Genomic DNA, 230,686 nt, shown 5'->3' on the forward strand with positions numbered 1-230,686 from the left:
TGTCGCCGCGTCAATATCAGGCCGCGCAACGCGGCGCCGCGTTGCGGGACGCGCTCCAGAGCGGCTCGGACGTCACCCGCGCCACGCTCGACGCCGGCTTCGGCTCGCCGTCGCGGATGTACGACAGCGCCTCGGCCGAACTGGGCATGGCGCCGTCCGCGTATCGCCGCAAGGGCGCTGGGCTCACCGTGCGCTATGCCAGCGCACCGACGTCGCTCGGCTTCGTGCTGGTCGCGGCGACGGAGAAGGGCATTTGCAAGATCGGTTTCGGCGATAACAAAGCCATCCTCGCCGACGACCTGCGCGGCGAATTCGCCAACGCCGACCTGTTGGAAGATACCGAACACCTGGCGCCGTTCATCGCGCAGATCGACGCCTATTTGCGCGGCACCCGCCAGGACTTCGATCTACCGCTGGATATCGCCGCGACCGCATTCCGGCAGCGCGTGTGGGACGCGTTGCGGCGCATCCCGTACGGTGAGACGCGCAGCTATTCGCAGATCGCCGAAACGGTCGGCGCGCCTCGCGCCGTGCGCGCGGTAGCCAGCGCGTGCGCGACGAACCCGGTGGCTTTGGCGATTCCTTGTCATCGCGTGGTAGCCAAGGGCGGAGCGTTGGCGGGATATCGCTGGGGTTTGCCACGCAAGGCCGCGCTGCTGGACAACGAGGCGCAGCACGCCGGCGACTTCTCGCGCGGCCAAGCCGAGCGCAACCAGCGCGCCCATGCAGACTCTGAGATCGACACCGAAACCACCACCAAACTGGACCACGCCGCGTGAGTACGCTTGACGAAGTCGCTACCCTTGAATTGCCGTTCAAACCACCCTTCGACTGGCCGCGCCTGCTGCGTTTCTTCGGCGGACGCGCGACGCCCGGCGTCGAAGCGGTGGAAGACGGCGCGTATCGTCGCGCGATCGCTTGGGCCGGCGACAGCGGCACGCTGAGCGTGCGTCTGCATCCGCGCAAGCGCTGCCTTGTCGCCAGCATCGAAGGGCCCGTGAGCATCCACGCCGACGCGCTCGCCGCGCCGATTGCGAAGATGTTCGACCTGCACGCCGATCCGAAAAAGATCGGCGCCGAACTCGCTGCGGACCCGTGGCTTGCGCCGCTGGTCGAAGCCGTGCCCGGCTTGCGCGTGCCGGGCGCGTGGTCGGGCTTCGAACTCGTGGTGCGCGCGATCGTCGGCCAGCAGGTCAGCGTGAAGGCGGCGACCACCATCATCGGAAGACTGGTGCAGCGCGCCGGCGAGCGCATCGAGGGACATCCGCATGAGAACACCGCCTGGCGCTTTCCGACGCCCGCCGCGCTGGCCGCCGTGGATCTCGCCCAAATCGGCATGCCGGGTAAACGTGTAGCGGCGTTGCAGGGCTTCGCGCACGCGGTCGCCACCGGCGACGTACCGCTCGACAGCAACACGGCCGACGCCGACAGTCTGCGCGCCGCGCTGCTCGCGCTGCCCGGCATCGGTCCGTGGACCGTCGAGTATGTCGCCATGCGCGCGTGGCGCGACGCCGACGCGTGGCCCGCATGGGACCTCGTGCTGATGCAGTCGATCTGCGCGCGCGATCCGTCGCTCGTGCGGCCCACGCAGCAACGCACCCGCACCGACACATGGCGGCCGTGGCGCGCGTACGCAGCGATGCATCTGTGGAATGAAGTAGCGGACCGCGCTGGCGCCGCGCGTGGCGGTTGACGCGGTGCATCGCTCCTGGCGGTCGACGCGGTGCATCGCCGATGGCGGCCGAAGCATCGCGCGGTTTCGGGAGAAGAAATGCGGATCGCGCGCGAGGCGCGTGGCGGATAGGGCGATATGGCGCAGACCCGACGGACTGGCGCAAAAAGCAGCGCAATTGGCCCAGAAGAGAAGCGGCCCGGAGTGCTCCGATGACCCGCCGAAGCGGCCTCAAGCAGCCGTTCTGGCGAGATGTTAAAGTGCCCGCTACTGAAAATTCCGCCGAACGTTGTCAACCGCAGTGCTGCGGCACATGGCGGCCGACAACGCCAGACTCGCATCAATGCCAAACACGACACCTTCCCGCACGACCGACGCGTTCTCGCACCGCCTGTCCGTGCTGACCTCAGGCCCGCAGCGCGACGCGCTGATACGCGGCCTGCGCGGCATCGAAAAGGAAAGCCTGCGCGTGACGCACGAGGGCAAGCTCGCCTTGACGCCGCATTCGCGCGCGCTCGGTTCGGCGCTCACGCATCCGTCGCTCACCACGGATTATTCCGAAGCGCTGCTCGAACTGATCACGCCGGCTGAGCACGACGTCGCGGTGACGCTCGAGAAGCTCGACACGCTGCACCGCTTTGTCTACGCGGAACTCGGCGATGAGATCCTATGGAACAACTCCATGCCGGGTCTGCTGCCCGATACCGACGACGGCATTCCGATCGCAAACTATGGCAGCTCGAACATTGGCAAACTGAAGTACGTGTACCGCATCGGCCTCGCGCTTCGGTACGGCCGCACGATGCAGTGCATTGCGGGCATCCACTACAACTATTCGCTGAACGAAGAAGTGTGGCGGCTGCTGCATGCGGACCAGCAATCCACTGCGAATGCCGTCGACTTCCAGTCCGATCGCTATCTCGCGCTGATCCGCAATTTCCGCCGCACCAACTGGCTGCTCATGTATCTGTTCGGCGCATCGCCGGCACTCGATCGTCGTTTCCTCCGCGATCGCAAACACACGCTCGACACGTTCGACGCCGACACGCTCTATCGTCCGTACGCGACCAGTCTGCGCATGAGCGACCTCGGCTATTCGAACACCACGGCGCAAGCCGCGCTGCACGCCGACTACGACACGCTGCCGGGCTACCTCGACGCGCTTGCGAAAGCTGTCAGCCAGCCGTATCCGGCATACGAGGCAATCGGCACGCAGCGCGACGGCGAGTGGGTGCAGATCAACACGAACGTGCTGCAGATCGAAAACGAGTTCTACTCGACGATTCGTCCGAAGCGCGTCACGTATCCCGGCGAGCGTCCGCTTCACGCGCTGGCCGCGCGCGGCGTGCAATACGTGGAAGTGCGCTGCATGGACATCGATCCGTTCGAGCCAAGCGGTATTTCTCTCGAGACGTCGCGCTTTCTCGACGCCTATCTGCTGGTCTGCGCGCTCGACGACAGCGCGCTGTTGCCGCCGGACGCTTATGCCGAAGCCAACCAGAACTTCGGCCGCGTAACGATGGAAGGGCGCAAGCCAGGCCTCGAACTGACACGCGACGGCCGTCCGGTTGCGATGACGGACTGGGCGAACGAACTGCTCATCAAGATCGACGCGGCCGCGGCCACGCTCGACACCTTGCATGGCGGCGACGCGCATGCGCGCGCCGTCGAGGTTCAGCGCGCGAAGCTGGCGGATGCATCGCTGACGCCGTCAGCGCGCGTGCTACAGACCATGCGCGAGAAGCAGCAGAGCTTCCTCGCCTTCGGCCTCGAACAAAGCGAAGCGCACGCGGCGTATTTCCGCGCGCGTCCGCTGGATGCGGAGCAGACCAAGGCATTCACCGATCTCGCCGCGAAATCGCTCGCCGAGCAGGCCAAGCTCGAACAGGAAGAAGTCGGTTCGTTCGACGCGTTCGTCGCTGCGTATCGGGCGTACACGCTAAACCGGTTCAGCGTCTGAATCACGCTTGCCGGTAAGGGACGAAAGAGCGGCCAACATGGCCGCTCTTTTTATTCCGCCCCGGTAACGTCTACGCAATGCGCGTCGCGTTTCAAACGCCATCGGCAAATTCTCCGCGCGTTCTGACGATTCTCTGATCCAGATGAAACACCGTACCGACGCCGCGGTCCAAACTTACATGACGCGCACCACAGAGGGAGGATTCAACGTGATGAAAAAAAGTCTGTTGGCCATGCTGTGCGTAGCGGCGGCAGGTTGTTCGACGCAAGGGCAGGTCGATCCGGACGTCATGCAGATCGCGACAACGCCGTTGACGTGTTCAAGTAAAGCGGAATGCGATGTCTGGTGGCAACGGGCGCAAGCGTGGGTGACGAGCCATTCGACGTACAAGATCGATGCCTCGACCGACACGTTGATCCAGACAGCCGGCCCGGATGGCGGCAAGCGCGCGTTGGCGTATCAGATCACGCGCGCCGCCAACCCGGACGGCACGGCAACGATCGGCTTCGCCGCACATTGCGACGGCTCGATGGGCTGCAAGCCGAACCCATGGGAAGCCGGCGCCGACTTCAAGCAATACGTGCGAGGCACTGCGGGCGGCGCGCCGCAGATTGGCGCTAAACCCCCGCAAGCCGCGCCGACGACGCCGCATCCGGATGCCATGCAGGGTCAATCGATCCCGGCGACGAATGGCGAAGCCGTCACGCAATAAAGGCTGAAGACGCGCGCGAAAAGTCGAAGGAAAAATATCGTTTCGGCGCGCGTCCGCTTAAAGGTATCGTCAGACTTCAATGTCCCATTGAAGGGCCCACGCCCTTGCGTGGCTTGGTGATCCAGACCAGCACCGCGAGCACGAGAAACGCCGCGCAGGAAATGCGGAAGAAATCGTTGGTGGCCATCATGTAAGCCTGCGCCGTCACCACCTGATTCAACTGCGCGGTGATGCCGTCGCCAGAGAGCCCGATACCGGCCAGCGCATTCGTATAAACATTGGTGTTCGCGGCGTAGACGTTGACCGAGTCGGTCAGCATCGCGTGATGGTAGATCGTGTCGTTTTCCCAGTACGTCGTACTGATCGCCGTGCCGATCGCGCCTGACAAGGTCCGAAAGAAATTGGACAGTCCGGAAGCGCTCGCCAGCCGCTCGTCCGGCACGCTGGAGAGCGTAATGGTGGTCATCGGCACGAAGAAGCAGGCGACGCCGATGCCTTGCACGAGCCGCGGCCAGATCACGTGATTGAAGGGCACGTCGAGCGTGAAGGTGGAGTTCCAGAACGAGACGAACGCGAACACGATGAACGCAAAACTCGCCACCACGCGCAGGTTCAGCCGGTGCATGTTCTTGCCGATCAACGGCGACAAAAACAGGGCGAGCAAACCGACCGGCGCGGTCGCCAGACCAGCCAGCCCGGCGGTGTAACCCATCACGGTTTGCAGCCAGAGCGGGAAGATCACCACCGAGCCGAAGAAGGCCATGAAACCGAACGAGACGATCACCACGCCGAGCGCGAAGTTGCGATCCTTGAACAGCGAGAGATCGACCACTGGCTCTTTCTCGGTCATCTCCCACACCAGCATGAAGGCGAGCGACACCACCGCGATCACCGCCAGCGTCACGATAAACGTCGAGTTGAACCAGTCGCGATCCTTGCCGAGGTCGAGCACCATCTGCAAGCACGACACGCCAATCACGAGCAGCGCGAGGCCGACCGCGTCGATGCGCTGTTTCGTGGTCTTCGTCTCGCGGCCGCGCAGCAGAAGGAACGCACACACCGCCGAGAACAGACCGATCGGCACGTTGATGTAGAAGATCCACGGCCACGTGTAGTTGTCGGTGATGTAGCCGCCCATCACGGGCCCGAAGATGGGCGCGCAAATCACCGTCATCGCCCAGAGACCCAGCGCGAGTCCGCGCTTTTCCGGCGGATACGAGCGCATCAGAATGGTCTGCGAGAGCGGGACCATCGGCCCGGAAACGAGGCCCTGCACCAGCCGGAACGCGATCAGCGATTCGAAATTGTGCGCGAAGCCGCACAGCGCCGAGGCGATCGTGAAAAGCAGCACGGACAGCGTAAACAGCTTCACTTCGCCGACGCGCCGCGCGAGCCAGCCTGTCAGCGGCACCGCGATCGCCGAAGCGACCGAATACGACGAGATCACCCAGGTGCCCTGGCTGGTCGCCACACCGAGGCTGCCGGAAATGGTCGGCACGGCGACGTTCGCAATCGACGTGTCGAGCACTTCCATGAACGTGCCGAGTGCGAGCCCGACCGTGAGCAGGGCCAAGACGCCGCCTTTGAGCGGGGCGGGTTCGGCGGCGGGTAGGGCAGCGGCGGAAGCCGTGGCATCCATTTTTCTTCTCCTCAGCCTGGAAAGCTTGTCGCGACAGCTTTATCGCCCGGTCCAAATGGCGTGCTTACATGCCGGATCACTCTCTGCCCAGACAGATATATTCAAACAATGACGCTCTTGAAAAGCGCGTCTTCGTTAGTCCTCGCCGTGTTCCCGCGGCGACGCTTCGGGTGATTCGTCCAGCGATTCCTGTTGCGGCCCCAATCCGCATCCCGCGCTTGCTCCCGCATCGATGCCGTTCGCGATGAAACGGCCGAGCAGGTCGATCAACGTGGCGTGGTCGGCGGCCGAAAACCCGCGCAACTGCTCGTTCAGCACCGCCGCGCCAAGGCCGGGCAGTTGCCGCGCGGCGTCGTGACCTTGCGGCGTCAACTCCAGCTGCACCATCCGGCGATCGGTCGCGCTGCGTGAACGCACGATAAAGCCTTTCTTTTCAAGGCGATCGAGCAGGCGCGTCATCGATCCGCTGTCATACGACATGACGCGCGACAACTCGAACGGCGTGCTCGCGCGCCGCGAGGACAACATCAGGATCACGCCGATCTGCTGCGTGGTCAGTCCCAATGGTTTGACCGCACGGTCCGTCCGCTCGACCAGCACATTTCGAGCTTTCGTCAGGTAGTAGCCAAGACTCGATTCAAGGTGAATCTCGTCCGCCTTGTAGGGGCCGTCAGTCATCGTGTATCCGGGAACGTCTCAAGCAGAACGGATTTTAGCTGCCTAAGCAGACAAGTCAAACTTGATTTCGCGTAGTGCGAACGGCAGAAAAACAACACGGCCGACGCCCGCGGGAGGAAGTATCTTGAAATTTAATTGCATAGTCAATATTATTATAGGCAACGAGTTACGCGCGACCCGCGCCACCCGAGACCATGTTCTGACCGATTGTCTGCACGCCGCGAGCGCGACGTGCGAAAAGGATTTCCCCGATGCTGTACCTCAAAAACACGCTTGGCGGCCTGAGCCGCTCCCTGACCGATTCCGCACTCAGCACCTTTCAAGGGCCGCACCGCTGGTGGAAACTCGCGTTGTTCGCCGTGCTGTTCGTGCTGCCTGGCGGATCGGTCGGCGTGGCGGTGCTGGCGTGGTTCGAGCATCGGCGGGGACAAAACGGCGTCAAGTCGGCGAAGGTGGAATTGGTCGCGGCGTCGGTGCCTACGGTGAACGGCGCTGTTGTTCCTGGCGGCGCGGAAAAGCACGTAGGCCCCGCTGGCGCCTGCCAGGCGCGCGGCGATGCGCCGTGCCGGGCCGCCGCCGGCAAGCTGGCCCGCCAGGCCAAGTCGACGGAATCACGGGTTTAACGGCCAGGCCGGTAACAGCGCGTAACCTTCGCGACACCCTCAGTAACACACCTGCCTCCTTCCTCGCATTACCCTTTCAGTTTCCCGCGCCCAGCGGGCTCATACGCTAACATTCCGGCAGACCAAGATCTCGCCCGGCCGGCGGTGCCGCCATCGGCCGCGCCGCGGCGTCCAGAAGGAATTCATTGCATGCAGTCTGATCGAATCTCGCGCGCGCGGATGCTTGCGCCTCGCGCCCGGACTATTGCTGTAGCCGCGGCTCTCGCCAGTCTGCTCGCGGCCTGCGCAGTCGGCCCCGACTACAAACGGCCGGCCGCCGAGATCCCGGCGTCGTACAAGGAAGCCGCGCCCGGCTGGAAAGTCGCTCAACCGGCCGATCAGCAGGATCGCGGCAACTGGTGGACCATCTACGAGGATCCGCAGCTCAACGCGCTCGAGGAACGGCTGAACACCGCGAACCAGACCGTCGCCCAATTCGCCGCCGCCTACCGGCAGGCGCGCGCGCTGGTCGGCGAGGCGCGTGCGGCGTATTTCCCGACCATTGGCGCGTCGGCCGGCGCGACGCGTTCCGGCAACGGGACGTCGTCGGGCGGCAACTCGACCACCGCGACGAGCCGCTCCGGTATCAGCAATAGTTTCAACGTGCAGCTCGACGCAAGCTGGGAGCCGGATCTGTGGGGCTCGGTCACGCGCTCGGTCAACGCGCAGAAAGCCGGCCAGCAAAGCGCCGCCGCGGATCTCGCCAACGCGCGGTTGTCGGCTCAGGCTACGCTCGCGCAAACCTACTTCGCGCTGCGTGCGCTCGATTCGACCCAGAAACTGCTCGACGACACCGTCGCGGCCTATCAGCGCTCGCTGCAACTCACGCAAAACCAGTACGCAGCCGGCGTTGCCGCGCGCTCCGACGTGATCCAGGCGCAAACGCAATTGCAATCGGCGCAGGCCTCCGCGATCGACAACGGCGTGCAGCGCGCCCAGGACGAACACGCGATCGCCGTGCTCGTCGGCGAACCGGCCTCGACCTTCTCGATTCCGCCGATGCCACTCAACGCCACGCCGCCCGCCGTACCGGCGCAGATGCCGTCCGCGTTGCTTGAGCGGCGTCCGGACATCGCGTCGGCGGAACGCAAGGCAGCAGCGGCGAACGAACAGATCGGCGTCGCCATCGCCGCGTTCTTCCCGTCGCTGACGCTGTCGGCTTCCGGCGGCTTCGAAAATTCGGTGTTCTCGCAATTGCTGACCGCGCCGTCGCGCTTCTGGACGCTCGGCCCGCAACTCGCCGCGACGCTATTCGACGCCGGTCTGCGCCAGGCCCAGACCGACGCCGCGCGCGCTGCCTACGACGGCAATGTCGCGACCTACCGTCAAACGGTGCTGGCCGCGTTCCAGGACGTCGAGGACAACCTCGCATCGCAGCGCATCCTCGAACAGGAAATCGTCGTGCAGCAGCAAGCGGTGGATTCGGCGCTTCAGGCGCTCGCCATCGTCACGAACGAGTACAAGGCGGGCACGGTCGGCTACGTCAACGTGCTGACGGCGCAGACCACCGCTTTCACGGCCCAGCAGAAGCTGGAGAACATCGCCGGGCAGCGGATGGTGTCGTCGGTCGGTCTGGTGAAGGCGCTGGGCGGCGGCTGGGACGCGTCGCAGATGAATCGCGAAACGGGCGACGTGGCGGCGCCGGCGCCATTGCCGGCGCCATCGGCGGCGCCTGTCGCGCAAAGCGGGGCGACGTCAACGTCGACGTCGCAGATGCACACCGAGTAGAAGCGCAGGCCGTCGAGGCCAAGCAAAAGAGGCATGGCCGCATTCCACGGCCATGCCTCTTTTTTATCGCGCCGACGCTCGGCGCCACAACAGATTCAGCAGCCCCGCGAGGTCATCGCGCGCCTACGCCGCAGCGCTGGCCGCCTCATGCAACGACGTCGATGCCCCGGCTAAACCGACCGGCGCGTAGCGCCAGACAGCGCGCCTCAGTGCACGAACGTCAACGCCACCGTGTCCGGTCCGCTCGGCCGCCCTAACAGGTTCAGCAATCCCGCGAGGTTATCGCGGGCCTCCGGCGCGGCGCTGGCCGTCCCATGAAACGACGTCGACGCCGCCGACACCGTGCCGTTGCCGGTCAGCATCAACGGGCCCTTGGTGGTGGTCAGATCGAGCGTGGACGACTCGCCCTGCGCCTGAAACAGCACCCGGTACGAGCCGAGCGGCTTGACCAGCGAAACCCGCGAGCTGACGTCCGTGAGCGTGACGGTCAGTTGCCCGAACGCTTCCCGATTGAAGCTGCGCCAGTCCGACCAGGACAGTTGCACATTGCCTTGCAGATCCAGTGTGTTAAAGGGCGCGCCAAGGCCGCTCAGCAGCGAAGCCGGCACGGCGATCGCGCCTGGCGTGACGGTCGCGGTGCGCGGCGTGGCGTCGACGGTGATCGGCTCCGGCATCGCTTCGCTGTGCCGCATGATCATGCGCACGCGACCCGTAAACAGCGGCCAGAACGCCGTGTGCCATTCGATCCGCCCAGGCAGCAGCGTCGCCGCGCTCATGTCCGAGCCGGCGGCCAGCATCAGCGTGGCCGAGCCGTGCCACAGCGAGCCGGCCGGATTGACGAGATTGACGTGGCCGCCCGTCTGTTTGGCGAACTGCGGCGTGATCCAGGCGGCCGGCAGCATCGTCAGCATCACGATCGCGGCGGACAGCACCGCAATCACCAGCCAGGGCAGCGCGACGCGCAAGCGCCGCATCCAGTAATTCATGCGAGATCCTGTGACGGCGCGGTCGCGGTTATTGTCATTTCGCGGTGGACGGCTGCAACGACGCCGTCAGGTCCACCTGACCGTCTTCCTTGAGCGCCGTGGCGTGCGCCTCCGAGACTTGCACCTTGAACTGCTTGCGCACGTCGTCGACCCAGGCGGTCCACGCCGGGAACGACGCATTCTTCAGCTGGATCTGGACCGCGTTGCCGATCACCTGAACCTGCGTCGCCGCGAGGCCGTGATCGCTGAGCGAAGCGGTGAGGGCGTCCTTCAGCGCGGCGCCGGTCGGCGCGACGCCTTGAGCCGCCGCCGACAACTGGCGGGCTTCGTTCGCTTGCGCGGTCATCTGCGCCAACTGACGCTGCATGGCGGGCAGCGATTCACGCAGATGCGAGCGGCCTTCCTGCGCCGGCGCCCACAGCACCGACCACGCGATCACCACGGCGAGAACGCCGCCGCCCCAGGTCAGGAGGGCTTTTTCACGCTCGGTGCGCTGCTCCCAGAATCCGGCCCATGTTTGAGCGAGTTCAGCTTTCATTGTCCGTTCCTGATGGTCCACTTGCCGGTATTGCTGTCGATCGCGCCGCTCAGGCCGTTGCGGGCGAGGCGCTTCGCGAAATCGGGATCGAGCTTGACCTCCGGCTTGAAGTTCACGTCGAGCCGCCGGTCGTGATAGTCGAGCGCGGCGATGCCGTTGACCGGCACCGGCGCCAGCGAGCGCGCGAGGCCGTCGGCGAGCGGCAGGAAATCATCCGGCGACAACTCGCCCGCCGCGACACGCAACTGCTGCAACTGGCGCGCCATCTGATCGGGCGCATCGAGCACGACGGTCGTTTTGGGGAAGGTATTAAGCAGCAGTTCCGTCATCTGCGTGTTGATTGCATCGCGTTGGCGCGCGAGCATCAGCCACTGCACGTTCGCGCCGATGATCGCAATCAGCAGCGCGCCGACCGCGAGCAAAACCGGCAGACGCAGACGCCGCAGCGTCGCGCGGTCGAGCCGCCACGGCTGCGACGCGAACTCGAACTGACACAGGTCGAAGCGGCACTCCAGCGCGCGCCGCGCGAGCTGCTCAAACGGCAGCGGACTGGCGCCGTGAATGTGCGCAGCCAGCCGCGCCGGGCTATTCGGGGCGAGACTCGGCTCGTTGCCGGGCATTTCGGTAAGCATATGCAGCGAGACTTTCGCCGCCCCGGCGAGCGCGCCGAGCGTCGCGTTCACCGCGTTGGCCGGCACTGCCAAGCCTTCGCCTTGCACGCCGCGTGCGATCGCCAGTTCGACGCGCGGCGCGCTTCTGTCGCCCGCGCTGTCCACGACGCCTTCGAGCAGCATGGCGGGCGCGGTCTGCACCACGGCACCGAGCACGGCGGCCACCATCGGCACCGCGGCTGCGACGCCTGGCGCCACCACCGGCGCGACGCCCGGCAACGACGTCGCCACGCCGGCCGCGCCCGCCATGGCCGGCTCGCCGGCGTTCACCATTTCCGCGACTTCGGCGGGCACATCGGCATCGAGCGCGGCCGCCAGCGGCAGGCAGCGCGTGACCGGCACCGCGCGCAAGCTGCGGTGGCCGGCATTGGAGAACGATTCGCAGATAAAACGGAACCAGCCGCGGTCGATGATCGCCAGCAACTGCCGCCCGCCCGCGAGCGGCTTCGGATCGACGGCGATGTGACAGGTCTGCGGGTCCTGGATCAGTTGATCCTCGACGATATTGGGCAACGCCTGACGCAGCCGCGGGCCGCGCAGCGGCGGCAGCGTGGCGGGCATCATCAGCAGGTCGCGCGCGGCGACCATCAGCACCGTGGTGGAGGCGCGCGGCAGCAGCGCGAGCGCCGACCGGCCGGCGCGTTGGGTGCGGCCCGATTTGTCGAGCAGCACGAACGGCAGCTCCGGCAGTTGCCATTCCTGCGATGGCACCGCCGGATCACGCGGCGGCAGTAGAACGATCAGCGTGCTCAAAGGCCACTCTCTCTGGGAAAGGCGTTATTCATAATTGGTCTTCTACTCGCACGATACGCGTAGTGTGAGTCAATGCGTCGCGATAGACGAGGGTCGTGCGGTCCACCTCGGCGCGTTCATGTTGCACGCGGCCGTGGATAAGGAAGTAATTCGAGTTGACGTCGAGTTCGCTCGGATCGATCGAGATCGATTGCACGCCGGCGGCTTGCAGCGCCAGTTGCACGTCGCCGACGTTACGGAAAAACACCGTCTGCCGGCGCGCGACGAAGGCTTGCGCCGTCGACACGCTCATTCCCGGTACGACCGCCGCGATCACTTCGGCGGAAGCCGTGTTCACGTTGACTGCCGAGACGGTCGGCAGCACGGTGACGAAGGGTCGCAAGCGGGCGACCATTTCGGGCGTGTAGCCGGGGATATCGAGGAGTGAGTCGACGCTGGTCATCTGGATCGGCGCGTTCGCGGAGCTGTCGTCGCTGTCTTCGATGCCGGGTTTGTCGGTGAAACTGCCGCCGGTGGCGCCGCCCTGGATCGGCGGCGGGGTCGCGGTTGTGCCGTTCGTGGATGTGATGGTCTGGAAACGGGTTGCCGATTGCGCGAGGCTCGCGCGGACCTGGACTGCTGTGGCTTTTGCCAGCTGGCTGCTTGCGCCGAGCGATACCAGGAGGCGCTGGTAGGCGCCGATCTGGTCCGTGTCTAGTTGCATGACGCCTGGGGCCGGGCTCTCGACCAGGTTTCGCAGGTTGAATTTTGCCTGGGCGTCTTCGATTGAACCCGATAGGAAGGTTTCTGCGCCTTGTTGCGCTCTGACTTCGCCGATCTGGCCCAGGAAATCGGATAGGCGGGTTTTGGCGATGGGGACGCCCCATAGGCCACCTAAGTAGGTGATGCCCGCTGAGGTGTCGCCTTCTGAGCGGAGGATCAGGCGCGTCCAGTCTAGCGCGCCGCGAGATACCCATTGGGCCTGGGACAGGAGGCGCTGGTTTTCTATCCTTCGGATTTGGACTTGCTGGCGCCAGAGCATGCCCGACACTAAGATCGCTGATAGCGCGACTACTAGCAATGCGCTGATGATGGCTACGCCGGTTTGGTTCTTTTGGGTTTGGTTTTTGTTGGCCTTTCCTTGAATTCTTTGTGGTCTATTAGCGTCGCCCCTGTGCGGGGCGGCACCTACTTTCTTTGCCGCGGCAAAGAAAGTAGGCAAAGAAAGCCGCTTCACACCGCTAATGCTAAGCGGGTCCCCCGCACAGCCTCGGTAGTGGACCATCTGGAATCCGTCACCTCGCACATTCGACCCCAGTGACAAGGCCGTCATACCTCCCGCCTCGCACTCCGTGCGCGCCGGAAAGGCAGGGCTCAAGACCGCTGGCGTCGTTTGGGTGTGGCGAGAGCCGTCGGCTTCACCTCGGCGAGGCGCCGATGGGGATGCGGATGCGGATGCGGATGCGGATGCGGATGCGGATGTTGCCGCATCGGCAGAGGTATCCCGAAGAATTTGTGATGTGCAGTCAAACGTCGGCAAGGACAGGTGGTTTTGTTGCATGCCGCTCGGCGCGCGCAGCGCCGCCGGAACGGATGACTGCCTGGTCACTGCGGTTTGCTGCGCGGGGGATCGTTCGTTGATCGCGCCACTACTGTGGCTGCGCGAGGGACCCGCTTGTACGTTAGCGGTGTGAAGCCGCTTTCTTTGCTTACTTTCTTTGCGGCGGCAAAGAAAGTAAGTGCCGCCCCGCACAGGGGCAACGCTAATAGACCACCAAGAATTCAAGGAAAGGCCAAAACCAAAAGCCCCCACCCCACCCCGTCGGAAAGACAAAAAAGAGAACTTCATTTCACTCTCCGACGAGAAAAACGCGAGTAACAGGCCGCGCCAGAGACTTAGCCCCAACACTCACCTGAAGCCCCGTCACAGACCGCGGCAGCGGCGCACTCCCAAGCTGGGGCACCTTAAGATTATTGTCCGCCTCCGTAATCGCGCTCTGCACATCACTCATCTGCGTAGTCCACCCCACCTTCGGCACATAAACCTGCGCAGAAATAGACCCCACACCGCCCATCAACGGCAGGCCACTCCATCCCTCACCTTCACTACCGCGCAGCGCCTGCCGCAACTCGCCCATATTCGCCAACGGCGGCGACGCATAGCGAACGACCCGTCCATCGGACACCCGATACCTCACCACCTGCAACCGCGGCGCCGCGCCCGGCAAATTCATCTGCCGCACGATCTGCAACACGCTGCCCGACACCGACACAGCCGCCTGCCCAGCCTCATCATCCGACGCCGCCTGCCGAGCATCGATCCGCATCTGATCGAACAACTGCGCAAAGACGCGCTCGTCTTCCATCGCGTTCGTGATGGTCTGCCGACCGCGAATGATCTGGTCGAGCCCGCGCCACGACAGCACGGCAATCACCGCCAGAATCGCAATCGCCACCAGCAATTCGATTAGCGTGAAACCACGCGCGCCCCTCGCGCCCAAAGGGCGGCGGCGCTCAGAGCGAACGGTTGTTTTCATTCGCGACCACCGTCACCATCTGAGCCAGATTGCCGGACCCGCCCGGCATCGTCACCATCACTTCCACTCGACGAAACACCGGATTCGGCGTGGCCGTCACATGCTCCGTACAGATCAACTGCAAGTTGCCCTGCGAACAATCGAAACTCGTCGAACCCACGTTCGGCCAGGCGTGCGCCAGATGCAATTGCGCCAACGTGTTATCCGCGCTCCAGCCCGCCAGCAAACGGCGGTGCAGATCGGCCTCGCCGCTCGCGAGACTGCCCACCGCGCGCAACGAAGCGGCCAACGCCACCGCGATGATCGCCAGCGCCACCAGCACTTCGATCATCGTGAAACCGCGCTGCGCGCCGTGGACCGTCCCGCGAGCCGTCATGCTCCTGCAACGACGCATGTCAGTGCACCTCATAGCGGCCATTGCCGGTGCCGACGATCGTCGCGCTCCCGGCTGCCGAAAACAGCGTGATCTGCACGGGCACGTCGATCGCCTCGGTGCCGAATACGATACGGCTGGGCTGCGCATCCGAACCCGGATAGCTGATGCTCACGCCGGTCACGCCGCCTTCCCAGCGACGCGGCCCAAGCAGATCGTCACGCAGCGGACGCCAGCCGTCCTCGGTGCGCTGGTCGAAACGAAAGCCGCCATCGAGCGGTTGCCAGGCGATCGGCCGCGCGCGCACCTGCGCTTCGTCGCCAGCCGATTCGAACAGCAGCGCGAGACGCTGCGCTTCCTCGTTCAGATCGGTGCGCGGATTGCGTGTCATCGTCAACGCGGTCAAGGACACCAGCAAGCCCGCAATCACCAGCACCACCAGCATTTCCAGCAGCGTGAAGCCCGCCGCGCGTTTGCCGCCGCCGCGCGTGCCCGCATCACCCGAGCGACGCACGCCATGCGGGCGCGCGCCGACACACGCCGCGCGCGGCAACGAAGCCGTACAGGGCGTGTCCACACGGGACTTGCAAGGGGACAATCGCATAGTGCCGGCCACGAACGATCAACTCAAAATCAAACGACGATGCATCGACAGAAACGCGCGGGGTTCAATCCCGCCGCGCGCACGAAAATCACAAGCGCCTACTGCCACGAGCCGACGTCGGCGTCATTGCCTTCGCCGCCCGCCTTGCCGTCCGCGCCGTAGCTGAACACGTCGATCTCGCCGTGCACACCCGGATTCAGATACTGGTAAGCGTTGCCCCACGGATCGTTCGGCAGACGCTCGAGGTAGCCGCCGTCCTTCCAGTTGGTCGGCACGGGGTCCGTGCTCGGCTTTTCGGTCAACGAGCGCAGGCCCTGCTCCTGGGTCGGATAGCGGCCATTGTCGAGACGGTAAAGCTTCAGCGCCTGCATGACCGTGCCGATGTCCTGCTTGGCGGCGACACGGCGCGCTTCGTCGGGACGGCTCATGATCTTCGGCACGATCAACGCGGCCAGAATGCCCAGAATCGCGATCACGACCATGATTTCGATCAGCGTGAAACCGCGTTGACGACGGCTGCGCGGACCCGCGATGTCATGACGGCGAGTGGTCGACAGTTGCATAGCTTGCTACCTCTTTTCAGGTGAAATTTTGACTGGGCGGGATTCGCATTTTGGCAATCAGGGTGCCATTGAACACGCCCGGCCGGTCATTTTAATGTCATGCAGTTGAAGGGTCTGAGAAAACGCCGGGTCGCCCCAAGTTTGCTCACCCCCTCGGGGGTCTGGCACGAAGCGCCAGGTTAGGGCGCTTTCAACCCCACGCAATTTTCACAATAGTCCGTACAATGATGCGCATGAACGCCATCCAAATCCGCCTTCTGTCGCTCGCGCTGTTCGCCGTGTTCTGCGCGACGCTGACCTACTGGGTCATCACGCTCAGCACGCTGTCCGGTGCGCCGTTGCCCGCAGCAGCCGCACACGCGCAGATATCGACCGAGCAGGCTGCCACGCTGTTCGGCGGGCAGCTCACGCGCAACGCCAACCAGGACGTGCGACTGTTCGGCATCCTCGCTTTGCGGGAAGGCTCCGCGGCCATCGTCAGCGTGGGCGGCGAACCGCCGCATGCCGTGTCGCTCGGCAGCGCGCTGATGCAAGGCACCAAACTCTCCGAAGTCCGCGCCCGCTCGATCATCATCGACCGCAATGGCGCGCATTCCGAAGTGTTCCTGCCGGCCAACCCCGCAGGTCCGACGATCTACGTGCGTTAAAGCCTGACGCACAAGCGCTTCGTTCCAACTGATTGCGCGGTCACCGCTCTGGTCACCGCGCAACCCAGTCTCTCTCCCGGCCTTACTGCACCAGGTTGTTCAACTCGATGATCGGCAGCATCACCGCCAGCACGATCACCAGCACCACGCCCCCCATCGCCAGAATCAGCAACGGCTCCAGCAGACTCGTCAGGAACATCGTGCGGCGTTCCAGTTCGCGTGCTTCGCCATCGGCGGCGCGGTCGAGCATCGTGGTCACGTCGCCGGTCGCTTCGCCCGAACGGATCAGGTGAACCAGCACGGGCGGGAATGTCTTCGTATTGCCGAGCGCGCGTGACAGCGACGTGCCTTCGCGCACGCGCACGATCGCATCGTCGATGTTCTCGCGCATCGCGTTGTTGCTGAGCGTTTCGGCGGCGGCTTGCAGCGCGCGCAAAATCGGCACGCCCGCCGCGGTGAGAATGCCGAGCGTGCTGGCAAAGCGCACGGTGTTATAGCCGCGCACGAGTTTGCCGAGCAGCGGGGCAGTGAGCAGCCAACGGTCGAACGCGAGGCGCGGGCCGGGCTGCTTCAGAATCGAGCGCACCAGATAAACCAGCACGACCACGCCGATCAGCATCGCCCACCACCAGTTCCGCACGAAGCCCGAGAGCGCCATCATCATGATGGTGAGGAAGGGCAGTTGCTGCTTGGTGCTGGCGAACACGTTCACCACCTGCGGCACCACATAGCTCAACAGAAACGTGACGATGCCGAACGCGATGATCGTGACGATGGTCGGGTACGTGAACGCGAGCACGATCTTCTGCTTCAGCGCGTTGCGTTGCTCGATATAGTCGGCGAGCCGCGACAGCACGAGGCCGAGCTTGCCGGTATGTTCACCGGCCGCGACCAGCGCGCGATAGATCTCGGGGAAGTCTTTCGGATGCTGCGTCAACGCGTTGGCCAGCGAATGGCCGCCGAGCACTTCCGCGCGAATCGACGCCATCAGTTCGCGAATGTAGTCGCGCTCCGATTGCTCGGTGAGCACGGCAAGCGCTTCGTCGAGCGGCAGGCCGGCAATCAGCAGGCTGGCGAGCTGGCGCGTCAGGATCGCCTGCTCGCGTTGCGACAAACGCCGCCCCAGCGACAGCCGTTGATTGCGCTCGCCCCGCGTGCGGGTGGCCGCCGGTTCGACGACGAGCGGCGTCAGTCCTTGCGAACGCAGATTGGTCCGCGCACCGCGCGCGCTGTCCGCGTCGAGTACACCTTTTTGCGCCTTGCCCGCCGCGTCGATCGCTTCGAAACGAAATGCCGGCATGCGCTTATGCTCCGCCCGTGACGCGGATCACTTCTTCGAGCGATGTCAGCCCGGAGGCGAGCCAGCGGTCCGCATCCTCACGCAGCGTGCGCATGCCTTGCGCACGGCCGGCCGCGAGAATTTCCGCATCGGCTGCGTTGCGGTGAACCAGCGTACGGATGTTGTCGTCGATCAGCAGCAGTTCGTAGACGCCGCGGCGTCCCGCATAACCGGAATGGCCGCAACGGTCGCAACCGACCGGATGCCAGCGCACGCTGCCGTCTTCTTCGACGCGCTCTTCGCGGCACACCGGGCACAGACGCCGCACGAGCCGCTGCGCCAGCACGCCGAGCAGCGACGACGCCAGCAGATACGGCTCCACGCCCATATCGGTCAAACGTGTCACGGCGGATGCGGCGTCGTTGGTGTGCAGCGTGGCCAATACGAGGTGGCCGGTCAGCGACGCCTGCACCGCGATCTGCGCGGTCTCCAGGTCACGGATTTCACCGATCATGATGACGTCCGGATCCTGCCGCAGAATCGAGCGCAGCGCCCGCGCGAAGGTCATGCCGATCCGTTCGTTGACCTGCGTCTGGCCGATGCCGGACAGGTCGTATTCGATCGGGTCTTCGACCGTCATGATGTTGGTGGTCGCGGTTTCGAGCCGCGACATCGCCGCATACAGCGTGGTCGTTTTACCGGAGCCGGTCGGCCCGGTCACCAGCACGATGCCGTGCGGCCTGCCGATCAGCTTGTCGAACTTGCCGAGCGTATCCGGCCCCATGCCGAGCGCTTCGAGGTTCAGGCGCGACGCATCTTTTTCCAGCAGACGCAGCACCGCGCGTTCGCCGTGACCGGTCGGCAGCGTCGAGACGCGCACGTCGACCGGGCGGCCACCCACGCGCAGCGTGATACGGCCGTCCTGCGGCAAACGCTTTTCGGCGATATCGAGCTGCGCCATGATCTTGATCCGCGAGATCAGCGCGCCGTGCAGCGCTTTCTTCGGCCGCACGACGTCGCGCAACGTGCCGTCGACACGAAAGCGCACCACAGAAGAGGTTTCGAACGGCTCGATATGAATATCCGACGCCTGTTCGCGCGCCGCTTGAGTGAGCAACGCGTTGATCATGCGGATGATCGGCGCGTCGTCTTCCGACTCCAGCAGATCCTCCACCTCGGGAATGTCCTGCATCAGGCGCGAGAGGTCGACTTCGCCTTCCACTTCGCCGACCACCTGCGCAGCGCTGCCGTCCTGGCGCGCATATGCCTGGTTGATCGCCTGCGTGAGCTCGTCGGCGGGCAGACGTACGATCGACACTGCGCCGAAGTTGCGCGCCACTTCGGAAAGCGCGGCATCGCTCGTGCGTTCGCTGATCCAGACTTCGAGGCTGTCCGCATGCTGATGCGCGACCAGAATCTGGCCGGCACGGGCAAAGCCGTAGGGCACGAGCCGCGCGGCGATGGCCGAAGGCGCCTCGCGCCCGCCATGCTCCGTCACACTCGCGGACGACATCGCCGCGGCTTGTGTCGCGGCACCGGCTCGCGTTGCGGCCGGCGTAGCGGACGCTGACGGCGGCGTGGACGGCGTGCTCACGGCCGCACTCCAGGCGACGCGGTGGAAGGCGTCACCGTGACCGGATTGCTCTGCGTCGTGGACGGCCCCACGGTGACCGGATTGGTCTGCACGGGGCCATTCGTGCCCGGCGCGGGAACGACGCCGGCCGGCCCGGCGTTGGCCGGCGGCGGCGCCATCTGCTGACGGCGCATCTTGTCGAGATCGAACAGGTTCATCGCGGGCGAACCGCCCTGGCTCGGACCGATCGGCATCGGCGGAACCACCGGATCGTCGTTGTCCTTCATCAGGTTGTTGTCCTGCTTGTACGCGCCCTGCACACCCTGGATGTAGTCGTAGCGATTCGACGTCACGGCCTGAGCGGTACCGCGATCGCCGATGATCACGGGACGCAGGAACACCATCAGGTTGGTCTTGTTGCGAGTCTTCTGTTCCGAGCGGAACAACTGCCCGATCCATGGAATATCGCCGAGCAACGGCACCTTGCTGTTGCTCACCTGGTAGTTGTCCTGCATCAAGCCGCCTAGCACGATGATCTCGCCGTTATCAGCGAGCACGGTCGACTGGATCGAACGCTTGGTGAATTCCGGACCGGCCGGGTTGGTCGCCGCGTTGGTCGTGCCGTTCACGATCGCCGAGTCTTCGGTGTAGAGCTGCAGCTTGAGAATGCCGCCGTCGGTAATCTGCGGCTTCACGTGCAGCGTCAGGCCGACGTCGACGCGGTCGAAAGTATTGAACGCGGAAGTCGCGGTGGCGCTCGTGAGGTTCGAATACGAACCCGTCTGGATCGGCACATTGGTACCGACGACGATCTTCGCTTCCTCGTTGTCGAGCGTGATGAGGTTAGGCGTTGACAGCACGTTCGCATCGGCGGTCTGCGAGAGTGCCTGCAACAGCGCGCCAAGGCCCTGCACCCCGAAAATGTTGTGAATCCAGCCGATGTTCAGTCCTTGCTGCAACTGTTGGGTGGCGAGCGCGGTAGCAAGACCGCCGGTGGCCCCCGCCGCCACGGCGCCCGCCGTCAGATTGACGATGCTGTTGCCGCTGCCGGTCGCCAGATTGGTGCCGGCAAATATCGAATTGTTCGCAACCTGCCATTGAATGCCGAGGTTGCCACTCGTGTTCGAGTTCAACTCGACGATCAACGCCTCGAGATAAACCTGAGCGCGCCGTGCGTCGAGCTGGTCAATCACCGCGCGCAGATTGCGGTACACCGGCTCGGCCGCCGTGATGATCAGCGAGTTCGTCGCGGAGTCCGCCTGGATCATCCCGCCTTGCTGATTGTCGTCGCTCTTGTCCTTGTCGTTGCCGAGCAGGCCGCTGGAATTGTTGTTGCCGCCCGCACCGTACCCGCCTCCGCTGCCACCGCCCATCGGCGAAGACAGGGAACTGCTGCCGAGTCCGCCCGACGGCAGCGGTGGCGTACCCGACGAGCCCGTCGAATTGTTGCCGCCCAGGCCGCCGCCGCTGTTCTGGTTGAACGAATTCGCGTCGTTCGCGTTGCCCGACGAGCTGTTGTCGCCGCCTTTGCCGAACATGCCGCGCAAGGTCTTGGCGAGCTTCGTCGCGTCCGCATTACGCAGCGGCACGACGTGGATGTTGCCGGGCATGGTGGTCGGCGTATCGAGTTCCTTCGCCAGCTGCTTCGCCGCTGCGAGACGCGCGCCGTTCGACGCGCGGATCAGCAGCGAGTTGGTGCGCGGGTCGGCGGTGACCGACACCTTCAGCGTCGCGTCGGTGCTGCCGATCGAGCCGGGGTCGAGCATCTTGTTCAGTTGCGTGGCGATGTCGATCGCGTTCGCGTTCTTCAGCTGCACCACCGATACCGACTGGCCCGCCGCCGAATCCACACCCTGGATGATCTGGGCAATACGCCGCACGTTGTCGGCGTAGTCGGTGACTACAATGGTGTTGTTAGCGGGGTAGGCCGCCACGGTATTGTTCGGCGAGATGAGCGGACGCAGCACCGGCAACAGATTGTTGGCCGATTCATTCTTCAGCACAAACACCTGCGTGACCACTTGGTCGCCGCGCGCCGTAGGCGCATTGCCGACATAGGTCGGTACGCCTTGCAGCTTCGCGTCGGCCTCGGGCACGACTTTCAGTACGCCGTGGTCCTGCACGAGTGCGAAGCCCTGCATCCGTAACGCGGACTGCAAGGTTTTCAGCGCCTGATCTTCAGGCACCGCGTTTTCCGACACGAGATTCAACTGACCTTTCACGCGCGGGTCGACGATAATCGTTTTGCCGGTTGCGGCGCCAATCGCCTTGGCCACCTGATCGATGTCCGCGTTGACGAAGTTGAGTGTCACCTGTGCCTGTGCTGTCTGCGCGGTGATCAAGCCAGCCACCAGCAGCGCCGTTGCAACGCGACGCAAAGCCATACGATTTCTTCTCATGGAATAGGGTATCGATGCCGACGGCCGTAGCCGCCGACGGTCATGCAGTGCGGACATGGGAGCAGGCCGCCGCCCTGTCGATCTGCCGGCCGGCCTCGCGGACGATCATCGTCCTCGTTGCCCGCCGTCCGATGTCCGAAAAAAATGAACAGTAACAGTTTTTCATGTCGGATTTGTCACAAAACGAACCGCCTCGTGCGATTTCTCTAGAGACCGCCACCTGTTGTCAAGCAATTGAAAGCTAATGGAAAGTCGTACGAATGAGCTCGAAAACGCTTCGTTTTCTGCTCTCTTATGTCGGTTAGCCAACTTGACGAGGGTCAGCCTGCCGGTATGATACGAGCCGTTCGAGTCCCTGGTTGCGAGTTGCCGACGCGAGTTTACCCCGATGTCGACAGCCGCCCGGCCAGCGTGGCTCGGCGGCTGTCAGTGGCTGAAGTATGGCCGATGCGATACCTTACCGAACCTTACTCTTGCGCTTTGCTTAGTGGTCTTGACTGATGAAACGAAACTTCGTCACCGTCGCCGTAGGACTTGCCGTGCTGCTGGCAGCAGGGTCCGCACGCGCCGATTGCTTTGACGAAGCAGCGAAGTATCAGAAGGTCAACCCCTTGATTCTGCGCGCAATCGCGTGGCAGGAGTCGCATAATCGCCCCGACGCAACGCATAAAAATGCGAACGGCTCGACCGACTACGGGGTGATGCAGATCAATTCGATCCATTTGCCCACGCTCGCACAGTATGGCATCTCGCAGGGCACGCTGATGGAACCGTGCAAGAACGTCTACATAGCGGCATGGCATCTGCGCCGCCAGATGAACAAGTACGGCAACACCTGGCAGGCAATCGGCGCCTATCACTCCGAGACGCCGGCGCTGCGGGACAAGTACTCGCAGCAGATCGCCGCGATCCTGCGTAAGTGGAATCTGATGCCGGCCGCGCGCTGATCCGGGCTGTCACGCGGCCTCCGTCCGTTTTGATGCACAATGCGGCTTCGTGCAGCCTTCGAGGCTCGACCCGGTTGCGGTCTGCATTATACGTCCTCAGCCCGGCACGCCTTCCAATCCTCTAGTTTTCCCGTACTGCAATGAACCAGCCGCTATTGCCCGTCACCGTGCTCTCCGGTTTTCTGGGCGCCGGCAAGACCACGCTCCTGAATCACATCCTCGCGAATCGCGCCGGCTTGCGCGTGGCCGTGATCGTCAACGATCTGGCCGCCGTCAATATCGACGCGACCCTCGTGCGCGATGCCGCCGCGCTTTCTCACGTCGAGGAACAACTCGTCGAGCTGTCGAACGGTTGCATCTGCTGCACGCTGCGCGACGATCTGCGGATCGAGATCAAGCGGCTGGCCAGCGAACAGCGCTTCGACGCGATCCTGATCGAATCGACCGGCGTGGCCGAGCCGATGCCGATCGCCGAGACCTTTGCGTTCGTCGATGACGAAGGTGCCTCGCTCGCCGACGTCGCGCGGCTCGACACGATGGTGACCGTGGTCGATGCGTTCAACTTCCTGCGCGACTACGGTTCGGCCGACGCGCTCTCCGAGCGCGGCATCGCCGCGACCGAGGAAGACGACCGCACGCTGGTCGAACTGCTGATCGAGCAGATCGAATTCTGCGATGTACTGGTGGTGAACAAGGCCGATCTCGTCAGCGCAGAAGAGCTCACGAGCCTGCAACGCATTCTTGGCCGGATCAACCCGCGTGCGGTGCAGGTGGTCGCCCGTTTCGGCGAGGTGCCGCTTGCGCAAGTGCTGAACACCGGCCGCTTCGATTTCGACGAAGCGGCAAGCGCGCCGGGCTGGCTGGCGGCGCTCAATCATGAGCATGACCACGAGCACGGCCATGCTCACCACGGCGAAGCGGACGAATTCGGCATCGGCAATTTCATTTACCGGGCGCGCCGGCCGTTTCATCCGGAACGCCTGTGGGCGTTGCTGCATCAGGAATGGAAGGGCGTTTTGCGCAGCAAGGGTTTTTTCTGGCTCGCCACGCGTAACGATATCGCGGGTTCGCTTTCGCAGGCCGGCGGTGCTTGCCGGCACGGTCCGGCGGGCATGTGGTGGGCCGCTCAGGATCGCAGCGAGTGGCCCGACGGCGACGACGAGCTGGCCGCCGAAATTGCCGCCGACTGGTACGGCGATCCGGACGACCTCAGCATCGGCGACCGTCGCCAGGAGCTGGTGATGATCGGCGTCGGCATCGATCCGGCTGTCTGGAAAGCGAAGTTCGACGCGTGTCTATTGACCGACGAGGAATACGCGCAGGGACCGCAAGCCTGGGAGCAGTTCGTCGATCCATTCCCGACGTGGGACTTCGACGAAGACGACCATGATCATCATGACCACGATCACGACGGTCATGGCCATGGTGAAATCGTGCATCGTCACGACTGAGCGGCCTTCGCCCCTCGGCGGGATCGAGCCGCGACGCCTGTCGCGGCTCGATTCCCTACACAATGCTCAGGCGAAAAAAACCCGCCGTTGGCGGGTGTCAACTGCCTGGCAGTAATCTGCTTAGCGCTTGTTGACTGCGTCCTTGAACGCCTTACCAGCCGTGAACTTGACGGTCTTGGCGGCCGGAATCTTGATAGTTTCGCCGGTCTTGGGGTTACGACCCGTACGCGCTGCGCGCTTGCCCGAACCGAAGCTGCCGAAGCCGATCAACTGGACCGCATCACCCTTCGACACAGACTTCTTGATCACTTCAAGCAACGTGTCCAGCGTTTCACCGGTTTGAGCCTTGCTGGCGCCCGTCTGTCCTGCGACGGCGTCGATCAGTTCCTGTTTGTTCATTAAGGTTCCTTTCTGAGTTTAGGTTGACACGAACAGCGCGAACGCGCCGATTATACGTGCGCGGACCGCGCCGTCGAGCAGCGCCGGCTCCGGATCCCCTCCGGACCAATGGCGCCGGACAAATGACTGTCCGTCGGCCGTGCTGCCGCTCCCTTCGCGGCGCTTGCTATGATAGCGCAGCGCAAACCCAATCAGGATAAGGGTTTCGAAGAATTACGCGGTTCCGGGGTCGATATCGCAGGGAAATCGCAATTTTTGCGCTCCGCGACCTCCGACCGAGGCCTGAAACCCAGTATGGACGGGGCTTGGCGTTGGTTTTTGCCAACGTTCGGCGCGTCTTTTTCGCCGTCCGGCGAGCTGCGCGCGCGCGGTAACGTTCGATCCGCGTGTGAGAAAACGCCGGGCCGCCCCACCTTTTCTCACCCCCTCGGGGGGCCTGGCGCGAAGCGACAGGTCTGGGGGCATTTTTCCGAGCGTCAATTTTCCGTCGCGCATGACCGATCCGCTGATCCCCGCCGTCCTCGCTTTTCGCGACAACGGCACGCCTTTTTCGCCGCTTTACGACGACATCTACCACAGCGCCGTAGGCGGTCTCGAACAGGCTCAATACGTTTTTCTACGCGGCAATTCGCTGCCCGACCGGTGGCAGGGCCGCCGCATTTTCACGGTGCTGGAAACCGGCTTCGGCATGGGCATCAACTTTCTGATGACCTGGGCCGCGTGGCGCGCGGACTCGTCGCGCTGCGAGCGGCTGCATTTCGTGTCGACCGAGAAGCATCCTTTTACCGTCGCCGATTTACGCAAGGTGATCGCGTCGACGATCGCCGATCCGGAGATCGCCGGCCTCGCGGAGGCACTCGCGAACGCTTGGCCAATGCTCGTTCCCGGCACGCATCGGCTTGAATTCGATGAAGGGCGCGTCGTGCTCACGCTGGTGTTCGGCGACGCCCAGGAGAGCTTGCCGGCCTTGAGGCTGCGCGCCGACGCGTTTTACCTCGACGGCTTCGCGCCGGCCAAGAATCCCGAACTCTGGACCCCAACGATCTTCAAGGCGCTCGCGCGTTTGGCGGGCGAGGGCGCCACCTTCGCCACCTACAGCAGCGCCGGCGACATCAAACGCGCGTTGACGCAATGCGGCTTCGAATACCGCAAGGTGGACGGCTTCGGCTGGAAGCGGGCGATGCTGGTCGGCCACTTCGCACCGCGCTGGCGCGTGCGCCGTCATGAGCCGCCCACTCCGCTTGCGCTCGACGAACGGCATGCGGTGGTGATCGGCGCGGGGCTGGCCGGCTGCGCGGTGATCGAACGGCTCGCCGCGCGCGGCTGGCGCGTCACTTCACTGGAGCGGCACGCTTCGGTGGCGCAGGACGCATCGGGCAATCCGGCCGGCGTGTTTCATCCCATGATTTCGCGCGACGACAGTGTCGCCTCGCGCGTCACGCGTGCCGGCTTTCTGTATGCGCTCAGGCGTTGGGCCGCGCTCGAGCGGCTCGGTCACACGCCATTGCGCGGCGGCCAAGGCTTGTTGCAGATCGCCGCGGACGACGATGAAGCCCGCTCGATCAGCGAAGCCATCTTCACGTTCGGCTATCCGTCCGACTACGTGACGCCCGTTTCGACGGTAGAAGCTGAGCGGCTCGCTGGCATGCCGCTCGCGCGCGGTGGATGGTTCTTTCCACACGGGGGCTGGATCGACCCGGCGTCGCTGTGCGCTGCGCAGTGCGCGGCGGCGGGCCAACTGCTCGAGCGCCGCTTCGGTGTGGACGTCGCACGGATCGAGAGGTCAGGCGATCAATGGACCGTATTCGACACCACGGGCGAGGCCATCGCCCATGCGCCGGTGGTGATCGTCGCCAGCGCGCACGATGCCGCGCGCATCGCCGGTTTGCAACACGCGCCGACTCGCAGCATTCGCGGTCAACTCACTTTGCTGCCAGCCGGTACGGTGCAGCCATCGCTTCAGATGCCGGTGATCGGCGAAGGCTACGCCGTGCCGCTTGCTGACGGCGTCACGCTCACCGGCGCCACCTATGAACTCGACGACCCCGACACATCCCTGCGCGCGGACGGCCATCTGGAAAACCTGGAGCGCGTCGCGCAGATGCTGCCGGCATTCGCTGGCGTCGCCGATCGGCTTCAGTCAGCGGCGTTAACTGGACGTGTCGCGTTCCGCTGCGTCACCAGCGATCGCATGCCGATGATCGGCCAACTCGCCGACGAAGCGCAGGCAGCGCGCGATGCCCAGCGTCTGCGTGGCGCATGGCCGCTCGATCTGCCGCACACCGACGGCCTGTACGGCGCCTTTGCATACGGTTCGCGCGGCCTCGTATGGGCGGCGCTCGGCGCGGAACTGATCGCTTCGCAACTGGAAGGCGAACCATGGCCTCTCGAACGGGATCTGGCTGAAGACATCGACCCCGCGCGCTTCCTGTTGCGCGCATTGCGTCAGGGGACGGTGAGTTAACTGCGGACTCCGCCCAGCATGCTCCCCGGATAACTTATCCACCGAGAGTTGTGGATAACCATGTCGTTTACCGGCGCAACTGGTGTGGAACCGTTGTGGACGTAAACGGGGTAACTTTGCCGCCACCGAAAATCGCAAAAAGTTACCCCTGTATACGCGCCGCTCCCGCACATGCTGTGCATCCGGTTATGCCGTCGGCAAACCGATGATTCATTTCGGTAAACAGGAGTTATCCACAGAAACCGAGGCACCTTGTTAACTGTTACTACGTATACATACGGTAAACCTGTAAACAGAAAGACCGTGGCTGGAGCGGAGCCTATCGGCGTAGCTCGACCGCTCCCAGACTCGTGTAAAACTTCCACGTCGATGTCCCGAAAAGCACATCAACAGCGTTCAAACTAGCGGTTCGCACGGGCAGATCCGCCCTCAAAACGGTCGGTTTTTCCTCATGTCGGCGAGATAACGTACGTTTTTACCGTTTTGCCAGCATGTTCGCGCCTTTTCGGTCAAGGCTGAAAAAGCTATGGCACAATCGCCGTTCTTTTCCGCGTCGTGCCTTGTCTCTACAGCGGCACACGCAGCAAACGGAACGGTGCCGCTCAATCAGAATCTGATTCAAAGTCGACGGCGTTCTTTCACCGTGCCGCTTGCTACGGCCGCACCCCGAATGCGCCAGGTTCCTTGCTGCCGCCGCGCATTCAGATCATCCGATCGTTGAAAACTCGCAACGCTGGTCACGCGAAGCGATCGCGACAGTGAGCGCTTCATGTGCCCACCCGCTCGCCGGTGTTTGCGCCGGTTCGTGTCGCCTGCCGTTGCTGCTAAGGAGAACCCATCACGATGAATTCGGCGTTTTCATTTTTTCCAGCCTGGCCGCTTTCACCCGACGCCATTTTTTGGGCTGGTCTCGCATTGCTCGCCGCAGGTCTGTGCGGCGAGCTGTGCTATCGCGCGTGGCGTTTACCGCGCATTTCCGGCTACGCGGTCATTGGTCTGATTGCTGGTGCAGCCGGTTCGGGCGTGATCGACGCGGATTCCGCGAGCGCCGCGCGGCCACTGCTCGATGTCGCGCTTGGTTTGCTGTTGTTCGAACTCGGCAGCCGGCTCGATTTGCGCTGGATCCGTCGCAATCCCTGGCTGATTCTGTCGAGCGTGGCGGAAGCCACACTGACATTCGCGCTCGTGTTGCCGGTTTTGCTGTTCCTGAACGTGCCGCTGATGGTGGCAACCGTGCTCGCCGCGATCGCCATGGCGACGTCGCCGGCTATGGTGATTCAGCTGAAAACGGAATTGCGCGCGGAAGGCCAGGTCACCCAGCGTCTGCTGACCTTGACCGCGCTGAACAGCATGTACGCCGTGGTGATCGAAAAGCTCGTGTCGAGCTGGCTGCATCAGGAGATGTACGGCAACGTATTCGCGACCATCCTGCAGCCGCTTTATCTGCTGGTCGGATCGCTCGTGCTCGCATATCTGCTCGCGCGCACCTGCACGTTTTTCTATCGACGTTTGAACATGCAGGACGAGCACTCGTTCGTCGCGCTGTTCGGGCTGGTGCTGCTGGCTATTGCGGTCGCGCATCTGTTCAAGCTGTCGACCATTCTTGCGTTGCTGGCGGCCGGCATTATCGTGAAGAATCATGAAGCGCGTCCGCAGTTGTGGCCGGAACATTTCGGTACCGCCGGCTGGTTGTTGACCGTGATTCTGTTCGTGCTGACGCTGACTTCGTTCGAATGGAAAGACATCGCGCTCGGCGGCGTCGCGGCGCTGGGTCTGATTGTTGCGCGTCTCGTGGCTAAACTGGTCGGCGTGCTGGCGTTCGCCAAGCCGAGCGGTTTGAACTGGAAGCAGGGGATGGCGCTCGGTCTGTCGTTATCGCCAATGTCGGCGCTCGCGTATCTGCTGGTCGACGACACCTACAACCTGTATCCGAACTTCGATCCGCAGTTGCGCGCTATCGTGATGTGCTCCATTTTCGTGCTGCAGATTCTCGGGCCGTGGCTCGTCTATCGCAGCCTGGCGCTGGTGGCTGAACGGCGTGAAGAGTAGGCGCAAGCCATGAGCGCGTTGCGCCGCTCAAAGCTCGATGCTTGACACGCTTTATCCAACTTATATTCGATTCAAAAACGGCCGGGCATGTGACTCACACCCGGCCCACCTGACTCAGGGGACGCCATGTCACTCGAACCCTTCATCGATTCGAAACCGTTCACCTTCGGTGTCGAACTCGAGATGCAGATCGTCAATACGCACGACTATGATCTGACCAAAGCCGGCTCGGATCTGCTGCGCCTCATCAAGGACGAAAAGATCCCGGGCAACATCACGCCGGAAATCACCGAAAGCATGATCGAGTTGTCGACCGGCATTTGCACGACGCATGAGCAGGCCGTCGCCGACTTGCGCAAGATTCGCGACACGCTGGTTTCCGCAGCCGATCGTCTGAACGTCGGCTTGTGCGGCGGCGGCACGCACGCGTTCCAGCAATGGAGCGAGCGGCAGATCGTCGATACACCGCGCTTTCAGTACATCTCCGAGTTGTACGGCTATCTTGCCAAGCAATTCACCGTGTTCGGTCAGCACGTGCACATCGGCTGCCCGGATCCGAACAGCGCGCTCTATCTACTGCATTCGATGTCGCGCTTCATTCCGCATTTCATCGCGTTGTCCGCATCGTCGCCGTTCGTGCAGGGTGTCGATACCGGATTTCATTCGGCACGACTGAATTCCGTGTTCGCGTTCCCGCTGTCGGGCCGCGCGCCGTTCGTGCTGACGTGGGACAGCTTCGAGGAGTATTTCTCGAAGATGGTTCACACCGGCGTCGTCAACAGCATGAAAGATTTTTACTGGGACATCCGGCCCAAGCCGGGTTTCGGCACGATTGAAGTTCGTGTGATGGACACGCCGTTGTCGGTGGATCGCGCCGCGGCGATTGCCTGCTACATCCAGACGCTTGCCCGGCATCTACTGCTCGATAAACCGATCACGCCGCAAGAAGACGACTACCTCGTCTATACCTTCAATCGTTTCGAAGCATGCCGCTTCGGTCTGGCCGGCACCTGCATCAATCCGCAGACGGGCGAACGCAAGACGATTTCCGAAGACATCCTCGAAACGCTGGATCTGATCGCTCCGCACGCCGAAGCGTTGGGTTCGGGCAATGCCCTTGCCGAAATCGGCGCGATCGCTCGCGGTCAGGTCAATGATGCGACCTGGTTACGGGGTGTTGTCGAACGGGAAAAGTCCCTGCATGAAGCCGTCAGGCAGCAGTGCTTGCAGTGGCGAGCCTAGCCGACGACAGGATTGCTTACGTCAAATCGTAAGGAAACCCGCCTCGAGCGGGTTTTTTTCAAAAAATTAATTTTCCAGCTCGGCGAGCCTTAGGTTTTTATAGAGTTAACGTATACAAACGTAGTAGTAGTTAACAAGCATTGCATCTGCCTGTGGACAACTGAATAATTCCCTGCAAAGTCAATGCGCTGCGTAAACCATAACTGAGCTGATCACGGGTGCATCAGCGGCGGTATACGAGGACAACTTTGGGACGGACAGACCGGGCCTGGGGGCTTATCAAGAATCGACGCACAAGCCATCCCTAAGTTTTCCCATGGTTATCCACAGCTTGTGTTGGATAAGTTAGCTGTACGATTTGCCGCTCTCGCATAGAATGTCGTTTTCGCTGCTTTGCCTTGCAAGGCGGTAAATTTTTGAGATAGTAGAAAACCGTCTTGTCGCAGTTGGGCGAGGCTACCCCACACAGGCTACGGGCGCTGTCGGCAAGCAGTTCGCCGGCATCGTACGAAAGCTGTAAATAAACCAATCGAAGATTATGAGCGAAGGCGTATACGGAGAACAGGCGACCGGGCGGGTGACCCACAGCCTATTGCGATTGAGCACGGCAATGCGGAGCCAGGCTTGGGAATGGGCGGAAGGCGCTGGCCTGACACCGACCCAAGGCGAAATTCTGGTCTTGCTGATGCAGCGCAAAGGCCCGATGCGTCTCGGCGAAATTGCCCGTGAAACGGCGCTCACCGCCGCGACGACCAGTGATGCAGTCAGCACGCTCGAAACCAAAGGGCTGGTCGAAAAGCGCCGTGCCCTCGACGACGGCCGCGCCCTCGCGGTCCGCCTGACGGCGCGTGGCCGTACGGCGGCGAAGCGCGCCGCGCAGTGGCCGGACTTCCTGGCCAAGGCGGTCGGCACGCTGCGCGACGACGAGCAGGCTGTGTTTTATCGCACTCTGCTCAAGACCGTTCATCAGCTGGAAGCGCAAGGCACGATTCCGCCGCACCGCATGTGTCTGAGCTGCACGCACTTCGAGCCGAGCAAGAACCCGAAGAAGACGCCGCATCATTGCGCGTTGCTCGATCTGAACATGTCGGATACGGATCTGCGCCTCGATTGCTCGGTGTATGAGACGGCCGACGTCGCCACCCAGAAGAAGACCTGGAAGATCTTCGCCCAATAAGGCGGCTTCTTCCGGGACAATCCGCTACACTGCCAAGCCGGCTTCGGCAGGCGGCATAGGCCGCCTGTCAGCCGACTGGTGCCGCGTGGCGGCAAGTCTTTAGTCAACCTGAAGGTGGGACAGGCCGATGAATCGCGAAGTTCTGGCCATTCGCCACGTGCACTTCGAGGATCTGGGCAGTCTCGAGCTGGTGCTCGGCGAGCGCGGGCGCCCGGTCCGTTATCTCGATGTCGGCTTTGCCCGCATCGAGGCGCCGAACCCCGTCGCCGCCTCGCTGATGGTGGTGCTTGGCGGCCCGATCAGCGCAACCGACGACGCGCTTTACCCCACGCTCGTGCCGCTGCTGTCCATGATCGAGAAACGCGTCGCGGCCGGTTTGCCGACGCTCGGCATCTGCCTCGGCGCTCAATTGATCGCGCGAGCCCTTGGCGCCCGCGTCTATCCCGCTGGCCGTACCGAACTCGGCTGGACACCGCTGACGCTGACCGACGCCGGTCGCGCGTCACCGGTCCGTCATCTGGATGGCGCGCAGACCTCCATGCTGCATTGGCATGGCGATACCTTCGATCTGCCTGACAACGCGACGCGTCTCGCGTCGACGCCGGCTTGCGAAAACCAGGCGTTCGCCTGGGGCAATCATGTGCTGGGTCTGCAGTGTCATCCGGAGATTCGTACCGATCGCTTCGAGCCCTGGCTGATCGGCAACGCCGGTGAGCTGGTCGGCCACGGCATCGACGCGCGCCAGTTGCGGGCCGAGACCGCGAAGTTCGGACCGGCGCTCGAAGCCGCCGCGTGCCGGATGTTCGGCGAGTGGCTCGATCAGGTCGAGGCGAAACCCTGAAAGGCTGCGAGGCCAGCATTAAATCACTTGCGGTGCTATGCTCGATCGCTCTCGGGTTTCTACTGGGCGTAATCCATGAGCGCGCTTTTTTCTCCGCTCACGCTGCGTAGCGTGACGCTTCCCAACCGTATCGTCGTGTCCCCGATGTGCCAGTATTCCGCCGACCGTGGCGAGGCAACGGCGTGGCACATGATCCATCTCGGCAGCATGGCGTTATCGGGTGCCGGCATGCTCTGTATCGAGGCGACCTCGGTTGAGCCGGACGGCCGCATCACACCCGGCGATCTCGGCTTGTGGGACGACGTCACCGAAGCCGCGCTCGTGCCTGTGCTAGCCGCGATCCGCAAGCATTCGCACATCAAGGTCACGATGCAGTTGTCGCACGCCGGGCGCAAGGCGTCGAGCCACGCGCCGTGGGAAGGCGGTCAGCTGATTCCGGTCTCGCAAGGTGGATGGCTGCCGCACGCGCCGTCCGCGTTGCCGCACAAGGCCGGCGAAGAGCCGCCGCTGGCGCTCGATACGCTCGCGCTGAACCGCATCCGCGAAGCCTTCGCGGCCTCGGCTCGCCGCGCCGCGCGGCTCGGCGTCGATGGCTTGGAAGTACACGCGGCGCACGGCTATCTGCTGCATCAGTTCCTCTCGCCGATCGCCAATCAGCGCGACGACGACTACGGCGGCTCGCTTGAAAACCGCATGCGCTTTCCGCTTGAAATCTTCGATATCGTGCGCGCTGCATTTCCCGCCGACAAACCGGTCGGCGTGCGTGTCTCCGCAACCGACTGGGTCGAGGGTGGCTGGACGCTCGAGGACACGATCGCGTTCGCACAGGAGCTGAAAAAGCGCGGCTGCGACTGGATCGACGTATCGTCCGGCGGCGTCTCGCCGTTACAGAAGATTCCGCTTGAACCGGGTTATCAGATCCCCTTTGCCAAGGCGGTCAAGGAAGCCACCGGCCTCACGACCATTGGCGTGGGCCTCATCACCGACCCGTTGCATGCCGAACAACTGATCGAAGACGGCGACGCCGATCTGATCGCCCTGGCGCGCGCGTTGCTGTATAACCCGCGTTGGCCGTGGCACGCCGCGGCGCAACTCGGCGCGACGGTCGAAGCGCCGCCGCAGTACTGGCGTTCGCAACCGCGCGAGCAAAAGGCACTGTTCGGCGACATTTCGTTCGGACAACGGTGAAGTTGGCAGCTTGCCTTGCGCGCGCGTCTTTTTGACGGTTGAACGAAGCCGTCTTCAGCGTGTAGGATGCCGGTTGTGGCGCGCGAGCGTCGCAGGTCGACGCGGCGCTCGCAAGGCGCCGCGTTTGCTATCCGCGTCAGAAAAAAGCAGCGCGTCAGACGCGGGCATTTCTGACGGCTGCCGAACTTCACCCCCAGTTCTTCACAAGGATTCATTCAATGAGTTCACGCAGGATCGCCGTGCGCCGTTCGGGTGTGCACGGCAAAGGCGTGTTTGCCCTCGAACCGATTGCGGCTGGCGAGCGCCTAATCGAATACAAGGGCGAGCGGATCTCTTGGAAAGAAGCGTTGCGCCGTCATCCGCACAATCCGGCCGAACCGAATCACACGTTCTATTTCGCACTCGATAGCGGCAAGGTCATCGACGGCAAAGTGAACGGCAATAGCGCGCGCTGGATCAACCATTCCTGCGCGCCGAACTGCGAAGCCGAAGAAATCGACGGACACGTGTACGTGCACGCATTGCGCGATATCGCTGAAGGCGAGGAAGTCTTTTACGACTACGGCCTCGTGATCGACGCGCGTCAGACCAAGAAGCTCAAGAAGGAATATGAATGCCGTTGCGGCGCGCGTAAGTGCCGCGGCACGATGCTGGCGCCGCCGGAGAAAGAGAAGGGCGAGGGCAAGGCCGAGAAGTCGGCCAAGAAGGCCAAGACGTCGGCGAAGAAAGCGAAGAAGAAATGACCTGCGGGCTGTATGAGTCGATCACGTTTTGTGAACGCGGCAGACAGCCTGTCGAGTAGCTAGACCATTAGCTATCCACCGGCGCCGAGTGCGCCGATTTTTTTGCCGGTCGCCGTGGTTCGAGTTCGACGATGCTCTGCACGGTGATCGGCACGAGCGGAATGCGCACGATGAAACGTGCGCCGCCTTCCGGCGCGTCCTCGTAATGCACGCTGCCGTGATGCAGCACCATGATGTCGTGGACGATCGCAAGTCCGAGGCCGGCGCCGCCATCCACGCCGGCGTCGCTCTGACCGTCGCCGCGAAAGAACCGCTTGAAGAGATCGGCCTGCTGGTTGCGCGGTACGCCCGGCCCGTTGTCTTCGACGATGATCTCCGCCATGCGCAGTTCGTCGATCACCGTTTGCGACACCGTCACCGTGATGCGCCCGCCATCGAAGCGCGATGGCGGCACGTATTTGAGCGCGTTATCCAGCAGATTGGCGATCACTTCGTGCAGCAGCACGGGATTGCCGCGCGCCATCAACGGATGGCCGTTGCTGGGGTCGTCCAGACGCTGGAAACCGAGGTCGACGTGGAACGTCAACGCACGCGGCACCCATTCCGCGCCCGTGTCGAATGCGAGCGCGGCCATGTCCACGTTGACGAAGCGAGCCGCCTGTTCGCCCGGCTCGGCGCGCGCGAGCGAGAGCAGTTGATTCGACAGCCGCACCGCGCGATCGGCCGCGGCGCGCAGTTCACGCACGGCGGCCAGCGTTTGCTGCGGGTCGCGCGCGATGGCCGCCTGCTCGGCATGCAGCTTGACGGCGGTGAGCGGCGTGCGCAGTTGATGGGCGGCGTCGGCGATGAATTTGCGCTGGCCGTCGAGTGCCGTTTTCAGGCGGCCCAGCAGCGCGTTCAGCGCGCCGGTGAGCGGCCGGATTTCGACCGGCACATAGGTTTCGTCGACCGGTTCGAGCGACGTGTGAGTTTGCCGGTTCAGCGAATCGGCGAGATCGGTGAGCGGATTGAGCTGCTGATTAACCACGCGCCACACGATCACCCAGCCCGCCAGCAGCAGTAACAGCAGCGGCATCATGATCGCCACCAGGAACTCGGCGGCGATGCGAAACCGGTGATGCACCGGCTGACCGACTTCGACGACGATCGGATTACCCGTCGGTTGATCGACGCGCACCTGCGCAACCCGCACCGTCACGCCTTGATGCTGCGTCTCGAATACGTACGCGTAATGCATGCGCCGCACGCTCGTGCCTTGCAGCGGAAGATTGTGGTCGCCGGCGATTTCCGTTTCGCCGGTGCTGATCCGGTAGACGAGGTGTTCGACCGGATCCGAGAACATGGCCTGCGCGAGCGGCGGCACCGTGATGCGCGCATTCGGGCCGGCAATCTGGATCTGTTTGGAGATCGCGGTGGCGAGGTCGGCGAGCGAGCGGTCGACCACGTGCTGCGTGTACTGCCACGCCAGCCAGTAAGCGATCAGGCCGCTCATGAGCGCGAGCAGCGAAAGGGGAGCAGCGAGGCGCCGCAGCAGCGTGCGGCGCAGACTATTGGCGGCCGGCTGGGGCATGATCGAACGCGCGGGAAAGAAGCAACGGCGCAAGCACCGCGAAATTTCGCCGGATGCCGGCGAATCGCGCACCGAGTGCGCGGCGCCGGCCCGGCGCCGTCAGGCCGCAACGCAACGTGCGGCCTTCACGACGATTATGCGGCCTGGCGGATTTCCTGCAACAGATAACCGAAGCCGCGCACCGTGACGATCTCGACACGGCAGTTTTCGAGCTTTTTGCGCACCCGGTGTACGTAGACCTCGATCGCGGTGTCGCCGAGATCGCCGCCGAAATGCGTCAGATGGTCTTGCAGCTGTGCCTTGCTGACCACGCGGCCATGACGCAACAGCAGCATTTCGAGCACCGCGAATTCACGCGGCGAGAGTTCGAGCGGCTTGTCGTCGTTGAAAATGCGGCGATCGACGCCCGACAGGCGCACACCGCCCAGCGACACTTCCGGACGCGGCATATCGCCGTGCGGACCGCTGCGGCGCATGACGGCGCGGATGCGCGCTTCGAGTTCGGTGGGTTCGAACGGCTTCAGCATGTAATCGTCGGCGCCGGAATTCAGGCCTTGCACGCGGTCGTTGAGCTCGTCGCGCGCGGTGAGGATGATCACCGGCGTATGACGATTGCTCTGACGGAAGCGCGAGAGCAGCGTCATGCCGTCGATGCCGGGCAAACCCAGATCGAGGATCACCAGCTCATGGCGATTTTGCGTGAGGGCCTGTTCGGCGAAAATGCCGTCGTGGACCATGTCGACGGTGAAGCCGGCTTGTTCGAGACTGCTTTGGATGCCGCGTGCGATGGGGCGGTCATCTTCGATCAGAAGGAGTCGCATGGGTTTCGCTCAAGTACAATGGGTTAGGCGTTTGGGCAAGCGGTTCGCCGGGGCGCCTGCTGCACAGGCAGCGTGCGGCGTGGCCGTACCGAACTGGCACGAAGCGGCCACGAAGCAGGCATCGAGCGGCCTTGAAGCGCCTACCTGGCGCCCCCAAGACCTGTCGCATCGCGCCAGTCCCCCGCAGGGGCAAGAAAACTTGGGACGGCCCGTCGTTTTCTTGAGAGCGATCACGAAGTCATGTCCGAGATAAGCATTCACGAACTGGAAGCCGCAATCAACTTCTGGCGCGCCCGCTCACCTTCGAGCGGCGACGAACTCGTTCTGTGCAAGGAGGCAAGCGCGCTCTCCAAGCCGTATGCGCTGATGATTGTACAGCGTCAGCACACGCTATCACCGGATCGTTTGGACGCGATTGCGAGGCAAGCGTGGGATTCTTACGTGCACCTTAAGAATAGCCTGTAGAACTGAAGGTTTGGACAAGGGATTACCTGCAATGCCCTTTCATTGCCGCCGGATTATTCAATGTTCGGCGCATAAACACGCGTGAGGCGCACTGGTTCGTTTGTATTACGCCGTAATACTGTCGATAAACGTCGCCAATTTGATGTCGCGCTCGGTCAAGCCGCCGGCTTCATGCGTGGACAGCGTGATCTCCACCTTGTTGTACACGTTGAACCATTCCGGGTGGTGATCCATTTCCTGCGCCTTGATCGCCACGCGCGTCATGAAGCCAAATGCTTCGTTGAAGTCGGCGAATTTGAACTGGCGCTGAATCGCGTCGCGGTCTGCCACGGCTTGCCAGCCATGCAAACTGGCGATTTGCGTGGCGCGTTCTTCGGAAGTCAGTTTTTGAATCATGGTGCCACCTCATTTGATCTGAACAGCCACGCCGGTGGGCGTGCGCATCCCCTATTTTTTCACGGATGAGGTTTGCGCGCTGTCGGCGCTGCTTTTCAGATATCGCCGTCGGCCAGCCAGCCTTCCTGCGAGCCGCGCGTGATGACGCGATCGTGCTCGAGGACATCGCCGGCCGCGAACGCCGGTTCGGTCGCGAGCCTTGCCAGCAGCGGCGCGAAATCCGTTTGCGCCACGTTGAACAGCTGCGCGAAGTCGTCGATCACGAAGTAGGTTTTCTGGAACGTGTCGATGCGGTAACGCGTGCGCATCACGCGTTCGAGGTCAAAGGCAAGCCGGTTCGGCGCGGCGCTTTGTTGACTGTAGAGGGTTTCGCCCTTGCTCGACACGATGCCCGCGCCGTAGATCTTCACGCCGTTCGGACTGGCCGCGTCGCGGATCAGCCCGAACTCCACTGTGTACCAATAAAGGCGCGCGAGTAGCGGCAGGGCGCCGGCGTCATGGGCGGCGAGCGCGGCGCGGCCATATGCGTGCATGTAGTCTGCAAATACCGGGTTGATCAGCAGCGGCACGTGGCCGAACAGATCGTGAAAACAGTCGGGTTCCTGCAGATAATCGAGCTGATCCGGCCGGCGCATCCACCACGTCACGGGAAAGCGGCGATTCGCCAGATGCTCGAAGAACACCTGATCTGGCACAAGACCCGGCACCGCGACGATCTGCCAGCCGGTGGCGGGCGTGAGCTTCGCGTTGATCTCGTCGAACGAGGGCACGCGGTCGGCCGGCATGCCAATGGTTTCGACGCCCGCCAGAAACTCGTCACAAACGCGTCCTTTGAGCAGCGCCGTCTGGCGCGCGTAAAGCTGTTGCCATACCGCGTGGTCGACCGCGCCGTAGCGTTCGGTCGGCTGATCGATGGTGAAATCGGCGCGGGTTTCGAGGCCGGCGTCGAATTGCTCTTTCAGTTTGGCAGTGTTGGCGGTGGACATGATGCTGCGCTCTACGGTGACGGATGATTGCATTGGTGATGCAAGTGTAGAGCGGCGTGCGCGCGGAAAGGGCGCAATGATGGCGTTTTATGGTGTCGATATGCAATAATCGTGCATCAAATGATCATTTAATGCGGATATTCGACATGTTAGAACTGGATCACTTCGATCTTGCGCTGCTAGACGTGCTTCAGCGCTTCGGCCGGGCTACGCATCAGCAACTGGCCGAGCAGGTGCCGCTGTCACCGTCGCAGATCGGACGGCGTTTGCAGCGGCTGGAGCAGATGGGCGTGGTGGACGGCTATCGCGTCGTGCTGCGGCCGGAAAAACTCGGGCTCGGCGTCACCGCGTTTACCAGTCTGAAGTTGAAGCACCACGGCGATTCGATCATCGAGCAGTTTCAGCAACAGATCGACGTGCTGCCCGAAGTGCTGGAATGTCATGCCGTGGTAGGCGACGCCGACTATCTGTTGCGCATCGTCGCGCCCGATCTGAATTATCTGTCGACGTTCGTGATGAAGAAGCTGATGCGTGTGCCGGGCGTCGATAGTGTGCGTTCGAATATCGTGCTCACCACCTTCAAGCGCAATGGTCCGTTGCCGCTCGGCCATCTGTCGCCGGGGACCGCTGCCGCTTGATGCGACGGCAGCACGGATGCGGCGCCGGCCGCGCTGACTCTGCCCGCGGCCCTGTATTGCCTCAGTCTTAAGCCGCTTGCTTCGGCTCGCTGTCCGGGCTCAGTAAATCGACGTAGGCCACCGCCACCAGATCCGATTCCGGCACGCCGAGTGTGGCGAACATCGCATGCGCTTCGGCATGGCCGCCTTCTTCGTCGTCGTCCTGGGCGAGCAGCACTTCGAGTTCCACGAAGTCGCCCAGACCGTCGACCCGGTCCAGATGGATCCGCGTCCGGCCGGTCAGATACACATGCCGTTCCTTGGTGACGATGCCGCGCGTGGTCAGCGCCGTGGCGAGCAGCGCGTGCATGGCTTCGGGGTTGGTCACCGGGCTGCGCGTGTAATACGACGCCTTCGGGCCGTCACGGTCGTCGCGCTGATAGAAGATCAGCTCGGCGGGCGTGCCGTCGTCGAACTGGCGCAGCTTCAGGCGGCCGCGCGGCACGTCGTAGAAAAAATCCTGCTGGCGGAAGATCAACGGCGCGTCCGGCGCAAGCTGCGCCGCGCGTTCACGGAGTTGCTCGAAATGCTGGGCGCGGGCTTTGATTTCAATGTTGCGTGCCATGTCAGGCTCCTGTCGAAGGATGGAGTGGTCGGCGGCTTCCGGTGTTGCCGGGGCAAAGCTGCCGGGAAGGACAAAGTCGAGCGGGACGGAAAAGGATGCGGAGCCGGCGCGTGAGCGCGACCCCTCAATCTAACAAAAACTGCGTGACGGTGTGGTTTCAGCAGCGGGGCGCGGGGTCGTGTTCCGCGATCGGCGCTGGCGAAGGGGCTGCGCAAGCAGATCGCCACGAGGACCGCACTGTTTGGGCGTGTCATGAGAGCGGCTCATATCGCTCGCCGTGCGTTCGCGTGTTCTCGTGCCCTATACGAAACACCGGTCACTTGCGCCTCAAGTCGCCCATTGCTGCTCGATCAGCTTCAACGCCGCGGCAATCGCCGGTTCCTCCTTGCGCTGCGCGAGCGTGATAAAGCTAAGCTGAGTCGGCACGGTAACACCTTCGATGATGGTCAGCGCGTGCGCATGCGCTTCGGCGATCGCGGTGGCGTCGCGTGCGAGCGTGAGACCGACGCCCGATTTGACCAGATCGAGCATCGACGGCTCCTGGTCCACTTCCGCAACCTTGACCGGTTTCACACCGGCCTCGTCGAAGCAGCGCGACAACAACCGGTTATGCGCCGACGCTGGCGGCGTCCAGATCCACGGCAGCGCCGCGAGCGAACGCCAGTCGCGCGCGCCCTTGACGCGGTCTTTCCAGCCGGCCGGCGCAAGCACACGGTATTGGAAATGAGTCAACGTGACCGCATGAAAAGCGGGGCCGTCGCGCGGCTCGTCTTCGGACGGCAGGCCGATGTAGTAGCCGACATCCAGCTCGCCCGCGCGAACCTGGTCCAGTACCCAGCCCGACATGCCGTGGCGCAAGGCCGTCTCGATGTGCGGCCAGGTCTCCACGAGCTGCTTGAGAAAGCCGCCGAGGCGCAGAAACGCCGGGTCGAGGATCGTGCCGATCCGCAGTCGTCCGCGCACTTCGTGACGCAGCGATTGCGCTGCCCGCTGCACGTCGTTCGCCGCGCCGAGCGCGCGTTCGGCGTGCGGCAGCAGCGCCTGGCCGTCGCGCGTGAGCGAGAGCCCGTGCGATGTCCGCGTGAACAGTGTCACGCCGAGCGTCTCCTGCAAATGCTTGATTTGCAGGCTGACGGCGGGTTGGGTCAGGTGAAGCTGCACTGCGGCACGCGTGAGGTTGCCCTCGCGTGCCACGGTGACGAACGCCCGGAGCAGAGTCAGATCCATATCCTGATATTAGCGCGCCTTATAGCGCAGTTGAGCATTACTCATTGGATTTGTCGACCCGAAGCGCCGTACGCTTCACCTTCAGCACGCCTTTATCACGCCGCGCACGCCGGGGCGGAAGACTTCACAGGAAAGAGGACACCATGAGCGAGACATATCAGGACGAAACCCAGCGCAGCGCGACTAGCGCCCGCGCGCTGACCCATTTCATCAACGGCAAGACGCTCGAAGGCACGAGCGGCCGGTTCGGTGACGTCTTCAATCCCGCGCAAGGCAGCGTGAGCGCGCGTGTGCCGCTTGCGAGCGTCGCCGAGGTGGATGCCGCCGTCGCCGCCGCCCGGGCCGCCTTTCCCGCATGGAGTGAAACCGCGCCGATCAAGCGCGCGCGTGTCCTGTTCAAGTTCAAGGAATTGCTCGACCGTCACCACGACGAACTCGCGGAGCTGATCACGCGCGAACACGGCAAGGTGTTTTCCGACGCGAAGGGCGAAGTGATGCGCGGCATCGAGATCGTCGAGTTCGCGTGCGGCATTCCGAATCTGCTGAAGAGCGACTTCACCGATCAGATCGGCGGCGGCATCGACAACTGGAATCTGCGTCAGCCGCTCGGCGTGGTCGCCGGCATTACGCCGTTCAATTTCCCGATGATGGTGCCGTGCTGGATGTTCCCCGTCGCGATTGCATGCGGCAACACGTTCGTACTGAAGCCGTCGGAGCGCGATCCGTCCTGTTCGAACCGCCTCGCGGAATTGTTGAAGGAAGCCGGCTTGCCGGATGGTGTGTTCAATGTCGTGCACGGCGACAAGGTTGCTGTCGATGCGCTACTCGTGCATCCGGAAGTCAGTGCGTTGTCGTTTGTCGGGTCGACGCCGATTGCCGAATACATCTACACGGAAGGCACGAAGCACGGCAAGCGCGTCCAGGCTTTGGGCGGAGCGAAGAATCACCTGGTGGTGATGCCGGACGCGGATCTCGACCAGGCCGTCGATGCCTTGATCGGCGCGGCGTACGGTTCGGCAGGCGAGCGTTGCATGGCGATTTCGGTGGCCGTCGCGGTGGGACATATCGCCGATGAGCTGATCGAGCGGCTCACACCGCGCGTGAAGAGTTTGAAGATTCTCAACGGCATGGAATCGGATGCCGAGATGGGACCGTTGGTGACGGCGGTGCATCGCGAGAAAGTGGTCGGCTATATCGACTCCGGTGTCGCGTCGGGCGCGAAGCTGGTTGTCGATGGACGAGGCCATCAGGTCAGCGGTCATGAGAAGGGCTTCTTTCTCGGCGGCACCTTGTTCGACAATGTCTCGACCGATATGAAGATCTATCGCGAGGAGATTTTCGGACCTGTGCTCTGTGTGGTGCGCGTGCCGGATTTTGCTTCCGCGGTGGAACTCATCAACGCCAACGAGTTTGCTAACGGCGTGTCGTTGTTTACGTCCGATGGCGGCGTTGCTCGCGCTTTCTCGCGGCAGATCCAGATCGGCATGGTGGGCATCAACGTGCCGATTCCCGTGCCGATGGCGTGGCATTCGTTTGGTGGCTGGAAGAAGTCGCTCTTCGGCGATCATCACGCGTACGGTGAAGAAGGCGTGCGGTTCTACACGCGCTACAAGAGCATCATGCAGCGCTGGCCCGACAGTATCGCCAAGGGTGCTGAATTTACGATGCCGGTTGCTAAGTAGTGTGAGGCGATTGCCTTCGGCGGGCAGCGCTTCTGGTGGCATGTCGAAGGCAGAAAACACAAATAGAGCCCAACGCCGCAATCGCATGACAACCATGCGACTAGTCGGCAAAAAAGCTTAGGAGACGGAACAATGAGCTATACCGATACGACGCCCGCAGCCCGGCGCCTCGAAGGCGAGTTCGACTACATCATCGTGGGCGCGGGGACAGCGGGTTGTGTGCTAGCCAATCGCCTGAGCCAGGATCCCGACGTGCAGGTATTGCTGCTCGAAGCCGGCGGCAAGGACGATTACCACTGGATTCACGTACCGGTCGGCTATCTTTACTGCATCGGCAATCCTCGCACCGATTGGCTTTATAAAACGCAGGCTGAAGCGGGCCTCAATGGCCGCTCACTCTCGTATCCGCGCGGACGCGTGTTAGGCGGCAGCTCCTCCATCAACGGCATGATCTACATGCGTGGTCAGCGCGAAGACTACGATGAATGGGCGCGCGTCACCAACGACGCATCGTGGTCCTGGAACTCGGTGCTGCCGGTCTTCAAACGCAGCGAAGATCACCATGCCGGCGCAACCGAATCGCATGGTGCGGGCGGGCCGTGGCGCGTCGAGAAACAGCGGTTGAAATGGAAAATTCTCGAAGAGTTTTCGCGCGCCGCGCAAGAGACCGGCATTCCCGCCACCGACGACTTCAACCGCGGCGACAACACCGGTGTCGGCTACTTCGACGTCAATCAGAAACGCGGCATTCGCTGGAATGCATCGAAGGCGTTTTTGCGCCCCGCACTTAAACGGCCGAATCTTACCGTGATCACCGGTGCGCACACGCAGCGCGTCATATTCGAAGGACGCCGTTGCACAGGCGTCGAATATCGCGGGAACAACACGGACTATCTGGCGAAGGCCCGCTGCGAAGTGATCCTCAGTTCGGGCGCGGTCAACTCACCGCAATTGCTCGAACTGTCCGGCATCGGCAATGGCGCGCGTCTGCAGAATCTCGGCATCGAGGTCGTCAACGATCTGCGTGGCGTAGGCGAAAATCTGCAGGACCATTTGCAATTGCGCATGGCCTATAAAGTCGACGGCGTCCGTACGCTGAATACGGCGTCCGCGCATTGGTGGGGCAAGTTGCTGATCGGCATGCAGTACGCGTTTTTCCAAAGCGGCCCGATGTCGATGTCGCCGTCGCAACTTGGCGCGTTTGCCAAATCCGATCCGGACGATCGCTCGCTCACGCGGCCCGACCTCGAATATCACGTCCAGCCGCTTTCGCTCGATCGCTTCGGCGAACCGTTGCATCGGTTCAATGCGTTCACGGCGTCGGTGTGCCAGTTGCGGCCCACTTCGCGCGGCAGCATTCACATCGAATCCGCCGACTCTTCAGCGCCGCCGTTGATCGCACCGAACTATCTCTCCACCGATTACGACCGGCACGTTGCCGCCAACGCGCTGCGTCTCACGCGCCGCATTGCCGCCGCGTCCGCGCTCGCACGCTACCGGCCGCAGGAAATTTTGCCGGGCATTCAGTATCAGACCGAGGAAGAGTTGCAGCAAGCCGCGGGCGCGGTCGGTACGACCATCTTCCATCCGGTCGGCACCTGCCGCATGGGCACGACCGACGACCCCGGCGCGGTGGTCGACAACCGGCTACGGGTTATCGGTGTTGACGGACTGCGCGTGGTTGATGCGTCTGTCATGCCAAACATCACCTCGGGCAACACCAATTCGCCCACGCTGATGATCGCCGAACGCGCCAGCGACATGATCCGCGAAGATCGCCGTGCGCGCGTGGCCGGCAGTTTGGCGGCGCAAACGAGTTCGACGCCTTCCATGTCCGCGGTGTGACAGCGAGCGCACGAGCCGCATGAGATGCCCGTCCGTCATGCGTGGCGGGCATCTCGCACATATGAGTCCCGCTCGGGCGGGCATCATCCACTAAGTGCAAATCCCAATGAATGCGCTGCATCATTGGCGCGACAATGGCAGCCATGCTGCGTGCCGCCCCATGGATTACCGTCCGGATTGGTGCAGCACGCCAACGAGCGGCACGGGGTGCCGCCGTCATAAAAAGTCGCGCAGCGGTTCGCGCGTAAGATCGTAATGCTTCGCCTCACTCCGTATGGAAGGGAACATGATTCTCGGCGATACGATTCTCGAAACGCGCGGCCTCACCCGTGAGTTCAAAGGCTTCATCGCCGTGAACGGTGTGAACCTGCGCGTGCGCCGTGGCTCGATCCATGCGCTGATCGGCCCGAATGGGGCAGGCAAGACCACCTGCTTCAACCTGCTCACCAAATTTCTGGAACCCAGCGCGGGTCAGATCGTTTTTAACGGCATCGACATCACGAGCGAACGCCCGGCGCAAATCGCGCGGCGCGGCATCATCCGCTCATTCCAGATTTCCGCTGTGTTTCCGCATCTGACAGCATTGCAGAATGTGCGCATCGGTTTGCAGCGCCAGCTCGGCACGGCATTTCATTTCTGGAAGAGCGAGCGTACGCTGCGCCAACTCGATGATCGCGCAATGGATCTGCTCACCCAGGTCGGACTGACCGATTTCGCCGATGTGTTGACGGTCGAACTTTCCTACGGCCGCAAGCGCGCGCTGGAAATCGCCACCACGCTCTCCATGGAACCCGAGCTCATGCTGCTCGACGAACCGACGCAAGGCATGGGCCACGAAGACGTCGATCGTGTGACGGCGTTGATCAAAAAAGTATCGAGCGGCCGCACCATCCTGATGGTCGAGCACAACATGAATGTGATCGCCGGCATCTCCGACACGATTACCGTGCTGCAACGTGGCGAAGTGCTCGCCGAAGGCAGCTACGCCGAAGTGTCGAAGAATCCGCTCGTGATGCAAGCCTATATGGGCAGCGCCGACGCGGCGCTCGCCGGAGCCCACGCATGAATACGATTGCCGAGCGTGAAAGCCTCGACGTAAGCGGGACGGAGAACGCCGCTCCCGCGCTGGACATCAAGGGTTTGCAGGCGTGGTACGGGGAATCCCATATTCTGCACGGCGTCGATCTGACGGTGAACCGCGGCGAAGTCGTCACGCTGCTGGGCCGCAATGGCGCCGGCCGGACCACCACGCTGCGCGCCATCATGGGCCTGACCGGACGACGCACCGGTTCAATCCGCATTGGCGGACGCGAAACCGTCAATCTGCCCACGCATCGCGTCGCGCATTGCGGCGTGGGCTACTGCCCGGAAGAACGGGGTATCTTTTCGAGCCTCTCGTGCGAGGAAAACCTGCTGTTGCCGCCGCCCGTCGGCGACAAGGCGCACATGATGTCGCTCGAAGAAATTTATTCGATGTTTCCGAATCTGCAAGAGCGCCGCATGAGCCAGGGCACGCGGCTATCGGGCGGCGAACAGCAGATGCTGGCGGTGGCGCGCATTCTGCGCACCGGCGCGAGCTTGCTGCTGCTCGATGAGATATCGGAAGGGCTCGCGCCTGTTATCGTGCAGGCGCTGGCGCGCATGATCATGACACTCAAGGCGCGGGGCTATACCGTTGTGATGGTCGAACAGAACTTCCGTTTTGCCGCGCCGCTTGCAGATCGCTTCTACGTGATGGAGCACGGCGCGATTGTCGAGCACTTCGGGGCGAGTGAACTCGAAAGCAAGATGCCTGTTCTGCACGATCTACTGGGCGTATAAAAACGCCCGATTGCCTCTGATAACCACAAGCGAAGAAACCAGGAGACAGGAATGAAAAAGAACCCACTCGCGCGGCTTGCCACACTTTGTTTCGCGGTCGCCGCTGGCGCCGCTCTGACGATGGGCAGCGCGCAAGCGGCTGACGACGCGGTGAAGATCGGCTTCATTACCGATATGTCCGGTCTGTATGCGGATATCGACGGGCAGGGTGGGCTCGAAGCGATCCGCATGGCGGTGGCGGATTTCGGCGGCAAGGTCAACGGCAAGCCGATCACGGTGGTGTATGCGGACCACCAGAACAAGGCGGACATCGCGGCGTCGCGCGCACGCGAATGGTTCGATCGCGACGGCGTCGATCTGCTGATCGGTGGTACGAACTCGGCAACCGGTCTGTCGATGAACACCGTGGCCGGAGAAAAGAAAAAGGTGTACATCAGCATCGGCGCGGGCGCGGACACGCTGACCAATGAGCAATGCACGCCGTACACGATCCACTATGCGTACGACACCACGGCGCTGGCCAAGGGCACGGGCTCGGCGGTGACGAAGCAGGGCGGCAAGACCTGGTACTTCCTGACCGCCGACTACGCGTTCGGCAAGGCGCTGGAAAAGAATACGTCGGACGTGGTGAAAGCGAGCGGCGGCCAGGTGCTCGGCGCGGTGCGCCATCCGCTGTCGGCGTCGGACTTCTCGTCGTTCCTGTTGCAGGCGCAGGCGTCGAAGGCGCAGATTCTGGGCCTCGCCAACGCAGGCGGCGACACGATCAACTCGATCAAGGCGGCCAAGGAATTCGGCATCACCAAGACGATGAAACTCGCCGCGCTGCTGATGTTCATCGACGACGTACACAGCCTGGGTCTGGAAACCACGCAAGGCCTCGTGCTGACGGACAGCTGGTACTGGAACAAGGACGCCACCACGCGCAAGTGGGCGCAACGCTACTTCGACAAGATGAGGAAGATGCCGTCGAGCCTGCAGGCCGCCGACTACTCGGCGACCATGACCTATCTGAACGCGGTGAAGGCGGTGGGTTCGACCGACTCCGACAAGGTGATGGCGCAACTGAAGAAGGCCAAGATCGACGATTTCTATGCGAAGGGCTACATCCGTCAGGACGGCAGCATGATCCACGACATGTACCTGATGCAGGTCAAGACGCCGGCCGAATCCAAAGAGCCGTGGGACTACTACAAGATCACGGCGACGATCCCCGGCGAGCAGGCATTCACGACCAAGGCGGAAACGCGCTGCGCGTTGTGGAAATAAACGCTGGTTCGTAACCAGATAGCCGTCTGTCTGCTACGCCTGTCGGGCGATACGCGATGTCGCGATGGTACACAGGCTGACGGCGAACCGTTTCACATGCCGCGCGCGATCGGCGTCGTTGTCGCTGATCGCGCGCCGGCCGGATCGTGCGTGACCGATCTCACCTTGGCGATGGGTTAAGGCTTCAATGGAAATCTTTGGCGTTCCGCTACCGGCGATGCTGAGCCAGCTGCTGCTGGGGCTCGTGAACGGCTCGTTCTACGCAATTCTGAGCCTCGGGCTGGCGGTGATCTTCGGCTTGCTCAACGTGATCAATTTCGCGCACGGCGCGTTGTTCATGCTGGGCGCGATGCTCGCGTGGATGGGCTTTTCGTATTTCGGCCTGCCTTACTGGGTGATGCTGGTGCTGGCACCGCTGATCGTCGGGCTGTTCGGCATGGCGATCGAACGCTCGATGCTGCGCTGGCTCTACAAGCTCGACCATCTATATGGGCTCTTGCTGACCTTCGGGCTCACGCTGGTGGTCGAGGGCGTGTTCCGTTCCATCTACGGATCCTCCGGCCAGCCGTACGACGTACCGTCGGCGCTTTCCGGCGCAACCAATCTCGGCTTCATGTTCCTGCCGAACTATCGCGCGTGGGTCGTGGTGGCCTCGCTGGCGGTGTGCTTCGCGACGTGGTTCGTGATTGAGAAGACGCGGCTTGGCGCCTATCTGCGTGCCGGCACGGAAAACCCGAAGCTGGTCGAAGCGTTCGGCATCAACGTACCGCTGATGATCACGCTCACCTACGGCTTCGGCGTCGCACTGGCCGCGTTTGCCGGCGTGCTCGCCGCACCGGTGATTCAGGTCTCGCCGCTGATGGGGCAGCCGATGATCATCACCGTGTTCGCGGTGGTCGTGATCGGCGGCATGGGTTCGATCATGGGCTCGATCCTCACTGGCTTGCTGCTCGGCGTGATCGAAGGACTGACGCGCGTGTATTACCCGGAAGCGTCGGCGACCGTCGTCTTCGTGATCATGGCGCTGGTGTTGCTGGTGCGCCCGGCGGGTCTCTTCGGCAAGGAAAAATGATGCAGAGAAAAGTGCTCTACGGTCTGCTGCTGATCGTGCTTCTCGCGGTGCCCGTGCTCGGCATCTATCCGCTCTTCGTGATGAAGGTGCTGTGCTTCGCGCTGTTCGCGGCGGCGTTCAATCTGCTGATCGGCTATACCGGTTTGCTGTCGTTCGGCCACGCGATGTTTCTTGCTTCAGCCGGCTATGTCACGGGCTATGCGATCCAGACGCTCGGCTTCTCGCCGGAGCTCGGTGTGCTTGCCGGCACCGCAGCGGCAACCTTGCTCGGCCTGATCGTGGGTCTCTTCGCGATTCGCCGCCAGGGCATCTACTTCGCGATGGTCACGCTGGCGCTCGCGCAGATGGTGTACTTCGTGTTCCTGCAGGCGCCGTTCACACATGGCGAGGATGGCCTGCAAGGCGTGCCGCGCGGCAAGCTGTTCGGCCTGCTGGATCTGTCGTCCGATGTGGCGCTGTACTTTGTCGTGCTCGCCGTGATGGTGCTGGCGTTCCTGCTGATCGTGCGGATCGTGCATTCGCCGTTCGGGCAGGTGCTGGTCGCCATCAAGGAGAACGAGCCGCGTGCGGTGTCGCTCGGCTACGATACGGATCGCTTCAAGCTGCTCGCGTTCATTCTGTCGGCGGGGATTGCGGGTCTCGCGGGTTCGCTCAAGGTGTTGGTGCAGGGCTTCGAGACGTTGAGCGATGCGTACTGGACCATGTCCGGCCTCGTGATCCTGATGACGCTCGTCGGCGGCATGGGCACCTTGTTCGGGCCGTTGCTCGGCGCGGCGCTGATCGTCGCGCTCGAGGACCGGCTCGGCGATATCGGCGGCGCGTTGGCGACGACCACGGGCGTCGAGTGGTTCCGTTCGCTGGGCGAATCGGTGACCATTGTGACCGGCGTGATTTTCATTGCGTGCGTGCTGGCGTTCCGTCGCGGCATCGTCGGCGAGATCATCGCGCGAGTGCGGCCATTGCGAGCCTGACGTAAAGTGAAGCGCGCAATTGCTTCGGCATCCGATATAATCCGGCCGTCGTGATGCGGCGAGGTTGGAGCGGTAATCGAGTCGGAATGCATATCCGGCAAGGCTCGCGCAAACGTGCCCCAATTCAGTGCCGCAGTGCACCACTAGGGTAATTGCTAGTTGTAGTACGCAGGGTGCTCGTTTAATCTTCATGCAGTTCTGATGCACCACGAATTTTGCAGGTGGAGAACGAGGAGACAATGAGGCACTCAGTGCCCAGACGAAAGCGCTGTTGGATTGATATCCAACAGCGCTTTTTATTTGTACTTTTCGTTATTCACCATTCAAATTCCCCGCTAATTCGGTGACCCTTTTTCATTCACCGAACATGTCTCTATTTCACACGCCTCAACCCTGCAAAACGCTTGCAGCACGTGGCTTTCGTCCGCTAAACTCGCTATTCACCGACCGCCTGGTCGGGATTTAAATCCACGGATTTAAATTCGAATGAATGACGGGGTAGATAGAGGAGCGGGATGAAGTCGGCATTGCGTTGGATCAGTGCGGCATTGGTCGCCACCGGAGTGAGCGCGGCATGGAGCGGCCATGCATTCGCAGACGTGAAAATCGGCGTGACCGTATCGGCAACGGGTCCGGCCGCGTCGCTCGGTATTCCGGAGAAGAACACGATTGCGCTGCTGCCTAAAGAGGTGGCAGGCCAGAAGATCGATTACGTCGTGCTCGACGACGCCACGGATTCCACCCAGGCTGTCAAGAACACGCGCAAGCTCACGAGCGAAGATCACGTGGATGCACTGATCGGCTCGACCGTCGTGCCGAACTCGCTGGCCATGATCGACGTCGCCGCCGAAACCTCGACTCCCATGATCTCGATGGCCGCCGCGGCGAGCATCGTCGAACCGATGGATGCGAAGCGCGCGTGGGTCTTCAAGACACCGCAGAACGACATTCTCATGGCCACCGCGATCGCGCAGCACATGTCGAATCATGGCGTGAAGACGGTCGCGTTCATCGGTTTCTCCGACGCTTATGGCGAGAGCTGGTTCAAGGAATTCGGCAAGGCTGCGGATCTCGCCAAGATCAAGATCGTTGGGAACGAACGCTTCGCGCGCAACGACGCGTCGGTGACCGGCCAGGTGCTGAAGATCATGTCGCAGAATCCGGACGCGGTCTTGATCGCGGGCGCCGGCACGCCGGCTGCGCTGCCGCAGAAAACGCTCAAGGAGCGCGGCTACAAGGGCAAGTACTATCAGACGCACGGCGTCGCCAACAACGACTTCCTGCGCGTGTGCGGGAAGGATTGCGAAGGCACGTATCTGCCGGCGGGTCCGTTGCTCGTCGCTGAACAACTGCCCGATTCGAATCCGGTGAAGAAGAGTTCGCTCGCCTATAAGCGCGCTTACGAAACCGCTTACGGCGCAGGCTCGGTGTCGACCTTCGGCGGCCACGCATGGGACGCGGGCTTGCTGCTGCAACGCGCGATTCCGCTGGCATTGAAGAAGGGCCAGCCGGGCACGCCTGCGTTCCGTGAAGCACTGCGTGCCGCGCTGGAAAGCACCAAAGACATGCCCGCGTCGCACGGCATCTTCAACATGAGCGCGAACGACCACGCTGGCCTCGACCAGCGGGCGCGCGTGATGGTGGAGATTGTCGGCGGCAAGTGGAAGTTGTCCGGCGACTGAGCGAAGGCTAAGCGATATGGACCTTCATTAAAAAAAGACGCGTGCAGTTGACGCGTCTTTTTTATTGTCCGTATCACGTGAAAAAGTGTGGCTCCGTGGCTTCAGGACAAACCCGCATTTGGGTTGCGGTCTATTGACCGTCAATCATGCAGAACGCAATACTACTAACATGTTAGTGTTTTGTTCACAGGATATCGCAGCAGTCGTGGTAGGTAGCAGGAGAGTGGCATCAAAGCGGCAAAGGTATTCGCGCTGAGCAGGGAAAACCATGCTTGGCACACCCAAACCCTATAACTAGATTCAGACACCCGGCCCGTGAGTCGGATTACAGATACGCGCTTCGAAGCGTTTGGAGACTTGCAATGAAAAAGACAAAGCAATGGGTACGCACCGGCATCGCCATGGCGTTGATGTGCGGCGCGAGCGCGGCGTTCGCCCAGGTGAAGATCGGCGTGACGCTTTCCACGACGGGGCCGGCCGCATCGCTGGGGATTCCTGAAAAGAACACGATTGCGCTGCTGCCGAAAGAGATCGGCGGCAAGACCGTGCAATACATCATTCTCGACGACGGATCCGATACCGGCAAAGCCGTGCAGAACACGCGCAAGCTGATCGACGAAGACCACGTCGACGCGATCATCGGTTCGACCGTCACGCCGAATTCGCTCGCCATGCTCGACGCCGCTGCCGAAGGCAAGACGCCGGTGATCTCGCTGGCGGCATCGGCGGCGATCATTTCGCCGATGGACGCGAAGCGCGCATGGGCCTTCAAACCGCCGCAAAACGACAGCCTGATGGCTGACGCCATCGCCGACTACATGGAACATCACGGCGTGAAGACGGTGGGCTTCATCGGCTTCGCGGATGCCTACGGCGACGGCTGGAACAACGTCTTCACCGCAGCGGCCGCGGCACACAATCTGAAGATCGTCTCCAACGAGCGCTTCAACCGCACCGACGCATCGGTCACGGGCCAGGTGCTGAAGACGATGGGCGCGAATCCCGATGCGGTGCTGATCGCGGGCGCGGGTACGCCGTCGGCGCTGCCGGCCAAGACGCTCAAGGAGCGCGGCTACAAGGGCAAGGTCTACCAGACGCACGGTGTCGCGAACAACGACTTCCTGCGCGTGTGCGGCAAGGACTGCGAAGGCGAATTCCTGCCGGCCGGCCCGATCCTCGTGGCGGATCAATTGCCGGCATCGAACCCGGTGAAGAAGTCGTCGGAAGCGTACAAGGCGGCGTACGAGAAAGCATATGGCGCAGGCTCGGTGGCGACCTTTGGCGGTCACGCATGGGACGCCGGCCAGATGCTGCAAGCGGCGATTCCGGTCGCGCTGAAGACCGCTCAGCCGGGCACCGAAGCGTTTCGCGTGGCACTGCGCGGCGCGCTTGAAAACATCAAGGAGCTGCCGGTCTCGCACGGCATCATGAACACCACGACGACCGACCACAACGGCCTCGACAAGCGCGCACGCGTGATTGTGCAGATCGTCGACGGCAAGTGGAAGCTGCAGAACGACTAACGACAAAAGCGGTACGCGCCTCTCGCGCAACGTGCGGCATGTGACGCCGCATTGCCATTCTGTTCGATGACAATGGCATCGACCGCCGCGCGGTGTTCCGGCGCGGCGGTCGCCTTTTCAGGCATTGCGGGTCGGTGGACGGCCGCGAGTTCTGCCGCCACGACTGTTTCCCAGTTTCGATTTCGACGCTTCAGGACGAGGAAGTATGGATCTATCAATTGCGGCGATCCTCGCGCAGGACGGCATCACCACCGGCGCGATCTACGCGCTGCTCGCGCTCGCGCTGGTGTTGGTGTTCTCCGTGACGCGGGTGATCTTCATCCCGCAGGGGGAGTTTGTTTCGTACGGCGCGTTGACGCTCGCCGCGCTACAGACACAGAAATTTCCGGCCACCTGCTGGTTGTTGATGGCGATGGGCGCGGCATGCTTCGTCGTCGAGATAGCGGGGCTGGTGCGGCATCCCGAACGGCGCCGGCATGCGGCTCGCACGCTGGTCATGCTGGTCGGCAAATACCTGCTGTTTCCGATCGCGGTCTACGCGCTCACGCAAGGCGTTTTCATGCATACGCTGCCGATGATCGCGCAGATCGCGTTGACGCTGCTGATCGTGATTCCGATGGGACCGTATGTGTATCGGCTCGCGTATGAGCCGATCGCGGAGGCGACCACGCTGCTCCTGTTGATCGTGGCGGTGGCGGTGCACTTCGCGATGGTGGGTCTGGGTCTCGTGATGTTCGGTGCGGAAGGTTCGCGCACCACGGCGTTTTCCGATGCGACCTTCAACATCGGCACGCTGACAATTTCCGGGCAAAGCTTGTGGGTCGTTGGCACGGCGGTGGTGTTGATCGGCGCGCTGTATCTGTACTTCGACCGCTCGATCTCGGGCAAGGCCTTGCGCGCGACGTCGGTGAACCGGCTCGGCGCACGGCTCGTCGGCATCGGCACGACGCAAGCGGGGCGCCTCGCATTCACGCTGGCGGCGGGCCTCGGCGCGCTGTGCGGCATCCTCGTCGCGCCCTTGACCACCATCTACTACGACTCGGGGTTCCTGATCGGTTTGAAGGGCTTCGTGGGGGCGATTATCGGCGGCCTCGTCAGCTATCCGCTGGCGGCCGCGGGCTCGATCCTGGTCGGCCTGCTGGAGTCGTATTCGTCGTTCTGGGCGAGCGCCTATAAGGAAGTGATCGTGTTCACGCTGATCATCCCCGTGTTGCTCTGGCGGAGTCTTGCCAGCCCGCACGCCGAAGAGGAAGAGGAGTGACGCGATGAAACGGATCATGCAAAACAAGTTCTTCTGGTTGTTCCTCGTGGTGCTGTTCGCGCTGCCGGTGTTGCCGCAACCGATTCACGTGCCTGAGTACTGGGTGACGTTGCTCAACTACATCGGCCTGTATTCGATCGTGGCGATCGGCCTCGTACTGCTGACCGGTATCGGCGGGATGACGAGCTTCGGCCAAGCTGCGTTTGTCGGTATCGGCGCCTATGCGACCGCGTATCTGACGACACGGTTCGGCGTCTCGCCGTGGCTCGCGCTGATTGCTGGCGTGGTGGTGACGGCGTTGATCGCGCTGATGCTCGGGCTGGTGACGATGCGCCTGTCCGGCCACTTTCTGCCGCTCGGCACGATTGCATGGGGACTCGCGCTGTTCTATCTGTTCGGCAATCTCGAAATGCTCGGCAAGTACGACGGCATCAACGGGATTCCGGTGCTGAATGTGTTCGGCATCAACCTGGAATCCGGTCGCCATATCTATTACCTGATCTGGTTGGTCGTGCTCGGCGCGGTGATTTCAGTTCAGAACCTGCTTAATAGCCGCCCGGGTCGGGCGATCCGCGCGCTGCGCGGGGGCGGGATGATGGCCGAAGCGATGGGCGTGAACACTGGCTGGATGCGCGTGGTGATCTTCGTGTACGCGGCGGTGCTGGCGTCGGTCTCGGGGTTCCTTTACGCGCATCTGCAGCGCGCCGTGAACCCGACGCCGTTCGGTCTGAACCACGGCATCGAGTTTCTGTTCATGGCCGTGGTTGGCGGCGTTTCTCACGTCTGGGGCGCGGTCCTCGGCGCTGCGATTCTGACCGTGCTGCAAGATTATCTGCAGACGCTGCTGCCCAAGCTGCTCGGCGAGAATGGCAACTTCGAAGTGATCGTATTCGGCATCCTGATGGTGCTGTTGCTGCAGTACGCCCGCCAAGGCGTATGGCCATTCGTCGCGCGCTTTTTCCCGAAGGGTCCGCGCGCCCATTTGGCCGATCACGCCGAACCATTGCCGCAGCGCAGCAAACCAGCGGCCGGTGAAGACCTACTGACGGTGAACAAGGCGCGCAAGCAATTCGGCGGTCTGGTTGCGGTGAACGATGTCAGCTTCGAGGTGAAAGCAGGGCAGATCATCGGTCTGATCGGCCCGAACGGCGCTGGTAAATCGACCACCTTCAATCTGGTGACGGGCGTGCTCCAAGCGACCAGCGGTGAGATCACGTTCCGCGGCGAGCGCATCGATTCGCTGAGTTCACGTGAAATCGTCAAACGCGGAATCGGCCGCACGTTCCAGCACGTCAAACTGCTGCCGGGGATGACGGTGCTCGAGAACGTCGCGATCGGCGCACATCTGCGCGGGCAGGCCGGTGTGTGGCGCAGCGTCGTGCGCCTGAACAGCGCCGAAGAAGCTCGGTTGATGGCCGAGGCGGCACGTCAGATTCGCCGGGTCGGCCTCGAACAGCACATGTACGACGAAGCTGGCAGCCTCGCGTTGGGTCAGCAGCGGATTCTCGAAATCGCTCGCGCGTTGTGTTGTGACCCGACGCTGCTGTTGCTGGATGAACCGGCCGCCGGTCTGCGCTATCAGGAAAAGCTGCAATTGGCCGATTTGCTGCGCCGCCTCAAGGCGGAAGGCATGAGCGTGTTGCTGGTGGAGCACGATATGGATTTCGTGATGAATCTCACCGACCGGCTGGTGGTTATGGAGTTCGGAACCAGGATCGCGGAAGGTTTGCCGCAAGAGGTACAACAAGACCCGGCTGTGCTGGAAGCGTATCTCGGTGGGGTGGAGTGATGGAGAACACGATGAATGCTGCTGGTCCGATTCTCGACGTGGACGGTTTGTCGGTCCGCTATGGCAAGGTCGAGGCGCTGCACGGCGCGGCGATCAAGGTGCGGCCCGGACAGATCGTCTCGGTGATCGGCCCTAACGGCGCGGGCAAGTCGACGCTGCTGAACGCGATCATGGGCGCGTTGCCGACCACGGGCCACGCGAAGGGTGTTGTTCTGTATCAAGGTGAAGATGTCAGCGCGGTGCCGGTCGAAAAGCGCGTCGCGCGCGGAATGTGCCTGGTGCCGGAAAAGCGCGAGCTGTTCGCCTCGATGACGGTGGAAGACAACCTCGTCCTCGGCGCTTATCGGCGCAAGCGCGCAGGCGAGCGTAACTTCCTTGATCAACTCGAGCCGGTCTTTACGCTGTTTCCGCGGCTGAAGGAACGACGCAAGCAGGCTGCCGGTACCTTATCTGGTGGCGAGCGGCAGATGCTCGCAGTGGGTAGGGCGCTGATGGGCAAGCCGGATCTGTTAATGCTGGACGAGCCGAGTCTCGGTCTTGCGCCATTGATCGTGAAAGAGATTTTTCACATCATTAGCGCGCTGCGGCAGACCGGCGTCGCCACGTTGCTGATCGAGCAGAATGCGCGCGCCGCGTTGCAAATCTCCGATTACGGCTATGTGTTGGAAACCGGTGAACTGGCGCTGGAAGGACCGGCGGCAGACTTGGCGCAGAATCCGCGCGTGATCGAAACGTACCTTGGGCTAGCCAAGAAAGTGGCTTAGCGCTTGGGTTGGTTGCTGCTTACCGTTGTTCAAAGCGGTGTGTTTCACGTGAAACACACCGCTTTTTTATGGGTTGGCCATTCGGACGAAATTCGGGCCTAAACCGAACCCGTTATAATTCGCCCATACATTTTCCTTTGAAAGGCTCACGCGACGATCTGGCGTGAGATCCGCGATGCTCTTTCCCACAGAATTTGACGTAATCGTCGTTGGCGGCGGTCATGCCGGCACCGAAGCCGCTTTGGCTTCGGCGCGCATGGGTAATACGACGCTCCTGCTGACCCACAACATCGAAACCCTCGGCCAGATGAGCTGCAATCCGTCGATTGGCGGCATTGGCAAGGGCCATCTAGTCAAGGAAGTCGACGCGCTCGGTGGTGCGATGGCGGCCGCCACGGACGAGGGCGGTATCCAGTTCCGCATTCTGAATTCGTCGAAGGGTCCGGCCGTTCGTGCGACGCGTGCTCAGGCTGACCGCCTGCTGTACAAACAGGCTATCCGGCATCGGCTGGAGAATCAGCCGAACCTGTGGCTGTTCCAGCAAGCAGTCGACGATTTGATCGTGGAAGGCGACCGCGTCGTCGGCGCCGTCACGCAAGTTGGGATTCGTTTCCGCGCGCGCGCGGTGGTTCTGACGGCGGGGACGTTCCTCGACGGCAAGATTCACGTGGGCTTGAACAATTACACGGGCGGCCGTGCCGGCGATCCGGCGGCGGTGTCGCTGTCAGCGCGCCTCAAGGAATTGAAGCTGCCGCAGGGTCGCCTGAAGACCGGGACGCCGCCCCGTATCGACGGTCGCACGATCGATTTCTCGCAGCTCGAAGAGCAGCCGGGCGATCTGGATCCGGTACCGGTGTTCTCGTTTCTCGGTCGCGTCGAGCAGCATCCGCGGCAAGTGCCGTGCTGGGTAACGCATACGAACGAGCGCACGCACGATATCATCCGCGGCGGTCTCGACCGTTCGCCGATGTACACCGGCGTGATCGAAGGAGTGGGGCCGCGCTATTGCCCGTCGATCGAGGACAAGATTCACCGATTCGCGTCGAAGGAATCGCATCAAATCTTTCTCGAACCGGAAGGGCTGACGACCAACGAGTTCTACCCCAACGGAATTTCCACGAGTCTGCCGTTCGATGTGCAACTGGAACTCGTGCGTTCGATGCGCGGCCTGGAGCACGCGCACATCCTGCGACCGGGCTATGCGATCGAGTATGACTACTTCGACCCACGCGGGTTGAAGGCGTCGCTGGAAACTAAGGTGATCAATGGGCTGTTCTTCGCGGGTCAGATCAACGGCACGACCGGCTATGAAGAAGCGGCGGCGCAAGGCCTGCTGGCGGGAATCAACGCGGGTCTGTATGTGCAAGGCAAGGAAGCATGGTCCCCGCGCCGCGATCAGGCTTACCTCGGTGTGCTGGTCGATGATCTGGTGACGCGCGGCGTGTCCGAGCCGTATCGCATGTTCACGAGCCGTGCCGAATACCGCCTGAGCCTGCGTGAAGACAATGCCGATATGCGTCTCACCGAGATCGGCCGTGAGTTGGGCGTTGTTGACGACGTCCGTTGGGACGTTTTCAGCCGCAAGCGCGACGCTGTTTCACGTGAAACAGAGCGCCTTCGCACGACTTGGGTCAATCCTAAGACGTTACCGGCTGACGAGGCGACGGCGTTGCTCGGCAAGCCGATTGATCACGAGTACAGCTTGGCGGATCTGCTGCGTCGCCCGGGTGTCTCGTACGACGGGGTTTGCGGGTTGCGCGCCGGTGCATGTGCCGCGCCTGAGACCTTGGCAGAAGACGACGTGCTGCTCACTCAGATCAAGGAACAGATCGAGATTGGCATCAAATATCAGGGCTATATCGACCGCCAAGCCGGCGAAATCGAACGAAACGAGGCGCACGAGAGCACGCGTCTGCCCGAGGGACTGGACTACGCGGAAGTCCGAGGGCTGTCGTTCGAAGCGCGCCAGAAGTTGACGCAATTCCGCCCTGAAACCATCGGCCAGGCGTCGCGCATTTCGGGCATTACGCCGGCGGCGATCTCCTTGCTCATGGTCCATCTGAAGCGCGGCTTGGGTCGTCGTCCGACGAAACCCGCCGAGCCGGGCACCGACAGCACGCCGGTGACGCAATGACGGTGAGCCAGAAGGGAAGCGGTAGGGAAGCGTTGGCGCCGTTGCTAGAGGACGGTGTTCGCGAACTCGGCCTCGACTTGAGCGACGCGCAGCTTGGCAAGCTGCTCGACTACGTCGCGTTGCTGTCGAAGTGGAACGCCGTCTACAACCTCACAGCGATTCGCGATCCGCGGCAGATGCTGATTCAGCACATTCTGGATTCGCTTTCGATCGTGCCGCATTTGGCACCGCTCGGGCCGTCCTCGGTACTTGACGTTGGTTCCGGCGGTGGCCTGCCGGGCATCGTGTTGGCGATCGTTTTGCCGGAATGGGCCGTCACCGTGAACGACATTGTTCATAAAAAGACGGCCTTTCAGGCGCAGGCCAAGGCCGAACTCGGCCTTGCGAATCTCTCGGTGGTAACCGGCCGGGTCGAGACTTTGCAGCCGGGCGCCGAAGTACCGGCAAAGTTCGACGTAATTGTCTCGCGCGCATTCGCAGAGCTCGCAGATTTCGTTACACTGGCCCGTCATCTGGTTGCGGAGCAGGGTGCGATCTGGGCCATGAAAGGGGTGCGCCCGGATGGCGAGATCGAACGCTTGCCGGAGGGCGCCCACGTGGAACAGATTATTCGGCTGAACGTGCCGTCGCTCGACGCCGAGCGGCATCTGATCAAGGTTTTGGTGGATGCCGACAACTAGCGGTTGGCTCACGCTTACCAGACGGCCGCGCCCAGCATCAACCACGATTTTTACTTCATCCAAGCTGCAAAAGGGACACACCAACGATGGCAAAAATCTTCTGCGTTGCGAACCAGAAGGGCGGCGTCGGCAAGACGACGACCACAGTCAATCTGGCCGCGAGCTTGGCAGCGCAGGGACAGCGAGTCCTTCTCATCGACCTGGACCCGCAGGGCAACGCCACGATGGGCAGCGGCATCGATAAGGCTGCGTGCGCGAACACCGTCTACGAAGTGCTGGTGGACGGCGTCGCGGTGACCGATGCGCGCGTGCGACCGGAAGCCGTCGGTTACGACGTGCTGCCCGCGAACCGCGAACTCGCCGGCGCCGAGGTCGAGTTGGTCAGCGTGCAGAACCGTGAGCGTCAATTGAAGGTCGCACTCGCGACGGTCGAAAACGAATATGACTTCGTGCTAATCGACTGCCCGCCGGCTTTGTCGCTGCTGACGCTCAACGGCCTGTGCGCCGCACACGGCGTCGTGATTCCGATGCAGTGCGAGTACTTCGCGCTCGAAGGCTTGTCCGATCTGGTCAACACGATCAAACAGGTGCACGCGAACCTGAACCGGGACCTAAAAGTGATCGGCCTGCTGCGCGTGATGTTCGATCCGCGCATCACGTTGCAACAGCAGGTTTCAGATCAGCTGAAAGAACATTTCGGCGACAAGGTGTTCGACGTGGTGATCCCGCGCAACGTGCGTCTTGCCGAGGCACCCAGCTATGGTTTGCCGGGCGTGGTGTTCGACAGGGCATCGCGCGGCGCGCAGGCGTATGTGCAGTTCGGCGCGGAAATGATTGAGCGGGTGCGCGCATTGAATGACGCGCCCCAGGCATCCTAAGCGGATCGAGGAAGCACGATGAACGCAGTAGCGAGAAAGAAGGGATTGGGCCGCGGCCTGGAAGCATTGCTGGGTGGCACAGCTGACATTACCGAGGCGGTGACGATCGAGGGGGCGCCGAACGTGCTGCCGCTCAGCAAGATGCAGGCGGGCAAGTATCAGCCGCGTACGCGTATGGACGAGGGCGCATTGCAGGAACTGGCGGCCAGCATCCGCGCGCAAGGGGTGATGCAGCCGATCCTCGTGCGTCCCGTGTCGGCGGACAAGTACGAGATCATTGCCGGCGAGCGGCGGTTTCGCGCGGCGCGTCTCGCGGGACTCGACGAAGTGCCGGTGCTGGTGAAGAACGTGCCGGACCAGGCCGCCGCCGCGATGGCGCTGATCGAGAATATTCAGCGTGAAGATCTGAATCCGCTGGAAGAGGCGCAAGGCATCCAGCGCTTGCTCGACGAGTTCAATTTCACGCACGAACAGGCGGCGGAGTCGGTGGGCCGCTCGCGTAGCGCGGTTTCGAATCTGCTGCGTTTGCTCAACCTCGCGTCGCCCGTACAGACGATGCTGCTGGCTGGCGATCTGGATATGGGGCATGCCCGTGCGTTGCTGGCCGTCGACGCCGCGACGCAAATCACGCTGGCCAACCAGGTCGTCAACAAGCGCATGTCGGTGCGCGAAACCGAAAAGCTGGTGACGGCGACCACAAAGGCTGCGCCGGCGGTGAAGGCGCGTGCGAATGCCGATGGTGGTCGCGATACGCGGCGGCTCGAAGAAGAGTTGTCGGATTTGCTGGCGGCGACGGTCAAGATCAAGCTCGGCCGACGCGGGCGCGGGCAGGTGCTGGTGGACTTCGGTGATCTGGACGCGCTGGAAGGCATCCTGGTCCGGCTGCGTGGGAATGCCACCGCCTGATTGGCGAGTCGAATCGGAGGGGCGTCTGATAGGCGTGCGATGGGCCTGAATGCCGATCGCACGCTGTTGGGTTGGCCGTGAGTGCTTTGGGGCCGCGGGTCTGCAAAACAAACGTATAGAGCGCCGCTCGGACTTTGCGATAGATCGGTGACCCATATCAACGTTCGATGGATTCCTAAATAAAAGTGGCGCTGAATAATCAGGATTGCTCATATTTCGAACCGTCCGACGGGTCTCGCTGGCCGCGAGGACTGCGGCTGTCGCGCGCGTAGCGGTTATGCCGCAGTCGCGACACGGTTAGTCCGCAATCCCCGCGCGGATGAATTCCACGGAAGAGGGCGTGCTCGACGTACACGCTGAAAAGCTGGCCGCCACCACGCCAGCGCACGCATTCGGCGCTAGCGAGCGAGATACTTCGCGAAAGCCTTTCTCGTGGATCGTCACGCAGGCGCTGGTTCACGAATAAGAGCGCACCGCTTCGCGTCTACCCGGCGGCGCCCGCCGTGTCCACCCGCGAAGGCAAAAATCGACGTTTGTTGCATTTTCGAGACGTCTGCTGCGGCGTTTAAACGACCCATCAACGAGTGCAAATTCTCCCGCTTCATACTGCATGTTTTGGCACCGCCCGACAGCCTTACATTTGACGTGTTTCGCCCGGTGAAACAGCCGTTCCCGCATGGCGAGGGGGCTTTTCACGCTGGTTATTGAACGGCCTAAAGTCTTGAATTGCCTGCAACTATCGCTTACAATCGCCCGGATTTAATTGCACGGGAACCCCGTAAGCGCAGCGTAAGCTCGCGGGCTGGAACAAGACTTTCGGAACACTGCGATGGCGGTCAAAACGTCGAATCAAGCGCCGAAGAATGGGCACGACGAACACCGCGCTGAACGCAAAGCTTCCGTTGCGTCCACCGGTCAGCAAGCGACACCTGACGAAGCGTGGGATGTCGAGCAGCAAGATAACAATATCGTTCCGCTCACGCGGGCCGAAGCTGAAAAGCTATTTGGTTCCAACGTGAGTCGTCCATCGCGCGTTACGCCTTTCAAGGTCGTGGCAGCGCAAATGGTTTTGTCCCTGGGTGCTACGCTGGTGTGGTGGCTGTTCTACAAGCCGCCGGGCGCTGCTGCGCTGTCCGCGTTCCTGGGAGGAGCGATCTGCTGGGTGCCGAGCGCGTTGTTCGCGGCACGACTGAGAACGCTGAGCGGCGCCGAAACAGCGATGAGCTGGATGATCGGCGAAGCGCTCAAGATGGGGACAACGATCGCGATGTTTGTAGCCATCGCCTTCTGGTATCACGACGTACGCTGGGTTCCGCTGCTCGTGACTTACCTCATCGCGCTCAAGACGTACTGGATCGCCTTAGCTTGGCGCTAAGGCAGCAGCAACAAAAGTAGCAGCAAAAAATTCAGGCTGGCGCATGGCGCCGGCACAAGGTGTGCGGATATGACATGATCCGCGCCCGGCGTGTTCCCGCAATACAGAATTGCTGCGGGAGCGGCCTAAGACGATTTTCGACAATTTGGGTGGCATTAACGATATGGCAGCTAGCGAAGGCACGCGCGCTCTGGATCCGTCCGAGTACATCGCGCACCACTTGCAGAACTTTTCCACCGCGCACCAGACGTCGATTTTCGACATTCACGTCTGGAATCTGGACACCCTTTTCTGGTCGATCGTTTGCGGTCTGGCCACGATCCTGATCCTGCATCTCGCTGCCCGCAAGGCAACGTCCGGCGTGCCGGGCCGTTTCCAATGCGCGATCGAAATGCTGGTTGAAATGGTTGAGGATCAATCGAAGTCGATGATCCACGGCACGCGCACGTTCATCGCACCGCTGGCCCTGACCGTGTTCGTCTGGGTCGCGCTGATGAACTCGCTCGACTTTATCCCCGTCGACCTGCCGGGCCGCGTGATCGGATGGCTGGGTCTGTCGGAAGTCATCCCCCATCACCGCATCGTGCCGACCGCCGACCTGAACGGCACGCTCGGCATCGCACTCGGCGTGTTCGCGCTGATGATTTACTACAACTTCAAGATCAAGGGCGCCGGCGGCTTCGTACATGAACTGCTGTCGGCTCCGTTCGGTGCGCATCCGCTCCTGTGGATCCCGAACCTGGCATTGAACATCATCGAGTTCGTCGCAAAGACGGTCTCGCTCGGCATGCGGCTGTTCGGCAACATGTACGCGGGCGAACTGTTGTTCCTGCTGATTGCCCTGCTCGGCAGCATGTGGGGTTTCGGCGCGGACGCGTCAGTGCTCGGCTTTATCGGCCACGTCATCGCTGGCACGGTTTGGGCGATCTTCCACATCCTGATCGTTCTGCTGCAAGCATTCATTTTCATGATGCTGACGCTGGTGTACATCGGTCAGGCACACGACAGCCACTAATCGCGGCTTGTTGAACGACGTTTTAGTTTTGTTTTATTTAAATCCCAGTTCCAACCAGTTCTAAAAGACTTTTCACAAAGGAGTGATCATGCAAGCTTTCATCGCCAACATCCAGGGTCTGACCGCCATCGGTATCGGCATCATCATCGGCCTGGGTGCAATCGGCGCCTGTATCGGTATCGGCCTGATGGGCGGCAAGTACATCGAAGCATGTGCACGTCAGCCTGAACTGATGAACCCGCTGCAAACCAAGATGTTCCTGCTGGCTGGTCTGATCGATGCGGCGTTCCTGATTGGCGTTGGTGTGGCAATGCTGTTTGCGTTCGCGAACCCGCTGCTGTCGAAGCTGGCAGGCTGAGGTTCCTCGGAAGTTTGCGCCTGAGCTATAACTGGTAAAGGCGCAGGGCGGAACGGGCACTCGGGCGCTGATCGAATACAGAATCGATGAGCGCCTTGCCGTTTCACTTTCCGAACTAGCAACGTTTAAGGAAACACCGTGAATCTCAACGCAACCCTGTTTGCGCAAATGGTCGTGTTCCTGATCCTCGCGTGGTTCACGATGAAGTTCGTGTGGCCGCCGCTGATCAACGCCCTCGACGAGCGCTCGAAGAAGATCGCTGACGGTTTGTCGGCTGCTGAAAAGGGCAAGGCAGAACTCGAAGCCGCTCACAAGCGCGTCGACCAGGAACTCGCTCAGGCACGCAACGACGGTCAGCAACGTATTGCTGACGCAGAAAAGCGCGCTGTGGCAGTCGCTGACGAAATCAAGGCTCAAGCACAGGCTGAAGCCGCTCGCATCATCGCGCAAGCGAAGGCCGACGCGGACCAGCAAGTCGTGAAAGCGCGCGAAACGCTGCGCGGCGAAGTCGCTGCACTCGCTGTGAAGGGCGCTGAACAGATCCTGAAGCGCGAAGTCGACCAGGCAGCTCACGCTGACCTGCTGAATCAACTGAAAGCCGAGCTCTGATCATGGCCGAACTTGCAACCATCGCCCGTCCGTACGCAGAAGCGCTGTTTGGCGTGGCCGAAGCTGGTGACATCGCCGCCTGGTCCACGCTCGTGCAGGAGCTGGCACAGGTTGCGCGTCTGCCCGAAGTGCTGTCGATCGCCTCGAGCCCGAAAGTAAGCCGCGCTCAGGTCAGCGAACTGCTGCTGACCGCGGTCAAGTCGCCGCTCAAGGACAACGCGCAAGCGAAGAATCTGGTGCAAATGCTCGTGGACAACCATCGTCTGCAATTGCTGCCGGAAATTGCTGTGCAGTTCGAAGAGTTGAAGAACGCCCGCGAAGGGGCGGCCGATGTGCTGATCGTCAGCGCATTCCCGCTCGAAGGCGCGCAGTTGAACGACCTCGTCGCAAGTCTCGAACGCAAGTTCAAACGCAAGCTGAAGCCGACGGTCGAGATCGACTCGTCGTTGATCGGCGGCGTGCGCGTGACGGTTGGCGACGAAGTGCTCGATACCTCGGTCCGCGCGCGGCTTGCCAGCATGCAGACGGCTCTGACGGCCTGAAGCGCCCAAAGCGCTGAAGCGGCTGGCACGCAACAGAATTGACTATCAGGAGCGAATAATGCAACTCAATCCCTCTGAGATCAGCGAGCTGATCAAGAGCCGGATCCAGGGCCTTGAAGCGAGCGCAGACGTTCGCAACCAGGGCACCGTGATCTCCGTGACCGACGGTATCGTGCGTATTCACGGCCTGTCGGAAGTGATGCAGGGCGAAATGCTCGAATTCCCGGGCAACACCTTCGGTCTCGCACTGAACCTCGAGCGCGACTCGGTCGGCGCCGTGATTCTGGGTGAGTACGAACACATTTCGGAAGGCGACGTCGTCAAGACGACCGGCCGCATTCTGGAAGTGCCGGTGGGTCCGGAACTGCTCGGCCGCGTGGTCGACGCGCTCGGCAACCCGATCGACGGCAAGGGCCCGATCAACGCGAAGAAAACCGACGCAATCGAAAAGATTGCTCCGGGCGTGATCTGGCGTAAGTCGGTTTCGGAACCGGTCCAAACCGGTCTGAAGTCGATCGACGCGATGGTGCCGGTTGGCCGTGGCCAGCGTGAGCTGATCATTGGCGACCGCCAGTGCGGCAAGACCGCAGTCGCAGTCGACGCGATCATCAACCAGAAGGGCAAGAATCTCTTCTGTATCTACGTCGCGATCGGCCAGAAAGCTTCGTCGATCATGAACGTGGTGCGCAAGCTGGAAGAAACCGGCGCGCTGGAATACACGATCGTCGTGGCCGCTTCGGCTTCGGAATCGGCTGCCATGCAATATCTGGCGCCGTACGCCGGCTGCACGATGGGCGAATACTTCCGCGACCGCGGTCAAGACGCGCTGATCGTTTATGACGACTTGACCAAGCAAGCTTGGGCATACCGTCAGATCTCGCTGCTGCTGCGCCGTCCGCCGGGCCGCGAAGCATATCCGGGCGACGTGTTCTATCTGCACTCGCGTCTGTTGGAACGTGCTGCTCGCGTCTCGGAAGAGTACGTCGAGAAGTTCACGAACGGTGAAGTGAAGGGCAAGAGCGGTTCGCTGACGGCACTGCCGGTCATTGAAACGCAAGCAGGCGACGTGACCGCATTCGTTCCGACGAACGTGATCTCGATTACCGACGGCCAGATCTTCCTGGAAACCGACCTCTTCAACGCAGGTATCCGCCCGGCAATTAACGCCGGCGTGTCGGTGTCGCGCGTCGGTGGTGCGGCTCAGACGAAGGTCGTGAAGAAGCTGTCGGGCGGTATCCGTACCGACTTGGCACAGTACCGTGAACTCGCAGCGTTCGCGCAGTTCGCCTCGGACCTCGACGAAGCCACCCGCAAGCAGCTGGAGCGCGGCCGCCGCGTGACGGAACTGCTGAAGCAGCCGCAGTATCAGCCGCTGCAAGTGTGGGAACTGGCTGTCGCGCTGTTCGCAGCGAACAACGGCTACCTCGACGATCTGGAAGTTGCGCAAGTGCTGCCATTCGAAAAGGGCCTGCGCGACTACCTGAAGACGAAGCACGCTGACCTGATCAAGCGCGTCGAAGACACCAAGGAACTCTCGAAGGACGACGAAGCCCTGCTGCACACGGCTCTCAAAGACTTCAAGAAGTCCGGCGCTTATTGATCCGCGAGTGACCCGCAAGGCATAAACGGACCTTGAAGCGGCGCGGGCCGCAGGCAACTGAACCCGCGCTGCTTCGATCGCTTTGCATGGGACCCGAGTAAGCGCTGAAGCGCTAACTCGGGCCGACAAGGAGCAAGCAATGGCTGGAATGAAGGAAATTCGCGGCAAGATCAAGAGCGTGCAAAACACGCGCAAGATCACGAAAGCGATGGAGATGGTGGCCGCATCGAAGATGCGCCGCGCTCAGGAGCGCATGCGCGCTGCTCGCCCGTATGCCGACAAGGTCCGCGATATCGCTGCACACATGAGCCGTGCGAACCCGGAGTATCGTCACCCGTTCATGGTGTCGAACGAAGGCGCGAAGGCGGCCGGCATCATTCTCGTCACGACCGATAAAGGTCTGTGCGGCGGCATGAACACCAACGTGCTGCGCGCGTCGCTGCAGAAGTTCAAGGAACTGGAAGGCCAGGGCAAGACGATCGAAGCAACCGCGATCGGCACCAAGGGTCTGGGTTTCCTGAATCGTCTGCGCGCCAAGGTGGTGTCGAATGTCGTGCATCTGGGCGATACGCCGCATCTGGAAAAGCTGATCGGCGCGGTGAAGGTGCAGCTCGACCTGTACTCGGAAGGCAAGGTTTCGGCGGTGTATCTGGCGTACACGCGCTTCGTCAATACGATGAAGCAGGAGCCGGTGATCGAGCAACTGCTGCCGCTGTCGGCAGACCAGTTCGAGCGCAAGGAAGAAGACGGCACGACGCCGAGCACGCAGTGGGACTACATCTACGAGCCGGATGCGCAGGCAGTGGTGGACGAACTGCTGGTGCGTTATGTCGAAGCGCTGGTCTATCAGGCCGTCGCGGAAAACATGGCATCGGAACAGTCGGCACGAATGGTCGCGATGAAGGCCGCTTCGGACAACGCGAAGACGGTCATCAACGAACTGCAGCTCGTGTACAACAAGAGCCGTCAGGCCGCGATCACGAAAGAACTGTCGGAAATCGTCGGTGGCGCGGCGGCAGTCTGACCTTGACGGTCAGGCACGTTGCTTCGAGTGCGCCTTCGCGGCGCACCCACCGAAACTGCGCCTTTGCGCGAGTGAAGAATTGAGTATCTAAAGGAAAAGCGATGAGTACTACTGCTTTGGTAGAAGGCAAGATCGTACAGTGCATCGGCGCGGTGATCGACGTGGAATTCCCGCGTGACCACATGCCGAAGATTTACGACGCGCTCATTCTCGAAGGTTCGGAATTGACCCTCGAAGTCCAGCAACAGCTGGGCGACGGCGTCGTCCGTACCATCTGTCTGGGTGCATCGGACGGTCTGCGCCGCGGTACGACGGTGAAGAACACCGGCAAGCCGATCAGCGTGCCGGTCGGCAAGCCGACCCTCGGCCGGATCATGGACGTGCTGGGTCGCCCGATCGACGAAGCTGGCCCGATCAACTCGGACGTGGTTCGCGGTATTCACCAGAAGGCTCCGAAGTTCGACGAACTGTCTCCGTCGACAGAACTGCTCGAAACCGGCATCAAGGTTATCGACCTGATCTGCCCGTTCGCGAAGGGCGGTAAGGTTGGCCTGTTCGGTGGCGCCGGCGTGGGCAAGACCGTGAACATGATGGAACTGATCAACAACATCGCTAAGGAACACGGCGGTTACTCCGTGTTCGCCGGTGTTGGCGAGCGTACCCGTGAAGGGAACGACTTCTATCACGAAATGAAGGACTCGAACGTTCTCGACAAGGTTGCGCTGGTGTACGGCCAGATGAACGAGCCGCCGGGCAACCGTCTGCGCGTCGCGCTGACCGGTCTGACGATGGCTGAGCACTTCCGTGACGAAGGCCTCGACGTGCTGTTCTTCGTCGACAACATCTACCGTTTCACGCTGGCAGGCACGGAAGTGTCGGCACTGCTCGGCCGTATGCCGTCGGCAGTGGGCTATCAGCCGACGCTGGCTGAAGAAATGGGTAAGCTGCAAGAGCGTATTACGTCGACCAAGACTGGCTCGATCACGTCGGTTCAGGCCGTGTACGTCCCTGCGGATGACTTGACCGACCCGTCGCCGGCTACGACTTTCGGCCACTTGGACGCAACGGTCGTGTTGTCGCGTGATATCGCTTCGCTGGGTATCTACCCGGCAGTCGACCCGCTCGATTCGACCTCGCGTCAGATCGACCCGAACGTGATCGGCGAAGAACACTACGCGATCACGCGCGGCGTGCAGCAAACGCTGCAGCGCTACAAGGAATTGCGCGACATTATTGCGATTCTGGGCATGGACGAACTGGCGCCGGAAGACAAGCTCGCCGTGGCGCGTGCTCGTAAGATCCAGCGTTTCCTGTCGCAGCCGTTCCACGTCGCTGAAGTGTTCACGGGCTCGCCGGGCAAGTACGTGCCGCTGAAGGAAACGATCCGTGGCTTCAAGATGATCGTCGACGGCGAGTGCGACCACCTGCCGGAACAAGCGTTCTACATGGTCGGCACGATCGACGAAGCCTTCGAAAAGGCCAAGAAGATCCAGTAAAGGTCGGGTGTAACGAAGCGGGCGCCGGCGTCTCGCGTGGAAGGGATACCATCACGGTATTGAATCCCAAACCCGGCGCCTCTTACTACGCTCAACCCAGCCTTGCATGGGACGAGAGTCAGCGCTAAAGCGCTAGCTCTCGTCGAGCTTTGCATGGGACCAGAGTAAGCGCTAAAGCGCTAACTCTGATCGGCACAGGAGTCGACACTTATGGCAACAATCAAGGTAGACGTCGTCAGCGCGGAAGAGCAGATCTTCTCGGGCCAGGCGAAGTTCGTCGCGCTGCCGGGCGAAGCAGGTGAACTCGGCATTCTGCCGGGCCACACGCCGCTCATCACGCGGATTCGTCCGGGTGCGGTGCGCATCGAAGCTGAAAACGGTGAAGAAGAGTTTGTCTTCGTCGCCGGCGGCATCCTCGAAATCCAGCCGGGCGCTGTGACGGTTCTCGCCGACACGGCTATCCGCGGCAAGGATCTCGACGAAGCCAAGGCTGAAGATGCACGCAAGCGCGCGGAAGAAGCGCTGCAGAACACGGGTTCGAACCTCGAATACGCTACCGCGCAAGCGGAACTGGCGTACGCGACGGCTCAGCTCGCTGCGATTCAGCGTCTGCGCAAGCTGCGCGGTCAGAACTAGGCATTACGTATCAGAGAGAAAGCAGCCTTCGTGGCTGCTTTTTTTTGACCGCGACTTGACGTTTACGGAAAGGTCAGCAAAATCGTGTTTTTCAATCGATTGGCGCCACGCATTGGCAGTCCGGCAATGCGCTGCGGGTAAGACTTGATGCCGGACAGACACACGCCGGTGGCACAATCGATTTCAAATTCATTTCAATAGGCGAGCTTCCGCTCAGCTCCACGGAGACAACACCATGGCAACGCACGCGTCAGGCGAAGGTGCACTTATCGAACCCAAAGACGGACTGTCGTATGTCCGTGGGTCGACCGATATCCCGTTGAGCGAAGCGACAGTTGGCCAGTTTCTGCGCGATACGGCGGATCGCTTTCCGGACCGTCCGGCTGTGGTGTTTCGCGAGCAGCGTATTCGCTGGACATGGAAGGAGTTCGCCGAGGAAGTCGACATTTTGGCGGCGGGGTTGCTCGCACTCGGTATCGAAAAGGGGGACCGCGTCGGCATCTGGTCGCCGAATCGCGTGGAATGGCTACTGACCCAGTTTGCGACCGCGCGCATTGGCGCCGTGCTGGTCAACATCAATCCGGCCTATCGGCTCGCGGAGCTCGAGTACGCGCTGAACAAGGTTGGCTGCAAGGCGATTATCGCCGCAGAGCGTTTCAAGACGTCGATGTACCTGGAGATGCTGCAGGAACTCGCGCCCGAACTGGCCACGCAAGCGCCTGGTGAGCTACACGCGGCCAAGTTGCCCGAATTGCGCTACGTGATTCGCATGTGCGACACGGAGACGCCGGGCATGTTGAGCTTTTCCGACGTGATCGAGCAAGGGCGCGTGTCGCTCGACGTGGCGAAGCTCGACGCCATCGGCGCCACGCTTTCGTGCCACGAGCCGATCAATATCCAGTTCACCAGCGGCACCACAGGCAATCCGAAGGGCGCAACGCTGACCCACAGCAACGTGGTGAACAACGCGCGTTACATCGCGATGGCAATGCGGCTGACCGAGCAGGACGGCTTATGCATCCCGGTCCCGCTGTATCACTGCTTCGGCATGGTGCTGGCGGTGCTGGCGTGCGTGTCGGTCGGTACGAACATGGTGTTTCCGGGCGAGGGCTTCGACCCGGCTGCAACACTGGCCGCGGTGGCGGAAGAGCAGTGCACCGCCTTGCACGGCGTGCCGACCATGTTCATCGCCGAACTAGACCATCCGAACTTCGGCAGCTACGACTTCTCGCGCTTGCGCACCGGCATCATGGCGGGCTCGCCTTGCCCGATCGAGACCATGAAGAAGGTCGTCTCCAGAATGCATCTGAGCGAAATCACCATCGCCTACGGCATGACGGAAACCAGCCCGGTCTCGTTTCAGAGTTCGACCACCGATCCGCTCGACAAGCGCACGACGACGGTCGGCCGCATTCAGCCACATCTGGAAGTGAAAATCGTCGATCCTCTCGGCCAGATCGTGCCGGTGGGCGAGACCGGCGAACTGTGCACGCGCGGCTATTCGGTGATGCAGGGCTATTGGGGCGACGAGGCGAAGACGCGCGAAAGCGTTGTCGACGGCTGGATGCATACCGGCGATCTGGCGACGCTCGATGCCGAAGGCTACTGCAACATCGTCGGCCGTCTGAAGGACATGTTGATTCGCGGCGGCGAAAACATCTATCCGCGCGAGATCGAAGAGTTTCTGTTCCGCCACCCGAAGATCCAGAGCGTGCAGGTGTTCGGCGTGCCCGACGCGAAGTACGGCGAAGAGGTCTGCGCGTGGGTCGTATTGCGCTCGGGAGAGCACGCGACGGCTGAAGAGATCCAGCAGTTCTGCCAAGGGCAGATTGCACACTACAAGGTGCCGAAGTACATCCGCTTCGTCGATGAACTGCCGATGACAGTGACCGGCAAGGTGCAGAAGTTCATCATGCGAGAGCAGATGATCAGCGAATTGAAGCTGCGAGAAGACAAGACGGCGTGACGCTCAGTGGGAGGTCCGCGCGCGCAAATCATTACGCGAGGCGGATCAGCCAATGAGGCATAAAGGACAAAACCAGAGGGGCGAACCGTTTGCCGGGCAAGTTCGCTTAAGTACCGCGAATAAGCCAGAAACAGCGCGTTACCGCGCCGCGCAAACGTTTGGCCAGACGAAAAAAAAGCGGGCCTGGAGCCCGCTAAAAACCACACGCTACGGGGTTAGCGCGAGGAGACCAAAGAAGGAACCGACTGAGACGACGACCCTGCGCCGACTACGGCCCCAGCAGGGATGCCCCTTCACAGGGCTTCGGCATACGCCGACCGGCAAGTGCATCGTATCCGCTCACACCACGCACCCAGCCACATCCGTGTTGAAACCGTTGAGGGCATTGTGGGCGAATTAACCTACGAGCGCGGTAACAAAGTGTTTCAGGTTGTAACGCCCGCCAGATAAGGCGCTGCAGGATATATTGCCAAACAGAAACGATTTGAGCGTAATTTTTACCGATGACTTGCCCGCAATTTCATACGCACGATTGATGCTATTCGCGACGCATAATGCGGCGTAATCCGTTAAGCCAATTCCGCATGAAATGGTTGCACGTTCATCTTTTGGAAGAGGAATCGCCCGTGTTACAGGTGCTTGTCCGCCCCGACAGATTTCCACAATCCAAATAAGGTCACCTGGTTGCGGCGCAACATCCGTCCTATGCGCAATTGGGGCACAAAGGGCCGATTCGATAATTATCGATTTGACACTATTGTTCGGTTTTTGCTTAACAGCGCTGCCCACCGTTACATGATTGGCGCGGCAAGGAGGCCCTTTTGGCGTTTCTCGACCGCCGTCGCCTGCAGTAAAACCCGAAAAACCAGGCGGCCGAAAAACGCATCACGCTACTTCAGCCATTTGTCCGAAATGGCTTGGTATTCGCCGGTCGCCCGCGCAAGATGCAGCCACTGGTCGACGTACTGCTGGAGCGCCACATCGCCGCGCGGCAGCAGCCAGGCCTTTTCTCCATATTGGAACGGCTTGTCCGGATGCACCGAGCAAAGGCCGGGATTCAGCTTTTGCTGCAACAGGGTTTCCGACGCGTCCGTCACCATCACGTCCGCCTTGCCGGCGAGGATCTGCTTGAAGATCGTCACGTTATCCGGATAGACGGTCAGATTCGCATGCGGAAAGTACTGCTTCGCGAAACGTTCGTTGGTGCCGCCCGGATTGACGATCACGCGCGTGGCCGGTTGGTCGATCTGCGCGACCGTCTGATATTTGTTGGCGTCGTCACACCGCACGATCGGCGTCTTGCCGTCGACCATGTAGGCCTCGGTGAAAAACGCGCGCTTCTGCCGTTCGAGGGTCGGCGACACGCCGCCCACGCCGACGTCGCACTTGGCGACAAAGTCGTTCATCAGGTTCGACCACGACGTCTTGACGTACTCCGTCTTGACGCCGAGCGATTTGGCGAGCGACTCCGTCATGTCGATATCGATGCCTTCGAACTGACCGTCTGTCTTATAGAACGAGTACGGTTTGTAGTCGCCGGTCGTGCAGGCGCGCAGCGTGCCGCGCGCGAGGATTTCGTCGAGCCGCGAGGGCGCCGCGGCGGCGGCGCTGGTCTGCGCCCCGGCCACGCCTGCGTGCATCAAAATGCCGGCCAGCGCGCCGAGCAGTGCGAGTGCTGCCTTGTTCATCGAGTCTCCTTGGTTGTATGTAATTGTCTGGTAATGCCGTTGGATAATAGCCCGGCAATTCGCACTTGAACATTGGCCGTTCAGCCAGGTCGTGACGCCGTCGCCGGCTCACGGAAAACCGGCCGCGAGCGAGACGCACATCAGTTATTGGCCGGATCAAGCACGATGCGGCGAGCCGGGTCCGGTAAAATGCCCCTTTGCCCTCAGTCGTACGCAACGTGGCCCATAAACTCCTGAACGACACTTTCCTGCGCGCGCTGCTGCGCCAGCCGACCGACTACACGCCGATCTGGCTGATGCGGCAAGCTGGCCGCTACCTGCCGGAATACAACGCCACGCGTGGCCGCGCGGGCAGTTTCCTCGGTCTGGCGAAGAGCCCGGCGTTCGCGACGGAAGTCACGCTGCAGCCGCTCGAGCGTTATCCGCTCGACGCCGCGATCCTGTTCTCCGACATCCTGACCGTGCCCGACGCCATGGGTCTCGGCCTCGAGTTCGTGACCGGCGAGGGCCCGAAATTTGTTCGCCCGGTACGCACGGAAGACGACGTCGCGCGCCTCGCGGTGCCGGACATCGACGCCACGCTGCGCTACGTGACCGACGCCGTGCGCGAAATTCGCACCGCGCTCACCGACGCACAAGGCCGTCAGCGCGTGCCGCTGATCGGCTTTTCGGGCAGTCCGTGGACGCTCGCGTGCTACATGGTCGAAGGCGGCGGTTCGGCGGATTTCCGCACGGTCAAGTCGATGCTCTATGCGCGTCCGGATCTGATGCATCGCATTCTCGACGTCAACGCGCGCTCGGTCGCGGCTTACCTGAACGCGCAGATCGAAGCCGGCGCGCAAGCCGTGATGATTTTCGACACGTGGGGCGGAGCGCTGGCGGACGGCGTCTATCAACGCTTTTCGCTGCACTATATCCAGCAGGTGGTGAGCCAGTTGAAGCGCGACCACGACGGCGAAAAAGTGCCGGTGATCACCTTCACCAAGGGCGGCGGCCTGTGGCTCGACGAGATCGCGGAGATCGGCGTGGATGCGGTCGGCCTCGACTGGACGGTGAACCTGAGCAAGGCGCGCGAGCGCGTGGGCGGGAAGGTGGCGCTACAAGGCAATATCGATCCCTCGGTGCTGTTCGCGCCGCCCGCTTCGATCCGCATGGAAGCGCGCGCGGTGCTCGACAGCTTCGGGAATCACCCAGGCCATGTGTTCAATCTCGGCCACGGCATTTCGCAGTTCACGCCGCCCGAGAACGTCGCCGAGCTCGTCGACGAAGTGCATCGTCATAGCCGGGCGATTCGCAGCGGTGCTCATGCACCGGCATGAAGCCGTAATCGTTACCATTTTTTGTTGCATTGCAGCGAACTGGGCTCTCGGCCTAAGGGAAAATTTGCAGCTTGCAGGCCGTCGGATGGCGGTCTTGCGAAAGTCAAGACTTGACTTATGCACATTCATCACGCTGCGGCGCGGTAGAAGCTTTAGTCGTGTCCTGGCCCTTGCACATTGCGGGCGCATTTGATCTAAGCCTTGTCTGGCAAGGGTTTCACGGCATCAGTACGGACTGTGCGGAATCCCACAGAAGGCCGCTGCGGCGCGGTTCCCGGGCCGTCCGGGCAAAGTTCTCAACAAAGTTATCCACAGGCACGCGGACCGATTGCAATTCTTCAGCCGAATCCAAAACTTAGCGCCGAAATTGAAGTTTTACTTTAACTTCGACCGGTTCGCCGTCGGCTCAATGGGCACCACGATGCGGCGTCGTGTCGCGCCCATTCTTCTGATCTCCATCGACGCGTGAGTGACGTGTTCGTCCGCGTTGCGCTGGACCATCCGCTGCCGACTCTGTTCGACTACCGTTGCGACACGTCTGAACCCGTCGTGCCGGGGATGCTGGTCGGTGTGCCGTTCGGTAAGCGCCATGTCGTAGGACTCGTCTGCGAAGTGACCGCTCACAGCGACGTGCCGGCCGACCGTCTTCGCTCGGTGAGCAGCGTGTGCACCGCTTGTCCGCCCGTGTCGTCGGAATGGCTGAAGCTGGCCGCCTTCGCTGCCGACTACTACCAGCGTGGTCTCGGCGAAGTCGCGTTGCCCGCGTTGCCGCAGGCGCTGCGCGATGCGTCGCGCTGGTCGCGCCTGTTCGCGCCGGAAGAGCGATACAGCCTCACGCCCGTAGGCCGCGCGGCATTACCCGATGTCCTGCCGGCGCGGGCGAGCGCGTTGCGCAAGCTGGCGCAGGCCTTGGCCGAGACGGACTTCCTGCTTGCCGCCGACGCCCGCGCACTTCACCCAAAAGCGATCGCAACGCTCGACGCATGGCAGGCGGAAGGCTGGATCGCGCTGGACATCATCGAAGCCGCCGCGGTGTTCGCCGCCCCTGCTTCGCCTGACGCGCCCGCGCCCACGCTGCCCACGCTCACCGACGAGCAGGCGGCCGCAGTCGAAGCCATCCGCGACGCCGACGGTTTTGCGCCGTTCCTGCTGCATGGTGTGACGGGCAGCGGCAAGACCGAGGTCTATCTGCGTGCGCTCGCCGAGATTCTGACCGCGAAGCCCGACGCCCAGGCGCTCGTCCTCGTGCCCGAAATCAATCTGACGCCGCAGTTCGAGGCGGCCTTCCGCGCACGTTTCGCCGCGCTCGAGGGCACATCGATCGTCACGCTGCACAGCGGTCTCGCGGAAGGCGAGCGCGCCCGCAACTGGTTCGCCGCGCACACCGGCCGCGCCCGCATCGTGCTCGGCACGCGGCTGGCGGTGCTGGCGTCGCTGCCCAAGCTTGCGATCATCGTCGTCGACGAGGAGCATGATCCCGCCTACAAACAGCAAGAAGGCTTGCGCTATTCGGCGCGCGATCTGGCGATCTATCGCGCCAAGCAACTCGGCTTGCCGGTCGTGCTCGGTTCCGCCACGCCGTCGCTGGAGAGCTGGTGGCAGGCCGACCAGGGGCGCTACAAGCGGCTCACGTTATCGCGCCGAGCCGTCGCCGAGGCCGTGCTGCCCACCGTCAAACTGATCGATCTGGAAGAGGAGCGGCGGCGCGGGCGGGCATCCGTGGAGGGTTTGTCGGGGCCGCTGATCGCCGCGCTGAAGGCGCGGCTCGAACGCGGCGAGCAAAGCCTCGTGTTCCTGAACCGCCGCGGTTACGCACCGCAGCTTGCCTGCGACGCCTGCGGTTGGGTCGCCGGTTGCCCACGTTGTAGCGCCTACGTCGTGTTGCACAAGCCCGAGCGCGCGCTGCGCTGCCACCACTGCGGCTGGGAAGCGCGCATTCCGCGCTCGTGTCCGGAGTGCGGCAACGTCGATATCGCGCCGATGGGCCGCGGCACGCAGCGCGTCGAGGAAACACTGGCGAGCGCGGTGCCTGGCGCCCGCATCTTGCGTATCGACGCCGACAGCACGCGCCGTAAAGGCAGCGCGCAGGCGCTGTTCTCCGACGTCCACGCGGGCGAGGTCGACATCCTCGTCGGCACGCAGATGATTGCCAAGGGCCACGACTTCCAGCGCGTGTCGCTGGTCGGCGTGCTGAACGCCGACACCGCGTTGTTTTCCCACGACTTCCGCGCGAGCGAGCGGCTCTTCGCTCAACTGATGCAAGTGAGCGGCCGGGCAGGCCGCGCGGGTTTGCCCGGCGAAGTGCTGGTGCAGACACGTTATCCGCGCCACGCGCTCTACCACGCGCTAGGCCGCCACGACTACGTCGGCTTCGCCAACTCCACATTGGCCGAGCGGCGCGACGCGCACCTGCCGCCATTCGTCTATCAGGCTTTGTTGCGCGCCGAAGGCCGCACGCTCGAGGCCGCGCTCACCTTCCTGCAACAGGCGGCGGCCGAGTTGACCGGCATTGCGGCCGCCGAACGCGTGACCGTCTACGACGCCGTGCCGCTCACCATCGTCAAGGTGATGCACGTGCACCGCGCGCAGTTGCTGATCGAGAGCGCGTCGCGGGCCGCGTTGCAGGCGACCTTGCGTGCCTGGCAGCCGCTGCTGCGCGGCCTGAAAGGCGTGTTGCGCTGGAATCTCGAGGTCGATCCGCTCGACATCTAGGGCGCGTCGCCGGGCCGACGCTGCCGTTACTCCTTTCGGTCATATTCTTAGAGCGAATGGTCGTTTCGTTTTGCGACGCCGCTCGCCTATATTTCGCCGGATCGGCGCACCTTCAGGCAAAACTCCAACATTTCCGCGCCGATGCACCTCAACTTCCTCGGGGCATGGCGATGAGCGATACCAATCCGACTCTGCAACCCGGCGCGGCGCCGACGAATCGGCACAGCACGCACGGTGGTGGACTTTTTTCGACTGAAGACTGGTGGGCGGTGTGGGTCGGCCTGCTGGTGATCGTGGTCGCCTGGGCGCTATTCGCGTCGGGCAGTAGCATCAAGTGGCTGGCGGTGGCGCCGGCCAAGTGGTCGAGCGTGGCGCAGGCCGCGCAGGACGTGGGCAAACATTTGCCGAACTATGCCGCGCTGTTTATCGCGTTCGCGTTGCTATTCGGCGTGAGCCTGGCAGCGCTCAAGCAGCGGGTTGGCGCTTTCCTAGGCTCGTTCCTGATCCTGTTCATCGCGTCGGCGCTGATTTTCACGCTGGGCGCTTGGGTCAACGCGTCGAAGTACAACCTCGAGCCGCCGCTCGTCGCGCTAGCGCTGGGCCTCCTGATCTCGAACGTGTTCACGCTGCCTGAATGGTTTTCGGCCGGCTTGCGTGTCGAGTTTTATATCAAGGTGGGTATTGTGCTGCTCGGCGCGACGTTGCCGTTCACTCTGCTGGTGTGGGCGGGACCGGTGGCGGTCGGGCAGGCGACCATCGTCTCGCTCGTCACGTTCTTCGTGATCTTCTTCGCCGCGAAGGCGTTCGGCCTCGACCGGCGTTTTGCCGCCGTGCTCGGCGTCGGCGGCGCGGTGTGCGGCGTTTCGGCGGCGATCGCGATTGCCGGCGCGGTACGCGCCAAGCGCGAACAGGCTTCGGTGGCGATCACGCTGGTGGTGCTGTGGGCGATCGTGATGATTTTCGTGCTGCCGTTCGCGTCCCGCTCGCTCGGACTGTCGACCGCGGTCGCCGGCGCCTGGATCGGCACGTCCGAATTCGCCGACGCCGCAGGCATCGCGGCTGCTCAAGCGTATGGCGATTTCGCGAAACATGCGGGCGGCGCGATTGCGGGCGCGCCGGAGGCGTCGTTGCAGGCGTTCACGCTGATGAAAGTGGTCGGCCGCGATATCTGGATCGGCATCTGGGCATTCGTGCTGGCGATCGTTGCGACGACGCGCTGGGAGTCGCAAGACAGCGGCGTCAAAGCCAAGGCCAACGCGGGCGAGATCTGGGCGCGCTTTCCGAAGTTCGTGATCGGCTTTGTGATCGCATCGGCGCTGGTGACGTGGATCGCCAGCCACTACTCACTGGCCGATTACCGCAAGGTGGTGACGCCCGAATTCGTCGCGCCGATCACGGCGTTGCGCACTTGGGCGTTCACGTTCTGCTTCCTGAGTATCGGGTTGACCACGCGCTTGCGCTCGCTCACCGCCACCGGCCTGAAGCCGTTCCTCGCCTTTACGGTCGGCGTGGTGGTCAATATCGCCATCGGCTACGCGCTGTCCGCGCACGTGTTCGCACCGTACTGGAATAGCCTGGGGCAGGGCTCGTGATACGTGGCGCGGTCCGCATCGACAGCACGGCGCAGGCGCGCGAAGAAACGCGCGCGCCGTGTTGCGCCGGCTGCCGGTATCGCGCTGAGAATCGAGATTCGTTGGAACAGGGCATTCCGGGTCTCGCAGTGTTCGGTTCCGCATTCGGCGCAAGCGTGGCCGATAGCCGGCTCTGCCGGTTGCACGACCAACTCGTCTCGCCCCGCGACAGCTGCGCGCAGTTCGAACCGGTGCAGCAATATTGACGCGTGCCTAAGCCACGCCACGCCACGGCGTCGAGCCGGGCGGTGCAAGCGTCCTGCCGCTGAGTCAGCTGGAGATCGGCATCGCTCTGTCCGGCACGGAACGCCGGACACGACCATTCACTCTCTTAATTCACTCGTTTAACGCGGTCCGCGCGTCGCCCGCCGATGCGCGCGATGCCGCGGGCGCGTGTCCCTCGGCGGGCTCGCGCCTGCCCGGCCCCCGCGTCGCGCCGCGGATGAATAGCACCGCACAAGTCGCACACAGCGCCCAGATACCCAATATCACCAGCCACTTTTCCATTTCGCCTGTCCTCTAAAACCCCGTACCGTTTTTTGTGCGTGCCCGGAGGCCGCGTGCCGCTATGTTCCGTATAACGGCGCGCCGACCTGTTCTGATAAGGGTAAAAGCAAAAAGAATCACGCCAGGGAAAGTACTAAGCGCAACCGCCGTGCCCGCGCGCAGCGCCATCTAACGCAAACCCCCGTCGTACAAGGCTCCCGGCAGGGTGCAACCATGCAATGAACATGGTTGCACCTTTTTATTGGGAGGCGTACGATTCGCCCAACTTTTAGTCTTTCGCCAGCGCATTCGTCTGGTATCCGAAGAAGGAAACATGGCTAGCACCACCCTTGGCGTCAAGGTCGACGACCTCCTGCGTTCCCGGCTGAAAGATGCCGCCACCCGTCTCGAACGCACTCCGCACTGGCTCATCAAGCAGGCCATCTTCGCGTACCTCGAAAAGATCGAGCACGGTCAGTTGCCACCCGAGCTGTCGGGCGTGACGGGCTCGGCGGATCTCGCCGACGGCGCCACGGTCGAGCAGGAAGAAGACGGCGCGTCGCACCCGTTCCTCGAGTTCGCGCAAAACGTGCAACCGCAGTCGGTGCTGCGCGCGGCGATCACGGCCGCTTACCGTCGTCCCGAGCCGGAATGCTTGCCGTTCCTGGTCGGTCAGGCGCGCTTGCCGGCGAATCTCGCGGGCGACGTGCAGACGATGGCCGGCAAGCTCGTCGAAACGCTGCGCACGAAGAGCAAGGGCGGTGGCGTCGAAGGGCTGATCCACGAGTTCTCGCTGTCGAGCCAGGAAGGCGTGGCGCTGATGTGCCTCGCCGAAGCGCTGCTGCGCATTCCCGACCGCGCCACGCGCGACGCGCTGATCCGCGACAAGATCAGCAAGGGTGACTGGAAATCGCACGTCGGCCAGGCTCCGTCGCTGTTCGTCAACGCCGCGACCTGGGGCTTGATGATCACCGGCAAGCTGGTGACGACCAATAGCGAAACGAGTCTCTCGTCGGCGCTTACGCGTTTGATCGGCAAGGGCGGCGAGCCGCTGATCCGCAAGGGTGTGGATATGGCGATGCGCCTGATGGGCGAGCAGTTCGTCACCGGCGAGAACATCTCCGAAGCGCTGGCCAACAGCCGTAAGTACGAAGCGCGCGGCTTCCGCTACTCGTACGACATGCTCGGCGAAGCGGCCACCACCGAAGCCGACGCGCAGCGCTACTACGCGTCGTACGAGCAGGCGATCCACGCGATCGGCAAGGCTGCCGGCGGCCGTGGCATCTATGAAGGTCCGGGCATCTCGATCAAGCTCTCCGCTTTGCACGCACGCTACTCGCGTTCGCAGCAGGAACGCACGATGAGCGAACTGCTGCCGCGCGTACGCTCGCTCGCGATTCTCGCGCGCCGCTACGACATCGGCCTGAACATCGACGCCGAAGAAGCCGACCGCCTTGAAATCTCGCTCGATCTGCTCGAAGCGTTGTGCTTCGATCCGGAGCTGGCCGGCTGGAACGGCATCGGCTTCGTGGTGCAGGCGTATCAGAAGCGCTGCCCGTTCGTGATCGACTACATCATCGATCTCGCACGCCGCAGCCGTCACCGCATCATGGTGCGCCTCGTGAAGGGCGCGTACTGGGATACCGAAATCAAGCGCGCGCAAGTGGACGGCCTCGAAGGCTATCCGGTCTACACGCGCAAGATCTATACGGACGTGTCGTATCTCGCTTGCGCGAAAAAGCTGCTGAGCGCGCCCGACGCGGTCTATCCGCAGTTCGCCACACACAACGCGCACACGCTGTCGGCGATCTATCACCTCGCGGGCAACAACTACTACCCCGGCCAGTACGAGTTCCAGTGCCTGCACGGCATGGGCGAGCCGCTGTACGAGGAAGTCACCGGCCGCGACAAGCTGAACCGTCCGTGCCGCGTGTACGCGCCGGTCGGCACGCATGAAACGCTGCTCGCGTACCTCGTGCGCCGCCTGCTGGAAAACGGCGCGAACACGTCGTTCGTGAATCGCATTGCCGATGAAAGCGTCGCAATCAAGGACCTGATTGCCGACCCGGTCGACGAAGCCTCGAAGATCGTGCCGCTCGGCGCGCCGCACGCGAAGATTCCGCTGCCGCGCAATCTATACGGCGCCGAGCGTCTCAATTCGATGGGCCTCGATCTGTCGAACGAGCATCGTCTGGCATCGCTGTCGTCGGCGTTGCTGGCGAGCGCGCATCATCCGTGGCGCGCCGCGCCGATGCTCGAGGACAACGAGATCGCCGTGGGTGTCGCGCGCGACGTGCGCAATCCGGCGGATCATCGCGACCTCGTCGGCACGGTCGTCGAAGCGACGCCGGAGCATGTGAGCGCCGCATTGGCGCATGCCGTCGCCGCCGCGCCGATCTGGCAAGCCACGCCGGTCGAAGCGCGCGCCGATTGCCTCGCACGTGCCGCCGATCTGCTCGAAGCGCAGATGCATACGCTGATGGGTCTGGTGGTGCGTGAGGCCGGCAAGTCGCTGGCCAACGCGGTCGCGGAAATCCGCGAAGCGATCGACTTCCTGCGTTACTACTCCACGCAGATTCGCGACGAGTTCTCCAACGACACGCATCGTCCGCTCGGTCCGGTGGTTTGTATCAGTCCGTGGAATTTCCCGCTGGCAATTTTCATGGGCCAGGTGGCCGCGGCGCTTGCCGCCGGCAATACCGTGCTCGCGAAGCCGGCCGAACAGACGCCGCTGATCGCCGCGCAAGCCGTGCGCATTCTGCGCGAAGCCGGCGTGCCGGCGGGCGCGGTGCAACTGCTGCCGGGCAATGGCGAAACGGTCGGCGCTGCGTTGGTGGCCGATCCGCGCACGCGCGCTGTGATGTTCACCGGTTCGACGGAAGTGGCGCGCCTGATCAACAAGACGCTGTCGAGCCGCCTCGATCCGGACGGCAAGCCGATTCCGCTAATCGCCGAAACCGGCGGGCAGAACGCGATGATCGTCGATTCGTCGGCGTTGGCTGAACAGGTGGTGGCGGACGTGCTGCAATCGTCTTTCGACTCTGCCGGTCAACGGTGTTCCGCGCTGCGCGTTCTTTGTCTGCAGGACGATGTCGCGGACCGCACGCTGGAGATGCTGACTGGCGCGATGCGCGAACTCGCCGTGGGCAATCCGGACCGTCTGTCGATCGACGTCGGCCCGGTGATCGACCTCGACGCGAAGCGCGGCATCGACGCACACGTCGCGGCGATGCGCGACAAAGGCCGCAAGGTCGAGCAACTGCCGATGCCCGACGGTTGCGCGCAAGGCACCTTCGTTCCGCCGACGCTGATCGAGCTCGACAGCATCGACGAACTGAAGCGCGAAGTGTTCGGCCCGGTGCTGCACGTGGTGCGTTACCGCCGCAGCCAGTTGGACAAGCTGCTCGAACAGATCCGCACGACCGGCTATGGCCTGACGCTCGGCATCCATACGCGGATCGATGAAACCATCGCTCACGTGATCAGCCGCGCGCACGTCGGCAACATTTATGTGAACCGCAATGTGATCGGCGCGGTAGTGGGTGTGCAGCCGTTCGGCGGCGAAGGCTTGTCGGGCACGGGTCCGAAAGCGGGCGGCGCGTTGTACTTGCAGCGCTTGCTGGCGACGCGTCCGGCCGGTTTGCCGAAGTCGCTCGCACAGGCATTGGTCGCGGATGTACCGCACGCTGCCGAAAACAGCGACAATCCGTCCGCTGCATTGACGGCGTATCGCGACTGGCTGATCGCCGAACAACAACCGGTGCTGGCTGCGCGCTGCGACGGCTATCTGTCGCATGTGCCCGCGGGCGCGACCGCGGTACTGTCGGGACCGACCGGCGAGCGCAATACGTACACGCTCGGCGCGCGCGGCACGGTGCTGTGCATTGCGTCTACGGCGAGCGGCGCGCGCGTGCAGTTTGCCGCGGCGCTGGCTACGGGAAATCGCGCGTTGTTCGAAGGCGCGGCTGGTGAACAATTGGTGGCGCAGTTGCCCGCGTCGCTGAAGTCACATGCGAGCGTGAAGAAGAGCGCCGATGCAACGTTCGACGCCGTACTGTTCGAAGGCGATAGCGACGAGCTGCTTGCGCTGGTCAAGGAAGTCGCGAAGCGTCCGGGCCCGATCGTGTCGGTGCAGGGCGTTGCGGCACGCGCGCTGGAAAGCGGCGACGAGGATTACGCGCTCGAGCGTCTGTTGACGGAACGCTCGGTCAGCGTGAATACGGCAGCAGCAGGCGGTAATGCGAATTTGATGACGATCGGTTGAGCGAACCTCATTGATCTTTTCAAAAAAACGGAAGCGGTACGGCGACCCCGAAACCGCTCCATCCACACCTGGTACCAAGGAGAAGCTATGCAACACAAGATGAAACAGCTGGCAGGCGCTGCACTGGTTGCAGCGATGTCGCTGGCGGGGACGGCCAATGCTCAATCGACGGAAGATGTGAAGGTCGGCTTTGCCGGCCCGATGACGGGCGCTCAGGCGCACTACGGCAAGGACTTCCAGAACGGCATCACGCTGGCAGTGGAAGACATGAACGCGACCAAGCCGGTGATCGGCGGCAAGCAAGTCCGCTTCGTGCTGGATTCGGCCGACGACCAGGCTGACCCGCGCACCGGCACGACGGTTGCACAGAAGCTGGTGGATGACGGCATCAAGGGCATGCTCGGCCACTTCAACTCGGGTACCACGATTCCGGCTTCGCGCATTTACGCGAACGCGGGCATCCCCGAAATCGCCATGGCGACGGCGCCTGAATACACGCAACAAGGCTTCAAGACCACGTTCCGCATGATGACGTCCGACACGCAGCAAGGTTCGGTCGCCGGTACGTTCGCGGTCAAGACGCTGGGCATGAAGAAGATCGTGATCGTCGACGACCGCACGGCCTACGGCCAAGGTCTCGCGGATCAGTTCGAAAAGGCAGCGAAGGCCGCGGGCGGCCAGATCGTCGATCGTGAATACACGAACGACAAGGCCGTCGACTTCAAGTCGATCCTGACCAAGCTGAAGTCGGTCCAACCGGATCTGATCTACTACGGCGGCGCGGATTCGCAAGCGGCACCGATGGTCAAGCAGATGAAGGCACTGGGCATCAAGGCGCCGCTGATGGGCGGCGAAATGGTCCACACGCCGACGTTCATCCAGATCGCGGGTGACGCGGCGAACGGCACGGTGGCATCGCTCGCCGGCCTGCCGCTGGAAGAAATGCCGGGCGGCAAGGACTACGTCGCGAAGTACAAGAAGCGTTTCAACGAAGACGTGCAAACGTACTCGCCGTACGCTTACGACGGCGCAATGGCCATGTTCGACGCAATGAAGAAGGCGAACTCGACCGATCCGGCCAAGTACCTGCCGGTGCTCGCGAAGACCTCGATGCCGGCGGTGACGTCCGCGAATCTTGCGTATGACAGCAAGGGTGATCTGAAGAACGGCGGCATCACGCTGTACAAGGTTGTCGACGGCAAGTGGACGACGCTGCAGAGCGTGGGTGGGAAGTAAGCAGCTTTTCTGCTAGAGCACCCGGCTGCCGCGTGATGGTTTGACGTGGCAACCGGTGCAAAAAAAGCCCTGCGGTTCAAAAACCACAGGGCTTTTTATTTGGTACTTCGCGACGTCGCATGCAGATGGCACGACAACGCAATTACTCCCCTCGCATCTTCCTCCCCTGCTCCCTGATCTGCTCCAACGTCGCACCCGGCGTGCTCGCTTCCTGCGGCATACGAATCTCGATCACCGCCGCGCGCTTCGCTTCAAGCGAACGCTTTAGCGCAGGCAGAAAATCCTCAGTCCGTTCCACCGTTTCACCGTGCGCGCCGAACGAACGCGCAAACGCTGCGAAATCCGGATTCGTGAGTCCGGTGCCATGCACACGGTTCGGATAATGCCGCTCCTGATGCATGCGAATCGTCCCGAAGTGACTGTTATTCACCACGATGAAAAGCACGTGCAGGTCGTACTGCATCGCCGTCGCGAGTTCTTGCGCGGCCATCATGAAGCAGCCGTCGCCGGCCAGCGCGACCACAGCGCGTTGCGGATACATCGACTTCGCCGCGATCGCCGCCGGCACGCCGTAGCCCATCGCGCCACTCGTCGGCGCAAGCTGCGAACGGTAATGGCGATACGAGAAGTGCCGATGCAACCACGTCGCGTAATTGCCCGCACCGTTGGTGAGAATCGCGTCGTCGGGTAGATGCGCGCGCAACTGCTGGATCACTTCACCCATCTGCACGTCGCCGGGGATCTGACGTGGTTTGCGCCAGTCGAGATACGCCTGATGCGCCTCGCTCGCCGCGCCCGACCAGGCGAGTTGCTCGGACGACGGCTCCAACTCTGCGAGCATCGCTGCCAACTCCGGCATGCCGGAAACGATCGGCAGATCCGCCGCATACACGCGGCCCAATTCCTCCGCACCTTGATGCACATGCACGAGCGTTTGTTTGGTCTTCGGAATGTCGAGCAACGTGTAGCCATTGGTCGTCGCTTCGCCCAAACGCGGTCCGATTGCGAGCAGCACATCGGCGTCGCGGATACGTTGCGCCAGCGCCGGGTTGATGCCGAGGCCGACGTCGCCCGCGTAATTCGGATGCTCGTTGTCGAGCGTATCCTGAAAGCGGAACGCGAGGCCGACCGGCAATTGCCAGTTTTCGACGAAGCGTCGAAAGTCCGCGCACGCAGCAGGCGTCCAGCCGCTGCCGCCCGCAATCACCATCGGCCGTTGCGCGCCTTCGAGCAATACGCGCAACTTCTCGATCTGCGCCGCCGACGGTGACGCCGCGACGCGCTGATAAGCCGGCGCGCCGGCCACGGCTTCGCATGCATCGCTCAACACATCTTCCGGCAACGACAACACCACGGGCCCGGGACGCCCGGAAGTCGCCGTGTGAAACGCATGGCTCAGGTATTCGGGAATGCGCTTCGGATCGTCGATTTGCGCGACCCACTTCGCCATCTGGCCGAACATGCGCCGATAGTCGATTTCCTGGAATGCCTCGCGGTCGAGATGCTCACGCGCGCATTGGCCGATCAGCAGAATCATCGGCGTGGAATCCTGAAACGCCGTGTGCACGCCGATCGATGCATGCGTGGCGCCCGGCCCGCGTGTGACGAGTGCGACGCCTGGCCGGCCGGTCAATTTGCCGACGGCCTCCGCCATATTCGCCGCAGCCGCTTCGTGACGGCAAACAATGGTCTGGATACGTTCGGTTTCGTCGTGCAGCGAATCGAGCACAGCGAGAAAACTCTCGCCAGGCACACAGAAAACACGTTCGACGCCGTGCGTAAGCAAAGCATCGACGACGAGACGCGCGCCAGTGGTTTGAGCGGCGGCGGAACCGGAAACAGGAGCATTCGGCTGCGACATTGCGATGAAGCCTCCAGGCAGTGCATGAGTGCGGTGTGAGAATGCCGCCATCGGCAGGACGCTTGCCGATGCGGCGCTTCAACAGCTTACGCCGAGCGCGGCAGCGCTGTCACGGCGCAGCGCAACCTTGGTGCTCGCGCATGACGCGCCATGCAAATAAAAAACGCGGGCCTTATAGCCCGCGTCGTTGTGGTCATTTGCCGTAAAGCGCGCAACTCAACACTCGACGATATTCACCGCCAACCCGCCGCGCGACGTTTCCTTGTACTTGGTCTTCATATCCGCGCCGGTTTCACGCATTGTCTTGATCACCGAGTCGAGCGACACGTAATGGCTGCCATCGCCGCGCAAGGCCATGCGCGCCGCATTGACCGCCTTCACCGATGCCATCGCATTGCGTTCGATGCACGGAATCTGCACCATGCCGCCGACCGGATCGCACGTCAGCCCGAGGTTATGCTCCATGCCGATTTCCGCAGCGTTTTCGACCTGCCGCGGCGTGCCACCCATGACTGCGGCGAGCGCGCCCGCCGCCATCGAACACGCGACGCCCACTTCGCCCTGACAACCCACTTCGGCACCGGAAATCGACGCGTTCAGCTTGTACAGAATGCCGATCGCCGCGGCGGTCATCAGGAAGTCGATCACGCCTTGCTGATTCGAGCCCGGCATGAAGCGCGTGTAGTAATGCAGCACGGCCGGGATGATGCCGGCCGCGCCATTGGTCGGCGCCGTTACCACGCGTCCACCGGCGGCGTTTTCTTCGTTGACGGCGATCGCGTACAGATTGATCCAGTCGATCATCGACAGCGGATCGCGCAACGCCAGCTCCGGATTGCCCGACAGCGCGCGATACAACTGCGGCGCGCGGCGCTTCACCTGGAACGGACCGGGCAAGTTACCGTCGGCATCCGGATTGTTGATGCCGCAACCCCGCGATACGCACGATTGCATCACGTCCCAGATCTTCAGCAAGCCCGCGCGCGTCTCTTCTTCCGTATGCCAGACGCGCTCGTTTTCCCACATCAGTTGGGCGATGCTCTTGCCGGTCGATTCACACAGCGCGAGCAATTCGTTGCCGCTGCGAAACGAGTGCGGCAGTTGATCGACGGCGCTCAGCACCTTCGTGTTCGGCGCGCCGGCCGTCACCACGAACCCGCCGCCCACCGACAGATAGGTCGACTCGCGCAACGTCTCGCCCTGCGCGTCGAACGCGCGCAACTTCAGGCCGTTCGGATGTTCGGGCAGCGCCTGACGATAAAACGAAATGTGATCCTTCTGCACGAACGGCACCTCGTGCGTGCCGAGCAGTGCCAGCTTGCGGGACACGCGTACTACCTCAAGCCGCTGCGCGATCGTGTCCGGGTCCACGGTGTCGGGCGCGTCGCCCATCAGACCGAGCATGACGCCGCGATCAGTGCCGTGCCCCTTGCCCGTCGCGCCGAGCGAGCCGTACAGATCCACTTTCACCGATGCGGTCGCAGCGAGCAGCCCATCGCGTTCGAGCCCCTGTGCGAACATCAGCGCCGCGCGCATCGGCCCGACCGTATGCGAACTGGACGGGCCAATGCCGATTTTGAAGAGGTCGAACACGCTGACTGCCATTTACTGCTCCCTGCTGATGATGAGTTGGTTTACCGCGCCGACAGCGGCAAACACACGGCGAGCCACGCGGGCGGCGTCGGTGCGAGCTGTAGCGCGATCGGCGTATAGCGCCCGTCTAGGCGCGCCGCCAGGTGAAACAGTTCCGTCGCGTTCTTCGGGTCCCACTGACCCGAATAGCCGGGCAAGCCAGCCTCGCGACGTCTTGCATCGAACGGAACGCTCGAATGCACGAATTCCTCATGCGTCTTGCCGCCGGCCGCATACGGCTCCAGCCAGTTGAGCGCGGCTTGCAGCGAGGCGCCGTCCGCGCCCTTTTCCGGCAGCCAGTTACGGTTATGGCGGCGCGCGGCGAGCGCGGCTGTCACGAGCGGCTGCAAATCGTACGTGACGTAATGCAACGCGTCGCGTTCGCTGAAATCGATCGTCGAACCATCCGGCTCGATGTTGTCGCCGATATGCTCGACGAACAGACGCTGCGCCGCGTTGATCATCTTGCGGTTGTCGAGCGTGAACGCGGCCATCGCAATCAGTTTGATCCGATGGCTCTGCCAGTTGTTCCTGAACGTGCCCTTGAGCGGCCGCGGCTGCGCATCGATTTGCCCGATGTAGCCGTTAGCGAGTTTCGTCAGGAACGCCATCGACGCATTGCGCGTTTTCACCGGCAAAGCGCTTGCTGTCATGTCGTACGCGAGAATCAGTCCTTCGAAACGGGTTTCGTCGATCGGATTGAAGCTCGGTTGATAGGTCGTGACCCAGGCGAACAGCAAGCGGTCGACCAGCTTGAGATAACGATCGTCGCTGGTGGCGCGCCAGGCGAGCGCGGCGTCGCGCAACAGATCGAGATCTTTCTCCGCTTCGACGCTCTGGTCGTAAATGCCTTCGTGCGGCAGCGTGCCTTCGGTATGCAGTTTCGCCAGCGCATGCGGCTGGTCGTTCAGATGGGCCTGCACATTGCTCACCAGCGCTTTCACGCCGGGATCGGCGTTCGTGCGTTCGCTGGTTTGCAGGGCGGGCGCCGCACAAAAATTCATCGCGGCCTGCGCTTGCCCCAGCGGCAGCAGCACGGCTGCGCCAGCCAACAGCAGCGTGCAGGCTTGCCGCCACGTCCGGGCTCGCCTTGGTTCGGTCCGGCTTTGCATCAATCGCACCTTTCGCGCCATGCGAAACTCCTCGTTAGGCTGATTCGGTGTGTGATGTTAGCCGTTTGCGGCCAGGAGCGACAGAGAACCGAGGACCGAACCACGCACCGCCCGGCCGCCTCTTTTCGAGGCAACGGGCGATACGCGGCAACGATCCAGCTTACTCGTAGTCGGCGATCGGCACGCAGGAGCAGAACAGGTTGCGGTCGCCGTACACGTTGTCCGCGCGGCCGACCGGCGGCCAGTACTTCTTCGCGATCAGCGTGGGCAGCGGATACGCTGCGGTTTCGCGCGCATACGCGTGCTTCCAGTCATTCGCGATCACCACCGCCGCCGTGTGCGGCGCGTGCTTGAGCGGATTGTCTTCGCGATCCGAGCGGCCTTCTTCGACGGCGCGGATTTCCTCGCGGATCGCGATCATCGCTTCGACGAAACGGTCGAGTTCTTCCTTCGATTCCGATTCGGTCGGCTCGACCATCAGCGTGCCCGGCACCGGGAAGCTCATCGTCGGCGCGTGGAAGCCGTAGTCGGCGAGACGCTTGGCGACGTCGTCGACGGTGATGCCGCTGGTTTCCTTGATCGGACGCAGATCGAGAATGCATTCGTGCGCGACCAGTCCGCCCGGGCCCGAATACAGCACCGGATAGTGCGGCGCCAGTTTCTTGGCGACGTAGTTCGCGTTGAGGATCGCGGTTTCGGTCGCGGCGGTAAGGTTCTTCGCGCCCATCATCGCGATATACATCCACGAGATCGGCAGGATCGATGCCGAGCCGTACGGTGCGCCCGACACCGCGCCGATGCCGTTCGGCGCGCGTTCATAGCCCGACGAGATCTGGTTCGGCAGGAATTGCGCGAGATGCGCGCCGACCGCAACCGGACCGACGCCCGGTCCGCCGCCGCCGTGCGGAATGCAGAAGGTCTTGTGCAGGTTCAGGTGCGAGACGTCGCCGCCAAACTGGCCCGGCGCGGTCAGGCCGACCATCGCGTTCATGTTCGCACCGTCCACATACACCTGGCCGCCGTGCGCGTGCACGATCTCGCAGATTTCGCGGACGTTCTGCTCGAACACGCCATGCGTGGACGGATAGGTGATCATGATCGCCGCGAGTTTGTCGGCGTGCTGATCGGCCTTCTTCTGCAGGTCTTCGATATCGACGTTGCCTTGCGCGTCACATGCCACCACGACCACCTGCATGCCGGCCATCTGTGCCGACGCCGGGTTCGTGCCATGTGCCGAAGCGGGAATCAGGCAGACGTTACGATGCGCCTCGCCGCGCGACGCGTGATACGCGTGGATGATCAACAGACCGGCGTATTCGCCTTGCGAGCCGGCGTTCGGTTGCAGCGACACGGCAGCGTAGCCGGTAGCCGCGACCAGCATCTCTTCGAGCTGATCGATCATCTCGCGGTAGCCGACGGTTTGCTCAGCCGGTGCGAACGGATGGATCTGGCCGAATTCAGGCCACGTGACCGGCAGCATTTCCGAGGTCGCGTTCAGCTTCATCGTGCACGAGCCGAGCGGAATCATCGAGCGGTCGAGCGCGAGATCCTTGTCCGACAGGCTGCGCACATACCGCAGCATTTCCGTTTCCGAATGATGACGGTTGAACACATGGTGCGTGAGGTACGCGCTGGTGCGTTCGAGCGCGACCGGCACCGATGCGCTGTTCGACGCGGCGAGCTTTTCGTCGAGCGTGTCGACTTGCGGCACGTCCTTCGCGCCCGCGGCTTGCGCGAACACTTCAAGAAGATCGGCCAGATCGCGGCGCGTGGTGGTTTCGTCGATCGACAGGCCGACTTGCGTGTCGCTCACGCGGCGCAGGTTGATGCGCTTCGCTTGCGCGGCGTCGTGCAGCGCTTGCGTGCGCGCGCCGGATTCGAACGTGAGCGTGTCGAAGAAGGTTTCGTTGGCGAGCGTGTAGCCGAGTTGCTTCGCGCCTTCCGCCAGCAACGCGGCGATGCGGTTCACACGCAGCGCGATCGTCTTCAGACCGTGCGGGCCGTGATAGACGGCGTACATGCTGGCCATGATCGCGAGCAGCGCTTGCGCGGTACACACGTTCGAGGTGGCCTTCTCGCGGCGGATATGCTGTTCGCGCGTTTGCAGCGCGAGACGCAGCGCGGGGTTGCCTTGCGCGTCGACGGTCACGCCGACGAGGCGGCCCGGCATCTGACGCTTGAATTCGTCGCGCACCGCGAGGTAAGCCGCATGCGGGCCGCCGAAGCCGACCGGCACGCCAAAGCGCTGCGTATTGCCGACGGCCACGTCCGCGCCCCATTCGCCCGGCGGCGTGAGGACGGTCAGCGCGAGCAGGTCGGCGGCGACCACCACGTGGCCGCCCGCTGCATGAATTGCTTCGGTGAGCGCGCGGTAGTCGCGCACGTCGCCGTTCACGCCCGGGTATTGCAGCAGCACGCCGAACGCATTCGCGCTCGCCGCTTCCGCAGCCGGGCCCACTTTCACTTCGATGCCCACCGGCGTGGCGCGCGTCTTCACCACTTCGATGGTTTGCGGCAGCACGTCGTCGGCCACGTAAAACACATTCGACTTCGGCTTGCCGATGCGTTGCAGCAGCGTCATCGCTTCAGCCGCGGCCGTCGCTTCATCGAGCAGCGATGCATTCGAAATCGCCAGACCCGTCAGGTCGACGATCATCTGCTGGAAATTCAGCAGCGCTTCCAGACGGCCCTGCGAAATTTCCGGCTGATACGGCGTGTACGCGGTGTACCACGCCGGATTTTCCAGCACGTTACGCAGGATCACCGTCGGCGTGTGCGCGTTGTAATAGCCCTGCCCGATGTACGAGCGGAACACCTGGTTCTTATCCGCGAGTTCGCGCAGCGCGGCGAGCGCTTCCGCTTCGCTCTTCGGTTGCGTGAAGGGGCCGAGCGGCAGCGTTTCGGTGCGGCGGATCGTCTTCGGAATGACGGCGTCGATCAGCGCGGCGCGCGACGCGAAGCCGAGGGCTTCAAGCATCGCGTGCTGGTCGGCCGCATCCGGGCCGATGTGCCGTTCGGCGAAGGCGTCATGCACTTCGAGCGCGGCGAGCGAGAGAGGAGTGCGGTTCATCAGACGATCCGGGTGTTCGAGCTTCATGGGTGTTCCTGGCGGTGCGGCTGTCCCCCTGAAAAGGACGCGCCGCACCTGTCGGGTTAAACGTAAAGGTTAATCAGGCGCCGATTGACTTGGTGTACGCGTCGGCGTCGATCAGACGATCCTGCGTGGCGTCCGCAGCCGGCTTGATCTTGAAGAGCCAGCTTTCGTACGGCGTGCTGTTGACCGAATCAGGCGTGTCGGCCACGGCGGTGTTGGCTTCGATGATTTCGCCCGAGACCGGCGCGTAAATATCCGAAGCGGCTTTCACCGATTCGATGACAGCGACGGTGTCGCCTGCCGTGACGGTCTTGCCCAGTTCCTGGACTTCGAAGAAGACGATATCGCCGAGCGCTTCCTGCGCGTGGTCGGTGATGCCGACCGTCAGCGTGCCGTCCGCTTCGGTGCGGACCCACTCGTGCGATTCGGTGTATTTCAGATCGGCCGGGATGCTCATCGGATGCTCCTATGCGGTGTGATTCGGTAGTGACTTGAAAAAAGTGGACGCACGCGCCGGTTGCTTAAACCGCGAGCACTTTGCCGTTGCGCACGAACGGCAGTTTTACCACGCTTGCAGGAACGTTTTTGTCGCGAATCTGAACGTGCACGGTGTCGCCCGGCTGCACGCCCTTGGGCACGCGTGCGAAAGCGATCGATTCCTGCATGGTCGGCGAAAACGTGCCGCTGGTGATTTCGCCTTCGCCCTGCGGCGTGACGACTTTCTGATGAGCACGCAGCACGCCTGCCGCCTTGCCGTTTTCCTTCAGCAGGATCAGGCCGACGAACGCGGCTTGCGAACCGTCCGCTTCCAGCTTGCCCTTGCCGACGAAGTCGCGCGGCGACGTGAGGTCGACCGTCCAGGCGAGGCCGGCGTCGAGCGGCGAGACGTTGTCGTCCATATCCTGGCCGTACAGGTTCATGCCGGCTTCGAGGCGCAGCGTGTCGCGCGCGCCGAGACCGGCCGGGCGCACGCCTTGGGCTTGCAATGCGTTCCACAGCGCTTCGACGTGATCCGCCGGCACGATGATTTCGAAGCCGTCTTCGCCGGTGTAGCCCGTGCGCGCGACGGTCAATTCGCCAAAGGGCGTGTCTTCGATACGGGCGGCGTTGAAGGGCTTCAAAGCTTCCGTGGCGGCGCGCGCGGCCGGTACCGTTTGCCAGACTTTTTCGCGGGCGTTCGGGCCTTGCACCGCGACGATCGCGTAATCGCGGCGCGGCGTGATGGTCAGGCCGAAGCCGCCTTCGGCGTTGAGCTGGCCGAACCAGGCGATGTCTTTATCAGCGGTGCCGGCGTTGACGACCACGCGGAAGTGATCTTCGCCGAAGTAATAGACGATCAGGTCGTCGATCACGCCGCCATTCGGGTTCAGCAGGCAGGAGTACAGCGCGCGGCCGGGCGTTTGCAGCTTGGCGACGCTGTTCGCCAGCGCATATTCGAAGAAGGCGCGCACGCGCTCGCCGGTGAAATCGACGACGCACATGTGCGAGACGTCGAACATGCCGGCGTCGGTGCGCACGGCGCGGTGTTCGTCGATCTGCGAGCCGTAGTTGACGGGCATGTCCCAGCCGCCGAAATCGACCATGCGGGCATTGAGCGCACGATGGGTGGCGTTGAGCGGGGTGTGTTTGAGTTCGGTCATGGGGCCTCGGGCATCTCGCGAAACAAAAAAGGCCATGCGGCGCTACGCCTCGCGGCCTTCTGGCTGCGAGCGATGCGTTGCATGGCCCCTCTGTCCTCGATACCTGAGAGATTGCGTTGCCATGAGAACGTGAGTCCGTCACGGTGAAACGCGCGCCCCTTCGGTGGGCAGCCTGCCAGAATCCGCTCGATTAAACGATGCAGACGGCTACTGCCGCTCTCCAGAGTGCGAAAAACCGGTGCCTCGATGTTGCCTGGACGCGGGTTTTTCGACGCGGTCGGTCCTTTTGCCTGAGAGTTTGCGGGTGTGCCCCTTCGGCGGCGCGGCCTGCGGTTTTCTGCGGCCAGCACGCTCTCCCGACGCGTGCGGCGAATGTACGCGAGGGCCGGGGGCTTGTCAAATAAAGGCCCGCGAGCGGCGCGGCGGTTGACGCACCGCCTTCGCACCTGTCAAAAAAAGCGCGGGACGTGATCCCCGCGCTCGTGCTGCTTCGGTGCTGGAGTTGGAATTGATACTGGCGCGATTATTCGCCGATGGCGTGTGCCGCGTTGTCCAGTTCCTGATTCAGCACGCGTTGTTCGTCGCCGGACAGGCCGCCGCCGTGTTGCGCGGCCATGTCGTGCGCTTCCTGACGGATCACGTCGAGGCGATGGTGCAGCGCGCCGCCTTGGGGCGGCGGGTAATAGCCCTGATTCACGCGGTTGTCGATCCGGCGGCTGAGATTGTCGATGCGGCCGTCGACCTGGCGCAGGCGCTGATCCGCGATCTGTTGCGGGTTGGGACGAGGCGCCGGCGCGGGTTGAGGCGACACCACGCAGGCGGCGAGAGAACTGAGCAAGGCGCACGCGGCGAGCGCGCGGATAGGACGAGGCATGGACTCTCCGGAAGTCATTGTCGTTTTGTGGTGCTACCCCGGTAGCAACGGATGACTGCCGGGCCGCGCTGACCGGCAGCGCGGCCTTATTTGTAACGTTATGTTCCTTTCGGGCTTGTCAGGGTCTTGGCCTGCGCGACGCAGGCGGCGAGTGCCGTTTTAGGTACACAAACCGTTTCGCCACGCAGGCAAAGCGCTCAGCGAATTCGCTCGAACGGCAGCCGGGCGCCTTCTTCCGAACTTCGCGCGGCAAGCTCGATAACCGTCATGACGTCGACGGCGTCCTGCGCGCTGACCGGGAATTTCACGCCGTTCTGGATCGCGTCGGCCACCGCGATATAGAACCCGGCGTAGTCGCCATTGCGCGTCGGCAACTCGCGCTCGACTTCCTGATCGCCTTCCTGCACGCGCAGCACACCTGCGGCATTGCCGGCGCCGAAACCGTCGTCGCCCGGCCGCAGGGCCGCCTTCAACTGATCTTCTTGCGTGTCGAGGCCGTATTTCATATAGCTGCCGCGCGTGCCGTGGATGGTGAAACGCGGCGCGACCAGCGCCGTCAACGCGCTGGCGTGCAGCACCACTTCGAACTCACCGTAGCCGAGCTGGATATGCACGTAGTCGGGCGCGCCGGCGTCGTCGCGATGTGTGCGCACTGTTGCCGACACGGTTTGCGGCGCGCCGAACAGCGCCAGCGTCTGGTCGATCAGATGCGGCCCGAGGTCCAGCAGCAAGCCGCCGCCGCGCGACGCTTCCTCGCGCCAACGCTGCCGCACCTCCGGCCGGAAGCGGTCGAAGTGCGATTCGTATTGCGTGATCCGTCCCAATTCACCGCTCGCGAGCAGATCGCGCACGGTCAGAAAATCGCCGTCCCAGCGACGGTTGTGAAACGGTATGAAGAGTTTGCTGCGGGCGAGCGCGATGTTGGCCAGCGTGTGGGCGTCGGCCGCGTTCAGCGTGACCGGTTTGTCGACCACCACGTGCTTGCCCGCTTCCAGCGTGCGGCGCGCCAGGTCGAAGTGCGTGTCGTTCGGTGTGGCGATCACGATGCAGTCGATTTCCTCGAGCGCCAGCAGCGCGTCGAGGTCGGCCACCACCTTCGTGTGCGGATAGTCGGCGAGCGCGCGCTCCGGCTGGCTCGTGGCAATGGCCGCGACGCTTGCGCGGCCGCAGTGCTCGATCACCGGCGCGTGGAAGGTCGCGCCAGCGAAACCGTAACCCATCAATCCAATCTTCAGCGATGCGGACATGCGTGTCTTCCTGCAAAAACGGCGCGCCGCTTTGCCACCGCGGCGACGGCGCGCAACACCGCAATTGTGGCATGTCCTGAAGGTGGATCGTCGGCGTCGTGGTGGGCGTCGGTCGCAGCTATCTGTCAGCACAATCGTGTTAACATCGCTCCTCTCGCGCGAACCGCGGCGGGCCGGAACAACCTCGCACCGCGCGGGGCGCCCGTTCCAGCCGCCGGGGCCGCGCAGCATGCCCCCGGGCCTTCGGCCGGCAATCGCCGCGCCGCTACGCCCTCAACCGCCGCTTTCAACCGCTTTACCCATCCACAGACGATGTCCGCAGGCCTGAACCCCGCTCAAAATGAAGCGGTCCGTTATCTTGACGGTCCGTGTCTCGTGCTCGCCGGCGCCGGCAGCGGCAAGACGCGCGTGATCACGCAGAAGATCGCGCACCTGATCGAGGCCAAGGGCTTCGAGCCGCGCCACATCGCCGCCGTCACGTTCACGAACAAGGCCGCGTTGGAAATGCGCGAGCGCGTGGGCAAGCTGCTCGAAGGCAAGACGCTCACCACGCCCGGCAAGGAAGGCCGCAAAGTGCCCGTCAATCAGTTGACGGTCTGCACTTTCCACTCGCTCGGCGTGCAGATTCTGCGGCAGGAAGCGGAGCACGTCGGCCTGAAGCCGCAGTTCTCGATCATGGATTCCGACGACTGCTTCGGCATGATCCAGGAGCAGGTCGGCTCGACGGACAAGGGGTTTATCCGCAAGATCCAGTCGATCATCTCGCTGTGGAAGAACGGCATGATCATGCCCGAGCAGGCGATCGCGATCGCCGCGAACGAGGACGAACATCAGGCCGCGATCGTCTACCGCAATTACGTGGCGACGCTGCATGCGTATCAGGCGGTCGATTTCGACGACCTGATCCGTCTGCCCGCCGAACTCTTCGAAAAGAACGAGCAGGTGCGCGACCGCTGGCAGAACAAGCTGCGCTATCTGCTGATCGACGAGTATCAGGACACCAACGCCTGCCAGTACGAACTGGTGAAGCTGCTGGCCGGCAAGCGGGCGGCGTTCACGGCGGTTGGCGACGACGATCAGGCGATCTACGGCTGGCGCGGCGCGACGCTCGAAAATCTCGGGCAGCTCAGCAAGGATTTTCCGAAGCTGCATCTGATCAAGCTGGAGCAGAACTACCGCTCGACGGTGCGCATTCTGACCGCCGCGAACAACGTGATCGCGAACAATCCGAAGCTGTTCGAAAAGAAGTTGTGGTCCGAGCACGGCATGGGCGACACGATCACCGTCACGCCGTGCAACGACGAAGAGCACGAGGCCGAGTCCGTGGTGTTTCGTCTGTCGGCGCACAAGTTCGAGCGGCGCGCGAATTTCCGTGACTACGCGATCCTGTATCGCGGCAATTTCCAGGCGCGGATCTTCGAACAGGTGTTGCGGCGTGAGCGGATTCCGTATGTGCTGTCAGGCGGCCAGTCGTTCTTCGACAAAGCCGAGATCAAGGACATCTGCGCGTATCTGCGTCTGATCGCCAACGCGAACGACGACCCCGCGTTCATCCGCGCGATCACCACGCCGCGGCGCGGCGTCGGCAATACGACGCTCGAGGCGCTCGGCTCGTTCGCGGGCCAGGCCAAGGTGTCGCTGTTCGAGGCGGTGTACATGGGCGGCATCGAGGCGCGTCTGTCGCCGCGGCAGATCGAACCCATGCGCGTGTTCTGCGACTTCATGCAACGCCTCACCGATCGCGCCGAGAAGGACGCCGCCGGCACGCTGCTCGACGAGCTGATGGACGCGATCCACTACGAGGCCTATCTGTACGATGCGTTCGACGAACGTCAGGCGCAGTCCAAGTGGCAAAACGTGCTGGAGTTCATGGAGTGGCTCAAGCGCAAAGGCACCAAGGCTGAGCCCACGGGCGCGGCGGCCGACGAAGCCACCGGCTACGACACCGCCGACGGTCTTGGCGACACCGGCAAGAGTCTGCTCGGCCTGATCCAGACGGTGGCGCTGATGTCGATGCTCGAAGGCCGCGAGGAAGATCCCGACGCGGTGCGGCTTTCGACGGTGCATGCGTCGAAGGGACTGGAGTATCCGCACGTGTTTCTGGTGGGCGTCGAGGAAGGCATCATGCCGCATCGCGGCGGTCCGGACGACGAGCCGATCGACGACGCGCGCATCGAGGAAGAACGCCGCCTGATGTACGTGGCGATCACGCGTGCGCAACGCAGCCTGCATCTGAACTGGTGCAAGAAGCGCAAGCGCGCGAGAGAGACGGTGGTGTGCGAGCCGTCGCGCTTCATTCCCGAAATGCTGCTCGACGACGCCCCGCCGCCGACACCCGAAGAAGCGCCGATGTCGCCGAAAGACCGGCTCGCGAGTTTGAAGGCGCTGTTGCAGAAGCCTTGAGCGGCGCTATGAACGCTGAGTCCGCGGTGGCCCGGGATAGCGCCTAACCTGGCGCATAACGCGAATCGCGCAGGCCTGTCTGCCAGCTGAGACATAGAAAAATCCCTGCACCGCGTTGCCGCGGTGCAGGGATTTTTTTGTAGTGCGGCAAACGCTGCGGGCGTTTTACTTGGCCGCGCTGACCATGTAGTCGACGGCGGCTTTCACGTCAGCGTCGGAGGCAGTCGAGCCGCCCTTCGGAGGCATCGCGCCCTTGCCGTGCAGCGCGTAGTTATAGACCGTGTCCATCGGCTCTTTCAGACGCGGTGCCCACGCTTCCTTGTCGCCCAACTTCGGTGCGTTCAGCACGCCGGCCGCGTGACAGGCCTGGCAAACCTGCTGATACAGCGCCTTGCCGGCTTGCGACGCGTCCGCGCTTTGCGTGCCGCCCGCTGCCGGCGCGGCTGCTTGCGGCACGCTCGCCATGGCGGCCATCGCTGCGGCGGCTTGGGCCGCACCCGCGTCCGAAGCGCCGGCCGGTGCTGCGGACGCTGCACCTGAAGCCGCCGCCGCTGCGCCCACCGCTGGCTGAGCCGGTTCAGGGAAACTTCCGCCGGAATTGTTCGCCATGTAAGCGACCGCGCGGGCGATTTCGAAATCGCTGTAGTCGTCCGGACTGGTGCCGCCGCGCGGCGGCATCGCACCTTTACCGATGAGCGCCGTGTGCAGCAGCGTATCGAAGCCTTGCGCGATGCGCGGCGCCCAGTCGGCGGTATTGGTGAATTTCGGTGCGCCTGCCGCACCCGACGCGTGACACGCGGAGCACACGGCCTTGTAGACTTCCTCGCCGCTCTTGTAGACGCGCGGCGCGTTGGCGTCGCGAATGTCGACCTGGGCGAATGGCTTGATGCGGGCGGTGACCTCGGCTTCGGAGAGAGAGTCGGTGCCGGCGCCGGTGCGCGTCGAATTGTCGACGTAGATCACTAGCAGAACGATGATGACGATCGGTACCGCAAAACTGGCAATGATCGCGGCGAGAAGCTGCCCGGGGGTTTTGATCGGGGCTCCGTGTGGTGCTTCGCTCATGCTTGTCTCGTCTCCGTGGGTATGTGAGCGGTACAGCGTGACGGCAACTTCTTGTTCGTTAATCAGCCACGGACGATTATAGACGGAACATTTCGACGGCGGCGAGGGGCGCGGCGAGGTGTTCAGCAGGCGTTTACCCGCATCGCGTGGGTCGTCCGAAAGGCGTCGGATGCCGCCATTGCGGCCGTCCGGTGGACGGTGTGACCGAAACCGGGTATCCTTTCGGTCTCGCTTTGGCGTCGCATCCGTTCTGGTGCCGCGCTTTCGTGTTGAAGCGCCCGTAGCTCAATGGATAGAGTACTGCCCTCCGAAGGCAGGGGTTGCTGGTTCGATCCCAGCCGGGCGCACCATAAAGAGTCGATCTCGTTCAAGGGCTTACGCGGAATGCGCTAAGCCCTTTTGTTTTTTGCGGTCTTGTCGTGTTCGGACGAGTGCTGCCTAAACTCCAACATACCCGCATAGAGTTCGCCAGCGACGTTCTATGTACGATCTCGCGCGTCTTTGCAGAATCGTCCTAAAACTACCGTCATGTTTTGACCTGTGGGTTAAGAAGCCGACGTTTAAGCATCTGTCTGCGGAAATTTCGCATTGCCCCATCCTATCCGCTTAATTAGCATGCGACGGTCATGCGCATTGCATTACGCGTGAATATCCCCGGAGCGGCATTTCGACATTCGCTTCCCCTGATTAATAAAAGTGCTGCGAAAGTATTCGCGTGCCAATTGATTTTGCTTTGCAGGTCATGTACAGAATAACCCGGCTGGTTTTAACTGCATCGATCATGATGCTATCCAATATTGTCCACGCGCAGTCAGTGACTCCTCAAACAAGTGCAAGCGAGTTTGCCGGTCCCTATATGGGTTTCAAGGTGGGTGTGAATACCTCCGATGCCTCAGGCGTCGTCAATAAAGCATCGCACACCACGGTTTTCCCGGGTTTCACGGCGGGATATAACTTCGACGTCGACCGCTTCGTACTGGGCGCCGAGGCTTTCGCCGATCTGCACCACGGTTCGACAACATATAAAGACGGCGGAATCGATGCGAAATTCGGTATGCCGTTCAATCAATTCATGCCATATGCACGTGTTGGATTGACGACGGACTGGCCGGATGTACGTTTCCACTGGGGTCTAGGCGTCGAATATAAATTCGCCAAACACGTGAGCGCGGTGGGCGAATGGACAACCGACACCAGCAATCACGATGGCACCCGAAGGACAAACAACAGTTTCACAATCGGCGTGCAATATCACTTCAACTAACGCGCTGGCTTCGCGACTGCGTAGCTAACCTATTGAGCTTGAACAACCGCCGTCCCCGCAACAAGGTTGTTGAAAGCGCCCCCTGCCGTTAGAATCCCCCGGTCACTGGGGAGTAGCCTTCCTTCATCCATTGAAGGAGAGCGCGTCAACATACTTGGCCTGCGGGTCATGGCGCGTTCGACCGGGTCGGTTTGGCGAGACCATTGACGCACTGCCTCGTTCTGGTCGGACGGGCGGCGGTGCGTCATTGGTTTGTCATCTACGTCCGACCGCGGAGTTGCCCTGTGAAACATCGTCGTACCCAGCCAGTCTCCCCTGTTGTCCGTCCGCCGCACCGCGTCTGTGTGTATGCGGAGCGCCGCGCATGACCGGTCTCCTGTTCGAACTTGCCATCATGCTGGTCGTCATTCTGGTGGCGGCCGAGCTCTTCACCAATGCGCTCGAGCATCTGGGCGAACGCCTCAAGATTTCCGAAGGCGTGACGGGTTCGCTCTTCGCCGCCGTCGGCACCGCGTTGCCCGAGACACTCGTGCCGCTGCTCGCGATCGCCGGTGGCACGACGGATAGCGCGGTCAATCAGGAGATCGGCGTCGGCGCGATTCTCGGCGCGCCGCTGATGCTCTCCACCCTTTCCACTTTCCTCATGACGCTCGCGATTCTCGGTTCGCGCGGCGCGCGCGGCTGGGTCGCGCCGGAACGGACGGGTTTCACGCGCGACCTCAACTATTTCCTCTGCGCGTTCGTGCTGGCCGCCGCCGCGATGTACGTGCCGCATGAGCAGATGATCGTGCGCGCGCTCTTCAGCGTGGCGCTGGTCGGCGTGTACGCCACCTATGTGGTGATGACCTTCCGCGCATCGAATGACCTGGTCGATGCCGGCCACGGCACCGAAGCGCCGGGCAAGATGCTGATCTCGCGCCTCGGCGTGCCGACCAACCTCGCGACCATCGTGGTGCAACTGGCGCTCGCCGTCGCGTTGCTGGTGTGGGGCGCGGAAGGCTTCATCCATGGTGTGCGCGGGGTGTCGCAGGCGCTCGGCGTGTCGCCGCTGCTGCTCTCGCTGCTGATCATTCCGATCGCCACCGAGTTGCCCGAGAAGGTCAACAGCATTCTGTGGATTCGCCGCGGCAAGGACACGTTGGCGTTCGGCAACATCACCGGCGCGATGGTGTTCCAGGGCACCTTGCTGCCCGCGATCGGTATTTTGCTGACACCGTGGGTGCCGCGTATTGAAGTGGTGACCGGCATCGTGATCACGCTCGCCGCCGCGGCGTGGCTGCGGGTCAACGTGCGTGAGCGCGGCGTGCCGGTGTGGGCGTTGCTGGTTTGCGGCGTGCTGTATGCCGCGTATCTGGCGATTACGCTGAGTCGCTAGACGAGGCGCTAAAGCCAGTTATCGCGCGAAAACTCCGACAACCGCAGAAGGCCGCTCGCCAGCGGCCTTCTGCGGTTCAGGCTCAGTTCCTCGCAGGTGTCGCCGCCGCCGCCGTCGTCGCGCCTTCCGCTTTGAACACGGTCTTCCAATCCTCTTTCATATCGACGACAAGCCAGCCTTTCGCGCCCGCCTCGTCCAGACCTTTATCGAGCCTGCCGCTCTTCGCCGCTCGGTCGTACGCGTATTCGCGTTCCGCGTCCGTGTGATGCACGAGCGCGGCGAGGCGCGGGCCGTCGCCTGCCGAGGTCCATTCGAGCATTGGCGCGTCGCCGTCCGCGTTACCAAACGCGATCACCGGACGCCGGCCGATCACGCGATCAATGGCAAGCGGCTTGGCCGAGCCGTCGAGCAACGTGTCGATCTGCGCGAGACGCGTCAGCGAAACCGCGCCGTTGCTCTGGCCGTACCGATACTTGACGGTGCTCCCGATCACCTGCTCAGGCGGAATGCCGTACATCCGCTGAGCCACGTCGCGGACGAACTCGACGTCGCCGCCCGTCACCATATAGGTCTTGAAGCCGTTCGCGCGCAGATAGGCGAGCAACTCGAGCATGGGCTGATACGCGAGATCGGCGTAAGGCCGGTTGAAGCGCGGGTCGCTCGCGGAATCGAACCATTCGTGCACGAGTGCGGCGAACTGATCGCCCGTCATGCCGGCGTGGGCCGCCGCCAACACCCGCATCGATCCGGCGTCGCCGCTTGCCGCCACATTCCTGAGGTTGCCTTTGAGGATCGAGCGGAACGGCTCCTGGCGCTTCCATTCCGGATGCCGGCCGGCCACCGTCTTCACACGTTGCAGCGCGAACACCAGTTGCACCGAGGCGGGTTGCTCCGGCCACAGAGTGCCGTCGTTGTCGAACACGGCGATCCGGTCGGCACGCGGGATGAAGTCCTTGGATTCGGGCGTCGTCACCAGCGTGACGAAGTCGACGATCGAGCGTTTAGTCTTCGTGTCGTTCCATGACGCCAGCGCGGCGGCCGTCGATGCGCCGGCCTGCGACACCCCATCCTGGCGCGGCGTCACGGAGCAAGCGGAAAGAAAGACAACGGTGAAGGCAATGCAGTACCGGTGCAACGTGCGAATCATGAAATCCTCATCGAAAGCGGTGGGTCGAACTTCAAGCGAGCGCCAGTCTAATGGGCGAAGGCGGTTATTGCAGCCCTTGTGGGGTTTTTTCGACATGACGGGTGAACCTGCCCCGGCACAACAAAATGCCAATTGAATAAGCGGGGAAGTCGGACGAGATAGGACTGGCTTTCGGCCGTGTTACAAAATTATCTCTGTAATTCTTAGAATCGTTGCTAGTATTCCTAACGATGCCAGCGTGGTGAATCTTCTCCTTTCCGCATGCTTCGATTGATGCGGCGTTTCTCGTTTCAAGGAGCGCTCATGCAAGTCCTGTATCCAGCTGCGCCGCCTTTCCAGATTGTTCAAGTGACATAACGCGCTTCATTTGCGCGACTTAGCGACCGGCTGCGCGTGGCTGCCCGGATGCGCAAACACGCGCGAAATGAATTGGACTTAAATCGGTCACCCGAACGCCATTCCTGTGAAATGATTTTGCGTCAGGCAAAGGGAGGCGCTCGCTGATAAGAAATGCCCATAAAACGAGGCTCGATAATGGGTTACAGCTGCGCGTTTGGGGCGGGAGCGTTATGCGCCGCCGCGTTCGTGTCGTCGCCGGTCTTTGCTCAGGCATCCGCCGACGACGCCAATAAAAGCAATAACCCGCTCAATCTCGCCGCTTCATTCAACATCCAGAATTACTACACGCCGAGCGTGTTCGGCGCGAGTGCGCACACCAACGACCTGCTGCTTCGCCCCACCGTGCCGGTCGGCCCGAACAGCCTGATCGGCGTGCCGCAGATCTTCCGCGGCACCGTGCCGCTCAGCACGCGGCCCGATCCGAGCGGCGGCTACAACACCGGTCTCGGCGACCTCAATCTGTTCGACATCTTTCTGCTTTCGGAAGGCAGTGTGCAGCTCGGCGTGGGGCCGCTCGTCACCATGCCGACCGCGACCGACCCTAGCCTCGGCACCGGCAAGTGGCAGGCGGGTCTTGCCGCTGTCGCCGTGAGCGCCACCCGGGCGCGGCTGATCGGCGGCCTCGTGCAGTGGCAGCACTCGTTCGCCGGACAGAGCAGCCGGCCCACGACGCAATCGCTGACCGCGCAGCCCTTCGGCATCTTCAACCTGCCCGGCGGCTGGTACATCCGCTCGACCGGCACGTGGACGTTCGATCTGCAGCACGGCAGCTACTACATCCCCGTCGGCCTCGGCGCGGGCAAGGCATGGAAGGGCGGTTCGACGATCTATAACGCATTCATCGAGCCGCAATACTCGGTCGCGCATTCCGGCGCGGGCGTGCCGCAATTCACGATTTTCGCTGGCTTGAACATGACCTTCGGCAAATAGACGAGAACTCGAGGGAGCCTCGAAATGACGTTTTCAAAGCGCCTGGGAATCCAGGCATGCGTCGTCGGATTGACGCTGGCTGTGCTGCCGTACGTGCCTGCGATGGCGCAGACGAGCGCGCCGGCCGCCGCCGTGACCGCCTCGCCGGACGAAGCGCGCGGCATCGCACGCGATGCCTTCCTGTACGCCTATCCCATGCTGTTCAACTACAAGACGCTCTATCAGCAGGCGATCGATCCCACGTCGAAGTCGTACGTGGGCGGCTTCGGCAAATTCCGCAACTACTCGCGGCCGTACGGCCCCGAGAACAAGGAAATCGTCACGCCGAACAACGACACGCCATATTCGTGGGCATGGCTCGATCTGCGCCGTGAACCGTGGGTGCTGACGGTGCCGGCAGTGCCGAAAGAGCGCTACTACGTGTTTCAGTGGATCGACCTGTTCACCTATAACTTCGCGTACGTCGGTTCGCGCACTACGGGCAATGACGCGGGCCACTATCTGTTCGCCGGGCCAAACTGGCACGGCGACACGCCAAAAGGCATCGACAAGGTGTTCCGCTCGGAGACCGATCTGATTCTGACGCTCGGCCGCACGGCGCTTAACGGCGCGAGCGACGTCAAGAACGTGCAGGCGATTCAGAAGCAGTACAGGCTCACGCCGTTGTCCGCCTTCGAACACACGGGCGCGCCGCCGCCTGCTCCGAAACTGACCTTCCCGAAATGGGACGAAGCCAAAGCGACCTCGGTCGACTTCATTGGCTACCTGAACTTCCTTCTGCAGTTCACGCAGCCGCCCGCGCCGTCTGAGCGTGAATTGATGGCGCGTTTTGCGAAGATCGGCATTGCGCCGGGCGCACCGTTCGACCCAGCCGCTTTACCAGCCGAGACTCGCGCGGCGCTCGAAGCGGGCGTCGCCGACGGCAAAACCGCATTGGCCGACGCGGAAAAGCGCACCACCAGTTCCTTCAACCTGTTCGGCAGCCGCGCCGACCTGAAAGACGACTACACGACGCGCGCCGTCGCCGCGGCGATGGGCATCTACGGCAATACGAAGGAGGAAGCCGTATACGTCGGTACACACGTGAATGCCGAGCATCAGCAGTTGGTCGGTTCGCAGCCCTACGTCCTGCACTTCGACAAAAAGGACCTGCCGCCGGCAAAGTTCTTCTGGTCGATGACGCTTTACGACTTGCCGGCGCGTCACCTGGTGGCGAATCCGATTCACCGTTATTCGATCGGCGATCGCACCCAGGGTTTGAAATACGGTGCGGACGGCTCGCTGGATATCTACGTGCAGAACACGCCGCCGGGCGCCGCGCAGATGCCGAACTGGCTGCCTGCTCCGACCGGCGCGTACGATCTGATTACGCGAATCTACGGGCCGGACCAGACCGTGCTCGACGGCAGCTGGACGTTTCCGACACCGCGGAAGCGCTGAGGCACGCATGGACGACCCGGACATCGACATGCACAGGAAGGCGGCGACTTGGGTGACGGCGGCCGTGCTGGCGTCGGTCGCCGCGCCGATCCTTGCGAAGACGCAGCCGCGTCCGTGGTCTGCCGCGACGGCCGGCGCGGCGTCTGTACCCGGTCCGGTGGCGGCCGATACGATGTCCGAGGAATACGCGCGCCTGGTGGCGCGCCAGACCTATTTCTGGGCGTGGCCGCTGGTGAATGTCTACCGTCGTTTGCTGGCGATGCAGCAGGTGCCGCGGCCGGGGCTGAACGGCGGCGTCGTACCGGTCGCTCCGCCCAACCGCCTCGCGATGCTGCGCGATTATGTTCAACCGCAAACGCGGCGCGTTGCCTGCCCGAATCGCGATGTGATCGACGGTTACGCGATGCTCGATCTGCGCACCACGCCGGCGATCGTTCAGGTACCGGATTTCGGCAGACGCTTCTGGGTCTATCAGGCCGTCGATCTGCGCACCGACAGCTTCGCGAGCCTCGGCAGGATGTACGGCACGCGGCCGGGGTTTTATTTGTTGGCCGGGCCGGACTGGCACGGCCCGGCGCCGAAGGGCATCCGCCAGATGTTCCGCTCGCCCACCGCGATAGGCATGCTGATTCCGCGCGTGTTCATGGACGACACGCCGGAAGATCGCTTGGTGGTGCAGTCGCTGATTAGCAAAATCGGCGTGTATCCGCTCGCGGACTACGACGGCGAGTTCAAGGAAACGGACTGGTCGGCATTGCCCGGATTCGGCGCGGCCCGCAGTGCGACGCACGCAAGCGCGGAAGCGATCAAATGGGTCGATCCGAACCGCTTCTGGGACATACTGCCCGCCGTGCTCGACGAAGCGCCGCCGCATCATGGCGAAGAGGCGTTCTATGCGCAGGCGCGCGCGCTGATCGCCGCCGCGCGCCGCGACGAGGCACTCAGGAGCGCCGTCATCGACGAAGCGGCGAGGGCCGAAGCGGATCTGATCGCACCGCTCTCCAATTTCAATCTGTTCGGCAAGCGGCTTCCGGAAAACTGGAACACCTTCAGCAACGGTGCAGCCTTCGGTACGGACTACTACTCGCGAACGGCAATAGCGGCGTCGCATATCTTTGTCAACAAGGCCAACGAGATAAAGTGTTTTTATTCGGATGCCGATGCATCTGGCCAATGTCTTGATGGCAGCGGGCGCTACACTGTGACCTTTCATAAAGACCGGTTGCCGCCTGTCAAAGGCTTCTGGTCGCTGACGTTATATGACTCGCACCACTTTCTTTCACCCAACCCGCAAAACCGCTACACACTTGGCACCAGGAACAAAGACCTGAAGTTCGACGCAGACGGCTCGCTCACGCTCCACGTGCAACACGCGAGACCCAGCGACGACAAGTTCGCCAATTGGCTGCCGGCGCCGGCCAACGAGGTGTTCTCCCTTTACTTACGCGCCTACTGGCCGCAGCAAGCGCTGCTGGATGGCAACTGGACGCCGCCGCCGATCGTGCGCGAAGCCTGACGCCTGCGCGCACGCGTGCAGTGCGGCTTGCCGACGCAGCCCGCCCAGATGCGGTTCTGGAGGAGTGAGAATGCCGAACTTCCATTCGATGAGGACGATTATGAGTCAACCTAACTGTTTCTTCGCAGCCAGGCGGCTCGTTGCCAGATTGTGCAAGGGGGCGCTTCTGACCACCGTCGGCGTGAGTTTCTCCCAAACGGCGTGGGCGACGGAAGGCGGCATAGGCCGTCCGATCACCGGCCAGCAGGTGACGCCGTACGGCGGCATCGTGCCGCCTACCAGCGACTGGATCGTGTCAGCCGCCACGATCTATTACGAAGGTTCGCTGGGCGCGAGCAAGTCGATTCCGATCGCCGGACAGGTCACGGCCGGCGTCAATGCGACGGCCGAATACACCATCCTCGCCGCGGTCAAGACGTGGGGCATCACGGTGGGCGGCTGGAACTTTGCGTCGTCGTTCGGGGTGCCGGTTCAGTACACCAACATCTCGTCGTTTCATGGTCGCTTGCCGGACGATCACGGTACCCAGTTCGCCGATTTCTTTTTTACGCCGGTCATTGCCGGCTATCACCTGACCAAGACCGACCATGTAGCGTTGAGCGTGCAGATCTATGCACCGACTGGCGCGTACAACTCAAATCGGCTAGCCAATGCCGGACAGAACACGTGGACCTTCACGCCGACTGTCGCCTACACAAAATTGCTGCCGAAGGAGAACATCGAACTGTCGTTGAATTACGGCCTCGAGTTCTACACGCCCAATAACGACACCCACTATCACAACGCGCCGGTCAGCGTGCTCGATCTGCTCGCGCTCAAGCGCTTCAGCAACGGCTGGGGCGTCGGCGTGGTGGGCGGCTACATCCAGCAGATCGGTCATGACAGCGGCGGCATTGCGGACATCGTCGGCGGCAGTCAGGGCCATTCCGTGGGCCTCGGGCCGATGATCACGTGGTCGGGCAAGGTGCAGAAAACGCCCATTTCGGCTGCGCTGCGCTGGGTCAACGAATTCAACACCAGCAACCGGCCGAAGGGTAACGCGGTGCAATTGTCGGTCAACGCGACCTTTCAGTAGCGCTGCCGCTTGCGAGGCGTGAGGCGCTCACTTCCAGGCGAGCATGAGGCGGGCTCGCGCGGCATTGCGGGCAACAGGGACATCGGGCGCGCCGTCGCGTGGAACAACGGCAACGTGGGATGCGAAGGATATCCATGGGATACCCTTCGCAGCCAAACCGAAATCCATCAGCCGCCTGTGCCGCGCTCGCAGATCACGTACACGCTGGAGCACAAGTCGGGATAGACACGCCCCAGCTCAAAACAGCCATCCAGATACTCGCTGGAAATGATGCCGGCCTGCAATGCCGCATCGATCTGGAAGTTGGCGAGACCCTTGAAAAAGACCCCGCCTTCGGTGACCGGGCGAAGCTTTGCCGCACGCAGATCGGCTCGCAGCGTATCGATCGAATACGTCACGCGATGACCGTGCGCGGCTTCCGCCGCCGTTACCGCCGCGTGATGGTCGATCAGTCCCATATTCACCGCGATTTGCCGGGATCCGGCGCGCGCATTCGGCGCAGCCACGAACAGGCGGCCACCTTCCGATAGCCAGCCACGGATCCGGCTCAGCACTTCGACCGGACGATCGAGGTGTTCGAGCGTATGGATCAGGAAGATGTTGTCGTAGCGTCGCGCGGGTTCGAAAGTCTCGAACGTCGAGTGATGGAATTTGACGGCGCCTTTCGTCTTGTCCGACGCAATGGAAATGCATTCCGCCGATGCCTCGACCACTTCCAGTGAATCGAAACGCTGCGTCAGGAGTCGCGTGAAGTTACCTTCGAAGCATCCCAGTTCGAGCGCATTGCCGCCGACGACGAACGGTGCGAATGTCCGAAGCATGTATTCATGCATCAGATAATCGAAGTCATAAGCGTAGCGATGTTCGGGATGATCTTTTGCTTCCGCGTCGTAGTCTCTGTTCATGGTCGTCAATCCTGTCCGCGTTGATAGAACCGCTGCTCCACCGGCACGTAAAACTCATCGAGCGACTCCGGCACCCGGGCGTTGAAGCCGAGCACCTGGCGCATCCATGCGTTGCAGCGGTCGAGATTGCGGTATCCGAACAGCCGCGCGTAGTCGAGCTGCGGCTTGAAGAAGGGGCTGGTGAACGTCAGTGTCAGCGCGCGGCGCGGCGCATCGGTGGTGTTGCGGCCGGTGGCGTGCCACATGCGTGAATCGAACAGCAGAACCGAACCGCGCACGCCGGTCGCGCGCGCCGCCTGCGCGTAGAAATGTTCGTCGGTGGGCTGCTGCTGGAGGTTTTGCGAGTGCGAAAGAATATGCGTCGCGCCATTGGCCAGCGTGAAATCGTCGAGCATCACCAATGCGTTCACCATGAAGCGCCGCGAGTCGGAGCCGAAGCGGATATCGCGATGCACGTTCTGCACGTAAGAGCGCGAGTCGCGCTCGTTGATCACGCCGCCGTATGAATTCAGAACGAAGTTGCCTTCAAAGTATCCTTTGAAAAGCGGCTCCAGCGCTGAGAGTTCCGCCAGCAATTCGACGTAGCTCGGGTCATCCATCAGCAGATGATGCAAGGTGCCGGCGCTGTTTTCCAGCACGCCGTTGCGTCGCCTGATCTGGTCGCGCAACGCGAGCGAAGGACCGAGCGCCTTCACCAGCGAATCGAGCAATTCGCTGCGAATCAGTCCGGGAAGCACCGTCCAGCCCGCCGTGGCGAGCGCGCTGTGGTGTTGAGTGTCAATCATGTTCATGAGTGGAGCGAGGCAACGGCAAAAGTAAAAGGCTCAGTGTCGATCGGCAGCCAGGATGGCCATTGGCATGACGTCGAGATAGCGGCCGCCTTTGAAGGCGGCCTGGCGTAAAAGACCTTCGGCGCGAAAGCCCACCTTCTCGTAGAGTGCGATAGCGCGCGCATTGGACGCGAGCACGGTCAGCGAAATACGGTTGAGGTTGAGGTCGCCGAATGCGTGTTCGAGCGTCTGGCGCGTGGCGGCCTCGCCGATGCCCCGGCCGCGAGCCGTCTCGGCGCCGATCTGAATCGAAAACTCCGCACAGCGGTTCACCCAGTCGATGCCCAGCAGATACGTCACGCCGACCACTTCCTGGGTAGACGCGAGACACACGGCGAGACGCACGTTATTTGCCCGGGAGCCGAGATAGCTATCGAACCATTTACTGTCGATCTCGGCGCCCACATACCGGAAGGCGCCACCCAGCAGGCCGACCAGCGCCTTGTCGGCGCGCCATGTGTTGATGGTCGGCAGGTCGCTTCGTTCGATCTCGCGCAGGAATATCGTGTTGTCGCTCATGCGAGTCGGTCCAGTAAGTGTTGCACCATCGGCGTCAGATCGCTGCGCGTCAGCCGCTGATCGCACGGAAGACACAAAGTCGAGTCGGGAAGACTGCGTTCGAAGTCCGGCGCGCCTTCAGCGGCTGCAACATCCGGCCAGTAAGTGGGCGTATAGATGCGTTGCGCTCGAAGGGCCTCGCGCACGCCAGGCGGCGCGCCGAGAAACGGGTAGCAGAGCGGCACCGCGTCTTCGTCGCAACGAAACGTGAAGCGGTTATAGCGCTGCAATTTCTCGTGCAGGAAAGCGAAATTCTCGGCTCGCCGTGCGCGGACGCTTTCATAGTCGACGCCGGCGAGCAGCCGTTCAGTCAGTGCCGACATGCGCAACGGCTCCTGGTGTTTCAGGCTTTCTTCGGCCGCGGCGTAGTCGGCGTAACCTGCTTCCGCGTCTTTCGCGAGCCGGGTCAGCAGATGCCCGCAGCGCAGCAACGAGGCATCGTCGGTCGCTTCCGGCATCGGGATCGGCTGCTGTGTGACGAGGTACCCGCCATCCGGCACGCCAAGGAATTTGCGCGGCGAGTACAGCGTGGCGAGGCAATCGGCGGACTGCGCGAACAACGCCTGCGCATTGTCGATCACGACGCGCTCGCGTGGGAACCGGCTGAGCACGTCGTCGACCTGTTGAGCGCACAAGCCGAAATAGTTGACGTAAACGAGCCACTCACCGTGCGCGATATCGACAGACTGCACGCGCAATTCGGCGTCGAGCCGATAGCGTTTGACCGGCGTGCCGGTCATGCGCAGAGGCTCGATCATCGCGTCGCAAATGTACCAGGGCACCCAGACGGCAGTCGGTCGCATCGCCCGAAGCAGCGCAAGAAACGCCGCGCGCGACGACTGAAAACGCAGCGCGTCGTCGTGAAGCGCCGCTCCGGCCGGCGGCAGTTCGAGTTCGAAATATCCGCCGATTGCGCGCGGCTCGCGCGGGATCATGCGTTCACCTCGACGGACAGCATATCTCTGACGCTGTTTTTACTATTGAACATCAGGACGTCGAGAATCGATAAGGCGGGGTGAAAAGCGTCGTCGAACTGCGCATAGGGACACAGGTTCGGTTCGATGAAGGCGAGCTCCACGCCGCGCGCCGAGAATGCCGCGCTATCGTAAAGCGTGCGGCCACCCGGCAGATTCACATAGGTGCTCGCCTGCTCTCTCGCGCAGATGTCGATGACCCGCTCGGTGCCCTTGAGTTGCGCATTGCCGTACTTCGTCGAAGACGGGACGAACTCGGTATCGATCTCGAGGTACCTGCAAATTTCCATGACAGTGTGCGACGCGAGCAGCGAAACAGATGCGAGAGGCTCGGCCAGAATCCGCCCGATCAGTGCGCTGACCTGCGGGTAGTGAGGCGCTTTGGCATACGCGTGTCGAATCGATTCGAGCAGCTTGCGTAGCCAGCGCTCGCGCGGTTCGACCAGTACCTCGTTGATTTTCAACGATGGACTCGCGCCGCTGAGCGGCACGGTGAGATAACGCACCTGATCGCCCAGCAACATCCGGTTACGGTTGATCCAGCCATTCTTGATGAAGTTCACGTCGTCGTAAAAGACGAACTTGTCGACTGCCGCCGCCAGTTGGAAATATCCGATGTACGGAAACAGGTAGGGCTGCATGATCGCGAGCTTCATGACGTTCAGCTACCCGCGATGATCCCGACGATGCGATCGAGCATATCGTCCGTCAGTGCCGGGAAAATCGGCAGGCACAGTATCTGTTGCGAAGCGGCGTGGGCGACCGCCAGGTTTTCGGGGCGCGCGGAAGGCAGGCCGCGATAGATCGGGAAGTCCGAGATCAGCGGATAGAAATAGCGGCGCGCGTAAATGTTCTCGTCGCGGAACTTCTGATACAACGCGTCGCGGCTGATCGGGTAGTCCGGGCCGACGAGAATCGGAAAGTACGAGTGGTTCGCCACTTTCTCACCCGCTTTCGGCACGCAGCTGATACCGCGCACGTCGCGCAGCCGTTCGCGATAGATCGCGTCGATCCGCGCGCGCCGTGCCAGCGCTTCATCGATGTGCTGCAACTGAAGCAACCCGAATGCCGCGTTGATCTCGCTCATCTTGCCGTTGATGCCGGACGCAACCACGGTCACTTCATCGACGAAACCGAAGTTCTTCAGATGGTCAATGCGCTGCTTTGTCTTGGCGTCCTGACAGATGATCGCGCCGCCTTCGAACGTGTTGAAGACCTTGGTCGCGTGGAAGCTCAGCACGGCGAGGTCGCCGTGCTCGAGCACGCTGCCCGTTTCGGTCTGCACGCCGAAAGCATGGGCCGCGTCGTAGATCACCTTCAGATTGTAGTTGTCGGCGATCTTCTGGATCGCTTCGACGTCGCACGGCTTGCCGTAGCAATGCACCGGCATGATCGCGGTGGTCTGCGGCGTGATCGCTGCCTCGATCTTGGCAGGGTCGAGATTCAGCGTGTGCGGATCGACGTCGGCGAATACCGGCTTGATGCCGTTCCAGACCAGCGAGTGCGCGGTTGCAACGAACGAATAGGGCGTCGTGATCACTTCGCCGGTCACGCGCAGCGCCTGCAGCGCGGTGAGCAGCGCCAGCGTGCCGTTGGTGAACAGCGCAAGATGCTTGACGCCGAGGTACTTGCACAGCGCCGCTTCGAACTGTTGGTGGAACGGACCGGCATTGGTCAGGATCTTGCTGTCCCAGATCTGTTGAAGATAGGGAATGAATTCTTCGAGCGGCGGGAGGTGCGGCTGGGTAACGTAAATGCGCTCGTCGATCTGCGGCGCGATGGCCCCAAGCGGTAAGGCAGCGTTCATTTGTTTTCCCCTGATTTGGACGGCGCGGTGGTGTCGTCCGTGGCGGCAATGGCTTCTTCCGCCGTGACTTCGAATGCGACGGGCGGCTGATCGTCGCACCAGCGTTGCCACATGATTCTCAACGCGCGCGACAAACCTGCAGCGACCACTTCAGGCCGGAATGCCGCCGACGCCATGCAGCGTTCGCGCAAGCCCGTGCGCAGCGCGGCGAGCGTGGCGATATCGGAGGACAGCGCGACGCCCTTGGCGACGAAATCCGCCTTGTCTGTGGCGAGAAACTGTTCCAGCCCGACATGCGACATCCAGGTGGTGCCGGCGCGGCTGGGCAACGTGTCGCCTGCAATCGTCAAGGTCGGCACGCCCATCCACAATGAGTTCAGCACGGTGGTCGAGCCCGTGTACGGGAACGTATCGAGGCAGATGTCGACGTGAAAATGCTGTTGCAGGTAGACCGGAATACTCGAACGGCGGCGGAACATCAGGCGCTCGCGCGAGATGCCTGCGTTGGCAAACCAGTCGATCAGAAGCTGTTCATCCTCGTCGGTTGCAATCGCGCCCAGCAACATTCGCGACGACGGTTGTGCGTGCAGCAATTCCGCCCAGAGAGCGATCACGTCGGGACGCAACTTGTTGAGGCGGTTGAAGCTGCCGAACGTCACATAGCCGTTGTGCATGGCCGGCAGGATGTTGACCGGCGGCGCGCTTTCTTCCGGCAGGAAGGGCGCGTTCGCCGGCAAATGCACGATCTTTTCGGAGAACATTTGCTCCGCCGGGCCGAACGGCACGCCGAACCGGTCCACGAGGTAATAGTCCATCGCACTTAGCCCGGTCGTGGCAGGATAGCCGAGCCAACTGACCTGGATCGGCGCGGGCTTGCGCACGAACGTGAGAAGGCGATTGCGGCCCGTATGGCCGGACAGATCGAACAGAATGTCGATTCTGTCGTCGCGGATCCGGTTCGCCAACTGCGCGTCCGGCATGCCGGTGACCTGATTCCACTCATGGGCACATTTGCGCAGCAGATGGGTGTAGTCGTCTACCGCGATGTGGTTGTTGTACACATGCAGCGAGACATCGGGATCGGTGGCGAGGCGCTCCATGATCGGCAGCAGATAGGAGGCAACCGCGTGACGGAACAAGTCGCCGGAAACGAGGCCGATTTTCAGCTTGCGGTTCGGCGTGCGCTTGTTCACATGACGCGGCCATTGCGCGCGCACCGGCGCTTCGTGCTGTTGAGCGAACTTGACGTGTTCGGCGAACAGCGTGTCCTGCTTGACCGCGGGATTGTGAGTGAGCGAAAACAGATAGTTGTCCGCCGCGATCGCATCTTTCGGGTCCTTCTCCAGTGCGACGCGAAAGCTTTCTTCAGCCTCGCCCACCATGCCCAGATCGAGCAGCAGTACGCCCAGCGTGTTGTGCATGCCGGACCTGTCCGGCGCCAGTTCGATCGCGCGCCGCGCGGCTGCCAGACCCTCGGCCACGCGTCCCTGGTGAACCAGCGACATGCCGTAGATCCGTTGCGCTTCGGCGTACGCCGGATTGATCGCGATGATCGCGCGGCAGACTTCTTCGGCATCCTTGTGCAGGCCTTTCAGGCGCAGCGTATCCGCGAGCACAGTGCGGCTTTCCAGTTCCTCCGGCAGCAGTTCGGCAGCTTTGCGCAAGGGAATGAGCGCGTCGTCGTACCGGCCTAGACGATGCAGTGCAATGCCGAACCAGCGCCACGCGTTACCGTCGGCGGGAAACCGCTGGGTGAACGTTTGTGCCAGTTTGACGGCGTCGGCGATTTGGCCTTTGTTGTACAGCGACGTGAATCGCGTCGTTTCCTGTTGGCTCACGCGCCGTCCGGCCGAGATCGTGGATTTGCCGGTTTCCGCCGCTGTATTTGCCGCGCCGGTATCTGTCTCGACGGCGGCGCTGCCGCCGGCCTGCGAGTTCTGCACTGCCACAGGCAGCGTCGCGATGACCTTGCCGGGATTGGCCATTCGTACGATCAGGCCGTCTACCGCCGGACCCTTCAGACCCTGCTTCTGGCCCATTTCCAGTGCAAGCCATGCAGCGGCGCTTTCACCGGCGTCGATCAACGCACTGATATATGCCGCCCAATACTGGCCGTTATGCGGCTGTTGGCCCAGCGCTAACTCGAACACAGGCACGGCGTTTTTGGGGCGGCCCGTTTGACCGAGCAACACACCCAGGTCATACAGGGCATCCGCGTGCTGCGGTTTTGCGTCGAGGATCGCCCGGTAAAGTGCTTCGGCGTCGTCGAATTCGCCCTTGTGGTGATGGTCGAGTGCCGTCTGCAACACGAGCGCAATGTCCTGCTCGAGTTGTTGTTCGGGCGTCAGGGGTTCAGCAGGCGGCTGCTCGTACAGGAGAGTCATGGTCTCGGCGCAAAATATTCTATGGAGAAATTGTGCGACGAGGCCGGTCTTTCCGATGCGCGGAGATGACGGTAAAAAGGCCGCCTGTTTAGCGTATGGAGGAAGGGGGCGGAAAGCCGGAAGGCAAGAAAAAAGCCCGCACGAGGCGGGCTGAGGGAACGAGCGCGCCTCACTTCGGCACGTAGTTCTTATTATTGGGTCGGCCGGCTGAACCGGCTGTTTGGGAGCGGATGTCGTCTTGCGCGCCTCCGCTCCGGGTGATTTTTACAGACGGGCCATCCGCTGGTATTCGCCGGCGGCCTTGGTGCGCCCGATCGCCGCTTCGAACTCGATATGCAGTTCGTTCTGGGTGACTGCCGCGTCCGCGAGCAGCGCCGCGTCGATCGCCTGGATCTGGCGGATCATGTCCAGCGCGGCCGGTTCCTGATCCGCGGTGAGCGACATCAGCAGCGGCGAGCGCGTTTCGGTCAGGCGGGCGGCTTCCGGCCAGTCCGCCAGCGAGGCCGCCTGTTCGATTTCCCGCGTGATGGAAAGCACCCGTTCGACCAATTCCGTCTGGTTCATGTTGTGCGCGTTCATGGCTTAGCTCTTGTTCGTGGCCAGCGCGCCCGCGCTGTTGGTGCCGCCGAACAGCGCGGTCAGGTATTGCGAATTGTTATTCATGGTCGCCATCAACGTGTTCAGGGCGGTGAATTGCGCCTGATACTGATTCGTCAATTGTGTCGTGTAGTCGGCGAGCGCGGTTTGTTGCGTGGTGATGCTCTTCAGGTCGGCGTTCAGCGCGGTGTTGCGCGTGTCGATGATGCCGCCGGTCTGCGTGAATGTGGTGATGCTGGCGTTCAACTGCTCGGCAATGCCGTTGGTCGAGTTGAAGAGCGAGGCGACCGTGGCCGGGCTGCTCGTCAGCGCGGTGTTCAGCGCGTTGTTGTCGACCACCATCGTGCCGTCAGCCGGATCGTCCTTCAGCGTGATGCCGATCGCCGCCAGCGTGGTGCCGGTGCTGCCCGAGCCGACCGAGCCGCCGATGATATTGGCCAGCGTGTTCTTGATCGTCTGCAGCGTGGAGTCGCCCAGGAGCGGCCCTTGCGACGTCGAGCCGGAGCTGAACGACGTGAGCGTGGACATCGTCGTGACGACGGTGTTGTACAGGCTCACGAAATTGTTGATCGCGGTGTTCTGCGCGGTGGTGTCCTGCGCAATGGTCAGCGTCTGCGGGGTGCCCGCGGGCGTGCCCACGGCCGCCGCCGTCAGGTTGATCGTCACGCCTGAAATGGCGCCGGTCACCGCGTTGCTGGCGCTGCTGCCCGCGATTCCGCCGATCGTGTACTCCGCGTCCTGTGCGAAACCGCTCTGCGTCCAGGCGCTGCCCGAATTGGCCGACACAATGGTCGACTGGCCGCCCGTGGTGCTGGCGGTCGACGTCACGCCGAGGCTGGACAGGCCGGTGTCGCTCGTGATGTTGCTGGTCGAGACGTTGATGACGTTGGCCGCCCCGGTGTTCGCCGCGCGCAGCACGAGGTGGGCGCCGTCCGTGCCGGTCACGATCGTTGCCGTGACGCCGGGGTTGCTGCTGCTTGCGTTGATCGCCGAGGCAATGCCCGAGAGCGTGTTGTTGGTGCTGTCGACGTTGATATCCATCGACTTGCCGTTCATCGAAATCGACAGCGTGCCGGTGCCCAGTTGCGTCGTGGCGCCGAAGGCTGCCGACGACAGGGCTTGCGAGCTGGCGATCTGGGTCACGGCGATCGAATAGCTGCCGGCCACGGCGCCGACGCCGGCTGTCGCGGTCAGCCCGGTGCCGCTTGCGGTTGCCGCGAACGTCGCCAGCGTGTTGCCGTTGGCAAGATTCGTGATGCCGGACTGCAGTGCGCTGAGCGCTGAGCTCAATGCGCCGTACGCCGACAGCGTGGTGTTGTCGGTGGTTTGTTGTGCCGCCAGAGCTGAGGCTTGCCCGGCGACCTTTGCGTTCACGAGTGCCGTGACGAGCGTCGACACGTCCATCGACGAATTGCCCGTCGAGCCGCTGATGATCGATTGAGCAGCCGACTGCAGCGCGGCGTTGGCGCTAGCTGTAGAAGACGAGGTTGAGATCGAGGACATGCAGAGGCTCCGGGCGTCTAGGAATCTGTATCTGTATCAGGTGCTGCGCGATGCTACATCACTGGGTGATGGAAATGCACAGCGGGAGGCATGCCTCCCGTTGCTTGAAACCCGGCGATGCGCCCCGCTTGCGCGCGGCGCATCGCCGTTACTGCGTCAGCTCTTACTGCAGGAGCTTCAGAACTTGCTGCGGGTTCGAGTTAGCTTGCGCCAACACCGAGATACCAGCTTGCTGCAGCACTTGCGCCTTGCTCAGGTTCGCCGTTTCTTGCGCGAAGTTGGCGTCCGTGATTTGCGATTGTGCCGACGACAGGTCGGTCGATTCAGCTTGCTGCGACGTCGAGATTGCGGTGAAGCGGTTTTGCGCGGCGCCCAGTGCAGCTTGCAGCGTATTCACGGTCTGCAGTGCATTGTCGATCGAGACCATCGCTTGGTTCGCGCCCGTGACCGTGCTGATGTCGAGGCCCGAAACCGTCGGCGGCGCGTTGATCGCGTTGATCTGATTGACGGCGGCGATGGCGGCCCCGGAAGCTGCGCCGGTCGTCGGCAGAGCTGCCGTGCTGATGGCGAGGCTGGTGATGGCCGTGCCGGAGCCCGCGCCCGTGCCTGCGCTGAAGATTGCGTTTGCAACGCCCGACGTGATGGCGGTGTTGTTCTGGTCCGTGAAGGTATAGCCGCCCTTGCCGTCCGACAGAACGTTGACCGACGTGATCGTCGCGCCCGTGCTCGTGTATGCGCCCGTCGCGCTCAGGCTGACCGCGATCGTGCCGACCGTTTGACCCGTTTGCACCAGACCGCCGCCGATCTTCGCTGCCGACATCGATTGGCTCAGATCCAGGCTGATCGTCTGACCGACGTTCGCGCCGACCTGGAACGTCACGCTGCCTGCCGAGCCGTCCAGAATGTTCGTGCCGTTGTACGTCGTTTGCGACGCGATACGGTTCACTTCAGCGATCTGCGCCGAGACTTCCTTCTGCAGAGCTGCCTGGTCGCTCGACGACAGCGAACCGGTCGATGCTTGCACGGCCAGCTGGCGGATACGTTGCAGGCTGGAGGTCAGCGAGGACAGTGCGCTCGATGCGGTTTGAATCATCGACACGCCGTCATTCGCATTCGACACGCCCTGGTTCAGGCCGTTGATCTGCGTTTGCATACGGGTCGAGATTGCCAGACCTGCTGCATCGTCAGCCGCGCTGTTGATGCGCTTGCCCGACGACAGACGGGTGATGGCTTGCGAAAGGGCGCTTTGCGAGCCATTAAGGTTTTGCTGTGCAACCAGCGAGTTGATGTTGCTATTGATTCCGAGCATGGAAAATCTCCTAAATAAGCCTTGAGCCCAATACGCCACGTTGGCATCGGCGGAAGCACTCGTTCATTGCTGGCCGCCTCAGTGAAGGTTGACGGCCCCACTAAAAAAAACTTGAGGAACTTTGTGCAATGGCAAGCCAAACGTTTTCCATGCGGGTTTATTGCAATGTCGCTGAAAGCCCCTTGCAGCCTTGCTCGGCAGACGCGCTGCAGGTATTGGCAAGACGGCGTATTCTCCTTTTCTCTTGTGACAAACCCTGGAGAAATCATGCAAAAGCGCAGGATTGGGCATTCGGAATTACAGGTCGCTCCGCTTATGTTCGGCGGCAATGTTTTCGGCTGGACCGCCGATGAAGCCACCTCGTTTTCGATTCTGGATGCGTTTGTCGATGCCGGTCTCGACTTTATCGATACCGCCGATGTCTATTCCGCGTGGGTGCCCGGCAACCAGGGCGGCGAATCGGAAACCATCATCGGCAAGTGGTTCCGGCAGAGCGGCAAGCGCGACAAGATCGTGCTCGCCACCAAGGTCTCGAAACATCCGCAACGCAAGGGGCTGTCGGCGGCCAACATTCAGGCGGCGGTAGAGGATTCGCTGCGGCGCTTGCAAACCGATTACATCGACGTCTATTTTTCTCACGACGACGACACCGAAACGCCGCTCGCCGAAACACTCGGCGCATATCAGAAGCTGATCGAGGCGGGTAAGGTGCGGGTGATCGGCGCGTCGAACTACAGCGGCGCGCGGGTCGAGGAGGCGCTCGCCGTATCCCGCCAGCAGGGCTTGCCCGAATATCAACTGCTGCAGCCGGAGTACAACCTGTATGACCGCGCGGAATATGAGCGCGATATCGAACCGGTGGCGCTCGCCAATCAGCTCGGCGTGGTGGTGTACTACAGTCTGGCGAGCGGCTTTCTGTCCGGCAAGTACCGCTCGCAGGCGGATCTGGCCAATAAGGCGCGCGGCAGCCGGGTCGAAAAGTATCTGAATGATCGCGGTTTGCGAATTCTCGCCGCGCTAGATCGGGTTGCCGACGCGCATGGCAGCACGCCGGCCACCGTCGCTCTGGCATGGTTGATCGCACGGCCCAGTGTTACGGCCCCTATTGCCAGCGCGACATCGGTCGAGCAGCTCAAAAGCCTCGCGGCGGCCGTCCATCTGATGCTGACGGGCGCCGATGTCCGCGAACTGGACGAAGCGAGCGCCTGAACGCGCGGCAGGTGACTTGGCGCAATCCCTAAACCCCTGGTAGGATGGAGAGTTTCCTGATATCATCGGGAGTGAATTGAGATCTTTGCCTGTTTCGTCAATGCTTTTTCGTTGATGAAAGGTTGGCGAAACAGCAGCAGACGCGGTTTTAGCATGATGTCTGTCCGCGTTCCGCGGTGAACTCCCCACCTCTCTTTTCCGGCCTCCGTGGCCGCTTTGCCTCTCGTTTCATTCGTGGTTTGGCCGGGTTCTGCCCGCGTTTGCCTGTTACTGGCCATGAATCGGAACGACCGGAGGGCCGGCGCGTGAGCGGTATGCCGCCACGCAATTTACCCCTATCAAGTGATTGAGTTAGGAATTAAATGACGACGATTCTTCTGAAAGAAAACGAGCCGTTCGAAGTGGCGATTCGCCGCTTTCGTCGCGCAATCGAAAAGAATGGCCTGATCGCTGAACTGCGTGAGCGCCAATCGTACGAAAAGCCGACCACGGCACGTAAGCGCAAGAAGGCTGCTGCTGTGAAGCGCCTACACAAGCGCCTGCGCAGCCAGATGCTGCCGAAAAAGCTGCACTAAGCACGCTTTTCCGCACGGCCGAACGGCGGTGTGAGCTTCGAAAGAAGCCACATCGCCGTTTTGCTTTTTGGGCGTCAGGCGGAGCGCTCAGGCCGATGCGGGCTGTGCGCCTTGAAGCGCGGTGTGTGGAAGATTGACGGTGCGCTGCGACGCCGGGGTGTGACGCCGTAGCGATATCCTGGCGAGTTGTGTCCTACTTACGCCGCGCTCTTCAGCCGGTCAGCGGACAGGCCGAACTGGCGGGCGATCGAGCCCAAACGCTCGAGCCATTCCCAGGTGCCGAATACGTCGTGCACGTTTTGCAGGCAACTGAGCAGGTCGACGGTGGCCGGGTCGTACACATTGATGCGCGAGCGCAGCAGCGCCTTCTTCAGCGCGAACACGCCGACGTCCATATATGCGGGCATCTCAGCAGGCGTTTTCCCGATGAAGCGCACCGGAATGCCTTCCATCGCGCTCATGTAGTCGCGCGGCTTGATGAAGCTGCCGACCGGGCAGCCGCCGCAGTAGCCGCGATAAGCCCCGCCGCCGCGCGGCAGTAGCGCGGCGCGCTTCTGACCCAGCAAGTGCCCCGCGGCTCGGTCGAAAATCTCCTGATGCGTCAGGAAGTTAAGCGTTTTCATGGTTGGTCTCCCACGCGTTACGCAGCGGTTATTCGTTGTTTGAGCGCATGACTGGCAGTATCGGGCGTGCTCCATTCGGCGAAGCCCGGACCAGCACGGCGAAAAGCCGCCAATTCCCGCGTTTGGCTCGTTTTCCGCGATGCTCCCCATGCCCCGCAGGGTTCGCCAACTGCCGCAGTCGCAGCCGCAACTCATAACCGTATAACGACCGAGATGCCCCGGAAGCGCAGCAGGGCTTTACCGAATGGGCGTATCACGACGAGTCCAACGTCGTGGCGCGTCGTGTTCTCGTCCTCCAGGCCTTGCGCGGCGAGGTAATGACCGGACACGCGTCGCAATGCTTGGGACTTTCCCTGAGCCGCCGTCCTTTGTTAGAACAGCGGCACTAAGCGCTGGTGAATCCTGGTTGCCTCAGCTCGCTTTGCGATTACGTCCTTTCTTGCCAAGCGCCGCGCATCGCGCGCGGCACATGCAATCCGCCTCGTGGTCGTTCACCATGCCGACCGCCTGCATGAACGCGTAACAGATCGTCGAGCCGACGAACTTGCAGCCGTAGCGCTTCAACCCCTTGCTCAACGCGTCCGAAATATCGGTCGACGCAGGCGCCTGTTTGTACGAAGCCCAGTCGTTCTGAATCGGCGTCTGATCGACGAACGACCACACGAAGTTGGCGAGCGAACCATGCTCGGCCTGAATCTGCTGGACGGCGCGGGCGTTGGTAATGGCCGCTTCGATCTTGCCGCGATGGCGCACGATACTTTCGTCCTTCACCAGCGCCTCGACGTGTTTCGGCGTAAAGCGCGCAACCTTCGCGATGTCGAAGTCCGCGAAAGCGCGACGATACCCGGCCCGTTTGTTGAGAATCGTCGACCACGACAAGCCTGCCTGAGCGCCTTCCAGCACCAGCATCTCGAACAGATGCTGGTCGTCGCGCGAGGGCACGCCCCATTCGGCGTCGTGATACTGTGCGAGCGCTTCGCTCGATACCCAGTTGCATCGCTGTGTCACTGTCGCGCTCCTGTGTTGTGATGTCGCCCGCCAGCATAGCCGAAGCCGTGCGCACTGCAAGCTGGCCATTCGGCTAATTGCCGGATTGAAACTGACCTGCCACGCTATGCGTTATTCATCCACGGAACTCACTCGATTCCATGAACAAAGACTTCTTTCTGATCGGCATTGACGGCGGCGGCAGCGGCACGCGGGTCGTGCTCGGCGACGCGCAAGGCCGCGAGCTGGCGCAGGCGGCAAGCGGGCCGTCGGGTTTGGGGCTCGGCGTCGAACGTGCGTGGCAGGCCATCGCGGCCGGCTGCGGCGAAGCATTTGCAAGTGCCGGCATGGCGCTGGACTGGTCGCGCTGCGTGCTCGGCTGCGGATTGGCGGGCGTCAACAATCGCGACTGGCTGGCCGCGTTTCGCGCGCAAGCGCCCGCGCTGGCGGGACTCGCCGTGGAAAGCGACGCCTACACCACCTTGCTGGGCGCGCACGGCGGCGCGCATGGCGTGATCGTCGCGCTCGGCACCGGCAGCGTCGCGGCCGTGCTGGATGGCGAGGACGAATGCCGCCTCGTGAGCGGCTATGGCTTCCCATCGGGCGACGAAGCGAGCGGCGCGTGGCTCGGATTGCGGGCCATCGTGCATGCACAGCAGGCGCTCGACGGTCGCGGCACCCTCGACGATCTCGCCCAGGCGCTGGTCGCCCATACCGGCGCGCACGACCGCGACAGTCTCGTCGTCTGGCTCTGCGAAGCCAATCAGACGGCTTATGCGAGGCTCGCGCCGATCGTCATCGCCCACCGCACGCATCCGTTCGCGGCGCGTTTGCTCGGCGATGCCGGCGTCGAAGTGGGCAAGATGATCGCCGCGCTGGACCCGTCGGCGAGCCTGCCGGTCGCGTTGTGCGGCGGCCTCGGCGCGCCGCTGCGCGAGTACGTGCCGCCGATCTATCAGGCGCGCTTACGCGAACCGCTGGCAGACTCCGCGCATGGCGGCTTGCAATTGGCGCAGCGTGAAGCGCTCCGCGTCGGCGGCTGAAAACGGCGAGTCGCGGCGTGTGCGAATCGTGCGATTGCGGCTGAGAATCGTGGATATGGCCGGCGCGTTCCGGCGAATCCGGCGGGCAACGGTAAAATACGCAGCTTCGACGCTGCCTGCCTGCTCACACTATGTACAAAGTCATCGCCACGGATCTCGACGGCACGCTGCTCAACGCGGATCACCAGGTGGACCCGTTCACGGTCGCCACCGTGCGCAAACTTGAAAGCGACGGGCTGCGGTTCGTGATTGCAACGGGCCGCCATTATTGCGATGTCGCCGGTATTCGCGACGTGCTGGGCATCAATCCGTATCTGATTACGTCGAATGGCGCGCGCATCCACGCGCCGGACAACACGGTGATCCACGCGGACGACCTGCCTCCGGCCATCGTGCAACGACTGGTGCAGCCGGAAATCGCCGGCACGCACGGCCGCGTGATCGTCAACCTGTTCGCCGATCAGGCGTGGCTGATCGACCGCGACGCGCCGGATCTGCTGAAGTTTCACCAGGACTCGGGCTTCACCTATGAGGTGACCGATCTGCCGAAGCACGACGGCGTCGACATTGCGAAGGCCCTCTATATCGGCGACCCCGCCCATCTCGCGCAGGTCGCGGCGAATCTCGCGCGCGAATTCGGCGACGCCCTGTACGTGACCTATTCGCTGCCGGACTGTCTGGAAGTGATGACGGCAAACGTATCGAAAGGCCGCGCGTTGCAGATCGTGCTCGAGCGCCTCGGCGTCGATGCCTCGCAATGCGTCGCTTTCGGCGACAACATGAACGACATCGATCTGCTGGAAACGGCCGGCCATCCGTTCATGATGAATAACGCCAATCCCGACCTCATGACGCGTCTGCCGAACGTGCCGCGCATCGGCAACAACTTCGAAGCGGGCGTCGCGCACCATCTGCGCAAGCTCTTCTCGCTCGACGACGAACTGATGTCCTGAGTGGAAATGGAAACGGCCCGCGTCCATCCTCATGGACGCGGGCCGTTTCTTCGTGCGAGGCTTCTTGTGGTTCGGTGGCTATGGGAGGCGTTGTGCGCCGGCGGCTGGCCCGAGGCCAACAAGCCGCCTTAATAGCCGCCGAATCGCTGACCAAGAAGATTAGCCGTGCCATCCGCCACGGCGGTCGCCATGGTCGCCCCGGTTATCGTGGCCCCAGCCGCGGTCATTGTGGTTCCAGTTGCGATCATATCGATGGTCGCCACGATAGTAGTCGCCGCGATCGTAGCGGTGGTCCCAGCCGCCGTTGCCGTAGTAGACCGGCTGCGGCGCCGCGTAGACCGGAGCCGGGCGGGCATAAACCGGTGCGCCAAGCGACAGGCCGATGTTCAGATCCGTATGCGCTTGCGCGACACCGCATGCGCCCGCCGCGAGTCCTGCAGCAACCAGCAAGTGAGTGACGATGCGTTTCATGTTTGTTCTCCTGTGAGGCGACGTATGTTTGTCGCACAGGACCAATCTACGCATTCCCGTCGATGGGTACTGCGACGAGATGTTACGGACTGCAAGCATCGTCGCAGGGTTTGAAAGGTGTGCATGAGCACGCCGTGCGCCACACGCCAGTCAGTTAAAGCCCCGGTGTATAAGGATTCGCGGCCCTTTGCTCTGTGCCGAAACGCGCCCGGCGCCGCCCTTTACCCAAATCAGATGGCCGCCTGCGTAATTGCGGCTTACATCTGTATTACCCAATTAATCTGCCGCACTCGAGGAAGCCGTCGATCCAGCCGCCGCCGACGCGCCCGGCAGCGCTGCGCAAGGGCAGTCGGCCGCGCGTCCATCCAGCCCCTGACGATCATGTTTGAAGCTGGCGCGCGCGGTGCCGTTTTGCCAGTCGAGGCGAACAATATAAATACTGTCGAAGTCGTCGCTCTTCCAGTTCGGGACATCGGCGGCATTGCCGCCATGTGCGCTCAGCATCTGGCGCAATAGCTTCACAATCAGCTTGTGTTCCCACGCCACGACGATGAGCTTGTTGCGATTGGCCGGATTGACGAGCGCGGTGCCGAGCTGGTCGATTTGGGCGAAACCATAGGGCGTTTGCACTGGCATCTGGAACTGGATGGCGGTCGGCTCGATCGTCGCCAGCGGCCGGATGTAGTAGTAGGGCTTGCCGCTGTCGTCTTTTTGCTGGCCGGGATCGGGTGCGTAGATCGCATCCGGTTTGCCGAATTTGGCCGCGATCACTGCCGGCAAGGCCAGCGCGCGGTTGAGTCCCTGGCAGTTGAGTTGCCCATAGCCCTGGGCGGGTTTCTCACCGTGCCGCACGAACACGAGCGTTTCCGTCTGGCCGTCGGCCGCATGCGCGGTGGGTAGCGCAAGCACACCCGCGCACAAGCCGCCGATGGAAAGTGCGACGCCATGCAGGAATCCGCGGAAACGCTTCATAGGTGCACCTGTGCGAGCTTGGGAAGTCGCCCGATTCTAGCAGCGGGCACGAATAAGCCATCGGCGCGATATCGAGGTGCCCACGCTGTCCGTCACAAAACAAAGCGGGCGCCGTAGCGCCCGCTTTGTTTGCCCGAGTGACAGCGCGCGCGAAGATCAGTCGAGCGCCAGCTTCTGCGAATTGCCGGTGCGGCTTTCAGCGATGACCGGGTACAACACGGCCGCGATCACTGCGCCGAGGATCGGCGCAACCCAGAACAGCCACAACTGATCCATCGCCGCACCGCCGACGAAGAGCGCCGGGCCGGTGGAACGAGCCGGGTTCACCGACGTGTTGGTCACCGGGATCGAGATCAGGTGAATCAGCGTCAGGCACAGGCCGATGGCGATCGGTGCGAAGCCGGCCGGCGCGCGCTTGTCGGTCGCGCCGAGAATGACGAAGAGGAAGAAGCCGGTCATCACCACTTCGCAAATGAACGCCGCGGCGAGCGAGTAGTGGCCCGGCGAGCGCTCGCCATAGCCGTTGCTGGCGAAACCGCTGGCGACGAGATCGAAGCCGGGTTTGCCCGACGCGATGAGCGACAGCACCAGCGCACCCAGCACTGCGCCGATCACTTGCGCGACGATGTACGGCAGCAGATCGCGCGCCGGAAAGCGCCCGGCGACGGTCAGGCCGACGCTCACCGCCGGATTCAGATGACAGCCGGAAATGTGGCCGATCGCAAAAGCCATGGTCAGCACGGTCAGGCCGAATGCGAGCGACACGCCCACGAAGCCGATGCCCAGACCATGAACCGGGCCGGCGAAGTTAGCGGCGAGGACAGCGCTGCCGCAGCCCCCGAGCACGAGCCAGAAGGTGCCGAACAACTCGGCAGCGAGGCGCTTTGACAACTGCATGATTGGTAATCCTAATAAGATTGGGCTTCCGCTAGCACGCGCGGCTAAGTCCGTCTGCATGCCTTGAACGCGCAATTCTAGGGAAAGGCCGCCAAATCAGGTGTCAAGAATTGTCAATGTGGCGTCGCCTTTACCTTTTTATTGCGAGATAAAGATACCGTTTTACAATTCGCGGGTCTTAATAATTATCTGAGGATATCTTGCTAAATCGGTATTCTTGTCCATTGCGAATTTTTATAATTGCAGTTAGTCTGCGAGCCAATGAGTTCTAGAAAAGGGGAGAACCGGAATGTCTCAATATGCAGACCTCAAGGCGCAGATCGCCAAATTGCAGGCACAAGCAGAAGAAGCGCGGCGCACGGAAATCGACAATGTGGTCGCCGACATCCGCCAAAAGATCGCTGAATACGGTCTGACGGCTCAAGACCTTGGTTTTGCGGTCGCCGCCAAGCGCGGCCGCCCGCCCAAGAAGGCGCCGCTGCCGGCGAAATACCAGGATCCGAAGTCGGGCAATACGTGGAGCGGGCGCGGCAAACCGCCCAAGTGGATCGTCGGTAAGAATCGCGAGCGCTTTCTGATTGGCGCCGCTTGAGCCGATTGCCGGTCGAGGCGAAAGCCAACTGAAGGTTTATTGGCACTCGGTCTTTATTCGCTGAGCGCTAATCCGCGATGGAAGCGCATCCATACCCGTATTAAAAAAGCCGCCCTCGAGGGGCGGCTTTTCTGGACAAAGAAGCGGGATAACCTGAAATTACCGCTCGCGCAAACGATTCACACGACGAATTGACTCGCTATTGACCTGCAAATCGGAAACGCCGTACCCGGCGGATTCCAGTACTCAAGCGGCTGTGCGAAAACTGCCCAGCCGCTTAAACGCGGCGTTCAGCCCACCGCGACTTGACGCAAGACCGGGCGGCGCGTGGCTTCGATTAGTGCCGAATAGCCATCCACGTAATTCTGGGCCATTGTCTTCGAGCTGAAGCGGCGTTCGAACTGGGCGCGGATTTCGGTGCGCGATAGTTCATCCAGGCGTTGCAGCGCCGCGACCGCGCCTTGCACGTCTTCGACGATGTAACCCGTCACACCGTGGTCGATCACCTCCGGCACCGAACCGCGGTTGAACGCGATCACCGGCGTACCGCAAGCCATCGACTCGATCATCACGAGGCCGAACGGCTCCGACCAGTCGATCGGAAACAGCAGCGCCTTGGCGCCGGAAAGAAACTCGGGCTTCTGCGCTTCATTGATCTCGCCGACGAATTCCACGTGCGCCTGCGACAGCAGCGGCTCGATTTCGCGCTTGAAGTATTCCTGGTCGACCTTGTCCACCTTGGCGGCGATCTTCAGCGGCAAACCGCTTTGTGCAGCGATCTTGATAGCTGTATCGACGCGCTTCTCGGGACAAATACGGCCGAGGAACGCCAGGTATTCCGGCTTCTTGTGGGTTTGCGGCGTGAGCAGCTGCTCCGGCAAACCGTGGTAAACCGTGTTGAGCCAGTTCGCTTGCGGCAGCGGCGCACGCTGCGAATCGGAAATCGACACCACCGGCACGTTGGAGAACGCATCGAACACCGGTTGCAGTTCCGGCAAGTCGAGGCGGCCGTGCAGGGTCGTCACGAACGGCGTGTCCATCGTGGTGAAGAGCGGGAACGGCATGTAGTCGAGGTGGAAGTGCAGCACGTCGAACTCATGCGCGACCTTGCGCACCTTTTCCATCATCAGGACGTGCGGAGCCAACGCGTCGCGGATCGTCGGATCGAGACGCAGCGCACGAGGCCAGCAGGCGTCGAGGTTCGCCGAGGTGACCGAGTCGCCGCTGGCAAACAGCGTGACGTCATGGCCGAGGTCGACCAGTGCCTCGGTCAGATACGACACGACGCGTTCGGTGCCACCATAGAGTTTCGGCGGGACAGCTTCATACAACGGCGCAATTTGTGCGATTCGCATGCGTTTTCTCCTAATCAGAACGGCATCGCACAGCGGCGCTCGAGTAGAGCGAGGAGCGAATGCCTGACGGACGGTTGGGCGCGGTAAGCCGCCGCCCGGGGGTGCTCCGAACCTGCATCGGGTAATCCCTTAGCTTCATTATCGGGATCGGCCGAGCTAATTCGAGTTATTTTTCAAACGCTTAATGTTGTTACAGGGCGAAACATGGCCCGTTACAGGTCATCGGAACGGCAATCCCGATAATCGGGAGAAAACGCCGGTCGTATATTCGGACGCTGCAAAGCCATCAGCAAGGTGCGGGCCCGGGCTGTGGAGATAGGCCCCTACACGCGGCGTGTTGCACAGAAGTGAAAACGTCTTATAATTCTTCCTCACCGCTGCACGGTGCGGAACGCGAGTCAATCAGACTCACCATTTAGTTCACATCACTGGCAGCAACCTCAGCATGGCGCATGGAAAATTCTAAATTGCGCCTATGGGGTTCCATCAAGCCCCTCTCAGACCCGCCCTTGTAGGAAAAATTCCTACACGAATGACGGATTAATCCGTCAACGAGGCTGGGTGTCTGTCCGATTTTCGTCCGCTCCCCCTTTCGCCACAATGCTCGCAAGACCAGAAACGAGCCGATTCGTGCGGTTTCAGTGCGCGCGTTCGAGCAAACGTTTCCGTAACGGCCTGACCAGCCAGATACACCCCGGGGGAATCATGAGCGCGACAAGCGATATGCTCAATGAGATCAGAGAAGTTAACCTGTCTTATCTCCTGCTCGCCCAGCGACTGCTGCGCGAAGACAAGCCGATGGGCATGTTTCGCATGGGGATTTCGGACCAGTTAGCCGATGTGCTCGCCAATCTGTCGTTGGCGCAGACCGTCAAGCTGGCGGCGTCCAATCAGGTGTTGTGCCGTTTCCGTTTCGACGACCATGCCGTGCTGTCCGCTCTGGCGGACAAAGGCAAATCCAGCGCCGTGGCCCAGGCGCATTCCGCGATCCTGATGGCAAGCCAGCCAGTCGAGCAACTCGGCTGATGGCACGTTGTAATTCAAATAAAGCGATCAGGACGGGGAAAACGCAAACGGATGGCCTATAAAAGTGTTGTGCTCGAAGTCAGGGAAATTACCCTGGCGATCGAACTGATCGAGCTTGGCGCGCGTTTGCAATTGCTGGAAGCGGAAACCAGCCTGTCGCGCGACCGGCTCATCAAGCTATATAAAGAACTGAAAGGGGTCTCGCCGCCCAAGGGCATGTTGCCGTTTTCGACCGACTGGTTCATGACCTGGCAGCCAAACTTTCACTCCTCGCTGTTCTACAACATCTACCGGTTCATGGCCGGCCATGGCGGCTGCCTGACGATCCAGTCGATCGTGAAGAGCTACCGGCTGTACCTGGAACACGTCCAGTTGCACGACGACGAGCCCGTGCTCAGTCTCACGCGCGCCTGGACGCTGGTGCGCTTTTTCGACTCCGGGATGCTGCAAATGACCGCCTGCTGCCGCTGCGGCGGACATTTTGTCGCGCATGCGCACGATCCGCAGCACGCGTTCGTCTGCGGCCTGTGCCAGCCGCCCTCGCGCGCCGGTAAGACAAAGAAATTCGCCGACGCCCGGGCCCGCGAGAGCCTCGCCGCTCTCGAAGCTTGACCGGGAAGGCGGCCGCCGGTGTGCGGTGCGCCTTCCATCTCCCATGCGGCGGGCCTTCCAGCCCGCCCGCGCGACGCCCGGTCCAGCCGGACCGGCCGCATCCGCCTCTGGTGTGCACCGGAGCGACGAGCCGCTTTTCCGCCAAAGTTTTCCGCTTCGTTGCCGTAAACCAGATTAACGACGGTCACCGTCGCTTCTTTGTGAGGGCTCGGCAGTGCTGATTTTCGTGGGAACACTCGTGACGCTTTTGTCCGTTTTCGGCGGTTACGCGCTGGAAGGCGGCCATCTCGGCGCGCTGCTGCAGCCCGTTGAAGTGCTGATGATCGTCGGCGCCGGCGTCGGCGCATTCATTCTGGGTAACGGAATGAAGACGATCAAGGCCACGCTGCGCGTCATTCCAACCCTGTTCAAGGGCGCGAAGTACAACAAGGACGTCTATATGGAGCTGATGGCGCTCCTCTACGTCCTGCTGGCCAAGGCGCGCAAGGAAGGCACGCTGACGCTGGAAGCGGACATCGACGATCCGTCGAAGAGTCCGATCTTCACCCAGTATCCGAAGATTCTCGCGGACCATCACATCATCGAATTCCTGACCGACTACCTGCGTCTGATGGTGGGCGGCAACATGAATGCGTTTGAGATCGAAAGCCTGATGGACGAGGAGATCGAGACGCATCACCAGGAAGGCGAGGCGCCCGCGCATGCGCTGAACAAGGTCGGCGACGCGATGCCTGCGTTCGGTATCGTGGCCGCGGTGATGGGCGTGGTGCACACCATGGCCTCCGCCGACAAGCCGCCCGCGGTGCTCGGCGAGATGATCGCCCAGGCGCTGGTCGGCACCTTCCTCGGGATTCTGCTTTCGTACGGGCTGATCGGGCCGCTCGCGAGCGTCGCCGAACAGCGTGTGACCGAGTCGACCAAGATGTTCCAGTGCATCAAGGTGACAATTCTGGCCAGCCTGAACGGTTACGCGCCGGCGATTGCCGTCGAGTTCGGCCGCAAGGTGCTCTTCTCGACCGAACGCCCGTCGTTCGCCGAGCTGGAAGAGCACGTGCGCCGCGTCAAGGCCAAGTAAAGGCCAGGTAAAGGGCACCGGGAACCGAACCGATGAGCAAGGACAAAGACCGCGCCATTGTCGTCAAGCGCTCCGCGCCGGCCAAGAAAGGCCACCACGGTGGCGCCTGGAAGCTCGCGTATGCGGACTTCATGACCGCGATGATGGCGTTCTTCCTGCTGATGTGGCTGCTGAGTTCGGCCTCCACGGTGCAGTTGAAGGGCATTGCCGATTACTTTAACCAGCCGTTGAAGATCACGCTGTGGGGCGGTGACCGCAGCGCCGAGGACTCGAGCATTCTGAAGGGCGGCGGCCGCGATATCTCGACCGACGCGCAAGGCGTGACGCGCTCCACCGACGGTTCGAACAACCGCTCCGAGCGCAGTGTTTCGCACAACAACGAAGATTCGATGAAGCAGTTGCAGGGCGAGCTGGAACGTCGCGAGCAGGTCCGCCTGCACGATCTGCAGGTCAAGCTGATGGCCGCGATCGAAGCGAATCCGGTGCTGCGCCAGTTCAAGCAGCAGATCCGCATCGACTCGACGCTGACCGGCTTGCGCATCGAAATCGTCGATTCGCAAAAACGGCCCATGTTCGCGACCGCGAAAGACCAGGTCGAGCCGTATATGCGCGACATCCTGCGCGAAATCGGCCACACGCTGAACGACGTGCCGAACCGCATCATCGTGCAAGGCCATACCGACGCCGCGCAGTACGCCGGCGGCGAGAAGGGTTACAGCAACTGGGAACTGTCCGCGGACCGCGCCAATGCGTCGCGCCGCGAGCTGATCGGCGGCGGCATGGACGAAGCGAAGGTGATGCGCGTGCTCGGCCTCGCGTCGACGCAGAACCTGAACAAGGCGGACCCGATGGATCCGGAGAACCGCCGCATCAGCATCATCGTGCTGAACAAGAAGTCGGAGGAGGCGCTGAACCATGACGACTCCACCACGACCACCTTGTCGGACGACGCAGCAGGCTCCAAGCCGTTGCTGCAAAAGCTTGCGCAGCCGGTAACGGTTGCACCGAAGTTGCCGGCGGCAGCGCCGGCGGCCCAGTAACAGACAGCGATCGTTCCGCTGATTCACGCGTCCTGCCGGCGCGGACGGCAGGGCGATCCATAGCGTACGTGCAGCGAGGTTTTCATGATCAGGCACATCCTGGCAATCGACGATTCGGCATCGATGCGGCAGATTCTCGCCGCCACGTTGACGACGGCCGGCTATGAGGTGACGCTCGCGGCGGACGGCAACGAAGGGCTCGAAAACGCGCTCGCCATGTCGTTCGACCTCGTGCTGACCGACCAGTACATGCCGGGCAAGACCGGCCTCGATCTGATCGCCGCGCTGCGCAACAACCCGGCTTACCAGGCCACGCCCATCCTCGTCCTCACGACGGAATCGGGCGAGCCGTTCAAGGAAGCGGCGCGGGCTGCGGGCGCGACCGGCTGGATCGAAAAGCCGCTCGACCCGGACATGCTGACGGAACTGGTGGCGGCACTAGCCGAGCCAGATCACGCGTAAGCACCCTCCATAGACAAAGTTATAGAAGCTCTCGACGCGGCGGCACGGCAGCCCAAGCCAAGACAGGAACTCTCGCGGTGACCCAGGCATGACACTCGACATCACTCAGTTCTATCAGACGTTCTTCGACGAAGCGGACGAACTGCTCGCGCAGATGGAGCAATTGCTGCTCAATCTGGATATCGCCCACCCGGACCCCGAGGACCTCGCGGCAATTTTCCGCGCGGCTCACTCGATCAAGGGCGGCGCGGCAACGTTCGGCTTTACCGCGCTGACGGAAACGACCCACATTCTCGAATCGCTGCTCGACCGCGCGCGCAATAACGAACTCGTGCTGCGCAAGGACATGATCGACACGTTCCTCGAAACCAAGGACGTGTTGTCCGGCCAGCTCGCCGATTACCGCGCGAGCGCCGAGCCGGACGCGGCCACCGCGAAGGCGATCTGCGCGAAGCTCGAACGTTTGAACGCGGAGAGCCGCGACGGCGTGGCGCCGGCACCGGCTGCGCCGGCTGTTGCCGCGAGCGTGGCATCCGTTGCAACACAGGCAGTACAAGGCGGTACCCCGCCGGAGCACGTCGTCGAACAGGCGGTGCAGGCGGCGGGTGAATGGATTGACGGCGAACCGGCACAGACCGGGCAAGCCGCGGGAGCCGGCGAAGAAGCCGGTCCCCATCTGAAAATTACGCTACGGGGCGTTGGTGAGAAGGACCAGGAACTGCTGGCCGAAGAGCTCGGCAACCTGGGCAACATCGTCGGGCAGGTCAAGAGCGGCGGCGATCTGACGCTGTGGCTCCAGACCGATGTCACTTCCGACGACATCATCGCCGTGTGCTGTTTCGTGATCGACGAAAGTCAGATCGTGATCGGCCGCGGCACCGCACCGGCGGACGACACGCAGCAAGGCGAACCTGGAACGCCCGACGCTGCCGATTCATCCCCGGCGCAAGCAGTACAGGCAACTCACGCGGGCCAGGCAGCATCGTCGGCACCGGCGGCCGACACCGCTGCACCCGCATCAACCGCATCAACTTCCACGCACGGCCTGTTCGACGCACCGGCCGCGCCGGCGCATGCCGCGGCTCAACCCGCGGCGGCGACGAGCACACCGGCGCCGGCTCAGGCCAGCGCAGCCACACCCGCCGAGCAGGACCGCAAGGCGGCACGTCCGGCTGCGGCGGCAGGCGGCGCGGAAGGCAGCTCGATTCGCGTCGGCGTCGAAAAGGTCGATCAGCTGATCAATCTGGTCGGCGAACTGGTGATCACGCAAGCCATGCTCGCGGAAACCACCAGCACGTTCGACCCGGCGCTGCATGATCGCCTCTTCAACGGCATGGCGCAGCTCGAGCGCAATGCGCGCGATCTGCAGGAAGCGGTGATGTCGATCCGCATGATGCCGATGGATTACGTGTTCAGCCGCTTCCCGCGTCTGGTGCGCGATCTGGCGGCGAAACTCGGCAAGGAAGTGGAACTCGTCACCTTCGGTCAGGCGACCGAACTCGACAAGAGCCTCATCGAACGGATCATTGATCCGTTGACGCACCTCGTGCGCAACAGTCTCGACCACGGCATCGAAACCGTGGAAGCGCGGCGCGCGGCGGGCAAGGATTCGACCGGCCAGCTGGTGCTGTCGGCGGCTCACCATGGCGGCAACATCGTCATTGAGGTAAGCGACGACGGCGCGGGCCTGCGCCGCGACAAGATTCTGGCGAAAGCGGCCAAGCAGGGCATGCAGGTCAGCGAAACCATGACCGACGAAGAAGTCTGGAACCTGATCTTCCTGCCGGGCTTCTCGACGGCGGAACAGGTCACCGACGTGTCGGGCCGCGGCGTCGGCATGGACGTGGTCAAGCGAAACATCCAGTCGATGGGTGGTCACGTGGAAATCACCTCGCACGCCGGCAAGGGCAGCACCACGCGCATCGTGCTGCCGCTCACGCTGGCGATTCTCGACGGCATGTCGGTCAAGGTCGGCAACGAGATCTTCATTCTGCCGCTGAACTTCGTGATGGAGTCGCTGCAGCCGCGAGCCGAGGACATCTACACGGTGGCCAACGGCGAGCGCGTGGTGCGCGTGCGCGGTGAATATCTGCCGCTCGTGGCGTTGCACGAAGTATTCAACGTCGAAGGGGCGAAGCAGGAACCGACGCAAGGCATCGTCACCATCATGCAAACCGAGGGGCGCCGCTTTGCGATGCTGATCGACGAGCTGGTGGGTCAGCAGCAAGTGGTCGTGAAGAACCTGGAAACGAACTACCGCAAGGTGCACGGCATTTCCGCCGCGACCATTCTCGGCGACGGCAGTGTCGCGCTGATCGTCGACGTGGCGGCGCTGAACCGCGAGACGCGCCACGCGCATGGCGCGATGAGCCTCGCATGATGTCCGTCACACTCGTCGTAACACTTACTCAACTCAATTCATCCCAACCGTTTGGGGGCTAACGTGGCAGAAGTCCAATCCATCAATTCGAGCGTCGCGAACGCGAGCGGTACGAATGGCCGCCGCGACGCGCAGCAGGCAGACGCCGGCGGTCAGGAATTCCTCGTCTTCACGCTCGGCGCCGAAGAGTACGGCATCGACATTCTCAAGGTGCAGGAAATCCGCGGCTACGACAACGTGACGCGTATCGCCAATGCGCCCGAGTTCATCAAGGGCGTGATCAATCTGCGCGGCATCATCGTGCCGATCGTCGACATGCGCATCAAGTTCCATCTGGGTCGTGTCGAGTACGACCACCAGACCGTCGTGATCATCCTGAACGTCGCGCATCGCGTGGTCGGGATGGTGGTGGACGGCGTGTCGGACGTGCTGACGCTCGCCACCGACCAGATCATGCCGGCGCCGGAATTCGGCGCCACGCTGACGACCGAGTACCTCACGGGTCTGGGCACCGTCGACGGCCGCATGCTGATCCTGATGGACATCGAGAAGCTCATGACCAGCCGCGAAATGGCGCTGATCGAAACACTCGGCGCCTAACGGCAGTCTTCACGAAACGATTGGGACAGGGAGCATCGAAATGCTGAGCAGGTGGTCGATTCGCACGTCGTTGACGATGGTGGGGATCATTCTGGTCGCGCTGACCGTGGTGGTCGGCGTACTTGGGCTGAGCGCGCTGAATCGCGCGAGCCAGTCGCTCGACCGCATTGCGCGCGGCGATCTGGTCGCCATTCACGCGCTCGACGATGCCTCGGCGTACCTGCTGCGCTCGCGCGTGTCGCTGGACCGCTTCAATGCGTTGAGCGCGTCGGGCGACACGGAGCAGGCGAAGAAGGTGCTCGATCGTGCGGAGGAGTTGTACGGCAAGGGCAATCAGAGCTGGCAGACGTATCTCGACGCGCCCAAGAACGGCGTGGAGCAGGCGCAGCTCGACGAACTGCTGGCGCGCCGTACGGCGGTGATGCGTGAAGGCCTGGAGCCGGAGTTCGCCGCGCTGCGTGCGAACGATCTGGCCGCCTACCACGCGATTGCGGATACGAAGATCAGCCCGATGTTCGTGTCTTACGACAACGCGGCCTCGGCGGTCATCAAGAGCTTGCAGCAGCAGGCCGTGGATCAGCAAGCGAGCGCGCAATCGAACATCTCGCTGATGACGACGCTGATCATCGCCGTCACCGCGCTCGCACTGCTTCTCGTGGTGGGCATCCGCTTCGCGCTGCGCGGCCTGATCGTGCAGCCGCTCGCCGACGCGACGGCGTGCTTCGAGCGCATCGCCGCGGGCGATCTGTCCGAATCGATCAACGTCTTCAGCCGCAATGAAATCGGGCGACTGTTCGCCGGCATCAAGCGCATGCAGGACAGCATGTCGACGATGGTGAGGGCGGTCCACAGCAGCACGGAATCGATCGACACCGGCGCGCGCGAAATTGCGATGGGCAACACCGACCTGTCGCAGCGCACCGAACAGCAGGCCGCCTCGTTGCAGGAAACCGCGTCGAGCATGGAACAGTTGACCGGCACGGTTCGGCAGAACGCCGAGAACGCGCGTCAGGCGAGCCAACTGGCCGTCAACGCATCCGACATCGCCACGCGCGGCGGCGACGTGGTGAGCCAGGTCGTCACGACCATGCAGGACATCGCGAGCAGTTCGAACAAGGTCGTCGACATCATCGGCGTGATCGAAGGCATTGCCTTCCAGACCAATATTCTTGCGCTGAACGCGGCGGTCGAAGCCGCGCGCGCCGGCGAACAGGGCCGCGGCTTCGCGGTGGTGGCGGGCGAAGTGCGCAGCCTCGCGCAGCGCAGCGCCAGTGCCGCGAAGGAAATCAAGGAACTGATCGGCGACTCCGTCGACAAGGTCCAAAGCGGCTCGGCGCTGGTCGGTCGCGCCGGTACGACGATGGACGAGATCGTGCAGGCCGTGCGCCGCGTGACCGACATCATGGGCGAAATCAGCGCGGCGTCCGAAGAGCAGTCGGGCGGCATCGAACAGGTGAATCGCGCGGTCGTGCAAATGGACGAAGTCACGCAGCAGAACGCCGCGCTGGTCGAACAGGCGGCGGCCGCGGCGGCCTCGCTCGAAGATCAGACGCGTCAGTTGCAGGCCGTGGTGAACGGATGGAAAGTGGCCGGCGGCGCGGCGTACAGCAGCGTGGCGGCAACGCGTTCGCAATCGGCGGCGCCCCGCGTGACGAGCAGCAAGAGCAAGCCGGCGGCCAAAGCCGTGCCGCATGCATCCGTGAACGGCGGCGCAGCGCATCCGGCGGCAGGTGTGGCGACAACGAACACAGCATCGTCTTCGGCGAGTCACGACGCAGGCGCAGCACGTGTCGAACCGGCGCTCAAGCCGAAGCCCGCCCGTGTGGCATCCGAATCCGCAGCACGTCCGGCCGCGACAAGCGCGGCCTCGGCAGGCTCGGACGCGGACTGGGAAACATTCTAGGAAGTGGCACAAAGACATGCAGTCATTCGGCATCTCGCTCCATGAGGGGCGAATCATCGAAGCACGCTTTATCAGCGTGTCGCGGGCCGACTGCGTGTTGGCAGAACTCGCGGGCGGGCGCGACCCCGCGAACACAATCCCTTCTTCTCAGGACAATTCCCTGGGCGGAAAGCGGGGTGGCTCGTATCGCAGGCAGGAACACTCATGATGGCAACGCGCGCTCAGCAACGTCCGGACCGGGCGGACCCGGTTAGATCCGGCGAACAGGCACGGGACTTCGAATTCACGTCGGCGGACTTCGCTCGCATTCGCGAACTGATTCACCGCAGCGCGGGCATTTCGCTGTCGGATCACAAGCGCGACATGGCGTACAGCCGTCTGGCGCGCCGTCTGCGTGCCCGCGGGCTCGACACCTTCAAGCAGTATCTCGATCTGCTCGAAGCGGAAAACGATCCGGCCGAGTGGGAAGCCTTCACCAATGCGCTGACCACCAATCTGACGGCGTTCTTCCGTGAGGCGCATCACTTTCCGATCCTCGCCGAATTCGTGCCGCGCCGCTCGCAGCCGGTTTCGGTATGGTGCTCGGCGGCATCGACTGGTGAAGAGCCGTACTCGATCGCGATGACGCTGATCGAAGCGCTCGGCGACAGCGGCGCGCGTCAGGCCTCGGTGCTCGCCACCGACATTGACACCCAGGTGCTGGCCAAGGCCGAAGCAGGCATGTACCAGTTCGATCAGGTGAAGCACCTCTCGCCCGAGCGGCTCAAGCGCTTTTTCCTGAAGGGCACCGGCGCGCATGCCGGCATGGTCAAGGTGCGCCCGGAAGTGCGCGCGCTGGTGCGCTTCGAGCAACTGAACCTCACCGACCGCGATTACCAGTTGCGCTCGCAGTTCGATGCGATCTTCTGCCGCAACGTGATGATCTATTTCGACAAGCCGACGCAAGCGCAAGTGCTCGCGCGCTTCGAGCCGCTGATGAAGTCGGGCGGCCTGCTGTTCGCCGGTCACTCGGAGAACTTCACGTATGTCACGCAGGCGTTCAAGCTGCGCGGCCAGACCGTCTACGAGCTGACGCGTGACGCGACTGGCGTGCGCACGCCGACGCGCGCGACGACAACGGCGGCGCATCACACGACGAACGGGGTGACGGTATGAGCAGCGCCCTGCCGATCGCCACCAATCTGTATTTCGACAACCACTTCCAGCGCCCCGGCGTGAAGCTGTTGCCGAACGAGTTTTACACCACGCACGAAGACATGGTGCTGGTCACCGTGCTGGGTTCCTGCGTCGCGGCCTGCATCCAGGATCGCACGGCCGGTATCGGCGGCATGAATCACTTCATGTTGCCCGACGACGGTGCGGACGTGGCGCAGGCCGCATCGGATTCGATGCGCTACGGCGCCTACGCGATGGAAGTGCTGATCAACGAACTGATCAAGGCCGGCGGCCGGCGCGAGCGCTTCGAAGCGAAGGTGTTCGGCGGCGGCGCGGTGCTCGCCGGCATGACGACGATGAACATCGGCGACCGCAATTCGGAGTTCGTGCGCCGCTATCTGGCGGTGGAAAAGATTCGCATCGTCGCCGAGGACTTGCAGGGCTCGCATCCGCGCAAGGTGGCGTTCATGCCGCGCACGGGCCAGGTGATGGTGAAGAAGCTGCGCCTGCAGCAGGAAGCGGGTGTGGCCGAGCGCGAACAGGCGCTGATGCGGCAAAGCGCCGAAGCGCGCGCCGAGCGGCTTGCCGCGGCGCGCAAGCGGGTGGAACTGTTCTCGACGCCGGCCGCGTCGAGAGCCAAGGTCGAACTGTTTTCGACGCCCGCCGCCGCCCGCCCGAAGATCGAGCTGTTCGGCTCGTCTGCGGGCGGAGCTGCGGGAACAGCGGCTACAGCAGCGGGCAGTCCGGGTGCGGCGAAGCCGCGCATCGAACTGTTCGGCGCAGGCCCGCGCCCGATTAATTCAAACAACGCCAGAACTACAGAGGAGGCGTGAGCGCTGTGCAAAAGATCAAAGTACTGTGCGTCGACGATTCGGCGCTGATCCGCAGCCTGATGACGGAAATCATCAACGGCCAGCCGGACATGACGGTGGTGGCGACCGCACCCGACCCGCTGGTCGCGCGCGAACTCATCAAGCAGCACAATCCCGACGTCCTGACGCTCGACGTCGAAATGCCGCGCATGGATGGCCTCGACTTCCTCGAGAAGCTGATGCGCCTGCGGCCGATGCCGGTCGTGATGGTGTCGTCGCTGACCGAGCGCGGCAATGAAATCACGCTGCGCGCGCTGGAACTCGGCGCGGTCGACTTCGTCACCAAGCCGAAGGTCGGTATTCGCGACGGCATGCTCGACTACTCGGAAAAGCTCGCCGACAAGATTCGCGCCGCCGCTCGCGCACGCGTGCGCCAGGCGGCGCCGGCGCAGCACGCGGCTGCACATGCCGCGCAGGCGCCGGTCGGCGCCGCACCGCTCTTCAACAATCCGCTGCTCAGTACCGAGAAGCTGATCATCGTCGGCGCGTCGACGGGCGGCACCGAAGCGATCCGCGAAGTGCTGGTGCCGCTGCCGCCGGATGCGCCCGCGGTGCTGATCGCGCAGCATATGCCGCCGGGTTTCACAAAATCTTTTGCACAACGCCTCAATGGTTTGTGCCGGATTACCGTTAAAGAGGCAGAGCACGGCGAACGCGTGCTGCCGGGACATGCGTATATCGCGCCCGGCCACGCTCACCTGTTGCTTGCCCGTAGTGGCGCGAACTATATTGCTCACCTGTCGGACGAGCCGCCGGTGAACCGGCATCGCCCGTCGGTGGACGTGCTGTTCCGTTCGGCCGCGCAGCATGCGGGCAAGAACGCGGTCGGGGTGATCCTGACCGGGATGGGGCGCGACGGCGCCGCCGGATTGCTGGACATGAAAAAGGCAGGGGCGTACACCCTTGCGCAGGACGAAGCGAGCTGTATCGTGTTCGGCATGCCGCGTGAAGCGATTGCGCTCGGCGCGGCGGACGAGATTGCGGCGTTGCCGGAAATGAGCCGACGCGTGATGGCGCGTCTCTCGGCAATGGGCGACCGCGTTCAGCGGGTATGATGCGGGCCGGTAGGTTTTGAGGCGCTAGTTTGAGGCGCGAGTTGAGCGGTCAGGCGCCGCACCATGGATCAAGCAAAGGGAATGAAATGGATAAGGGAATGAAGATTCTGGTTGTTGACGACTTTCCGACGATGCGCCGGATCGTTCGCAACCTTCTCAAAGAGCTCGGCTACTCGAACGTCGACGAGGCGGAAGACGGCCAGGCCGGTCTCGCGCGTTTGCGTGGCGGTACGTACGACTTCGTGATCTCCGACTGGAACATGCCGAACCTCGACGGTCTGGCCATGCTCAAGGAAATTCGCGCCGACGCCAACCTCACGCACCTGCCGGTGCTGATGGTGACGGCTGAATCGAAGAAGGAAAACATCATCGCGGCGGCGCAGGCCGGCGCGAGCGGTTATGTCGTCAAGCCGTTCACGGCCGCGACGCTCGACGAGAAGCTCAACAAGATTCTCGAGAAGATGGCCAAAGCCGGGAGCTGATGTGAATCTGCCGACCAACGCGCAAGGCGCCGACGCGGTCAACGAGAGCGGCGACTTCGCGTCCGACCGCATCCTCGCCCGCATTGGACAACTGACGCGCACGCTGCGCGACTCGATGCGCGAGCTCGGGCTCGACAAGCATGTCGAGCGTGCGGCCGAAGCCGTGCCCGATGCCCGCGACCGCCTGAAGTACATCGCGAATATGACGGAGCAGGCCGCCGAGCGCGTCCTGTCCGCGATCGACGTCGCCAAACCGATCCAGGAGCAGCTGCAGAAAGACGCGGGCGAACTCGACGCGCGTTGGGAGCAGTGGTATGCGGCGCCGATCGAGCGCGAGGAAGTGCGCGCGTTGATGAACGACACGCGGACGTTCCTGCGCGGTGTGCCCGACGCGACCAGCGCGACCAACTCGCAGCTGATGGAGATCATGTTGGCGCAGGACTTCCAGGATCTGACCGGCCAGGTCATCAAGAAGATCACGGATGTCGTGTACCTGATCGAGCAGCAGTTGCTCGGCGTGCTGGTCGAGAACATCGCGCTCGAACGGCGCGAGCAGTTCGCGGCGAACGCGGCGGCGCTGGCGGCCGAGGTCTCGCCGACCGGCAGCCCCGAACATCTGCTGAACGGTCCGCAGATCAATCCGGAAGGCAAAACGGACGTGGTGCAGGACCAGTCGCAAGTCGACGATCTGCTGGCAAGCCTCGGCTTCTGACCCGCCGGGGTCATAGCACCCCGCGGCGGCCCGCCAAGGCCGCGCCAGACCGAACCAGTATGCATAGCAAGCCGCGCGCCCGCGCCGGCTTGCTGTCTACCGACACAAACCACAGGCATACTACGAGCTCAAGCAGCGGCACGGCGCTCCGGTGAAGACACACGCCGGTCGGTGGCACGATGGGGAAAAACCCTCCGCAGTGCAACCGCAGCAGTGCCGTATGATCTGCATACATGCAGCCGGTTTGCACAACGTGCGAATCGAGCAGCAGCTCGGGAGGAGCCTCGTCATGTGGAGTCGTGTACGCCGCGCCGGGATCGTTACGGCGCTTGCCTTGCCATGTTCGCTCATCGCCGTGCAGTCCGCTCACGCGGGACTGGGCGGCGCCCCCATGACGCCGCCCACGGGCTCGTCAGTCTCAACTCGTACCATCCAGCCCGGCAGCAGCGCCGCCAATGCGGCGCAGGGCGTGATGCGCTCAGCGTCCAACGCCGCGTCGTCCACTTCCACGTCCTACACCGTGCGTGAGACGGCGCTGGGCAACGGCACCGTGGTCCGCGAATATCTCGCCGCGAACGGCTCCGTCTTCGGCATTGCATGGCGCGGCCCGCAAATGCCGGATCTGAACGATCTGCTCGGCAGCTATTTCCCGCAGTACGTGGCCGGTGTGAAGACAGTGCGCGCGGCGCGCGGCGGCGGCCACGGCCCCGTCTCGGTCGACCAGAGCGGCCTCGTGGTGCGCTCCGGCGGCCACATGGGCGCGTTCAATGGCCAGGCGTGGCTGCCCCCGGCGCTGCCCGCCGGCGTCAGCGGTTCAGACATCCAGTAATAGCGAGGACGAGACATGCGAACCAAGCATATTGCTGTGAAGCTCAAGGGCTGGATGCAGGCCGTCGCGGCCCTGGCGTTGGTGTCGGCGATCGTCGCATGCGGCGGCGGGGGCGGTTCCAATAACGATTCGTCGAACGCGCTGAACGGCGGTTCGCTGCCGCCCAGCCCGACCCAGCAGCCGATCGCGGCGAACGCGGCGAACACCGTGCCCATCACGGTCGGCCGGGGCGTGAACGGCGTCGTCAATATCCCGACGGTCAGCGTGACGGTGTGCGCGCCCGGCTCGACCTCGAATTGTCAGACTATTGACAATATCCAGGTCGATACGGGTTCGTACGGGCTGCGCGTGGTCAGTTCGGCCTTCAACGCCTCGTTGCTCAATGCGTTGCCGGTCAGCACCGTCGGCGGCGCGCAGCTTGCCGAGTGCGCGACGTTCGCGGATGGCTTCACGTGGGGCACGGTGCGCACCGCGACCATCGCGATCGGCGGCGAGAGAACGACGGCGGCGATTCCGATGCAGATCATCGGCGACAAGGATTCGAGCACGGTGCCCACGAACAGCTGCGGCAACGGCTCGGACGAAAACACCGCCAGCGATCTCGGCGCCAACGGCATTCTCGGCATTGGCACGTCGCCCACCGATTGCGGTGCGACCTGCGTGGATGCCGGGACGGCGGCCAACTTCAGCAATTACTTCGTCTGTCCGGGCGGCGTGTCGTGCGCCCGCACGGCGGTGCAGCTCGCGCAGCAGGTGGCCAATCCGGTCCCGTTCTTCCCGGTCGATAACAACGGCGTGATCGTGCAGATGCCGCCGGTGTCGAATACCGGCGCGTCGTCGGCCACCGGCACACTGGTGTTCGGTGTCGGCACGCAGTCGAACAATGCGCTCACGGGGGTCCAGCGCTTTACCACCGACGCCTTCGGCGACCTGGACAACAGCGTGTTCAACGGCTCGACGGTGCAGGCGTTCCTCGATTCGGGCTCGAACGCCTACTTCTTCGGCGACAGCTCCCTCGCGCAGTGCGGCAGCAACTTCGCGGGCTTTTACTGCCCGTCGTCGGCGCAAACGCGGACGCTGACGCTGGTCGGGCTGAACAACACCCAGGCGAGCGCCAGCATCGGCATCCTGAGTGCGGCGACGTTGTTCAACAGCGGTGGCAACTACGCGTTCAACGACCTGGCAGGGCAGATCGGCGGCAACAGCAGCTTCGATCTCGGGCTGCCGTTCTTCTACGGCCGTCACGTGTATTACGGCATCGATCAGACCGCGAGCGGCGGTCAAGCGCCCTTCGTGGCGTTCTGATCGAAATGGCGTATTGAAGCCTTAAGCTGGACGGGCGCTCGCGCGAGACGCGCGCGCGCCCGGCTTGGACGATAGTGGCCGCGGGGTGCGGTCCGTCCTTGGCCGGCGCCGCCTCACGTTGCGCGCCTCGCGCTTCCGCGCCCGGCACGCTGTGCCGAACCTGCTTGCCTCTCGCGGCGGGCACGCTGCGCGGCGTCCGCGCCCACCTCACGCGCCGAGCACGTGAACCGCAGCGGCGCCAGCAAGCCCGACCGGCCGGCTTCCCGGCTGTTCCATCCCTCGAAATACCCCCCTTTCTCCGCCTTTATCCGCCGATCGGTGCTTGCGTCGAGCGGGAATAATCGCTCTCACTGGAAAGAGGCGCCGTGCCTCAGCCGACTGGAGAGCTTTTGTGGCAGAGGATAGCGACCTCGAAAAAACCGAATCAGCCACTCCCCGGCGCCTGCAGAAGGCGCGCGAGGAAGGGCAGATCGTGCGTTCGCGGGAGCTGTCCACGTTTGCCCTGCTGGCGGCGGGGTTCTTTGGCGTGTGGGGGATGTCAGGCAGCATCGGCGAACATTTGCAGAGCATGCTGCGCGCGGCCTTCACGTTCGATCACGCCGGCGCGTTCGAAACCCGCCGCATGATGATCGGCGCGGGCGTGGCGAGCCGCGAAGGGTTCTACGCGCTGCTGCCCATTCTCGGTTTCACCGGCGCGGCTGCCTTGTTCGCGCCCATGGCGCTGGGCGGCTGGCAGTTGTCGGCGAAAGGCCTCGATCCGAAGTTCAACCGCCTCAATCCGATCGCCGGCCTCGGCAAGATGTTCTCGATCAACGGACCGATCCAGCTCGGCATGTCGCTCGCGAAGACGCTGGTGGTGGGCGTGATCGGCGGCACGGCGATCTGGAATCGCCGCGAGGAGATTCTCGCGCTGGCGACCCAGCCGCTGCATCTCGCGCTCGCCAACACCGTGCATCTGATCGCCGTGTGCTGCGGCATGACGGTGGCGGGCATGTTCGTCGTCGCCGCGATGGATGTGCCGTATCAACTGTGGCAATTCCACAAGAAGCTGCGCATGACGAAGGAAGAAGTGAAGCGCGAACACCGCGAAAGCGAAGGCGATCCGCACGTCAAAGGCCGGATTCGCCAGCAGCAGCGCGCGATTGCCCGCCGCCGCATGATGACCAACGTGCCGAAGGCCGACGTGGTGGTGACCAACCCGACGCACTTCGCCGTGGCACTGCAATACACCGACGGCGAGATGCGCGCGCCGAAGGTGGTCGCCAAGGGCGTGAACCTCGTGGCGGCGCGGATTCGCGAAATCGCTGCCGAAAACAACGTGCCGTTGCTGGAAGCGCCGCCGCTCGCGCGGGCGCTGTATCACAACGTCGAACTGAACCGCGAGATTCCGGGCCCGCTGTATGGCGCGGTCGCCGAAGTGCTCGCGTGGGTGTATCAGTTGCGGCGCTTCAAGACCGAAGGCGGCGACGTGCCGCTCGCACCGACCGAACTCGACGTGCCCGCGGAACTCGACAAGGGCGGCGTATCGGACGATGAAGCCGAGCAGGAAGCCGCCGACACGCTCAACCCCGCTACTAACCCAGATAACGACGACGCTTCAGGAGCCTCCGCATGAACGCTCGCGCCGGTTTCCTCGCTCGACGGCCGGATGCCTTGAGCAGCACCAATTTGCGCGCCCTCGCCGGGCCGGTGCTGATCTGCATGATCCTCGGCATGATGATTTTGCCGTTGCCGCCGTTCCTGCTGGATCTGCTGTTCACCTTCAACATCGCGCTGTCCGTGATGGTGCTGCTCGTCAGCATGTACACGATGAAGCCGCTCGATTTCGCCGCGTTCCCGAGCGTGCTGCTGTTCTCGACCTTGCTGCGCCTCTCGCTGAACGTGGCGTCCACGCGGGTTGTGCTGCTCGAAGGCCACACCGGTCCCGACGCGGCCGGCCAGGTGATCGAGTCGTTCGGCCACTTCCTCGTGGGCGGCAACTTCGCGGTCGGTATCGTCGTCTTCATCATTTTGATGGTGATCAACTTCATGGTGATCACCAAGGGCGCGGGGCGGATCGCGGAAGTGTCCGCGCGCTTCACGCTCGATGCGATGCCCGGCAAGCAGATGGCGATCGACGCCGACCTGAACGCCGGCCTCATCAACGAAGAACAGGCCCGCAAGCGTCGCTCCGAAGTTTCGCAGGAAGCCGAGTTCTACGGCTCCATGGACGGCGCAAGCAAGTTCGTGCGCGGCGATGCGATCGCCGGTTTGCTGATCATGGTGATCAACATCGTCGGCGGCTTGATCGTCGGGATGGTCCAGCACGGCATGGACTTCGCGTCCGCGGGCAAGAACTACACGCTGCTGACGATCGGTGACGGCCTCGTCGCGCAGATTCCGTCGCTGGTGATTTCGACGGCGGCCGGTGTGATCGTCTCGCGCGTCGCGACCAACGAGGACATCGGCACGCAGCTTACCGGTCAGTTGTTCACGAATCCGCGCGTGCTGGTGATCACCGGTTGCATTCTCGTATTGATGGGCCTGATCCCGGGCATGCCGCACTTCGCGTTTCTGATTCTCGGCGGCGGCCTGATCCAGCTCGGCCGTACGATGAAAAAGCGCGCCGAGGACCGCAAGAACACCACGGCGCTCGTCGATGTCGCGCCGGCCGCGATGGCGCCGGTCGAAAACACCGAAGCGAGCTGGGACGACGTGACGATGATCGACACGCTCGGCCTCGAAGTCGGCTACCGGCTGATTCCGCTCGTCGACAAAAACTCGGACGGTGAACTGCTCAAGCGGATCAAGAGCATCCGCAAGAAGTTCGCGCAGGAAATCGGCTTTCTGCCGCCGGTCATTCACATCCGCGACAACCTGGAATTGCGGCCGAACGGTTATCGCATCGCGCTCAAGGGCGTCGAAGTGGGCGTCGGCGAAGCGTATCCGGGCCAGTGGCTGGCGATCAATCCAGGTCAGGTTTCCGCCGCGTTGCCGGGCACGCCGACGCAGGATCCCGCCTTCGGCTTGCCGGCCATCTGGATCGATACGAACCTGCGCGAACAGGCGCAGGTGTATGGCTACACGGTGGTCGATTCGAGCACCGTGGTGGCGACGCACCTGAATCACCTCGTGGTCACGCACGCGTCGGAACTGCTCGGCCGTCGCGAAGTGCAGGCGCTGCTCGAGCGGATGCAGAAGGATACGCCGTCGCTGGTCGACGATCTGGTGCCGAAGTCGTTGCCGCTCACCACGCTGCAAAAGGTGCTGCAAAACCTGCTGGAAGAAGGCGTGCCGATCCGCGACATGCGCACGATTCTCGAAGCGCTCTCGGAACACACGCCGAAGATCACCGATGCGCACGATCTCACCGCCGCCGTGCGCCTCGCGCTGGGTCGCGCGATCACGCAGCAGTGGTTCCCGGGCATCGGCGACATGCAGGTGATGGGCCTCGATTCGAATCTCGAGCGGGTGCTCTCGCAGGCGCTCTCGACCGGCTCCAATCCGGGTCTCGAGCCGGGCCTCGCGCACACGCTGCTGAACGAAACCCAGAAGGCGATGACGCGTCAGCAGAACCTCGGGCTCGCGCCTGTGCTGCTGGTGCAGCATGCGTTGCGGCCGATGCTCGCGCGTTTCCTGCGCCGCAGCTTGCCGCAGCTGAAGGTGCTGTCGTATGCGGAAGTGCCCGACACGCGCAATATCAAGGTGGTGAATCTGATCGGCGCGCACGCCTGACGCGTCCAGCTCACCGCGGCCCGCTTCCGGCCGATGTCTCTTGCCGGCGCTCATCGAGCGCCGGTTTTCATTTCGGCGCCTGACTTTTCATGTCGCAAGCGGACGGCGGAGTACATGCTGCGTCCGCGAAAGCTTCATTGGACGCCGCCGCAGAGCGTGTTTCAAACCCGCGTGCGTGTGAATCGAAGCGCGTTTCCATCGCCCGAATTGCCCACGTTTAACGGTCTTTATCCATCGATCGTGACTCGACGGGTTTCGCAATAATGATCTCAATGGGAAGCGGTATGTTGCCGGTCCGTTAGTCCGTTTACCTCATCGGGGGTCCAGCTTGAACATTCGTAAATTTGTCGGTGCTACCAGTCGTGATGCGCTGCGTCTCGTGCGCGAAGCGTTGGGCGCGGACGCCGTCGTACTGTCCAATCGCACGATGGACGACGGTAGCGTCGAGATCGTCGCGCTGGCCGACAGCGACCTCGCCGCCATCACGCCGAAGGTTCCGCGCGCGGGCGCCGGCGCATCGCAGGCTGGATCGATGAATGCCATGACTGGACAAGCCGCGTTGGCCGCACCCCGCGCCATGCCGGCTGCAGCGCCGATGCAGGCGAATCCGTATGCGAGCGGCATGCCCGATGTGTTCTCGTCGGTGTTCGGCGCAAGCCCGGAAGCGGGCGCGGAGAATTCGGGCAACAACGCTTCCAACGCCAATCTGAATCACGCCGACGATGACGCGAGCGACGCACCGGCCGCCATCATGAAGCCGGCCGCGAACGCGCCGAAGGCCGCATTGCCAGGCACGCCCAAAGCGCTGCCCGCCGCGCCGGTGAAGGCAGCGGCACCGGTCAAGACAGCCGCTGCGTTGCCGTCGCAACCGATCACCCTCGAGCAACCGAGCGCTCGTGCCGCAGCCTCGCGCCTCACCGAAGACATCCGCGCCGATCTGCTCAAGGCGGCCGGCGTGCCTGCCGCGCCGAGCGCCGACGCGCAAACGCCGCGCACGATGGCCGAATCGAATCCGTGGTTGATCGACCACGCGCGCCGCATCGCCGCCGAACAGCAGCAGGCAGGCGCTTATAGCGCGCGCCCCGCCGCGATGACACCGGCCGCCGCGATGGCCAAGGGCCTCGGCGCCGCCGTCGAACCGGGCAAGACCCCCGCGCCGCAAGCTGTCGACACGCCCGACTGGGCGCGCGAAGGCGCGCAAGCCGCCGCGCGCCGCGCCGCGCAGAAAAACGCACCGCCGCCGTCCTCGAACGACGACGCCCGCACGCCCGCTTCGGTCGCCGAAGCGATCAAGGCGCGCATGGAGCAGGTCGTCAACGACACCGTGATGAGCGAACTGTCGTCGATGCGCGGGATGATGGAAGAACACTTCGCCGGCCTGCTGTGGGGCGAGCGCCAGCGCCGCAACCCGGTGCGCGCCTCGCTCACCAAGCATCTGTTCGCGGCCGGTTTCTCCGCGCAGCTCGTGCAGATGATGGTCGACAACCTGCCGGACGACGTCGAGAACATGGAAGGCGGCATGGATTGGGTCCGCTCGGTGCTCGATTCGAACCTGCCGGTGATGGAAGACGAAGACGCGCTGATGGAGCGCGGCGGCGTGTTCGCGCTGATGGGTCCGACGGGCGTCGGCAAGACGACGACCACCGCCAAGCTCGCCGCTCGCTGCGTGATGCGCTTCGGCGCCAGCAAGGTCGCGTTGCTCACCACCGACAGCTACCGGATCGGCGGCCACGAACAACTGCGCATCTTCGGCAAGATTCTCGGCGTGTCGGTGCACGCGGTGAAGGACGGCGCCGACCTGCAACTCGCACTCTCCGAACTGCGCAACAAGCACATCGTGCTGATCGACACGATCGGCATGAGCCAGCGCGACCGCCTCGTCTCCGACCAGATCGCGATGCTGTGCCACGCCGGTCAGCCGGTGCAGCGCCTGTTGCTGCTCAACGCAACCAGCCACGGCGACACACTCAACGAAGTCGTGCAGGCCTATCAACGTGCGCCGGATCAACAGCCGCTCGCCGGCTGCATTCTGACCAAACTCGACGAAGCCACCAATCTGGGCGGCGTGCTCGATACCGTGATCCGCTACAAGCTGCCGGTGCACTACGTATCGACCGGCCAGAAGGTGCCGGAGAACCTGTACGTCGCGACGAGGAAATTCCTGATCAAGAGCGCCTTCTGCATACCGCGCGACAACTCGCCATTCGTGCCGCACGACGACGACATTCCGGCTTTGCTATCCGCTTTGTCCGCGCGTTCCACGGCCGAATTGCACGAGGTCCGCTTTGGATAAGCTCATCTCCGATCAGGCAGAAGGACTGCGGCGGATGTTGGCTCGCAGCGGCTCGCGCGTGATTGCGGTGACGAGCGGCTCGGCCGGCGTCGGCTCGACGACGACGGTGGTGAATCTTGCCGCGGCGCTGACGCAGCAGGGTAAAGACGTGCTGGTGATCGACGAATGCCTCGGCGAGAAGTCGGTGAGCGCGATGCTCGGCGGCGTGCGCGGCGCCGGCAATTTCGCCGCCGTGATGCGCGGCGAGATGACGCTCGACGACGCCGCCGCGCGGCACGCGCTCGGCTTCTCGGTGCTGGCCGCCTCGCGTCCGAACCGGGAAGGCCATACGGCCGCGGAGTTCGGCGTGGTGTTGCGCGGTTCCGCCGACGTCGTGCTGATCGACGCGCAACTCGATCCGCAAGGCCACCTGTCACCGCTCGCGATGCAGGCGCACGACGTGATGATCGTCACGCGCATGGCCGCGCAGGCGATCACCGACGCGTACGCGTGCATGAAGCGCCTGCACTACGGGCACGCCATCGCGCAGTTCCGCGTGCTGGTGAACCACGTGCAGAGCGTGAACGACGCGCATACCGCGTTTGCAAACCTGGCCGGCGTGGCCGGGCGCTACCTGACGGTGGCGCTGGAAGACGCCGGTTGTATTGCCGCCGATGCGCGGATGGCGCGAGCCCTGGAGTTGTCGCGTTGTGTCGTCGATGCGTTTCCATCGACACCGGCTGCGCGCGACTTCCGGCATCTCGCCGCCGAATTGCAGTACTGGCCGATGCGGCCAGCGATGTCGTCGCAAACGCCATGGATGGCGCCTGCGACAGTTACAGCGGCGCAACACGCCGACCAACCGTCTGCGCAGCACGCCTAGAGGCGGCACAAGGACAAGGGGAGCACGATGTACAACGCTCAGGGAAAGATTTCCCAAGCCGAAGTTCTGACGAAGTACGCACCGCTTGTGCGTCGCCTCGGCTTGCAGCTCGTCGCCAAGATGCCGGCGAGCGTCGATCTCGACGATCTGATCCAGGCCGGCATGATCGGACTGCTGGACGCGGCAGGCCGCTACAAGGAAGACCAGGGCGCGCAGTTCGAGACCTACGCCAGCCAGCGGATTCGCGGCGCGATGCTCGACGAGTTGCGCAGCAACGACTGGTTGCCGCGCAGCTTGCGGCGCACCTCGCGTGAAGTGGAAACGGCGGTGCACAAGGTGGAGCAGAATCTGGGCCGCTCGGCGAGCGAAACGGAGATTGCCGAGCACCTGCAAATGCCGCTCGACGAGTATCAGTCGATGCTGCAGGATCTGCACGGCAGCCAGTTGATCTATTACGAAGACTTCGACCGTTCGGCGGACGACGAGCCGTTCCTCGACCGCTATTGCGTCGATCACTCGGACCCGCTGTCGGCGCTGCTCGACGACAGCCTGCGCTCGGCGCTGGTAGAGGCGATCGACCGCCTGCCGGATCGCGAGAAGCTGCTGATGTCGCTGTACTACGAACGTGGCATGAACCTGCGCGAAATCGGCGCGGTGATGGAAGTCAGCGAATCGCGAGTGTGCCAGTTGCACAGCCAGGCCGTGGCCCGTTTGCGCACGCGCTTGCGTGAGATGGCCTGGGCGAACGCCGAGGCGACCTGAAGCGCGGGTTCAGGGTTTCAACGCGCGAGCGAACCGCCGTTTTAGCGGCGGCGCTGAACCTCCGCCCGCTTCACGCATCGGCCATTTCATGTTCCGCGGCCAGCGCCAGAAAGGCCGAGCGCGACATGCCGCGCGCCTGGGCGTACGTGTCGATTTCCTGGACCAGCGCCTCGGGCAACGAGATATTGATACGCACCGCCTTCTTCAAGGCGGGAATATTCCGGGTGGCGACAAGTCCCCACGTGAAACCCGCGTAGTCGGGATTCCGCCGATGCTCTTCCAGCGTGAGTCGCGCGGGAATCGGCAAGCCTTCGTCGAGCAGCAGATCCAGATGCGCCTCGATGGCTGCCTTCGCGTTCGCGTAGGCTTCTTCCAGCGTATCGCCTGCTGCATAACAACCCGGGATGTCGGGCACGATCACGCCGAACGCTTGATCCGCATTGCCCGGTTCAATCGCGATCGGAAAAGTCAGGTTTTTCATTTCAGTCCCGCCTGTTTCAAGATGCTGTTCAATGTGCCGGGCGGAAGGTCTTTCTTCGGATGCGGGATGGTCACGAGACCGGCTCTTGCCGCGTGACGGAAATGATGGTGGCTGCCCGATATGCGGATCAGTTCCCAACCAGCCGCTCGAATGAGTTTGACGACCTCGGCACTTTTCATATTGCACCCCTCGAATCATACACACGATTACACAACCTCGCTAGTGGATAGCACTCCGTTGATGCTCGTCCGGAGAGTCTTGAAAAAGCTCGGGACGGCGGAGCGACTCAGTAAGAGGAAGTCGTGATTTCAACGCGGCAGACGAATCCGCGCCACCTGGCCGGATGGCTAACGTGTGTGGGAGAAGGAGTGAGCTCCACTTCGGAGTGGCAGGCCTGAAAAGCAAAAAGGGCTCGTCAAAAGACGAACCCTTTTCAATTCATTAATGTAAAGCAGACCCGCGCGTCAGGCCGCGTAGCTCCAGTGAAAATCTTTACACGGCGGGACGCGCCGGAATCCGGCCATCCGGACCATAAAAACCGACCTTCTGCGGCACGGCTACCTGCAGCGCCGTGAGCGCTCGCTGGTTGTAGTCCATCCGCACGCGGATCAGTTCACCGTTGCTGGTATTGCAGCGCCGCGCGCGTTCGGCGGCTTTCTGCAGCAGCGACCACTGCTCGGCGACGCGTGCGTCGGTGCTGGCCGCGAGCTCCATGCCGGGCCAGCCGGCCGGAAAGCCTAGCTCGGCGAGCAGCCCGTCGCGCGTGGCTTCGAGCTTGGCGAGCTCGCCGATCAGTTCGGTTTTCTTCTCGACGATCGGCGGCAGCAATTCCAGCGGGGACAAGGCAGTCAACGCCTTGGTCTCGAGCGTCAGAATCGAGGCAAATGCCTCGACGGCCGAATATTCTTCGATGAGGGTGGCAAGCAGGGCGTCTTTCATCTCAACAACTCGCTGAACACGACGGCTCGCGCGTGATCCGCGAGCCGGGTTTGTCGAACGCCGCCCGGCACTTCACCGTACTTCGATGCGTCGATCAGTTGCCGGTCGACGAGGTTTTGCTTTGCAACAGTTCGCGTGCGGTGTTCAGCACGCCGTCGGCGATCTTGCCGGAATCGATCTTCAGCGAGCCGTCCTTGATGGCCTGCTTGATCGACTCGACGTGCGCCGTGTCGATATCGGCCGAGCCGGATGCCGCGAGGCTGCGCAGATGCTGCGACAGACCCGACAGGCTGACGCTGGCGTCGCCCGAACCGCTGGTGGTGGTCTGCGAGGCCGTGCCCGCATTCTGCGCATTGCCGTTCGCGGTCGTCGCGTCGCTTTGTTGCGAACGGGACAGGGCGTCTTTCAACGTCGGCAGATTCGAATTGGTTGTGGAATCGACTTTCACGATTGGCTTCCTGAACGATTTGATCCTTATAACGGCTACCGCTGATCAAAACTTTAGCGCAATCGATCAAGGCGTTACCTTTCCTTACATCTCCGGTCAAGCCGTTGGCCCGCCTGATTTCGGTGCTGTCCATCGTGCCGTTGGCGCAAGGCGGGACGGGCGTTGAACGATGAACAGGCACCGGATGAACATCCCGCCGGTTCACAGCTGAATCTCCACGGTCGAGCCGTCTTTCACGATGCCGGAGATGATCTGGCCGTTGGCCGTCTTGACCCGCACCTGCTGCCCCGGCGACGCATTGTTCATCGCGCTGCCTTCGGCCGAAATCGCGAAACCTTCGCCGGCGGCCACGACCCGCACCGTCTGCCCAATCGATACCGCCGACGCGCTTTTCAGCATGTCGCGGCGCAGTGGCATGCCGCCGGCGACGCGCGTGAGCGTGACCGAGCCGACCGCCTGCGACGGATCCGTGACGATGGCCTGCGGCAAGCCGGTCAGGTCGCCGTCGCGCGCGACGAGGTCGGCGGCGGTGAGCACCTCGCCCGGCGCCATCGCGCGGGCGGCCAGATAGTAGGTGGCGTGCAGCGAGATGCGCGCCTGCAGATAAATGGTCCACGGACGCTCACCCGCGCAGCGTACGCCGACGGTCATGCGGCCCCACAGACGCGCGCCGCTCGGCATGAACGGTTCGAGCATCGTGCAAGCCGCGAGCCCGCGCGGAAACGCCGGCGCCACGGTGATGTCGACCTTGCCGGGCAAGCCGGCGGATTGTTGCTGCAGGAACGCGAGTGCGGCGCTGCGGATCGCTTCCGGGTCTTGCTGGCCAGGCAGTGGCGCGGCTGGCGCGAGTGTCGCGGGGCGCAGATTCTGCTGCGCGACGGCGGGGGCGAGTTGCCGCACGGCCGGCGTGCGGGCGATGGCGGCCGGCGCTGGCGCAACTGTCGGAGCAAGCGCAGGAGCGACGGCGGCCTTCGTCACGACCGGCTTGCCGTTCGCGCCCAACTGCGGCGGCTCACCGCGTGAAGCCAGGCTGTCGAAGCCTGCCGCTGCGGAGGCGCCAGCGGCTGCGTTGAGCGGCGCATTGGCGGCCACCGGCTGAACGCCCGCAGCTTGCCGTGCGCCATTGACCTGCGGCGCGGGCGTCACCACGACCGGAACCACCTGACGCGAACCGGGCACGACATTGACTTTCGCGACGCCGTCCATGGCATTGGCATTGCCGCTGCCCGGCGCGGGAATCGTCACGACACCGTTGGCGTCGGGCTTGAAGTTGGTGCGGATCATTTGCGGCGCGGCGGGCGGTTCGCCGGCGCCCGGAATGACGATCGAGCCGCTCGCATTGGCGGCGCGCGTGAATGAATCGGCGTCGCGAGTCGCGGGATTCGGCGTCAGCGACTGCGCCGTGGCTGCGGCCAACGTCGCAGCGGAGCCAGTGCGCTTCGCCGGCGCGGCTTGCATGTGTTCGGCCAGATCGGCGAGCGCGGCCGGATTCTTTTCTCCCGGACCGGGAATCACGATCGGGCCGCCGGCTTCCTGAGCCTGCGAGCTGACCGGCAGCAGCACGATGCCGCCGGCGACCCACACCGTCAGGCTCACGACGAGGCGAATCAGGAGGCGCGAGGCCGTGCGCGCGGCACGCCGTGCGATGCCAGCGCCCGCACCCACGCGATGCGCCGCCGCGCAATTCGCGCGGTGCGTCGGATCGAAGGCGGGCTGGTCCATCGTGTTTCTCCATCGAATGCATCGGTACGCCTTGCATTCTAGTGAGCGCCCCCTTTGCGCAAACGTTGAATAGAAGCCCCCTTTCCCGGTTATTCGTCCGATTGCCGCTTGCGTTCGGCCCATAAGATGCACCTCATGCAAAAAGGTCTTCCCGCCTGGTGCAGTCCTCACGCGAGGCACGCACGGGAAGCCTCGGGAACGTTCTCCGGAGATTCTTATGCTGGACAAACTCGATGCCGAATTCGCCTTTGGCCGTGAAGCGCTCGATGTACGCGCTTACCGGCAGGAGCTGTTGTCGTCGAATATCGCCAACGCCGATACCCCCGGGTACAAGGCGCGCGACGTCGACTTCGCCTCGTCGCTCGCCGGCGCGCTGAAGAAGAGCGGCGGCGCCACCGGAACCGCGGCGTCGAACAACGCGACGCTGGCGATGACGCAGCCCGCGGGTGTGACGAGCGGCATGTCGATGGTGTCGACCGCGCCGGGCCACATGGCCGGCAAGTCGACGCTGACGCCGACCGGCGGCACGTCCGACGACTACGGCAACCTGCAGTACCGCGTGCCGACCCAACCCGCGCTCGACGGCAACACGGTCGACATCGATACCGAGCGGGTGCAGTTCGCGGACAACACATTGCATTTCGAATCGGGCATGACGGTGCTGTCCGGCCAGATCAAAACGATGCTGTCGGCGATCCAGTCGGGCTCGTAAGAAGCCACGCCGACAGACTCAGCAGTACGCAAGAACAATCGCTACGGGATTAACACTTGAGCCGGTTCGAACCGTGCAACTGCGTTGCATGGGGCCGGAGTAAGTGCTGAAGCACTAACACCGGCCGACACAGGAGAAGTCAGGAAACATGCCATCTTTAATGAACATTTTCGGTGTCGCAGGCTCCGCGATGTCGGCGCAGTCGCAGCGGCTCAACGTGACGGCGTCGAATCTCGCCAACGCGGACAGCACGACCGGCCCGGACGGCCAGCCGTACAAGGCCAAGCAGGTCGTGTTCGCGGTCAGCCCGCTCGGCGGCGCGCGCACGGCTTCCGGCCAGCAGGTCGGCGGCGTGCAGGTCACCGGCGTGGTCGACGACCCGACGCCGATGAAGACCGCCTACGACCCCGGCAATCCGGCCGCGAACTCGGACGGCTACGTCACGTTGCCGAACGTCGATCCGGTGCAGGAGATGGTCAACATGATCTCGGCCTCGCGCTCGTACCAGGCCAACGTCGAGACCCTGAACACCGCCAAGACACTGATGCTGAAAACGCTCACGATCGGAACCTGAGGAGAGCTCCTTGACCACCAACACCACCATCGGCGGCAGCGGCACGACTGTGTCGCAAACGCTGCTCGATACGATGAACGGCACGAACAGTGCCACGAGTTCCACGGGCAGCACGTCCGGCACCTCGGCGACCGATCTGCAGAACACCTTCCTGCAACTGCTCGTCGCGCAGTTGAAGAACCAGGACCCGACCAATCCGATGGACAGCTCGCAGATGACCTCGCAGCTGGCGCAGATCAACACGGTCTCGGGCATCAGCCAGTTGAACACGACGCTCAGCTCGCTCGCCACGCAGATGTCGGCGGGCCAGCAGTCGCAAGCCGCGCTGCTGATCGGCTCGACCGTGCTTGCTCCTGGCAGCTCGGTGGCGGTCGCGAGCGGCAAGGCCGGCGCGTTCGGCGTGCAGCTCGCCAACTCGGTGGGCGATCTGCAGGTCGTCGTGAAGAACTCGGCGGGCCAGATCGTCAACACGATCGACCTCGGCAAGCAGTCGGCCGGCACGATTCCGGTGGGCTGGACGCCGACCGACACGGCGGGCAATGCGCTGCCGGACGGCACCTACACGATCAGCGCGGTCGGCACGATCAACGGTCAACAGGCCACGGCCACCACGCTCACGGGCGCCACGGTGCAAAGCGTCGTCATGCAGCCCAACGGTACGCCGGGCCTCGTGCTCTCGAACGGCTCGACGGTCGGCTTGACCAGCGTCGCCGCCATCCTCTGATTCAGATTCTGTCAGTTACGACTTTCCAGATACGGAGACCGTCATGGGTTACCAACAAGGTTTGAGTGGTCTGTCGGCATCGTCGAGCGATCTCGACGTGATCGGCAACAACATTGCCAACGCGAATACGGTTGGCTTCAAGAGCGGCGCCGCGCAATTCGCCGACATGTACGCCAATTCCGTGGCGACCGCGGTGGGCAACCAGGTCGGCATCGGCACCAAGCTCGCCGAAGTGCAACAGCAGTTCTCGCAAGGCACGATCACCAGCACCAACCAGGCGCTCGACGTCGCCATCAACGGCAACGGCTTCTTCCAGTTGTCGAATAACGGTTCGCTGGTGTACTCGCGCAACGGCGTGTTCCAGCTCGACAAGAACGGCTTCATCACCAACTCGCAAGGCCTGCAGCTGATGGGCTATGCCGCGAACAGTTCGGGCATCATCAACACCGCGCAGACCGTGCCGCTTACCGTGCCGACCGCGAACATCGCGCCGCAAGCGACTACCAAGATCACCGCCGGCCTGAACCTGAACGCGCAGGATCCGCTGATGCTCGGCACGCCGGCCGTCACGCCGACGCTCGTCGCGGGCAGCACGCTGACGACGCCCGGCGCGACCATCACGAACACCGCTTCGGGCACGAACAACGACAACTACACCGTCAACTTCACGAGCCCGACGACCTACACGGTCACCGACACCACGCTCGGCACGACCTCCGCCGCCGCGACCTACACGGCGGGCTCGGCGATCTCGCTCGGCAACGGCCAGACCATCACGTTCAACGGCGTGCCGGCGACCGGCGACAGCGTCGCGATCGCGCCGACCCCGGTGGCGTTCAACCAGAACAGCTCGTCGACGTACAACTACTCGACCAGCACGACGGTCTACGACTCGCTCGGCGGCTCGCAGACGGTCAACATGTACTTCGCCAAGACCTCGGCCGGTACGTGGAACGTGTATGCCGGCACTTCGACGGGCACGGCGCAGCTGATCGGTCACGCGAACTTCAACTCGTCGGGCACGCTGCTCGGCACGACGGACGCAGCCGGTGTGGCCACCACCACGCCGTTCGCCTACAACTTCTCGATTCCGACCACCGACGGTTCGTCGACGCCGCAGAAGCTGACGCTGAACATCGCCGGCACGACGCAGTACGGCGGCAAGGACGGTGTGAACTCGCTGCAGCCCGACGGCTACGCCGCCGGCACGCTGACGAGCTTCACGATCGGCGCCGACGGCACGCTGACCGGCAACTATTCGAACCAGCAAACGGCGGCCCTCGGCCAGATCGTGCTGGCGAACTTCTCGAACCAGAACGGTCTCGTGAACCTCGGCAACAACGAGTTCCAGCAGACCTCGGCTTCGGGCGTCGCGCAGATTTCCGCGCCGGGCTCGACCAACCACGGCGTGCTGCAAGGCGGCGCGGTGGAAAACTCGAACGTCGATCTGACGAGCGAACTGGTGAACCTGATCACCGCGCAACGCAACTATCAAGCGAACGCGCAGACGATCAAGACCCAGCAGACCGTCGACCAGACCCTGATCAACCTGTAAGCGACCGGGACTAACCCATCATGGATCGGCTGATCTACACCGCGATGTCGGGCAGTACGCAGGCGCTCGAACAGCAGGCAATCGTCGCGAACAACCTGGCCAACGCATCGACCACCGGTTTTCGCGCGCAACTGGCGACTTTCCGCGCCGTGCCGATGTCGTTCGGCGACGGCAGTTCGATCAACGACAACACCACGCGCACCTTCGTGCTGTCGTCGACGCCGGGCGCGGACTACACACCCGGGCCGATCCAGCAGACGGGCAACCCGCTCGACGTGGCGATTCAGGGGCCGGGCTGGCTGGCGGTGCAAACCGCCGACGGCGGCGAGGCCTACACGCGCGCCGGCAATCTGCATGTCGACGAAAACGGCCAACTGGTGAACGCCACCAATCAGGTGGTGCTCGGCAACGGCGGTCCGGTGTCGGTGCCGCCGGGCGCGGAAATCACCATCGGCAAGGACGGCACGGTGTCCGCGCTGACGCCGGGCGATCCGCCCACCGCAGTGGTGACGGTCGATCAGTTGAAGCTGGTGAATCCGGATCCGCAAACCATGACGCGTGGCGACGATGGCCTGTTTCGCACCGCCGACGGCAATGCCGCCGACGCGGATCCGGCCGTCACGCTGGCGCCGGCCTCGCTCGAAGGCAGCAACGTGAATCCGGTCAGCGCGATGGTCTCGATGATCACCAACGCGCGCCAGTTCCAGATGCAGACGAAGCTGCTGGAAAGCGCCGACAAGAACGACCAGTCCGCCAACCAGCTGCTCAGCTTTAGCTAACGGGCGCGTAGGCGCCTCGGAGAAGAACCATGAATCGCTCACTCTACATCGCCGCGACCGGCATGAATGCGCAACAGGCGCAGATGGACGTGATTTCGAACAACCTCGCGAACGTCAGCACCAACGGCTTCAAGGGCTCGCGCGCGGTGTTCGAGGATCTGCTGTATCAGACCGTCCGCCAGCCGGGCGCGAACTCGACGCAGAACACCGAACTGCCGTCCGGCATCCAGTTGGGCACCGGCGTGCAGCAGGTCGCCACCGAGCGTCTGTACACGCAGGGCAACCTGCAACAGACCGGCAACTCGAAGGACATCGCCATCAACGGCCAGGGCTTTTTCCAGGTGCAGATGCCCGACGGCACGACCGCTTACACCCGTGACGGTTCGTTCCAGACCAACGCGCAAGGCCAGCTCGTGACGTCGAGCGGCTACCAGGTGATCCCGGCGATCACGATCCCGAACAACGCGACCTCGCTCACCATCGGCAGCGACGGCGTGGTGTCGATCACCGTGGCCGGCTCGACCAACAGCCAGCAACTCGGCTCGATGCAGATCGCGACTTTCATCAACCCGGCCGGTCTGGACGCGAAGGGTGAAAACCTGTTCGCGGAAACCGCTTCGTCGGGCGCGCCGAATGTCGCGCAACCGGGCCTGAACGGCGCCGGCACGCTGAATCAGGGATACGTGGAAGCATCGAACGTGAACGTGGTGCAAGAACTGGTGAACATGATCCAGACGCAACGCGCTTACGAAATCAACAGCAAGGCCGTGACGACCTCTGACCAGATGCTGCAGACCCTGAGCCAGATGCAGGTTTAAAGCTCAAGGGACTGGGAACAAACAGGCAGCAAAACAGGCGGTAATGATGATGTCGCACTTCACTCGCAATCCGGTTCATTCGCGCACCGCTCAGGCGCTCGTGCAGCTCACGCTGCTCGCGGCCCTGGGTGGCTGCGGCCTCGTGCCGAAGCAGCCGATCACGCAGCAGCCGATGACGGCCATGCCGCCGATGCCGCCGTCGGCGCAGTCGCCGGGCTCGATCTACAACCCGGGTTACGCGGGCCGGCCGTTGTTCGAAGACCAGCGGCCGCGCAATGTCGGCGACATCCTGACGATCGTGATTCAGGAAAACGTCAACGCGACGAAATCGTCGGGCGCGGGTGTGAACCGCAGTGGCAACACTGCCTTCGACGTGGCGAGCGCCGGCTTTCTCAATGGCCTGTTCGGCAGGACCAACCTGAGCGCGAACGGCGCCAACAAGTTTGCCGCGACGGGCGGTGCGAATGCGTCGAACACGTTTAGCGGCGTGATCACCGTCACGGTGACGGGCGTGCTGCCGAACGGCAACCTGATGGTCAGCGGCGAGAAGCAGATGCTGATCAATCAGGGTAATGAATTCGTGCGCTTTTCAGGCGTGGTGAATCCCAACACGATCTCCAACCTGAACGCCGTGTACTCGACCCAGGTGGCCGACGCGAAGATCGAATATTCCGCGAAGGGCTATATCGACGAATCCGAGAATATGGGCTTCCTGCAGCGCTTCTTCCTCAACGTGTCGCCGTGGTGATCATGCGTACCGTTTTCTCCAGCACACGCATCCGCACCCGCCTCGCGCGATTCGCCGGTTTCGGTCGTGCGCTCGCCTTCGTCGCGCTTGCCTGCGCGGCGCTGCCGGCGGCCACGCCTGCTTATGCCGAACGTCTGAAGGACCTCGTGCAGATCCAGGGCGTGCGCGACAATCCGCTGATCGGCTATGGCCTCGTCGTCGGCCTCGACGGTACGGGCGACCAGACCACGCAAACGCCGTTCACCACGCAGACGCTCGCCAACATGCTGGCGAACCTCGGCATCTCGATCAACAACCAGGCGGCGGGCTCGAGCAACTCGCAGTCGTCGCTCTCGAACATCCAGCTGAAGAACGTCGCCGCGGTGATGGTGACGGCGGTGCTGCCGCCGTTCGCACGTCCGGGCGAAGCGATCGACGTGACCGTGTCGTCGCTCGGCAATGCAAAGAGCCTGCGCGGCGGCACGCTGCTGCTCACGCCGCTGAAGGGCGCCGACGGCCAGGTGTACGCGCTCGGCCAGGGCAATCTCGCGGTCGGCGGCGCCGGCGCGAGCGCCAACGGCAGCAAGGTGCAGGTGAACACGCTGGCCGCGGGCCGCATTGCCGGCGGCGCGATCGTCGAACGCGCGGTGCCGACTTCGGTATCGCAAGCGGGCACGATGCAGCTCGACCTGAACGAAATGGACTACGACACCACGCAGCGTGTGGTGGCCGCGGTGAACAACGCATTCGGCGGCGGCACGGCCACCGCGCTCGACGGCCGCACGATTCAACTGCGCGCGCCGAGCGATCCGGAGCAGCAGGTCGCCTTCATGGCGCAATTGCAGAACCTCGACGTCAAGCCGGCGCAAGCCGCCGCGAAGGTGATCCTGAACGCGCGCACCGGCTCGATCGTGATGAATCAGATGGTCACGCTGCAGAACTGCGCGGTGGCGCACGGCAACCTCTCGGTCGTGATCAATACGCAGCCGGTGGTGAGCCAGCCGGGCGCGTTCTCGAACGGCCAGACGGTGGTGGCCAAGCAGTCGCAGATTCAGATGAAGCAGGACAACGGTGCACTGAAGCTGGTGACCGCCGGCGCCAATCTCGCCGAAGTGGTGAAGGCGCTCAACGCATTGGGTGCGACGCCCGCGGATCTGATGTCGATCCTGCAGGCGATGAAAGCGGCGGGCGCTCTGCGCGCCGACCTGGAAATCATCTAAGGAAGACACAGGATGAATTCGGATACGACCAATTCCGCCGCTTCGGCAAACGACCTGACCCAGCGCTTCGCGCTCGACGTGCAGGGTTTCGCGAAGCTGAGCGCGCAGGCCAAGGCATCGCCGCAAGCCGGCATGAAGATGGCCGCGCAGCAGTTCGACGCGGTGTTCACGCAGATGATGTTGAAGAGCATGCGCGATGCGACGCCGCAAGACGGTCCGTTCGACTCGCACGACAGCGCCACCTTCACGTCGATGATGGACCAGCAGTTGTCGCAACAGATGTCGCAAAAGGGCATTGGCGTGGCTGACGCAATGCTCAAGCAACTGATGCGCAATCAGGGCATGCAGGTGGGCGGCGGTGCGAGTGGTGCAGGCGGTTTGGCCGGCATGGCCAACGCATTGGGCGGCAGCAGCAGCGGCGGCGATGAAGGCCAGACCGCGGCGCTGAACGCGCTCGCCAAGGCGTACGGCAACGCGCAGGCCAACGGCCAGTTGGCGATGGGCAAGGGCTACTCGGCCAACAGCGCGTTGACTCCGCCGCTCAAGGGCGACGGCAGCTCGCCGAAGGTCGACGCTTTCGTCGACAAGCTCGCCGAACCGGCGCAGGCCGCCAGCGCGGCGACTGGCATTCCGGCTCGTTTCATCATCGGCCAGGCCGCGCTCGAATCGGGCTGGGGCAAGAGCGAGATCAAGAAGGCGGACGGTTCGACCAGCCACAACGTGTTCGGCATCAAGGCGACCAAGGACTGGACCGGCAAGACCGTGTCGACGGTCACGACCGAATACGTGAACGGCAAGCCGCAGCGCGTTGTCGAAAAATTCCGCGCGTACGACTCGTATCAGGAAGCCATGACCGACTACGCGAGCCTGCTCAAGGGCAATCCGCGTTACGCGCAGGTGATCAATTCGGCGCATGACGTGAACGGCTTTGCCAATGGCATGCAGCGCGCCGGTTACGCGACCGATCCGCACTACGCGAAAAAACTGATGTCCATCATGCAGAAGATGGGCTGAGCTGGCGTGAACGCAGTCCGAATCACCCGATCATTCAACCGGATCAAAACCATGCACGCGACGGGGCCAGGTGCATAACAAGACGGACGAGGCCGGCCGCCCATGGGCGGCCGGTCCACCCGCGAGAGGCATGGCGCGTTTAACGTTTGCGGCAAATAATTCATGACAGGCCCCTAAATTTTGGCCGGATACTGCCGCTAATCAGTTAGACCCAATACCGGAAAGCGTTGTAATGTCTGGTTGGGATGCGCGTGCTGCGGCTTCGATGAAGACCGCGCGAAAGCCCCGGCAGGAGCCCTGGCACGCGCCCGCAAGAACATGCATACCGGCAAGCCCATGGATACTACCCAGTCGAACGGCCAGACCGACACACACGGCCAGTTGCACGCTCAGACCGACGAAGGCGGCAACGATTTTGGCCGTCGCAATCCGCTGGAGATCGGCGTCCAGTTGCGCAATCTCGTCAATCGCGGCGATTTCCTCACCGTTCAATACTCAGGCGGACAGCTCGTCACGCGTCTACTCGACGTCGACGTGCGCGGCCGCACCTTCACGTTCGATTGGGGCGCGTTGTCCGATCAGAACAAGGGCTTGCTGGGCGCGCCGCGCTGCCAGTTCCACGCGCAGCCGGACGGCGTGCGCGTCGAATTCGCCACCGGCACGCCGCGCGAGACCCGTTTCGAAGGACTGCCTGCATTCGAGGCCGACTTTCCCGAGGTGCTGTTCTACGTGCAGCGCCGCGAGTACTTCCGCGTCGATGCGCCGATTCTCGATCCGTACGTGTGCTCCGGCCGTTTGCCCGAAGGCGATACGTTCCGCTTCGAGGTGCACGACCTGTCGCTCGGCGGCGTCGGCATGCGCACCTCCGACGAACGCGTGGCCGAATTGCCGATGGGCACGCGCCTGCTCGATTGCGAATTGGCGCTCGGCGCGCTCGGCCGGCTCTCGCTCGATCTGCAACTCGTGTCGCATCGCTCCACCGCGCTGCCGAACGGCACGCAGCGTTTTCAACTCGGCTTCCGTTTTCTGACGCTGCCGGGCAGCGCGGAAAACACGCTGCAACGTCTGATCACGCAGCTCGAGATGAAGCGCCGTTCGCTGGTGCGCTGATTGAAATGTTGGATCCGCGGTGCGTGAGAGGGGTTGCTCGCGCACCGTGTTCGCTTGCCGGTTCATCGTCACTTCCTTGCCACCTGTTTTCCGCACCGGCGCGCGTCCCTGCGCGATGAGTGACAAGCCCGGCAGGCAAGCCTCGCAAACGTTGAAACAAACGTCGAACACGCATCGGAATGACCTCAATTTTTCCTTGTTGAGGCCGTTAAACAAGATGTTCAAGTAACGCGGCGGCATGTGTACGGTGTCGCCCTTCAGGATGACGCATGTCCAATCTCATCAATCTCGGCCTCAGTGGACTGAACGCAGCCCAGTGGGGACTCACGACGACCGGCCAGAATATCAGCAACGCGTCGACGCCCGGCTACACCATCGAAACACCGGTGTATGCGGAAAGCGGTGGCCAGTACACGGGCTCGGGCTATCTGCCGCAAGGCGTCTCGACCACGACCGTGACGCGCCAGTACAGCCAGTATCTGACCACTGAGCTGAACAATGCGCAGTCGTCGGGCAGCGCGCTGTCGACGTACAACACGCTGATCTCGCAACTGAACAATCTGATCGGCAGCCCGACCGCCGGGATTGCGAGCGCGATCACCAGCTACTTCACCGGCTTGCAGAACGTCTCGAACAACGCGTCGAGCCTGGCCACGCGTCAGACCGCGATGAGCGGCGCGCAGACGCTGGTGAACCAGATCAACGCCGCAGGTCAGCAATACGACGCGCTGCGCCAGAGCGTCAACACGCAGCTCACCAACACCGTTTCGCAGATCAACAGCTACACGCAGCAGATCGCGCAGCTGAACGGACAGATCGCCCAGGCCAGCACGCAAGGCCAGCCGCCGAACCAGCTGATGGATCAGCGCGATCTCGCCGTGTCCAACCTGTCGCAACTGATCGGCGTGAACGTCGTGAACAGCAACGGCAGCTACAGCGTCTTCATGAGCAACGGCCAGCCGCTGGTGTCCTCCACCAACAGCTACAACCTGGGTACGGCGCCTTCGACCGGCGACACCAGCGAATTGTCCGTGCAGTATCTCGGCCAGGCGGGTGCGAACCCGGCAGCCGCGCCGCAGAACCTGCCCGACAGCAAGATCGACGGCGGCACGCTCGGCGGCCTGCTCGCGTTCCGCAGCCAGACGCTCGATCCGGGCGAGGCGCAACTCGGCGCGATCGCCGTGAGCTTCTCCGCGCAGGTCAACGCGCAAAACGGACTGGGCATTACGCTCGCCGGCGCCAAGGGTGGCGCGCTGTTCTCGGTGGGCGGCCCGACGGTCTATGCGAACACGCAAAACACCGGCAATGCGTCGCTGAACGTGTCGTTCGCGGATCCCACGCAACCGACCACCGGCGACTACACGCTGGCCTACAACGGCACCACCTACACGCTGACCGACAATTCGACAGGCAGCGTGGTGGGTTCGGCGACCAACCTGAGCCAGCCGATCAACGGCTTGAATTTCTCGACCACCGGGACGATGAACCCTGGCGACTCGTTCACGGTCGAGCCGACCCGCGGCGCGCTGAACAGCTTCGCGACCGCCACCACCGACGCATCGGCGATTGCCGCCGCAGCGCCGGTGCTGGGCGCGGCCGCCGCGAGCAACACCGGCACCGGCACGATCACGCAGGGCACGGTGACGGCCGGCTACACCATGCCGAATTCGACCACCACGCTGTCTTACGACGGCACGGGCCTGTCCGGTTTCCCGGTCGGTTCGACGGTGACGGTGGCAGGTTCCCCCGCCACCACGTATTCGATCATCAGCGCGGCGACCGTGGTGCCGTATTCGTCGGCCACCGGCGCGTCGCTGACGATCAACAACGCGACCGCCGGCCAGATGAACAACGTCTCGGTGACGATCAGCGGCGCACCGGCGGCCGGCGACAAGTTCACCATCGGCCCGAACACCGGCGCGAACAACGACGGCCGCAACGCACTGGCGCTGTCGAATCTGTCCACCGCCAAATCGCTGTCGGGCGGCACGGTCACGCTGACGGGCGCGTATGCGAACTACGTCAACAATATCGGCAACCAGACCAATCAGATTCAGACGTCGAGCACCGCGCAAAGCTCGCTGGTGACGCAGATCACCACCGCGCAGCAGTCGGTTTCGGGCGTGAACATCAACGAAGAAGCAGCCAACCTGCTTCAGTATCAGCAGCTGTATCAGGCGAACAGCAAGGTCATCCAGACCGCGCAGACCCTGTTCCAGACGATACTCGGCATCTTCCAGTGAGGCGTTGACAATGCGCATCTCCAGCACGCAGTACTTCAACATGAACGTCGCGACGATGAGCGATCAGCAAGCTCAGTTGTCGCAGTTGTATGCCGAGATTTCGAGCGGCGTGAGCCTCTCCACGCCGTCGGACAATCCGCTCGGCGCGGCGCAGGCCGTGCAGTTGAGCTCGACGGCGACGACCCTGTCGCAATACACGACCAATCAGGGCAGCGCGCTCGCCTCGCTGCAGCAGGAAGACACCACGCTCGGCAGCGTCAACACCGTGCTGCAAACCATTCATACGCTGGTGCTGCGCGCCGGCGACGGTTCGCTGAACGACGGCGACCGCGGCTCGATCGCGACGCAACTGCAAAGCTTGCGCAGCCAGTTGATGACGCTCGCCAATTCGACCGACCCGCAAGGCAACTACCTGTTCGCCGGCTACCAAAGCAGCGCGCAGCCGTACACCACGAATTCGGCCGGCGTCGTGACTTATTCCGGCGACACCGGCACGCCCGGCGTGCAGATCACCGATTCGCACGTCGTGCAGACCGGCGACAACGGCATTGCGATCTTCGGCAGTGTCGCGCCGATCGGCACCAGCTCCGTGCCCGCCGCGAAAACCGGCAACACCGGCACGGGCGTGATCAGCACGGTGAGCCTGAACAACCCGACCGATCCGACCAACGCGGACAAGTATTCGATCGACTTTTCGTCGGCGACCACCTACACCGTGAGCCAGACCGATCCGGCTACCGGCGCGGTGACCACGAGCGCGCCGCAAGCGTTCACGGCCGGTTCGGCGATCACGCTCGGCGGCCAGTCGGTGTCGATCACCGGCGCGCCGAACGCGGGCGACAGCTTCACGGTGACGCCGGCCACGCAAGGCAGCATGGACGTGTTCGCGAATCTGAGCCAGTTGATCACCACGCTGCAAACGCCGGTGTCGGGCGGCGCTTCGACGGCCAGCTTCCAGAGCGCGCTGACCACCAGCATGACCCAGCTCGAAAACACGATGAATAACGTCGTCACGGCGCAAGCGGCAGTGGGCGGCCGCGAGCAGGAAGTGCAGGCATTGCAGACCGTCACGCAGACCAACACGCTGCAGACCTCGAGCAACCTCGCGGATCTGACGCAGACCGATATGGTCAAGACGATCGGCAAGTACACGATGACGCAGGCCGCACTGCAAGCGGCGCAACAGGCGTTCGCGAAGATTCAGAACATCTCGCTGTTCCAGTACCTGAGCTGATAGCACGAGCAGTCTGAAACGGCGAAGGGCGGAATCCGGTGTGAGCCGGTTCCGCCCTTCTTCTTTTTTCATTGCACCGCGCGGTGAGCGAAGCGTGCTATTTGAACCCGGCCGCCACGCGCCCCATCTGATCGAGACCGACGTCGAAGAGCCGTATGAAGAACGGAATCATGTTCGGGGTCATCAGCTGCAGAAGCAGCATGCCGATCAGCATGGTCAGCGGGAAGCCGATCTGGAACACGCCGATCTGCGGCGCGGCGCGATTCAGAATGCCGAGCGAGAGATTGGTGATAAGGAGCGCGGCGACCACCGGCAGCGACAGCAGCAGCCCCGCCGAAAATACCGTGCCGCCGAAATTCGCGAGCGTGCGCCAGCCGGGCGCGCCGAGAATGTTCGCCGACACCGGCACCGACTGAAACGTGGCGAGCAGCGCGCTGATCATTTGCAAATGGCCGTCGATCACGAGAAACACCAGCATGGCGATAGTGTTCATGTAGCTCGACAGCACCTGGCTCGAGCTGGCGGCCTGCGCGTCGAAGAAGGTCGCAAAGCCGAGACCCATGCCGAGACCGACGAAGTCGCCCGTCGCGCTGATCGCCTGAAACACGATCTGCATGGTGACGCCGAGCGCAATGCCGATCAGGAATTGGTTGACGATGATCCACACGCCTTCGGCGGAAAACACCGTGACTTGCGGCAGCGCGCCGAGCGTGGGCGCGACGATGATCGTGACGAAGGCCGCGAGGCCGATCTTCACGCGGATCGGCAGCGAGCGGTTGCCGAGCACCGGCGCGGTGGCGACCAGCGCGAGGATGCGCACGAACGGCCACAGGAACGCGGTAAGCCAGGCGTTCAGTTGCGCGTAGGTGACGGAGAACATCGCGGGTCGGAAGGGAAGGTGAGAGGAAGGTGAAAACCCGCGCCGCTCAGTTGACGAGCGTCGGAATGTTGGTGAGCGTCTGGCGCAGATAGTCGAGCATGGTCGTGAGCATCCACGGGCCGGCGATCACCATCGTGACGGCAATCGCGAGCAGCTTGGGGATGAACGACAGCGTGCTTTCGTTGATCTGCGTGGCGGCCTGGAACAGGCTCACCACCAGACCGACCACCAGCGCGACCAGCAGCAACGGCGCGGCGAGCAGCAGGCCGACATACATGGCCTGGTGCGCGAGCGTCATGACGGATTCTTGATTCATGGCGATGGGACCGGAAGCGTGAAGGGCGCGGGGCGCGGTTAAAAAGCGCGGTTAAACGAAGCTCTGCGCGAGCGAGCCGAGCAGCAACTGCCAGCCGTCCACCAGCACGAACAGCATCAGCTTGAACGGCAGCGAAATGGTCGCGGGCGACACCATCATCATACCCATCGACATCAGCACGCTCGCCACCACCATATCGATGATGAGGAATGGAATGAAAATCGTGAAGCCGATCTGGAAGCCGGTTTTCAGTTCGCTCGTCACGAACGAGGGCACCAGCAGCGACAGCGGCACGTCTTCCGGACCTTGCATCGGCGCGGCGTGCGAGATGCGGGCGAAGAGGGCGAGATCGCTTTCGCGGGTCTGGCGCAGCATGAACGTCTTGAACGGGGCGAGGCCGCGGTTGACGGCGGTTTCCATCGGAATCGTGCCGTCGGAGAACGGCTTGTAGCCGTCGGTGTAGGCCTTGTCGAGCACCGGCGACATCACGAACAACGTGAGGAACAGCGCGAGGCCGACGAGCACCTGGTTAGGCGGCGTCGTGGTCGTGCCGAGCGCCTGGCGCAGCAGCGAGAGCACGATGATGATGCGCGTGAAGCTGGTCATCATCAACACCATCGCCGGCAGGAACGACAGCATCGTGAGCAGCAGCATTGTCTGCACGCTCAGCGAGTAGGTCGTGCCGCCGTTCGGGCCGGGGCTCGTGTTGAAGGCCGGCAAGCCGGCGGCCTGCGCGAACGACAGTGTCGGCAGTGCGAGCATCAGCGCCGGCAACGCGACGGGTGCCACGCGGCGCGCGGCGGAAATCACTTTCGAGGTGGTGCTGGACATGCGAGCGGATTGCGCGTGACGCGCCGAAGGAAGACTGAACTGCATTACCGAACCCCGCCGCCTTGCCCGTTGAAACGTTTGCCCACTTCGCCTTTCAAAGCGTCGCGAAAGCGTTGGCCGAAGGTGCCCGGCAGTGCCGTGCCCGTCGCTGGCGCGCTTGCCGAACCGGGTTGCGTGGCGCCGAGCGGATCGATGGCGGCCGAACCTGCCGGCATCGTGTGAAGAAGGCGGACATTGCCGGGTGCCGTGCCGAGCACGAGCCACGTATCGCCGATCTCGACCACCGCGACCCGCTCCTTGCCGCCGAGCGAGGCGCCGCCGACCGTCTTCACGAGGCCGCCGCGGTTGGCCGGCTGCAAGCCGAAGCGGCGAGCGAGCCATGCGCAACCGAACACCAGACCGATCACGACCAGCAGGCCGACAACGGTCTGCAATACCGCGCCGACGCCGAGCGCCGGAACCGCCGTGCCCGCGCCGACGCCCGAGGCGATTTTCGCGGCGTTGTTGACCGCGTTCATATCCGCCGCATGAGCGGCCGACGGTGCGAGCAGCGCGAAGATCGACGCCGTGGCGCATAGCGCCGCCACGACGTTTGCCGCCCGTGCAGCGCGAGTGAGAACAGTGCGCGTCACGGCGCGACCGGCAACGCGTTTCATCGATTCAACTTCCGGATACGTTCGGACGGCGTGATGATGTCGGTCAGACGGATACCGAACTTGTCGTTCACCACCACCACCTCGCCCTGCGCGATCAGGCAGCCGTTGACCAGCACGTCCATCGGTTCGCCCGCCATGCCGTCCAGCTCCACCACCGAACCTTGCGCAAGTTGCAGCAGATTGCGGATCGCGATCTTGGTGCGGCCGAGTTCGACGGTCATCTGAACAGGGATGTCCAGGATCATGTCGATGTCGTTGCGCGTCGAAGTCGGTTCGACTTTCGACAGCGGCTGGAACACGCCCGCCGTCGTCGCGCTGACTTCCGTATTGTCGTTCTGCTCGGCCAGCGCGCTGGCCCAGTCCGCCATGGCCGCTTCGTCTTCGGCGGCGGCTGCGTCGGCGGCGAATTGCGGCTCGCCAGCGGCCAGTTCGGCCTCAGTCTTTGCGTTCAGGTCACTCATATCCACCTTCCTTCATCGTTTCGGCTGCGCTGATCATCTTCTGGACCCGCAACGCATACTGACCATTGAAAATTCCGTAGCCGCATTCCATCACCGGCACGCCATCGACTTTCGCCGTGATGTGTTCGGGGATGTTGATCGGCAGAACATCGCCCTTGCGCATGTTCAGGATCTGTTCGAACGTGACCGGCACTTGAGCCAAGTCGGCGGTCAGTTCCACTTCCGCTGCCTGCACCTGCTGCGACAGCACGCGGACCCAGCGGCGGTCGACTTCGAGCGCCTCGCCCTGGATCGGCGACGAGAGGATGTCGCGGATCGGTTCGATCATCGAGTACGGCATGCAGATGTGCAGCGTGCCGCCCGTCGTGCCGAACTCGATCGAGAACTGCGTGACGATGACGATTTCGTTCGGCGTCGCCACGTTGGCGAATTGCGTGTGCATTTCCGAGCGCACGTATTCGAACTGCAGCGGACGCACGCTTTTCCACGAAGCCGTGTAGTTGTCGAACACCAGGTTCAGCAACTTGTTGATGATGCGCTGCTCGGTCTGCGTGAAATCGCGGCCTTCGACGCGGGTATGGAAACGCCCGTCGCCGCCGAACAGGTTGTCGACCACGAAGAACACCAGGTTCGGATCGAACACGAACAGCGACGTGCCGCGCAACGGCTTGACGTGGACCAGGTTCAGATTGGTCGGGATCGGCAGGTTGCGGGTGAATTCGCTGTACTTCTGCACCTTCACCGGACCGACGGAGATTTCCGCCGAGCGCCGCATGAAGTTGAAAATACCGACGCGCAACAGACGCGCGAACCGGTCGTTGATGATTTCGAGGCCGGGCATCCGGCCGCGGACGATGCGTTCCTGCGTCGCGATGTTGTAGGGCCGTACGCCCACACGGTCGCTTTGCTCGGCTTCCGAGTCGGTTTCGCCGGTTACGCCCTTGAGGAGGGCATCGACCTCCTCCTGGGACATGAACTCTTCGTGGCCCATTCCTTATTCCTCGTGCGTCCCGTGGCGGTTGATGATGGCAGCGCTGATTAACGTCACGACCGGCGTCACTGCACGACGAATTCGGTGAACAGCACGTCCTGGACATGGATCGGCGCGGCGCCCTTGTCGGTCGGCTGCTCGATCAGCGTGCGCAGTTCCGTGGCGAGCGCGCGCTTGCCTTCGAGCGGCGCGAGTTCGTCAGGGTGCTTGTTCGAGAGTGCGAGCAGGATGCGGCTGCGCACTTCGGGCATGTGGTCGGTTAGCTCTTGCTGGGTTTTTGCGTCGGTGAGTTTTAACGTCAGGCCGATGCGCAGGAAATGCTGTTGGCCGTCGTCTGATTGCAGATTCACGGTCATTGATTCGAGCGGGAAGAACAGTGGGGCGGCGAGGGGCGCTGGCGCGCTGGCGGTTTCAGCCGATGCGGCGGCGGGGGCGCGCTTCGACATGAAGAACCACACGCCCGCGCCGGCTGCGCCCGCGGCAATGATCGCAATCAGGACGATCAGGATGATGCGCTTCATCGGGCCCGGTGATGCGGGCGCGGCTTGCTGGGTTGCGGTCGTGGTTGCCATGAGGTTTGCTTTGCTTGCCTTTAGTGCTGGTGAGGGTGATTGTTGTTGATTTGCTCGCGGTGCGATGGGTCGAAAAGAAGGGGGATTGAGGGTTATCTCTTGTTTTTGCTTTTTTGGCCTTTCCTTGAATTCGCAGTGGTCTATTGGCGTTGCCCCTGTGCGGGGCGGCACCTACTTTCTTTGCCACGGCAAAGAAAGTAGGCAAAGAAAGCCGCTTTACACCGCTAATTCTTAAGTGGGTCCCTCGCGCAGTCGCGGTAGTGGAGCATCTGGAATCGGTGTTCTCGCGCATTCCGCGTGAGTGACAAGGCGCTCATTCCTCCGGCGGCGCTCCGCGCGCCGTCGCGGTAATTCCTCAACCGTTAGACGCAAATCGGCGCCCTTCTGGGGGCGCCGATTACTGTCCGACGGTTTGTGCCTTTGGCGCACCACGCCTTAGGCATCAACGTCACGCGAATGTGTCGACCAAGCCGACCGTGCGGCGCACCGGGACGTTCGCCACCGTGTCGATCGAGTCCGTGCCGCTGCCGCCGCCATACGATCCGCTCCCGCCACTCGAGCGGCCGCCAGAACGGCCGGAGTCGGCGCTCTGCTGTTGGCTGCTCTGGCGCGCAAAGCCGTCGCTCACGCTCGCGCTTCCCAATCCGATGCCGTTCGATTCCATCGCCTCGCGTAGCTTCGGCAGCGCGGCTTCGACGGCTTCGCGCACGGACTGGTGCTGCGATACGAACAACGCATGTGCATGGTTATCGGCAACCTGCAAGACAACCTGTAGCGGCCCAAGATCCTTCGGGTTCAACGTCAACTCGGCACTCTGTGAATGTGCGTTCGATAAAAACACCACCTTCTGGCTCAACGCGTCTTCCCAGTCAGTCGTGCCGACCTGCGGTGACAGCGCGTTCGCTGCTTCCGCCGCGCCGGCGTTGCCAGTGGTCTGGACAGCCGCCGTTGTGCTCGCTGCGCTCGCCGCGGCTTGCGATGCGGCTAGCGCCGCTGTTGCTGCATCCGTCGCGCTCTTGAAGGAAGCGAGATCGTCGGCTTGCGTGCCCCCGGCTGCCGTTGCCGTCAATGCGTCGGACGCCGCTTTCGCGGCCGCGGATGGGTCGGCCACGGTCGTCGCCGCCGTCGTGATCGCGGCTTTCGATGCGGTCGATCCTTTGCCGTCGCCGAACAGGCCGGACGCCAAGGTCTTGCCGTCCGAGGTTCCGTTCAGCCCTCCGTTCGTGCCAGCCAAGCCGTTTGCCGAGGTTGCGGCGTTCGCAGCCGCGCCGCTCGCCAGCGCTTGCGCGGGCACGCCCTGGCCGTTCGCCAACGCGGCCAACGCTGCCTGCAGCGCGTCTTGCAATGACTTCGGATCAGTGGCGGCAGTCTTCTTGCCCGCCGTACCGCCGGTCGTGGCGTCCGTGGTCGTGCCGGGTAACGCGGTCGCGGCATCGGTCAAAGCCGTGGCCGGGTCTGTGGTTGTCGGCGTATTGGCGCTGTTGGCGTCGGCCTGTGCTTGTGCCTGGGCCTGAGCGGCAGCAGCCGCCGCAGCAGTGCCCGCGTCGGTCTGGTTCGCCGTGTTGCCGGTTTTCGCCGGCGTGGAGTTCGTCTTGTCGGTCGAAGCCTGTTGCGTATTACCCGACGAGGCCGAGGACGAAGCCGAGCTCGTCGGCTTGCTGGTGTCCTTGCTGCTGCTCGCGTCATCAGCGCTCTTCGTCGCGGGATCAGCCGGCGGCGGCGCGTCGTGCACGCTCGACGAAGACGCCGAGGACCCAGACGAAGACGCCGCAGCCGAAGCCTGCTGCTGGCTCGCGCTCTGCGCAGCCGCGCTGTTCTGCTGGTCGATGCTCTGCTGCAGGGTTTGCGAGAACGGTTTGGCGTTCGCCGCAGCGGCCATGGCCGCGCTGGTTGACGTGCTGCCGGCGGAGCCGAGCAGCGAGCCGATCTGTGAAAGAAGCGACATAGGGAATCCTGTCAATCGGTCAAACGGTGTTCAGTCAGTCGAGGCGGCGCTCATGCGCCTTACCTACGTCACGCGCCTTCGGCGCGCATCCTCAGAATCCGGGCGGCGTGTTCGTCGGCGTCGCGCTGGTCCCGCCGCGCCGTGGTCTTGGCTTCGGCTGCTTCGCCGCGCGCCTGCAGCACTTCGTACGAGCCGAGCTTCTGCTTCTGACGCTGCCAGTCAGGCTTGGCGGCCTCGACGCGCGCGTTGGCCGTCACCAACAGGTTGCGTTGCTGTTCAATGGCGGCGTCGAGCGTGTCGATGAATGCCTGGAAATTGCGCATGTTCCCTGCGGGCATGCCCGTCTGGGCCGTTGCGGTGAAGCGCGCGTGGTATTCGTCGCGGTACTGCACGAGGGCGTCGAGTTGCGACTGCACGTCGTTGCGCTCGCGCTGCGCTCGGCCCAAACGTTGTGCGGCGGCGTCCACATCGTCCTGGGCGAGGCCGATGAGGGTCTTGATCGGAAAGTGTTTCGTCATCGTCAGCCTCCTTGGGCAAACAGCGCGTCCAGCATCTCGAGACTCGGTTCAAAGTTCGCGCACTCGCGAAAACCTTGCTGCAAAAATGCTTCCATCCGCGGATACAGCGCAATGGCGCGGTCGAGCAGCGCGTCGCGCCCGCTCGAATACGCGCCGACGTTGATCAGATCGCGGTTGCGCTGATAGCGCGACAGCATCTGCTTGAACATACGCGTCTTGTCCAGATGGTTATCGTCGATCAGCGCGGTCATTGCCCGGCTAATCGACGCTTCGATGTCGATGGCCGGATAGTGGCCGGCTTCAGCCAGCGAGCGCGACAGCACGATGTGGCCGTCCAGAATCGCCCGCGCGGAGTCGGCGATCGGATCCTGCTGGTCGTCACCTTCGGTCAGCACGGTATAGAACGCGGTGATCGAGCCACCGCCCGCCGGGCCGTTGCCGGTCCGCTCGACGAGCGCCGGCAGCTTGGCGAACACCGAAGGCGGATAGCCCTTGGTGGCGGGCGGCTCGCCCACGGCCAGCGCGATCTCGCGCTGCGCCATCGCGTAACGGGTCAGCGAGTCCATCAGCAGCAGCACGTGCTTGCCCTGGTCGCGGAAATATTCAGCGAGCGAGGTCGAATACGATGCGGCCTGCATGCGCAGCAGCGGCGAGACGTCGGCCGGCGCGGCGATCACCACGGAGCGCGCCAACCCTTCCTCGCCGAGAATCTGCTCGATGAATTCCTTCACTTCGCGGCCGCGTTCGCCGATCAGGCCGATCACGATCACCTCGGCGCTGGTGTAGCGCGCCATCGTGCCGAGCAGCACCGATTTACCGACGCCCGAACCGGCGAACAAGCCCATGCGCTGACCACGGCCGACGGTCAAGAGCGCGTTGATCGCGCGCACGCCGACGTCGAGCACCTTGTGAATCGGTTCGCGGTTCAGCGGATTGATGACCGGCGCGGACAGCGGCGCGTCGGCATGCGCGCCGAGCGGACCGAGTCCGTCGAGCGGACGGCCGGAGGCGTCCAGCACGCGGCCAAGCAATTCCCAGCCGACCGGCAGACGCTTCGCGCCCGCCATCGGATCGGCGATCGGCGCGCTTTCGAGCGGAAACACGCGCGCGCCGGGCAGCAAGCCGATCACTTCGGTGGTCGGCATCAGAAACAGTTTGTCGCCGGAGAAGCCGACTACTTCGGCTTCGGCCATCGGCAGCGAACTGCCTTGCGGCAGTTCGATCATCACTTCGGCGCCCACCGAGAGACGCAGGCCCACGGCTTCGAGCACCAGGCCGGCCGCGCGCGTGAGACGTCCACAGGCGCGCATCGGCTTGGCGATCGCATTGCGTGCGCGCAGTGCGTCGAGGCGGCCGCGCCAGGCTTGCATGTGCGGATTGCTGTCGAGCGCGGGATCGTACGGCGCGTGGGCGACAGCGGCGGAAGCGGGGCTCGCGGCGACGGCCACGCGGCTCGCGGCGGCGCCCGTCGCCGGATGGGCATGCGCCGGATCGCGCAAGGCGGCTTCGATCGCCGCGACGGCAGCCGCGGCGGGTGTCACCGCAGCCGGTTCTTCCGCGAGCGCCTCGGCGCCGAACGACGCCAGCGCCAGTTCGCGTTCGAGCGGCGTCAGATCGCTGGCGCGGATCTCTTCGAGCGTCGGCTTCACCATGTGCTCACCTTGCCGAGTGCGGCAGCCACGCGCTCCCAGCGCGTGTCGATGCCGGCGTCCACTTCGCCGGTGCCGGCTTGCGCGCGGCAGCCGCCGCGTTCCACCGCCGGATCGGTGCGCACGGTCCAGCCGCGCGTTTGCAACTCTTCCATCAGATAGGCTTCGACCACCGGCAGATCGGCGGGACTCACGATCAAGGCCGGCGCGCCGACCAGCGTGGGCTCGGTGGCCAGCACCTCACGCGCGGCGGCGATCAGTGCGGTCGGGTCGTGCTGCACGTGCTGGCGCACCACTTGTTGCGCGATGTCGAGCGCGAGCGCGACCAGCGTCTCGGAGATCGCGCCTTGAGCGCCGTCGAGCGCGGCCTTGAAGGTTTCGGCCAGCGCGGCGAGCCGCGCGGCTTCTTCGCGCGCTTCGCTCTGGCCTTGCTCGAAACCCTGCGCGTGACCTTGGTCGTAGCCGGCCTGGTAGCCGAGCGCCTGCCCCGCCACGTGGCCGGACGCAATGCCCTGCGCATGAGCGGCGTCGCGCAGACGTTCGAGTTCGGCCTCGAACGCGCCGTCGTCGACTTCGGGTTCGGGCGGTGCCGGGGGCACCGGATCGAACGAGGCCATCTCCCAGCGCTGGTAGGCCGAGAGGCGTTCCTTCGCTGCGGAGTTCTGATCAGACATATGCATCTTCGGCCTTGCCGCCTAGAACGATCTGGCCACCTTCGGCCAGGTTGCGCACGATCTGCAGGATGCGGCGCTGCTGCGTCTCGACTTCGGAGACGCGCACCGGACCGCGCGCGTCGAGGTCTTCGGCGAGCAGTTCGGCAGCACGCTGCGACATGTTCGACAGGAACTTCTGGCGCAGCGCGGGCGGCGCGCCCTTCAGCGAGATGATCAACGCCTCGGACTCGACTTCCTTCAGCAACAGCTGGATCGCGCGGTCTTCCAGATCGAGCAGGTTCTCGAACACAAACATCTGATCAATGATCTTCTGCGCAAGTTCCGCGTCGTACTGGCGAACATTCTCGATAACGCCTTCTTCATGATTGCTCGACATGAAGTTGAGGATTTCGGCCGCCGTGCGGATGCCGCCCATCGGGCTGCGCTTGAGGTTGTCGCTGCCGGACAGGAGGCCGGTCAGCACGTCGTCGAGTTCGCGCAGCGCGGCCGGCTGGATGCCGTCGAGCGTCGCGATCCGCAGCAGCACGTCGTTGCGCAGCCGTTCCGTGAAGCAGGCGACGATTTCCGACGCCTGATCGCGGTCCAGGTGAACGAGGATGGTCGCGATGATCTGCGGATGCTCGTTCTTGATGAGTTCGGCGACCGCCGCGGAATCCATCCACTTCAGGCCTTCGATACCGCTGGTATCGCTGCCCTGCAGAATCCGGTCGATGATCGCGCCGGCCTTGTCGTCGCCGAGCGCCTTGGTCAGCACCGAACGGATGTATTCGTTCGAATCCAGCGACATGCCGGTGTGCTGTTCGGCCTCGCGCACGAACTCCTGCAGGACTTCGTCGACCTGCTCGCGGGTCACGCTCTTCAGTGCGGCCATCGCGACGCCGATCTTCTGGACTTCACGCGGCCCGAGGAACTTGAACACCTGCGCGGCTTCTTCCTCGCCGATCGACATCAGCAGGAGCGCGCTCTTCATTACGCCTTCAGCGCTCATCGGACACCCAATTTTTCACGACGGTTGCAACGATCTTCGGATCCTGGCGCGCGATGTTGCGCGCGAATTCCAGGTTCCGCTCATATTTGTGCTTGGAGCTTTCGAGGGCGAGCAGTTCGCTGTCGGTTTCCAGCTCGGCGACCGTGCTCGCACCCGCGCGCTCGGCGGCGGGGATGCCGTCCAGCAGGATCGGCTCGTCCGGCGACGGCAGCGCCGCGGCGGCGGCCGGCTCCGGCGGCGGGAAAGCGCGGCGCAGCGCCGGCTTCACCATCACGAAGTACAGGAACAGGGCGACCGCGCCGATGCCGAGGTAAGTGGCGATCTGCTTGGCGAGCGCGATCATGTCCGGCGTGCGCCACCACGGCAGGTCGGCGTTCGGATCGACTTCGGTGGTGAACGGGCTGTTGACCACGTTGACCGAGTCGCCGCGCGCCTGGTCGAAGCCCATCGCGTCCTTCACCAGCTGGTTGACCTGCGCGAGCTTGTCGGCGGTGACCGGCTGCATCGTGGCGTGACCCTTGCCGTCGACCACGCGCAGGTAGTTCACCACCACCGCCACCGACAGACGCTTGATGCCGCCCATCGGCTGCTCGAGATGGCGCACCGTCTTGTCGAGTTCGTAGTTGGTGGTCGAGTCCTTGCGGTCGCTGACCGGCGTGGTCGTCACGCCGCTCGCACCGTTCGGCGCGTTGATCGGCGCCGAAGCCGGCTGCGGCGGCTGGTTCGACAGCGCGCCCGGCACGCCCGAGGCGCCGCCTTGCGACATTTCGGTGGCGCTGCTCGATTGCTGGCTGCGGATCGCCGCCTGTTGCGGGCTACCGTTCGGACCGTAGTTTTCCGAGGTCTGCTCGCTGTGCGAGAAGTCGATGTCGGCGCTGACCTGCGAATGCGCGTTGCCCGAGCCGAACAGGGGAGCCAGGATCGCGTCGATGCGCTGCTGGGTGCTGCGCTCGATCTGCTGGCGGTACTTCAGTTGCGAGGCGTCGAGTCCGCTGCCGGTGGACGGCTGCGTCAGCAGGTTGCCGTCCTGGTCGAGGATGGTCACGCCCTTCACCGGCATATCCGGCACCGCCGACGACACCATATGGGTGATCGCCAGCACCTGGCCTTCGTCGAGCGCGCGGCCCGGGTAGAGGTTGACCAGCACGGAGGCGGACGGCGCTTCCTTGTCGCGCACGAACACGGAAGGCTTCGGAATCGCCAGATGCACGCGCGCCGACTTCACCGACGAAATCGATTCGACCGTGCGCTCCAGTTCGCCTTCCAGTGCGCGCTGATAGTTGATCTGCTCGGCGAACTGGCTGATGCCGAACTTCTGGTTGTCCATCAGTTCGAAGCCGACCGAGCCGCTCTTGGGCAAGCCCTGCGACGCGAGGCGCAGACGCATTTCATGCACCTGTTCGGCTGGCACGAGGATCGCGCCGCCGGCGTCGGAGAACTTATAGGGGATGTTGGCCGCCTGAAGCGCCGTGATGATGGCGCCGCCGTCGCGGTCCGACAGGTTGCTGTAGAGCACCTTGTAGTCCGGCGCCCGCGACCACAGGAACAGCCCCGCCACCACGGCGACCAGCAGCGCCACCGCGAAAATCAGCGGGGCGCGCGGGTTGCCGCGCATTTGCGCGAGGCCTGACAGGCGCTGGCCGAAGTTGCCACCGAGGTTGCTCCCCAGGCCGCCGAGGTCTGCTGCGCCGCCGGCCTGGCCGGCACCGGCCGCACCGGCGCCTGGCTGCGCGCCGGCGAGGCCCATGCGGGCGTCGGGGTTGATCAAAGAGTTGGCTGACGAATCCATGCGTCGGGTTTCTCCGGGATGCCTTTTGCGTTCTGCCCGCTACCGCACCGAGGGTCGGCGGGCGCACGGACAGAGACTTTCACCCTTGAAATTATCCGCAGCGCGGCTCAACCCGATTGCTTGAATAGAGCCGGGTTTCCCCCCTAGTTTCGGGGCTTTCCCGTATGGCCCGCTGCTATGCTTTCGTCCAGATCGGTACGGTTTGGCATGCCGGTCGTCCTTCCCTGGAGAAAACATGACTTTCCCCGTGAACGCGCTTTCGTCGGCGCTGCAACAGATGCAGTCGATGGCGGCGCAAGCGGCCGGCGGCAGCAACGCCGTCGCCGATACGTCCGGCGCGGCAACGCCCACCGGTTTTGCCTCGGCGCTGAAAGCTTCGCTGGACAAGATCAGCGGCGATCAGACCAAGGCGGTCGGCGAATCGCAGGCGTTCGAACTCGGCTCGTCGAACGTGTCGCTGAACGACGTGATGGTCGACATGCAAAAGGCCAACGTGGGCTTCCAGTTCGGCCTGCAGGTGCGCAACAAGCTGGTGTCCGCCTACAACGACATCATGCAGATGTCGGTGTGAACGCGGCTCGGGCGGCAAGGCTGTTCCGCCCGCCCGAACGCGTGCACGCCGTGCGGCCCTCAAGGGCTGCGCCATCCGGCCCCTTAATACTCCTTACACCGGCCTAAAGCTTTCCCGCTGCCTATCCGATAACCAGGTACAGGCAGAAATCGGGGTGCGGCAACGTGCCCGGATGGGGTGCCACGACCAACCGCAGTGCAAGAGAGGAGGAGCGCCGATGTTTTCCCCAGGACACTCTGGAGCCAATGCGTACGCACGCGTCGGCGTCGAGACAGGGGTGATGGGCGCGAGTCCGCATCGTCTGATCGTGATGTTGTATCAGGGCGCCCGGCAGGCGATCGCGCAGGCGCGCATGCATCTGCAGCAGGGCAATGTGCCGGCGCGCGGAGAGGCGATCGGCAAGGCGATTCAGATCGTCGAAAGCGGGCTGCAGCAGTCGCTCAACCTCGAGGCGGGCGGTGAGATTGCGGAGCGGTTGAACGCGCTATATAGCTATATGTCGCGCCGGCTGCTCGAAGCCAACATAAAACAAAGCGAGGCGATGCTGGTCGAGGTGGATGGTCTTCTGGCCACACTCGAAGAGGCATGGATCGGGATTGCCCCGGAGATCGCGCGGATGGCAGCCCAGCCCGCCGCGGAAAGCATGAGATGACATCGAACGCAGAATACTTCGCCCGTTATGAGGCGATTGCAGCGATTTCCTGCCGCATGCTGATGGCTGCCCGGCGCGCACTGTGGAACGATCTGGTCCACTTGCAAGACGAATACCGCCATCTGGTGGACGGGTTGAAGGATGCCGAAACAGGGGTGAAGCTCGACGAGTCGGAGCGTCTGCGCAAATACGCGCTGATCCGCCAGATCCTCGCCGACGACGCTGCGATCCGCGATCTGGCGAATCCGCGCATGGCCAATCTGTCCGCGCTGTTCGCCGGACGGCCGACGCGCGTGCTCAAGGAGCTGTACGGAGCGCGCTGAGTTTTGCCGCGTGCGCCGAGGGGCGCCTCTATCCATCCGGCTGACTGACTTTATTTGAGCGCGACGCCGCCAATGTGACCAAGGAATCGGCATGAACGGAATCGACACGGCCGTCGCTTCGGTGCTCGCGAGCCGGATCGACAGTCTGCTCAACATCGCGCCAGGCAGTGCGGCCGCTTCGCAGGCCGGCACGGCGGGTGTCGAAACCGCGCCGACCATGCCGGCGCTCATTGAGACGCCCGCGCCGCAGCCTTCCGCCCAGACCGCGCTGTCCGCTGTCGCGCTGACGCTCAATGCGATCGTGCGCTCGGGCGGCGAGGCGACGCCCGCCGTGATCGGCCAGACGCCGATCTGGCCGGCCGCGCCCGCGCTCGATGTCGAAGTTGGTGCGTTTCCGCTGTTCGACACGTCCGCGGCTGCGACGGCTTCCAACGCTTCAACGGCCAATCCGAATGCCGCCGCAACCGCGGCCACCGCCAATGTCGCGGCGGCCCAGGTGCCGGTCGCGGCGCTCGCGGCCGCGCTCGAAAAGACCGTCGGCGACAGTGGTCTTTTCTACGAAGCGCATCTCGCGCAATGGCTGGCGGGTCAGCGTTCGCCCGCTTCGCTCGCCAGCGAGGCGCAAAACAAACTCGTCGCCGCTGCCGCGCAACTGCCGCTCGACTGGGCGAACGATGGCGGCGAGGCGTCTCCCGCCAATCCGTCCGCCCGCCAAGGCATGGGTGCGGCGCCGAATGGTTCAGCGAACGGCGGCGCGCCGGACGCCGGCGCCGCCGCTCGCGGAGCGCCCTCGATCCCTAACGCGCAAGCCGCGCGTTTCGTGGCCGGCGAGGTGCTGGCCAGTTCCCTGTCCGACCTCAACGGCCAGCCCACGCGTGCGAGTCTGCATAGCGCTGCGGCGCAAACCGTCGACGGCGGCGCCTCGCAGAATTCGCAGTCGATGGCGGCGGCGGTTCATCCCGCGACCGTGCCGTTGGTGCGTCAGCAGCTCGATCTGCTCGCGACCGGCCAGTTTCGCTGGACTGGCGAAGCGTGGCCGGGCGCCAAACTCGACTGGACCATCGAACAGGACGGCGACGAATGGGACCGCAGCGGCGGCGGCGCGGCGAGCGAGGACGACCAGCCGTGGCGCACCCGCCTGACGCTGTCGCTGCCGACGCTAGGCACCGTCGACGCGGAATTGACGCTGACCGGCACGCGGCTCGTCGCGCGCGTGCAGGCGAGTCCTGGCGGCGCCGCGCGTCTCGCCATGCAGGGCGAGAGCTTTCGTCAGCGGCTCGCGGCGGCGGGCATCCAATTGAACGGGCTGACGATTCGCGAGATCGGAGGCGGGGCGCCCGCCACCGCCGCGAATGCCGCGGGCGCCGCGGCCGCTCAGGCGGCGGCGTCGGCGTATGCGCGGTCGGCGTCGGCGGGCAGTTCGGCGGAGGCGGGCGGTGCGGCCGGTTCGTCAGTGAACCGAACCACGGGCGTGCGTCGCACGGCACGCACCAGTCGCACGGAACCCACGCCGCTCGACGATTTCGATTGGGACATGTGATGAGCCGCAAACATCGCCGCAGCGCGGCCGCGCTCGTCTACGACGCCCAAGGCAGTGATCCCGCGCCGCGCGTGATCGCCAAAGGCTACGGCATGCTGGCCGAGATGATCGTGCAACGGGCCAAGGAAGCCGGCCTATATGTGCACGAGGCACCTGAAATGGTTTCCCTGCTGATGCAGGTGGATCTCGACGCGCGGATTCCGCCCCAGCTTTATCAGGCGGTGGCGGAAATGCTCGCGTGGCTGCATCGGCTGGAAAGCGGCGCGGAGAATGAGCCGCCGCAAGCCGCGAATGCCGACGCGCAGGACGTCATCGATGTGGTGGCCACCGAAATCGAAGGCGGCCCGGCGGCGCGCTGAGCGTCAGAACCGCATCATCAGTTTCAGCAGCGCGTTCACCCGTTTGCCGTACGGCGGCGAAATCCACCCGCGGGCATTCAGACGCGCCTGCGTCAGCACCGGCTTCATCTTCGAGAAAGTCACGAAGCCTTCGTAGCCGTGATACGCGCCCATTCCGCTTGCCCCGACTCCGCCGAACGGCAGGCTCTCACACGCCAGATGCATCAGCGTTTCATTGATCGCCATGCCGCCGGCAATGGTTTCGTGCGTCACGCGGTCAATGGTGGTGGCGTCGTCGGCGTAGAGATACAGCGCGAGCGGACGCGGCCGGGCGTTGATCCACGCGATCGCGTCGTCGAGCGTGTCGTAGGGCACGACCGGCAGCAGCGGCCCGAAGATTTCCTCCTGCATCAGCGCGCATTCGTCCGGCGCGTTGGTGACGGCGATCAGCGGGAAGCGGCGGCTCGCCGCATCGGGCGCGCTGTCGGTGAGCGCGTGCAGTTGCGCGCCGGCGGTCTGGGCTTCGTCGGCGAGACGTTCGAGGCGCGCGAAGTGGCGCTCGGAAATGATCGACGTGTAGTCGGGATTGTTGCCGAAGTTCGGGTACATCTTCGCCATTCGCGCCCGCGCCCGCTCGACGAACGCCTGCTCCTTGCCGCGCGGCACCAGCACGTAGTCCGGCGCGACGCAGGTCTGCCCCGCGTTGAGCGTCTTGCCAGCGACGAGGTTGTCCACCGCGTTGTCGAAGCGCGCGTGCGCGCCGATGATGGCCGGCGACTTGCCGCCCAGTTCGAGCGTGACCGGCGTCAGATGCTCGGCGGCGGCGCGCATCACTTCGTGGCCGACCTTGGTCGAGCCGGTGAACAGCAGATGGTCAAAGGGCTGTGCGCTGAACGCGGCGGCAAGCGCGGCGTCGCCGTTCACCACCGCGACGTGATCGCGCGCGAAGGTTTGTCCGATCAACTGCTCGAACAGCGCCGAAGTGCGCGGCGTCAGTTCGGACATTTTGATGATCGCGCGATTGCCGGCGGTCAACGCGCTGACGAGCGGCCCGACCGCGAGCAGCACCGGATAATTCCACGGCACGATGATGCCGGCCACGCCGAGCGGCTGCGGCACGACTTTCGCGCGCGCCGGCAGCAGCCATTTGTTGGTGCTGCGGCGCTGCGGTTTCATCCAGCGCTTGCCGTGTCTAAGCGCGCCGTCGATTTCCTCCTTCACCAGCAGGAATTCGGCGAGCAGCACTTCCTGTTTCGCGCGATTGCCGAAGTCGGCGTTCATCGCGTCGGCGAGCGCGTCGCGATTGTCGAGCATGACTTTGCGCAGCGCTTTCAGATGCGCGGCGCGCGTGTCCCATGACGGATACGGCGCGCGCAGATAAGCATGGCGCTGATCGCGCAGCAGCGCTTCGAGCGCGGCGACCTCCGGCAGATCGTTCTTCATGTGTCCACTCCCTGATGGATAGCGTCGCGCGTCGAGTCGCGCTTTTATTGGATGTGCTTCCGCAGCTTCTGCTTCGCGGCGTGCCTGCACGCGTCCGTGCTGAACGTCACACAGGAAAAGCCCGTTCGATGATCGCCGCGTGATCGAACGTGGCCGGCAGCGTGCCGTACACACGGCCGCTCTCGCCGCAGCCGTCGGCAAGACGCGTGGCAATGAATGCCTCAGCGACTTCGGTGGGCGCGTGCTTGAGCAGCAAGGTCGCCTGCGCGATCAGTACGACCTGCTGCGCGATCCGCCGCGCCGAGGCTTCGCGATGTTCAGCCGGTCCGTTGAGCGTGGCGGCGAGTTTGCCGAGCGCTGCGCTCAATGCCGGATGCGCGTGGGCGTCCGCCTGCCACGCGGCGAACAACGCCTGCGCGGCTTCCGGTTCGCGCTCCATCGCGCGCAGCACGTCGAGGCACATCACGTTGCCGGAGCCTTCCCAGATCGAATTCACCGGCGCCTCACGATAGAAGCGCGCCATCGGGCCAGTTTCGACGTAGCCGTTGCCGCCCCAAACCTCCATCGCCTCGCCGGTGAATTCCAGCGCGCGCTTGCAGACCCAGTACTTCGCCGCGGGCGTGACAATGCGGCGCCAGGCACGCTCGGCAAGCGAGGTGGAGGCGGCGTCGGTGGACTCTTCGAAAGCGTGCGCGAGACGCATGAACAGCACCGTCGCCGCTTCGGATTCCAAGGCCAGATCGGCGAGCACGTTGCGCATCAGCGGCTGATCGGCGAGATGCCGGCCGAACGCGCTGCGATGGCGCGCATGGTGGATGGCCTGCACGAGCGCCGCGCGCATCAAGGCCGCGCTGCCGATCACGCAATCGAGCCGCGTGTAATTCGCCATTTCGATGATGGTCGGCACGCCGCGTCCTTCGTCGCCGATCATGATGCCGAACGCGTCGAGAAATTCGACTTCGCTGCTCGCATTCGAGCGATTGCCGAGCTTGTCTTTCAGGCGCTGGATCTGCACGTTGTTTTTGCGGCCGTCCGGTGCGAAGCGCGGCACGAAGAAGCACGACAGGCCTTCGTGTTCGTCGGTGCGGCCAAGCACGAGATGCGCGTCGCACTGCGGCGCGGAGAAAAACCACTTGTGGCCGACGAGGCGGTAGGCGGCGCCGCGGCCGCTGCCGGCGGTGGAGTAGGCGCGGGTCTGATTGCTGCGCACGTCCGAGCCACCTTGCTTTTCGGTCATGCCCATGCCGATCATCGCGGAGGTTTTCTGCTTGAGCGGCACGTCGCGCGGATCGTGCTCGCGCGCGTAGAGCTTGTCGCGCAACGTCGCGAATAGCGCGGGTTCGCGTTGCAGCACGGGGATGCTCGCGAAGGTCATCGTCAGCGGGCAGAGCGAACCGGATTCGATTTGCGCGTGCAGGAAGTAACCGGCGCAGCGCGCGACCATCGCGCCGCGTTGTGGGTCGGAAAACGGTAACGCGTGCAGACCTTCGCCGCGCAGCAGCGCGAGCAGCGTATGCCACGAAGGGTGAAACTCGAGCGCGTCGATGCGCTCGCCGCGCGGACTATGCGTGAATAATTCAGGCGAATGGCGGTTGGCCAGTTCGGCGAGCGCCAGGGTGTCCGGCGTGGTGAGCGCCGCGCCGTGCCGCAGCAACGCGCCGCGATGCCACCCGGCGCCGTCGCGTTCGAGGGCGGCGGATAAGGCGGCGTCGCTGGAAAACAGGTTGTAGTCCGCCAGCGGCGGAACCTGATTGCTCACCTCGTGAGTCTGGCCGAAGCTGTGCCGTTCCATCTGCTGTCTCCGTTCAACGCATGCTCGCCGGTGTCGGTCGGCGCTGCGCTGTTTCATCGATGCTTGTCGTGCCGCGCGCTGAGAGGACGGCGCGTACGGCGCCGTGTTTGAATGCTTTGCGCGGCCGCCCGGCGGGCGCTAGCGCGTCTTTCATCATAGGGTCGCGGCGCCACTTCCGTTTAGAGGAATCGCTCTGACGCGAACCCGCCGCGCTATCCGAACGCTCCCTACAATGCCGGTAAAACACACGTAGACAAGTGTGCACGAGACAAGGGTGTGCGAGCAACGCGGCCCATCAGGAGGAGCGGATGCAATACGACTACATCATCGTCGGTGCGGGTTCGGGCGGCTGTGCGCTGGCGAGCCGTCTCGCGGATAGCTGCCCGGACGCGACGATCGCCCTGATCGAAGCCGGCCCGCACACCAACCGCAATCTGTTCGTCAACATGCCGGTTGGCGTGGCCGCCGTGGTGCCGCACAAGCTCAAAACCAATTACGGTTATCTGACCACGCCGCAGCCGGGGCTCGGTGGACGGCAAGGGTATCAGCCGCGCGGGCGTGGCTTCGGCGGATCGAGCGCGATCAACGCGATGATTTATACGCGCGGCCATCCGCTCGATTACGACGAATGGGCGCAACTGGGGTGCGAAGGCTGGTCGTGGGCGGAAGTGCTGCCGTATTTCCGCCGCGCCGAAGGCAACCAGCGCGGCGCCGATGCATGGCATGGCGACAGCGGCCCGCTCACCGTCTCCGATCTGCGCTACCAGAATCCGTTTTCGCGGCGCTTCGTGCAGGCGGCAATGGAAGCCGGCTACAAGCCGAACAGCGACTTCAACGGCGCGGACCAGGAAGGAATCGGCTTCTATCAGGTGACGCAGCGCGACGGCCGCCGTTGCAGCGTGGCGCGCGCCTATATCTACGATCGCGAGCGTCCCAACCTGCACACGATCGCCGACGCGACGGTGCTGCGTGTCGCCTTCAACGGCAAGTGCGCGAGCGGCGTGGAGATCGTGCGCGGCGGCCGCGCCGAAACGCTTGAAGCACGCGCGGAGGTGGTGCTCGCCGTGGGCGCGTTCAATTCGCCGCAACTGCTGATGTGCTCGGGCATCGGACCGGCGGCGCATCTGCAGTCGGTCGGTATTTCGGTGCTGCACGACGCGCCGGAGGTCGGCCAGAACCTGATCGACCACATCGATTTCACGATCAACAAACGGGTTTCGTCGATCGAACCGACCGGGTTTTCGATTCGAGGCATCGCGCGGATGCTGCCGCAGTTCGTCACTTTCATGCGCCACGGACGCGGCATGCTGTCGAGCAATGTCGCCGAGGCGGGCGGTTTTCTGAAGAGCAATCCGACGCTCGACCGGCCGGATGTGCAACTGCATTTCTGTGCGGCCATCGTCGACGATCACAACCGTCACATGCATTGGGGCCACGGTTATTCGCTGCATGTGTGCGTATTGCGGCCGCATAGCCGCGGTACGGTGACGCTGGCGAACGCCGATGCGCGCACCGCGCCGGTGATCGACCCGCGCTTTTTCAGCGACTCGCGCGATCTCGATCTGTTGGTGGACGGCACGCGGATGGCGCGGCGCATTCTCGATGCACCCTCGCTCGCGCTACATGGCGGCAGCGAGTTGTACACGCATGCCGGCCAGTCGGACGCGGAGTTGCGCCGCACGATCGCCGAGCATGCCGACACGATCTATCACCCGGTGGCGACTTGCCGGATGGGCGGCGACACGCGCTCGGTGGTCGATCCGCAATTGCGCGTGCGAGGCGTCACGGGGCTGCGGATCGTCGATGCGTCGGTGATGCCGACGCTGATCGGCGGCAACACCAATTCGCCGACGGTGATGATCGGCGAGCGCGCGGCCGAACTGATCGCGGCGGCGCGCCGCGAGTCGCAAGCGGAATTGAAGATGGCGTCAATCAGCAGAGCTGGCGTGGCGACGAACACCGCCTGAGTTCTCGGCGATATTTGAGATTTTGCTGTTAAATATGAGAAAAATTGAGCGAACGTCTGCCAATTCGTCATAAATTGTGTCGCTTCGTTTATGAGATTTCCCGAAACCTATAATCGCGCCGCAAAAAGGAGCGCGTCAGGTGGCGCGTTCGGGAACTCTAGGAAGCGAAGCGATGAGCATCAATGCAATTCAATTGATTCAGTCCGCCATCACGGACAGTGTGGTGCGACAGCTGGCCGGGCGCTTCGGCCTGCCGCCGGACGCGACTCAAAAGGTCCTGGCCACCACGGCTCCGGCGCTCGTCGCCGGCCTGATGCAAAAGGGCGCGACGCTTGACGGCGCGCGTTCGCTATTCGCTACGATCCTCTCGCCGGAGGTGAATGGCCATATCGCTGAACAACTGCCGCACCTGATCGGCAGCACGAACGGCGTGAGCCAACTGGAAACGGCCGGGCGGCAGTTGCTCGAACGAGCACTGGACCGCCGCGTCGATGCGCTGAGCGACGAAGTCGCCGCGCAGACCGGTGTGCCGGCGCATGCCACGCATGCCATGACCGGCATCGTCGGTGCGACCCTGCTCGGCGTGCTGAAGCGGCATTGTCTCGAAGGCCAGGGCAACGCCGGTCAGTTGCCGACGCTGCTGGGCCATCAACTGCCGCTCATTACGCCTTTCTTGAACGATCGCCTGATGGCCACGCTCGGCCTGAGCGGGCTCGGCGCGTTTTCCGGCAACATTCTGGCGCAGTTGAAGGCCGTTTCGGCGCATATCGATCATCCGACGCCCGCGGCCAAACCGGTGGCCGACGCGTTGTCGAACATCCATGTGCCCGCCGACGCTGTGGTGCGCGAAGAGCGCCGCTCGCACGGCTGGCTCTGGTGGCTGCTCGCGGCCGTCGCCATCGCCGCGGTACTGGCCTTGCTGTTTCTGAAGGGCTGCCTGGGCGAGCAGAGCGCTAACCGCGCTGCCGGGCACGTCAGTTCCGAAGCGGCGGTCGCCGCGCCGCCTGCTTCGGCGCCGGTCCAGGCTTCTGCAGCAGTGGCAGTGGCAGCGGCCAGCGATGCGGCAGCGTCCGCGGCGAGCGCTGCGGCGTCCGCCAGTGCCCCGAGTGGCGCAAGCGCCGCGCAGCAACCGGCCGCCGCACCCGCACCAACCAAGGACAGCCAGCTCAGCTTTACCGTCGACGCGGCCGGTAAGCCGACGCTCACGGCCACGGTCGGCAGCGAAGCCGAAAAAACGCAATTGATCGACGAACTGACGAGGCGCCTCGGTCAATACAACTTCGTCCCGAACATCACCGTCGATCTGGCCACCAAGCCGGCCGACTGGCTGGCCCATCTCGACGGCCTGCTGCCGCTGATGTCGCTGCCGGGCGCGGAAGTGAAAGTTGACGGCGCGCACATCGAACTCAGCGGCACCGCAGCGGACAAGAAGCTTGGCTGGCTCGACAAACTGAAATCGCTGTTCGGCACGTCGTATCAGATCGGTTCGTTCGACGTCGCGCATGCAGTCGCCGATGCCACCGAGAACTTCCGTAGCGCGATCAAAGGCCTGCTCGCGCCGGACAGTTCATGCGCGGTAGCCGACGTGGTCAAGGTGCTGAACCTGCAAGTGATCAACTTCGCGAGCGCAAGCGCGCATGTGCCGACCTCGGCGGTGGAAGATCTGAACCAGTCGGCGCGCGTGCTGAACGCCTGCGCAGGCAATGGCAAGACGGCGCGGCTGGAAGTGGCGGGCTATTCGGACAACGTTGGCGGCGAACAAGCCAATCTGCAATTGTCGAAGCAACGTGCCGAGGCGGTGCGCGCCTATCTCGTCAAGACGGGCGTGCCGGCTGATTCGCTGATCGCACAAGGCTACGGCCAGGTGCGTCCGGTCGCAAGCAACGACACGGCGAGCGGCCGCTTCGCCAATCGCCGCATCGAGTTCGTCGCACAACAGTAAGCACGGTCAGGAACAAGCGTGCGAGACATGCCGCCTGGTTCACGTCGGGCGGCATCGTGTCATTTGGCGGGCGGCGCCGGAAACGGCGTCGTGATGCCGGTCATGCCGATGCCCGGCCCGAGCATGAAATCGTCGCCGGCCTGGCCGGGCAGCGCCTCGCGGGCGACCTCGAGCCACGCGCGCGCGGCGTGCGACAGATAACCATTGCGGCGCCAGCCGATTGCCATTTCCCATGGAATCTCCGGTTCCACCACCGGCCGGCAGGTGAACTGCGCAGGGTCGAGCCGCCGGCAATACGGCGCCGGCAACAGCGCGATGCCGACACCGGCGAGCACCAGCGCCGCCATGAAATCCCAGTGCCCGCTGCGACCGACGATGGTCGGCGCAAAGCCGGCGGTACGGCACGCGTTCAGCACGACATCATTGAGAGCGAGACTTTCGCCGTAGAACACGAACGGCTCGTTGGCGAGTTGCGCGAGCGGCACTTCGTGAAGATCGTCCCAGCTAGAGCCGGTGCGCGCGACCAGCCACAGCAGTTGACGCGTCATGGGCAGCACGTCGATATTTTCCGGGTCGACCGGTTGCAACACGCCGCCTAATTCCAGCTCGCCGTTGATCAGCGCCGTCTCAATGGCGCGTGAACCCTGCTCGAACAGCTTCAGTTCGATCTTCGGATAGCGCTGGCGAAACATGGCGATGGCCGGCGTGAAGAGCGAACCGCCCATGGGCGGAATGCCGATGGTGAGCTCGCCGTGGCCGAGCGTGCCGAGATCGTTCAGTTCGGCCTGCAATTGCGCGTGCGCGGCCAGCACGTCCTGGCCGCGTTGGTAGACGATCCGGCCGGCATCCGTCAGCACCATCTGGCGCCCGTCGCGCAGCAACAGCGGTGAGCCGATTTCATCCTCCAGCGACTTGACCATCTTGCTGATGGTCGGCTGCGTGACGAACATCTGCTCGGCGGCGACGGTGAAACTTTGTTGACGCACCACTTCGACGAAATACCGCAGCGCACGTAGTTCCACGATCTCGGACTCCAGAATTCCAAATTGGAATGATCTGGACGATTGTAAGTCATGGTGTTTATGTTGAGTGCAGCCTATGGGACTGCGCGAACCGTCGGTGTCACTGTGGGCCGCGCGGTCGAAGTGTCCGCGTCGGTCGACTGCCGGTCCGACGACGCCGCATCCATTTCAAGATGGACCGGGCCGCAAGCGGATTAACATCGACGGATTTCCACCGTCGACCCGCCCATCGCGCCCGTTCATCATGACGCCTATTTCGATCATCATTCCCTGCTACAACGGCGCGACGACGCTCGCCCGCGCGCTGCAAAGTTGCCAGACTCAGCCTGAGGCCGCGCAGATCATCGTGGTGGACGACGGCTCGACGGATGCGTCCGCGGACATCGTGGCCCAAATCGGCCGCCTCGACGCGCGTGTGGGTCTGCTGCGAATGCCCTATAACGGCGGCGCGGCGCGAGCGCGCAACTGGGGCGCGCTGCATGCGTCGCACGACCTGATCGCCTTCCTCGACGCCGATGACGAATACCTGCCCGGCGCCCTTACCGCCGCGAGCGCGTTCCTCGCGCAAAACCCGAAGGAAGTGTCCGTGCGGCTCGACGTCGAGTACGCGGATTTTCCGTACGACCTCACGGCCCATCCCGACTTCGCCGCGCACGCTGCGACGCTCAGCAATACGGTGCCGAGCGGCCTGTTCATTCGCCGGGCCGTGTACCTTGCACTCGGCGGCTTTCCGATGGACGATGCGTTCCGCCGTATCGGCGGCGAGGACGGTGCGTTTTCGTGGGCGCTGCGCGAGATTTTCGGCAACAAGCGGCTGAACGACGTGAAGCGCGTGCGGATGCATTACCACGCGGGCATTCACGCCGAACGCTACTTTCGTATCGCACTCGGACTGCAGATTCCGGATCCCGCCGATGTCGCCGAAGCATTCCGCGTTTCCAGGCAGTTCCTCGACACCGCGCGCGCCGGCATCGCGCAATTGCGTACGGCCAACGTGACGGCCGACGCCGCCGCGTCGTAGGCGCGCGGCATCCATCGCGTCGGCTTTGCGCACACACGAAACACGAGAAAACACGCGCGCCCCGAAGCCATCTCGATTTGCTACAATCGCCGTTCGTCTCCGAGGAGCGTTGCGACGGGTACCGCGAATCAGCTTATTCGCCGGCCGCCCGCCAGGCTCGGAGACTTCAATCGGAGGGCTCGGATGCGCCTAGCGCTTTCCCATCCACCGCATCGAACCGCGCTCACGTCAAATTTCTAGTCAATTTCTTAGAAAGGAGGGCGTGATGAACGCCGCAGTTATCGATTCCAAAAATTCCCAGGATTTCGTTGTTGCCGACATGTCGCTTGCCGACTGGGGCCGCAAGGAACTCAACATTGCCGAGACGGAAATGCCCGGTCTCGTGCAAACGCGCGAAGAGTACAAGGCGCAGCAGCCGCTGAAGGGCGCGCGCATCGCAGGTTCGCTGCACATGACGATTCAGACCGGCGTGCTGATCGAGACGCTGACCGCTCTCGGCGCGGACGTGCGCTGGGCATCGTGCAATATCTTCTCGACGCAAGACCACGCTGCGGCCGCGATCGCCAAGGCCGGCACGCCGGTGTTCGCATTCAAGGGCGAATCGCTCGACGAGTACTGGGAATTCTCGCACCGCATTTTCGAATGGCCGAACGGCGAATTCGCCAACATGATCCTCGACGACGGCGGCGATGCCACGTTGCTGCTGATCCTTGGCTCGAAGGCGGAAAAAGACCGCTCGGTGATCTCGAAGCCGACCAACGAGGAAGAAGTCGCGCTGTACAAGTCGATCGAGCGTCATCTGGACGCCGACCCGACGTGGTACTCCACGCGCCTCGCGCATATCCAGGGCGTGACCGAAGAAACCACGACCGGCGTGCACCGTCTGTATCAGATGGAAAAAGAAAGCCGCCTGCCGTTCCCGGCGATCAACGTCAACGACTCGGTCACCAAGTCGAAGTTCGACAACCTGTACGGCTGCCGTGAGTCGTTGGTCGACGGTATCAAGCGCGCGACCGACGTGATGATCGCGGGCAAGATCGCCGTGGTGGCCGGTTACGGCGACGTGGGCAAGGGCTGCGCGCAATCGCTGCGCGGTCTGGGCGCGACCGTGTGGGTCACCGAAATCGATCCGATCTGCGCGCTGCAGGCGGCGATGGAAGGCTACCGCGTCGTGACGATGGAATATGCGGCGGACAAGGCCGACATCTTCGTGACGGCAACCGGCAACTATCACGTGATCGGCCACGACCACATGAAGGCGATGCGTCACAACGCGATCGTCTGCAACATCGGTCACTTCGACTCGGAAATCGACGTGGCGTCGACCCGTCAGTACGAGTGGGACAACATCAAGCCGCAAGTCGACCACATCATTTTCCCGGATGGCAAGCGCGTGATCCTGCTGGCAGAAGGCCGTCTCGTGAATCTGGGTTGCGCGACGGGCCACCCGTCGTTCGTGATGTCGAACTCGTTCACGAACCAGACGCTCGCGCAGATCGAACTGTTCACGCAAGGCAAGAAGTACGAGAACAAGGTGTACGTGCTGCCGAAGCATCTGGACGAGAAGGTCGCACGCCTGCATCTGGCGCGTATCGGCGCGAACCTGACCGTGCTGTCGGACGATCAGGCCGGCTACATCGGCGTCGACAAGAACGGTCCGTTCAAGCCGAACCACTACCGCTATTAAGCGCGCCGCGGGCGGTTTGACAGCATGACAGTTTGACGACAGGGCGGCGCATCATGCGCCGCTTTGTTCGCCATGCCCGCCTCCCGCTCCGTGTTCCGCGCTTTTTCCCGCTATCGGACATCCTGCCGAAGGAGCTCTACATGACCGTGCTGCTGACCTGGCTGATCAACGCGCTTGCGCTCCTGATCATCACCTACCTCGTTCCGTCGATTCATATCCGCAGTTTCGGCACCGCATTGATCGTCGCGGTGGTGCTCGGGTTGATCAACACGATCCTGCGGCCGCTGCTGATCCTGTTGACGCTGCCCGTCACGATTCTCACGCTCGGACTCTTCATTCTGGTGGTCAATGCGCTGTGCTTCTGGCTGTGCGCGTCGCTCCTGAAGGGCTTCGAAGTGTCGGGTTTCTGGTCGGCGTTCTTCGGCTCGATCCTGTACAGCATCGTTTCATGGCTGCTGTCCGCGCTTATTTTTGGCAACCGCAGTCTCGGTTGACCCACTGAATCATGAACCCGATCGAACTTTCATTCGAATTCTTCCCGCCGAAAACGCAGGAAGGCGTCGACAAGCTGCGCGCCACGCGCGCCCAGCTCGCCACGCTCAAGCCCAAGTTCGTGTCCGTCACGTTCGGCGCCGGCGGCTCGACGCAACAGGGCACGCTCGATACCGTCGTCGATATGGCGAAGGAAGGGCTCGAAGCGGCGCCGCACGTGTCGTGCATCGGCTCGTCGAAAGAGAGCCTGCGCGCGATCCTCAACGAATACCGCGCGCATGGCATCCGCCATATCGTCGCGCTGCGCGGCGATCTGCCGTCCGGCATGGGCGAGGTCGGCGAACTGCGCTATGCGTCGGAACTGGTGAGCTTCATCCGCGCCGAGTTTGGCGACTGGTTCTGGATCGAGGTGGCCGGCTACCCGGAATACCACCCGCAGTCGCGCTCGCCGCGTCACGATCTGGACAACTTCGCCCGCAAGGTGAAGGCCGGCGCCAATTCGGCGATCACGCAGTACTTCTTCAATGCGGACGCGTACTTCCGTTTCGTCGACGACGCGAGGAAGCTCGGCGTGGATGTGCCGATCGTGCCGGGCATCATGCCGATCACCAACTTCTCGCAACTGATGCGTTTCTCGGAGATGTGCGGGGCTGAAGTGCCGCGCTGGATCGCGCGCCGGCTGGAAAGCTTCGGCGACGACCGCGAGTCGATTCGCGCATTCGGGCTGGATGTGGTGACGGACCTGTGCGGGCGTCTGATCGACGCCAAAGTGCCGGGTCTGCACTTCTACACGCTGAACGGCGCCGCGGCGACCAAGACGATCTGCGAACGGTTGGGCGTTTAAGCTCGCATCACGTTGTCGAAGACGAAACCGCGCGGCGCATTCGGTCGCGCGGTTTTTTTTCGCGCTGCAAATGCCACGCGAGTGTAAGGAGAATGAAGCCGGACTGGGAATCCGACGCTCGCGCAACGGCCGCAACGACTGCTGCGTCGCAACAACCACGCCAGCCCGAGTGAAGCTTGCGGCGCGTAAGCCCGGATTGAACCCGATTTTTGTGCTGTCTATGATCAAAGCGCAGCTGACGTGGCTGCTGTGCGGAGAACGTGATGACGGTATCCAAGTTGCTGTTTGCAGTTCGCCAAACCTGTCTTCCGGCGCTGAGCGCCTGTGCGGTTCTGAGCGCCGGGCTTTCGCCCGCCGCCGCCGACGCAGCCAAGCTGCCCGACAAGACCCTCGTGTTCTGCTCCGAGGGCAGTCCGGCGGGCTTCGACAGTGCGCAATACACCACCAGCGTCGAGTTCAGCGCGGGATCGTACACGGTCTATAACCGCCTGATCGAGTTCGCGCACGGCAGCACGGATATCGAGCCGGGCCTCGCCGAAAAATGGGACGTCTCACCGGACGGGCTGACCTATACGTTTCATTTGCGCCACGGCGTGAAGTTCCAGACCACGGCGTTCTTCAAGCCTACGCGCGAATTCAACGCCGACGACGTCGTCTTCACGTACCAACGGATGCTCGATCCGGAACAGCCGTTCCGCAAGGCGTACTCGGTGCCGTTCCCATATTTCACCGATCTGGGCCTCGCCAAGAACATCGCGAAGGTCGAAGCGGTCGACCCGTACACGGTTAAATTCACGCTGAAGGAAGTCGACGCACCGTTTTTACAACAGATCGCGATGCCGTTCGCCTCGATTCTCTCGGCTGAATACGGCGATCAGTTATTGAAAGCGGGTAAAGCGTCGGATATCAATCAATATCCCGTCGGCACCGGCCCATTCATTTTCCGCAGCTATACGAAAGACGACACGATTCGCTTCGACGGTAATCCCGATTACTGGAAGCCGGGCGTCGTCAAAGTCGGCAAGCTGATATTCGCGATTACCGTCGATCCGGCCGTGCGCCTGCAGAAACTGAAACGCGGCGAGTGCCAGGTGATGTCGTATCCGCGTCCCGCCGATATTCCGACGGTGAAAACCGATGCGTCGCTCGTCATGCCGAACGAGGTGGGTTTCAACCTCGGCTATATCGCCTACAACACCACCAAGAAGCCGCTCGACAACGTGCTGGTGCGCCGCGCGCTCGATATGTCGATCAATAAAAAAGCGATTATCGAATCGGTGTATCAGGGCGCGGGCCAGACGGCAACCAACCCCATGCCGCCGACCCAGTGGGGCTACGACAAGAATCTGAAGGACGCCCCGTACGACACGGAGAAAGCCAAAGCGCTGCTGAAGCAGGCCGGTTATCCGGACGGCTTCGATTTGACGCTGTGGGCCATGCCGGTTCAACGGCCTTATAACCCGAACGCGCGGCTGATGGCGGAAATGCTGCAATCCGATTGGGCAAAAATCGGCGTCAAGGTGAAGATCGCCACGTATGAATGGGGCGAATATATTCGCCGCGGCCATGCCGGCGAGCATGAAGCCATGCTGATCGGCTGGACCGGCGATTATGGCGATCCGGATAACTGGCTTGGCGTTTTACTGGGTTGCGACGCGGTGAGCGGCAGTAACTTTTCCAAATGGTGCTACAAACCTTATGACGATCTGATCAAAAAGGGCCGTAGTACGACTGATCTGTCACAGCGCACCAGTGCCTATACTCAAGCGCAGGAGATTTTCAAGGATCAGGTCCCGTTCACGCCGATCGCCCACTCCACGGTGTACCAGCCGATCAGCAAGAACGTCACCGGCTTCAAGATCGACCCGTTCGGCCCGACGCAATTCATGAACGTGGGCCTGAAATAAGGCCCGGCAGGGCGTATTTTTGCCGAAGCGACCTTCTGGAGCCGCACGCTCCGGCCAGCGCCGGCGTGCGGCTGCTCTTATGCCCGAATGGTTTCCGATCGTCAACACAGGGAATTTCCTCCGCTTGGTGCTGTGAGCCAAGCTCAAGTAATATCGCGCTACGCCGGCGGGAGCCGGCCACGAACCTGGAGGAAACATGAAGCAAAACAATCTGTTGCGCGCCGCGCGTGTTACGACGCTCGTCGCAGCTGCAGCGGCATCGATGGTGGGCGCAAGTGTCGCGCGCGCCGAGATTCCGAATAAAACCCTGGTCTACTGCTCAGAAGGCAGCCCCGCGGGTTTCGATCCTGCCCAATACACCACGGGCACCGATTTCACGGCTAACACATTCACCGTCTACAACCGCCTCGTCGAATTCGAACGCGGCGGCACCAAGGTCGAACCGGGCCTCGCCGAAAAGTGGGATGTGTCCGCGGACGGCAAGACCTACACGTTCCATCTGCGTCATGGCGTGAAGTTCCAGACCACGTCGTTCTTCAAGCCGACGCGCGAATTCAATGCGGACGACGTCGTGTTCACGTTCCAGCGCATGCTGGATGCGAACTCGGCCTTTCATAAGGCTTACCCGGTCCAGTTCCCGTACTTCACGGACATGGGCCTCGACAAGCTGATCACGAGCGTCGAAAAGGTCGATCCGTACACGGTCAAGTTCACGCTGAAGGAAGTCAACGCGCCGTTCATCCAGAATCTGGCAATGGAATACGCGTCGATCCTCTCGGGTGAATACGGCGACCAGTTGATGAAAGCCGGCAAGGCCGCCGACATCAACCAGTTCCCGGTCGGCACGGGCCCGTTCATCTTCCGCAGCTACACGAAAGACGCGACGATCCGCTTCGACGGCAATCCGGACTACTGGAAGCCGAACACGGTGAAGATCTCGAAGCTGATCTTCTCGATCACGCCGGACGCCGGCGTGCGCGTGCAGAAGATCAAGCGCGACGAATGCCAGGTGATGAGCTATCCGCGTCCGGCCGACATCGCGCCGCTGAAGGCTGAGGCGAACATCGCGATGCCGTCGCAGCCGGGCTTCAACCTCGGCTACCTCGCGTACAACGTGACGCACAAGCCGGTCGACAAGGTCGAAGTGCGTCAGGCGCTCGACATGGCGATCAACAAGAAGGCGATCATCGACTCGGTGTACCAGGGCGCGGGCCAGGCTGCCACGAACCCGATGCCGCCGACCCAATGGTCGTACGACAAGAACCTGAAGAGCGCATCCTACGATTCGGAGAAGGCCAAGGCCTTGTTGGCGAAGGCTGGCTATCCGAACGGCTTCGACATCACGCTGTGGGCGATGCCGGTGCAACGCGCGTACAACCCGAACGCCCGTCTGATGGCGGAAATGATCCAGGCCGACTGGGCCAAGATCGGCGTGAAGGCGAAGATCGTCACGTATGAGTGGGGCGAGTACATCAAGCGCGCGCACGCAGGTGAGGACGACACGATGCTGATTGGCTGGACCGGCGACAACGGCGATCCGGACAACTGGCTCGGCACGCTGCTCGGCTGCGAAGCGGTGAACGGCAACAACTTCTCGAAGTGGTGCTATAAGCCGTTCGACGACCTGATCCAGAAGGGCCGCGTCACATCCGATCAGGGCGCGCGCACGACGGCTTACATGCAGGCGCAGCAGATCTTCGCGCAGCAACTGCCGTTCTCGCCGATCGCTCACTCCACGGTGTACCAGCCTGTCAGCAAGAAGGTGGTGGACATGCGCATCGAACCGCTCGGCTATGCGCGTTTCGACGGTGTCAGTATCAAGTAATTCGTCAAGCTAGTCGTAAAATTCGCGCAGTACGCTTTTCGCACGGTTAGAAAACTGGTCGAAATGGTCCGGCGACCGGGGTCACGAGCCCTCGTCGCCGGTTGCGTTTTTTCTTCACCAAGACCATAGGGACGAACCATGTTCCGCTTTGTTTTGCGCCGCATCGGCATGGTGATTCCGACCTTCATCGGCATCACGATCCTCGCGTTCGCGCTGATTCACCTGATACCGGGCGACCCCATCGAAGTGATGATGGGCGAGCGCGGCGTCGATCCCGCCATGCACGCCGCGGCGATGCACCGGCTCGGGCTCGACGAATCCCTGCCGATGCAGTACGTCCACTACATCGGACGCGCGCTGCACGGCGACCTCGGCACCTCGATCATCACCAACACCAGCGTGATGGGCGAATTCCTCGCACGCTTCCCTGCCACCGTCGAACTGTCGATCTGCGCGATGCTGTTCGCGCTGATCGTCGGCTTGCCGGCGGGCGTGTTCGCGGCTTTGAGGCGCGGCACGGTGGTCGATCACGGCGTGATGGGCACGGCGCTCACCGGCTACTCGATGCCGATCTTCTGGTGGGGCTTGATCCTCATCATGGTGTTCTCCGTGAAGCTCGGCTGGACGCCGGTGTCCGGCCGCATCGCGGTCGAATACGACATTCCGCACGTGACCGGCTTCATGCTGATCGACGCGATGATGTCCACCGACGAAGGCGCGTTCAAATCCGCGCTGAGCCATCTGATCCTGCCGGCTATCGTGCTCGGCACGATTCCGCTGGCGGTCGTCGCGCGCATGACGCGTTCGTCGATGCTCGAAGTGCTGCGCGAGGACTACATCCGCACCGCGCGCGCGAAGGGCTTGTCGCCGGGGCGCGTGATCGTCGTGCATGCGTTGCGCAATGCGCTGATTCCGGTGGTGACGGTGATCGGTCTGCAGGTCGGCACGCTGCTCGCAGGCGCGGTGCTGACCGAGACGCTGTTTTCGTGGCCGGGTATCGGCAAGTGGCTGATCGACGCGATCGGCCGGCGCGACTATCCGGTGGTGCAGGGCGGTATCCTGATGATCGCCACGCTGGTGATCGTCGTGAACCTCGTCGTCGATTTGTTGTACGGCGTGCTGAATCCGCGCATCCGCCATACGAGGTAAGCTGATCATGGCAGACATACAAAATACAGTCCCCCAGTCGGTCACTCCTCCGAGTGGCCGCGCTATCGCCGCCCGTGAGTTCTGGGCGAATTTCTCGCGTAACCGTGGCGCGGTCAGCGCCGGCGTCATCGTGCTCGTGCTGATCTTCATCGCGATCTTCGCACCGTTGATCGCGCCGCACAGTCCGATCGAGCAGTACCGCGACTTCGTGAAGATTCCGCCCGCCTGGCTCGAGGGCGGCAACTGGAAGTTCATTCTCGGCACCGACGAAGCGGGCCGCGACATCCTCTCGCGTCTGATGTACGGCGCGCGGCTGTCGTTCTGGATCGGCTTCGTCTCGGTGGTGCTCGCGTTGATTCCGGGCGTCGTGCTCGGTCTGATCGCGGCTTTCTTCGAGAAGTGGGCCGACACGCCGATCATGCGCATCATGGACGTGCTGCTCGCGTTGCCGTCGCTGCTGCTCGCCGTCGCGGTCGTGGCGATCATCGGTCCGGGTCTCGTCAATACGATGCTGGCGATCGCGATCGTCGCCTTGCCGGGCTACGTGCGTTTGACGCGCGCGTCGGCGCAGGGCGAGTTGCAGAAAGAGTATGTGACGGCTTCGCGCGTGGCGGGTGCCGGCACCTTGCGTCTGATGTTCTCGCAAGTGCTGCCGAACTGCACCGCGCCGCTGATCGTGCAGGCCACGTTGGGCTTCTCGTCGGCGATTCTCGACGCCGCGGCACTCGGCTTTCTCGGCCTCGGCGTGCAACCGCCGTCGGCGGAGTGGGGCGCGATGCTGGCCTCGGCGCGCGATTACATCGACAGCGCCTGGTGGATCGTCACCATGCCGGGTCTGTCCATCCTGATCTCGGTGCTCGCGGTCAATCTGCTCGGCGACGGGCTGCGCGACGCACTCGATCCCAAACTGAAAAGGATGGCCTGACATGAGTACCTTATTGACCATCCGCAATCTGGCGGTGAACTTCAACGGGCTGCCCGCTGTCGACCGGATCAACCTCGATGTCGCGCCGGGCGAAGTGGTCGGCGTGGTCGGCGAATCGGGTTCGGGCAAGAGCGTGACGATGATGGCGCTGATGGGCCTGATCGACGCACCGGGCATCGTGACCGCCGACGAAATCACCTTCAACGGCAAGAACCTGCTGAAGGCATCGGCGAAGGAACGCCGCAAGATCATCGGCAAAGACATCGCGATGGTGTTCCAGGACGCGCTCACCAGTCTGAATCCGAGCTACACCGTCGGCTATCAGATCAAGGAAGTGCTGAAGCTGCATGAAGGCTTGCGCGGCAGTGCGCTGGACAAGCGCGCGTTGGAGTTGCTCGATCAGGTCGGCATTCCCGACCCGAAAGGCCGCATCGGCTCATTTCCGCATCAGATGTCGGGCGGCATGAACCAGCGCGTGATGATTGCAATGGCGATTGCCTGCAACCCGAAGCTGCTGATCGCCGACGAACCGACCACCGCGCTCGACGTGACTATCCAGGCGCAGATCATGGAGTTGCTGATCAAGCTGCAGAAGGAACGCGGCATGGCGCTCGTGCTGATCTCGCACGATCTGGCGGTGGTGTCCGAGGTCGCGCAACGCGTCGCGGTCATGTACGCTGGCGAAGTGATCGAGACCAACCGCGTGCCCGACATCTTCGCCGCGCCGCATCATCCGTACACGGAAGCGTTGCTGGCCGCGATTCCCGAGCACAATGTCGGCGCCGTGCGGCTCGCTGCATTGCCGGGCATGGTGCCGGGTCGCGACGACCGGCCCAAGGGATGTCTGTTCGCGCCGCGCTGCAAGTATGTGGTGGACGACTGCATGAAAGCGCGGCCCGCGCTCGCGCCGATGCAAGGTCACGCTGAAGTGGCGCGCGTGCGCTGCATCAAACCTTTAAACCTGAGCGGCGACGCCAACGTTCACACCCATGGAGGCGCACGATGAACGCAGTACTCGAAACGCGGCGCCAGTCGGACCATGCGGGCGATCACGTGCTGGTCGCGGAGCAATTGGCGCGCTACTACACGGTCAAGCGCGGCATGTTCGCGTCGGGCACGGTGAAGGCGCTCAACGGGGTCTCGTTCGCGCTCGACCGCGGCAAGACCTTGGCGGTGGTCGGCGAATCCGGCTGCGGCAAATCGACGCTTGCTCGTCAACTCACCATGATCGAAGCGCCCACCGCGGGCCGTCTGCTGATCGACGGTGAAGACGTGGCCGGCGCCGATCACGCGAAGATCGCGGCGCTGCGGCGGCGCGTGCAGATGGTGTTCCAGAACCCGTTTGCCTCGCTGAATCCGCGCAAGACCGTCGAGCAGACGCTCGGCGAGCCGCTCGCGATCAACACGCAACTGAGCGCGACCGAGCGCGCCGAACGGATCGCGCAGATGATGCGCACCGTCGGCCTGCGTCCGGAACATGCGAAGCGTTATCCGCATATGTTCTCCGGCGGTCAGCGGCAGCGCGTGGCGATTGCGCGCGCGATGATTCTCGACCCGCAGATCGTGGTCGCCGACGAACCCGTGTCGGCGCTCGACGTGTCGATCCAGGCGCAGATTCTGAATCTGTTCATGGATCTGCAGGAACAGTTCAAGACCAGCTACGTGTTCATCTCGCACAACCTCTCGGTGGTGGAGCATATCGCCGACGACGTGATGGTGATGTACTTCGGCGGCGTGGCGGAGCTCGGCGACAAGAAGCGGATTTTCTCGAACCCGCGTCATCCGTACACGCGCGCGCTGATGTCGGCCACGCCTTCGATCTTCGAGGCGGATCGCACGATCAAGATCAAGCTGCAAGGTGAAATGCCCTCGCCGCTGAATCCGCCGTCGGGTTGCACGTTTCATCAGCGCTGCCCGTACGTGATCGACCGCTGCCGCAGCGAAGAACCGAAGCTGCGCGAGGTGGATGGCCGCCAGGTCTCGTGTCACCGCGCCGAGGAGGTGGGGGACGTGGATGCCTGATGGGTTGGCGGCGCGTCGTCTTGCGCGCCGCTTGCGTGATGGCGGCCTCAGTGCTGCTTTCACGTGGCGCAGGAGGGCGCGTGCACTCACCGGTGCCGCGCTCTTCGGCGTTTGTTCCGTATTTCTTCCGGGCATGGGGCCGACCGGCGTCGCGCATGCCGCCGGGGCGGCCGCCAATGCGCCCGCGCAGGCGGGGCGTCCGGCGCTCCCGGTGCCCAACATGCCGGCGCCGCCGCGCACCATGCCAGGCCTCAATCCGCCGCCCGTTGCGCCGCCTGCCTTGCCGGGCACCACGGCGAGCGGCCCGGTGCGCGCGCAGCCGGCGCGCATGCCGTTCTATGTCGCGACACGCGGCACGACCACCATCTACGTGCTGGGCACGCTGCATGTCGGCGATCCTGCCGACTACCCTGCCAATCAGCCTTTCCGCGCACCGATCCTCGGCGCGCTCGCCGCCTCGCCAACGCTGGCGCTCGAACTCTCACCCGACGAACTGCTGGTTTCGCAAGACGACGTCTCGAAGTACGGCGTCTGCCGGCGCGACTGTCTGCCGGGATTGCTGCCCGAACCGTTGTGGCACAAGCTCGCCCTCCGGCTGCGCGGCAACCCGGCGGCGCTCGACGCCATCAAGAAGATGCGGCCGTGGCTCGCTTCGTTGCTGGTGGAAACCTACGATTCGTTGAGCGCCGGCCTGCAGACCGAGTACGGGTCGGAAGCGCAACTGCAAAACGTGTATCTGCGCACGCGCGGGAAGATCGTCGGTCTGGAGACCTTGTCGCAGCAAATGCGCGCGTTCACGGGACTGTCGCTCGCGCAGCAGCGCGAGATGCTGGCGCAGGATCTGGTGCAGACGCAGGCGGAAAACGTCGCGGATGTGCGGACCTTGCATCGTCTGTGGCGCGTGGGTGATGCGGATGCGATCGCCGCCTGGCAGGCGGCGAAATCCGAAAAACTGGCCCGCGACAAACGCATCTCTGATTCGATCGACAACAAGATCGTCTATGACCGCAACCGCCGCTTCGTTTCGCGGATGCTGCTGATCGCCGCGCCGAACAAGCCGGTTTTCGTGGCGATCGGCGCGTTGCATCTGGGTGGCCGCAAAGGCGTGCTGCAGATTTTGCGGCAGCACGGGTTTGTGGTGGAGGCGGGCTGAGGTTCGCCAGGCCCTGAGACGGCGCACACGCAGCATGGCAAGCGTCCTAAGCGGGATCGGCCGTTCGGCCATCATCGGAACCGGTATCTGAAGCGCCCAGTCCGACGCTCACGTGTGCCGCAAAATGCTCGTGGCACACGCAGCCATAGCGGCCCTTTGCATGCTATGATGTATGTACAAACGTCAATACAGGTGGCGCGTGCTGTTTGAATGGGACGAAGTCAAAAATCAGATCAACATCCATAAACACGGCATCGGTTTTCAGGATGCCATCGACGTGTTCAACCACCCGGTACTCACGGCGCTAGACCTGCGGGAAGACTACGGCGAAGACCGCTGGGTGGCGCTAGGCTGGATCGCAGCCATCGTGGGCGTGGTGGTGTATGTCGAGCGCAGCGTGGATGTGGTCCGGATCATTTCGGCACGCAAGGCAACGCGGCACGAGGTCAAACACTACAAGCAGCGCGTCTGGAATTGACTGGCATTGTGGCAATCGAGGCATGAGCAGAGGTGAAATGATGGCTAAAGCATCGGGAACAGACTGGAAGCGACTCGCCAAAACGGACGACGCGCAGATCGACACGAGCGACCTGCCCGAGTTGGGCGACGACTTTTTTCAACGCGCCGAATTGCACGTTCCGCCGAAGCAGGCAGTGACAATGCGTCTGGATGCGGACGTGTTGAGCTGGTTCAAGGAGCAGGGGCAGGGTTATCAGACGCGCATCAACAAATTGTTGCGCGCCTACATGCTGGCGCATCAGCGGCGGCGTCCTTAAGTCGCGCGACAACCGGATTTTGTCTACATCCGGTATGAGCGATGCTGCGCCCAAGCGTCAGGCCTTGGCGCAGCGTGGGCGTTAAAAGCCGCCGTGGCGTAGTGCTTCGGTCACGTCCTTGACCACCGGCGCCCAATCCCCCAGCACCGCCTGCCGGAACAACCTCATCCCCGGATACCACGGCGAGTCGCCGCGTGCTTCGAGCCAGCGCCAGTCAGAGTTGGCGGGCAACATCAACCACACCGGCTTGCCCAACGCTCCTGCCAGATGCGCGACGCCGGTGTCCACGGCGATCACCAGGTCGAGATCCATGATCAACGCGGCCGTGTCTTCGAAACTGTTCAGATCGGCGGTGAAATCGTTCGCACGGAAAGCCGGCGGCGCGTCGGCCAATTGCGCATGCGCCGGACCTTTCTGCAACGCGTGCCAGGCGACGTTTTCCAACCCGCCGAGTGCGCTCAGGTCGGTTAGCGTCATCGACCGATAGCGGTCGTTGCCGAATGTAGGACTGCCGGCCCAGACGAGGCCCACCTTGCGCTTCGATTTCTCGGCCGCCCCGTGCCGTTTGCGCCATGCCTTGATTTTCGCTTTATCGGCGAACAGGTAGGGCACGTCCGCAGGAATGTCGGAGAGATCCATGTCGATGCACGACGGCACGCTCATCATCGGCACCCAGAAATCGTACTCGCAGTCGGGCTTGCCGCTGAATGCGCGATGCACGCCCGCGATCCGTTCGACCAAAGGCAGCAGCGGTTCGCGCACGCACAGGTCGACCGTCGCACCGCGTTGGGCGAGCACGCTTGCAAAGCGCAAGAACTGGAAATGGTCGCCGAAACCCTGCTCGCCGACCAGCAGCAGACGACGTCCCTCGAGCGGCTCGCCATGCCATTCGGCCAAGCCCGGCACCGCGATCGCGTCATAGTCGCTCTTACGCCAGCGCAGCGCGAATTCAGCCCAGCCCTGTCGATAGTCGCCGCGCTTGAGCAACAGCCACGCGAGATTCTGATGCGCGTCCGCGTAGTGCGGATCAAGCGCGAGCGCGCGGCGGTAAAAACCTTCCTCTTCGTCCAACCGGCCTTGCGCACCGAGCGATCCGCCCAGGCACACGAGGTGAGTCGGAATCGGCTTGATTGCAACCGCATGTCGGAAATGCGCTTCGGCGCCCGCATAGTCGCCGAGCTTGCCGATCAGGCTGCCCAGATTGACGTGCGCCTCCGCATAATTCGCGCGCAGCGCCAGGGCACGCTCGAAGCCGGCGATCGCCGCGCCGTGGTCGCCTCGCGCTTTGTGCGCGTTGCCCGCGTTGAAGTGCGCTTCCGCCGATGTCGGATCGAGCGACAAGACTTCGCGATAGCACGCCAAGGCTTCGTCGAAACGCGCGAGTTTGCTAAGCGCCGTGCCGAGATTCAACTGCGCGTCGAGCAGCGTGGGGTTCGAGGCCAGCGCCAACCGGTACTGTTCGATCGCTTCATCGAGATCGCCTTGCGCTTGCAGCGCGACGCCGAAGTTGTTGTGCGCGTCGGCGAAATCAGGCTGGAGTTGCAGCGCCTGGTCGTAGCAAATCATCGCTTCGTCGAGATGGCCGAGCGCGGCGGCCACCAGTCCTCGGTTGCTCCAGCAGGCGGCATCGTGACGGTCGAGTTTGAGCGCGCGGCTCATCAGGCTGGCGGCGGCGTCGTGATCGCCGCGCTGGTATTGCAGCACGCCGAAGTAGTGCAGCGCTCCCGTATGGGCGGGGTCGAGCACGAGGGCTTCGCGATAGAAGGATTCGGCGGCGTCGAGCCGGGCGGCCTGATGCGCTTCGAGCGCCGCGTCGATCAATGAGGCGAGGTAAGCGGCGTGCGGCGGCTCGTTGCGCGCGCGATCAGGCGGGGATTGATGTTCCATGGAAACCTGCGGGAGAGCGTCGGCGGCGCGCGCTGCGCGTACCGGCGCATGTGGATGGGAGACCGTCCAGCATCGTATGGTCGCCCCCATTTCCCGACGATCGGACGCATCCTAATTCGGTCGCATCCGCGTCTTGCAGTGAATCCATTTCATCGACGTATCGCAGAGAGGTCCCGCGATACGTCGGTGTTTCCCAACATCAACGGTAAGAGTCCTACAGGAACATCAGGAAATTCAGCAGCAAGATATTCACGATCAGCAAGGTCAGCGCAGTCGGTATCTGCACCTTGATCACCGCGTTCTTGTCCGGCAGTTCCAGCAGCGCGACTGGCACCATGTTGAAGTTCGCGGCCATCGGCGTCATCAGCGTGCCGCAGTAGCCGGAGAACATGCCGATCGCGACCATCACCGCCGGGTTGCCGTGAAACACGCCCACCAGAATCGGCACGCCGACGCCGCCTGTCATCACTGGGAACGCTGCAAAGCCGTTACCCATCACCATGGTGAAGAGCGCCATGCCGATGCAGTACACGGCCACTGCGATGAAACGGTAGTCGAGGCTGATGTACGCCGTGGTCACGTGCGCGACGGCCTTGCCGACGCCCGCGTCCGAGAACACGAGGCCGAGCATGCCGAGCATCTGCGGCAGCACCGCGGCCCACGATAACGCGTCGACCAGCCGGCGCGTCTCCTTCATCGACTGGCCGACGGTGTCGCGCGTCATCACGCAGGCAATCGCCAAAGCGATCACGCAGCCGATGCCGAAGCCGATCAGCGTGACGTTGGCCTTCTCGATCAGCGGCATGCCGCCGAACACCAGATGGCTCGCCGACAGTGTGATGATCACGGTGACGACCGGAATCGTCAGCGCGGGCACGAACAGCTTGTTACGCAGACGCGCGGCGCTCGCCTTGCGCGCTTCGAGCGACAGCACTTTCGGCTTGCCCGCGGTCACACCGCCGAAGCCGGCGATCAGCGCCATCACGATCACGAGTACGCCGACCACGGCGGGCGGCAGCTTGTCGCCGATCAGGAAGATCAGCGCGTAGAGAATCCAGAAACCGCCGGCGGTGAAACGGCGCGGGTGATCCTTGTCCGTGACGATCATGCCGCCGACAACCAGCAGCACCACGCCCAGCAGCCAGAAGAGATAGGTAATCGTGAGCGTCATGCTTTGTCTCCTGCGGCGGATTGCGTCGACGAACCGGCGGCGTTGTTCGCCGCGGCATTGCCGCGCAGTTCGCGCTCGAGCTTGCGGTCGAGCAGATACAGACGGAAGCCGTGGATGATGAACGCGCAGATGGCGGTCGGAATGCCCCACACGGCCACGTGAATCGGCTCGACGATGATCCCTGCTTCCTTCAGGAAGGTGGTCATCAGCACGATCGCACCGAACGCGACGAAGATGTCCTCGCCGAAGAAGAGGCCCACGTTGTCGGTCGCCGCGGAGAACGCGCGCAATTTGAAACGCACCGCGTCGCTGATCTTGCCGAAGCGGGTTTCGGTCGCGCCTTCGGCCATCGGCGCGATCAGCGGACGCACCATTTGCGGATGGCCGCCGAGTCCGGTCAGGCCGACTGCGGCGGTCAGCTCGCGCACCAGCAGATAGACGATCAGAAGACGCCCGGCGGTGGCGGCCTTGATGCCGCCGATCCACGTTTGCGCGCGCTCACGCAGGCCATGCCGTTCGAGCAAACCGATCACGGCAAGCGGCAGGAGAATGATCAACGGGATATTGCGGGTCTTGATGAAACCGGTGCCGATCTCCGCAAGAATCTTTTCAGGCGGGAAGTGCGCGGCCAAACCAGTGATGATCGCGGCGACCGCCACGATCAGCATCGGATTGAACCGTAATAAAAAGCCGACGATGATGACGGCCACGCCAATGAGTGGCCATAGACTGACTGTTGACTGCATCTGGATCTCCAAACAGGGTTTCAACCTCGCCGCTTGTGACGGCTCACGTGGGCCGGCGCCGGGTGGTCCAGACGCCGTCTTGTTGCCACGGCTCTTGATGGCCGCGTTTGCTTCGCTACACCTGCATCTGCACCTGCTGATCGACTGCGGGTACTGCGATGCGTCCTGTACCTGGCAAACGCCCCGCGTGGAGCGGGGCGTTGCAAGGTGCACAAGATTTGAATCGCGCTGTCCGGCTCGCGGTTCGGCCGGCGCGTCAGGCGCGCGCGGCGCCGGCCGCGTGGACCTCGATGCCCGCGTCCTGCAGCGCGCCACGGATGCGCCGCGCGAACGCCAGCGCATGCGGACCGTCGCCATGCAGGCAGATGGTCTGCGCGTTCAGCGACACCCATTGACCGTCCACGGCCTGCACGCGTTGCTCGCGAACCATCGCGAGCGTGCGCGTCAGCACTTCGTCTTCGTCGTCGAGCAGCGCGCCGGGTTCTTTGCGCGGCACCAGCGAGCCGTCCGCGCGATAGCCGCGATCGGCGAAGACTTCTTCGACGGCGACCAGACCCGCGTTGCGCGCGGCCGTCACGAGACCGCTGTTGGCCAGCGCGAACACCGCCACCGACGGATCGAAATCGTGCACCGCCGAGACGATCGCGTCGGCGATCTTGTTGTCGCGCGCGGCCTGGTTGTACAGCGCGCCGTGCGGCTTGACGTGCGCGATGCGCCCACCCTCGGCCTGCGCGATCGCCGACAGCGCGCCAAGTTGATACAGCACGCCCGCATAGATGTCGTTGGCCGGCAGATCCATTTCCTTGCGGCCGAAGTTCTCCGGATCGTTGAAGCTCGGATGCGCGCCGATCGACACGCCTTTCTGCACCGCCCAGCGCACGCAGTCGCGCATCGCGTTGGCGCCGCCCGCGTGCCAGCCGCACGCGATATTCGCCGAGCTGACCAGGTCGAGCAGTGCCTCGTCGGACCCGCAGCCTTCGCCGAGATCGGCGTTCAAATCGATTTCCATGGTGTTCCTCTGCTCAGTGTCTCAGTGCTACAGCGCCGCGACGGCCGCTTGCCGCGCGCAGCGTTCTTCATGCATCGCGATCGCGGCGTCGATCTGCCGCAAATACGTGCGTTCTTCCAATAGAGCCTGACGCGCCTCGTAAGGCGTCGTCGGGATGAAACGGACGGCGGCGTTCAGGCGCACCTGCGCGAGCTTCCAGAGATCGGCCTGGATCACCGCGCCGATCTTCGGATAGCCGCCGGTGGTTTGCGCGTCGCTCATCAGCACGATCGGCTGGCCGTTCGGCGGCACCTGGATCGTGCCCGGCAACACGGCGTGCGAAAGCAGATCGGTTTTCCGGGTGCGCTTGAGCTCGGTGCCCGCCAGGCGGTAACCCATGCGGTTGCTGTTCGGCGTGACGAGCCATTCATCGGACCAGAACGACTCGTGGGCCTCATCGGTGAAACCGTCGTATTCCGGTCCGCGCAGCACGCGGATCGGCACGGCCCACGGCACGCCCGACGGATGACGGCCACGCCGCAGCGGCTCGTGAACCAGCACGAACTTGCACCAGGCGGGCGCCTTCACGCCGAACTCCGGCGCCTCCGGCGTAAAGCCGAGATGGCCGCGTTGCGGCGGCGCGCCGACCGGCAGGCGGTCGCCGTCGCGCAGCGCGCGGCCGCCGAGTCCGCCGAAATGACCGGCGAGATCGGTGCTGCGCGAGCCGAGCATCGGTAAGACGTCGACGCCGCCCGCCACGCACACGTAGCCGCGCATGCCGCGCTTGGCCGCATTGAGCACCAGTTCCTGGCCGGCCTGCACCGGCAGGCTCCACCACGAATAGACCGGCCGGCCGTCGAGCGTCGCGCCGAATTCGGTGCCGGTGATGGCGACCCGCGTGGCGCGCAGAAAGCGCAGCACGGTCGGGCCGAAGGTGATTTCCAGCCCCGCCGCATCGGGCCGGTTGCCGACCAGCCGGTTGCCGACTTCGAGCGACAGACGATCGAGCGCGCCACCCATCGCGACGCCGAGATGCCGGTAGCCGTGCCGGCCGAGATCCTGAATCGTGGTCAGGAGACCCGCGCGAATCACATCGATCATGCGTGTATCTCCGCGACGGTGAAGCGCACCCGGTCGCCCGGCTGCAGCAGCGTGGGCGGCCGGCGCGCCGGGTCGAACAGCGGCAGTTCGGTGCGGCCGATCAACTGCCAGCCGCCGGGGGAGGTGGCCGGATAGATGCCGGTCTGTTCGCCGCCGATGCCGACCGACCCCGCCGGCACTTCCAGCCGCGGCGACGCGCGGCGCGGCGTGTGCAGCGCGGCTTCGAGGCCGCCCATATAGGCGAAGCCCGGCTGGAAGCCGAGGAAGAACACGACGTACTCGCCCTGCGAATGACGCTCGACCACCTCGCGCACGCTCAAGCCGGTGTGATTGGCGACCGCCTGCAGATCGGGGCCGAACTCGCCGCCGTACTGCACCGGAATCTCGACTTCGCGGCCGGGCGCGGGCGCGTCGCTCACCGCATTCCAGGCCGCCTGCAGGTGGCCCACCAGCGCGTCGCGGTCGGCCTCGAGCGGATCGAAGACGAGCGTCAGGTTGTTCATGCCCGGCACCACCTCCAGCACATGCGGCCAGTCGCGCGCGGCCTCGGCGGCCGCCCACACGCGCCGCTGGCATTCCAGCGTCGCGGGCGGCGGCGCTTCGCAGACTAGCGCGGTATCGCCGAGCGGAAAGATTCTTGGTTGGCTCATGGATTAACGGCCTAGGTCGAGTCGGAGGATTCGGGCACGGCACGCCCTTTGAACGGTTAACGGCACCGAGCGGGCGACGGTTGAAGCGTACATTATCAATAAAATATCAACAATTTCTCAATAAGCGTTTTTGCCAGGCTCCCTGGGAGCGGACGCGCGTCGTACACTCCCGACACCTTTCCAACCCGTCTCTCGAGAATCGTCACCATGTCGCGCCATCCCACCAAGATCGTCTCCTCGGAACATCTCGTGTCCGAGACCAGCGCGGAACTGTCCGAACTCGAGTACGCGCTCATCATGGCGGGCAATGCATTCAACCGATGGATGGTGCGCTGCATGTCGGCGGCAGGCGAAAAGGACATGACCGCCATCGAGGTCTCGCTGCTGCACCACGTCAGCCATCGCGAGCGACGCAAGAAGCTGGCGGACATCTGCTTCGTGCTGAACATCGAAGACACGCACGTCGCCACCTACGCGTTGAAGAAGCTCGTAGCTAGAGGGTATGTAAAAAGCGAAAAGACCGGCAAGGAAGTGTTCTTCTCGGCGACCGATGTGGGCCGCGAACTCTGTCTGAAATATCGCGAGGTGCGCGAGAGCTGTCTGATTTCGACGCTGAAGGAAAGCGGCCTGACCAACGAGCAGATCGGCGAAGCGGCGCAGTTGATGCGCAACGCGTCAGGTCTTTACGACACGGCCGCGCGGGCGGCAGCGTCGTTATAACGCAGCGTTATTTGCTTTGCGGCGGCGCGGCGCGGCTAAAAGCTCGACGCGCGCCGAACGCTCAATCCGCCGGGCGCGGGTAGAGCGCCGCCTCGGTGACGATCAGGTCGAGCGGAATGTCGTGGGCTTCGCGCAGCAATGCCGGTGCGCGGCACGCTTCATAGGCGATGCCGACGGTGATTGGCTTGGTCGCAGCCGGCCACGCGGCCAGCGTGCGATCGTAATAGCCGCCGCCGTAGCCGAGCCGGTAGCCGTGAGCGTCGAAACCCACGCACGGCACGAACAGCAGTTGGGGAATCACAACGCGCCCGGAAGTCGGCTCGGCGATCTTGTGATGGCCGATCTTCATCGGCATCGCGGGCGTCCACGCATGAAATTCGAGGGGTGCGCCGCGCTCCTTGACCACCGGCAGGCTCGCCTCGCGTTGTGCGCCTGCCGCGAGCCAGACCGAGATGGCGGCACGCGCGTCGAACTCGCCGGTGAGCGGCCAGTAGAATCCCACGCTATTCACGCCGTACTGCTTTAACGCATCGAGCAGGTGCCGGGTGAGCGCGGTATTGTGCGCTGGCTCAGAAGCGGCTTGCAGCCTCGCTTCCAATAGCATTTTACGCAGCGCCTTTTTCGATTCCGCGACAGGGTTGCATGCTATGCTTGGGTTCAATTCGCGCTCCAGAAACAACGATGTCAAAACGCCTTTACCGAGTATATCGCGCGGCCGGTCTGGCGCTTGCCGCTGCGGCACTCGTCGCGTGCAGCACGGCCTCCGCCGTCAAGCCCCTTCCCCTTTCGCAACTCACGAACGACGACCAGACCTTCGTCCAACTGCGCGAGGCCGCCCGCAATAACGACGCGGCGCGCGCAGCGCAGCTGGCCGCCATGATCCCGAGCTATCCGGCGCCTGCGTATCTGGAGTACTTCCAGATCAAGCCGCAGTTGTTCGATTCGAGCGGCCACGCGCGGATCGACGCGCCGGACGCGCCGGTGCTGGCGTTCCTGCAGAAGTACGACGGCCAGGCGATCGCCGACCGCATGCGCAACGACTACCTCACGGTACTCGGCGCGCGGCACGACTGGCGCAACTTCGATCAGCAATACGCCCGCTTCGTGCTGAACGACGACACGCAGGTCAAGTGCTACGCGCTCGAATCGCGGGCTTCGCGCGGCGAAAACGTCGCCGACGCGGCGCGTGCGCTGCTGGTCGATCCGAAGTGGTACGGCGACGGCTGCGTCGATCTGATCACCTCGCTGGCCATCAACCAGCAGTTCAGTTCCGCCGACGTGTGGCAACAGATCCGTCTCGCCTACGAACAGAACAACACCAACACGGGCGCGAGGCTCGTCGACGCGCTCAGCAACGAGCCGCCCGATCCGGTGCTGTTCAATCAGGCCACCACCACGCCGCCGTTGCTGCTGGCGCGCGGCGTCGGTCCGGATACGCAGTCGCATCAGCTGGCGTTGCTGGCCATCACGCGCATGGCGCGCAACGACCCGGCCATGGCCGCGGCCACGTTCGCGTCGGTGGCGCCGTCGCTGAGTTCGCCCGAGCGCGCCATCGGCTGGGGCACGATTGCCTATCAGGCCGCCGCGAAGCAGATGCCGAGCGCGGTGGACTGGTATCGCCTGTCGGTGAATGCGCCGCTGTCGAACCCCGCGTATGAATGGCGCACCCGCACCGCCTTGCTCGCGGGCGACTGGACGATGGTGCGCTGGTCGATCGAACAGATGCCCGCTGCGCTGCGCAATCAGCCGTCGTGGGTGTATTGGCATGCCCGTGCGCTCAAGCAGGCCGGCGACACGACCACGGCCAACCAGGAATTCGAGTCGATTTCGCAGGGCTACAACTTCTACGGCCAGTTGGCCGCGGAAGAACTGGGCCAGAAGATCACGGTTCCGCCGAAAACCACGGTCAGCGACGCCGAGGTGCAACAGGCCGGCAACACACCCGGTTTCGATCTGGCGCAGCGTTTCTATGCGCTGAATCTGCGGCTCGAAGGCAATCGCGAATGGAACTGGCCGCTGCGCACCATGAGCGACCGGCAACTGCTCGCGGCCGCCGAATACGCGCGCCGTATCGAGCTGTATGACCGCACCGTCAACACGGCGGACCGCACGAAGAGCGAGCACGATTTCTCGCTGCGTTATCTGTCGCCGTTCAAGGATATCGTCGAGCGCGATTCGCAATCGAACGGACTGGACGTGGAATGGGCCTATGGCCTGATTCGCCAGGAGTCGCGCTTCATCATGAACGCGCGCTCGGAAGTCGGCGCAAGCGGGTTGATGCAACTGATGCCGGGCACCGCGCAACTGGTCGCAAAGAAGATCGGCTTGGGTCCGATCTCGCGCGAGCAGATGAACGACATCAACACCAACATCCTGCTCGGCACGAACTACCTGTCGATGATCTACAATCAGTTCGATGGGTCGGCCGTGCTGGCCACCGCGGGCTATAACGCAGGTCCTGGCCGTCCGCGCAACTGGCGGCAGTCCTTGCAGCATCCGGTGGAAGGTGCGATCTTCGCCGAGGCGATTCCGTTCCAGGAAACGCGCGACTACGTTAAGAATGTGTTGTCCAACACGGTCTACTACGCGGCATTGTTCGAAGGCCGTCCGCAATCGCTGAAGGCGCGTCTGGGTTATATCGCGCCGTAAGCGCCGTGCCGCCGCCACCTCGTTCCGAGGCGGCGGCGCGCCACGCCAGCCGTTGCCGCGGCTTCCACCAGGGAGTCGAAAATGCGACATAAAGCCATTGCGATCATCGGCGGCTCCGGTTTTATCGGCAGCCATCTCGTCAACGCCCTCGTCGAAATGGGCAAGGACGTGCGCATCGCCACCCGGCGGCGCTACAACGCCCGTCATCTCACCCTGTTGCCCATCGACGTGATCGAAGCGGACGTGTTCGATCCGGTCCAGCTCGCGCGCTTCGTCGAAGGCGCCGATTGCGTGATCAACCTCGTGGCCACGCTGCACGGCAAACGCGGCACGCCGTACGGTCCGGAGTTCGCGCGGATGCACGTGGAACTGCCAACCAAAATCGTCGCGGCTTGCGAAGGCAAGGGCGTGCACCGGCTGCTTCATATCAGCGCGCTAGGCGCCGACCCGAATGGCCCGAGCATGTACACGCGCTCGAAGGCAGACGGCGAGAAGGCTGTGCACGCGGCGAATCTGGCGTGGACGATTTTCCGCCCGTCCGTGGTGTTCGGACCGGAAGATCAATTCCTCAACAAGTTCGCCTTCCTGCAAAGGATGTTTCCGGTGCTTCCGCTCGCCATGCCGGATGCGAAGTTTCAGCCGGTGTACGTCGGCGACGTCGCGAAGGCGATCGTCAACGTGCTTGACCTCGATGCCGCCAGCGGACGCACCTATGAACTGGGCGGCCCGACTGTTTACTCGCTCGAAGATCTCGTCAAATATTGCGGCGATGTGATCGGCAAGCATGCACGCATCATCCGCTTGCCGGAAGCGTTCGCGCGGCTGCAGGCGCTGACTTTCGAAATGGCGCCCGGCGAACCGGTGATCTCGCGCGACAATCTCGACTCGATGAAAGTCGACAACGTGTTGAGCGGACCGCTTGCGCCTGAACTCGGCATCGAGCCGGCCAGCCTCGAAACGATCGCGCCGATCTATCTGACCGGCACGTCCACGCGTTCGCGCTTCGACACGTTCCGCGCCAGCGCGGGACGGTAAATTTTCTCTCATTCCTTATACAAAGCATGAAGCTGCTTATTGGTGACAAGAATTACTCTTCATGGTCGATGCGGCCGTGGCTGCTATTCAAACACTTCGGTATTCCGTTCGAGGAAGTGCTGATCCACCTGAATCAGCCGGACACCAACGCGAAAGTGCTCGCGCTTGCGCCGTCGGGTCCGGGCAAGATCCCATGCCTCGTCAACGACGACGGTTCGGCCACGTGGGATTCGCTGGCGATCGCCGAGACGCTGGCTGAGCGATTTCCTCAACATGCGCTCTGGCCGCGCGACGCGGCGGCGCGCAGCCACGCGCGCAGCGTGAGCGCGGAAATGCATTCGGGCTTCGGCGAATTGCGTTCGAACATGTGGATGAACATTCGCGCGTCGTTTCCGGGCAAGAACGCGACGCCAGGTGCGCTGGCCGACATCGCGCGTATCGAGGCGATCTGGCGCGACTGTCTCGAGACCTATGGCGGCCCGTTTCTATTCGGCGAATTCGGCATTGCCGACGCAATGTACGCGCCGGTCGTGATGCGCTTCAGGACGTGGCAACCGGCGCTGTCGGAAGTGTCCAGAGCTTATGTGCAGCGCGTGACGGAACTGCCGGCGGTGAAAGCGTGGATCGACGACGCGCTGAGTGAAACGCACGCGGTTCCGTATCAAGACGACTGCCCATGAACATCTACGCAGTAGGCGGCGCGATCCGCGACGAGTTGCTGGGCGTTCCGGTGCAGGACCGTGATTACGTGGTGGTTGGCGCGACGCCGGAGCAGATGGTGGCGCAGGGCTACCGTCCGGTGGGCAAGGATTTTCCGGTGTTCCTGCATCCGCAGACGCACGAGGAGTACGCGCTCGCCCGCACAGAGCGCAAGACGGCGGCCGGTTATCACGGCTTCCAGTTCTTCTATGCGCCGGACGTGACGCTCGAGGAAGACCTGGCGCGTCGCGACCTGACCATCAACGCCATGGCGCGCGAGGTGCGTCCGGACGGCGAGTTGACCGGCCCGGTGATCGACCCGTTCAACGGCCAGGGTGATTTGCAGGCGCGCCTGTTTCGCCACGTCAGCGATGCGTTTCTCGAAGACCCCGTGCGGATTTTGCGGACCGCGCGGTTCGCGGCGCGCTTTGTCGATTTCACCGTCGCGCCGGAGACGTTGACGCTCATGCGCAAGATGGTCGCCGACGGCGAAGTGGACGCGCTGGTGGCCGAACGCGTGTGGCAGGAAGTGTCGCGCGGCTTGATGGAGAAGAAGCCGTCGCGCATGTTCGAGGTGCTGCGCGAGTGCGGAGCGTTGGCGCGGATTCTGCCGGAAATCGACGCGCTGTTTGGCGTGCCGCAGCGCGCCGACTATCACCCGGAAGTGGACACGGGTGTGCATGTGATGATGGTGGTCGATCATGCCGCGCAGCAGGGTTATGCGTTGCCGGTTCGATTTGCTGCGCTGGCGCATGACCTCGGCAAGGCGACTACGCCCGAGGACGTGCTGCCGCGGCATATCGGCCACGAGGGACGCAGCGTGGATCTGCTGAAGCCGTTATGCGAGCGGCTGCGGGTGCCGAACGATTGCCGTGATCTGGCGGTGCTGGTTGCGCGTGAGCACGGCAATATTCATCGTGTGATGGAAATGGGGGCTGCCGCGCTGGTGAGGTTGTTGGAGCGTTGTGATGCGATCCGGAAACCTGCGCGGTTTGCTGAAGCCTTGCAGGCGTGTGAGGCGGATGCTCGTGGGCGGCTCGGGTTTGAGATGCGGGAGTATCCGCAGGCTGAGCGGTTGAGAGTCGCCCTTGTCGCTGCGCGCGCCGTCGATGCCGGTGCTGTGGCTAAGCGGCTTGCCGATGCGCCTGCTGGGATTAAGGATGCTGTGCATCAGGAGAGAGTTCGGGCTGTGGAAGGGGCTATTGCATGAGGGTTGGGCCTGCTCTCGGTGGTTTTTTTGTTCTTGGGGTGTTGGCCTTTCCTTGCTTTGTTAGTGGTCTATTAGCGTTGCCCCTGTGCGGGGCGGCACCTACTTCTCTTTGCCGCCGCAAAGAGAAGTAGGCAAGAGAAAGCGGCTCAAACCGCTAACTCTTAAGCGGATCCCCCGCGCAGCCACGGTAGTGGCGCATCTGGAATCAGTGATCTCGCACATTCGGCGTGAGTGACAAAGCAGTCATATTTCCGGCGGCGCTACGCGCGCCGAAGCGTGATTCTCAACACCGCTCACGACGTTCTAATCCGTCAAAAGTGCCCGCTACGCTTTTGCCCAAGCACTCTGCCTCGCTGCGCTCATCGAAACCTTCGGTTTCCCAGGCATACCCATCCGCGACGCACGCAGTGCGGAGTGGGAGCTGATGAGTCCTTGGTCACTGGAGCGAAGTGTGCGAGGACACTGATTCCAGATGCGCCACTACCGTGGCTGCGCGGGAGACCCACTTAAGAATTAGCGGTTTGAGCCGCTTTCTCTTGCCTACTTCTCTTTGCGGCGGCAAAGAGAAGTAGGTGCCGCCCCGCACAGGGGCAACGCTAATAGACCACTAAAAATTCAAGGAAAGGCCAACACCCCAGGCAACCAGACAAAGAAGCAACGCCCGCCGCCAAAGGCAAAAAACCTCCCCTACAAGAGCCTGGCAATAATCGACAACACCATAGAAAGCACCAACGTCGACATAAACGGAAACGGGTACTCCCGCCCAAAGACCCGCAAGGTCACATCACCCGGCAGGCGCCCAATGCCAATCTTCCTAAGCCACGGCCAGCAAGACGACAACACCGCCACGGCGATAAACGTAGTCAACAGCCAGCGGATCATGGCCAATTCCTGAAGCAAAAATTCACAGCGTATGCGACCGGTCGCCGCTGGAAAACGCTTGAAGCGTGTCATCCAGCCCGCGCGAAAACGCGATCACCTTAAAGAGTTCACCCATCTCCGCCTCCGACAACAACTTCTGCACCGCATTCGCCGCAGGCAAATATCTCGACGTATCCGCAGGATCGATCCCGGATAACGCCTCGGTAATCCCGGCATTCAGCAGAAACCGCGCTTGCGACGTAAAGCCCAGCAAGTCCGCGCCCGTCTCGACGCCGGCTTCGGCGATACCGGTGAATTCCACGTGCGCCGTGATGTCCTGCAAGCCCGGGTAAAGGAAAGGATCGCCATGCGCACGGTGCCGGTAATGGCACATCAACGTGCCTTGTGCACGCTGCCCATGGTAATACTCGTGACGCGGAAAACCATAGTCGATGAAGAAAGCCGCGCCACGCGCGAGCATCGTGCAGATCGTGCGCGTGAATGCGCTCGCCGCTTCGTGCGTTTCGGTCACGTAGTCTTCGCCGGCGATTTCGATTTCCGACAGCAGCGCGAGGTCCGCAGCGGCGGACACGGGCCGGTCGTCGAAGGCGAACGCGTCGTCGCGCCACACCACGCCGCGCTCGAGCCACGCCCCGCCGGTGAAGGCGAACAACCGCACCGGCATCGCGTCCAGCACCTCGTTGCCGATCACCACACCTTCAAAGCGCTCCGGCAACGCATCCAGCCAGCGCACTTTGGCCGCGAGCGCGGGCGCAGCGGCCTCGATCGTCTCGCGTTGACGCTCGCGGAGCTCGCCCGACAGATCCACGATCGAGTAACTGTCGAATTCCGCACCCAAAGCGTCGAGCGCGTTCAGCAAGCCGGCGGCGAGTTTGCCCGTGCCGGCGCCGAATTCCATCACGTCGCGCGTGCCGCTCGCTTGCAGGGCTTCCGCAACCGGCCGCGCCAGCGTCGCGGCGAACAGCGGCGATAGTTCCGGAGCGGTGACGAAGTCGCTGCCGTCGTCGCCGCGCAGCCCGAATTTGCGGGCGCCGCCGCTGTAATAGCCGAGTCCCGGCGCGTACAGCGCACGTTCCATGTAGCGGTCGAACGGCAGCCAGCCGCCGGCGGCGTCGAGCTCCCTACGGATCTGCGCGACCAGCGCTTCCGACTGCGCAAGCGCGCTCGGGCCGGGAGCAGGTAAACTGTCGGGTTGGTGAGCTTTCGGATTCATCCCCGCATTGTAAATGACCGCCTCTCTGGACACCGCCGCCCCCCGCGCGCCCGAAACACCGCGCGTCGTGCTGATTACCGGCGCCGCCCGCCGTATCGGACGGGCGCTCGCGCTCGGCTTTGCCGCGCGTGGCTGGGACGTGGCCGTCCACTACGGCTCCTCGCGGGCAGAGGCCGACGAACTGGTCGCGGAAATCGCCGCCTTGGGGCGCCGGGCCGTCGCTTTGCAGGCCGAATTGGGCGACGAGGCGCAGGTCGAGCGGCTTTTGCCGGCTTGTATCGACGCCTTGGGTCGGCCGTCGTGTATCGTCAACAATGCGTCGCGCTTCGAGGAGGACACGGCGCAGACCGTCGGTTACGACTTGCTGCTGAAGCTGACCGCGATGAACGTCGGCGCGCCGCTGGTGCTGGCGCGCAGGCTGTTCGAGGCGACGCCGGAAGCCGCGCGCACCGACGAAAGCCTGCGCAGCGTCGTCATCAACGTGCTGGATCAGAAGCTGTACAACATGAACCCGGACTATCTGTCGTACACGCTGACCAAGGCGGCGTTGCAGACAGCCACGGTCGCGCTGGCGCAGGCGTTGGCGCCGAAAGTGCGCGTGGTCGGGCTCGCGCCCGGTCTGACGATGCAATCCGGCGATCAAACGCCGGACGGTTTCGCCGCCGCTCACCGTACTACGCCTTTGGGCCGCGCGTCGCGGGCCGAGGATATTGTCGCCGCCGCGCTGTATCTCGCGGATGCAGCGGGCGTCACCGGAACGACGCTGGTGGTCGACGGCGGGCAGCACCTCGTGCCGCTGCCGCGCGACGTTATGTTTTTGACGGGCGCCTGAAGCGCGCGCGGCCAGCCATTGCGGCGGCCGCCACGCTGTGAAGCGCCCCTTTGCGTGCTCCGCACGCTTTTTTCGACTGGAACGAACATGTTTGCCGCTCTTTCGCATCCCCGGCTCGCCGATTGCCGCCGGCTCTTTCTGCGCAATTACGAAGTGCACATCAACATCGGCGTGCACGACTTCGAAAAGCGCGGCGAACAGCGCGTCGTGATCAACGTCGAACTGTTCGTGCCGCTCGCGTTGTCCACGCCGGTTCAGGACAAGCTGAACGAAGTCGTCGACTACGACTTCATGCGGTCGACCATTTCGCGTCGCGTCGAGCAAGGCCACATCCACTTGCAGGAAACGCTCTGCGACGACCTCGTCAAGACCATGCTCGAGCATCCGCAAGTGCGGGCCGCGCGCGTGTCGACGGAAAAGCCGGACGTTTATCCTGACTGCGACGCGGTGGGCGTCGAAGTCTTCCGTATCAAAGAGGATTGAGCCATGAATGCTCCGGAAATCCTGAACGGCGCCGCGGCCGCCGAGGTCGCTGACGCAACCGAGGCCACGCAAGCCGCCTCGCGCGCCAAGTCGCCGCTCACGCGCCGCGAACAGAAGGAAGCGTACGAGAACAACAAGCTGTTCAAGCGGCTCGCGCGCCAGGTCGGCCAGGCGATCGGCGACTTCAACATGATTGAAGACGGCGACAGGGTCATGGTCTGTCTGTCGGGCGGCAAAGACAGCTACGCGATGCTCGAAATTCTGATGCGGTTGCGCGAGCGCGCGCCGATCAACTTCGACATCGTCGCGGTGAATCTCGACCAGAAGCAGCCGGGCTTTCCCGAGCACGTGCTGCCCGAATATCTGAAGCAACTCGACATTCCGTTTCACATCGAGAATCAGGATACGTACAGCATCGTCAAGCGGCTGGTGCCGGAAGGCAAGACCACCTGCTCGCTGTGCTCGCGGCTGCGGCGCGGCATTCTTTACCGCGTCGCCGGCGAGCTCGGCGCGACCAAGATCGCGCTCGGCCATCATCGCGACGACATTCTGCAAACGCTGCTGCTGAACATGTTCTACGGCGGCAAGCTGAAGGGCATGCCGCCTAAGCTGCAATCGGACGACGGCAAGAATATCGTGATCCGCCCGCTCGCCTACGTGAAGGAAACCGATCTGGAGAAGTACGCCGAGCTGCGCGAATTCCCGATCATTCCGTGCAACCTGTGCGGCAGCCAGCCGAATCTGAAGCGCGCGGAAATGAAAGCGCTGGTTCGCGATTGGGAGAAGCGCTTCCCGGGCCGCATCGAGAATATGTTCAACGCACTGTCGAACGTCGTGCCCTCGCATTTGATGGATCACAAGCTGTTCCCGTTCGCGGGTCTGCGTGCGACCGGCGAGGCCGATCCGCAAGGCGATATCGCCTTCGACGAGGAGCCGTGTTCGACCGATGCCGGCGATGGCGCGATGCCCAGTGCGACAAAATCGATTTCCATCGTCCAGTTCGACGATCTTTGACGAAAACGCTCGCCGTATGGGCGTTTCCGCACATTGCAGTACGCATCAAGGCCGCCCCAGCGGCCTTTTTCGCTAGAGGGCGCGTGTTAGAATCGACGCCTCCAAACTTGTCTATTTGCCGTGCCATGAACATTGTGATTTTGGCGGCAGGCACCGGCAAGCGCATGCGGTCCGCGCTTCCCAAGGTGCTTCATCCCCTGGCTGGCCGGCCGCTCCTCGCTCACGTCATCGACACGGCTCGCACGCTCAATCCCACGCATCTCGTGGTGGTGATCGGCCACGGCGCCGAAGCCGTGCGCAAGGCCGTCGCCGCGCCGGACGTGCAGTTCGCCGTGCAGGAACAGCAACTCGGCACGGGGCACGCGGTGCAGCAGGCGCTGCCGCTGCTCGATCCGTCCGCGCCCACGCTGGTGCTTTACGGCGACGTGCCGCTCACGCGCGCCGGCACGCTGCAGGCGCTGACCGATCGCGCGGGGCAGGGCGGCTACGGCGTGCTCACCGTCACGCTCGCGGACCCGAGCGGCTATGGCCGCATCGTGCGTGATGCGCAAGGCAAGGTGGCGCGCATCGTCGAGCAGAAAGACGCGACGCCCGAGCAGCTCGAGATCGCCGAGATCAACACCGGCATCATCGTCGCGCCGACCGAGCGTCTGGGCGGCTGGCTTGCCGCGCTGAAGAACGACAATGCGCAAGGCGAGTTCTATCTGACCGACGCGGTCGAGATGGCGATCGAAGCCGGGCTCGAAGTCGTCACCACGCAGCCGGACGACGAATGGGAAACGCTCGGCGTGAACAGCAAGCAGCAGCTTGCGGAACTCGAGCGGATTCATCAGCACAACGTGGCGGATGCGTTGCTGGTCGCGGGCGTGACGCTCGCCGATCCGGCGCGGCTGGATGTGCGCGGCACGCTCGAATGCGGCCGCGATGTCTCGATCGACGTGAATTGCGTGTTCGAAGGCCGCGTGTCGCTGGCTGACAACGTCACCATCGGGCCGAACTGCGTCATCCGCGATGCGAACATCGGCGCCGGTACGCGCGTCGACGCGTTCACGCATATCGAAGGCGCCGAAGTCGGCGCGAATGTGGTGCTCGGACCGTATGCGCGGTTGCGCCCCGGCGCGTCACTGCACGACGAGTCGCATGTCGGCAACTTCGTCGAGGTGAAGAACGCGGTGCTCGGCCACGGCTCGAAAGCGAATCACCTCACGTATATCGGCGACGCGGATATCGGCGCGCGCGTGAATATCGGCGCAGGCACCATCACCTGCAACTACGACGGTGCGAACAAATTCCGCACGATCATCGAAGACGACGTGTTCGTCGGTTCGGATACGCAACTGGTTGCGCCGGTGCGCGTGAAGCGCGGCGTAACGATCGCGGCGGGCACGACGGTCTGGAAGGACGTCGAAGCCGACGCGCTGGTCCTGAACGACAAGACGCAAACGAGCAAAACGGGCTACGTGCGCCCGACCAAGAAAAAGAGCTGATGGGCATGACGCGCGCACGACGCGCGCTCCCTGAAACGCAGCACCAGCACTGAAAAAGGAATGAGCCATGTGTGGCATTGTCGGCGCGGTAGCGCAACGTAATATCGTTCCCGTCCTGATCGAAGGACTACGTCGCCTCGAATATCGCGGCTACGATTCGTGCGGCGTGGCCGTGCTCGGCGACGACGGTCCGCGCCGCGCGCGCAGCGTGGCGCGGGTGGCTGATCTCGACGAGCAGGTGCGCGAGAGCCGCCTCGAAGGCATCACGGGTATCGCCCATACGCGTTGGGCGACGCACGGCGCGCCGGTCACGGACAACGCGCACCCCATCTTCTCGAAAGATGCGCTGGCGTTGGTACACAACGGCATCATCGAGAACTACGAAACGCTGCGTGAAATGCTGCGTGGCAAGGGTTACACGTTTGTCTCGCAGACTGACACAGAGGTTATCGCGCATTTGATCCACAGCCTGTATCGCGGCGATCTGTTCGCGGCGGTGCGTGAAGCCGTCGGGCAATTGCACGGCGCGTATGCGATCGCCGTGTTGCATAAGGACCAGCCGCATACGGTGGTCGGCGCGCGCCAGGGTTCGCCGCTGGTGGTCGGGCTTGGCCAGGGTGAGAACTTCCTCGCCTCGGACGCGCTGGCGCTTGCGGGCAGCACCGAACGGTTCATCTTCCTCGAAGAAGGCGACGTCTGCGAACTGGCGCTCGATGGCGTGCGTATCGCTGATCGCGACGGCAATGAAGCGCAGCGCGAAGTGCGTCAGGTAGCGGCGTATGGCGGCGCGGTCGAACTCGGCCCGTATCGCCATTTCATGCAGAAGGAAATTTTCGAGCAGCCGCGCGCGATCACCGACACGATCCCGCAAGCGGATTCGTTCGACGCATCGTTGTTCGGCGAAGGCGCGGAGAAGGTGTTCGCGGATATCGACAGCCTGCTGATTCTGGCGTGCGGCACGAGCTACTACTCGGGACTGACGGCGAAGTATTGGCTCGAATCGATCGCGAAGATTCCGACGCAGGTGGAAATTGCCAGCGAGTATCGCTATCGCGAGTCGGTGCCGAATCCGAAGTCGCTGGTGGTGGTGATCTCGCAGTCGGGCGAAACGGCGGACACGCTCGCGGCGCTCAAGCATGCGCAGGAGCTCGGCCACAAACATACGCTGGCGGTCTGCAATGTCGGTACGAGCGCGATGGTGCGGCAGACCGAGTTCTCGTTCCTGACGCACGCGGGTCGCGAGATCGGCGTGGCGTCGACCAAGGCATTCACGACGCAACTGGTTGCGCTATTTGTGCTGGCGGCGACGCTGGGCAAGATGCGCGGTCGTGTGAGCGAGCAGCAGGAAGCCGAATACCTGAAGCAACTGCGCCACTTGCCTGCCGCATTGAATAGCGTGCTGGCGCTGGAGCCGCAGATCATCGCGTGGTCGGAAGAGTTTTCGCGCAAGGAACATGCGCTGTTCCTTGGACGCGGCCTGCACTACCCGATCGCACTCGAAGGCGCGCTGAAGCTCAAGGAGATCTCGTATATTCATGCCGAAGCGTATCCGGCCGGCGAGTTGAAGCACGGGCCGCTCGCACTCGTGACGGAAGCGATGCCGGTGGTGACGGTGGCGCCGAACGACGCGCTGCTGGAAAAGCTGAAGTCGAATATTCAGGAGGTGCGGGCGCGCGGCGGTGAGCTGTATGTGTTCGCCGACGCGGATACGAAGATCGTTAACGACGAAGGTCTGCATGTGATCCGGATGCCGGAACACTACGGGCTGTTGTCGCCGATCTTGCATGTGGTGCCGCTGCAGTTGCTGGCGTATCACACGGCATGTGCGCGCGGGACGGACGTGGATAAGCCGCGCAATTTGGCGAAGTCGGTGACAGTGGAGTGAGTTAGCTGTTGCTTGCTTTATGCTGCTGGAAGAAGCCACCTGTCGTTCGCAGGTGGCTTTTTTTTACCTCCAACGGTCGGCGACCCACAAACCTACCCATCACTCCCTCACCAACTCCACCGCCGCCGCCGAAACAAACTCCGCGCGCACGCTATCGCCGACCTTCAACCGATCGAGCGAAATCCCGTTCGCGGCCCTGAGCACCTGCTGATGCTTCGGACCACGCAACGTCACCATGCGGCTTTTGCGATCGATCTTCATCACCGTCGCGACCACTTTCACGCTATGCGCGGACGACGCGTAGCCCGCCGAAGCCGGTATCGCCGCGGTTGTCTCCACGCGTTCGCGCACGCCCTTGGTCGCAAGCTTGTCAATGTTGACCAGCAGCGCCTGCTGATATGCAACGTTGAGCTTGTCGCCGATCTTGAGCCGGCTGACATCGGCGAGGGCAGGATTGACGTCCACGTCAGCGAGATTGCCGCGCGGACCACGCAGCGTGACGCTATTTGTGACGGTATTGATTGCGACCACGCGAACTTGCGCGTGAATCACCTCAGCGCGTCCGAGCGCCTGTTGTCCGGCGGGTGCGCTGGCGTCCTGCGCGAAGCTGGATTGACAGAGCGTCGCAGCGAGCACGCTCACGAGAGAGGCCGCACGCCACATGACGGCGGCCGATGAACCGACTTTGCGCGTACAGGTCATTCGCTGCTCCCGAAGTGACGACCACCAACGATCAACGCACGCGATCAATGCGACACCGGCCACGCACTCGCGCCTACAACTCCGGCCGCGCCAGATCGCTGGTGACAATATGTTCGCCATACACCTGCGCCGCCGCGACGGCTTCCAGCTTGGTCGCGTACGGCCCGAGCTCGGGCGCGCCGTCGAAGGGAAACAGCACGCGCCCGTCGGTGGTTCGAACCACTTTCAACACGCCGAAGAAACGCCGATAGCCGGCCAGTTTCGACGTGGCTGCAATTTCAAAATCGTCCTCCGACGTCGCAGGGACGCTGGGAATAAATGCGGTCTTGCTCATACCTGAAAACATCTCTTGTTCGATGGGCCGGCACCGGCACGAAAGGCCAAGCCTACACCCGGTTGTCCCGGGAAGATATTCGCCGGCGGCCTTCATTGTCTCAAATCCGGGCGGATTCAACCGGCGAGCCACACGCGAGCCGAGCGGCGGCCGCCATCTTCAGGCGTCTTTGACTGCCGCCGCGTGCTCGGCCGCCAGCGCGACGTCTCGCTCGCTCACGCCTACGAAACTCGGCCGCGAGCAAATGCGTTCGACATACTCGAGCAAGACCGGTGTTTCGGGCACCAGTTTGAACATCATTCCCCAATGCAAGGCGATGCCCCACAAGATATCCGCCGCCGACATCGTGTCACCAAGCAAGTAGGGCGCGGCCTGCAACTGGCTCGTCACCGTTCCGATCATCGAATCGAAATCGCCGTAGGGTGAGGTGGCGGGCGGCGCGGGTTCGCGCTTCATTGCTTTGTCGACCAGCGCTGGTTCGTAGCACGCCGCGTAGTACACCAGCCACCGCAGATACGGCCCGCGCGACGGATCGTCGAGCGCCGGCGCGAGACCGGCTTCAGGAAACAGGTCGGCCAGATAGATGAAGATGGCGACCTGTTCGGTGACTAGCGCGTCGCCGTGGAGAATCGCCGGTACTTTACCGAGCGGATTGACGGCGAGATAGGGCGCTTTGCGCTGCTCGCCGGCTTTCATGTTCAGCACCTTCAACTGGTACGGCGCGCCAAGTTCCTCCAGCAGTGTGAGCGCGCTGACGGAGCGGCATTGCGGCGAGTGGAACAGCGTGATCGTGCGGTCTGTGGTCATGGCTCGAACCTTCCCGAATGTGCGTGGTGGACGAAAAACCGGGCTTGAGGCAACGACGAAGCGCCGGGGGATGCGTTCATCCTAAGCGTCCATACCTGTCAGTTTGTGTCAGGTATGTCTACACTTATCCGCATGAGAGCGAGCCGCCTTCTTTCCATCCTGATGACGCTGCAGGCGCGTGGCCGCGTCACCGCGCAGTCGCTCGCCGACGAATGCGCGGTGTCCTTGCGCACCATCTATCGCGATATCGACGCCCTGAGCGCGGCAGGCGTCCCGGTTCATAGCGAGCGCGGGGCGGAAGGCGGCTATCGTTTGCTCGACGGCTACCGCACGCGGCTGAACGGCTTGTCCTCGCAAGAAGCGGAGTCGCTGTTTCTCGCCGGCTTGCCTGGACCGATGCAGGCGCTTGGCTTGGGCGCGGTGATGGCCGGCGCGCAGACCAAGTTGCTGGCCGCGCTGCCGGTCGAATTGCGCTCGACCGCGGAGCGCATGCGCTCGCGTTTTCATCTCGACGCGCCGGCCTGGTTTTCGGACGCCGACGAGCCCGCTCATCTGCCGTCGATCGCGCGTGCGGTGTGGGAGCAGCATCCGCTGGAGATTCGCTATCAGAGTTGGAAAGCCGAGAAGTTTCGCCGCATCGAACCGCTCGGCATCGTGCTGAAAAGCGGCGCGTGGTATGTGGTCGGGCGCGTCGGGCCGGACGTGCGCATCTACCGCATTTCGCGCATTCTCGAACTGAGCTTGCTCGACGAGACGTTCGAGCGGCCGCCCGCATTCGATCTCGCCGCCTACTGGCAGGACAGCACGCAGCGTCTCTCCGAAGAAATGCACGCGAGCGAAGCGACGCTGCGTCTGTCGCCTTGGGGCATGCGGATGCTCGAAATCTTCACGTCGCCGTTCGCGCGCTCGGCGGCGATCATCGGCGAACCGGATCCCACCGATGGCTGGCGCACCGTGACGCTGCCCGTCGGTTCGGTGAGGCAGGCGTGCGCGGAGTTGCTGCGCTTCGGCACCGAGGCCGAAGTGCTGGCGCCACCCGAGTTGCGCGCACATATGTCGAAGGTCGCGGCGGCGCTGCATC

206 protein-coding genes, 1 tRNA gene and 4 riboswitches (1 of these 211 cut by a window edge) are annotated in these 230,686 nt (G+C 63.2%); of the genes, 127 read left to right on the top strand and 80 right to left on the bottom strand.

Going from position 1 to position 230,686, the window contains the following annotated elements:
* The 4 genes from PQR42_RS19710 to PQR42_RS19725 form a co-directional block, all read left to right on the top strand.
* A partial coding sequence (locus tag PQR42_RS19710; protein ID WP_408493700.1) for a methylated-DNA--[protein]-cysteine S-methyltransferase occupies positions 1-779 on the top strand: 779 nt, incomplete at its 5' end.
* Entirely contained in the window at positions 776-1,693 is a 918-nt protein-coding gene (locus PQR42_RS19715; RefSeq protein ID WP_408383903.1) for a DNA-3-methyladenine glycosylase family protein, read from the top strand. The genes PQR42_RS19710 and PQR42_RS19715, both read left to right, overlap by 4 nt.
* 322 nt (positions 1,694-2,015) lie before the next feature.
* Positions 2,016-3,632: a glutamate--cysteine ligase gene (gene gshA, locus PQR42_RS19720; protein ID WP_408383905.1), complete on the top strand. Its 1,617-nt coding sequence runs from the start codon at positions 2,016-2,018 to the stop codon at positions 3,630-3,632.
* Between the two features lie 211 nt (positions 3,633-3,843).
* Positions 3,844-4,344, top strand: a complete 501-nt coding sequence (locus PQR42_RS19725; protein WP_408383907.1) for a hypothetical protein — start codon at positions 3,844-3,846, stop codon at positions 4,342-4,344.
* Between the two features lie 76 nt (positions 4,345-4,420).
* Here the strand turns inward: PQR42_RS19725 and PQR42_RS19730 are convergent, their stop codons facing one another.
* Both PQR42_RS19730 and PQR42_RS19735 read right to left on the bottom strand, forming a co-directional pair.
* Positions 4,421-5,983, bottom strand: coding sequence for a DHA2 family efflux MFS transporter permease subunit (locus PQR42_RS19730; RefSeq protein WP_408383909.1), 1,563 nt, complete (start codon positions 5,981-5,983; stop codon positions 4,421-4,423).
* A gap of 135 nt (positions 5,984-6,118) precedes the next feature.
* Complete coding sequence (locus tag PQR42_RS19735) at positions 6,119-6,661, bottom strand: MarR family winged helix-turn-helix transcriptional regulator (RefSeq protein WP_408206974.1); 543 nt, start codon at positions 6,659-6,661, stop codon at positions 6,119-6,121.
* Positions 6,662-6,912: 251 nt separating this feature from the next.
* Between PQR42_RS19735 and PQR42_RS19740 the strand changes: the two genes are divergently transcribed.
* Positions 6,913-7,284, top strand: coding sequence for a hypothetical protein (locus tag PQR42_RS19740; protein WP_408383911.1), 372 nt, complete (start codon positions 6,913-6,915; stop codon positions 7,282-7,284).
* Positions 7,285-7,473: 189 nt separating this feature from the next.
* Complete coding sequence (locus PQR42_RS19745; RefSeq protein ID WP_408383913.1) at positions 7,474-9,051, top strand: efflux transporter outer membrane subunit; 1,578 nt, start codon at positions 7,474-7,476, stop codon at positions 9,049-9,051.
* Positions 9,052-9,257: 206 nt separating this feature from the next.
* On the opposite strand, the gene PQR42_RS19750 is transcribed toward PQR42_RS19745, so the two are convergent.
* The 8 genes from PQR42_RS19750 to gspG all read right to left on the bottom strand — a co-directional run bounded on the left by PQR42_RS19750 (position 9,258) and on the right by gspG (position 16,055).
* Positions 9,258-10,037 carry a type II secretion system protein N gene (locus tag PQR42_RS19750; RefSeq protein ID WP_408206980.1) on the bottom strand — a complete coding sequence of 260 codons (780 nt, stop codon included), beginning with the start codon at positions 10,035-10,037 and terminating at the stop codon, positions 9,258-9,260.
* A gap of 34 nt (positions 10,038-10,071) precedes the next feature.
* Entirely contained in the window at positions 10,072-10,575 is a 504-nt protein-coding gene (locus PQR42_RS19755; protein WP_012434848.1) for a type II secretion system protein M, read from the bottom strand.
* Positions 10,572-11,999: a type II secretion system protein GspL gene (gene gspL / locus PQR42_RS19760; protein WP_408206984.1), complete on the bottom strand. Its 1,428-nt coding sequence runs from the start codon at positions 11,997-11,999 to the stop codon at positions 10,572-10,574. Before gspL ends, PQR42_RS19755 begins: the two co-directional genes overlap by 4 nt.
* A gap of 28 nt (positions 12,000-12,027) precedes the next feature.
* A complete protein-coding gene (gene gspK / locus PQR42_RS19765; RefSeq protein WP_408207289.1) occupies positions 12,028-13,311 on the bottom strand; it encodes a type II secretion system minor pseudopilin GspK in 1,284 nt (427 codons plus the stop codon).
* A 517-nt stretch (positions 13,312-13,828) separates the two neighbouring features.
* On the bottom strand, positions 13,829-14,515 hold the full coding sequence (locus tag PQR42_RS19770) for a PulJ/GspJ family protein (protein WP_408206986.1): 687 nt from the start codon (positions 14,513-14,515) through the stop codon (positions 13,829-13,831).
* Positions 14,493-14,909: a type II secretion system minor pseudopilin GspI gene (gene gspI / locus PQR42_RS19775; protein WP_408206988.1), complete on the bottom strand. Its 417-nt coding sequence runs from the start codon at positions 14,907-14,909 to the stop codon at positions 14,493-14,495. Before gspI ends, PQR42_RS19770 begins: the two co-directional genes overlap by 23 nt.
* A 1-nt stretch (position 14,910) precedes the next feature.
* A complete protein-coding gene (locus PQR42_RS19780; protein ID WP_408206990.1) occupies positions 14,911-15,492 on the bottom strand; it encodes a GspH/FimT family pseudopilin in 582 nt (193 codons plus the stop codon).
* A 98-nt stretch (positions 15,493-15,590) separates the two neighbouring features.
* Positions 15,591-16,055: a type II secretion system major pseudopilin GspG gene (gene gspG / locus PQR42_RS19785; RefSeq protein WP_408206992.1), complete on the bottom strand. Its 465-nt coding sequence runs from the start codon at positions 16,053-16,055 to the stop codon at positions 15,591-15,593.
* Between the two features lie 233 nt (positions 16,056-16,288).
* Between gspG and PQR42_RS19790 the strand changes: the two genes are divergently transcribed.
* Positions 16,289-16,702: a hypothetical protein gene (locus PQR42_RS19790; protein WP_408206994.1), complete on the top strand. Its 414-nt coding sequence runs from the start codon at positions 16,289-16,291 to the stop codon at positions 16,700-16,702.
* Positions 16,703-16,784: 82 nt separating this feature from the next.
* On the opposite strand, the gene gspF is transcribed toward PQR42_RS19790, so the two are convergent.
* The 3 genes from gspF to gspD are packed head-to-tail and all read right to left on the bottom strand — an operon-like array spanning position 16,785 to position 21,938.
* Positions 16,785-18,002, bottom strand: a complete 1,218-nt coding sequence (gene gspF, locus PQR42_RS19795; protein WP_408206996.1) for a type II secretion system inner membrane protein GspF — start codon at positions 18,000-18,002, stop codon at positions 16,785-16,787.
* 4 nt (positions 18,003-18,006) lie between these two features.
* Positions 18,007-19,575, bottom strand: coding sequence for a type II secretion system ATPase GspE (gspE, locus tag PQR42_RS19800; RefSeq protein WP_408206998.1), 1,569 nt, complete (start codon positions 19,573-19,575; stop codon positions 18,007-18,009).
* A complete protein-coding gene (gene gspD, locus PQR42_RS19805) occupies positions 19,572-21,938 on the bottom strand; it encodes a type II secretion system secretin GspD (RefSeq protein WP_408207000.1) in 2,367 nt (788 codons plus the stop codon). Before gspD ends, gspE begins: the two co-directional genes overlap by 4 nt.
* Positions 21,939-22,453: 515 nt before the next feature.
* On the opposite strand from gspD, the gene PQR42_RS19810 reads away from it, so the two are divergent.
* Together PQR42_RS19810 and PQR42_RS19815 are read left to right on the top strand one after the other, a co-directional pair.
* Positions 22,454-22,900, top strand: coding sequence for a lytic transglycosylase domain-containing protein (locus PQR42_RS19810; RefSeq protein ID WP_408207002.1), 447 nt, complete (start codon positions 22,454-22,456; stop codon positions 22,898-22,900).
* A 140-nt stretch (positions 22,901-23,040) separates the two neighbouring features.
* Positions 23,041-24,351 (top strand): GTP-binding protein, encoded by a 1,311-nt coding sequence (locus tag PQR42_RS19815; protein ID WP_408383916.1) that lies wholly within the window; start codon positions 23,041-23,043, stop codon positions 24,349-24,351.
* Positions 24,352-24,471: 120 nt separating this feature from the next.
* Here the strand turns inward: PQR42_RS19815 and PQR42_RS19820 are convergent, their stop codons facing one another.
* Complete coding sequence (locus PQR42_RS19820) at positions 24,472-24,750, bottom strand: HU family DNA-binding protein (RefSeq protein WP_006050811.1); 279 nt, start codon at positions 24,748-24,750, stop codon at positions 24,472-24,474.
* 493 nt (positions 24,751-25,243) lie between these two features.
* Here PQR42_RS19820 and mnmC point away from each other — a divergent pair, with 493 nt between their 5' ends.
* The 7 genes from mnmC (at position 25,244) to PQR42_RS19855 (ending at position 34,454) form a co-directional block, all read left to right on the top strand.
* On the top strand, positions 25,244-27,214 hold the full coding sequence (gene mnmC, locus PQR42_RS19825) for a bifunctional tRNA (5-methylaminomethyl-2-thiouridine)(34)-methyltransferase MnmC2/FAD-dependent 5-carboxymethylaminomethyl-2-thiouridine(34) oxidoreductase MnmC1 (protein ID WP_408383918.1): 1,971 nt from the start codon (positions 25,244-25,246) through the stop codon (positions 27,212-27,214).
* A gap of 843 nt (positions 27,215-28,057) precedes the next feature.
* Positions 28,058-29,263, top strand: coding sequence for a cation:proton antiporter (locus PQR42_RS19830; RefSeq protein ID WP_408207008.1), 1,206 nt, complete (start codon positions 28,058-28,060; stop codon positions 29,261-29,263).
* Between the two features lie 126 nt (positions 29,264-29,389).
* Positions 29,390-30,505, top strand: a complete 1,116-nt coding sequence (locus PQR42_RS19835; protein ID WP_408207010.1) for a YbdK family carboxylate-amine ligase — start codon at positions 29,390-29,392, stop codon at positions 30,503-30,505.
* Between the two features lie 538 nt (positions 30,506-31,043).
* The gene (locus PQR42_RS19840; protein WP_132376507.1) at positions 31,044-31,682 is read left to right on the top strand and encodes a MarR family winged helix-turn-helix transcriptional regulator; all 639 of its coding nucleotides are present in this window, start codon (positions 31,044-31,046) and stop codon (positions 31,680-31,682) included.
* A 127-nt stretch (positions 31,683-31,809) separates the two neighbouring features.
* On the top strand, positions 31,810-32,523 hold the full coding sequence (locus PQR42_RS19845) for a glutamine amidotransferase (protein WP_408383920.1): 714 nt from the start codon (positions 31,810-31,812) through the stop codon (positions 32,521-32,523).
* A gap of 75 nt (positions 32,524-32,598) precedes the next feature.
* Positions 32,599-33,711: an NADH:flavin oxidoreductase/NADH oxidase gene (locus tag PQR42_RS19850; protein ID WP_408383922.1), complete on the top strand. Its 1,113-nt coding sequence runs from the start codon at positions 32,599-32,601 to the stop codon at positions 33,709-33,711.
* Between the two features lie 218 nt (positions 33,712-33,929).
* Positions 33,930-34,454, top strand: coding sequence for an SET domain-containing protein (locus PQR42_RS19855; protein WP_408207016.1), 525 nt, complete (start codon positions 33,930-33,932; stop codon positions 34,452-34,454).
* Positions 34,455-34,521: 67 nt separating this feature from the next.
* Here PQR42_RS19855 and PQR42_RS19860 read toward each other — a convergent pair whose 3' ends face one another.
* Positions 34,522-36,024: an ATP-binding protein gene (locus tag PQR42_RS19860; protein WP_408207018.1), complete on the bottom strand. Its 1,503-nt coding sequence runs from the start codon at positions 36,022-36,024 to the stop codon at positions 34,522-34,524.
* 134 nt (positions 36,025-36,158) lie between these two features.
* Positions 36,159-36,845 carry a response regulator gene (locus PQR42_RS19865; protein WP_013590077.1) on the bottom strand — a complete coding sequence of 229 codons (687 nt, stop codon included), beginning with the start codon at positions 36,843-36,845 and terminating at the stop codon, positions 36,159-36,161.
* Positions 36,846-37,085: 240 nt separating this feature from the next.
* Here PQR42_RS19865 and PQR42_RS19870 point away from each other — a divergent pair, with 240 nt between their 5' ends.
* Positions 37,086-37,310 carry a DUF3717 domain-containing protein gene (locus PQR42_RS19870; protein WP_408207020.1) on the top strand — a complete coding sequence of 75 codons (225 nt, stop codon included), beginning with the start codon at positions 37,086-37,088 and terminating at the stop codon, positions 37,308-37,310.
* A 105-nt stretch (positions 37,311-37,415) separates the two neighbouring features.
* Here the strand turns inward: PQR42_RS19870 and PQR42_RS19875 are convergent, their stop codons facing one another.
* Positions 37,416-37,706, bottom strand: coding sequence for a 4a-hydroxytetrahydrobiopterin dehydratase (locus PQR42_RS19875; RefSeq protein ID WP_408207022.1), 291 nt, complete (start codon positions 37,704-37,706; stop codon positions 37,416-37,418).
* Positions 37,707-37,801: 95 nt separating this feature from the next.
* On the bottom strand, positions 37,802-38,692 hold the full coding sequence (phhA, locus tag PQR42_RS19880) for a phenylalanine 4-monooxygenase (RefSeq protein WP_408207024.1): 891 nt from the start codon (positions 38,690-38,692) through the stop codon (positions 37,802-37,804).
* 146 nt (positions 38,693-38,838) lie between these two features.
* Between phhA and PQR42_RS19885 the strand changes: the two genes are divergently transcribed.
* The gene (locus tag PQR42_RS19885; protein ID WP_408383923.1) at positions 38,839-39,330 is read left to right on the top strand and encodes an Lrp/AsnC family transcriptional regulator; all 492 of its coding nucleotides are present in this window, start codon (positions 38,839-38,841) and stop codon (positions 39,328-39,330) included.
* A 67-nt stretch (positions 39,331-39,397) separates the two neighbouring features.
* Here the strand turns inward: PQR42_RS19885 and PQR42_RS19890 are convergent, their stop codons facing one another.
* Positions 39,398-39,934 (bottom strand): class IV adenylate cyclase, encoded by a 537-nt coding sequence (locus PQR42_RS19890; RefSeq protein ID WP_095417868.1) that lies wholly within the window; start codon positions 39,932-39,934, stop codon positions 39,398-39,400.
* A 327-nt stretch (positions 39,935-40,261) separates the two neighbouring features.
* Positions 40,262-41,161, bottom strand: coding sequence for a LysR family transcriptional regulator (locus tag PQR42_RS19895; protein WP_408383925.1), 900 nt, complete (start codon positions 41,159-41,161; stop codon positions 40,262-40,264).
* 143 nt (positions 41,162-41,304) lie between these two features.
* On the opposite strand from PQR42_RS19895, the gene PQR42_RS19900 reads away from it, so the two are divergent.
* The 27 genes from PQR42_RS19900 to PQR42_RS20030 all read left to right on the top strand — a co-directional run bounded on the left by PQR42_RS19900 (position 41,305) and on the right by PQR42_RS20030 (position 72,056).
* Positions 41,305-42,843, top strand: a complete 1,539-nt coding sequence (locus tag PQR42_RS19900) for a CoA-acylating methylmalonate-semialdehyde dehydrogenase (RefSeq protein WP_408383927.1) — start codon at positions 41,305-41,307, stop codon at positions 42,841-42,843.
* Positions 42,844-42,975: 132 nt separating this feature from the next.
* Positions 42,976-44,688 carry a GMC family oxidoreductase gene (locus tag PQR42_RS19905; RefSeq protein WP_408383929.1) on the top strand — a complete coding sequence of 571 codons (1,713 nt, stop codon included), beginning with the start codon at positions 42,976-42,978 and terminating at the stop codon, positions 44,686-44,688.
* Between the two features lie 286 nt (positions 44,689-44,974).
* Positions 44,975-45,754 carry an ABC transporter ATP-binding protein gene (locus PQR42_RS19910; RefSeq protein WP_408383931.1) on the top strand — a complete coding sequence of 260 codons (780 nt, stop codon included), beginning with the start codon at positions 44,975-44,977 and terminating at the stop codon, positions 45,752-45,754.
* Positions 45,751-46,509: an ABC transporter ATP-binding protein gene (locus PQR42_RS19915; RefSeq protein WP_408383932.1), complete on the top strand. Its 759-nt coding sequence runs from the start codon at positions 45,751-45,753 to the stop codon at positions 46,507-46,509. Before PQR42_RS19910 ends, PQR42_RS19915 begins: the two co-directional genes overlap by 4 nt.
* A gap of 51 nt (positions 46,510-46,560) precedes the next feature.
* Positions 46,561-47,775, top strand: coding sequence for an ABC transporter substrate-binding protein (locus PQR42_RS19920; RefSeq protein WP_408207033.1), 1,215 nt, complete (start codon positions 46,561-46,563; stop codon positions 47,773-47,775).
* A 187-nt stretch (positions 47,776-47,962) separates the two neighbouring features.
* Positions 47,963-48,847, top strand: a complete 885-nt coding sequence (locus tag PQR42_RS19925) for a branched-chain amino acid ABC transporter permease (RefSeq protein ID WP_408383934.1) — start codon at positions 47,963-47,965, stop codon at positions 48,845-48,847.
* Positions 48,847-49,818 carry a branched-chain amino acid ABC transporter permease gene (locus tag PQR42_RS19930; protein WP_408384158.1) on the top strand — a complete coding sequence of 324 codons (972 nt, stop codon included), beginning with the start codon at positions 48,847-48,849 and terminating at the stop codon, positions 49,816-49,818. The genes PQR42_RS19925 and PQR42_RS19930 overlap by 1 nt, the downstream gene beginning before the upstream one ends.
* Before the next feature lie 515 nt (positions 49,819-50,333).
* Positions 50,334-51,500 (top strand): ABC transporter substrate-binding protein, encoded by a 1,167-nt coding sequence (locus tag PQR42_RS19935; RefSeq protein WP_408207037.1) that lies wholly within the window; start codon positions 50,334-50,336, stop codon positions 51,498-51,500.
* Between the two features lie 362 nt (positions 51,501-51,862).
* Positions 51,863-53,023 (top strand): ABC transporter substrate-binding protein, encoded by a 1,161-nt coding sequence (locus PQR42_RS19940; RefSeq protein WP_408383936.1) that lies wholly within the window; start codon positions 51,863-51,865, stop codon positions 53,021-53,023.
* Between the two features lie 205 nt (positions 53,024-53,228).
* Positions 53,229-54,284 (top strand): branched-chain amino acid ABC transporter permease, encoded by a 1,056-nt coding sequence (locus tag PQR42_RS19945; protein ID WP_012434813.1) that lies wholly within the window; start codon positions 53,229-53,231, stop codon positions 54,282-54,284.
* A 4-nt stretch (positions 54,285-54,288) separates the two neighbouring features.
* Complete coding sequence (locus PQR42_RS19950; protein ID WP_408207043.1) at positions 54,289-56,073, top strand: branched-chain amino acid ABC transporter ATP-binding protein/permease; 1,785 nt, start codon at positions 54,289-54,291, stop codon at positions 56,071-56,073.
* An 11-nt stretch (positions 56,074-56,084) separates the two neighbouring features.
* Positions 56,085-56,837 carry an ABC transporter ATP-binding protein gene (locus tag PQR42_RS19955; RefSeq protein ID WP_408207045.1) on the top strand — a complete coding sequence of 251 codons (753 nt, stop codon included), beginning with the start codon at positions 56,085-56,087 and terminating at the stop codon, positions 56,835-56,837.
* 175 nt (positions 56,838-57,012) lie between these two features.
* Positions 57,013-58,971, top strand: a complete 1,959-nt coding sequence (mnmG, locus tag PQR42_RS19960; protein ID WP_408383938.1) for a tRNA uridine-5-carboxymethylaminomethyl(34) synthesis enzyme MnmG — start codon at positions 57,013-57,015, stop codon at positions 58,969-58,971.
* Positions 58,968-59,651, top strand: a complete 684-nt coding sequence (gene rsmG / locus PQR42_RS19965) for a 16S rRNA (guanine(527)-N(7))-methyltransferase RsmG (RefSeq protein WP_408207049.1) — start codon at positions 58,968-58,970, stop codon at positions 59,649-59,651. Before mnmG ends, rsmG begins: the two co-directional genes overlap by 4 nt.
* A gap of 86 nt (positions 59,652-59,737) precedes the next feature.
* A complete protein-coding gene (locus PQR42_RS19970) occupies positions 59,738-60,529 on the top strand; it encodes a ParA family protein (protein WP_408207051.1) in 792 nt (263 codons plus the stop codon).
* An 18-nt stretch (positions 60,530-60,547) separates the two neighbouring features.
* Positions 60,548-61,435 carry a ParB/RepB/Spo0J family partition protein gene (locus PQR42_RS19975; RefSeq protein WP_408207053.1) on the top strand — a complete coding sequence of 296 codons (888 nt, stop codon included), beginning with the start codon at positions 60,548-60,550 and terminating at the stop codon, positions 61,433-61,435.
* 319 nt (positions 61,436-61,754) lie between these two features.
* Entirely contained in the window at positions 61,755-61,901 is a 147-nt protein-coding gene (locus PQR42_RS19980; protein ID WP_408383940.1) for a hypothetical protein, read from the top strand.
* A 363-nt stretch (positions 61,902-62,264) separates the two neighbouring features.
* Positions 62,265-62,810, top strand: a complete 546-nt coding sequence (locus PQR42_RS19985) for an ATP synthase subunit I (RefSeq protein ID WP_408207055.1) — start codon at positions 62,265-62,267, stop codon at positions 62,808-62,810.
* 163 nt (positions 62,811-62,973) lie between these two features.
* A complete protein-coding gene (gene atpB / locus PQR42_RS19990; RefSeq protein WP_106284871.1) occupies positions 62,974-63,825 on the top strand; it encodes a F0F1 ATP synthase subunit A in 852 nt (283 codons plus the stop codon).
* 88 nt (positions 63,826-63,913) lie between these two features.
* Positions 63,914-64,183, top strand: coding sequence for a F0F1 ATP synthase subunit C (gene atpE / locus PQR42_RS19995; protein ID WP_007180033.1), 270 nt, complete (start codon positions 63,914-63,916; stop codon positions 64,181-64,183).
* A 138-nt stretch (positions 64,184-64,321) separates the two neighbouring features.
* Positions 64,322-64,792 carry a F0F1 ATP synthase subunit B gene (locus PQR42_RS20000; protein WP_106284870.1) on the top strand — a complete coding sequence of 157 codons (471 nt, stop codon included), beginning with the start codon at positions 64,322-64,324 and terminating at the stop codon, positions 64,790-64,792.
* Positions 64,793-64,794: 2 nt separating this feature from the next.
* On the top strand, positions 64,795-65,334 hold the full coding sequence (locus PQR42_RS20005) for a F0F1 ATP synthase subunit delta (protein WP_408207058.1): 540 nt from the start codon (positions 64,795-64,797) through the stop codon (positions 65,332-65,334).
* Between the two features lie 58 nt (positions 65,335-65,392).
* Positions 65,393-66,934 carry a F0F1 ATP synthase subunit alpha gene (gene atpA / locus PQR42_RS20010; RefSeq protein WP_408207060.1) on the top strand — a complete coding sequence of 514 codons (1,542 nt, stop codon included), beginning with the start codon at positions 65,393-65,395 and terminating at the stop codon, positions 66,932-66,934.
* A 139-nt stretch (positions 66,935-67,073) separates the two neighbouring features.
* Complete coding sequence (gene atpG, locus PQR42_RS20015) at positions 67,074-67,958, top strand: F0F1 ATP synthase subunit gamma (protein ID WP_106284868.1); 885 nt, start codon at positions 67,074-67,076, stop codon at positions 67,956-67,958.
* Positions 67,959-68,059: 101 nt separating this feature from the next.
* Positions 68,060-69,454, top strand: a complete 1,395-nt coding sequence (atpD, locus tag PQR42_RS20020; protein WP_408207063.1) for a F0F1 ATP synthase subunit beta — start codon at positions 68,060-68,062, stop codon at positions 69,452-69,454.
* A 210-nt stretch (positions 69,455-69,664) separates the two neighbouring features.
* Entirely contained in the window at positions 69,665-70,090 is a 426-nt protein-coding gene (locus tag PQR42_RS20025) for a F0F1 ATP synthase subunit epsilon (protein WP_012434800.1), read from the top strand.
* 235 nt (positions 70,091-70,325) lie between these two features.
* A complete protein-coding gene (locus PQR42_RS20030) occupies positions 70,326-72,056 on the top strand; it encodes an AMP-binding protein (protein WP_408383941.1) in 1,731 nt (576 codons plus the stop codon).
* Positions 72,057-72,946: 890 nt separating this feature from the next.
* Here PQR42_RS20030 and PQR42_RS20035 read toward each other — a convergent pair.
* Positions 72,947-73,744 carry a transporter substrate-binding domain-containing protein gene (locus PQR42_RS20035; RefSeq protein ID WP_408207067.1) on the bottom strand — a complete coding sequence of 266 codons (798 nt, stop codon included), beginning with the start codon at positions 73,742-73,744 and terminating at the stop codon, positions 72,947-72,949.
* Between the two features lie 218 nt (positions 73,745-73,962).
* Between PQR42_RS20035 and hemE the strand changes: the two genes are divergently transcribed.
* From hemE to PQR42_RS20065, 6 genes are all read left to right on the top strand, one after another.
* On the top strand, positions 73,963-75,063 hold the full coding sequence (gene hemE, locus PQR42_RS20040; protein ID WP_408383943.1) for a uroporphyrinogen decarboxylase: 1,101 nt from the start codon (positions 73,963-73,965) through the stop codon (positions 75,061-75,063).
* A gap of 465 nt (positions 75,064-75,528) precedes the next feature.
* Positions 75,529-77,775, top strand: coding sequence for a primosomal protein N' (locus PQR42_RS20045; protein ID WP_408383945.1), 2,247 nt, complete (start codon positions 75,529-75,531; stop codon positions 77,773-77,775).
* Between the two features lie 170 nt (positions 77,776-77,945).
* Positions 77,946-79,367, top strand: coding sequence for a YeiH family protein (locus PQR42_RS20050; RefSeq protein ID WP_408383947.1), 1,422 nt, complete (start codon positions 77,946-77,948; stop codon positions 79,365-79,367).
* Between the two features lie 101 nt (positions 79,368-79,468).
* Positions 79,469-79,612: a hypothetical protein gene (locus PQR42_RS20055; protein WP_408383948.1), complete on the top strand. Its 144-nt coding sequence runs from the start codon at positions 79,469-79,471 to the stop codon at positions 79,610-79,612.
* Positions 79,613-80,226: 614 nt separating this feature from the next.
* On the top strand, positions 80,227-84,156 hold the full coding sequence (gene putA, locus PQR42_RS20060) for a trifunctional transcriptional regulator/proline dehydrogenase/L-glutamate gamma-semialdehyde dehydrogenase (protein ID WP_408383950.1): 3,930 nt from the start codon (positions 80,227-80,229) through the stop codon (positions 84,154-84,156).
* 87 nt (positions 84,157-84,243) lie between these two features.
* Complete coding sequence (locus tag PQR42_RS20065; RefSeq protein WP_408383952.1) at positions 84,244-85,392, top strand: branched-chain amino acid ABC transporter substrate-binding protein; 1,149 nt, start codon at positions 84,244-84,246, stop codon at positions 85,390-85,392.
* A 142-nt stretch (positions 85,393-85,534) separates the two neighbouring features.
* On the opposite strand, the gene PQR42_RS20070 is transcribed toward PQR42_RS20065, so the two are convergent.
* The 8 genes from PQR42_RS20070 to PQR42_RS20105 all read right to left on the bottom strand — a co-directional run bounded on the left by PQR42_RS20070 (position 85,535) and on the right by PQR42_RS20105 (position 96,852).
* Positions 85,535-87,253 carry a thiamine pyrophosphate-binding protein gene (locus PQR42_RS20070; protein WP_408493701.1) on the bottom strand — a complete coding sequence of 573 codons (1,719 nt, stop codon included), beginning with the start codon at positions 87,251-87,253 and terminating at the stop codon, positions 85,535-85,537.
* A 216-nt stretch (positions 87,254-87,469) separates the two neighbouring features.
* Entirely contained in the window at positions 87,470-88,858 is a 1,389-nt protein-coding gene (locus PQR42_RS20075) for an L-serine ammonia-lyase (RefSeq protein ID WP_408207083.1), read from the bottom strand.
* A 29-nt stretch (positions 88,859-88,887) separates the two neighbouring features.
* Positions 88,888-90,018, bottom strand: coding sequence for an alginate lyase family protein (locus PQR42_RS20080; RefSeq protein ID WP_408207085.1), 1,131 nt, complete (start codon positions 90,016-90,018; stop codon positions 88,888-88,890).
* A gap of 139 nt (positions 90,019-90,157) precedes the next feature.
* Entirely contained in the window at positions 90,158-93,094 is a 2,937-nt protein-coding gene (gene gcvP / locus PQR42_RS20085) for an aminomethyl-transferring glycine dehydrogenase (RefSeq protein ID WP_408207087.1), read from the bottom strand.
* A gap of 73 nt (positions 93,095-93,167) precedes the next feature.
* Positions 93,168-93,548 carry a glycine cleavage system protein GcvH gene (gene gcvH / locus PQR42_RS20090; protein ID WP_012434788.1) on the bottom strand — a complete coding sequence of 127 codons (381 nt, stop codon included), beginning with the start codon at positions 93,546-93,548 and terminating at the stop codon, positions 93,168-93,170.
* A gap of 64 nt (positions 93,549-93,612) precedes the next feature.
* A complete protein-coding gene (gcvT, locus tag PQR42_RS20095; RefSeq protein WP_408207090.1) occupies positions 93,613-94,731 on the bottom strand; it encodes a glycine cleavage system aminomethyltransferase GcvT in 1,119 nt (372 codons plus the stop codon).
* Positions 94,732-94,811: 80 nt separating this feature from the next.
* A riboswitch (glycine riboswitch) is annotated at positions 94,812-94,965 on the bottom strand.
* Between the two features lie 34 nt (positions 94,966-94,999).
* A riboswitch (glycine riboswitch) is annotated at positions 95,000-95,100 on the bottom strand.
* Positions 95,101-95,254: 154 nt separating this feature from the next.
* Complete coding sequence (locus PQR42_RS20100) at positions 95,255-95,605, bottom strand: hypothetical protein (RefSeq protein WP_408207092.1); 351 nt, start codon at positions 95,603-95,605, stop codon at positions 95,255-95,257.
* Positions 95,606-95,802: 197 nt separating this feature from the next.
* Entirely contained in the window at positions 95,803-96,852 is a 1,050-nt protein-coding gene (locus PQR42_RS20105; RefSeq protein ID WP_408383956.1) for an oxidoreductase, read from the bottom strand.
* 312 nt (positions 96,853-97,164) lie between these two features.
* Between PQR42_RS20105 and PQR42_RS20110 the strand changes: the two genes are divergently transcribed.
* On the top strand, positions 97,165-99,255 hold the full coding sequence (locus PQR42_RS20110; protein WP_007180008.1) for a UvrD-helicase domain-containing protein: 2,091 nt from the start codon (positions 97,165-97,167) through the stop codon (positions 99,253-99,255).
* Positions 99,256-99,420: 165 nt separating this feature from the next.
* Here the strand turns inward: PQR42_RS20110 and PQR42_RS20115 are convergent, their stop codons facing one another.
* Positions 99,421-100,320: a c-type cytochrome gene (locus tag PQR42_RS20115; protein WP_408383958.1), complete on the bottom strand. Its 900-nt coding sequence runs from the start codon at positions 100,318-100,320 to the stop codon at positions 99,421-99,423.
* Between the two features lie 274 nt (positions 100,321-100,594).
* On the opposite strand from PQR42_RS20115, the gene PQR42_RS20120 reads away from it, so the two are divergent.
* The 3 genes from PQR42_RS20120 (at position 100,595) to PQR42_RS20130 (ending at position 102,959) form a co-directional block, all read left to right on the top strand.
* Positions 100,595-100,670: transfer RNA gene (locus PQR42_RS20120), tRNA-Arg, on the top strand.
* Between the two features lie 392 nt (positions 100,671-101,062).
* Positions 101,063-101,584: an outer membrane protein gene (locus PQR42_RS20125; protein WP_408384159.1), complete on the top strand. Its 522-nt coding sequence runs from the start codon at positions 101,063-101,065 to the stop codon at positions 101,582-101,584.
* Positions 101,585-101,679: 95 nt separating this feature from the next.
* Positions 101,680-101,855, top strand: a riboswitch (yybP-ykoY riboswitch).
* A gap of 93 nt (positions 101,856-101,948) precedes the next feature.
* Positions 101,949-102,959 carry a sodium:calcium antiporter gene (locus tag PQR42_RS20130; RefSeq protein ID WP_408383961.1) on the top strand — a complete coding sequence of 337 codons (1,011 nt, stop codon included), beginning with the start codon at positions 101,949-101,951 and terminating at the stop codon, positions 102,957-102,959.
* A gap of 82 nt (positions 102,960-103,041) precedes the next feature.
* Here PQR42_RS20130 and PQR42_RS20135 read toward each other — a convergent pair whose 3' ends face one another.
* The gene (locus PQR42_RS20135) at positions 103,042-104,106 is read right to left on the bottom strand and encodes an HAD family hydrolase (RefSeq protein ID WP_408383963.1); all 1,065 of its coding nucleotides are present in this window, start codon (positions 104,104-104,106) and stop codon (positions 103,042-103,044) included.
* A 534-nt stretch (positions 104,107-104,640) separates the two neighbouring features.
* On the opposite strand from PQR42_RS20135, the gene PQR42_RS20140 reads away from it, so the two are divergent.
* From PQR42_RS20140 to PQR42_RS20155, 4 genes are all read left to right on the top strand, one after another.
* Positions 104,641-105,435: a hypothetical protein gene (locus PQR42_RS20140; protein WP_408383965.1), complete on the top strand. Its 795-nt coding sequence runs from the start codon at positions 104,641-104,643 to the stop codon at positions 105,433-105,435.
* 24 nt (positions 105,436-105,459) lie between these two features.
* The gene (locus PQR42_RS20145; RefSeq protein WP_408383967.1) at positions 105,460-106,875 is read left to right on the top strand and encodes a DUF1254 domain-containing protein; all 1,416 of its coding nucleotides are present in this window, start codon (positions 105,460-105,462) and stop codon (positions 106,873-106,875) included.
* Positions 106,876-106,882: 7 nt separating this feature from the next.
* The gene (locus PQR42_RS20150) at positions 106,883-108,391 is read left to right on the top strand and encodes a DUF1254 domain-containing protein (protein WP_408383969.1); all 1,509 of its coding nucleotides are present in this window, start codon (positions 106,883-106,885) and stop codon (positions 108,389-108,391) included.
* Positions 108,392-108,491: 100 nt separating this feature from the next.
* Complete coding sequence (locus tag PQR42_RS20155) at positions 108,492-109,466, top strand: SphA family protein (RefSeq protein WP_408207118.1); 975 nt, start codon at positions 108,492-108,494, stop codon at positions 109,464-109,466.
* Positions 109,467-109,633: 167 nt separating this feature from the next.
* On the opposite strand, the gene PQR42_RS20160 is transcribed toward PQR42_RS20155, so the two are convergent.
* From PQR42_RS20160 to PQR42_RS20205, 10 genes are all read right to left on the bottom strand, one after another.
* Positions 109,634-110,371 (bottom strand): class I SAM-dependent methyltransferase, encoded by a 738-nt coding sequence (locus PQR42_RS20160; RefSeq protein ID WP_408207120.1) that lies wholly within the window; start codon positions 110,369-110,371, stop codon positions 109,634-109,636.
* Between the two features lie 5 nt (positions 110,372-110,376).
* Positions 110,377-111,162, bottom strand: coding sequence for a phytanoyl-CoA dioxygenase family protein (locus tag PQR42_RS20165; protein WP_408493702.1), 786 nt, complete (start codon positions 111,160-111,162; stop codon positions 110,377-110,379).
* A 33-nt stretch (positions 111,163-111,195) separates the two neighbouring features.
* Positions 111,196-111,720, bottom strand: a complete 525-nt coding sequence (locus PQR42_RS20170; RefSeq protein WP_408383973.1) for a GNAT family N-acetyltransferase — start codon at positions 111,718-111,720, stop codon at positions 111,196-111,198.
* The gene (locus PQR42_RS20175; protein WP_408383975.1) at positions 111,717-112,694 is read right to left on the bottom strand and encodes a hypothetical protein; all 978 of its coding nucleotides are present in this window, start codon (positions 112,692-112,694) and stop codon (positions 111,717-111,719) included. Before PQR42_RS20175 ends, PQR42_RS20170 begins: the two co-directional genes overlap by 4 nt.
* Positions 112,691-113,389, bottom strand: a complete 699-nt coding sequence (locus PQR42_RS20180; protein ID WP_408207128.1) for a WbqC family protein — start codon at positions 113,387-113,389, stop codon at positions 112,691-112,693. Before PQR42_RS20180 ends, PQR42_RS20175 begins: the two co-directional genes overlap by 4 nt.
* Before the next feature lie 5 nt (positions 113,390-113,394).
* Entirely contained in the window at positions 113,395-114,540 is a 1,146-nt protein-coding gene (gene vioA / locus PQR42_RS20185; protein ID WP_408383977.1) for a dTDP-4-amino-4,6-dideoxy-D-glucose aminotransferase VioA, read from the bottom strand.
* Positions 114,537-116,924: a tetratricopeptide repeat protein gene (locus PQR42_RS20190; protein ID WP_408383980.1), complete on the bottom strand. Its 2,388-nt coding sequence runs from the start codon at positions 116,922-116,924 to the stop codon at positions 114,537-114,539. Before PQR42_RS20190 ends, vioA begins: the two co-directional genes overlap by 4 nt.
* A gap of 264 nt (positions 116,925-117,188) precedes the next feature.
* The gene (gene fliT / locus PQR42_RS20195; RefSeq protein ID WP_408207134.1) at positions 117,189-117,503 is read right to left on the bottom strand and encodes a flagellar protein FliT; all 315 of its coding nucleotides are present in this window, start codon (positions 117,501-117,503) and stop codon (positions 117,189-117,191) included.
* A 3-nt stretch (positions 117,504-117,506) separates the two neighbouring features.
* Positions 117,507-119,024, bottom strand: coding sequence for a flagellar filament capping protein FliD (fliD, locus tag PQR42_RS20200; protein ID WP_408207136.1), 1,518 nt, complete (start codon positions 119,022-119,024; stop codon positions 117,507-117,509).
* Between the two features lie 163 nt (positions 119,025-119,187).
* Complete coding sequence (locus PQR42_RS20205; protein WP_408207138.1) at positions 119,188-120,333, bottom strand: flagellin; 1,146 nt, start codon at positions 120,331-120,333, stop codon at positions 119,188-119,190.
* A gap of 267 nt (positions 120,334-120,600) precedes the next feature.
* On the opposite strand from PQR42_RS20205, the gene PQR42_RS20210 reads away from it, so the two are divergent.
* Complete coding sequence (locus PQR42_RS20210) at positions 120,601-121,542, top strand: aldo/keto reductase (protein ID WP_408383982.1); 942 nt, start codon at positions 120,601-120,603, stop codon at positions 121,540-121,542.
* Between the two features lie 362 nt (positions 121,543-121,904).
* On the top strand, positions 121,905-122,117 hold the full coding sequence (gene rpsU, locus PQR42_RS20215) for a 30S ribosomal protein S21 (protein ID WP_006050883.1): 213 nt from the start codon (positions 121,905-121,907) through the stop codon (positions 122,115-122,117).
* A gap of 197 nt (positions 122,118-122,314) precedes the next feature.
* Here the strand turns inward: rpsU and PQR42_RS20220 are convergent, their stop codons facing one another.
* On the bottom strand, positions 122,315-122,740 hold the full coding sequence (locus PQR42_RS20220) for a hypothetical protein (RefSeq protein ID WP_408207142.1): 426 nt from the start codon (positions 122,738-122,740) through the stop codon (positions 122,315-122,317).
* A 411-nt stretch (positions 122,741-123,151) separates the two neighbouring features.
* Positions 123,152-123,748, bottom strand: a complete 597-nt coding sequence (locus PQR42_RS20225; protein ID WP_408383984.1) for a DNA-3-methyladenine glycosylase I — start codon at positions 123,746-123,748, stop codon at positions 123,152-123,154.
* A 140-nt stretch (positions 123,749-123,888) separates the two neighbouring features.
* Between PQR42_RS20225 and PQR42_RS20230 the strand changes: the two genes are divergently transcribed.
* Together PQR42_RS20230 and PQR42_RS20235 are read left to right on the top strand one after the other, a co-directional pair.
* Complete coding sequence (locus PQR42_RS20230) at positions 123,889-124,770, top strand: glucosamine kinase nucleotide-binding domain-containing protein (protein ID WP_408383986.1); 882 nt, start codon at positions 123,889-123,891, stop codon at positions 124,768-124,770.
* A gap of 131 nt (positions 124,771-124,901) precedes the next feature.
* Positions 124,902-125,723 carry a Cof-type HAD-IIB family hydrolase gene (locus PQR42_RS20235; RefSeq protein ID WP_408383988.1) on the top strand — a complete coding sequence of 274 codons (822 nt, stop codon included), beginning with the start codon at positions 124,902-124,904 and terminating at the stop codon, positions 125,721-125,723.
* A gap of 159 nt (positions 125,724-125,882) precedes the next feature.
* Here PQR42_RS20235 and PQR42_RS20240 read toward each other — a convergent pair whose 3' ends face one another.
* The 3 genes from PQR42_RS20240 to aqpZ form a co-directional block, all read right to left on the bottom strand.
* A complete protein-coding gene (locus tag PQR42_RS20240; protein WP_408207150.1) occupies positions 125,883-126,194 on the bottom strand; it encodes a PXPV repeat protein in 312 nt (103 codons plus the stop codon).
* Positions 126,195-126,470: 276 nt separating this feature from the next.
* Complete coding sequence (locus PQR42_RS20245) at positions 126,471-127,166, bottom strand: histidine phosphatase family protein (protein ID WP_408383991.1); 696 nt, start codon at positions 127,164-127,166, stop codon at positions 126,471-126,473.
* A 156-nt stretch (positions 127,167-127,322) separates the two neighbouring features.
* Entirely contained in the window at positions 127,323-128,063 is a 741-nt protein-coding gene (gene aqpZ / locus PQR42_RS20250) for an aquaporin Z (RefSeq protein ID WP_408207154.1), read from the bottom strand.
* A 289-nt stretch (positions 128,064-128,352) separates the two neighbouring features.
* Between aqpZ and PQR42_RS20255 the strand changes: the two genes are divergently transcribed.
* Positions 128,353-128,655, top strand: a complete 303-nt coding sequence (locus PQR42_RS20255; RefSeq protein WP_007179981.1) for an H-NS histone family protein — start codon at positions 128,353-128,355, stop codon at positions 128,653-128,655.
* Between the two features lie 290 nt (positions 128,656-128,945).
* Here the strand turns inward: PQR42_RS20255 and PQR42_RS20260 are convergent, their stop codons facing one another.
* Positions 128,946-130,010, bottom strand: a complete 1,065-nt coding sequence (locus PQR42_RS20260) for a glycosyltransferase family 4 protein (RefSeq protein WP_132376578.1) — start codon at positions 130,008-130,010, stop codon at positions 128,946-128,948.
* Positions 130,011-130,715: 705 nt separating this feature from the next.
* Here PQR42_RS20260 and flhD point away from each other — a divergent pair.
* From flhD to PQR42_RS20360, 20 genes are all read left to right on the top strand, one after another.
* On the top strand, positions 130,716-131,036 hold the full coding sequence (gene flhD, locus PQR42_RS20265; protein WP_013589958.1) for a flagellar transcriptional regulator FlhD: 321 nt from the start codon (positions 130,716-130,718) through the stop codon (positions 131,034-131,036).
* Between the two features lie 51 nt (positions 131,037-131,087).
* Positions 131,088-131,648 (top strand): flagellar transcriptional regulator FlhC, encoded by a 561-nt coding sequence (flhC, locus tag PQR42_RS20270; protein ID WP_011490228.1) that lies wholly within the window; start codon positions 131,088-131,090, stop codon positions 131,646-131,648.
* Positions 131,649-131,862: 214 nt separating this feature from the next.
* Positions 131,863-132,723, top strand: a complete 861-nt coding sequence (gene motA, locus PQR42_RS20275; RefSeq protein ID WP_006050895.1) for a flagellar motor stator protein MotA — start codon at positions 131,863-131,865, stop codon at positions 132,721-132,723.
* A 32-nt stretch (positions 132,724-132,755) separates the two neighbouring features.
* Complete coding sequence (gene motB, locus PQR42_RS20280; RefSeq protein WP_408207157.1) at positions 132,756-133,763, top strand: flagellar motor protein MotB; 1,008 nt, start codon at positions 132,756-132,758, stop codon at positions 133,761-133,763.
* Positions 133,764-133,847: 84 nt separating this feature from the next.
* Positions 133,848-134,225 carry a response regulator gene (locus tag PQR42_RS20285; protein WP_007179975.1) on the top strand — a complete coding sequence of 126 codons (378 nt, stop codon included), beginning with the start codon at positions 133,848-133,850 and terminating at the stop codon, positions 134,223-134,225.
* Between the two features lie 88 nt (positions 134,226-134,313).
* Positions 134,314-136,605, top strand: coding sequence for a chemotaxis protein CheA (gene cheA / locus PQR42_RS20290; RefSeq protein ID WP_408383992.1), 2,292 nt, complete (start codon positions 134,314-134,316; stop codon positions 136,603-136,605).
* Positions 136,606-136,668: 63 nt separating this feature from the next.
* The gene (locus tag PQR42_RS20295) at positions 136,669-137,205 is read left to right on the top strand and encodes a chemotaxis protein CheW (RefSeq protein ID WP_168795556.1); all 537 of its coding nucleotides are present in this window, start codon (positions 136,669-136,671) and stop codon (positions 137,203-137,205) included.
* 40 nt (positions 137,206-137,245) lie between these two features.
* Positions 137,246-139,108, top strand: a complete 1,863-nt coding sequence (locus tag PQR42_RS20300; RefSeq protein WP_408383994.1) for a methyl-accepting chemotaxis protein — start codon at positions 137,246-137,248, stop codon at positions 139,106-139,108.
* A gap of 204 nt (positions 139,109-139,312) precedes the next feature.
* Positions 139,313-140,263, top strand: a complete 951-nt coding sequence (locus PQR42_RS20305) for a CheR family methyltransferase (protein WP_408207163.1) — start codon at positions 139,313-139,315, stop codon at positions 140,261-140,263.
* A complete protein-coding gene (gene cheD / locus PQR42_RS20310; protein ID WP_408207165.1) occupies positions 140,260-141,096 on the top strand; it encodes a chemoreceptor glutamine deamidase CheD in 837 nt (278 codons plus the stop codon). The genes PQR42_RS20305 and cheD overlap by 4 nt, the downstream gene beginning before the upstream one ends.
* A gap of 5 nt (positions 141,097-141,101) precedes the next feature.
* Positions 141,102-142,190: a protein-glutamate methylesterase/protein-glutamine glutaminase gene (locus tag PQR42_RS20315; protein ID WP_408176413.1), complete on the top strand. Its 1,089-nt coding sequence runs from the start codon at positions 141,102-141,104 to the stop codon at positions 142,188-142,190.
* Positions 142,191-142,276: 86 nt separating this feature from the next.
* Complete coding sequence (cheY, locus tag PQR42_RS20320) at positions 142,277-142,672, top strand: chemotaxis response regulator CheY (RefSeq protein ID WP_007179968.1); 396 nt, start codon at positions 142,277-142,279, stop codon at positions 142,670-142,672.
* Between the two features lies 1 nt (position 142,673).
* Positions 142,674-143,384 (top strand): protein phosphatase CheZ, encoded by a 711-nt coding sequence (cheZ, locus tag PQR42_RS20325; protein ID WP_408207168.1) that lies wholly within the window; start codon positions 142,674-142,676, stop codon positions 143,382-143,384.
* A 289-nt stretch (positions 143,385-143,673) separates the two neighbouring features.
* The gene (locus PQR42_RS20330; protein ID WP_408207170.1) at positions 143,674-144,213 is read left to right on the top strand and encodes a DUF2844 domain-containing protein; all 540 of its coding nucleotides are present in this window, start codon (positions 143,674-143,676) and stop codon (positions 144,211-144,213) included.
* A gap of 15 nt (positions 144,214-144,228) precedes the next feature.
* Positions 144,229-145,518, top strand: a complete 1,290-nt coding sequence (locus PQR42_RS20335; RefSeq protein ID WP_408383996.1) for a DUF3443 domain-containing protein — start codon at positions 144,229-144,231, stop codon at positions 145,516-145,518.
* A 391-nt stretch (positions 145,519-145,909) separates the two neighbouring features.
* Entirely contained in the window at positions 145,910-147,133 is a 1,224-nt protein-coding gene (gene flhB / locus PQR42_RS20340; protein WP_408383998.1) for a flagellar biosynthesis protein FlhB, read from the top strand.
* The gene (gene flhA / locus PQR42_RS20345; RefSeq protein WP_408384000.1) at positions 147,130-149,232 is read left to right on the top strand and encodes a flagellar biosynthesis protein FlhA; all 2,103 of its coding nucleotides are present in this window, start codon (positions 147,130-147,132) and stop codon (positions 149,230-149,232) included. Before flhB ends, flhA begins: the two co-directional genes overlap by 4 nt.
* Before the next feature lie 328 nt (positions 149,233-149,560).
* Complete coding sequence (flhF, locus tag PQR42_RS20350) at positions 149,561-151,525, top strand: flagellar biosynthesis GTPase FlhF (RefSeq protein ID WP_408384002.1); 1,965 nt, start codon at positions 149,561-149,563, stop codon at positions 151,523-151,525.
* Complete coding sequence (locus PQR42_RS20355) at positions 151,518-152,387, top strand: nucleotide-binding protein (protein ID WP_408207180.1); 870 nt, start codon at positions 151,518-151,520, stop codon at positions 152,385-152,387. Before flhF ends, PQR42_RS20355 begins: the two co-directional genes overlap by 8 nt.
* Before the next feature lie 27 nt (positions 152,388-152,414).
* Positions 152,415-153,149, top strand: coding sequence for an RNA polymerase sigma factor FliA (locus tag PQR42_RS20360; protein ID WP_012434714.1), 735 nt, complete (start codon positions 152,415-152,417; stop codon positions 153,147-153,149).
* Between the two features lie 70 nt (positions 153,150-153,219).
* Here the strand turns inward: PQR42_RS20360 and PQR42_RS20365 are convergent, their stop codons facing one another.
* The 5 genes from PQR42_RS20365 to flgA form a co-directional block, all read right to left on the bottom strand.
* Positions 153,220-153,630 (bottom strand): type II toxin-antitoxin system HicB family antitoxin, encoded by a 411-nt coding sequence (locus tag PQR42_RS20365; protein ID WP_408207182.1) that lies wholly within the window; start codon positions 153,628-153,630, stop codon positions 153,220-153,222.
* Positions 153,627-153,809 carry a type II toxin-antitoxin system HicA family toxin gene (locus PQR42_RS20370; protein WP_408207184.1) on the bottom strand — a complete coding sequence of 61 codons (183 nt, stop codon included), beginning with the start codon at positions 153,807-153,809 and terminating at the stop codon, positions 153,627-153,629. The genes PQR42_RS20365 and PQR42_RS20370 overlap by 4 nt, the downstream gene beginning before the upstream one ends.
* Before the next feature lie 313 nt (positions 153,810-154,122).
* Positions 154,123-154,569, bottom strand: a complete 447-nt coding sequence (locus PQR42_RS20375; protein WP_408207186.1) for a flagella synthesis protein FlgN — start codon at positions 154,567-154,569, stop codon at positions 154,123-154,125.
* Positions 154,570-154,663: 94 nt separating this feature from the next.
* Positions 154,664-155,017 (bottom strand): flagellar biosynthesis anti-sigma factor FlgM, encoded by a 354-nt coding sequence (flgM, locus tag PQR42_RS20380; protein WP_408262381.1) that lies wholly within the window; start codon positions 155,015-155,017, stop codon positions 154,664-154,666.
* 201 nt (positions 155,018-155,218) lie between these two features.
* Positions 155,219-156,739, bottom strand: coding sequence for a flagellar basal body P-ring formation chaperone FlgA (gene flgA / locus PQR42_RS20385; RefSeq protein ID WP_408384004.1), 1,521 nt, complete (start codon positions 156,737-156,739; stop codon positions 155,219-155,221).
* A gap of 217 nt (positions 156,740-156,956) precedes the next feature.
* On the opposite strand from flgA, the gene flgB reads away from it, so the two are divergent.
* From flgB to flgL, 12 genes are all read left to right on the top strand, one after another.
* Positions 156,957-157,451: a flagellar basal body rod protein FlgB gene (flgB, locus tag PQR42_RS20390; RefSeq protein WP_408207192.1), complete on the top strand. Its 495-nt coding sequence runs from the start codon at positions 156,957-156,959 to the stop codon at positions 157,449-157,451.
* A gap of 148 nt (positions 157,452-157,599) precedes the next feature.
* Positions 157,600-158,025 (top strand): flagellar basal body rod protein FlgC, encoded by a 426-nt coding sequence (gene flgC / locus PQR42_RS20395; RefSeq protein WP_012434707.1) that lies wholly within the window; start codon positions 157,600-157,602, stop codon positions 158,023-158,025.
* A 10-nt stretch (positions 158,026-158,035) separates the two neighbouring features.
* Positions 158,036-158,749, top strand: coding sequence for a flagellar hook assembly protein FlgD (locus tag PQR42_RS20400; protein WP_408207194.1), 714 nt, complete (start codon positions 158,036-158,038; stop codon positions 158,747-158,749).
* 43 nt (positions 158,750-158,792) lie between these two features.
* Positions 158,793-160,304, top strand: coding sequence for a flagellar hook protein FlgE (locus PQR42_RS20405; protein ID WP_408207196.1), 1,512 nt, complete (start codon positions 158,793-158,795; stop codon positions 160,302-160,304).
* 20 nt (positions 160,305-160,324) lie between these two features.
* Complete coding sequence (gene flgF / locus PQR42_RS20410; protein WP_012434704.1) at positions 160,325-161,083, top strand: flagellar basal-body rod protein FlgF; 759 nt, start codon at positions 160,325-160,327, stop codon at positions 161,081-161,083.
* Between the two features lie 29 nt (positions 161,084-161,112).
* On the top strand, positions 161,113-161,901 hold the full coding sequence (gene flgG, locus PQR42_RS20415) for a flagellar basal-body rod protein FlgG (protein ID WP_408207198.1): 789 nt from the start codon (positions 161,113-161,115) through the stop codon (positions 161,899-161,901).
* 49 nt (positions 161,902-161,950) lie between these two features.
* Positions 161,951-162,649 carry a flagellar basal body L-ring protein FlgH gene (gene flgH / locus PQR42_RS20420; RefSeq protein WP_408207293.1) on the top strand — a complete coding sequence of 233 codons (699 nt, stop codon included), beginning with the start codon at positions 161,951-161,953 and terminating at the stop codon, positions 162,647-162,649.
* A 2-nt stretch (positions 162,650-162,651) separates the two neighbouring features.
* The gene (locus tag PQR42_RS20425; protein ID WP_408384006.1) at positions 162,652-163,848 is read left to right on the top strand and encodes a flagellar basal body P-ring protein FlgI; all 1,197 of its coding nucleotides are present in this window, start codon (positions 162,652-162,654) and stop codon (positions 163,846-163,848) included.
* Positions 163,849-163,860: 12 nt separating this feature from the next.
* Positions 163,861-164,862, top strand: coding sequence for a flagellar assembly peptidoglycan hydrolase FlgJ (flgJ, locus tag PQR42_RS20430; protein ID WP_408207202.1), 1,002 nt, complete (start codon positions 163,861-163,863; stop codon positions 164,860-164,862).
* Between the two features lie 336 nt (positions 164,863-165,198).
* Positions 165,199-165,972: a flagellar brake protein gene (locus PQR42_RS20435; protein WP_408207204.1), complete on the top strand. Its 774-nt coding sequence runs from the start codon at positions 165,199-165,201 to the stop codon at positions 165,970-165,972.
* 269 nt (positions 165,973-166,241) lie between these two features.
* Positions 166,242-168,215 carry a flagellar hook-associated protein FlgK gene (gene flgK, locus PQR42_RS20440; RefSeq protein WP_408207206.1) on the top strand — a complete coding sequence of 658 codons (1,974 nt, stop codon included), beginning with the start codon at positions 166,242-166,244 and terminating at the stop codon, positions 168,213-168,215.
* Positions 168,216-168,225: 10 nt separating this feature from the next.
* Entirely contained in the window at positions 168,226-169,449 is a 1,224-nt protein-coding gene (flgL, locus tag PQR42_RS20445) for a flagellar hook-associated protein FlgL (RefSeq protein WP_408207208.1), read from the top strand.
* A 97-nt stretch (positions 169,450-169,546) separates the two neighbouring features.
* On the opposite strand, the gene fliR is transcribed toward flgL, so the two are convergent.
* The 13 genes from fliR to fliF form a co-directional block, all read right to left on the bottom strand.
* Positions 169,547-170,329 (bottom strand): flagellar biosynthetic protein FliR, encoded by a 783-nt coding sequence (gene fliR / locus PQR42_RS20450; RefSeq protein WP_408207210.1) that lies wholly within the window; start codon positions 170,327-170,329, stop codon positions 169,547-169,549.
* Positions 170,330-170,375: 46 nt separating this feature from the next.
* Complete coding sequence (gene fliQ / locus PQR42_RS20455) at positions 170,376-170,645, bottom strand: flagellar biosynthesis protein FliQ (protein WP_011490196.1); 270 nt, start codon at positions 170,643-170,645, stop codon at positions 170,376-170,378.
* Positions 170,646-170,696: 51 nt separating this feature from the next.
* Positions 170,697-171,521 carry a flagellar type III secretion system pore protein FliP gene (gene fliP, locus PQR42_RS20460; protein ID WP_408384009.1) on the bottom strand — a complete coding sequence of 275 codons (825 nt, stop codon included), beginning with the start codon at positions 171,519-171,521 and terminating at the stop codon, positions 170,697-170,699.
* Positions 171,521-172,132, bottom strand: coding sequence for a flagellar biosynthetic protein FliO (fliO, locus tag PQR42_RS20465; RefSeq protein ID WP_408384011.1), 612 nt, complete (start codon positions 172,130-172,132; stop codon positions 171,521-171,523). The genes fliP and fliO overlap by 1 nt, the downstream gene beginning before the upstream one ends.
* Positions 172,129-172,593 (bottom strand): flagellar motor switch protein FliN, encoded by a 465-nt coding sequence (gene fliN, locus PQR42_RS20470; RefSeq protein ID WP_408207216.1) that lies wholly within the window; start codon positions 172,591-172,593, stop codon positions 172,129-172,131. Before fliN ends, fliO begins: the two co-directional genes overlap by 4 nt.
* Positions 172,586-173,584: a flagellar motor switch protein FliM gene (gene fliM / locus PQR42_RS20475; RefSeq protein WP_012434692.1), complete on the bottom strand. Its 999-nt coding sequence runs from the start codon at positions 173,582-173,584 to the stop codon at positions 172,586-172,588. The genes fliN and fliM overlap by 8 nt, the downstream gene beginning before the upstream one ends.
* A gap of 65 nt (positions 173,585-173,649) precedes the next feature.
* Positions 173,650-174,156 (bottom strand): flagellar basal body-associated protein FliL, encoded by a 507-nt coding sequence (gene fliL / locus PQR42_RS20480; RefSeq protein ID WP_408207218.1) that lies wholly within the window; start codon positions 174,154-174,156, stop codon positions 173,650-173,652.
* Positions 174,157-174,604: 448 nt separating this feature from the next.
* Entirely contained in the window at positions 174,605-176,101 is a 1,497-nt protein-coding gene (locus PQR42_RS20485; RefSeq protein ID WP_408384013.1) for a flagellar hook-length control protein FliK, read from the bottom strand.
* Between the two features lie 68 nt (positions 176,102-176,169).
* Positions 176,170-176,619: a flagellar export protein FliJ gene (gene fliJ, locus PQR42_RS20490; RefSeq protein WP_408384015.1), complete on the bottom strand. Its 450-nt coding sequence runs from the start codon at positions 176,617-176,619 to the stop codon at positions 176,170-176,172.
* 2 nt (positions 176,620-176,621) lie between these two features.
* On the bottom strand, positions 176,622-178,271 hold the full coding sequence (gene fliI / locus PQR42_RS20495) for a flagellar protein export ATPase FliI (protein ID WP_408384017.1): 1,650 nt from the start codon (positions 178,269-178,271) through the stop codon (positions 176,622-176,624).
* The gene (gene fliH / locus PQR42_RS20500) at positions 178,265-178,948 is read right to left on the bottom strand and encodes a flagellar assembly protein FliH (RefSeq protein ID WP_408207226.1); all 684 of its coding nucleotides are present in this window, start codon (positions 178,946-178,948) and stop codon (positions 178,265-178,267) included. Before fliH ends, fliI begins: the two co-directional genes overlap by 7 nt.
* Complete coding sequence (gene fliG / locus PQR42_RS20505; RefSeq protein WP_007179928.1) at positions 178,935-179,930, bottom strand: flagellar motor switch protein FliG; 996 nt, start codon at positions 179,928-179,930, stop codon at positions 178,935-178,937. Before fliG ends, fliH begins: the two co-directional genes overlap by 14 nt.
* On the bottom strand, positions 179,920-181,719 hold the full coding sequence (fliF, locus tag PQR42_RS20510; RefSeq protein ID WP_408384019.1) for a flagellar basal-body MS-ring/collar protein FliF: 1,800 nt from the start codon (positions 181,717-181,719) through the stop codon (positions 179,920-179,922). The genes fliG and fliF overlap by 11 nt, the downstream gene beginning before the upstream one ends.
* Before the next feature lie 235 nt (positions 181,720-181,954).
* On the opposite strand from fliF, the gene fliE reads away from it, so the two are divergent.
* From fliE to PQR42_RS20535, 5 genes are all read left to right on the top strand, one after another.
* A complete protein-coding gene (gene fliE / locus PQR42_RS20515; protein ID WP_408384020.1) occupies positions 181,955-182,290 on the top strand; it encodes a flagellar hook-basal body complex protein FliE in 336 nt (111 codons plus the stop codon).
* A 217-nt stretch (positions 182,291-182,507) separates the two neighbouring features.
* Positions 182,508-182,942: a flagellar export chaperone FliS gene (gene fliS, locus PQR42_RS20520; RefSeq protein WP_007179925.1), complete on the top strand. Its 435-nt coding sequence runs from the start codon at positions 182,508-182,510 to the stop codon at positions 182,940-182,942.
* Complete coding sequence (locus PQR42_RS20525; RefSeq protein WP_132376621.1) at positions 182,939-183,265, top strand: flagellar protein FliT; 327 nt, start codon at positions 182,939-182,941, stop codon at positions 183,263-183,265. Before fliS ends, PQR42_RS20525 begins: the two co-directional genes overlap by 4 nt.
* A gap of 91 nt (positions 183,266-183,356) precedes the next feature.
* Positions 183,357-184,805, top strand: coding sequence for a flagellar hook-length control protein FliK (fliK, locus tag PQR42_RS20530; RefSeq protein ID WP_408493703.1), 1,449 nt, complete (start codon positions 183,357-183,359; stop codon positions 184,803-184,805).
* The gene (locus PQR42_RS20535) at positions 184,805-185,164 is read left to right on the top strand and encodes an EscU/YscU/HrcU family type III secretion system export apparatus switch protein (RefSeq protein WP_408207236.1); all 360 of its coding nucleotides are present in this window, start codon (positions 184,805-184,807) and stop codon (positions 185,162-185,164) included. The genes fliK and PQR42_RS20535 overlap by 1 nt, the downstream gene beginning before the upstream one ends.
* A 3-nt stretch (positions 185,165-185,167) precedes the next feature.
* On the opposite strand, the gene PQR42_RS20540 is transcribed toward PQR42_RS20535, so the two are convergent.
* Together PQR42_RS20540 and PQR42_RS20545 are read right to left on the bottom strand one after the other, a co-directional pair.
* Entirely contained in the window at positions 185,168-186,586 is a 1,419-nt protein-coding gene (locus PQR42_RS20540) for a coniferyl aldehyde dehydrogenase (RefSeq protein WP_408493704.1), read from the bottom strand.
* 106 nt (positions 186,587-186,692) lie between these two features.
* A complete protein-coding gene (locus PQR42_RS20545) occupies positions 186,693-188,378 on the bottom strand; it encodes an isovaleryl-CoA dehydrogenase (protein WP_408384026.1) in 1,686 nt (561 codons plus the stop codon).
* Positions 188,379-188,686: 308 nt separating this feature from the next.
* On the opposite strand from PQR42_RS20545, the gene PQR42_RS20550 reads away from it, so the two are divergent.
* Together PQR42_RS20550 and PQR42_RS20555 are read left to right on the top strand one after the other, a co-directional pair.
* The gene (locus PQR42_RS20550) at positions 188,687-190,345 is read left to right on the top strand and encodes a GMC family oxidoreductase (protein WP_408493705.1); all 1,659 of its coding nucleotides are present in this window, start codon (positions 188,687-188,689) and stop codon (positions 190,343-190,345) included.
* Positions 190,346-190,517: 172 nt separating this feature from the next.
* Positions 190,518-192,287 carry an OmpA family protein gene (locus PQR42_RS20555; protein ID WP_408384029.1) on the top strand — a complete coding sequence of 590 codons (1,770 nt, stop codon included), beginning with the start codon at positions 190,518-190,520 and terminating at the stop codon, positions 192,285-192,287.
* A 59-nt stretch (positions 192,288-192,346) separates the two neighbouring features.
* On the opposite strand, the gene PQR42_RS20560 is transcribed toward PQR42_RS20555, so the two are convergent.
* Positions 192,347-193,309: a LysR family transcriptional regulator gene (locus PQR42_RS20560; RefSeq protein ID WP_408207246.1), complete on the bottom strand. Its 963-nt coding sequence runs from the start codon at positions 193,307-193,309 to the stop codon at positions 192,347-192,349.
* A 244-nt stretch (positions 193,310-193,553) separates the two neighbouring features.
* Here PQR42_RS20560 and PQR42_RS20565 point away from each other — a divergent pair, with 244 nt between their 5' ends.
* The 13 genes from PQR42_RS20565 to PQR42_RS20625 all read left to right on the top strand — a co-directional run bounded on the left by PQR42_RS20565 (position 193,554) and on the right by PQR42_RS20625 (position 207,110).
* Complete coding sequence (locus tag PQR42_RS20565; RefSeq protein ID WP_408384031.1) at positions 193,554-194,330, top strand: glycosyltransferase family 2 protein; 777 nt, start codon at positions 193,554-193,556, stop codon at positions 194,328-194,330.
* Between the two features lie 95 nt (positions 194,331-194,425).
* Positions 194,426-194,562: riboswitch (S-adenosyl-L-homocysteine riboswitch) on the top strand.
* A 33-nt stretch (positions 194,563-194,595) separates the two neighbouring features.
* On the top strand, positions 194,596-196,017 hold the full coding sequence (gene ahcY / locus PQR42_RS20570; RefSeq protein ID WP_408384033.1) for an adenosylhomocysteinase: 1,422 nt from the start codon (positions 194,596-194,598) through the stop codon (positions 196,015-196,017).
* A 140-nt stretch (positions 196,018-196,157) separates the two neighbouring features.
* Positions 196,158-196,511 (top strand): phage holin family protein, encoded by a 354-nt coding sequence (locus PQR42_RS20575; RefSeq protein ID WP_132376630.1) that lies wholly within the window; start codon positions 196,158-196,160, stop codon positions 196,509-196,511.
* A gap of 11 nt (positions 196,512-196,522) precedes the next feature.
* Positions 196,523-197,353 carry a methylenetetrahydrofolate reductase [NAD(P)H] gene (metF, locus tag PQR42_RS20580; RefSeq protein ID WP_408384035.1) on the top strand — a complete coding sequence of 277 codons (831 nt, stop codon included), beginning with the start codon at positions 196,523-196,525 and terminating at the stop codon, positions 197,351-197,353.
* Positions 197,354-197,616: 263 nt separating this feature from the next.
* Positions 197,617-199,260: an ABC transporter substrate-binding protein gene (locus PQR42_RS20585; protein ID WP_408207253.1), complete on the top strand. Its 1,644-nt coding sequence runs from the start codon at positions 197,617-197,619 to the stop codon at positions 199,258-199,260.
* A 196-nt stretch (positions 199,261-199,456) separates the two neighbouring features.
* On the top strand, positions 199,457-201,085 hold the full coding sequence (locus PQR42_RS20590; protein WP_408207255.1) for an ABC transporter substrate-binding protein: 1,629 nt from the start codon (positions 199,457-199,459) through the stop codon (positions 201,083-201,085).
* A gap of 138 nt (positions 201,086-201,223) precedes the next feature.
* Positions 201,224-202,234: an ABC transporter permease subunit gene (locus PQR42_RS20595; RefSeq protein ID WP_091798153.1), complete on the top strand. Its 1,011-nt coding sequence runs from the start codon at positions 201,224-201,226 to the stop codon at positions 202,232-202,234.
* A 7-nt stretch (positions 202,235-202,241) separates the two neighbouring features.
* Entirely contained in the window at positions 202,242-203,159 is a 918-nt protein-coding gene (locus tag PQR42_RS20600) for an ABC transporter permease subunit (RefSeq protein WP_408207257.1), read from the top strand.
* A 1-nt stretch (position 203,160) separates the two neighbouring features.
* On the top strand, positions 203,161-204,165 hold the full coding sequence (locus PQR42_RS20605; RefSeq protein WP_132376634.1) for an ABC transporter ATP-binding protein: 1,005 nt from the start codon (positions 203,161-203,163) through the stop codon (positions 204,163-204,165).
* Entirely contained in the window at positions 204,162-205,181 is a 1,020-nt protein-coding gene (locus PQR42_RS20610; protein ID WP_408207259.1) for a peptide ABC transporter ATP-binding protein, read from the top strand. Before PQR42_RS20605 ends, PQR42_RS20610 begins: the two co-directional genes overlap by 4 nt.
* Positions 205,174-206,334 (top strand): TraB/GumN family protein, encoded by a 1,161-nt coding sequence (locus PQR42_RS20615; protein ID WP_408207261.1) that lies wholly within the window; start codon positions 205,174-205,176, stop codon positions 206,332-206,334. The genes PQR42_RS20610 and PQR42_RS20615 overlap by 8 nt, the downstream gene beginning before the upstream one ends.
* 172 nt (positions 206,335-206,506) lie before the next feature.
* Positions 206,507-206,812, top strand: a complete 306-nt coding sequence (locus tag PQR42_RS20620; protein ID WP_408207263.1) for a BrnT family toxin — start codon at positions 206,507-206,509, stop codon at positions 206,810-206,812.
* Between the two features lie 37 nt (positions 206,813-206,849).
* Entirely contained in the window at positions 206,850-207,110 is a 261-nt protein-coding gene (locus PQR42_RS20625; protein ID WP_408207265.1) for a BrnA antitoxin family protein, read from the top strand.
* 81 nt (positions 207,111-207,191) lie between these two features.
* Here the strand turns inward: PQR42_RS20625 and PQR42_RS20630 are convergent, their stop codons facing one another.
* The 6 genes from PQR42_RS20630 to pxpB form a co-directional block, all read right to left on the bottom strand.
* Positions 207,192-208,997 (bottom strand): tetratricopeptide repeat protein, encoded by a 1,806-nt coding sequence (locus tag PQR42_RS20630; RefSeq protein ID WP_408384037.1) that lies wholly within the window; start codon positions 208,995-208,997, stop codon positions 207,192-207,194.
* 214 nt (positions 208,998-209,211) lie between these two features.
* Positions 209,212-210,168 carry a DUF979 domain-containing protein gene (locus PQR42_RS20635; RefSeq protein WP_408207269.1) on the bottom strand — a complete coding sequence of 319 codons (957 nt, stop codon included), beginning with the start codon at positions 210,166-210,168 and terminating at the stop codon, positions 209,212-209,214.
* Positions 210,165-210,914, bottom strand: a complete 750-nt coding sequence (locus PQR42_RS20640) for a DUF969 domain-containing protein (protein WP_408384039.1) — start codon at positions 210,912-210,914, stop codon at positions 210,165-210,167. The genes PQR42_RS20635 and PQR42_RS20640 overlap by 4 nt, the downstream gene beginning before the upstream one ends.
* 256 nt (positions 210,915-211,170) lie before the next feature.
* Positions 211,171-211,923 carry a 5-oxoprolinase subunit PxpA gene (gene pxpA / locus PQR42_RS20645; protein ID WP_408207273.1) on the bottom strand — a complete coding sequence of 251 codons (753 nt, stop codon included), beginning with the start codon at positions 211,921-211,923 and terminating at the stop codon, positions 211,171-211,173.
* A gap of 27 nt (positions 211,924-211,950) precedes the next feature.
* Positions 211,951-213,003, bottom strand: a complete 1,053-nt coding sequence (locus tag PQR42_RS20650) for a 5-oxoprolinase subunit C family protein (RefSeq protein ID WP_408207275.1) — start codon at positions 213,001-213,003, stop codon at positions 211,951-211,953.
* The gene (pxpB, locus tag PQR42_RS20655) at positions 213,000-213,653 is read right to left on the bottom strand and encodes a 5-oxoprolinase subunit PxpB (protein ID WP_408207277.1); all 654 of its coding nucleotides are present in this window, start codon (positions 213,651-213,653) and stop codon (positions 213,000-213,002) included. The genes PQR42_RS20650 and pxpB overlap by 4 nt, the downstream gene beginning before the upstream one ends.
* Positions 213,654-213,860: 207 nt before the next feature.
* On the opposite strand from pxpB, the gene PQR42_RS20660 reads away from it, so the two are divergent.
* Positions 213,861-214,373 (top strand): winged helix DNA-binding protein, encoded by a 513-nt coding sequence (locus PQR42_RS20660; RefSeq protein ID WP_310813623.1) that lies wholly within the window; start codon positions 213,861-213,863, stop codon positions 214,371-214,373.
* Between the two features lie 61 nt (positions 214,374-214,434).
* On the opposite strand, the gene PQR42_RS20665 is transcribed toward PQR42_RS20660, so the two are convergent.
* On the bottom strand, positions 214,435-214,977 hold the full coding sequence (locus PQR42_RS20665; RefSeq protein WP_408384041.1) for a 5-formyltetrahydrofolate cyclo-ligase: 543 nt from the start codon (positions 214,975-214,977) through the stop codon (positions 214,435-214,437).
* 77 nt (positions 214,978-215,054) lie between these two features.
* Between PQR42_RS20665 and PQR42_RS20670 the strand changes: the two genes are divergently transcribed.
* The 4 genes from PQR42_RS20670 (at position 215,055) to PQR42_RS20685 (ending at position 219,966) form a co-directional block, all read left to right on the top strand.
* A complete protein-coding gene (locus tag PQR42_RS20670; protein WP_408207281.1) occupies positions 215,055-217,022 on the top strand; it encodes a lytic transglycosylase domain-containing protein in 1,968 nt (655 codons plus the stop codon).
* Positions 217,023-217,103: 81 nt separating this feature from the next.
* Positions 217,104-218,057, top strand: a complete 954-nt coding sequence (locus PQR42_RS20675) for a complex I NDUFA9 subunit family protein (RefSeq protein ID WP_408384043.1) — start codon at positions 217,104-217,106, stop codon at positions 218,055-218,057.
* 26 nt (positions 218,058-218,083) lie between these two features.
* Positions 218,084-218,737: a glutathione S-transferase family protein gene (locus PQR42_RS20680; protein ID WP_408384045.1), complete on the top strand. Its 654-nt coding sequence runs from the start codon at positions 218,084-218,086 to the stop codon at positions 218,735-218,737.
* Entirely contained in the window at positions 218,734-219,966 is a 1,233-nt protein-coding gene (locus tag PQR42_RS20685) for a multifunctional CCA addition/repair protein (RefSeq protein WP_408384047.1), read from the top strand. Before PQR42_RS20680 ends, PQR42_RS20685 begins: the two co-directional genes overlap by 4 nt.
* 687 nt (positions 219,967-220,653) lie before the next feature.
* Here the strand turns inward: PQR42_RS20685 and PQR42_RS20690 are convergent.
* Entirely contained in the window at positions 220,654-220,848 is a 195-nt protein-coding gene (locus tag PQR42_RS20690) for a DUF2905 domain-containing protein (protein WP_408220223.1), read from the bottom strand.
* 22 nt (positions 220,849-220,870) lie between these two features.
* Complete coding sequence (locus tag PQR42_RS20695; RefSeq protein WP_408384049.1) at positions 220,871-222,061, bottom strand: class I SAM-dependent methyltransferase; 1,191 nt, start codon at positions 222,059-222,061, stop codon at positions 220,871-220,873.
* A gap of 13 nt (positions 222,062-222,074) precedes the next feature.
* On the opposite strand from PQR42_RS20695, the gene PQR42_RS20700 reads away from it, so the two are divergent.
* From PQR42_RS20700 to glmS, 5 genes are all read left to right on the top strand, one after another.
* The gene (locus tag PQR42_RS20700) at positions 222,075-222,893 is read left to right on the top strand and encodes an SDR family oxidoreductase (protein ID WP_408384051.1); all 819 of its coding nucleotides are present in this window, start codon (positions 222,075-222,077) and stop codon (positions 222,891-222,893) included.
* A gap of 87 nt (positions 222,894-222,980) precedes the next feature.
* Positions 222,981-223,376, top strand: a complete 396-nt coding sequence (locus PQR42_RS20705) for a dihydroneopterin aldolase (RefSeq protein WP_012434647.1) — start codon at positions 222,981-222,983, stop codon at positions 223,374-223,376.
* Between the two features lie 3 nt (positions 223,377-223,379).
* Positions 223,380-224,390: a tRNA 2-thiocytidine(32) synthetase TtcA gene (ttcA, locus tag PQR42_RS20710; RefSeq protein ID WP_408384053.1), complete on the top strand. Its 1,011-nt coding sequence runs from the start codon at positions 223,380-223,382 to the stop codon at positions 224,388-224,390.
* Between the two features lie 125 nt (positions 224,391-224,515).
* On the top strand, positions 224,516-225,877 hold the full coding sequence (gene glmU, locus PQR42_RS20715; protein ID WP_408220210.1) for a bifunctional UDP-N-acetylglucosamine diphosphorylase/glucosamine-1-phosphate N-acetyltransferase GlmU: 1,362 nt from the start codon (positions 224,516-224,518) through the stop codon (positions 225,875-225,877).
* 67 nt (positions 225,878-225,944) lie between these two features.
* The gene (gene glmS, locus PQR42_RS20720) at positions 225,945-227,762 is read left to right on the top strand and encodes a glutamine--fructose-6-phosphate transaminase (isomerizing) (RefSeq protein WP_408384055.1); all 1,818 of its coding nucleotides are present in this window, start codon (positions 225,945-225,947) and stop codon (positions 227,760-227,762) included.
* A 99-nt stretch (positions 227,763-227,861) separates the two neighbouring features.
* Here the strand turns inward: glmS and PQR42_RS20725 are convergent, their stop codons facing one another.
* The 3 genes from PQR42_RS20725 to PQR42_RS20735 all read right to left on the bottom strand — a co-directional run bounded on the left by PQR42_RS20725 (position 227,862) and on the right by PQR42_RS20735 (position 229,605).
* Positions 227,862-228,464: a hypothetical protein gene (locus tag PQR42_RS20725; protein ID WP_408384056.1), complete on the bottom strand. Its 603-nt coding sequence runs from the start codon at positions 228,462-228,464 to the stop codon at positions 227,862-227,864.
* Positions 228,465-228,537: 73 nt separating this feature from the next.
* Positions 228,538-228,798 (bottom strand): DUF6723 family protein, encoded by a 261-nt coding sequence (locus PQR42_RS20730; protein ID WP_408384161.1) that lies wholly within the window; start codon positions 228,796-228,798, stop codon positions 228,538-228,540.
* 159 nt (positions 228,799-228,957) lie between these two features.
* Positions 228,958-229,605: a glutathione S-transferase family protein gene (locus PQR42_RS20735; protein ID WP_408384058.1), complete on the bottom strand. Its 648-nt coding sequence runs from the start codon at positions 229,603-229,605 to the stop codon at positions 228,958-228,960.
* Positions 229,606-229,719: 114 nt separating this feature from the next.
* On the opposite strand from PQR42_RS20735, the gene PQR42_RS20740 reads away from it, so the two are divergent.
* On the top strand, positions 229,720-230,686 hold the 5' portion of the coding sequence (locus tag PQR42_RS20740) for a helix-turn-helix transcriptional regulator (RefSeq protein ID WP_408384060.1). Its footprint extends 17 nt past the window's final position; 967 of the gene's 984 nt are visible here — the first part of the coding sequence; it begins with the start codon at positions 229,720-229,722; its stop codon lies beyond the right edge, outside the window.

The sequence above is a fragment of the Paraburkholderia sediminicola genome, assembly GCF_046027355.1.
Taxonomy (GTDB): Bacteria; Pseudomonadota; Gammaproteobacteria; order Burkholderiales; family Burkholderiaceae; genus Paraburkholderia; species Paraburkholderia sediminicola_B.

Bases quoted from the DNA above. Each gene is read 5' to 3' on its own strand.
- gshA (WP_408383905.1), top strand. From the start codon at position 2,016: ATGCCAAACACGACACCTTCCCGCACGACCGACGCGTTCTCGCACCGC.
- PQR42_RS19725 (WP_408383907.1), top strand. From the start codon at position 3,844: ATGAAAAAAAGTCTGTTGGCCATGCTGTGCGTAGCGGCGGCAGGTTGT.
- PQR42_RS19730 (WP_408383909.1), bottom strand. From the start codon at position 5,983: ATGGATGCCACGGCTTCCGCCGCTGCCCTACCCGCCGCCGAACCCGCC.
- PQR42_RS19735 (WP_408206974.1), bottom strand. From the start codon at position 6,661: ATGACTGACGGCCCCTACAAGGCGGACGAGATTCACCTTGAATCGAGT.
- PQR42_RS19740 (WP_408383911.1), top strand. From the start codon at position 6,913: ATGCTGTACCTCAAAAACACGCTTGGCGGCCTGAGCCGCTCCCTGACC.
- PQR42_RS19745 (WP_408383913.1), top strand. From the start codon at position 7,474: ATGCAGTCTGATCGAATCTCGCGCGCGCGGATGCTTGCGCCTCGCGCC.
- PQR42_RS19750 (WP_408206980.1), bottom strand. From the start codon at position 10,037: ATGAATTACTGGATGCGGCGCTTGCGCGTCGCGCTGCCCTGGCTGGTG.
- PQR42_RS19755 (WP_012434848.1), bottom strand. From the start codon at position 10,575: ATGAAAGCTGAACTCGCTCAAACATGGGCCGGATTCTGGGAGCAGCGC.
- gspK (WP_408207289.1), bottom strand. From the start codon at position 13,311: ATGACGGCCTTGTCACTGGGGTCGAATGTGCGAGGTGACGGATTCCAG.
- PQR42_RS19770 (WP_408206986.1), bottom strand. From the start codon at position 14,515: ATGAAAACAACCGTTCGCTCTGAGCGCCGCCGCCCTTTGGGCGCGAGG.
- gspI (WP_408206988.1), bottom strand. From the start codon at position 14,909: ATGCGTCGTTGCAGGAGCATGACGGCTCGCGGGACGGTCCACGGCGCG.
- PQR42_RS19780 (WP_408206990.1), bottom strand. From the start codon at position 15,492: ATGCGATTGTCCCCTTGCAAGTCCCGTGTGGACACGCCCTGTACGGCT.
- gspG (WP_408206992.1), bottom strand. From the start codon at position 16,055: ATGCAACTGTCGACCACTCGCCGTCATGACATCGCGGGTCCGCGCAGC.
- PQR42_RS19790 (WP_408206994.1), top strand. From the start codon at position 16,289: ATGAACGCCATCCAAATCCGCCTTCTGTCGCTCGCGCTGTTCGCCGTG.
- gspF (WP_408206996.1), bottom strand. From the start codon at position 18,002: ATGCCGGCATTTCGTTTCGAAGCGATCGACGCGGCGGGCAAGGCGCAA.
- gspD (WP_408207000.1), bottom strand. From the start codon at position 21,938: ATGGCTTTGCGTCGCGTTGCAACGGCGCTGCTGGTGGCTGGCTTGATC.
- PQR42_RS19810 (WP_408207002.1), top strand. From the start codon at position 22,454: ATGAAACGAAACTTCGTCACCGTCGCCGTAGGACTTGCCGTGCTGCTG.
- PQR42_RS19815 (WP_408383916.1), top strand. From the start codon at position 23,041: ATGAACCAGCCGCTATTGCCCGTCACCGTGCTCTCCGGTTTTCTGGGC.
- PQR42_RS19820 (WP_006050811.1), bottom strand. From the start codon at position 24,750: ATGAACAAACAGGAACTGATCGACGCCGTCGCAGGACAGACGGGCGCC.
- mnmC (WP_408383918.1), top strand. From the start codon at position 25,244: ATGACCGATCCGCTGATCCCCGCCGTCCTCGCTTTTCGCGACAACGGC.
- PQR42_RS19830 (WP_408207008.1), top strand. From the start codon at position 28,058: ATGAATTCGGCGTTTTCATTTTTTCCAGCCTGGCCGCTTTCACCCGAC.
- PQR42_RS19835 (WP_408207010.1), top strand. From the start codon at position 29,390: ATGTCACTCGAACCCTTCATCGATTCGAAACCGTTCACCTTCGGTGTC.
- PQR42_RS19840 (WP_132376507.1), top strand. From the start codon at position 31,044: ATGAGCGAAGGCGTATACGGAGAACAGGCGACCGGGCGGGTGACCCAC.
- PQR42_RS19845 (WP_408383920.1), top strand. From the start codon at position 31,810: ATGAATCGCGAAGTTCTGGCCATTCGCCACGTGCACTTCGAGGATCTG.
- PQR42_RS19850 (WP_408383922.1), top strand. From the start codon at position 32,599: ATGAGCGCGCTTTTTTCTCCGCTCACGCTGCGTAGCGTGACGCTTCCC.
- PQR42_RS19855 (WP_408207016.1), top strand. From the start codon at position 33,930: ATGAGTTCACGCAGGATCGCCGTGCGCCGTTCGGGTGTGCACGGCAAA.
- PQR42_RS19860 (WP_408207018.1), bottom strand. From the start codon at position 36,024: ATGCCCCAGCCGGCCGCCAATAGTCTGCGCCGCACGCTGCTGCGGCGC.
- PQR42_RS19865 (WP_013590077.1), bottom strand. From the start codon at position 36,845: ATGCGACTCCTTCTGATCGAAGATGACCGCCCCATCGCACGCGGCATC.
- PQR42_RS19870 (WP_408207020.1), top strand. From the start codon at position 37,086: ATGTCCGAGATAAGCATTCACGAACTGGAAGCCGCAATCAACTTCTGG.
- PQR42_RS19875 (WP_408207022.1), bottom strand. From the start codon at position 37,706: ATGATTCAAAAACTGACTTCCGAAGAACGCGCCACGCAAATCGCCAGT.
- phhA (WP_408207024.1), bottom strand. From the start codon at position 38,692: ATGTCCACCGCCAACACTGCCAAACTGAAAGAGCAATTCGACGCCGGC.
- PQR42_RS19885 (WP_408383923.1), top strand. From the start codon at position 38,839: ATGTTAGAACTGGATCACTTCGATCTTGCGCTGCTAGACGTGCTTCAG.
- PQR42_RS19890 (WP_095417868.1), bottom strand. From the start codon at position 39,934: ATGGCACGCAACATTGAAATCAAAGCCCGCGCCCAGCATTTCGAGCAA.
- PQR42_RS19895 (WP_408383925.1), bottom strand. From the start codon at position 41,161: ATGGATCTGACTCTGCTCCGGGCGTTCGTCACCGTGGCACGCGAGGGC.
- PQR42_RS19900 (WP_408383927.1), top strand. From the start codon at position 41,305: ATGAGCGAGACATATCAGGACGAAACCCAGCGCAGCGCGACTAGCGCC.
- PQR42_RS19905 (WP_408383929.1), top strand. From the start codon at position 42,976: ATGAGCTATACCGATACGACGCCCGCAGCCCGGCGCCTCGAAGGCGAG.
- PQR42_RS19910 (WP_408383931.1), top strand. From the start codon at position 44,975: ATGATTCTCGGCGATACGATTCTCGAAACGCGCGGCCTCACCCGTGAG.
- PQR42_RS19915 (WP_408383932.1), top strand. From the start codon at position 45,751: ATGAATACGATTGCCGAGCGTGAAAGCCTCGACGTAAGCGGGACGGAG.
- PQR42_RS19920 (WP_408207033.1), top strand. From the start codon at position 46,561: ATGAAAAAGAACCCACTCGCGCGGCTTGCCACACTTTGTTTCGCGGTC.
- PQR42_RS19925 (WP_408383934.1), top strand. From the start codon at position 47,963: ATGGAAATCTTTGGCGTTCCGCTACCGGCGATGCTGAGCCAGCTGCTG.
- PQR42_RS19930 (WP_408384158.1), top strand. From the start codon at position 48,847: ATGCAGAGAAAAGTGCTCTACGGTCTGCTGCTGATCGTGCTTCTCGCG.
- PQR42_RS19935 (WP_408207037.1), top strand. From the start codon at position 50,334: ATGAAGTCGGCATTGCGTTGGATCAGTGCGGCATTGGTCGCCACCGGA.
- PQR42_RS19940 (WP_408383936.1), top strand. From the start codon at position 51,863: ATGAAAAAGACAAAGCAATGGGTACGCACCGGCATCGCCATGGCGTTG.
- PQR42_RS19945 (WP_012434813.1), top strand. From the start codon at position 53,229: ATGGATCTATCAATTGCGGCGATCCTCGCGCAGGACGGCATCACCACC.
- PQR42_RS19950 (WP_408207043.1), top strand. From the start codon at position 54,289: ATGAAACGGATCATGCAAAACAAGTTCTTCTGGTTGTTCCTCGTGGTG.
- PQR42_RS19955 (WP_408207045.1), top strand. From the start codon at position 56,085: ATGAATGCTGCTGGTCCGATTCTCGACGTGGACGGTTTGTCGGTCCGC.
- mnmG (WP_408383938.1), top strand. From the start codon at position 57,013: ATGCTCTTTCCCACAGAATTTGACGTAATCGTCGTTGGCGGCGGTCAT.
- rsmG (WP_408207049.1), top strand. From the start codon at position 58,968: ATGACGGTGAGCCAGAAGGGAAGCGGTAGGGAAGCGTTGGCGCCGTTG.
- PQR42_RS19970 (WP_408207051.1), top strand. From the start codon at position 59,738: ATGGCAAAAATCTTCTGCGTTGCGAACCAGAAGGGCGGCGTCGGCAAG.
- PQR42_RS19975 (WP_408207053.1), top strand. From the start codon at position 60,548: ATGAACGCAGTAGCGAGAAAGAAGGGATTGGGCCGCGGCCTGGAAGCA.
- PQR42_RS19980 (WP_408383940.1), top strand. From the start codon at position 61,755: ATGAATTCCACGGAAGAGGGCGTGCTCGACGTACACGCTGAAAAGCTG.
- PQR42_RS19985 (WP_408207055.1), top strand. From the start codon at position 62,265: ATGGCGGTCAAAACGTCGAATCAAGCGCCGAAGAATGGGCACGACGAA.
- atpB (WP_106284871.1), top strand. From the start codon at position 62,974: ATGGCAGCTAGCGAAGGCACGCGCGCTCTGGATCCGTCCGAGTACATC.
- atpE (WP_007180033.1), top strand. From the start codon at position 63,914: ATGCAAGCTTTCATCGCCAACATCCAGGGTCTGACCGCCATCGGTATC.
- PQR42_RS20005 (WP_408207058.1), top strand. From the start codon at position 64,795: ATGGCCGAACTTGCAACCATCGCCCGTCCGTACGCAGAAGCGCTGTTT.
- atpA (WP_408207060.1), top strand. From the start codon at position 65,393: ATGCAACTCAATCCCTCTGAGATCAGCGAGCTGATCAAGAGCCGGATC.
- atpG (WP_106284868.1), top strand. From the start codon at position 67,074: ATGGCTGGAATGAAGGAAATTCGCGGCAAGATCAAGAGCGTGCAAAAC.
- atpD (WP_408207063.1), top strand. From the start codon at position 68,060: ATGAGTACTACTGCTTTGGTAGAAGGCAAGATCGTACAGTGCATCGGC.
- PQR42_RS20025 (WP_012434800.1), top strand. From the start codon at position 69,665: ATGGCAACAATCAAGGTAGACGTCGTCAGCGCGGAAGAGCAGATCTTC.
- PQR42_RS20030 (WP_408383941.1), top strand. From the start codon at position 70,326: ATGGCAACGCACGCGTCAGGCGAAGGTGCACTTATCGAACCCAAAGAC.
- PQR42_RS20035 (WP_408207067.1), bottom strand. From the start codon at position 73,744: ATGAACAAGGCAGCACTCGCACTGCTCGGCGCGCTGGCCGGCATTTTG.
- PQR42_RS20050 (WP_408383947.1), top strand. From the start codon at position 77,946: ATGAGCGATACCAATCCGACTCTGCAACCCGGCGCGGCGCCGACGAAT.
- putA (WP_408383950.1), top strand. From the start codon at position 80,227: ATGGCTAGCACCACCCTTGGCGTCAAGGTCGACGACCTCCTGCGTTCC.
- PQR42_RS20065 (WP_408383952.1), top strand. From the start codon at position 84,244: ATGCAACACAAGATGAAACAGCTGGCAGGCGCTGCACTGGTTGCAGCG.
- PQR42_RS20070 (WP_408493701.1), bottom strand. From the start codon at position 87,253: ATGTCGCAGCCGAATGCTCCTGTTTCCGGTTCCGCCGCCGCTCAAACC.
- PQR42_RS20075 (WP_408207083.1), bottom strand. From the start codon at position 88,858: ATGGCAGTCAGCGTGTTCGACCTCTTCAAAATCGGCATTGGCCCGTCC.
- PQR42_RS20080 (WP_408207085.1), bottom strand. From the start codon at position 90,018: ATGGCGCGAAAGGTGCGATTGATGCAAAGCCGGACCGAACCAAGGCGA.
- gcvP (WP_408207087.1), bottom strand. From the start codon at position 93,094: ATGAAGCTCGAACACCCGGATCGTCTGATGAACCGCACTCCTCTCTCG.
- gcvH (WP_012434788.1), bottom strand. From the start codon at position 93,548: ATGAGCATCCCGGCCGATCTGAAATACACCGAATCGCACGAGTGGGTC.
- gcvT (WP_408207090.1), bottom strand. From the start codon at position 94,731: ATGACCGAACTCAAACACACCCCGCTCAACGCCACCCATCGTGCGCTC.
- PQR42_RS20100 (WP_408207092.1), bottom strand. From the start codon at position 95,605: ATGCCTCGTCCTATCCGCGCGCTCGCCGCGTGCGCCTTGCTCAGTTCT.
- PQR42_RS20105 (WP_408383956.1), bottom strand. From the start codon at position 96,852: ATGTCCGCATCGCTGAAGATTGGATTGATGGGTTACGGTTTCGCTGGC.
- PQR42_RS20110 (WP_007180008.1), top strand. From the start codon at position 97,165: ATGTCCGCAGGCCTGAACCCCGCTCAAAATGAAGCGGTCCGTTATCTT.
- PQR42_RS20115 (WP_408383958.1), bottom strand. From the start codon at position 100,320: ATGAGCGAAGCACCACACGGAGCCCCGATCAAAACCCCCGGGCAGCTT.
- PQR42_RS20125 (WP_408384159.1), top strand. From the start codon at position 101,063: ATGTACAGAATAACCCGGCTGGTTTTAACTGCATCGATCATGATGCTA.
- PQR42_RS20130 (WP_408383961.1), top strand. From the start codon at position 101,949: ATGACCGGTCTCCTGTTCGAACTTGCCATCATGCTGGTCGTCATTCTG.
- PQR42_RS20135 (WP_408383963.1), bottom strand. From the start codon at position 104,106: ATGATTCGCACGTTGCACCGGTACTGCATTGCCTTCACCGTTGTCTTT.
- PQR42_RS20140 (WP_408383965.1), top strand. From the start codon at position 104,641: ATGGGTTACAGCTGCGCGTTTGGGGCGGGAGCGTTATGCGCCGCCGCG.
- PQR42_RS20145 (WP_408383967.1), top strand. From the start codon at position 105,460: ATGACGTTTTCAAAGCGCCTGGGAATCCAGGCATGCGTCGTCGGATTG.
- PQR42_RS20150 (WP_408383969.1), top strand. From the start codon at position 106,883: ATGGACGACCCGGACATCGACATGCACAGGAAGGCGGCGACTTGGGTG.
- PQR42_RS20155 (WP_408207118.1), top strand. From the start codon at position 108,492: ATGAGTCAACCTAACTGTTTCTTCGCAGCCAGGCGGCTCGTTGCCAGA.
- PQR42_RS20160 (WP_408207120.1), bottom strand. From the start codon at position 110,371: ATGAACAGAGACTACGACGCGGAAGCAAAAGATCATCCCGAACATCGC.
- PQR42_RS20165 (WP_408493702.1), bottom strand. From the start codon at position 111,162: ATGAACATGATTGACACTCAACACCACAGCGCGCTCGCCACGGCGGGC.
- PQR42_RS20170 (WP_408383973.1), bottom strand. From the start codon at position 111,720: ATGAGCGACAACACGATATTCCTGCGCGAGATCGAACGAAGCGACCTG.
- PQR42_RS20175 (WP_408383975.1), bottom strand. From the start codon at position 112,694: ATGATCCCGCGCGAGCCGCGCGCAATCGGCGGATATTTCGAACTCGAA.
- PQR42_RS20180 (WP_408207128.1), bottom strand. From the start codon at position 113,389: ATGAAGCTCGCGATCATGCAGCCCTACCTGTTTCCGTACATCGGATAT.
- vioA (WP_408383977.1), bottom strand. From the start codon at position 114,540: ATGAACGCTGCCTTACCGCTTGGGGCCATCGCGCCGCAGATCGACGAG.
- PQR42_RS20190 (WP_408383980.1), bottom strand. From the start codon at position 116,924: ATGACTCTCCTGTACGAGCAGCCGCCTGCTGAACCCCTGACGCCCGAA.
- fliT (WP_408207134.1), bottom strand. From the start codon at position 117,503: ATGAACGCGCACAACATGAACCAGACGGAATTGGTCGAACGGGTGCTT.
- fliD (WP_408207136.1), bottom strand. From the start codon at position 119,024: ATGTCCTCGATCTCAACCTCGTCTTCTACAGCTAGCGCCAACGCCGCG.
- PQR42_RS20205 (WP_408207138.1), bottom strand. From the start codon at position 120,333: ATGCTCGGAATCAATAGCAACATCAACTCGCTGGTTGCACAGCAAAAC.
- PQR42_RS20210 (WP_408383982.1), top strand. From the start codon at position 120,601: ATGCAAAAGCGCAGGATTGGGCATTCGGAATTACAGGTCGCTCCGCTT.
- rpsU (WP_006050883.1), top strand. From the start codon at position 121,905: ATGACGACGATTCTTCTGAAAGAAAACGAGCCGTTCGAAGTGGCGATT.
- PQR42_RS20220 (WP_408207142.1), bottom strand. From the start codon at position 122,740: ATGAAAACGCTTAACTTCCTGACGCATCAGGAGATTTTCGACCGAGCC.
- PQR42_RS20230 (WP_408383986.1), top strand. From the start codon at position 123,889: ATGAACAAAGACTTCTTTCTGATCGGCATTGACGGCGGCGGCAGCGGC.
- PQR42_RS20235 (WP_408383988.1), top strand. From the start codon at position 124,902: ATGTACAAAGTCATCGCCACGGATCTCGACGGCACGCTGCTCAACGCG.
- PQR42_RS20240 (WP_408207150.1), bottom strand. From the start codon at position 126,194: ATGAAACGCATCGTCACTCACTTGCTGGTTGCTGCAGGACTCGCGGCG.
- PQR42_RS20245 (WP_408383991.1), bottom strand. From the start codon at position 127,166: ATGAAGCGTTTCCGCGGATTCCTGCATGGCGTCGCACTTTCCATCGGC.
- aqpZ (WP_408207154.1), bottom strand. From the start codon at position 128,063: ATGCAGTTGTCAAAGCGCCTCGCTGCCGAGTTGTTCGGCACCTTCTGG.
- PQR42_RS20255 (WP_007179981.1), top strand. From the start codon at position 128,353: ATGTCTCAATATGCAGACCTCAAGGCGCAGATCGCCAAATTGCAGGCA.
- PQR42_RS20260 (WP_132376578.1), bottom strand. From the start codon at position 130,010: ATGCGAATCGCACAAATTGCGCCGTTGTATGAAGCTGTCCCGCCGAAA.
- flhD (WP_013589958.1), top strand. From the start codon at position 130,716: ATGAGCGCGACAAGCGATATGCTCAATGAGATCAGAGAAGTTAACCTG.
- flhC (WP_011490228.1), top strand. From the start codon at position 131,088: ATGGCCTATAAAAGTGTTGTGCTCGAAGTCAGGGAAATTACCCTGGCG.
- motB (WP_408207157.1), top strand. From the start codon at position 132,756: ATGAGCAAGGACAAAGACCGCGCCATTGTCGTCAAGCGCTCCGCGCCG.
- PQR42_RS20285 (WP_007179975.1), top strand. From the start codon at position 133,848: ATGATCAGGCACATCCTGGCAATCGACGATTCGGCATCGATGCGGCAG.
- cheA (WP_408383992.1), top strand. From the start codon at position 134,314: ATGACACTCGACATCACTCAGTTCTATCAGACGTTCTTCGACGAAGCG.
- PQR42_RS20300 (WP_408383994.1), top strand. From the start codon at position 137,246: ATGCTGAGCAGGTGGTCGATTCGCACGTCGTTGACGATGGTGGGGATC.
- PQR42_RS20305 (WP_408207163.1), top strand. From the start codon at position 139,313: ATGATGGCAACGCGCGCTCAGCAACGTCCGGACCGGGCGGACCCGGTT.
- cheD (WP_408207165.1), top strand. From the start codon at position 140,260: ATGAGCAGCGCCCTGCCGATCGCCACCAATCTGTATTTCGACAACCAC.
- cheY (WP_007179968.1), top strand. From the start codon at position 142,277: ATGGATAAGGGAATGAAGATTCTGGTTGTTGACGACTTTCCGACGATG.
- PQR42_RS20330 (WP_408207170.1), top strand. From the start codon at position 143,674: ATGTGGAGTCGTGTACGCCGCGCCGGGATCGTTACGGCGCTTGCCTTG.
- PQR42_RS20335 (WP_408383996.1), top strand. From the start codon at position 144,229: ATGCGAACCAAGCATATTGCTGTGAAGCTCAAGGGCTGGATGCAGGCC.
- flhA (WP_408384000.1), top strand. From the start codon at position 147,130: ATGAACGCTCGCGCCGGTTTCCTCGCTCGACGGCCGGATGCCTTGAGC.
- PQR42_RS20360 (WP_012434714.1), top strand. From the start codon at position 152,415: ATGTACAACGCTCAGGGAAAGATTTCCCAAGCCGAAGTTCTGACGAAG.
- PQR42_RS20365 (WP_408207182.1), bottom strand. From the start codon at position 153,630: ATGAAAAACCTGACTTTTCCGATCGCGATTGAACCGGGCAATGCGGAT.
- PQR42_RS20370 (WP_408207184.1), bottom strand. From the start codon at position 153,809: ATGAAAAGTGCCGAGGTCGTCAAACTCATTCGAGCGGCTGGTTGGGAA.
- PQR42_RS20375 (WP_408207186.1), bottom strand. From the start codon at position 154,569: ATGAAAGACGCCCTGCTTGCCACCCTCATCGAAGAATATTCGGCCGTC.
- flgA (WP_408384004.1), bottom strand. From the start codon at position 156,739: ATGGACCAGCCCGCCTTCGATCCGACGCACCGCGCGAATTGCGCGGCG.
- flgB (WP_408207192.1), top strand. From the start codon at position 156,957: ATGCTGGACAAACTCGATGCCGAATTCGCCTTTGGCCGTGAAGCGCTC.
- flgC (WP_012434707.1), top strand. From the start codon at position 157,600: ATGCCATCTTTAATGAACATTTTCGGTGTCGCAGGCTCCGCGATGTCG.
- PQR42_RS20405 (WP_408207196.1), top strand. From the start codon at position 158,793: ATGGGTTACCAACAAGGTTTGAGTGGTCTGTCGGCATCGTCGAGCGAT.
- flgF (WP_012434704.1), top strand. From the start codon at position 160,325: ATGGATCGGCTGATCTACACCGCGATGTCGGGCAGTACGCAGGCGCTC.
- flgG (WP_408207198.1), top strand. From the start codon at position 161,113: ATGAATCGCTCACTCTACATCGCCGCGACCGGCATGAATGCGCAACAG.
- flgH (WP_408207293.1), top strand. From the start codon at position 161,951: ATGTCGCACTTCACTCGCAATCCGGTTCATTCGCGCACCGCTCAGGCG.
- PQR42_RS20425 (WP_408384006.1), top strand. From the start codon at position 162,652: ATGCGTACCGTTTTCTCCAGCACACGCATCCGCACCCGCCTCGCGCGA.
- flgJ (WP_408207202.1), top strand. From the start codon at position 163,861: ATGAATTCGGATACGACCAATTCCGCCGCTTCGGCAAACGACCTGACC.
- PQR42_RS20435 (WP_408207204.1), top strand. From the start codon at position 165,199: ATGGATACTACCCAGTCGAACGGCCAGACCGACACACACGGCCAGTTG.
- flgK (WP_408207206.1), top strand. From the start codon at position 166,242: ATGTCCAATCTCATCAATCTCGGCCTCAGTGGACTGAACGCAGCCCAG.
- flgL (WP_408207208.1), top strand. From the start codon at position 168,226: ATGCGCATCTCCAGCACGCAGTACTTCAACATGAACGTCGCGACGATG.
- fliR (WP_408207210.1), bottom strand. From the start codon at position 170,329: ATGTTCTCCGTCACCTACGCGCAACTGAACGCCTGGCTTACCGCGTTC.
- fliQ (WP_011490196.1), bottom strand. From the start codon at position 170,645: ATGAATCAAGAATCCGTCATGACGCTCGCGCACCAGGCCATGTATGTC.
- fliP (WP_408384009.1), bottom strand. From the start codon at position 171,521: ATGCAGTTCAGTCTTCCTTCGGCGCGTCACGCGCAATCCGCTCGCATG.
- fliO (WP_408384011.1), bottom strand. From the start codon at position 172,132: ATGAAACGCGTTGCCGGTCGCGCCGTGACGCGCACTGTTCTCACTCGC.
- fliN (WP_408207216.1), bottom strand. From the start codon at position 172,593: ATGAGTGACCTGAACGCAAAGACTGAGGCCGAACTGGCCGCTGGCGAG.
- fliM (WP_012434692.1), bottom strand. From the start codon at position 173,584: ATGGGCCACGAAGAGTTCATGTCCCAGGAGGAGGTCGATGCCCTCCTC.
- fliL (WP_408207218.1), bottom strand. From the start codon at position 174,156: ATGGCAACCACGACCGCAACCCAGCAAGCCGCGCCCGCATCACCGGGC.
- PQR42_RS20485 (WP_408384013.1), bottom strand. From the start codon at position 176,101: ATGTCGCTTCTTTCACAGATCGGCTCGCTGCTCGGCTCCGCCGGCAGC.
- fliJ (WP_408384015.1), bottom strand. From the start codon at position 176,619: ATGACGAAACACTTTCCGATCAAGACCCTCATCGGCCTCGCCCAGGAC.
- fliI (WP_408384017.1), bottom strand. From the start codon at position 178,271: ATGGTGAAGCCGACGCTCGAAGAGATCCGCGCCAGCGATCTGACGCCG.
- fliH (WP_408207226.1), bottom strand. From the start codon at position 178,948: ATGCATATGTCTGATCAGAACTCCGCAGCGAAGGAACGCCTCTCGGCC.
- fliG (WP_007179928.1), bottom strand. From the start codon at position 179,930: ATGAGCGCTGAAGGCGTAATGAAGAGCGCGCTCCTGCTGATGTCGATC.
- fliF (WP_408384019.1), bottom strand. From the start codon at position 181,719: ATGGATTCGTCAGCCAACTCTTTGATCAACCCCGACGCCCGCATGGGC.
- fliE (WP_408384020.1), top strand. From the start codon at position 181,955: ATGACTTTCCCCGTGAACGCGCTTTCGTCGGCGCTGCAACAGATGCAG.
- fliS (WP_007179925.1), top strand. From the start codon at position 182,508: ATGTTTTCCCCAGGACACTCTGGAGCCAATGCGTACGCACGCGTCGGC.
- PQR42_RS20525 (WP_132376621.1), top strand. From the start codon at position 182,939: ATGACATCGAACGCAGAATACTTCGCCCGTTATGAGGCGATTGCAGCG.
- fliK (WP_408493703.1), top strand. From the start codon at position 183,357: ATGAACGGAATCGACACGGCCGTCGCTTCGGTGCTCGCGAGCCGGATC.
- PQR42_RS20535 (WP_408207236.1), top strand. From the start codon at position 184,805: ATGAGCCGCAAACATCGCCGCAGCGCGGCCGCGCTCGTCTACGACGCC.
- PQR42_RS20540 (WP_408493704.1), bottom strand. From the start codon at position 186,586: ATGAAGAACGATCTGCCGGAGGTCGCCGCGCTCGAAGCGCTGCTGCGC.
- PQR42_RS20545 (WP_408384026.1), bottom strand. From the start codon at position 188,378: ATGGAACGGCACAGCTTCGGCCAGACTCACGAGGTGAGCAATCAGGTT.
- PQR42_RS20550 (WP_408493705.1), top strand. From the start codon at position 188,687: ATGCAATACGACTACATCATCGTCGGTGCGGGTTCGGGCGGCTGTGCG.
- PQR42_RS20555 (WP_408384029.1), top strand. From the start codon at position 190,518: ATGAGCATCAATGCAATTCAATTGATTCAGTCCGCCATCACGGACAGT.
- PQR42_RS20565 (WP_408384031.1), top strand. From the start codon at position 193,554: ATGACGCCTATTTCGATCATCATTCCCTGCTACAACGGCGCGACGACG.
- ahcY (WP_408384033.1), top strand. From the start codon at position 194,596: ATGAACGCCGCAGTTATCGATTCCAAAAATTCCCAGGATTTCGTTGTT.
- PQR42_RS20575 (WP_132376630.1), top strand. From the start codon at position 196,158: ATGACCGTGCTGCTGACCTGGCTGATCAACGCGCTTGCGCTCCTGATC.
- metF (WP_408384035.1), top strand. From the start codon at position 196,523: ATGAACCCGATCGAACTTTCATTCGAATTCTTCCCGCCGAAAACGCAG.
- PQR42_RS20585 (WP_408207253.1), top strand. From the start codon at position 197,617: ATGACGGTATCCAAGTTGCTGTTTGCAGTTCGCCAAACCTGTCTTCCG.
- PQR42_RS20590 (WP_408207255.1), top strand. From the start codon at position 199,457: ATGAAGCAAAACAATCTGTTGCGCGCCGCGCGTGTTACGACGCTCGTC.
- PQR42_RS20595 (WP_091798153.1), top strand. From the start codon at position 201,224: ATGTTCCGCTTTGTTTTGCGCCGCATCGGCATGGTGATTCCGACCTTC.
- PQR42_RS20600 (WP_408207257.1), top strand. From the start codon at position 202,242: ATGGCAGACATACAAAATACAGTCCCCCAGTCGGTCACTCCTCCGAGT.
- PQR42_RS20605 (WP_132376634.1), top strand. From the start codon at position 203,161: ATGAGTACCTTATTGACCATCCGCAATCTGGCGGTGAACTTCAACGGG.
- PQR42_RS20610 (WP_408207259.1), top strand. From the start codon at position 204,162: ATGAACGCAGTACTCGAAACGCGGCGCCAGTCGGACCATGCGGGCGAT.
- PQR42_RS20615 (WP_408207261.1), top strand. From the start codon at position 205,174: ATGCCTGATGGGTTGGCGGCGCGTCGTCTTGCGCGCCGCTTGCGTGAT.
- PQR42_RS20620 (WP_408207263.1), top strand. From the start codon at position 206,507: ATGTACAAACGTCAATACAGGTGGCGCGTGCTGTTTGAATGGGACGAA.
- PQR42_RS20625 (WP_408207265.1), top strand. From the start codon at position 206,850: ATGATGGCTAAAGCATCGGGAACAGACTGGAAGCGACTCGCCAAAACG.
- PQR42_RS20630 (WP_408384037.1), bottom strand. From the start codon at position 208,997: ATGGAACATCAATCCCCGCCTGATCGCGCGCGCAACGAGCCGCCGCAC.
- PQR42_RS20635 (WP_408207269.1), bottom strand. From the start codon at position 210,168: ATGACGCTCACGATTACCTATCTCTTCTGGCTGCTGGGCGTGGTGCTG.
- PQR42_RS20640 (WP_408384039.1), bottom strand. From the start codon at position 210,914: ATGCAGTCAACAGTCAGTCTATGGCCACTCATTGGCGTGGCCGTCATC.
- pxpA (WP_408207273.1), bottom strand. From the start codon at position 211,923: ATGGAAATCGATTTGAACGCCGATCTCGGCGAAGGCTGCGGGTCCGAC.
- PQR42_RS20650 (WP_408207275.1), bottom strand. From the start codon at position 213,003: ATGATCGATGTGATTCGCGCGGGTCTCCTGACCACGATTCAGGATCTC.
- pxpB (WP_408207277.1), bottom strand. From the start codon at position 213,653: ATGAGCCAACCAAGAATCTTTCCGCTCGGCGATACCGCGCTAGTCTGC.
- PQR42_RS20660 (WP_310813623.1), top strand. From the start codon at position 213,861: ATGTCGCGCCATCCCACCAAGATCGTCTCCTCGGAACATCTCGTGTCC.
- PQR42_RS20665 (WP_408384041.1), bottom strand. From the start codon at position 214,977: ATGCTATTGGAAGCGAGGCTGCAAGCCGCTTCTGAGCCAGCGCACAAT.
- PQR42_RS20670 (WP_408207281.1), top strand. From the start codon at position 215,055: ATGTCAAAACGCCTTTACCGAGTATATCGCGCGGCCGGTCTGGCGCTT.
- PQR42_RS20675 (WP_408384043.1), top strand. From the start codon at position 217,104: ATGCGACATAAAGCCATTGCGATCATCGGCGGCTCCGGTTTTATCGGC.
- PQR42_RS20680 (WP_408384045.1), top strand. From the start codon at position 218,084: ATGAAGCTGCTTATTGGTGACAAGAATTACTCTTCATGGTCGATGCGG.
- PQR42_RS20685 (WP_408384047.1), top strand. From the start codon at position 218,734: ATGAACATCTACGCAGTAGGCGGCGCGATCCGCGACGAGTTGCTGGGC.
- PQR42_RS20690 (WP_408220223.1), bottom strand. From the start codon at position 220,848: ATGATCCGCTGGCTGTTGACTACGTTTATCGCCGTGGCGGTGTTGTCG.
- PQR42_RS20695 (WP_408384049.1), bottom strand. From the start codon at position 222,061: ATGAATCCGAAAGCTCACCAACCCGACAGTTTACCTGCTCCCGGCCCG.
- PQR42_RS20700 (WP_408384051.1), top strand. From the start codon at position 222,075: ATGACCGCCTCTCTGGACACCGCCGCCCCCCGCGCGCCCGAAACACCG.
- PQR42_RS20705 (WP_012434647.1), top strand. From the start codon at position 222,981: ATGTTTGCCGCTCTTTCGCATCCCCGGCTCGCCGATTGCCGCCGGCTC.
- ttcA (WP_408384053.1), top strand. From the start codon at position 223,380: ATGAATGCTCCGGAAATCCTGAACGGCGCCGCGGCCGCCGAGGTCGCT.
- glmU (WP_408220210.1), top strand. From the start codon at position 224,516: ATGAACATTGTGATTTTGGCGGCAGGCACCGGCAAGCGCATGCGGTCC.
- glmS (WP_408384055.1), top strand. From the start codon at position 225,945: ATGTGTGGCATTGTCGGCGCGGTAGCGCAACGTAATATCGTTCCCGTC.
- PQR42_RS20725 (WP_408384056.1), bottom strand. From the start codon at position 228,464: ATGACCTGTACGCGCAAAGTCGGTTCATCGGCCGCCGTCATGTGGCGT.
- PQR42_RS20730 (WP_408384161.1), bottom strand. From the start codon at position 228,798: ATGAGCAAGACCGCATTTATTCCCAGCGTCCCTGCGACGTCGGAGGAC.
- PQR42_RS20735 (WP_408384058.1), bottom strand. From the start codon at position 229,605: ATGACCACAGACCGCACGATCACGCTGTTCCACTCGCCGCAATGCCGC.